Source organism: Weissella sagaensis (assembly GCF_005405285.1).
Classification (GTDB): domain Bacteria; phylum Bacillota; class Bacilli; order Lactobacillales; family Lactobacillaceae; genus Weissella; species Weissella sagaensis.
This window is the reverse complement of the sequence record NZ_BJDT01000004.1, coordinates 1-183,410: the sequence shown is the minus strand read 5'-3', so window position 1 is coordinate 183,410 and position 183,410 is coordinate 1. Positions and strand designations below refer to the sequence as shown.

The 183,410-nt window shown below is 36.1% G+C and carries 187 protein-coding genes, 21 tRNA genes, 1 rRNA gene, 1 riboswitch and 1 other annotated feature; of the genes, 183 read left to right on the top strand and 26 right to left on the bottom strand.

Annotated features, from left to right (window positions below; translation table 11 throughout):
* Positions 1 to 172: 172 nt before the first annotated feature.
* From rrf to FFM55_RS05720, 18 genes are all read left to right on the top strand, one after another.
* Positions 173 to 289: ribosomal RNA gene (gene rrf, locus FFM55_RS05805) — 5S ribosomal RNA — on the top strand.
* A 6-nt stretch (positions 290 to 295) separates the two neighbouring features.
* A tRNA-Val gene (locus tag FFM55_RS05800) sits at positions 296 to 368 on the top strand.
* 2 nt (positions 369 to 370) lie between these two features.
* Positions 371 to 443, top strand: a tRNA-Lys gene (locus FFM55_RS05795).
* A gap of 51 nt (positions 444 to 494) precedes the next feature.
* Positions 495 to 567 (top strand) — tRNA-Thr (locus tag FFM55_RS05790).
* Positions 568 to 571: 4 nt separating this feature from the next.
* Positions 572 to 644, top strand: a tRNA-Gly gene (locus tag FFM55_RS05785).
* A gap of 2 nt (positions 645 to 646) precedes the next feature.
* Positions 647 to 730 (top strand) — tRNA-Leu (locus FFM55_RS05780).
* Positions 731 to 738: 8 nt separating this feature from the next.
* Positions 739 to 812 (top strand) — tRNA-Arg (locus tag FFM55_RS05775).
* A 46-nt stretch (positions 813 to 858) separates the two neighbouring features.
* Positions 859 to 932, top strand: a tRNA-Pro gene (locus FFM55_RS05770).
* Positions 933 to 959: 27 nt separating this feature from the next.
* Positions 960 to 1,033, top strand: a tRNA-Met gene (locus FFM55_RS05765).
* A gap of 16 nt (positions 1,034 to 1,049) precedes the next feature.
* Positions 1,050 to 1,123, top strand: a tRNA-Ile gene (locus tag FFM55_RS05760).
* 20 nt (positions 1,124 to 1,143) lie between these two features.
* Positions 1,144 to 1,233 (top strand) — tRNA-Ser (locus FFM55_RS05755).
* A gap of 37 nt (positions 1,234 to 1,270) precedes the next feature.
* A tRNA-Met gene (locus tag FFM55_RS05750) sits at positions 1,271 to 1,344 on the top strand.
* Between the two features lie 26 nt (positions 1,345 to 1,370).
* Positions 1,371 to 1,444, top strand: a tRNA-Asp gene (locus FFM55_RS05745).
* Between the two features lie 8 nt (positions 1,445 to 1,452).
* Positions 1,453 to 1,525, top strand: a tRNA-Phe gene (locus FFM55_RS05740).
* 22 nt (positions 1,526 to 1,547) lie between these two features.
* Positions 1,548 to 1,619: transfer RNA gene (locus tag FFM55_RS05735), tRNA-Gly, on the top strand.
* A 12-nt stretch (positions 1,620 to 1,631) separates the two neighbouring features.
* Positions 1,632 to 1,705, top strand: a tRNA-Ile gene (locus tag FFM55_RS05730).
* A gap of 24 nt (positions 1,706 to 1,729) precedes the next feature.
* Positions 1,730 to 1,817 (top strand) — tRNA-Ser (locus FFM55_RS05725).
* A 497-nt stretch (positions 1,818 to 2,314) separates the two neighbouring features.
* Positions 2,315 to 3,157 (top strand): helix-turn-helix domain-containing protein, encoded by an 843-nt coding sequence (locus FFM55_RS05720; protein WP_137600667.1) that lies wholly within the window; start codon positions 2,315 to 2,317, stop codon positions 3,155 to 3,157.
* A gap of 45 nt (positions 3,158 to 3,202) precedes the next feature.
* Here the strand turns inward: FFM55_RS05720 and FFM55_RS05715 are convergent, their stop codons facing one another.
* Positions 3,203 to 4,135 carry an NAD(P)-dependent oxidoreductase gene (locus FFM55_RS05715; protein WP_042493230.1) on the bottom strand — a complete coding sequence of 311 codons (933 nt, stop codon included), beginning with the start codon at positions 4,133 to 4,135 and terminating at the stop codon, positions 3,203 to 3,205.
* 250 nt (positions 4,136 to 4,385) lie between these two features.
* Between FFM55_RS05715 and FFM55_RS05710 the strand changes: the two genes are divergently transcribed.
* The 6 genes from FFM55_RS05710 to FFM55_RS05685 all read left to right on the top strand — a co-directional run bounded on the left by FFM55_RS05710 (position 4,386) and on the right by FFM55_RS05685 (position 12,271).
* Positions 4,386 to 5,858 carry a cytochrome ubiquinol oxidase subunit I gene (locus tag FFM55_RS05710; RefSeq protein WP_137600666.1) on the top strand — a complete coding sequence of 491 codons (1,473 nt, stop codon included), beginning with the start codon at positions 4,386 to 4,388 and terminating at the stop codon, positions 5,856 to 5,858.
* Positions 5,859 to 5,861: 3 nt separating this feature from the next.
* A complete protein-coding gene (cydB, locus tag FFM55_RS05705; protein WP_042493231.1) occupies positions 5,862 to 6,875 on the top strand; it encodes a cytochrome d ubiquinol oxidase subunit II in 1,014 nt (337 codons plus the stop codon).
* 109 nt (positions 6,876 to 6,984) lie between these two features.
* A complete protein-coding gene (cydD, locus tag FFM55_RS05700; RefSeq protein ID WP_137600665.1) occupies positions 6,985 to 8,715 on the top strand; it encodes a thiol reductant ABC exporter subunit CydD in 1,731 nt (576 codons plus the stop codon).
* Positions 8,712 to 10,469 carry a thiol reductant ABC exporter subunit CydC gene (gene cydC, locus FFM55_RS05695; RefSeq protein WP_137600664.1) on the top strand — a complete coding sequence of 586 codons (1,758 nt, stop codon included), beginning with the start codon at positions 8,712 to 8,714 and terminating at the stop codon, positions 10,467 to 10,469. The genes cydD and cydC overlap by 4 nt, the downstream gene beginning before the upstream one ends.
* A 177-nt stretch (positions 10,470 to 10,646) precedes the next feature.
* Positions 10,647 to 11,120, top strand: coding sequence for a glycoside hydrolase family 73 protein (locus FFM55_RS05690; protein WP_228179909.1), 474 nt, complete (start codon positions 10,647 to 10,649; stop codon positions 11,118 to 11,120).
* A gap of 26 nt (positions 11,121 to 11,146) precedes the next feature.
* Positions 11,147 to 12,271, top strand: coding sequence for an ATP-grasp domain-containing protein (locus tag FFM55_RS05685; protein ID WP_137600663.1), 1,125 nt, complete (start codon positions 11,147 to 11,149; stop codon positions 12,269 to 12,271).
* A 67-nt stretch (positions 12,272 to 12,338) separates the two neighbouring features.
* Here FFM55_RS05685 and FFM55_RS05680 read toward each other — a convergent pair whose 3' ends face one another.
* Entirely contained in the window at positions 12,339 to 12,461 is a 123-nt protein-coding gene (locus tag FFM55_RS05680) for a DUF4044 domain-containing protein (protein WP_137600662.1), read from the bottom strand.
* 116 nt (positions 12,462 to 12,577) lie between these two features.
* On the opposite strand from FFM55_RS05680, the gene FFM55_RS05675 reads away from it, so the two are divergent.
* The 7 genes from FFM55_RS05675 (at position 12,578) to FFM55_RS05645 (ending at position 16,226) form a co-directional block, all read left to right on the top strand.
* Positions 12,578 to 12,952 (top strand): DUF3397 family protein, encoded by a 375-nt coding sequence (locus FFM55_RS05675; RefSeq protein ID WP_042493244.1) that lies wholly within the window; start codon positions 12,578 to 12,580, stop codon positions 12,950 to 12,952.
* Positions 12,953 to 12,967: 15 nt separating this feature from the next.
* A complete protein-coding gene (locus FFM55_RS05670; RefSeq protein ID WP_042493245.1) occupies positions 12,968 to 13,177 on the top strand; it encodes a cold-shock protein in 210 nt (69 codons plus the stop codon).
* A 17-nt stretch (positions 13,178 to 13,194) separates the two neighbouring features.
* Positions 13,195 to 13,758: an NUDIX hydrolase gene (locus FFM55_RS05665; RefSeq protein WP_042493247.1), complete on the top strand. Its 564-nt coding sequence runs from the start codon at positions 13,195 to 13,197 to the stop codon at positions 13,756 to 13,758.
* A gap of 9 nt (positions 13,759 to 13,767) precedes the next feature.
* Entirely contained in the window at positions 13,768 to 14,049 is a 282-nt protein-coding gene (locus tag FFM55_RS05660) for a hypothetical protein (protein ID WP_137600661.1), read from the top strand.
* 28 nt (positions 14,050 to 14,077) lie between these two features.
* Positions 14,078 to 14,773 carry a 5'-methylthioadenosine/adenosylhomocysteine nucleosidase gene (locus FFM55_RS05655; protein ID WP_042493251.1) on the top strand — a complete coding sequence of 232 codons (696 nt, stop codon included), beginning with the start codon at positions 14,078 to 14,080 and terminating at the stop codon, positions 14,771 to 14,773.
* A 29-nt stretch (positions 14,774 to 14,802) separates the two neighbouring features.
* The gene (locus FFM55_RS05650; protein ID WP_042493255.1) at positions 14,803 to 15,144 is read left to right on the top strand and encodes a cysteine desulfurase; all 342 of its coding nucleotides are present in this window, start codon (positions 14,803 to 14,805) and stop codon (positions 15,142 to 15,144) included.
* 449 nt (positions 15,145 to 15,593) lie between these two features.
* Positions 15,594 to 16,226: a LysM peptidoglycan-binding domain-containing protein gene (locus FFM55_RS05645; protein WP_042493256.1), complete on the top strand. Its 633-nt coding sequence runs from the start codon at positions 15,594 to 15,596 to the stop codon at positions 16,224 to 16,226.
* A gap of 95 nt (positions 16,227 to 16,321) precedes the next feature.
* Here the strand turns inward: FFM55_RS05645 and FFM55_RS05640 are convergent, their stop codons facing one another.
* Genes FFM55_RS05640 through FFM55_RS05630 form a run of 3 tightly spaced genes read right to left on the bottom strand, consistent with a single transcriptional unit; the run spans position 16,322 to position 17,716 of the window.
* Positions 16,322 to 16,579, bottom strand: coding sequence for a hypothetical protein (locus FFM55_RS05640; RefSeq protein WP_042493259.1), 258 nt, complete (start codon positions 16,577 to 16,579; stop codon positions 16,322 to 16,324).
* 18 nt (positions 16,580 to 16,597) lie between these two features.
* Positions 16,598 to 17,251, bottom strand: a complete 654-nt coding sequence (locus FFM55_RS05635; protein WP_042493260.1) for a hypothetical protein — start codon at positions 17,249 to 17,251, stop codon at positions 16,598 to 16,600.
* 15 nt (positions 17,252 to 17,266) lie between these two features.
* Positions 17,267 to 17,716, bottom strand: a complete 450-nt coding sequence (locus tag FFM55_RS05630; RefSeq protein WP_137600660.1) for a class Ib ribonucleoside-diphosphate reductase assembly flavoprotein NrdI — start codon at positions 17,714 to 17,716, stop codon at positions 17,267 to 17,269.
* Between the two features lie 261 nt (positions 17,717 to 17,977).
* Between FFM55_RS05630 and nrdH the strand changes: the two genes are divergently transcribed.
* The 9 genes from nrdH (at position 17,978) to FFM55_RS05585 (ending at position 26,123) form a co-directional block, all read left to right on the top strand.
* Positions 17,978 to 18,214: a glutaredoxin-like protein NrdH gene (gene nrdH, locus FFM55_RS05625; protein ID WP_042493263.1), complete on the top strand. Its 237-nt coding sequence runs from the start codon at positions 17,978 to 17,980 to the stop codon at positions 18,212 to 18,214.
* Between the two features lie 85 nt (positions 18,215 to 18,299).
* The gene (gene nrdE, locus FFM55_RS05620; protein WP_042493267.1) at positions 18,300 to 20,471 is read left to right on the top strand and encodes a class 1b ribonucleoside-diphosphate reductase subunit alpha; all 2,172 of its coding nucleotides are present in this window, start codon (positions 18,300 to 18,302) and stop codon (positions 20,469 to 20,471) included.
* Positions 20,472 to 20,503: 32 nt separating this feature from the next.
* Positions 20,504 to 21,460 (top strand): class 1b ribonucleoside-diphosphate reductase subunit beta, encoded by a 957-nt coding sequence (gene nrdF, locus FFM55_RS05615; protein ID WP_042493269.1) that lies wholly within the window; start codon positions 20,504 to 20,506, stop codon positions 21,458 to 21,460.
* Positions 21,461 to 21,774: 314 nt separating this feature from the next.
* Entirely contained in the window at positions 21,775 to 22,761 is a 987-nt protein-coding gene (trpX, locus tag FFM55_RS05610; protein ID WP_042493272.1) for a tryptophan ABC transporter substrate-binding protein, read from the top strand.
* 7 nt (positions 22,762 to 22,768) lie between these two features.
* A complete protein-coding gene (locus FFM55_RS05605) occupies positions 22,769 to 23,656 on the top strand; it encodes an ABC transporter permease (RefSeq protein WP_042493274.1) in 888 nt (295 codons plus the stop codon).
* A gap of 6 nt (positions 23,657 to 23,662) precedes the next feature.
* Positions 23,663 to 24,433, top strand: coding sequence for an ABC transporter ATP-binding protein (locus FFM55_RS05600; protein WP_042493276.1), 771 nt, complete (start codon positions 23,663 to 23,665; stop codon positions 24,431 to 24,433).
* 14 nt (positions 24,434 to 24,447) lie between these two features.
* Positions 24,448 to 24,837 (top strand): fluoride efflux transporter FluC, encoded by a 390-nt coding sequence (locus FFM55_RS05595; protein WP_042493278.1) that lies wholly within the window; start codon positions 24,448 to 24,450, stop codon positions 24,835 to 24,837.
* Positions 24,825 to 25,193 (top strand): fluoride efflux transporter FluC, encoded by a 369-nt coding sequence (locus FFM55_RS05590; RefSeq protein ID WP_042493280.1) that lies wholly within the window; start codon positions 24,825 to 24,827, stop codon positions 25,191 to 25,193. The genes FFM55_RS05595 and FFM55_RS05590 overlap by 13 nt, the downstream gene beginning before the upstream one ends.
* Positions 25,194 to 25,295: 102 nt before the next feature.
* A complete protein-coding gene (locus tag FFM55_RS05585; protein WP_042493282.1) occupies positions 25,296 to 26,123 on the top strand; it encodes a Rossmann-fold NAD(P)-binding domain-containing protein in 828 nt (275 codons plus the stop codon).
* Between the two features lie 74 nt (positions 26,124 to 26,197).
* Here FFM55_RS05585 and FFM55_RS05580 read toward each other — a convergent pair whose 3' ends face one another.
* Positions 26,198 to 26,542: a VOC family protein gene (locus FFM55_RS05580; RefSeq protein ID WP_042493283.1), complete on the bottom strand. Its 345-nt coding sequence runs from the start codon at positions 26,540 to 26,542 to the stop codon at positions 26,198 to 26,200.
* Positions 26,543 to 26,652: 110 nt separating this feature from the next.
* Between FFM55_RS05580 and FFM55_RS05575 the strand changes: the two genes are divergently transcribed.
* The 3 genes from FFM55_RS05575 to mreC all read left to right on the top strand — a co-directional run bounded on the left by FFM55_RS05575 (position 26,653) and on the right by mreC (position 29,153).
* Positions 26,653 to 27,087: a JAB domain-containing protein gene (locus FFM55_RS05575; protein WP_042493284.1), complete on the top strand. Its 435-nt coding sequence runs from the start codon at positions 26,653 to 26,655 to the stop codon at positions 27,085 to 27,087.
* Between the two features lie 84 nt (positions 27,088 to 27,171).
* The gene (locus tag FFM55_RS05570) at positions 27,172 to 28,176 is read left to right on the top strand and encodes a rod shape-determining protein (protein ID WP_042493286.1); all 1,005 of its coding nucleotides are present in this window, start codon (positions 27,172 to 27,174) and stop codon (positions 28,174 to 28,176) included.
* Between the two features lie 131 nt (positions 28,177 to 28,307).
* Positions 28,308 to 29,153, top strand: a complete 846-nt coding sequence (gene mreC, locus FFM55_RS05565) for a rod shape-determining protein MreC (RefSeq protein WP_042493288.1) — start codon at positions 28,308 to 28,310, stop codon at positions 29,151 to 29,153.
* 73 nt (positions 29,154 to 29,226) lie between these two features.
* Here the strand turns inward: mreC and FFM55_RS05560 are convergent, their stop codons facing one another.
* Positions 29,227 to 29,853, bottom strand: a complete 627-nt coding sequence (locus FFM55_RS05560; RefSeq protein ID WP_042493290.1) for a carbonic anhydrase family protein — start codon at positions 29,851 to 29,853, stop codon at positions 29,227 to 29,229.
* 149 nt (positions 29,854 to 30,002) lie between these two features.
* Between FFM55_RS05560 and mreD the strand changes: the two genes are divergently transcribed.
* From mreD to FFM55_RS05535, 5 genes are all read left to right on the top strand, one after another.
* Complete coding sequence (gene mreD, locus FFM55_RS05555; protein WP_042493292.1) at positions 30,003 to 30,623, top strand: rod shape-determining protein MreD; 621 nt, start codon at positions 30,003 to 30,005, stop codon at positions 30,621 to 30,623.
* A gap of 48 nt (positions 30,624 to 30,671) precedes the next feature.
* Positions 30,672 to 30,897, top strand: a binding site (T-box leader).
* A 54-nt stretch (positions 30,898 to 30,951) separates the two neighbouring features.
* Positions 30,952 to 31,596, top strand: a complete 645-nt coding sequence (locus FFM55_RS05550; protein WP_042493293.1) for an amino acid ABC transporter permease — start codon at positions 30,952 to 30,954, stop codon at positions 31,594 to 31,596.
* An 11-nt stretch (positions 31,597 to 31,607) separates the two neighbouring features.
* A complete protein-coding gene (locus FFM55_RS05545) occupies positions 31,608 to 32,258 on the top strand; it encodes an amino acid ABC transporter ATP-binding protein (RefSeq protein ID WP_042493294.1) in 651 nt (216 codons plus the stop codon).
* Positions 32,255 to 33,088, top strand: coding sequence for an amino acid ABC transporter substrate-binding protein (locus FFM55_RS05540; protein ID WP_042493295.1), 834 nt, complete (start codon positions 32,255 to 32,257; stop codon positions 33,086 to 33,088). Before FFM55_RS05545 ends, FFM55_RS05540 begins: the two co-directional genes overlap by 4 nt.
* Before the next feature lie 150 nt (positions 33,089 to 33,238).
* Positions 33,239 to 34,900, top strand: a complete 1,662-nt coding sequence (locus FFM55_RS05535; protein ID WP_137600659.1) for a formate--tetrahydrofolate ligase — start codon at positions 33,239 to 33,241, stop codon at positions 34,898 to 34,900.
* Positions 34,901 to 34,975: 75 nt separating this feature from the next.
* Here the strand turns inward: FFM55_RS05535 and FFM55_RS05530 are convergent, their stop codons facing one another.
* On the bottom strand, positions 34,976 to 35,623 hold the full coding sequence (locus tag FFM55_RS05530) for a phosphatase PAP2 family protein (RefSeq protein WP_042493298.1): 648 nt from the start codon (positions 35,621 to 35,623) through the stop codon (positions 34,976 to 34,978).
* 183 nt (positions 35,624 to 35,806) lie between these two features.
* Positions 35,807 to 35,985: riboswitch (Lysine riboswitch) on the top strand.
* Between the two features lie 95 nt (positions 35,986 to 36,080).
* On the opposite strand from FFM55_RS05530, the gene FFM55_RS05525 reads away from it, so the two are divergent.
* The 54 genes from FFM55_RS05525 (at position 36,081) to rpsP (ending at position 94,676) form a co-directional block, all read left to right on the top strand.
* Positions 36,081 to 37,556, top strand: a complete 1,476-nt coding sequence (locus FFM55_RS05525) for an amino acid permease (protein WP_042493300.1) — start codon at positions 36,081 to 36,083, stop codon at positions 37,554 to 37,556.
* A gap of 250 nt (positions 37,557 to 37,806) precedes the next feature.
* The gene (gene pyk / locus FFM55_RS05520; protein ID WP_042493302.1) at positions 37,807 to 39,228 is read left to right on the top strand and encodes a pyruvate kinase; all 1,422 of its coding nucleotides are present in this window, start codon (positions 37,807 to 37,809) and stop codon (positions 39,226 to 39,228) included.
* Between the two features lie 187 nt (positions 39,229 to 39,415).
* On the top strand, positions 39,416 to 40,369 hold the full coding sequence (gene prmA / locus FFM55_RS05515; protein WP_137600658.1) for a 50S ribosomal protein L11 methyltransferase: 954 nt from the start codon (positions 39,416 to 39,418) through the stop codon (positions 40,367 to 40,369).
* On the top strand, positions 40,369 to 41,112 hold the full coding sequence (locus FFM55_RS05510; protein WP_042493306.1) for an RsmE family RNA methyltransferase: 744 nt from the start codon (positions 40,369 to 40,371) through the stop codon (positions 41,110 to 41,112). Before prmA ends, FFM55_RS05510 begins: the two co-directional genes overlap by 1 nt.
* 19 nt (positions 41,113 to 41,131) lie before the next feature.
* Positions 41,132 to 41,512 carry a hypothetical protein gene (locus FFM55_RS05505; RefSeq protein WP_042493308.1) on the top strand — a complete coding sequence of 127 codons (381 nt, stop codon included), beginning with the start codon at positions 41,132 to 41,134 and terminating at the stop codon, positions 41,510 to 41,512.
* 271 nt (positions 41,513 to 41,783) lie between these two features.
* Positions 41,784 to 42,218, top strand: a complete 435-nt coding sequence (mraZ, locus tag FFM55_RS05500; protein ID WP_042493309.1) for a division/cell wall cluster transcriptional repressor MraZ — start codon at positions 41,784 to 41,786, stop codon at positions 42,216 to 42,218.
* A 40-nt stretch (positions 42,219 to 42,258) separates the two neighbouring features.
* Positions 42,259 to 43,203: a 16S rRNA (cytosine(1402)-N(4))-methyltransferase RsmH gene (rsmH, locus tag FFM55_RS05495; RefSeq protein WP_042493312.1), complete on the top strand. Its 945-nt coding sequence runs from the start codon at positions 42,259 to 42,261 to the stop codon at positions 43,201 to 43,203.
* 24 nt (positions 43,204 to 43,227) lie between these two features.
* Entirely contained in the window at positions 43,228 to 43,617 is a 390-nt protein-coding gene (ftsL, locus tag FFM55_RS05490) for a cell division protein FtsL (RefSeq protein ID WP_042493314.1), read from the top strand.
* 1 nt (position 43,618) lies between these two features.
* Positions 43,619 to 45,802: a penicillin-binding protein gene (locus FFM55_RS05485; protein ID WP_137600657.1), complete on the top strand. Its 2,184-nt coding sequence runs from the start codon at positions 43,619 to 43,621 to the stop codon at positions 45,800 to 45,802.
* Positions 45,803 to 45,837: 35 nt separating this feature from the next.
* Positions 45,838 to 46,833 (top strand): phospho-N-acetylmuramoyl-pentapeptide-transferase, encoded by a 996-nt coding sequence (gene mraY, locus FFM55_RS05480; protein WP_042493316.1) that lies wholly within the window; start codon positions 45,838 to 45,840, stop codon positions 46,831 to 46,833.
* Between the two features lie 63 nt (positions 46,834 to 46,896).
* Positions 46,897 to 48,258, top strand: coding sequence for a UDP-N-acetylmuramoyl-L-alanine--D-glutamate ligase (gene murD, locus FFM55_RS05475; RefSeq protein WP_042493319.1), 1,362 nt, complete (start codon positions 46,897 to 46,899; stop codon positions 48,256 to 48,258).
* 2 nt (positions 48,259 to 48,260) lie between these two features.
* Positions 48,261 to 49,355: an undecaprenyldiphospho-muramoylpentapeptide beta-N-acetylglucosaminyltransferase gene (gene murG, locus FFM55_RS05470; protein WP_137600656.1), complete on the top strand. Its 1,095-nt coding sequence runs from the start codon at positions 48,261 to 48,263 to the stop codon at positions 49,353 to 49,355.
* Between the two features lie 33 nt (positions 49,356 to 49,388).
* The gene (locus FFM55_RS05465; RefSeq protein ID WP_042493321.1) at positions 49,389 to 50,372 is read left to right on the top strand and encodes a cell division protein FtsQ/DivIB; all 984 of its coding nucleotides are present in this window, start codon (positions 49,389 to 49,391) and stop codon (positions 50,370 to 50,372) included.
* A gap of 108 nt (positions 50,373 to 50,480) precedes the next feature.
* The gene (ftsA, locus tag FFM55_RS05460; protein ID WP_137600655.1) at positions 50,481 to 51,869 is read left to right on the top strand and encodes a cell division protein FtsA; all 1,389 of its coding nucleotides are present in this window, start codon (positions 50,481 to 50,483) and stop codon (positions 51,867 to 51,869) included.
* Positions 51,870 to 51,898: 29 nt separating this feature from the next.
* A complete protein-coding gene (ftsZ, locus tag FFM55_RS05455; RefSeq protein WP_042493324.1) occupies positions 51,899 to 53,158 on the top strand; it encodes a cell division protein FtsZ in 1,260 nt (419 codons plus the stop codon).
* Positions 53,159 to 53,169: 11 nt separating this feature from the next.
* Positions 53,170 to 53,622, top strand: coding sequence for a cell division protein SepF (locus FFM55_RS05450; RefSeq protein ID WP_042493326.1), 453 nt, complete (start codon positions 53,170 to 53,172; stop codon positions 53,620 to 53,622).
* 11 nt (positions 53,623 to 53,633) lie between these two features.
* Positions 53,634 to 53,897: a YggT family protein gene (locus tag FFM55_RS05445; RefSeq protein ID WP_042493328.1), complete on the top strand. Its 264-nt coding sequence runs from the start codon at positions 53,634 to 53,636 to the stop codon at positions 53,895 to 53,897.
* Positions 53,898 to 53,905: 8 nt separating this feature from the next.
* Positions 53,906 to 54,691 carry a YlmH family RNA-binding protein gene (locus FFM55_RS05440; RefSeq protein WP_042493331.1) on the top strand — a complete coding sequence of 262 codons (786 nt, stop codon included), beginning with the start codon at positions 53,906 to 53,908 and terminating at the stop codon, positions 54,689 to 54,691.
* 14 nt (positions 54,692 to 54,705) lie between these two features.
* Positions 54,706 to 55,347, top strand: a complete 642-nt coding sequence (locus FFM55_RS05435; protein ID WP_042493332.1) for a DivIVA domain-containing protein — start codon at positions 54,706 to 54,708, stop codon at positions 55,345 to 55,347.
* A gap of 280 nt (positions 55,348 to 55,627) precedes the next feature.
* Positions 55,628 to 58,420, top strand: coding sequence for an isoleucine--tRNA ligase (gene ileS, locus FFM55_RS05430; RefSeq protein ID WP_137600654.1), 2,793 nt, complete (start codon positions 55,628 to 55,630; stop codon positions 58,418 to 58,420).
* Between the two features lie 95 nt (positions 58,421 to 58,515).
* Positions 58,516 to 59,178 carry a histidine phosphatase family protein gene (locus tag FFM55_RS05425; protein WP_042493335.1) on the top strand — a complete coding sequence of 221 codons (663 nt, stop codon included), beginning with the start codon at positions 58,516 to 58,518 and terminating at the stop codon, positions 59,176 to 59,178.
* A gap of 17 nt (positions 59,179 to 59,195) precedes the next feature.
* Complete coding sequence (locus tag FFM55_RS05420; RefSeq protein WP_042493337.1) at positions 59,196 to 59,864, top strand: tetratricopeptide repeat protein; 669 nt, start codon at positions 59,196 to 59,198, stop codon at positions 59,862 to 59,864.
* A complete protein-coding gene (gene recD2 / locus FFM55_RS05415; protein ID WP_042493340.1) occupies positions 59,845 to 62,379 on the top strand; it encodes an SF1B family DNA helicase RecD2 in 2,535 nt (844 codons plus the stop codon). Before FFM55_RS05420 ends, recD2 begins: the two co-directional genes overlap by 20 nt.
* A gap of 52 nt (positions 62,380 to 62,431) precedes the next feature.
* The gene (locus FFM55_RS05410) at positions 62,432 to 63,154 is read left to right on the top strand and encodes a YebC/PmpR family DNA-binding transcriptional regulator (protein WP_042493341.1); all 723 of its coding nucleotides are present in this window, start codon (positions 62,432 to 62,434) and stop codon (positions 63,152 to 63,154) included.
* Positions 63,155 to 63,396: 242 nt separating this feature from the next.
* Positions 63,397 to 64,848, top strand: a complete 1,452-nt coding sequence (locus FFM55_RS05405; RefSeq protein WP_081839314.1) for an NCS2 family permease — start codon at positions 63,397 to 63,399, stop codon at positions 64,846 to 64,848.
* A gap of 133 nt (positions 64,849 to 64,981) precedes the next feature.
* Positions 64,982 to 65,890: a competence type IV pilus ATPase ComGA gene (comGA, locus tag FFM55_RS05400; protein ID WP_275667569.1), complete on the top strand. Its 909-nt coding sequence runs from the start codon at positions 64,982 to 64,984 to the stop codon at positions 65,888 to 65,890.
* On the top strand, positions 65,841 to 66,833 hold the full coding sequence (locus tag FFM55_RS05395) for a type II secretion system F family protein (RefSeq protein ID WP_042493343.1): 993 nt from the start codon (positions 65,841 to 65,843) through the stop codon (positions 66,831 to 66,833). The genes comGA and FFM55_RS05395 overlap by 50 nt, the downstream gene beginning before the upstream one ends.
* Positions 66,830 to 67,165: a competence type IV pilus major pilin ComGC gene (locus tag FFM55_RS05390; protein WP_052348425.1), complete on the top strand. Its 336-nt coding sequence runs from the start codon at positions 66,830 to 66,832 to the stop codon at positions 67,163 to 67,165. Before FFM55_RS05395 ends, FFM55_RS05390 begins: the two co-directional genes overlap by 4 nt.
* Before the next feature lie 22 nt (positions 67,166 to 67,187).
* Positions 67,188 to 67,559 carry a hypothetical protein gene (locus FFM55_RS05385; RefSeq protein WP_137600652.1) on the top strand — a complete coding sequence of 124 codons (372 nt, stop codon included), beginning with the start codon at positions 67,188 to 67,190 and terminating at the stop codon, positions 67,557 to 67,559.
* Positions 67,534 to 67,743 carry a hypothetical protein gene (locus FFM55_RS05380; protein ID WP_137600651.1) on the top strand — a complete coding sequence of 70 codons (210 nt, stop codon included), beginning with the start codon at positions 67,534 to 67,536 and terminating at the stop codon, positions 67,741 to 67,743. The genes FFM55_RS05385 and FFM55_RS05380 overlap by 26 nt, the downstream gene beginning before the upstream one ends.
* Positions 67,716 to 68,153, top strand: coding sequence for a type II secretion system protein (locus tag FFM55_RS05375; protein WP_081839315.1), 438 nt, complete (start codon positions 67,716 to 67,718; stop codon positions 68,151 to 68,153). Before FFM55_RS05380 ends, FFM55_RS05375 begins: the two co-directional genes overlap by 28 nt.
* Complete coding sequence (locus tag FFM55_RS05370; protein ID WP_137600650.1) at positions 68,137 to 68,433, top strand: hypothetical protein; 297 nt, start codon at positions 68,137 to 68,139, stop codon at positions 68,431 to 68,433. Before FFM55_RS05375 ends, FFM55_RS05370 begins: the two co-directional genes overlap by 17 nt.
* A 65-nt stretch (positions 68,434 to 68,498) precedes the next feature.
* Complete coding sequence (locus tag FFM55_RS05365) at positions 68,499 to 69,506, top strand: class I SAM-dependent methyltransferase (RefSeq protein WP_042493349.1); 1,008 nt, start codon at positions 68,499 to 68,501, stop codon at positions 69,504 to 69,506.
* A gap of 106 nt (positions 69,507 to 69,612) precedes the next feature.
* Positions 69,613 to 70,800: an acetate/propionate family kinase gene (locus FFM55_RS05360; protein ID WP_042493351.1), complete on the top strand. Its 1,188-nt coding sequence runs from the start codon at positions 69,613 to 69,615 to the stop codon at positions 70,798 to 70,800.
* A gap of 139 nt (positions 70,801 to 70,939) precedes the next feature.
* Positions 70,940 to 73,360, top strand: a complete 2,421-nt coding sequence (priA, locus tag FFM55_RS05355) for a primosomal protein N' (protein WP_042493352.1) — start codon at positions 70,940 to 70,942, stop codon at positions 73,358 to 73,360.
* A 65-nt stretch (positions 73,361 to 73,425) separates the two neighbouring features.
* Positions 73,426 to 74,376 carry a methionyl-tRNA formyltransferase gene (gene fmt, locus FFM55_RS05350; RefSeq protein ID WP_042493353.1) on the top strand — a complete coding sequence of 317 codons (951 nt, stop codon included), beginning with the start codon at positions 73,426 to 73,428 and terminating at the stop codon, positions 74,374 to 74,376.
* Positions 74,369 to 75,739, top strand: a complete 1,371-nt coding sequence (rsmB, locus tag FFM55_RS05345; protein WP_042493356.1) for a 16S rRNA (cytosine(967)-C(5))-methyltransferase RsmB — start codon at positions 74,369 to 74,371, stop codon at positions 75,737 to 75,739. Before fmt ends, rsmB begins: the two co-directional genes overlap by 8 nt.
* Before the next feature lie 36 nt (positions 75,740 to 75,775).
* Positions 75,776 to 76,516: a Stp1/IreP family PP2C-type Ser/Thr phosphatase gene (locus tag FFM55_RS05340; RefSeq protein ID WP_042493358.1), complete on the top strand. Its 741-nt coding sequence runs from the start codon at positions 75,776 to 75,778 to the stop codon at positions 76,514 to 76,516.
* Entirely contained in the window at positions 76,516 to 78,477 is a 1,962-nt protein-coding gene (gene pknB / locus FFM55_RS05335) for a Stk1 family PASTA domain-containing Ser/Thr kinase (protein ID WP_042493360.1), read from the top strand. The genes FFM55_RS05340 and pknB overlap by 1 nt, the downstream gene beginning before the upstream one ends.
* A 22-nt stretch (positions 78,478 to 78,499) precedes the next feature.
* Positions 78,500 to 79,414, top strand: coding sequence for a ribosome small subunit-dependent GTPase A (gene rsgA, locus FFM55_RS05330; RefSeq protein ID WP_042493361.1), 915 nt, complete (start codon positions 78,500 to 78,502; stop codon positions 79,412 to 79,414).
* 26 nt (positions 79,415 to 79,440) lie between these two features.
* Positions 79,441 to 80,100: a ribulose-phosphate 3-epimerase gene (gene rpe, locus FFM55_RS05325; protein WP_042493362.1), complete on the top strand. Its 660-nt coding sequence runs from the start codon at positions 79,441 to 79,443 to the stop codon at positions 80,098 to 80,100.
* The gene (locus tag FFM55_RS05320; RefSeq protein WP_042493366.1) at positions 80,100 to 80,768 is read left to right on the top strand and encodes a thiamine diphosphokinase; all 669 of its coding nucleotides are present in this window, start codon (positions 80,100 to 80,102) and stop codon (positions 80,766 to 80,768) included. Before rpe ends, FFM55_RS05320 begins: the two co-directional genes overlap by 1 nt.
* Positions 80,769 to 80,886: 118 nt before the next feature.
* Positions 80,887 to 81,087: a 50S ribosomal protein L28 gene (gene rpmB / locus FFM55_RS05315; protein WP_003609111.1), complete on the top strand. Its 201-nt coding sequence runs from the start codon at positions 80,887 to 80,889 to the stop codon at positions 81,085 to 81,087.
* Positions 81,088 to 81,229: 142 nt separating this feature from the next.
* A complete protein-coding gene (locus FFM55_RS05310; protein WP_042493369.1) occupies positions 81,230 to 81,592 on the top strand; it encodes an Asp23/Gls24 family envelope stress response protein in 363 nt (120 codons plus the stop codon).
* A gap of 24 nt (positions 81,593 to 81,616) precedes the next feature.
* Positions 81,617 to 83,305 (top strand): DAK2 domain-containing protein, encoded by a 1,689-nt coding sequence (gene fakA / locus FFM55_RS05305; RefSeq protein ID WP_042493371.1) that lies wholly within the window; start codon positions 81,617 to 81,619, stop codon positions 83,303 to 83,305.
* Positions 83,306 to 83,431: 126 nt separating this feature from the next.
* Positions 83,432 to 85,468 carry an ATP-dependent DNA helicase RecG gene (recG, locus tag FFM55_RS05300; RefSeq protein ID WP_137600649.1) on the top strand — a complete coding sequence of 679 codons (2,037 nt, stop codon included), beginning with the start codon at positions 83,432 to 83,434 and terminating at the stop codon, positions 85,466 to 85,468.
* 98 nt (positions 85,469 to 85,566) lie between these two features.
* Positions 85,567 to 86,601, top strand: a complete 1,035-nt coding sequence (plsX, locus tag FFM55_RS05295; RefSeq protein ID WP_042493373.1) for a phosphate acyltransferase PlsX — start codon at positions 85,567 to 85,569, stop codon at positions 86,599 to 86,601.
* A 58-nt stretch (positions 86,602 to 86,659) separates the two neighbouring features.
* Positions 86,660 to 86,902, top strand: coding sequence for an acyl carrier protein (gene acpP, locus FFM55_RS05290; RefSeq protein WP_042493376.1), 243 nt, complete (start codon positions 86,660 to 86,662; stop codon positions 86,900 to 86,902).
* A gap of 124 nt (positions 86,903 to 87,026) precedes the next feature.
* Positions 87,027 to 87,725 carry a ribonuclease III gene (rnc, locus tag FFM55_RS05285; protein WP_042493377.1) on the top strand — a complete coding sequence of 233 codons (699 nt, stop codon included), beginning with the start codon at positions 87,027 to 87,029 and terminating at the stop codon, positions 87,723 to 87,725.
* A 9-nt stretch (positions 87,726 to 87,734) separates the two neighbouring features.
* Positions 87,735 to 91,289 carry a chromosome segregation protein SMC gene (gene smc / locus FFM55_RS05280; protein ID WP_042493379.1) on the top strand — a complete coding sequence of 1,185 codons (3,555 nt, stop codon included), beginning with the start codon at positions 87,735 to 87,737 and terminating at the stop codon, positions 91,287 to 91,289.
* Between the two features lie 12 nt (positions 91,290 to 91,301).
* Complete coding sequence (ftsY, locus tag FFM55_RS05275; RefSeq protein ID WP_137600648.1) at positions 91,302 to 92,513, top strand: signal recognition particle-docking protein FtsY; 1,212 nt, start codon at positions 91,302 to 91,304, stop codon at positions 92,511 to 92,513.
* A gap of 5 nt (positions 92,514 to 92,518) precedes the next feature.
* Positions 92,519 to 92,860, top strand: coding sequence for a putative DNA-binding protein (locus tag FFM55_RS05270; protein ID WP_042493380.1), 342 nt, complete (start codon positions 92,519 to 92,521; stop codon positions 92,858 to 92,860).
* A gap of 4 nt (positions 92,861 to 92,864) precedes the next feature.
* Positions 92,865 to 94,313, top strand: coding sequence for a signal recognition particle protein (gene ffh / locus FFM55_RS05265; protein ID WP_042493381.1), 1,449 nt, complete (start codon positions 92,865 to 92,867; stop codon positions 94,311 to 94,313).
* A 90-nt stretch (positions 94,314 to 94,403) separates the two neighbouring features.
* Complete coding sequence (gene rpsP, locus FFM55_RS05260; protein ID WP_042493385.1) at positions 94,404 to 94,676, top strand: 30S ribosomal protein S16; 273 nt, start codon at positions 94,404 to 94,406, stop codon at positions 94,674 to 94,676.
* Between the two features lie 43 nt (positions 94,677 to 94,719).
* Here the strand turns inward: rpsP and FFM55_RS05255 are convergent, their stop codons facing one another.
* A complete protein-coding gene (locus tag FFM55_RS05255) occupies positions 94,720 to 95,382 on the bottom strand; it encodes a histidine phosphatase family protein (RefSeq protein WP_042493388.1) in 663 nt (220 codons plus the stop codon).
* Between the two features lie 128 nt (positions 95,383 to 95,510).
* Here FFM55_RS05255 and rimM point away from each other — a divergent pair, with 128 nt between their 5' ends.
* The 8 genes from rimM (at position 95,511) to FFM55_RS05215 (ending at position 103,206) form a co-directional block, all read left to right on the top strand.
* Positions 95,511 to 96,017, top strand: a complete 507-nt coding sequence (rimM, locus tag FFM55_RS05250; protein WP_042493390.1) for a ribosome maturation factor RimM — start codon at positions 95,511 to 95,513, stop codon at positions 96,015 to 96,017.
* Positions 96,018 to 96,019: 2 nt separating this feature from the next.
* Positions 96,020 to 96,763 (top strand): tRNA (guanosine(37)-N1)-methyltransferase TrmD, encoded by a 744-nt coding sequence (trmD, locus tag FFM55_RS05245; RefSeq protein ID WP_042493391.1) that lies wholly within the window; start codon positions 96,020 to 96,022, stop codon positions 96,761 to 96,763.
* Positions 96,764 to 96,871: 108 nt separating this feature from the next.
* Positions 96,872 to 97,225: a 50S ribosomal protein L19 gene (gene rplS / locus FFM55_RS05240; RefSeq protein WP_042493393.1), complete on the top strand. Its 354-nt coding sequence runs from the start codon at positions 96,872 to 96,874 to the stop codon at positions 97,223 to 97,225.
* 91 nt (positions 97,226 to 97,316) lie between these two features.
* Entirely contained in the window at positions 97,317 to 98,603 is a 1,287-nt protein-coding gene (locus FFM55_RS05235) for a dicarboxylate/amino acid:cation symporter (protein WP_042493395.1), read from the top strand.
* 167 nt (positions 98,604 to 98,770) lie between these two features.
* A complete protein-coding gene (locus FFM55_RS05230; protein ID WP_042493396.1) occupies positions 98,771 to 99,742 on the top strand; it encodes a YitT family protein in 972 nt (323 codons plus the stop codon).
* A 10-nt stretch (positions 99,743 to 99,752) separates the two neighbouring features.
* The gene (gene thmT, locus FFM55_RS05225) at positions 99,753 to 99,938 is read left to right on the top strand and encodes a 2-hydroxymuconate tautomerase (protein WP_042493397.1); all 186 of its coding nucleotides are present in this window, start codon (positions 99,753 to 99,755) and stop codon (positions 99,936 to 99,938) included.
* A 114-nt stretch (positions 99,939 to 100,052) separates the two neighbouring features.
* Positions 100,053 to 101,564, top strand: a complete 1,512-nt coding sequence (gene glpK / locus FFM55_RS05220; RefSeq protein WP_042493399.1) for a glycerol kinase GlpK — start codon at positions 100,053 to 100,055, stop codon at positions 101,562 to 101,564.
* Between the two features lie 226 nt (positions 101,565 to 101,790).
* Positions 101,791 to 103,206, top strand: a complete 1,416-nt coding sequence (locus FFM55_RS05215; RefSeq protein ID WP_042493400.1) for a C40 family peptidase — start codon at positions 101,791 to 101,793, stop codon at positions 103,204 to 103,206.
* Positions 103,207 to 103,275: 69 nt separating this feature from the next.
* On the opposite strand, the gene FFM55_RS05210 is transcribed toward FFM55_RS05215, so the two are convergent.
* On the bottom strand, positions 103,276 to 103,911 hold the full coding sequence (locus tag FFM55_RS05210; protein ID WP_042493402.1) for a deoxynucleoside kinase: 636 nt from the start codon (positions 103,909 to 103,911) through the stop codon (positions 103,276 to 103,278).
* A gap of 201 nt (positions 103,912 to 104,112) precedes the next feature.
* Positions 104,113 to 104,502 carry a large conductance mechanosensitive channel protein MscL gene (mscL, locus tag FFM55_RS05205; protein WP_042493403.1) on the bottom strand — a complete coding sequence of 130 codons (390 nt, stop codon included), beginning with the start codon at positions 104,500 to 104,502 and terminating at the stop codon, positions 104,113 to 104,115.
* Between the two features lie 165 nt (positions 104,503 to 104,667).
* Between mscL and FFM55_RS05200 the strand changes: the two genes are divergently transcribed.
* The 12 genes from FFM55_RS05200 to FFM55_RS05145 all read left to right on the top strand — a co-directional run bounded on the left by FFM55_RS05200 (position 104,668) and on the right by FFM55_RS05145 (position 114,356).
* The gene (locus tag FFM55_RS05200) at positions 104,668 to 105,504 is read left to right on the top strand and encodes a Cof-type HAD-IIB family hydrolase (protein ID WP_042493405.1); all 837 of its coding nucleotides are present in this window, start codon (positions 104,668 to 104,670) and stop codon (positions 105,502 to 105,504) included.
* A gap of 4 nt (positions 105,505 to 105,508) precedes the next feature.
* A complete protein-coding gene (locus FFM55_RS05195; protein WP_042493406.1) occupies positions 105,509 to 105,715 on the top strand; it encodes a hypothetical protein in 207 nt (68 codons plus the stop codon).
* Positions 105,702 to 106,430, top strand: a complete 729-nt coding sequence (locus FFM55_RS05190) for a CPBP family intramembrane glutamic endopeptidase (RefSeq protein WP_042493407.1) — start codon at positions 105,702 to 105,704, stop codon at positions 106,428 to 106,430. The genes FFM55_RS05195 and FFM55_RS05190 overlap by 14 nt, the downstream gene beginning before the upstream one ends.
* A 64-nt stretch (positions 106,431 to 106,494) precedes the next feature.
* Positions 106,495 to 107,001 carry an antibiotic biosynthesis monooxygenase family protein gene (locus FFM55_RS05185; protein WP_042493408.1) on the top strand — a complete coding sequence of 169 codons (507 nt, stop codon included), beginning with the start codon at positions 106,495 to 106,497 and terminating at the stop codon, positions 106,999 to 107,001.
* 204 nt (positions 107,002 to 107,205) lie between these two features.
* Positions 107,206 to 107,709, top strand: coding sequence for a phosphate-starvation-inducible PsiE family protein (locus FFM55_RS05180; RefSeq protein WP_042493410.1), 504 nt, complete (start codon positions 107,206 to 107,208; stop codon positions 107,707 to 107,709).
* Between the two features lie 31 nt (positions 107,710 to 107,740).
* Positions 107,741 to 108,748, top strand: a complete 1,008-nt coding sequence (locus tag FFM55_RS05175) for a toxic anion resistance protein (RefSeq protein ID WP_137600647.1) — start codon at positions 107,741 to 107,743, stop codon at positions 108,746 to 108,748.
* Between the two features lie 135 nt (positions 108,749 to 108,883).
* Positions 108,884 to 109,282 (top strand): transcriptional regulator Spx, encoded by a 399-nt coding sequence (gene spx, locus FFM55_RS05170; protein WP_137600646.1) that lies wholly within the window; start codon positions 108,884 to 108,886, stop codon positions 109,280 to 109,282.
* Positions 109,283 to 109,442: 160 nt separating this feature from the next.
* The gene (locus FFM55_RS05165) at positions 109,443 to 110,201 is read left to right on the top strand and encodes an adaptor protein MecA (protein ID WP_042493415.1); all 759 of its coding nucleotides are present in this window, start codon (positions 109,443 to 109,445) and stop codon (positions 110,199 to 110,201) included.
* A gap of 143 nt (positions 110,202 to 110,344) precedes the next feature.
* The gene (locus FFM55_RS05160) at positions 110,345 to 111,382 is read left to right on the top strand and encodes a competence protein CoiA (protein ID WP_137600645.1); all 1,038 of its coding nucleotides are present in this window, start codon (positions 110,345 to 110,347) and stop codon (positions 111,380 to 111,382) included.
* Positions 111,383 to 111,437: 55 nt separating this feature from the next.
* A complete protein-coding gene (gene pepF, locus FFM55_RS05155) occupies positions 111,438 to 113,255 on the top strand; it encodes an oligoendopeptidase F (RefSeq protein WP_137600644.1) in 1,818 nt (605 codons plus the stop codon).
* 117 nt (positions 113,256 to 113,372) lie between these two features.
* Positions 113,373 to 113,771, top strand: coding sequence for a DUF948 domain-containing protein (locus FFM55_RS05150; RefSeq protein ID WP_042493417.1), 399 nt, complete (start codon positions 113,373 to 113,375; stop codon positions 113,769 to 113,771).
* A 24-nt stretch (positions 113,772 to 113,795) separates the two neighbouring features.
* The gene (locus FFM55_RS05145) at positions 113,796 to 114,356 is read left to right on the top strand and encodes a prolipoprotein diacylglyceryl transferase (protein WP_042493419.1); all 561 of its coding nucleotides are present in this window, start codon (positions 113,796 to 113,798) and stop codon (positions 114,354 to 114,356) included.
* 68 nt (positions 114,357 to 114,424) lie between these two features.
* Here FFM55_RS05145 and FFM55_RS05140 read toward each other — a convergent pair whose 3' ends face one another.
* Complete coding sequence (locus tag FFM55_RS05140) at positions 114,425 to 115,525, bottom strand: M24 family metallopeptidase (protein WP_042493420.1); 1,101 nt, start codon at positions 115,523 to 115,525, stop codon at positions 114,425 to 114,427.
* 259 nt (positions 115,526 to 115,784) lie between these two features.
* Here FFM55_RS05140 and ccpA point away from each other — a divergent pair, with 259 nt between their 5' ends.
* The 3 genes from ccpA to FFM55_RS05125 all read left to right on the top strand — a co-directional run bounded on the left by ccpA (position 115,785) and on the right by FFM55_RS05125 (position 119,990).
* On the top strand, positions 115,785 to 116,789 hold the full coding sequence (ccpA, locus tag FFM55_RS05135; protein WP_042493422.1) for a catabolite control protein A: 1,005 nt from the start codon (positions 115,785 to 115,787) through the stop codon (positions 116,787 to 116,789).
* Between the two features lie 352 nt (positions 116,790 to 117,141).
* Positions 117,142 to 118,614, top strand: a complete 1,473-nt coding sequence (locus tag FFM55_RS05130) for an APC family permease (RefSeq protein ID WP_137600643.1) — start codon at positions 117,142 to 117,144, stop codon at positions 118,612 to 118,614.
* A gap of 35 nt (positions 118,615 to 118,649) precedes the next feature.
* Positions 118,650 to 119,990, top strand: a complete 1,341-nt coding sequence (locus FFM55_RS05125) for an aspartate aminotransferase family protein (RefSeq protein ID WP_042493424.1) — start codon at positions 118,650 to 118,652, stop codon at positions 119,988 to 119,990.
* Positions 119,991 to 120,071: 81 nt separating this feature from the next.
* On the opposite strand, the gene FFM55_RS05120 is transcribed toward FFM55_RS05125, so the two are convergent.
* The 3 genes from FFM55_RS05120 to FFM55_RS05110 form a co-directional block, all read right to left on the bottom strand.
* Entirely contained in the window at positions 120,072 to 120,653 is a 582-nt protein-coding gene (locus FFM55_RS05120; protein WP_042493426.1) for a TetR/AcrR family transcriptional regulator, read from the bottom strand.
* A 15-nt stretch (positions 120,654 to 120,668) separates the two neighbouring features.
* Entirely contained in the window at positions 120,669 to 121,988 is a 1,320-nt protein-coding gene (locus FFM55_RS05115) for an ABC transporter permease (protein WP_137600642.1), read from the bottom strand.
* A gap of 117 nt (positions 121,989 to 122,105) precedes the next feature.
* A complete protein-coding gene (locus FFM55_RS05110) occupies positions 122,106 to 122,540 on the bottom strand; it encodes a MerR family transcriptional regulator (RefSeq protein ID WP_042493430.1) in 435 nt (144 codons plus the stop codon).
* A 145-nt stretch (positions 122,541 to 122,685) separates the two neighbouring features.
* Between FFM55_RS05110 and FFM55_RS05105 the strand changes: the two genes are divergently transcribed.
* From FFM55_RS05105 to FFM55_RS05090, 4 genes are read left to right on the top strand one after another with little or no spacing between them, the layout of a single operon-like run.
* On the top strand, positions 122,686 to 123,003 hold the full coding sequence (locus FFM55_RS05105; RefSeq protein WP_042493432.1) for a carboxymuconolactone decarboxylase family protein: 318 nt from the start codon (positions 122,686 to 122,688) through the stop codon (positions 123,001 to 123,003).
* A gap of 32 nt (positions 123,004 to 123,035) precedes the next feature.
* Entirely contained in the window at positions 123,036 to 123,446 is a 411-nt protein-coding gene (locus FFM55_RS05100; protein WP_042493434.1) for a cupin domain-containing protein, read from the top strand.
* Between the two features lie 19 nt (positions 123,447 to 123,465).
* Positions 123,466 to 124,146 (top strand): dihydrofolate reductase family protein, encoded by a 681-nt coding sequence (locus FFM55_RS05095; protein WP_137600641.1) that lies wholly within the window; start codon positions 123,466 to 123,468, stop codon positions 124,144 to 124,146.
* A gap of 26 nt (positions 124,147 to 124,172) precedes the next feature.
* Positions 124,173 to 125,042: an aldo/keto reductase gene (locus FFM55_RS05090; protein WP_137600640.1), complete on the top strand. Its 870-nt coding sequence runs from the start codon at positions 124,173 to 124,175 to the stop codon at positions 125,040 to 125,042.
* A 98-nt stretch (positions 125,043 to 125,140) separates the two neighbouring features.
* Here FFM55_RS05090 and FFM55_RS05085 read toward each other — a convergent pair whose 3' ends face one another.
* Entirely contained in the window at positions 125,141 to 125,539 is a 399-nt protein-coding gene (locus FFM55_RS05085) for a MerR family transcriptional regulator (RefSeq protein ID WP_137600639.1), read from the bottom strand.
* A gap of 173 nt (positions 125,540 to 125,712) precedes the next feature.
* Between FFM55_RS05085 and FFM55_RS05080 the strand changes: the two genes are divergently transcribed.
* Positions 125,713 to 126,759, top strand: coding sequence for a zinc-binding dehydrogenase (locus tag FFM55_RS05080; RefSeq protein ID WP_042493439.1), 1,047 nt, complete (start codon positions 125,713 to 125,715; stop codon positions 126,757 to 126,759).
* Between the two features lie 52 nt (positions 126,760 to 126,811).
* Here the strand turns inward: FFM55_RS05080 and FFM55_RS05075 are convergent, their stop codons facing one another.
* On the bottom strand, positions 126,812 to 127,417 hold the full coding sequence (locus FFM55_RS05075; protein ID WP_137600638.1) for an NAD(P)H-binding protein: 606 nt from the start codon (positions 127,415 to 127,417) through the stop codon (positions 126,812 to 126,814).
* A 161-nt stretch (positions 127,418 to 127,578) separates the two neighbouring features.
* On the opposite strand from FFM55_RS05075, the gene FFM55_RS05070 reads away from it, so the two are divergent.
* From FFM55_RS05070 to FFM55_RS05055, 4 genes are all read left to right on the top strand, one after another.
* A complete protein-coding gene (locus FFM55_RS05070) occupies positions 127,579 to 128,418 on the top strand; it encodes an SDR family oxidoreductase (RefSeq protein WP_170999662.1) in 840 nt (279 codons plus the stop codon).
* A gap of 108 nt (positions 128,419 to 128,526) precedes the next feature.
* The gene (locus FFM55_RS05065; protein WP_042493445.1) at positions 128,527 to 129,090 is read left to right on the top strand and encodes a cadmium resistance transporter; all 564 of its coding nucleotides are present in this window, start codon (positions 128,527 to 128,529) and stop codon (positions 129,088 to 129,090) included.
* 17 nt (positions 129,091 to 129,107) lie between these two features.
* Entirely contained in the window at positions 129,108 to 129,416 is a 309-nt protein-coding gene (locus FFM55_RS05060) for an ArsR/SmtB family transcription factor (RefSeq protein ID WP_042493447.1), read from the top strand.
* A 722-nt stretch (positions 129,417 to 130,138) separates the two neighbouring features.
* On the top strand, positions 130,139 to 132,742 hold the full coding sequence (locus FFM55_RS05055) for a BspA family leucine-rich repeat surface protein (protein WP_137600637.1): 2,604 nt from the start codon (positions 130,139 to 130,141) through the stop codon (positions 132,740 to 132,742).
* Positions 132,743 to 133,274: 532 nt separating this feature from the next.
* On the opposite strand, the gene FFM55_RS05050 is transcribed toward FFM55_RS05055, so the two are convergent.
* From FFM55_RS05050 to FFM55_RS05045, 3 genes are all read right to left on the bottom strand, one after another.
* The gene (locus tag FFM55_RS05050) at positions 133,275 to 134,429 is read right to left on the bottom strand and encodes a tyrosine-type recombinase/integrase (protein ID WP_137600636.1); all 1,155 of its coding nucleotides are present in this window, start codon (positions 134,427 to 134,429) and stop codon (positions 133,275 to 133,277) included.
* 263 nt (positions 134,430 to 134,692) lie between these two features.
* A complete protein-coding gene (locus FFM55_RS09810) occupies positions 134,693 to 134,833 on the bottom strand; it encodes a hypothetical protein (RefSeq protein WP_170999661.1) in 141 nt (46 codons plus the stop codon).
* A 156-nt stretch (positions 134,834 to 134,989) separates the two neighbouring features.
* Entirely contained in the window at positions 134,990 to 135,364 is a 375-nt protein-coding gene (locus FFM55_RS05045; RefSeq protein WP_137600635.1) for a helix-turn-helix domain-containing protein, read from the bottom strand.
* Between the two features lie 144 nt (positions 135,365 to 135,508).
* Here FFM55_RS05045 and FFM55_RS05040 point away from each other — a divergent pair, with 144 nt between their 5' ends.
* The 19 genes from FFM55_RS05040 to FFM55_RS04955 all read left to right on the top strand — a co-directional run bounded on the left by FFM55_RS05040 (position 135,509) and on the right by FFM55_RS04955 (position 147,575).
* Positions 135,509 to 135,703 (top strand): helix-turn-helix domain-containing protein, encoded by a 195-nt coding sequence (locus tag FFM55_RS05040; protein ID WP_137600634.1) that lies wholly within the window; start codon positions 135,509 to 135,511, stop codon positions 135,701 to 135,703.
* Between the two features lie 103 nt (positions 135,704 to 135,806).
* Positions 135,807 to 136,589, top strand: coding sequence for a Rha family transcriptional regulator (locus FFM55_RS05035; RefSeq protein WP_170999660.1), 783 nt, complete (start codon positions 135,807 to 135,809; stop codon positions 136,587 to 136,589).
* A gap of 79 nt (positions 136,590 to 136,668) precedes the next feature.
* Positions 136,669 to 137,229, top strand: a complete 561-nt coding sequence (locus FFM55_RS05030; protein ID WP_137600632.1) for a Rha family transcriptional regulator — start codon at positions 136,669 to 136,671, stop codon at positions 137,227 to 137,229.
* An 87-nt stretch (positions 137,230 to 137,316) separates the two neighbouring features.
* A complete protein-coding gene (locus FFM55_RS10050; protein ID WP_275667568.1) occupies positions 137,317 to 137,451 on the top strand; it encodes a hypothetical protein in 135 nt (44 codons plus the stop codon).
* A 199-nt stretch (positions 137,452 to 137,650) separates the two neighbouring features.
* Positions 137,651 to 137,911 carry a hypothetical protein gene (locus tag FFM55_RS05025; protein ID WP_137600631.1) on the top strand — a complete coding sequence of 87 codons (261 nt, stop codon included), beginning with the start codon at positions 137,651 to 137,653 and terminating at the stop codon, positions 137,909 to 137,911.
* Between the two features lie 17 nt (positions 137,912 to 137,928).
* Positions 137,929 to 138,336, top strand: a complete 408-nt coding sequence (locus FFM55_RS05020) for a hypothetical protein (RefSeq protein WP_137600630.1) — start codon at positions 137,929 to 137,931, stop codon at positions 138,334 to 138,336.
* Positions 138,333 to 138,692 carry an Rrf2 family transcriptional regulator gene (locus FFM55_RS05015; protein ID WP_137600629.1) on the top strand — a complete coding sequence of 120 codons (360 nt, stop codon included), beginning with the start codon at positions 138,333 to 138,335 and terminating at the stop codon, positions 138,690 to 138,692. Before FFM55_RS05020 ends, FFM55_RS05015 begins: the two co-directional genes overlap by 4 nt.
* Before the next feature lie 107 nt (positions 138,693 to 138,799).
* Complete coding sequence (locus FFM55_RS05010; RefSeq protein ID WP_137600628.1) at positions 138,800 to 139,069, top strand: hypothetical protein; 270 nt, start codon at positions 138,800 to 138,802, stop codon at positions 139,067 to 139,069.
* Entirely contained in the window at positions 139,059 to 139,325 is a 267-nt protein-coding gene (locus FFM55_RS05005) for a hypothetical protein (protein ID WP_137600627.1), read from the top strand. The genes FFM55_RS05010 and FFM55_RS05005 overlap by 11 nt, the downstream gene beginning before the upstream one ends.
* Positions 139,309 to 140,214, top strand: coding sequence for a hypothetical protein (locus FFM55_RS05000; RefSeq protein ID WP_137600626.1), 906 nt, complete (start codon positions 139,309 to 139,311; stop codon positions 140,212 to 140,214). The genes FFM55_RS05005 and FFM55_RS05000 overlap by 17 nt, the downstream gene beginning before the upstream one ends.
* Positions 140,211 to 141,776, top strand: a complete 1,566-nt coding sequence (locus FFM55_RS04995) for a DUF5906 domain-containing protein (protein ID WP_170999659.1) — start codon at positions 140,211 to 140,213, stop codon at positions 141,774 to 141,776. Before FFM55_RS05000 ends, FFM55_RS04995 begins: the two co-directional genes overlap by 4 nt.
* Before the next feature lie 313 nt (positions 141,777 to 142,089).
* Entirely contained in the window at positions 142,090 to 142,443 is a 354-nt protein-coding gene (locus FFM55_RS04990) for a hypothetical protein (protein ID WP_137600624.1), read from the top strand.
* A 384-nt stretch (positions 142,444 to 142,827) separates the two neighbouring features.
* Positions 142,828 to 143,019 carry a type II toxin-antitoxin system HicA family toxin gene (locus FFM55_RS04985; protein WP_137600623.1) on the top strand — a complete coding sequence of 64 codons (192 nt, stop codon included), beginning with the start codon at positions 142,828 to 142,830 and terminating at the stop codon, positions 143,017 to 143,019.
* 29 nt (positions 143,020 to 143,048) lie between these two features.
* Positions 143,049 to 143,447 carry a type II toxin-antitoxin system HicB family antitoxin gene (locus FFM55_RS04980; protein WP_137600668.1) on the top strand — a complete coding sequence of 133 codons (399 nt, stop codon included), beginning with the start codon at positions 143,049 to 143,051 and terminating at the stop codon, positions 143,445 to 143,447.
* 183 nt (positions 143,448 to 143,630) lie between these two features.
* Positions 143,631 to 144,176: a hypothetical protein gene (locus tag FFM55_RS04975; protein ID WP_137600622.1), complete on the top strand. Its 546-nt coding sequence runs from the start codon at positions 143,631 to 143,633 to the stop codon at positions 144,174 to 144,176.
* Positions 144,161 to 144,874, top strand: a complete 714-nt coding sequence (locus FFM55_RS04970; RefSeq protein WP_137600621.1) for a hypothetical protein — start codon at positions 144,161 to 144,163, stop codon at positions 144,872 to 144,874. Before FFM55_RS04975 ends, FFM55_RS04970 begins: the two co-directional genes overlap by 16 nt.
* Positions 144,871 to 145,839: a hypothetical protein gene (locus FFM55_RS04965; protein ID WP_137600620.1), complete on the top strand. Its 969-nt coding sequence runs from the start codon at positions 144,871 to 144,873 to the stop codon at positions 145,837 to 145,839. Before FFM55_RS04970 ends, FFM55_RS04965 begins: the two co-directional genes overlap by 4 nt.
* A gap of 179 nt (positions 145,840 to 146,018) precedes the next feature.
* Positions 146,019 to 146,618: a hypothetical protein gene (locus FFM55_RS04960; protein WP_137600619.1), complete on the top strand. Its 600-nt coding sequence runs from the start codon at positions 146,019 to 146,021 to the stop codon at positions 146,616 to 146,618.
* A gap of 528 nt (positions 146,619 to 147,146) precedes the next feature.
* Positions 147,147 to 147,575 carry an ArpU family phage packaging/lysis transcriptional regulator gene (locus FFM55_RS04955; protein WP_137600618.1) on the top strand — a complete coding sequence of 143 codons (429 nt, stop codon included), beginning with the start codon at positions 147,147 to 147,149 and terminating at the stop codon, positions 147,573 to 147,575.
* A gap of 847 nt (positions 147,576 to 148,422) precedes the next feature.
* On the opposite strand, the gene FFM55_RS04950 is transcribed toward FFM55_RS04955, so the two are convergent.
* The 4 genes from FFM55_RS04950 to FFM55_RS04935 all read right to left on the bottom strand — a co-directional run bounded on the left by FFM55_RS04950 (position 148,423) and on the right by FFM55_RS04935 (position 148,866).
* Positions 148,423 to 148,511 (bottom strand) — tRNA-Ser (locus FFM55_RS04950).
* A gap of 82 nt (positions 148,512 to 148,593) precedes the next feature.
* Positions 148,594 to 148,665, bottom strand: a tRNA-Glu gene (locus tag FFM55_RS04945).
* 29 nt (positions 148,666 to 148,694) lie between these two features.
* A tRNA-Glu gene (locus tag FFM55_RS04940) sits at positions 148,695 to 148,766 on the bottom strand.
* Between the two features lie 28 nt (positions 148,767 to 148,794).
* Positions 148,795 to 148,866: transfer RNA gene (locus tag FFM55_RS04935), tRNA-Glu, on the bottom strand.
* A gap of 209 nt (positions 148,867 to 149,075) precedes the next feature.
* On the opposite strand from FFM55_RS04935, the gene coaBC reads away from it, so the two are divergent.
* The 22 genes from coaBC (at position 149,076) to FFM55_RS04825 (ending at position 173,684) form a co-directional block, all read left to right on the top strand.
* Positions 149,076 to 150,275: a bifunctional phosphopantothenoylcysteine decarboxylase/phosphopantothenate--cysteine ligase CoaBC gene (coaBC, locus tag FFM55_RS04930; RefSeq protein ID WP_137600617.1), complete on the top strand. Its 1,200-nt coding sequence runs from the start codon at positions 149,076 to 149,078 to the stop codon at positions 150,273 to 150,275.
* A 19-nt stretch (positions 150,276 to 150,294) separates the two neighbouring features.
* Positions 150,295 to 151,461, top strand: coding sequence for a hydroxymethylglutaryl-CoA synthase (locus FFM55_RS04925; RefSeq protein WP_137600616.1), 1,167 nt, complete (start codon positions 150,295 to 150,297; stop codon positions 151,459 to 151,461).
* 122 nt (positions 151,462 to 151,583) lie between these two features.
* On the top strand, positions 151,584 to 152,024 hold the full coding sequence (locus FFM55_RS04920; protein ID WP_042493476.1) for a nucleoside 2-deoxyribosyltransferase: 441 nt from the start codon (positions 151,584 to 151,586) through the stop codon (positions 152,022 to 152,024).
* Positions 152,025 to 152,148: 124 nt separating this feature from the next.
* Positions 152,149 to 153,033 (top strand): N-acetylmuramoyl-L-alanine amidase family protein, encoded by an 885-nt coding sequence (locus FFM55_RS04915; RefSeq protein ID WP_170999658.1) that lies wholly within the window; start codon positions 152,149 to 152,151, stop codon positions 153,031 to 153,033.
* A gap of 296 nt (positions 153,034 to 153,329) precedes the next feature.
* Positions 153,330 to 154,640, top strand: a complete 1,311-nt coding sequence (hisS, locus tag FFM55_RS04910; protein WP_042493478.1) for a histidine--tRNA ligase — start codon at positions 153,330 to 153,332, stop codon at positions 154,638 to 154,640.
* A 2-nt stretch (positions 154,641 to 154,642) separates the two neighbouring features.
* Positions 154,643 to 156,448 carry an aspartate--tRNA ligase gene (aspS, locus tag FFM55_RS04905; RefSeq protein ID WP_042493481.1) on the top strand — a complete coding sequence of 602 codons (1,806 nt, stop codon included), beginning with the start codon at positions 154,643 to 154,645 and terminating at the stop codon, positions 156,446 to 156,448.
* A gap of 145 nt (positions 156,449 to 156,593) precedes the next feature.
* Complete coding sequence (locus FFM55_RS04900) at positions 156,594 to 157,475, top strand: YitT family protein (protein ID WP_042493483.1); 882 nt, start codon at positions 156,594 to 156,596, stop codon at positions 157,473 to 157,475.
* A gap of 121 nt (positions 157,476 to 157,596) precedes the next feature.
* On the top strand, positions 157,597 to 157,782 hold the full coding sequence (gene rpsU, locus FFM55_RS04895; RefSeq protein ID WP_042493485.1) for a 30S ribosomal protein S21: 186 nt from the start codon (positions 157,597 to 157,599) through the stop codon (positions 157,780 to 157,782).
* A 76-nt stretch (positions 157,783 to 157,858) separates the two neighbouring features.
* Positions 157,859 to 158,299 (top strand): GatB/YqeY domain-containing protein, encoded by a 441-nt coding sequence (locus FFM55_RS04890; RefSeq protein WP_042493488.1) that lies wholly within the window; start codon positions 157,859 to 157,861, stop codon positions 158,297 to 158,299.
* A gap of 91 nt (positions 158,300 to 158,390) precedes the next feature.
* Positions 158,391 to 159,377: a PhoH family protein gene (locus FFM55_RS04885; protein WP_042493489.1), complete on the top strand. Its 987-nt coding sequence runs from the start codon at positions 158,391 to 158,393 to the stop codon at positions 159,375 to 159,377.
* Positions 159,378 to 159,379: 2 nt separating this feature from the next.
* A complete protein-coding gene (gene ybeY / locus FFM55_RS04880; protein WP_042493490.1) occupies positions 159,380 to 159,862 on the top strand; it encodes an rRNA maturation RNase YbeY in 483 nt (160 codons plus the stop codon).
* Positions 159,846 to 160,271 (top strand): diacylglycerol kinase family protein, encoded by a 426-nt coding sequence (locus tag FFM55_RS04875; RefSeq protein WP_042493493.1) that lies wholly within the window; start codon positions 159,846 to 159,848, stop codon positions 160,269 to 160,271. The genes ybeY and FFM55_RS04875 overlap by 17 nt, the downstream gene beginning before the upstream one ends.
* A gap of 25 nt (positions 160,272 to 160,296) precedes the next feature.
* Positions 160,297 to 161,205: a GTPase Era gene (era, locus tag FFM55_RS04870; protein WP_042493495.1), complete on the top strand. Its 909-nt coding sequence runs from the start codon at positions 160,297 to 160,299 to the stop codon at positions 161,203 to 161,205.
* A 45-nt stretch (positions 161,206 to 161,250) separates the two neighbouring features.
* Positions 161,251 to 162,042, top strand: coding sequence for a DNA repair protein RecO (gene recO, locus FFM55_RS04865; RefSeq protein WP_042493496.1), 792 nt, complete (start codon positions 161,251 to 161,253; stop codon positions 162,040 to 162,042).
* Positions 162,043 to 162,338: 296 nt separating this feature from the next.
* Positions 162,339 to 163,265, top strand: a complete 927-nt coding sequence (gene glyQ, locus FFM55_RS04860; RefSeq protein ID WP_042493498.1) for a glycine--tRNA ligase subunit alpha — start codon at positions 162,339 to 162,341, stop codon at positions 163,263 to 163,265.
* Between the two features lies 1 nt (position 163,266).
* The gene (gene glyS / locus FFM55_RS04855) at positions 163,267 to 165,351 is read left to right on the top strand and encodes a glycine--tRNA ligase subunit beta (protein WP_042493501.1); all 2,085 of its coding nucleotides are present in this window, start codon (positions 163,267 to 163,269) and stop codon (positions 165,349 to 165,351) included.
* A gap of 271 nt (positions 165,352 to 165,622) precedes the next feature.
* Positions 165,623 to 166,651 carry a lactonase family protein gene (locus FFM55_RS04850; RefSeq protein WP_042493503.1) on the top strand — a complete coding sequence of 343 codons (1,029 nt, stop codon included), beginning with the start codon at positions 165,623 to 165,625 and terminating at the stop codon, positions 166,649 to 166,651.
* A gap of 96 nt (positions 166,652 to 166,747) precedes the next feature.
* Positions 166,748 to 167,899, top strand: a complete 1,152-nt coding sequence (locus FFM55_RS04845; protein ID WP_042494666.1) for an AI-2E family transporter — start codon at positions 166,748 to 166,750, stop codon at positions 167,897 to 167,899.
* A gap of 118 nt (positions 167,900 to 168,017) precedes the next feature.
* Positions 168,018 to 168,533: a tRNA (cytidine(34)-2'-O)-methyltransferase gene (locus FFM55_RS04840; RefSeq protein ID WP_042494668.1), complete on the top strand. Its 516-nt coding sequence runs from the start codon at positions 168,018 to 168,020 to the stop codon at positions 168,531 to 168,533.
* Between the two features lie 43 nt (positions 168,534 to 168,576).
* Positions 168,577 to 171,408, top strand: coding sequence for an FtsK/SpoIIIE family DNA translocase (locus tag FFM55_RS04835; RefSeq protein WP_042494669.1), 2,832 nt, complete (start codon positions 168,577 to 168,579; stop codon positions 171,406 to 171,408).
* A gap of 139 nt (positions 171,409 to 171,547) precedes the next feature.
* A complete protein-coding gene (locus FFM55_RS04830; protein ID WP_042494671.1) occupies positions 171,548 to 172,450 on the top strand; it encodes an ABC transporter ATP-binding protein in 903 nt (300 codons plus the stop codon).
* Positions 172,443 to 173,684 carry an ABC transporter permease gene (locus FFM55_RS04825; RefSeq protein WP_052348472.1) on the top strand — a complete coding sequence of 414 codons (1,242 nt, stop codon included), beginning with the start codon at positions 172,443 to 172,445 and terminating at the stop codon, positions 173,682 to 173,684. The genes FFM55_RS04830 and FFM55_RS04825 overlap by 8 nt, the downstream gene beginning before the upstream one ends.
* Before the next feature lie 119 nt (positions 173,685 to 173,803).
* Here the strand turns inward: FFM55_RS04825 and FFM55_RS10045 are convergent, their stop codons facing one another.
* Positions 173,804 to 173,929 carry a hypothetical protein gene (locus tag FFM55_RS10045; protein WP_266102246.1) on the bottom strand — a complete coding sequence of 42 codons (126 nt, stop codon included), beginning with the start codon at positions 173,927 to 173,929 and terminating at the stop codon, positions 173,804 to 173,806.
* A 124-nt stretch (positions 173,930 to 174,053) separates the two neighbouring features.
* Between FFM55_RS10045 and uvrC the strand changes: the two genes are divergently transcribed.
* The 4 genes from uvrC (at position 174,054) to FFM55_RS04805 (ending at position 178,738) form a co-directional block, all read left to right on the top strand.
* Positions 174,054 to 175,847: an excinuclease ABC subunit UvrC gene (uvrC, locus tag FFM55_RS04820; RefSeq protein WP_042494674.1), complete on the top strand. Its 1,794-nt coding sequence runs from the start codon at positions 174,054 to 174,056 to the stop codon at positions 175,845 to 175,847.
* A 91-nt stretch (positions 175,848 to 175,938) separates the two neighbouring features.
* Positions 175,939 to 177,249: a GTPase ObgE gene (gene obgE, locus FFM55_RS04815; RefSeq protein WP_042494675.1), complete on the top strand. Its 1,311-nt coding sequence runs from the start codon at positions 175,939 to 175,941 to the stop codon at positions 177,247 to 177,249.
* 90 nt (positions 177,250 to 177,339) lie between these two features.
* Positions 177,340 to 178,041 (top strand): YigZ family protein, encoded by a 702-nt coding sequence (locus tag FFM55_RS04810; protein ID WP_042494676.1) that lies wholly within the window; start codon positions 177,340 to 177,342, stop codon positions 178,039 to 178,041.
* Between the two features lie 73 nt (positions 178,042 to 178,114).
* Positions 178,115 to 178,738, top strand: coding sequence for a DUF1361 domain-containing protein (locus FFM55_RS04805; RefSeq protein WP_137600615.1), 624 nt, complete (start codon positions 178,115 to 178,117; stop codon positions 178,736 to 178,738).
* A gap of 63 nt (positions 178,739 to 178,801) precedes the next feature.
* Here the strand turns inward: FFM55_RS04805 and FFM55_RS04800 are convergent, their stop codons facing one another.
* Positions 178,802 to 180,031: a multidrug efflux MFS transporter gene (locus FFM55_RS04800; protein WP_042494678.1), complete on the bottom strand. Its 1,230-nt coding sequence runs from the start codon at positions 180,029 to 180,031 to the stop codon at positions 178,802 to 178,804.
* Positions 180,032 to 180,437: 406 nt separating this feature from the next.
* Here FFM55_RS04800 and ruvA point away from each other — a divergent pair, with 406 nt between their 5' ends.
* The 4 genes from ruvA to FFM55_RS04780 all read left to right on the top strand — a co-directional run bounded on the left by ruvA (position 180,438) and on the right by FFM55_RS04780 (position 183,280).
* On the top strand, positions 180,438 to 181,028 hold the full coding sequence (gene ruvA, locus FFM55_RS04795; RefSeq protein WP_042494679.1) for a Holliday junction branch migration protein RuvA: 591 nt from the start codon (positions 180,438 to 180,440) through the stop codon (positions 181,026 to 181,028).
* A gap of 14 nt (positions 181,029 to 181,042) precedes the next feature.
* Positions 181,043 to 182,053, top strand: coding sequence for a Holliday junction branch migration DNA helicase RuvB (ruvB, locus tag FFM55_RS04790; RefSeq protein ID WP_137600614.1), 1,011 nt, complete (start codon positions 181,043 to 181,045; stop codon positions 182,051 to 182,053).
* Positions 182,054 to 182,071: 18 nt separating this feature from the next.
* Complete coding sequence (gene queA / locus FFM55_RS04785; protein WP_042494681.1) at positions 182,072 to 183,118, top strand: tRNA preQ1(34) S-adenosylmethionine ribosyltransferase-isomerase QueA; 1,047 nt, start codon at positions 182,072 to 182,074, stop codon at positions 183,116 to 183,118.
* 90 nt (positions 183,119 to 183,208) lie between these two features.
* Positions 183,209 to 183,280 (top strand) — tRNA-Gly (locus FFM55_RS04780).
* Positions 183,281 to 183,410: the final 130 nt, after the last annotated feature.

Below are 183,410 nucleotides of genomic sequence, written 5' to 3'. Positions count from 1 at the left end.
GTAGATAGGCTAGAAGTGGCAGTACGGTGACGTATGGAGCGGACTAGTACTAATGGTTCGAGGACTTAACCAAGTAGCAAGTGGTGTAAGGCAAAAATAATTTTAAAAAAGTATTGACATTATGATTCAGTTTTGAGATAATTAATCTCGTGGTTGCTTTTAGTAACTATCGTGTCGTGATGATGGCACTGAGGCCACACCTGTTCCCATACCGAACACAGAAGTTAAGCTCAGTAGCGCCAAAAGTAGTTGGAGGATCGCCTCCTGCGAGGATAGGACATCGCGATGCATCAATGGACGTTTAGCTCAGCTGGGAGAGCACCTGCCTTACAAGCAGGGGGTCACAGGTTCGAACCCTGTAACGTCCATTGGGTCGTTAGCTCAGTTGGTAGAGCAGTGGACTTTTAATCCATGGGTCCTGGGTTCGAGCCCCAGACGACCCACTTTAATAATATGTTTTCTATTTCGTCAATCTGGCAATTCATGTATTTGTTGCCGACTTAGCTCAGTTGGTAGAGCATCGCTCTTGTAAAGCGGAGGTCGAAGGTTCGAACCCTTTAGTCGGCATCATGCGAATATAGTTCAGCTGGTAGAACGCCACCTTGCCATGGTGGAGGTCGCGGGTCCGAATCCCGTTGTTCGCTTTGCCGGCTTGGCGGAATAGGCAGACGCACAGGACTTAAAATCCTGCGATGGAGACATCGTACCGGTTCGATCCCGGTAGCCGGCATATTATTTGCACCTATAGCGCAACTGGATAGAGTGTCTGACTACGAATCAGAAGGTTGAAGGTTCGAATCCTTCTAGGTGCATTGCAAACTTAAGTTTGCTGTTTATTATATTGCTAGTTAGCATGTTCGGGACGTAGCTCAGCTTGGTAGAGCACCTGGTTTGGGACCAGGGGGTCGCAGGTTCGAATCCTGTCGTCCCGATTGTATGGCATCAGTTGTGCCATAGTCCGCGGTGTAGCTCAGCTGGCTAGAGCGTCCGGTTCATACCCGGGAGGTCGAGGGTTCGATTCCCCCCGCCGCGATTGGCTCAAATAAACTGGACCTTTAGCTCAGTTGGTTAGAGCAGACGGCTCATAACCGTCCGGTCGTTGGTTCGAGTCCAACAAGGTCCATTTAGGCCTTAGGTATTTATGGAGAATTACCCAAGTCTGGCTGAAGGGAACGGTCTTGAAAACCGTCAGGTCGGGAAACCGGCGCGTGGGTTCGAATCCCACATTCTCCTTTGCTATTTCTTAAAAATAGTATTTAATATTTATTATAGCGGGTTGGAGCAGTCTGGTAGCTCGTCGGGCCCATAACCCGAAGGTCGTAGGTTCAAATCCTACACCCGCAATTAAATCGAATAATCATTTGATTTTTGGTCGCATGGTCTAGTTGGTTAGGACGTTCGCCTGTCACGCGAAAGATCACGGGTTCGAATCCCGTTGTGACCGTTTATATTGGCGCGGTAGCTCAGTTGGTAGAGCATACGATTGAAGCTCGTAGTGTCGACGGTTCGATTCCGCCCCGCGCCATAGCATTACATGGTAATGTTATGCGGATGTAGTACAATGGCTAGTGCTCCAGCCTTCCAAGCTGGGAATGCGGGTTCGATTCCCGTCGTCCGCTTTTTTGTTGTATGGGACTGTAGCTCAGCTGGTTAGAGCGCACCCCTGATAAGGGTGAGGTCGGAGGTTCGAGTCCTCTCAGTCCCATTGTTAAAATATTTATTTTGACATGGGGACATACTCAAGAGGCTGAAGAGGCGCCCCTGCTAAGGGTGTAGGTCGGGAAACTGGCGCGAGGGTTCGAATCCCTCTGTCTCCGTAATTAAAATTAAAGATATAGATAGCTTTCTGTTTTGGGAGCTATCTTTTTTTATTGCAATCATTAAATAAGACACTAATTCAAATTAGTGTAAATGAGACCATGACTATTTCGTCAAGCGCTTATCTCTCATGTGTGGCAGCAAAAAGTAAATACATACAAATGGCAGTAAATTAATTGGTTGAATAGACGTTATTAGTTTACTGCCATTTTTGATTTAAAAATAATCAGCTTATTTTTTTATACAAAAAAAGTGTGATTTGCATGCATGTCATAAACAAAAATGTAAAAATTAATTTTTGGGTAATTTGGTAAAAATTCATTTTACCTAAAAACATGGACAATGATTGATATGACGTTGTTTTTCGTATGAAAAATATCATAAAATATGTGTTTAAATTATATTTGACGTCAAATATTAATATGAAAGCACTTGTTTATTATTGAATTAACATTTATGCTAGTAAATATATTTTTGCCTTTGGAGAATGAAAGAGATGAAATTATTAAAAGGTAGTTTAAAACGTCGTCGCGAACAATTAGGAATTTCACAGGCAGATGTTGCTGAGGGTATCTGTCATCAATCATTATTATCGAGGATTGAGCGAACTGATGAAATTTCTAATATCACTGTTTTACAGCAACTGTGTGCTCGCTTACAATTACGTGTATCAAATGTTGCTAAGATAAATGAGTTAACTGTTACACCGTTAACAGTAATTCGATACTTTATAGATACTGATCAATGTGATCAAGCTGCTAGTCGATTAGAAAATACAGCATTATTACGTCGGTTACCAGCATTTGCATTTCCGGAGTACAATTTATTAAAGGCTAAAATTGCGTTAGCACAAAATCAAACCACTGTGGCAATGCAACTACTGCAGATTGCGTTAGGTGATGCTGAGAAGCACCAAATGGAATTAATGATTGAAATATATACTGAAATGGGGGCAACCTGGGCAAAAAAAGGTGAATATGTTTATGCATCAGAGTGTTACGAACGAGCTTGTGGGTTGATTAAAAGTTATCGACCAGCTTTACAAGCAGAAATGGGTAATGTTATTGCTAATACGTATTATCATCAAAGTGCACTATACTTGATGATTAATGATCCTAAAAAAGCTAATGAACGTATTATGCAAGCTTTAGAAATTTTACCTTCAAAAGATCAGTTTCATCAGATTGTAAAACTACAAAAGTTGCGTGTACAATGTTGTGAACAATTATCATTATTGGAAGAAAAACAACATGCACAGATGTTAATTTACGCAGCAGCAGAATTTTCAAAAGATATAAATTTAAAGGATGATGTCAAATCTTATTTAAATAAAAATTAATAGAAAAAGCCTTTCAATGTAAATTGAAAGGCTTTTTATTAAGCATTAATAACCGGTATCATAGTTCACAACATTTACGGATAGGGGATTATGATTAATAAAGTCAGGTAAGTTTTTCATAAATATAGTAAAGAGTTCTTCTGAATTGCCAGCCCACGTTGTATGTTGTGTTAGAAGTAAGTTATCTTGTTGCCATAATTTAGAATTGGCAGGGAGAGGTTCAGTAGTTGTTACATCAAGCGCAGCATATTTTATCGTACCATCATTTAGCTTTTTCAAAAGATCAGTTTCATTAACTGTAGCACCACGACCAATGTTGATAAATAAAAATAAATCATTAAATAAATCTAGATTTTGTTGATTAAAAAAATGATTCGTTTGCGCTGTACTAGGTAAACTATTAATGACAATTGCAATATTATCTGGTAATTTATTTAAATTATTAATAGCAAATACTTTATCGAAATTATTTGCAGGATGACCAGATGTATTAACGCCGTAAACAGGTGTATCAAAAGACTTTAAGTACTTAGCAATTTGTTGACCAATTTGACCGGTACCAAAGATAATAACGGGTAATGATTGCAAGATAAATTGATTAGTGTATGGTTGCCACTTTTTTTGATTTTGATAGATGTTTAATCCACGTGCAAAATAAAAAATATAACTAATAACACTTTGTGCAATTGGTATAGAACGTTGACCACTTGCATTGGTTAGGATGATTTTTTGTGCAGAAAATGTATCTAGCGGCATATAGTCAACTCCTGCAGAGTAGGCTTGAATCCATTTTAATTGATGATTTGGTGTTGCTAAGATATTATTGATGATATCAGCATCCCAACCATAGCTGATATCGATATTAGGGTAATGTTTAGTGGTCAAATTTTCGGGTGTAATAACTACCACATCGTAGGAATTTAATATTTCGATATCAGCATCCGTTAAAGGTGATAAAGCTAACAAATTTACAGTCATGCTAAGTCCTCCAAAAAGTATATTTTAATTTATTTTAAGCAAAATATTGGAAAAGGTCTATCGAATTAGTTTGATTTTATGACAAAAATAACAAAAAAATTTGGTTGATGAAATGATTATGAAAATATTCACAAATTAAGTATAATTTAGTAAATTAAAGTGGTAAAAAATGACTAAAGTAAGGTACAATAAGATTGTATGAGCACTTATTGCGCTTAAAAATTAAGTTATCAATTAGGAGGTTAGTTGTATGAACTTGATAGCAGGTCTATCCATTTTAAACCTTGCACGATTTCAGTTCGCAATGACAACAATTTTTCATTTTTTCTTCGTACCGTTGTCAATTGGGTTAGGTATTATTGTTGCAACAATGGAAACCTTGTATGTTATAAAAAAGGATGATCAATACAAACGTATGACCAAATTCTGGGGTAAAATTTTTATGCTCAGTTTTGCGGTTGGTGTTGTAACGGGAATCATTCAAGAGTTCCAATTTGGTATGAACTGGTCACGCTACTCACGTTATGTGGGGGACATATTTGGGCCAGCTTTAGCAGTTGAAGCGCTAGTTGCATTCTTTTTGGAATCTACATTCTTGGGACTATGGTCATTTGGATGGGATCGCTTTAATAAGAAATTGCATCTATTGTTTATTTGGTTAACAACCATCGGTTCAGCTTTTTCAGCACTTTGGATTTTAGCAGCTAATTCATTTATGCAAAATCCGGTCGGCTTTAAAGTTGATCATAAATTTGATCGTGCAGTCTTAGTTGATTTTCCGGCGTTGTTACAAAATCATCAATTATGGTTGGAATTCCCACACGTTATTTTTGCAACGTTTATGGCTGGATCTTTTGCCGTAATTGGTATTTCAGCTTGGTCATTATTACGCCGGCCTCATCACGAACTGGACTTCTTCAAAAAGTCAGTTAAGGTGGGAGCTGTAGTTGCATTGATTGGAACAGCTGGTTTGCTATATACTGGTGACCGCCATTCATTGTACTTACAAGATGACCAACCAATGAAGTTTGCTGCCACTGAAGCGCTTGATAAAAATGTTGGTGGTGATGACGAGCAAGCGCCATGGTCAGTGATTGCGTACAGCGATCCGAAGACACATGAAGTTAAATGGTCATTGGATATCCCATACATGCTCTCAATTTTAGCTCATCACTCTCTTGTGGGTGGTAGTCAAGGTTGGCATGAATTAAATAAAGAATTACATGAAAAGTACGATGTTAAGTTTGGCCATGATATGAATTATTATTTGCCAAATAATACACTTTACTATAGTTTCCGTATCATGGCAGTCTCTGCAGGGGCATTTGGTTTACTTGCAATAGTCGCATTGTGGGCAGTACGTAAAAAGTCAAAAATTGATATTTCAAAATATAAGTGGGTTCTTTGGATATTTGGATTATCAACATTCTTACCATATGTTGCTATTACATCTGGTTGGTTGATTACTGAACTTGGTCGTGCACCATGGGTTGTTTACGGTGTTCTTACAATGGCTGATGCGGTGTCACCTAATGTTTCAGCAACATCATTGTTGACGTCAAATATATTGTATTTCACAACGTTCCTAGTTTTGGGTCTAATAATGATTCTACTTTCACGTCGTGTAATGATTGCTGGTCCAGAGTCAGTGGATGAAGAAGTGACAGACGAAAACGTTGATCCATTTTCACCAGAAGCCTTTACAGATGGAAAGGAGGCCTAAATAATGACGGGATATCAAATGTTATGGTTTGTCTTGATTGCTGTTTTGTTTGCCGGGTTCTTCTTTTTGGAAGGATTTGACTTTGGAATTGGGATGTCATTGAAAACCCTAGCTAAGGGTGAAGCTGAAGAAGACGCATTGATTAGATCAATTGGACCACACTGGGATGGTAATGAAGTATGGTTGATTACTGCAGGTGGTGCAATGTTTGCCGCAATGCCTTTCTGGTATGCGTCATTGTTTTCAGGATTTTATTTGATTTTATTTGCTATCTTAATTTGTTTGATTTATCGTGGTGTTTCATTTGAATTCCGTGAACAAATGCGAACAGTTAAGTTTAGAAATTTGTGGACGACCATCTCATCTATTACATCAATGTTAGTGCCATTCTTGTTTGGATTATTATTTACTGATGTTGTTCAAGGTATGCCTTTAGATGTGCACGGTGATATGTCAGCTGGTTTCTGGGATTACTTTAATATTTTCTCAGTGATTGGTGGTGTCGCATTATCATTACTTTCATACGTACATGGCTTGAATTATGCACGTCTAAAGATTACGAGTGGTTCATTACATGATCGTATTCAAAAGCAATTGAAAGTATTATATCCAGTACTTCTGATTGGTGAAGTCGCTTTTGCAATTACATTGTTTATTTATACTGACTTTTTTGTTCAAAAGCCAGTCATTACAGTTGCTTTGTTGGTTGCAATCGTTGTATTGACAGTATTAGCATGGACCGTGACTTTAAAGCAGAAAAATACGTTAGCATTTATTATGCTAGGTTTGGTAATTATTGTGCTAGTCGCATTATTGTTTACAGGATTATTCCCACGCGTTATTGTTGGTAATGAAGCTGGTATGTCAATTCTTTTGAAGAATGCAACATCAACACCTTATACTTTGAAGTGGATGACGATTATCTCATTAACTGCATTACCAATTGTATTAGCTTACCAAATTTGGAGCTTTTACGTTTTCCGTGATCGTATTCATGTTAAGAAGATGTCTTATTAATTATGTATTAGCGTTATAGTTGATACACTTAAAAAGGTTGGAACAGTTGCTGTCCCAACCTTTTTATACATATCTGGTTTATTTAAAACGAAAGGAATTATTAAAATTTATGTTAGATCCTAGAATATTTAAATTTCCTGGGGCAAAAAGAGCTTTAGGTTTACTATGTATATTAACTTTTATACAAGCAATTGCGATTATTGGTCAAGGCCGTGCATTAAGTATCGCTTTAACAAAAGTATGGGAACACAAACAGTTACAGTCTGTTGTCATTATTATCTTAGTATTTATTAGTGCGTATGTACTGCGACAACTTTTAGGTGTCTTAAAAGAGTATGTGTTAGCACCGTTTGCTGATAAAACGACAGGGATGTTGCAAAGTGAATTAACAAAACAATATGCAAACTTAGGCCCCAGTGCAATTAGTCAATTAGGAACTGGAAAATCAGTAACTTTGGCAGTTGAAGGAATTGATCAAGTGCACGATTACTTTACGTTAGTATTAGTAAAGTTATTTGATATGATGATTATCCCTTGGATTATTTTGGCATATGTGTTTACCATTGATTGGAAACAAGCAATTTTTTTATTCTTTATTTATCCAGTGATTGTGCTGTTTATGATTATTCTGGGATATGCAGCGCAGGCTAAGGCTGATCGGGAATATGAAACTTTTAATCGATTATCAAATCATTTTGTGGATTCATTACGTGGTTTAACAACGCTTAAACAGGTGGGTTTGTCTAAAAAATATGCCGATAATATTTATGATGTTTCTGAAGATCATCGTAAAGCAACGATTAGTACGCTAAAAATAGCAATATTATCAACTTTTGCACTAGATTTTTTTACAACATTATCGATTGCGATTGTCGCACTATTTTTGGGCCTTGGTTTAATGAATGGGACGATGCCATTGTTACCAGCGTTAACGATTTTAGTATTGGCGCCTGAGTATTTTGAACCGATTAGAAATTTTGCTAATGATTATCATGCGACGTTAAATGGTAAAAATGCCTTTGCAGATATTATGACTGTTCTTGATACAAAAACAGTTGCGGACAGTGATATTTATCATAGAGAACAACAACGTTGGCAAGCCGACGATACATTAGAAATAAACAACTTAAATTACCAGTACCCTAATGCTAATAATAATACGTTACAAGACATTAATGTATCGTTTAAAGGCCACCAACGTGTGGCTATTGTAGGAACATCTGGTTCAGGAAAGTCAACCTTATTAAATTTATTGGGTGGCTTCTTAATTGGTAAAGGTAATATTAAAATTAATCACCAAACTTTACCACACTTACAGCAAAAAGATTGGCAGTCACAATTACAAGTGTTACCACAAAAACCTTATATTTTTCATGATACATTGCGAAATAATTTAGCTTTTTATGCTAAAAATAAAACTGATGAAGCATTAATTCATGCAATCCAAGTTGTTGGATTAAATGACTGGTATGCCTCTTTAGAGGATGGATTAGATACTATTATTGGTGAAGGGGCCGTTCAAGCTTCTGGTGGTCAAACACAACGTATTGGGTTAGCTCGTATTTTGTTAGATCAAGAACGTCGGGTATTGTTGTTGGATGAACCAACGGCACACTTAGATATTGAAACAGAGATTAAATTAAAAGAAACAATGTTACCATTATTTGATGGACGATTGGTTATTTTTGCAACACATCGTCTCCATTGGTTAGCACAAATGGATTTAATTTTGGTAATGCGTGATGGCAAAATTGTTGAACAAGGGACACTATCAGAATTAAATGATAAACAAGGATACTTTGTTGCTTTGCAATCAGCAATGCGAGGTAGTAAAAAATGAATAAGTTAATAACGTTAATTAAAAAAGATACTTGGGTTTTTCCGTATTTAAAATCATACAAAAAATTGTTAGTTTTAATTTTGTTTTTAGGATTTATGACGATTTTTTGTGGTGCAGCCTTAATGTTTACTTCAGGATTTTTGATTTCACGTTCGGCACAGATTCCGGAAAATATTTTGATGGTCTATGTACCAATCGTGTTAACGCGAGCTTTTGGAATTGGTAGACCATCATTTCGTTATGTTGAACGCCTGGTATCACATGATTGGGTTTTACGAATTGTTTCTAAGTTCCGTAAACGACTTTATCAATTGGTTGAAGTTGGAACCAAATCAGTTTATGCAAAATCACAAACTGGTGAAGTTTTAGGTGTTTTGGATAACGACTTATTTAAAATTGAAAATTTTTACTTGAGGACGTTATTTCCAACCGCAATTGGGTTATTCGTATATGTCTTAATTACAATTGGTATTGGTGTGTTTGATTGGGGCTTTGCATTAGCTGTCTTTTTGATGTTAGGGATGATAACTATTTTGACACCAATTATCACAATCGTTGTTAATGGTGCGCGTGATTATAAACAACAACAACTTGAAGGCCAACTGTATACTGATTTAACTGATTCTGTTATGGGATTGCAAGATTGGATTTTATCAGGACGTACATCAGAGTTGTTTGAGCGCCAACAAAACGATTTTAATGCAATTAATAAAATAAAAGCAAAGCAAAATCATTTCAATTGGTGGCGTGATATGTTTGGCGCTGTGATAATCGGAGCAACAGCCATTATTTTATTGATTTTTGCTACCAATCATTTCGGTAGTGATAGTTTTGGGGTTAACTGGATTGCAGCTTTTGTATTGGCTATTTTCCCAGTGCAAGATGCGCTAACAGCAATTAGCACAGGTATCGGCGAGTGGCCACGTTATAAAAATTCAATTCAACGATTGAATCAAATGGATGACAAAGCACAAACTGAATTACAAGAGAACGTAACACAAGAAAAAGTTGCGATTACACACCCAGAAATTAAGTTTAATCAAGTTAATTTTGGGTATAATGATGCTACAGTGTTAGAAAATTTAAATTTAACAATTAAGGATGGCCAAAAATTAGCAATTTTAGGTCAATCTGGCGCTGGTAAGACAACTTTCTTAAAACTTTTATTGGGTGATGAACAACCTAATAAGGGGACAGTAACGATTAATAATTATGATGTGAAAACATTGCAAGAAGAACGTTCAAGTATTATTGCGGTCTTAGATCAACAACCTTATCTATTTGCTAGTTCTGTGGCCAATAATTTACGGTTAGGAAATTTGGATGCAACGAATGAGGAGTTGTGGCAAGCGTTGCAACAAGTATCGTTAGCAGATCTTGTGAAAAGTTTGCCAGAAGGATTAGATACACCAATGACAGAGATGGGAAACCGTTTTTCTGGTGGTGAAAAACAACGGTTTGCGTTAGCACGGGTGTTATTGCAAAATACACCGATTGTTATTTTGGATGAGCCAACTGTTGCTCTAGATCCAATTACTGAGTTAAATGTGTTAAATACTATTTTTGAAGTATTAGCTGATCGTACAATTATTTGGGTTACGCATCATTTAACTGGTATAGAATTGGTTGATCAATTAATTTTTATTGAAGATAAGAAGATTTCAATGCAAGGGACGCCACAACAATTGATGGTAACTGAATTAAGATTTAAAAAGTTGTTAGAATTGGATCATGGAGATTTAACTGACAAATAAGAGGGTGATTTTCTGGCAAAAAGGAAGAATAAACATCGTATACAAAAATTCTTTGTTAAAAATGGGCAGTTGCAGCGGGGACATGTTTTGTTGTGTGTCATTATAATTTTAGGCTTTGGAGTTTGGCAAACAGATATTCATCAGCATAAAAATCAACCAGTTAAAGAGGTGAACACAGTGGAACTAACACATAAAGCATTTATCAAAAAAATAGCGCCCCAAGCACAACAACTTGAACAAAAATATGGTATATTATCTTCTATTAGTATCGCGCAAGCAGCATTAGAATCAAATTGGGGAAAGTCTGAATTATCAAAACAGTATAATAATTTTTTTGGTGTTAAAGCAGTTGCTGGTCAGCCAAGTGCATCATTAGCGACGAAAGAATATGAAAATAATCAATGGGTAACCATTAATGCCTCATTTCGTGTTTATGACAGTTGGCAAGCATCCATGGTAGATCATGCACAATTATTGGTAAATGGGACAACTGATAATCCGCAGCGATATGCAACGGTTGTGCAAGCGACGGATTATAAGACCGCTGCCAATGGATTAGTAGACGGCGGTTATGCAACTGATCCAGCATATGCAAACAAAATAATTCAAATGATTGAAACATATCATTTATATAGGTATGATAATAAATAAATTCGGATTGAAAAGGGTGAGATAAGATGAGTTATGAAGTTTTACCAGGAAAAACAATTGGGATCATTGGGGATGGTATCACAAGTCGATATTTAGCACAGGCTGCACACAATATGGGTTATCATATTGCAGGATATAGTAGCTATGCAGAATCAGTTCTTTTAAAAGAAGCTGATTATCGCTTTGTAGGTAAAGAAGATAACGATGATGAAATTGAAAGTTTCGTCGCGTTATCAGATATTATTACGTATACTTCAGCGTGGTTACCGATGCAGATTACTGATCAATTAACAAACCAAGTTGTACCACAAGGAACTAATATTTTAGATATTACTGACGATCATGCGTTAGCAAAAGCGTTTTATGAAAGTGAATCATTAAATATTTTACCTTATGAAACTGGCAGTTCGTTAGATGAAATTGCACAGGCAGGGACAAAATTAGGGTATCCAATTATTGTAAAACCTGTTTTTAAACACAAAAATATTGATGATCAAGTTATTTTACGTGGTGAATGGGACTTGGGATTAGTGGCGCCCATGATTGATGGGAGTACGTTATTAATTGAACCGTGGTTAGATAACACACAATCATTTGTAATGACAGCAGTACGTAGTGCTAATAATGAGATAGCCTTGTATCCATTACGACAAGTACAAGCAATCTCAGCTAATTTAAATAGTGCATGGACTGTTGGTAATATAGCTGATGCAGTTGTTGGTGAAATAACTAAAGTCACTGAAAAATTAGGGGCTGCCTTAAATTATGTGGGAGCATATGACGTAACCTTTTTGTTGTCAGATCATGGCACGTTGTACTTGCGGAATGTCATTCCTGGGTTGTCTAAGACGACCGTTTTATATGATGTTTCAGTTAATATAAGCGTTGCTAGTCAGCATCTACGTGCTATTACTGGTCAAAAACTGGCGGATGTTGTTTTTGAACATGCAGCAGTTTATTTACCAATTACGGAAAAAGAAGAACCATTGCTTTATCGTCATTGGCAAATTCAATCGCATTGGCAAATTGCTATGTATCGTTTTGGTAATTTGTTGCCACAAACAGGCCATGTTTTAGCTTATGGCACAAGTTCAGAGCAGTTGTTAAACCAATTGCAGGTAGCTGGTATTTGGCAATTTGATAATGAATAACAAAAAAGAGACATCCATATTCGGCAGCAAATAATTGTGTCGGCTATAGGTGTCTCTTTTTGTACGTTTAGAAAGAAATTTGTAATAATGTGATAAATACACTTGCGAATGATAAAACTAACATAAAAATAACAAATGTTTGGATAATTTTTTGCATTGTTGACTTTTTCTTTTTATTGTTTTTTTGCATGTTGGTACCTCTAATATATTTCGTTTAGTCCATTGTATCAAAAAAAACAGATAACATACCACAGAGTGAATAATTAAAGGTATAATAAATAGATTAATACATTTTAGGAGGCAGTAATGCTGACATTATTTAATTGGCCAGTAACGGTTTTTATTGCTTTAATTACCTTAGTAGTTATTTGGATTATAAAACAAACCTTTTTGCAAAGTTCTTGGCCAAAAAATTTAAAAACAACAGATTTGGGTGTTTTTATTGTGTGGTGGAGTATTGCAACCACGACATTTGAAGTTTGGCATATAACATTATTAGTCCCAATGTTTTTAATGTTTGTTTTGTGGGGAATCGCTTTGGCATTGTATCAAGGGTTTATACGCGAAACTTTTATCACTCGTCGCTTTTGGTTAATTTGGTGGCGCATTAGTACGTTGACTAGTTATATTATTTTGATTGGTATCGCAATTTATGCTTATATTGTGACTAGTGGTAGATAATAAAGGAGTAAATAAATGGAAAAAATTAGTGGTTTTGTAAAAACATGGCAAGCAGATAAAGGGTTTGGCTTTATTGAATTAAAAGGTGAAGACGATGTCTTTGTACATTTTTCAGCTATTCAAACACCGCGTGTTCGTGATCTCATAGTTGGTCAAGAGGTTAAACTAGTTGTTATTCAAGGAATTAGAGGCCCACAAGCAGCCGCTGTTGAAGTTGTAGAGTAGATACTGGAGGAGGGCGAATGGTTAACCTATCAGAAAATGTTACAAAATTTGCTGAAAAAGTTTTAGATGAGACGACTAAGTACGATGGACATATCATTCGGGCTGTTGAACAAACAGTTCTTTTGCCTGATGGACGCCAGACTAAACGTGATGTTGTCTATCATGCTGATGCAATCGCTATTTTGGCATTAACAAAAGATAATAAAATGATTTTAGAAAAACAATGGCGTGCACCAGTCCAACAAGTAACGCTTGAAATTCCGGCTGGTAAGATCGATAAACGTGATCAAAAACCACTGGATGCTGTTAACCGTGAGTTAAACGAAGAAACGCGCTTATCAGCAAATAAAGTTGAACTAATTACGGGATTTTATACGTCAATTGGATTTGCTGATGAATATATGACATTATATTTAGCGACGGATTTAAGTCCAGTTGTTGAAGAATTACCACAAGATGATGACGAAAAAATTGATTTGATTTATGTTGATTATGAACAAGCGACAGCGTTATTTAATAATGGTCAGTTGAAGGATGCTAAAACAAATATGGCATATTTATATTGGCGCACGTTACAATAATAGGTAAATATGATGTTATTTAATAAGAAATTACATGATAAAAAGAATCAGTCAGTTAATAATGATATGCCGAATCTTGATGATGTGCAGGATAATCAAAATCAAGGTGCAACGTTATTAACACGTGAAGAACATCGATTAACACGACATGGTCGTTATGAATTAGATCCACAGACACGTAAGTTAACTAAAAAAGGAAAAACAACACGTCTGAAACATCGTCTGAATATGGCAATTGTTATTTTAATTGGGTTAATTTTATTAACGTATGTCATTTTGTTTTTCTTGTAGCAGATTAGAATTAAGGAGAGATAAATAAATGCGATATGGTGTAATAAATGCAATGGCAGAAGAGAAGGCAGCGCTGGTTGAGGCAATGTCTGATGAGAAGCAAACAACTATTGCAGGAAAGCTATTTCATCACGGTAAAATCGGTAAGGTTGATGTTGTTGTTGTAGAATCTGGTATTGGTAAAGTTGCCTCAGCCTTAACAACAACCTTGTTAATTACTAATTTTGCAGTTGATGCTATCATTAACTCTGGTTCAGCTGGTGCAGTAGGGGCTGGTTTGAAAATTGGAGATGTAGTGATTGCTGATGAACTAGCTTATGCTGACGCTGATGCTCGCGCATTTGGTTATGAATACGGTCAAGTACCCCAGCAACCAGCACGTTTCAAAACAGATGTTGATTTGGTAGCAGGTTTATCAAAGGTATATGCAGCTGTAACAGATGCACACTTAGTTAATGGGTTAATTGTGACAAGTGATTCATTTATCGCTAGTGATGAACAAAAACAAAATATTTTGGCGTACTTTAAAGATGCACAGTCTGCTGAGATGGAAGGTGCTTCAATTGCCCAGGCAGCACATTACTTTGACGTCCCATTTGCTGTCGTACGCGCCATTTCTGACAATGCTAATGGAGAAGCTGGGATGACATTTGATGAATTTATCATTGAAGCTGGTAAGCAATCAGCACAAGTATTGATAGATTTCTTTAAAGTACAAGCTTAAAATTAGATTTATGATAAAAGGAGCATACAATGGCATTTGACACTACTGTTAAGGTAATTGGGGATGATGTTATTTACCAATTTAACCCACAATTAAAACAGTATGCTTTAGGTGATACTGGTTTTGTTAAAAATAATGCTGGTTCATATGTAATGAAACGTTCATTAGAACCAGAAAAAGGCTTAGATAATGCTATTAAGCTAAAAGTTGTCGTTGATAAGGCGTTAACGGGGATTAAAATTAAGACGGTTAATCCAAGTGGTAATGCCACTGTTAATATTTTTAAGCATCAGAAACACACAGAATTAGAAAAACTGTATCGTTTTTACTTAAATGAATTAGTTGATCGCGAAATTCTAAAGATAAAATAAATTACTGACAGATTAACAAGGCGTTAATCTGTTTTTTTTTGCTTTTTAGTAAATAAAATTGATATATATTAACTTTAACACTGTTACACTCTCGTAATCAGAAAACTAATTAGAAGTAAGAAAACGGTTTTATCAGTTTTACTTGTAAATTAGTTAAATAATAATCTTCTTATTTAACTGGTTAAGTATTATATTTAAAATATTGCTGTATCAGTGTTTAAGTACAAATTGCTATTTGATATTACAATGAAATTTCTCACAAATTATTATTTGTGATACAGGTGTAACGCTCTGTCGCACCATTGTAACGAATATAGTTGTGAGATTGTTAAACTTATATCTGTTGTTAAAAGCATGAGTTCCCAACGCAGTGAATAAAAGATGTGTTGAAGTGGACTAAGAAAAGTGTCAATGCCAATACAGGTAAACATCAAGGAGATATATTTATAATGAATAAAAAAGTACTAACTGCATTAGCTGTCGCTGGAATTGCAACTGCTGCAATGGCCACAGATGTATCAGCCGATACATATACTGTTCAAACAGGGGACACTTTGTCATCAATCGCTACTAACCACAATACAACTATCGATCGTATTATTAGTGTTAATAAGATTACAAATGCGAACTTGATTTTTGCTGGTCAACAAGTTGAGTTAGATGATCAAGCTGTAGCACCAGTTGCACAACAAACACCAGTGCAAGCTGCACCTGTACAACAAGCCGCACCAGTACAAGCCGCACAAGTAGCACCTGTACAACAAGCCGCACAAGTAGCACCTGTACAACAAAAGCCAGTACAAGCACAACCTGTATCAACTGCTGCTGCTTCAGGATCAACATATGACCAATTTATTGCTGCTGGTGGTAATGCAGCAATGTGGCAATCAATTGTTATGCCTGAATCAGGTGGAAACGTTAACGCATCAAATGGTCAATACCATGGATTAGGTCAAACTAATCAATCATGGGGACATGGATCAGTTGCTTCACAAACTGCTGGTATGCTAAATTATGCTAACTCACGTTATGGATCAGTGGATAACGCTATTTCATTCCGTGCAGCTAATGGTTGGTGGTAAAAGCAACCTCACACAGTAAAAAATTAAGCTAATAAAAAAGCTGTATCTAGTTGATAAAAACATCTTTGTTTTTTCAACGTCAGATACAGCTTTTTTTATGCTTGTTGTTGATGTGTTTTGGCTTCAGATGGGAATTGGTTAGTATGTTGATCAATTGGCCATAACCAGTAATTATGATTAGCAATAAGTTGTGTTTGTTTAGTGTGTAGCGCCATCATGTCGGATAGCGCTATTTGTGATTGTTGTGGTGTAGTTGTCTGTAAATAATAAACTTGCGAGACTAATGCTTGTTGTTCATCAACTAATAATGCATATGTTATCGTTTCTGATGTTGCTGTATATAATGTTGCCATAAAAAGTCTCCTTATGATTTAAATGTCACGAAAAATTTCTTGCCAAGCATTTTTATTGAGTTTGGTTGTTTTTTTACGAACGCGTGGTTTTTTAACATAAGTATCTTTTTTGTATGCACGTACAATTTCAGCTTGAATTTCACGATCTGGCGGTAAATTATTAGTCACAAAATCAACTGTATGAGTGGGTGAATCTGCAAATAAATCTTGATTATCCAAAAACCAACGTTGCATATCAGAATTTAATCCGGCATGCCGTCGAATACGTTGCAATAGTTCATCTAAGCCAAAATTTAAATGATGAATTTGTGCTTGTAATTGACGGGCAACCTGTTCAGAAATGCCAATATGATCGGCAAAATGTGTTATACCTAGTTTAATTTGTTCACCTAAATCATTGATGAGAACATATTGATGTTTTAAGCGACGACCACAGTCACAATATAATTGTGGTGAATTTTTGGTATCATAATTCAGATTTTCGTGATAGTCGACTAAAGACCAATGACGACCATGACCAACTAATTCGTAGTTCATGAATAAAGATGTTTGCTGATAGCGAATATGTCGTTGAATGGCAAGTTGTTGCTCAGATGATAATTGTGTCCAAGTTTCTTGACGTCGTTCTTTAGTTAAAGAAACTTTGTTTGACTTTGTACGTGGTAAAAGCATAAATAAGTCCTTCTATTAATGATTGTATTCATAAAAACGTTGATTAATTGCTTGATAGACGCGTTCAACATCAATTTGAGTGCCACGTAATTCATAATTAGCAATTAGCGGAGCATTAAAGTCAACGGCATAACGACGAGCGGTCAAAATGTACTGGGCGTTAAAGTTTTTATTACCGCTACCAATAATACCAATTAAATTTTTGGTGTTTTCTGGTATTTCTAGTTGTTCATGTAAAGCATTAGTCATAATTTCGATAATACCATTACCAATGCCGTTACCACCATCTAAATAAGTGGGGACAAAGGCAAAAAAGGGGCTGTTCGTAATTATATCGGGGGAAGCGTCAGACACTTCTATTGGGTCAAAAGATAGTTGACCTTGTTCATCAGCAAAAGTAGTTAATTTATCAATAAATGCACGTGTGTTACCAGAAATAGAAATATACAAAAGTTTAAGTGGCATTATGAGATCCTCCAATAATTATTAATGATACTACTAAGTCTAGAAAAAAATAATGGATTTAGCAATTACGTAACTAACAGAATGTTATTATTTAATCATTTTGTAATAATCACTATAAAAGCTTTCGTACTGCGAAAAAGCCTATGTCAAGCCTTTTTTTAGTTAATTTAATCCCTTGCAATGAGGTGGCCTAGTGGTTTATACTCAACTTCATATTAACAAAGCGTTAGTTTTTTGAACATAGAAAGTTTAGGTGGAATTATGCAAAATGTTACCGTATATACGAAAAATAATTGTATCCAATGTTTGATGACAAAGAAGACATTGACACAGTATGGCATTAGTTATTCAGAGAAAAATGTTGAAAATGATGCTGAAGCTTTGGCATTTTTAAAGGATAAAGGGTACCAATCAGTTCCTGTTGTCTTCTCAGGAGATATGGAGCCCGTTCATGGTTTTCGACCAGATTTACTCGCAAAATTAAATCAAGCAATGTAATTCAATATAAAATAACGATACCTATCTGTCGGTGCAACCAAAATAGGGGTTCCGCTTTACAATAGGTAAAACGTGGGAGAAGTATATGTCATTAGCAACACTGGATTTGGATAAAGTAACTTATTTTGATTTAAATAACCAATTAAATATTCCAAAGAACAATAGTATTCAATTACAAAAAGATCAAGAAGCACTCCAAGCGTTTATCAAAGAAAATGTGAAGCCAAATACATTACACTTTGATACCATTCAAGAACGTTTTGATTATCTTATTGAAAACGATTATGTTGATCAAAAGATGATTAATAAATATACAATGGCATTTATTGAGTCACTTTATGCTTACCTAGAAACACAAAATTTTAAATTTAAATCATTTATGGCAGCATATAAGTTTTATGCACAGTATGCTTTAAAAACAAACGACGGTGATTTTTATATTGAAAATTATAATGATCGTGTTGTGATGAACGTGCTATTTTACGCCAATGGCGATGAAGAGTTGGCGCTAAACTTAGCTGACGAAATGATCAACCAACGTTATCAACCAGCAACACCTTCATTTTTAAATGCAGGTCGTTCAAGACGTGGGGAACTAGTGTCATGTTTCATTTTGCAAGCCACTGATGACATGAATGCTATTGGACGTGTTATTAATTCAGCACTACAGCTATCAAAAATTGGTGGTGGTGTTGGGATTGTGCTATCTAACTTAAGAGAAGCAGGTGCACCTATTAAAGGGATTGCTAATGCAGCCTCAGGTGTTGTCCCAGTTATGAAATTGTTAGAAGATTCATTTTCATATTCTAATCAAATGGGTCAACGAAATGGGGCTGGTGTAACTTATCTATCTGTATTCCATCCAGATATTATGAATTTTTTAGCAACAAAAAAAGAAAATGCTGATGAAAAAATTCGTGTCAAGACATTATCACTTGGATTGACAGTGCCAGATAAGTTCTATGATTTAATTAAAGCAGACGCAGATATGTATTTATTTTCGCCTTATGATGTTGAAAAAGTATATGGAACACCATTTAATTATGTAGACATTACTGCTGAGTATGATGCAATGGTTGCTAATACTGATATTCATAAGAAAAAGATACGTGCTCGTGATTTAGAAACTGAAATTTCAAAATTGCAACAAGAGTCTGGTTACCCTTATATTATTAATATTGATACTGTAAATAAAGCTAATCCAATCGCTGGTAAGGTGATTTCATCAAATTTGTGTTCGGAGATATTACAGGTACAAAAGCCATCACAAATTAACAATGAACAAACCTATGATGAGCTTGGGACAGATGTTTCATGTAACTTAGGATCAACAAATATTGTTAATATGATGGCAACTAAAGATTTTGGGAAATCTGTTGATGCGATGATTCGTGCTTTGACATTTGTATCAGATCAAACCGATTTAGATATCGTGCCATCAGTACAGCTTGGAAATCGACAAACACATGCTATTGGATTAGGGGCCATGGGTCTGCATGCTTTCTTTGCTAAGAATCATATGTATTATGGTGATGAGGAAGCTTTGGACTTTACCAATGCTTATTTCTTGATGCTAAATTATTATAGTTTAGTCGCATCAAATAAGTTGGCTAAAGAACGTCAAACTAGTTTTTACGAATTTGAAAAATCAGATTATGCAACAGGCGCATACTTTGAAAAGTATATTAACCAAGACTGGTCTCCTAAAACTGATAAAGTAAAGGAAATCTTTTCAGTTCACCATTTTCCAACACAAGAAGATTGGGTTGCTTTGGCAGAATCTGTTGAGCAATATGGTTTATATAATGCTTATCGTATGGCTATTGCACCTACTGGATCAATTTCATATGTTAATGATGCAACAGCGTCACTACACCCGATTATTAATCGTGTTGAAGAACGGCAAGAAAAGAAGATTGGTAAAATTTACTATCCTGCACCATATTTAGGAACAGACACTTTGCCATATTATGAATCAGCTTATAATATGGATATGCGTCGTGTTATTGATGTGTACGCAGCAGCACAGCAACATATTGATCAGGGGATGGCTTTGACACTCTTTATGCGCTCAACTATGCCAGATGATTTGTATGATTGGAAAGTAAACCATACAAATAAGATGACGACTCGTGATTTAAATATCTTGCGTTTGTATGCACATAATCGGGGGATTAAGTCTATTTATTATATTCGTACTTATACCGATGATATGGAAGAATTCGGTGTCAACGAATGCGAGAGTTGTTCAATTTAGAACACATTGCTGACAGGAGATAGGATAGATAAATGACAAAATCATATGAAGCAATTAATTGGAATGAAATTGAAGATACAATAGATAAGGCAACTTGGGAAAAATTAACTGAACAATTTTGGCTTGATACGAGAATTCCTTTATCAAATGATTTAGATGATTGGCGTAAAATGACGGACCAAGAACATTACCTTGTAGGACATGTTTTTGGTGGATTAACTTTGTTGGACACATTGCAATCACAAGATGGGATGGCATCGTTAAAACAGTCAACACGCACACAACATGAATTAGCTGTATTGAACAATATTGAGTTTATGGAATCAGTTCATGCTAAATCATATTCATCAATTTTTGAAACTTTGCATACACCAGCCGAAATTAATGAGATTTTTGATTGGACAAATACAAATGAGTTTTTACAGTATAAAGCTAATCGTATTAATCAGATTTATCAAGAAGGTACGCAATTACAGCGAAAAGTTGCATCAGTCTTTTTAGAAACGTTCTTGTTTTATTCTGGCTTTTATACGCCGCTTTGGTATTTAGGTCATAATAAGATGAATAATGTTGCCGAGATTATCAAATTAATTTTGCGTGATGAGTCAGTGCATGGAACTTATATTGGTTATAAATTTCAATTAGGGTTTAATGAACTTAGCGAAGATGAACAAGCCGAATTAAAGATGTGGTTGTATGAACTCTTATTAGATTTATATAGTAATGAGGAACAGTATACCAAGTTACTATATGATGAAATCGGCTGGACAGAGTCTGTACTAACATTCTTGCGTTATAATGCAAATAAGGCGTTGATGAACTTAGGTCAAGAGCCCTTGTTCCCAGATGGTGCTGAGGATGTTAATCCAATTGTGATGAACGGCATTTCAACAACGACTTCAAATCATGATTTCTTTTCTCAAGTAGGAAATGGTTATCGATTGGGTCAAGTAGAAGCCATGTCTGACGATGATTACAATATAGACTAATGATATTGCATAAGTAAAAGTAAAGTGCTATCATTATGAAAATGATATACAAGGTGGTAATTAGTTATGAGTAATTTTGTTTTAAATTTTAATGGTTGGTGGCGCAGATAGCGCGTACGAACTATGGCAAAACATAGATTCGGTACGTGGTTCCTTTGGGAGCAGATGTATTGGGTCTGTGCTGACTAATTTCCGAAATAATGGGAAAGGGTTGTATGGATTACCATGCAGTTCTTTTCATGTAAAACACGAGAAGATACTGTCGTATCTGCTCGTGTTTTTTATTTTGTATAACAACAATTGAGGATAGATGAATGAATAAAAAAATATTAGGTACAATTGGTGCACTAACTTTATTTACAATTTTTGCAGGGGTATATGATTCAGTTCAAACAAACCAGAGAAAGGCAATGCCTAAAGTTGCAATTTTGCAATTTATGAAACATCCAGCATTGGATGATATTAATAAAGGTATTCATGAAGGTTTATCTGAATCCGGGTATCATGATGGGAAAAACATCAAAATTATGTATGAAAATGCACAGGGAGACCAATCAAATTTAAAGACCATGGCATCAAAATTTGAAAATGCTAATGCTGATGTTTCCGTTGGTATTGCTACACCAGCAGCAGTTTCTTTAGCAAATACAATTACAAATAAAGCAGTAGTTTTTTCAGCATCGACGACGCCCATTCAATCTAAACTTGTTAAAAGTTATAAACACCCTGGTGGTAATGTAACAGGAGTTTCAGATCAAGCACCGTTGGCTGCACAATTAAAGATGATGAGAAAATTTGTGCCTGATTTAAAAAATTTAGGTGTGATTTATACTTCATCTGATGATTCTGCATCAATTCAAGCTAAACAAATGATGGATTTAGCTAAAAAAGCAGGGTTGCAAGTTAAACCTTACACGATATCTTCTTCTAATGATTTAAACCAAACAGCTAAGCAAATGGTTGCTAATAATCAAGTTGATGCAGTTTTTGTTCCGACCGATAATACGATTGCAGGGGCTATGCCAACTTTGATTGATAGTACAAACGCTGCTAAAGTGCCTGTATTTCCAACAGTTGATACAATGGTGGCAGAAGGTGGTTTAGCAGCTGAATCCATTAATCAAAAGAAATTAGGCGTTCAAACTGGTAAGCAAGTTGCCCAAATTTTGGCTGGTAAACAACCAAAAGATTTACCAGTTGGGTTTATTAAAAAAGGTGATTTAGTTATTAACAAGTCACAATTGGCACGACTTGGTTTGGTGTTACCAAATGAGTATAAGCATGCAAAATTTGTAAAGTGAGGCAATTATGGGGATTTTAATTTCAGCCATTGGTCAGGGCTTAATCTGGTCAACTTTAGGATTTGGATTATATTTAACCTTTCGAATTTTAGATGTTGCTGATATGACCGTTGAGGGGACCTTTCCCCTTGGCGCAGCAACGGCAGTCACCTTAATTTCTAATGGTGTATCACCGATTATTGCAACACTAGTCGCAACCTTGGCAGGGAGTCTAGCAGGATTAGTTACGGGGTTATTATATACAAAGGGGAAAATTCCAATTTTATTAGCTGGTATTTTGACAATGACGGCAATCTATTCAGTTAATCTCCGAATTATGGGACAGGCTAATCGCTCATTATTAGGTAAGACAAATTTATTCTCATATGATTTTTTAAGGAGCTTGCCTCAAAATTTTCCGGTCATTGTTGTGGGTATTGTCATAATTATTTTAATTACTATTTTTTTAGCGCAATTTTTAAAGACCGAATTAGGTCAAGCGTTTATTGTGACAGGTGACAACCCTAAAATGGCAAGATCTTTGGGAATTAATACTGATAGTATGACCATTTTAGGATTAATGGTTGCCAATGGTTTAATTGGCCTTGGTGGCGCACTAGTTGCACAAAATAATGGTTTTGCGGATGTTAATATGGGTGTTGGTACCATTGTAGTGGCACTTGCTTCAATTATTATTGGTGAAGTCATCTTTACCGATACCCTAACTTTGCCCGAACGCCTAATTACAATTATTATTGGTTCAATTTTCTATCGTTTCGTATTGGTAATTGTGTTGTACATTGGCTTTAATGCTGATGATTTGAAACTAGTTAGTGCCATCATACTTGGATTGGCACTGATGTTGCCTAGATTACGATCAAAGTTACGATTAAATACGTTTTTAAAGCGAGGATGATGAGATATGGTAGAAACAAAATTACGACTAGACCATGCAACTGTCATTGTTAATCAAGGGCAATCAGGTGAGAAAACAATTTTAGATGATGTATCATTAACATTACTGCCTGAAGATTTTGTGACCGTTTTAGGATCAAATGGAGCAGGAAAATCAACATTATTTAATGTGATTGCGGGATCATTACCATTAACGAGCGGTAGTATCTTTTTGGGTGATCATGACGTTACGCATTTAAACGAGGCACAACGAACAAAATTTTTGGCACGGGTTTTTCAAGACCCTAAATTGGGTACAGCACCTCGTATGACGGTTGTAGAAAATATGTTGTTGGCTGAACGCCGTGGTTTACGTCGCCGATTAAAAAATCGTGGGTTAACGGAAGCTAAAAAAGCAGAGTATGCTAAGATTACGGCGACAATGGGTAATGGTCTATCAGAACGTTTAGATATGGCAGCTGGCGATTTATCTGGTGGACAACGACAAGCTTTGTCGTTTTTGATGGCGACACAATTACGGCCAGAAGTATTATTACTTGATGAACATACGGCAGCGTTAGATCCTAAAACAAGTACACAACTGATGCAGGTTACCAATCAACGCATTCATGAAGAAAATTTGACAGCACTGATGATCACGCATCATTTAGAAGATGCTATTGAGTATGGTAATCGTTTGATTATAATGTCCGAAGGTAAAATTTCGTTGGATGTTAGTAACGCTGACAAACAAAAATTAACGGTTACTGATTTGTTGCGTTATTTTAATCGTTATTAGGTTAGGAATATAGGATGAGTAAGAAAAAAATATTGTTAGAAATCTTGGCTGTTAGTAGTGGTGGATTTATTGGTGGGGTGTTACGTGGCAGTATGATGCTACTCTTTCATAATAATTTATTTCCATGGGAAACGATTATTGTCAATTTAAGTGGTACTTTTATTTCTGCTTTGTTGGTCGTTTTATTTAGTAAAATGATAAACCTAACACAAATAACATCCGACTTTATTATGGTAGGAATTTTAGGCGCCTACACAACTTATTCAACAGCGTTGGTTGACATGGTTAATTTATCATTGTTAATGGCATTAGTATACTTAGTTATCAGTGTGGTTGGTGGTGTATTAGTTGTAATTTTTAGTCGTTATTTAGGTAATAAAATGGTGTTAAGATGGCAGAAATAATTTTAACCGGAATGGGTGCAGCAATTGGGTCTTTAATGCGTTTTGGGTTATTAACGGTGGCGCCTCGTTGGTTTGGCAATTTATCTGAATTAATGGTGGTTTGCATCAATTTATTGGCCGCTTTTTTTATGGGGATGACGCTTTCTATGGTTGCACCTGATTGGGTACATACCATTTTAGCACCTGGTGTTTTAGGTGGATTCTCAACGTTTTCAGCGCCCATTGTTGATATTGCCGATGCTATGCAAAAACGAACTAGTAATCGACGCTTATTGCTTATTAAAACATTACTAACGTTTGTAGGTGGACTAATTGTTTTATGGTTTGGTACTTGTGTTGGTGATTGGACTTTTTAAATCAGTTATCAGTGTTTATTAAAAATAATCTTTGTTGAATGGATATCTACCAAATGTTAAACTCATTAATATAGGATAAGAGAAATGCAAGGGGATAGTCATATGAGTTTAATTGATCGAAATCGAATTAATGCTATTCGGCAAGCTAATGACATTCCGGTTCGTGAACTAGCTAATATTGGGATTAGTCGTAACCGTTACTATCGCTATTTAAATGATGAAAATGATTTACCTGCGGAAAGTTTTATTTCATTAATGAGTCATTTATTATTAACTGGGACCGAAGTTAATACGGAACTAGTAAATAGGTTAGATACTGTTGAGGGATTAATTAATGCACTACAAGAAGCCGATAAAGAACATGATGCTGATAAAATAAAAGATATTAGTCGTCGAGGGTATCATTTGTTTCGTAATACAATGGCTCGGGGTTATTTACGGGTTGCTAGTTTAGCAGACGTATTACATGCCAAAATCATTCCAAATGAACATTCACAAATTGCAAAAAAGATATTAATTGATTCATTTGAAGCAGTTACAATTTGGCGGGAAATGGATGTGGCGTTGTTAGCACCAGTAATTACAGAGTTACCAGTACAACAGGTTGCTGATTATTTGACAGTTATTTGGGCAAAAAAATGGCCACATCATACGATGGAACTTTTAAATACAATGTCTGCACAGTTTTTGGTGATGTTATTAAACGAGCCTGAACGGCCACAAGAAATTTTTGAAGAAGTCGCTGCCTGGATGATTGAGCAACCGCGCGATGCGATGGGATTTGCTTGGTGGTCTAATTTAGTCAATCAATTGGTTGAGCAAAATTGGGAATCTGCTCACGAAGCATTATTGATAGCTAAACAGTTACGAATGCAAAATATGTTTGAAAATGGTGATGTTTTAACCAATACTTGGCAAAAAAAGATATAAATAAAAAAGGACATCAAAGCAAAATTTTGCTTGGTGTCCTTTTTATAATATTAATTGTTAAAATATAATCGCTATTATTTATTTGCAATAACTTCAATGTGATTGCCATCAATATCGTCAATATAAAAAATAACATGGCGACCATCTTCGCTTTCAGTAGCAGGTTTAGTCTGTGTAACTTCGTAATTAATTAAGTGATTAATTACGGTTTCTTGATGATCACGAACCACAACTTGTACAGTAATTGGTTCAGCATCGGGTTCTTCATGAAAGATGATTGATTGCTTGTCAAAATATAAATGACGAGCTTCATTAATCCCAAATTCTGTTGGTAAATCAAAAACTTCACGATAAAAGCGGACTGTATTTGGAACGTTATTTGCCGGGATACGTAGGGGACTGAATTTTCTTACTCGCATATTAACACACCTCAATTTTTATAAATGATTCAACTATCTATTATACGCCTAGAAATAAAACAAAGAGGAAAAAATTGACAGAAAGTCGTCTTTATTGTTGGAGGCAAGTTATGACAATTAAAATTTCATCAGTACGACAATTAGGAGATTTATTGATTCAACGCTATGCACAATCCCCACAAGAAGGTTGTTGGGTAATTGCTGTAACGACACAAATGACAATTATTGATATCTATCAGGTAGCATTGGGAACTTTAGATAGTGTTAATATCCATCCGCGTGATGTTTTCCGTCACTTAGTCGCTCATAATGCGTATGGCTTTATTTTGTGTCATAATCATCCAAGTGGTAATTTAACTGCATCAAATGCTGATCATCTTGCAATGACTCAAATGGCGATATGTGGGCAGTTAATGCAGTTTCATTTTTTGGATTTTATGATTATCTCGTCTCGTGGTTATCGAAGTTATCGAAGTGAAAATTTATTACCAAATGTAGAATTAGAAACACTAATTGATTTATGGACTAAGTTCAACAACATGTGATAAAATTAATAAGAAATTACATGGTGCTTTGTTAAAAGTACATTTAGTAGAATTATCAAAATAAATAAAGAAAAGGGAAATGCTGTGTTTTCATTTGGAACTCGAAATGTTGGAATAGACTTAGGAACAGCTAATACGTTAGTCTATATTGAAGGTAAAGGAATTGTGCTTCGTGAGCCCTCAGTTGTCGCACGTAATACAAAGACAAATGAGGTCGTTGCCGTTGGAACTGCTGCTAAGGAAATGCTAGGTCGAACACCTGGTTCAATTACAGCGATTCGTCCAATGCGTGACGGTGTTATTGCAGATTATGAAACGACAGTTGCAATGCTTAAGTATTATTTGGGTAAGGCCTTAGGAACACGCGGACCTAAGCCTTACGTTACAATTGGTGTCCCATCAGGTGTGACGGCAGTTGAACGTCGCGCAGTTATTGACGCGGCTCGTGTTGCTGGTGCACGTGATGCATATGTGATTGAAGAGCCGTTTGCTGCAGCAGTTGGTGCAGGGTTACCAGTTATGGAACCAACTGGATCAATGGTTGTTGATTTAGGTGGTGGAACAACAGATGTTGCCACAATTTCACTTGGTGGTATTGTGTCATCTCGTTCAATACGAATGGCCGGGGACAAAATTGATGAGGCAATCATGACTTATGTCCGCCAAAAGTACTCAGTCTTAATTGGTGAACAAACTGCAGAACGTTTAAAGATGGCAGTTGGTTCAGCAGATCTTGAAGCTGCTGAGGACATGGAGGGTACCACTGCTCGTGGACGTGACTTAGTGACGGGGTTACCTAAAACAATTGATATTAAAGCTAGTGACATTGCAGATGCTATTAAAGATGTTGTTGCTGAAGTTATCGTTGCGATTAAAGAAACGTTGGAAGAAACGTCACCCGAAATTGCTGCGGATGTGATTGATCGTGGTGTTGTTTTGACAGGTGGTGGTGCGCAATTGGCTCACTTAGATGAAGTGATTGCTGAAGCAACTAAGGTGCCTGTATTTGTAGCACCAGAACCATTGGATGCTGTAGTTATTGGTACTGGTGAGGCTTTAAAGTCTATTGATGTTTTAAAGAACAATTAGGCGACGAGTCTTAGATTATGACTACCCCGTATTATAAACTATAATGCGGGGAGTTTATTATATGTTAGAATTGAACAATAATATAACTTGCTAAGCATAATAGACTAAGAGAAACGAAGGGCAATTTTAAGATGAAGAATATCTTTACGTCACGTCGATTAGTGATTGGTGTAATTGTTGTCATTGCAACAATTGGGGTGATTACATTAGGTGCAAAGGCCCACAATTCACAAGAAGAGCCATCTTTACCAGCTCGAGTTGTATCGGATGTGTCAGGTTGGACTTCTAAAATTGTGAATGCACCACTAAAATTGGTCCATGGTGGCTATGATTCACTTGATAAGCTAACAGATACTTATCAAGAAAATGAGCGTTTGACAAAAAAAGTTGATGATTTAGCACAAACAAAAGTGCAGTTACAAGTGTTACAACAAGAAAATCGTGCATTAAAAGATCAATTAAAAATCGGTGATACATTAACAGATTACAAAGTTGTGAATGCTGTTGTAACATCACGTTCACCAAGTAATTGGCAGAGTCAACTTATCTTGGATAAAGGAACAAATGCCGGGTTGAAAAAAGGCTTATCTGTCATGGGTTCAGGTGGCTTAATCGGTCGCATTACAGAAGTTAATACAACAAATGCAAAGGTTGAATTACTATCGGATAATAATCAAATTGCTGATCGTTTTGCTATTCGTATTCAAAATGGTGCAGGCGAGTCAGTTGACGGTATTATTACTAATTTTAATCAGTCAGATAATTTAATTGTGATGGGACAAATTACGTCTGATGTTTCAGTTAAAAAAGGCGATTTAGTAACAACTAGTGGTCTTGGTGGTGTTACACCAGCCGGATTGTATGTTGGTAAGGTTGAGCGCGTGGGAAGTGATAATTATGGTCTATCAAAGAAAATTTATATTAAACCAGCGACAGACTTCAATAACATTCCAGTTGTGAGCGTCGCAATTCCTTAAAATAAAAAGGAGAACGAAAGATGACTGTCAGATTTTTAACTGATAAGGTCTTTTCGTTCTCTTTTTTAATTTTTTAATTTGATGAAATAATTGGTCGACCATTTAAAGCTTGTAAGTCACGATTATTGTGAGAATAAAATGTCTTTAAATGATTTAATTGTTCTACTGATAACGTAACAGGCTGCTTTAAGACATACCATTCAACATTTTCAGTCAATGGTGGTGTTGTTAGTGATCCAATATAGTGATAATATGCTTTACTTACTGGCATGATGTCATCAATGGGAATCTCAAAATGCTCGGTTTTGTTCATATGAGCTAATACAGCATCATAAGTTTGGCTAGCGTTTCCACTTTGTACGAGAATAGCTACGACAGCTAAGCGACCATCGCTTGCCTCATGGACAAAATGAATTTCAGCATCATATGAGATATCATTGACAGTATGTTCACTAGGTGTATGAATATGAAATTGTTTTAAACGAAATGGTCTATTACCAATGCTAGCAGTTCCTTCTAACCCAACTTCAATACCAGCGCCAGTATCACGGACATAGTTAGCAAGATGTTTATAATTAAATGATAAAATTGTTTCAAAATTAATTTCAACAGCTAATGTATCTGACAAAGCAATTGGAGATTGCTTATCACCTGATATACGTGTCCAGGCAGCTTGGTTTGAATAGTCTAATTGTTCCATTGGTATTCTCCTTATAAAATATCATATACTTAGTGTAGCAGTTTGGATAAATTATGGAAGAAAAATTTTTGTAAATGAGTTGACGAGTAAGTTCTAAACGGGCTACTATTATGTAGTTACCAATTTTGTAACATTGATGGAGAATAATTATGCTTAAATATGTTAGTACAACGTGGATCCATTTTATTTTAGTGATTATTGCTGTCATGCTTGATGGTGGTATTTCATTATATTTGGCGCCAATATTATTTAAATTACCGATGGCAGCAACGCCATTATTATCATTAATAGTGGTGATGATGCCAGTTATGACAGGCCACACGAAACAAATTAAATCTTATTGGCTATACACAATTGCTTTTTTTGCTGGGTTAGTTATTGATATTTTTTATACGGGTATTATTGGTCCGTCAGCAATTGGTTTTTTATTAATTTTAAAATTAGCTGAATTTATTCAAAGGTATTTAGATTATAGTTGGTTATCGTCATTAGCTGTTTGGTTTGTTTCGACAACAGTTTATATGATTTATGATTACTCTGTTTTTGGTATTATTAATTTAGTTAATCTAAGTATTACGAATTTTATTATGTTTCGTTTATTTCCAACAATAATTGTCAACTTAATGTTATTAATTATTGTATATGAACTTATTATGTATTTATATAATGCAACTAAACAGCCAGATATTTCATCGTATAATGTGACACCAAGAGATTTAAATGGACGGATTATTTTAGATTCGCGCACGCAAAGAAATATGAAAAGATAATGTTGACTTATAAGTTAATTTAATCTATATTATTGTAAACAGTAATTATAGAAAAATTTGATTGGAAGAGTAGTCTAAAAATTTTGTTTAGAGAGTTACGCTAAAGCTGAGAAGTAACCAAGATATTAGATGAACCACACCCAAGATTATTGGAGCCTAATCGTTCCCGTGTCATGACGTTATTCATGAATCCCTTTTAAGTTTAAAGGGATTAGAGTACTAATTAGTAATGATTAGTTAAACTGAGGTGGAACCACGATTAATCGTCCTCAAGCAATTTGTGTGATTGCTTGAGGGCTTTTTTTATTTAATTTTAAGGAGACAACGTATGGACTATATGATGCAAATTTTGCCAAGTTTATTAAATGGGTTAAAAATGACAATTGGTGTATTTGTACTAACATTAATTGGATCGGTACCATTAGGAATGTTGATTTCGTTGGCATTGCGATCAGATATCTATCTACTAAAGTGGGTTATGAATACTTATGTATGGGTAATGCGGGGCACACCACTATTATTGCAAATCGTATTTGTCTACTATGGCTTGAGTCTTGCTAATATCATGACATTACCACGTTTTGAGGCAGCCGTAATTACCTTTATCCTTAACTATGCTGCTTACTTTGCTGAAATATTCCGTGGCGGTATTCAAAGTATTCCACAAGGCCAATATGATGGGGCACAAGTTTTGGGATTAAGTAAATTACAAACGATGTGGAAAATTATTTTTCCACAAGTGACAAAGATTGTAATGCCCTCGGTTGGAAACGAAGTTGTTAACTTAGTAAAAGATTCATCGTTGGTCTATGTCATTGGGTTAGGCGATTTAATGCGTGCTGGTAACATCGCAGCTTCACGTGATGTGACATTAATACCATATTTATTGGTGGGAGTCATTTATTTGATTCTAATTGCTTTAGCAACACTTATTCAACGTCGTATAGAGAAAAAAATGAATTTTTATCGTTAAGGAGTAAGCATATGTTAGAGATTAAGAATTTGGCTAAGGTTTTTGGTGAACGTGTTATTTTTAAAGAAATGAATCTAACAATAAATGATGGGGAAGTTTTGAGTATCGTGGGGCCATCAGGAATTGGCAAAACAACTTTTTTACGTATTTTAGCTGGATTGCTGCCAGCAGATCAGGGTGAATTAGTCTTAGATAATGAATTGTTAGATATTACGGGAAATCGACAAGGCGCTCAGGTGGGGGTTATATTTCAAGATTTTAATTTATTTCCACATTATACGGTGAAGCAAAACGTTGCGTTAGCACCACAATTAGTAAAAAAAGCGACTAAAAAAGAAGCAGAGAATCATGCAGAGGAGTTGTTAAAAAATCTTGGTTTAGCTGAACAAATGAACCAATATCCTTTTCAATTATCAGGTGGTCAAAAACAACGTGTGGCGATTGCAAGAGCTTTGGCAATGAAGCCGGGTATTTTAGCTTATGATGAGCCAACTTCGGGATTGGATGCTGAATCAACAAAACGTGTTGTTAAGGTAATTAATCAACTGAAAACGCAAGGTGTTACGCAATTGATTGTGACGCATGATTTACCCTTTGCACAGGCAGTTGCTGATCAAACGTTTGATTTTGGTGCAGATGTTTTGCGAGGAGGAAGTCTATGATTAAACCAAAAATAAATTGGCGTCGTCAGTTAATCGGAAATGGGTTAGTACTACTTGTCATTGCCGTTATTGCTAGTTTCTTTTGGTATCGAACAATTCATAGCCAAGATACGTGGCGCCAAGTGACAGCTGATAAAACAGTTGTTGTTGGTATTGATGATACTTTCGTACCAATGGGATTTCGTAATAAGGATGGTCAGTTAGTTGGGTATGATGTTGAACTAGCGCGACAAAGTTTGAAAAAAATTGGGCTAAAAGCAAAGTTCCAAGTAATTGATTGGTCAATGAAAGAAACGGAACTAAAGACCGGACACATTGACATGATTTGGAATGGTTATACAAAAAATGCTGATCGTGCTAAAAAGGTTGCTTTTTCCGATTCATATCATCATGATAAACAGGTGATTGTCTCAATGAAGAATCAACAAATTAATAATTTACAGGATTTAAAGGGTAAGAATCTCGGTGCTCAGACCGGCTCTTCAGGTCTGTTAACTTATAACGAGAAGGGAAATAAGTTAAAGAAAATTGTTGGCGCTGATGCACAACCGTATGACACTTTTGATAAAGCGTTGAATGACTTGCAAGTAGGTCGTTTAAATGCAGTATTAATAGATGCTGACTATGCAGGTTATTATATTGCGCATGAAAAGGATCCACAATCCTTTAAAATAATTGATACTAATTTTGGTGAAGATTCGTATGGCGTAGGGATGCGTAAAGGTGACGTCACATTAATCAAAAAAGTTAATGAGGCCCTTGCTAAGTCGAAAGCAGATGGTACCATAGATAAATTATCACAAAAATATTTTGGGGTAGATAATAAATAGTCAAAATGAAAAGTTTATTAATGAATCGTATAGTGTAATAGAACCTATATTTCGTTAGTAAACTTTTTTATTATTGGAATAATTTTATCTGATAATTAAATCATATGATGATATAATGACTGCAATAAATAATAAGAGATGGGGTTAGTTATGAAAACAGATATTGATATTGCACAAGCTGCAGATGTTTGGCCAATTGAAAAGATTGCACAACAAGCAGGGTTAACGTCAGATGAATGGGAACCATACGGACGAGATAAAGCCAAAATTCAATTACATGAGCGAACAAAGCAACAAAAATTGGGTAAATTAATTTTAGTTACGTCGATTAACCCAACACCAGCAGGTGAAGGAAAGTCAACAGTAACGGTTGGTTTAGCAGATGCTTTGGCATCACAAAAACATAAAACAATGGTTGCCTTACGTGAACCATCTTTGGGACCAGTCATGGGCTTAAAAGGTGGTGCTACTGGTGGTGGATATTCACAAGTGATACCAATGGCTGATATTAATATGCATTTTACTGGAGATTTTCACGCTTTAACCAGTGCTCATAATACTTTGGCAGCTTTGGTTGATAACAGTTTGTATCAAGGAAACCCATTTAACCTAGATCCACGACGAATGCTTTGGAAACGAGCACTAGATGTTAACGATCGTGCGCTACGTCACGTTACAATTGGATTAGGTGGACCAACTTCAGGTGTGCCACGTGAAGATGGTTTTGATATTACAGTTGCCTCAGAATTAATGGCGATTTTAACTTTGTCAAAAGATTTAGCTGACATGAAAGTACGTATTTCACGTATTGTGGTGGGATATAATTATAATAAAGAACCGGTAACAGTATCTGATTTAGGGTTTGCAGGTGCCATTACAACGTTGTTAAAAGATGCTATTAAGCCGAATTTAGTTCAAACTTTAGCACATACACCGGCTTTAATTCATGGTGGACCATTTGCAAATATTGCACAAGGAACAAATTCAATTTTGGCCACAAAGTCAGCTTTGCATTTAGCCGATTATGTTGTGACAGAAGCCGGCTTTGGGTCTGATTTAGGTGGTGAAAAATTCTTAGATTTTAAAGTACCATTACTAGGGAAAGTTCCGGATACGATTGTGGTTGTAGCCACGGTACGCGCATTAAAAATGCACGGTGGTGAAGATAAAAAGAACTTGAGCACGCCAAATATAGAAGCTTTGCAAAAGGGATTGGCTAATTTGGGTCGCCATTTAAAGAGTATGAAACGTTATGGTGTACCAGTAGTTGTCGCAATTAATCAATTTACAGCGGATACAATTGAAGAATTAAACATGGTTAAAGCGTATGCTGCTAAATTTGATGTGCCAGCCTATATTGCTGATGTATGGAGTCAAGGTGGGGATGGTGCTCAGGAATTAGCAACAGGGGTCGTTTTAGCGACTGATAAAGCAAAAAATTATCAACCACTATATCAACCCGATGATGAGGCGTTGGTAAAAATCGAACATATTGTTCATGAGATTTATGGTGGTCAAAGTGTTGTGCTGTCAGATAAAGCTGTTAAGCAATTACAAACCTTTAAAAAGTATGGTTGGGATAAGCTACCAATAATTATGGCGAAAACGCAATATTCCTTATCTGATAATCCAAATAAAATTGGTGCTCCTGAAAATTTTGATATTCATATTCGTGAATTTATACCAAAATTAGGAGCAGGCTTCTTAGTGGCATTGACTGGTTCAGTGTTAACAATGCCCGGATTACCAAAGCATCCAGCAGCATTAGATATAGATATTGATAATGAGGGTCATATCATTGGCTTAAATTAATAAAAAATAACAGAGGTGGCAAAGCTTAATGCAGCTTGCCACCTCTGTTTGGTTAAATCATAATTTAAGGGTGAATTAATACCATGAGTTACTAAATCCTTTGCGTCGGTAAAAATCAGGCGCATATACACGATAGCCATTTTCAGAAAATTGTAACCAAACAAGTGCTAGTAACCAGCCAGCTAGTGCCGATGCCAAGTTATAATTTGGTAACAAAATTGTTGTGATAAAAGTAGCTACCCAACTGAGCAATAAAATGGTTTGTAACATAAATTGGAAGCTACTACGGTAAATTTCTGGGACGATAATTAATAAAAAGTATGAAATTAATAGGGTCATATAAAAAGTAGAATGTGCAGGATATATGACTTGTACACCATTTATTTTACTTTTAAATAAAAGCGAAGCGATATTGATGATTAAGAAACCACCCACGTTTGTAATTAATACCCATGTAGCTGGAATTTTAAATTTAAAGCCCCATAAGAAAAAAATGATTAAAAATGACATGAAAAATAAACCAAACCCATGACTAAAAAAGTAAAAAGGTTTTAAAAATTTTTCCAACCAATTTGGAATAACGGTCTGTGTGATAGAATGGTCTACTTGCATAAGCGAATGTAATAAACCGCTATTGTGGTAAGTTATTATTGAAATAATAATAAAAAGAATTAGACTAACTACCATCGTTACAAAACGAGTACGTGATTTAGCAATAATCATAAGTGAAACTCCCTTTTGCATCTCGGCAAATGTAAGATACATACTTGTGCTTAGTTATTTAAGTTTAACACGAAGGTATGTTAAACACATATATGTGCAAGATATTTAAGAACTATTTTAGTTTATGTAAAATAATTCTTGACAATTCGTCAATTATTAAAGTAAAATTAGCAATGAAATTAAATAATATATAGAGGTTGCAATCAACAAAAGTCATTTAACGGAGCTGGTGAGTTAGGATGTTAAATAAAAGGGGCGATTGCCGAAATAATGATTATGACAATAATCATTGTTGGTGTGTACATGAATAATGGACAGATTGTCGCGACAAAAATGGTCGGTCGCGGAGAGCTATCGACAATACTAAAGACTAATGAGTTCCTAGTTTATACGATAGATGTGTAAACTAGGTTTTTTTTATTTTTTATAGTGCGTTAGGCCTTATTTAGGAGGAATTATGACTGATAATCAACAAGAGACGGGGCATCTAAAAAGAACGATGAAAACCCGTCATCTCTCAATGATTGCTTTGGGAGGAACTATTGGAACAGGGTTGTTTGTCGCTTCAGGGGCAACGATTTCACAAGCTGGTCCACTAGGTGCATTAACTGCCTATGCTGTAATAGGCGTTATGGTTTACTTTTTAATGACTAGTTTAGGTGAAATGGCGACTTATATGCCAGTTGCCGGGTCTTTTTCAGTTTATGCTGATCGGTTTGTTGATCCAGCATTTGGCTTTGCAATGGGATGGAACTATTGGTTTAATTGGGCAATTACTGTAGCAGTAGAAGCAGCAACGGTTGGTGTTGTGATGGGATTTTGGTTGCCTGATGTACCAAGTTGGATTTGGTCAGCAGCAGTATTAATTCTAATTACAGCAATTAATTTATTGTCAGCCAAAGCGTATGCAGAAACTGAATTTTGGATGGCGATGATTAAAATTATTGCTGTTATTGCCTTTTTGCTAGTTGGATTATTAACAATATTGGGAATTGTTTTCCATCAACCAGATGTTGCACGTAATTTATCGGCTGGTGGTAACTATGGCTTTGTTGGTGGTTTTGGTGGTATTTTGTCAGTCTTTATGGTCGCAGGTTTTTCATTTCAAGGGACTGAAATGGTTGGGATTACGGCTGGTGAGTCTGAAACACCAGAAAAATCAGTACCTGCAGCTGTAAAGCAGATATTCTGGCGGATTTTGCTGTTTTATATTCTTTCTATTTTCATTATTGGTGCAATTATTTACTATAAGGATCCAAACTTGCTACGCTCAAGTGAAACTAATGTATCCGTGTCACCATTTACGCTAGTATTTAAATCGGCAGGATTAGCAGCAGCAGCTTCAATTATGAATGCGGTCATTTTAACGGCTGTTGTATCATCGGCTAACTCGGGGCTTTATGCATCGACTCGTATGCTTTATGCCATGGCTGTTGATGGGATGGCACCTAAGATATTTAAAAAGGTTAATGCTAAGTCAGGAATTCCAGTTCCAGCTGTCATAGCAACGGTTGTTGTTGGTTTACTTACTTTTGTAACCTCAATTTTTGGTCAAAACTTGTATTATTATTTGGTAGCAGCATCTGGTTTGACTGGATTTATTGCATGGATTGGTATTGCTATTTCACATTATCGATTCCGTCGAGCTTTCACAGCGCAAAACCGTGATGTAAATAAGCTACGTTATAAGGCAAAATGGTTCCCAGTTGGCCCAATAATTGCATTGACGTTATCAATTATCGTCGTCATTGGTCAAGATACGGCTTCGTTTAAAGGTTCAATTATGGACTGGAATTGGCCCGGCATTATTACAACTTATATGGCATTGCCTTTGTTTGCAATCTTATACTTTGGTTATAAAATTAAACATCATACAAAATTACGTAAGTTAACGGAAGTGGACTTAGACACTGATGCACGTTCGCTAGACTAATTAAATGGTTATTAAGAGATTAGAACATCTTGTTCTAATCTTTTTTATATGTCATTATTTACAAATTAAATTCTATTTTATGATAGCGCTTTAATTGTTATTGTAAGTGCGTTTTTATTTTTTTTTAACGTAAGGTGTTCTAATAATGAAACAAATGCTGAGTTGAACTGGTATACAAAGATAGTGATAAATAGTACAATGATTGCAGATAGAAATACCAATATCTTTTACTAAGGAGAAATTTTTAATCATGAAGAAGACCAAGATTGTTTCAACGCTTGGACCAGCCAGCTCTGATGTGGAGACGATTACTAAAATAATCGAATCTGGCGCAAATGTTGTCCGTTTCAATTTTTCACACGGTGATCATGAGGAACACTTAGGACGAATGAATGCTGTTCACGAGGCTGAAAAAGCTGCTGGCAAGAAGGTTGGTTTCTTGTTGGATACAAAGGGTGCGGAAATCCGTACTACCGTACAAGAGCCAGGTAAGATTGAATTTAACATTGGTGATGTTGTTCGTATTTCAATGGACGATACAATTGAAGGAACTAAGGAAAAGATTGCCGTAACATATCCAGGTTTGTATGGGGATGTTCAAGTTGGCGGTCACATCTTATTTGATGATGGTAAGTTGGACATGGTCATCACACAAAAAGATGAAGCTAATAAAGAATTGGTAACTGAAGTACAAAACCATGGTATTTTGGGATCACGTAAGGGTGTTAATGCACCTGGTGTTTCGATCAACTTGCCAGGTATCACTGAAAAAGATGCTGATGATATTCGCTTTGGTTTGAATAATGATATTCAATACATTGCTGCTTCATTTGTTCGTAAAGCTGCTGACGTTCTTGAAATTCGTGAATTGTTAACAGAAGCAAACCATGAAGAAGTTATGATTTTCCCAAAGATTGAATCACAAGAGGGAATTGATAATTTTGATGAAATTCTTGAGGTTTCTGATGGTTTGATGATTGCTCGTGGTGACATGGGTGTTGAAATTCCAGCTGAAAATGTGCCATTGGTACAAAAGAACTTGATTCGTAAGATGAATGCTGCTGGTAAGCCAGTTATTACGGCTACTGATATGCTTGATTCAATGCAAGAAAATCCTCGTCCAACACGTGCCGAAGCTTCCGATGTTGCTAACGCTGTGTTTGATGGTACAGATGCAACAATGCTATCAGGTGAATCAGCTAATGGTTCATATCCTATTGAAGCAGTTGCTACAATGGCTCGTATTGATGAAAAGGCAGAAACGTCATTGGCCATGAATGGTCGTCATGACGACCACTTTGATGCAACAGATGTCACTGAATCAGTTGCAGCAGCTGTTGCAACTGCTGCTGGTAACTTAAACATTAAGGCAATCGTTGCTGCTACTAACTCTGGTTATACTGCAAAAATGATTTCTAAGTATCGTCCAAATGCTGACATTTTGGCATTGACGTTTACTGAGGGTGTTGAACGTATGTTGAGTATCTACTGGGGTGTACAACCAACGATCACTGAACCAATGGGTAATACGGACGATATGATCGAAAAGGCTAAATCAGAAGCTGTTAAGTCAGGTCTAGCAAGCAAGGGTGATACAATCATCGTTACTGCTGGAATTCCAGTGACAACTTCAGGTACAACTAACTTGATGACAATCGTTACAATTGACTAATTTATAAAAAATAAACAACCATAATTTTCGGTAAAATATGACTCAATGATTAGCAGCAGTAAACGACTAATGAGTTCAGTTTGATTATCCCAAAATTATGGCTGTTTTTTTATTTTATCGGTAGTGTGTGGGCGATAATATTATTTTGTGGTATTCTTAATTAAATTAATGTAAACGAGGGATGTTCATGAGTTGGCAAAAAATTGTTGTGGAAACACAAACAGAATCAATTGAAGCAATTAGTAATATTTTAATGACTAATGGCGCAGAAGGTGTTGAAATTGATGATTCTACTGAGTTAGATCATTATCAACCATCAGATGCAACTGTAATGGTTAAAGCGGAAGATATTGTGCATCGTACATCTGGGGCTAGTGTCAGTGGTTACTTTGCTAATGAGGCTGATTTGGTATTGTTAACGAATAAAATACAATCATCAGTAGATGAGTTACCTGATTTTGGGTTAGATGCACACCCTGGGACGGTGACAGTTCAAGCCGTACTAGACGACGACTGGGCAACAGAATGGCAAAAATATTACCATCCAGTACGTGTTACAAGACACATTACTGTTGTGCCAAAGTGGGAAAATTATCAACCAATACAAAAGGATGAACAAGTTATTGTCTTAGATCCAGGTATGGCTTTTGGAACTGGTACACACCCAACCACAAAGTTAATGATACAAGCACTGGAAGTTGTTGTTCGCGGTGGTGAAACCGTTATTGATGTTGGCACTGGTTCTGGTGTGTTAGGAATTGCAGCTCGTTTGTTAGGTGCTGGTGATATTTTAGGAACAGATATTGATGACGTTGCAGTGGCATCAGCACAAGGTAATGTTGACCTTAATCCGCAGGCGGCTGATATGCAGTTAATGGTTAGTGATTTATTAAATGATGTACCAAATAAACAGTACGATATTGTTATTGCTAATATGTTGGCAGAGGTATTGGAATTATTGATACCAAAGGTTAAAAATGTTTTACAGCCTAATGGACGGTTTTTATTATCTGGTATTTATTATGATAAACGAGATAAAATGATTTCTGATTTGCAAGAAAATGGGTTAGTTGTTGAACAATCAATGAAATTAGGTGATTGGTACGGTATTATTGCTAAATTTAATCTTGAGGACAATTAATGCAAAGATATTTTTTAGATGAAACACCAACTGGGCAACAATTTAAATTACCTGAAACTGTAGCACATCATTTTATAACGGTGCTACGTAGTCGAGAAGGAGCTAAAGCTGAGTTCGTATTGCCTAATAGTCAAGATGTCATCATTGCTGAAATTTCAGAATTACATGATGATTATGTGTTGATGACAACGATATCTCAACAAACATTAGCTGTTGAATTGCCGGTAGATGCTACAATTATTATTGGACTAGCTAAGGGAGATAAATCAGAATTTGTTGTTCAAAAAGCAACTGAATTAGGTGCACATCATATAATTATTGTCGAAACAGACTGGTCTGTTTCTCATTGGGGCTCAAAGGCAGCTAAAAAAATAGCACGGTTAAATAAAATAGCAGTGGCAGCTGCAGAACAATCACATCGTTTAAGGATACCTGATGTGACGTATGTGCCTAAGCTATCCAGGTTGTCATTACCAAAAGAAATGATAAAAATAGTAGCTTGGGAAGAAAGTGCTAAAAAAGGTGAAACAGGTCAATTAGTGCAAAAATTACAAGCTTTGCAGCCTGATGATGCGATTTGTTTTTTATTTGGTCCTGAAGGTGGACTAGCACCATCAGAAATTGAATACTTGTTAGCAGATGGTTTTGTAGCTGCTGGACTAGGACCTCGGATTCTACGAGCAGAGACAGCACCAATATATGCATTAAGTGTTTTAAGTTATGTAATGGAATTAAATAAATAGTAAATATAGAGGTTTTTAGATGAAAAAATTTAATAAAACTTTTGATTGGCGTTTTTGGATTTGGATGCCAATTTTGGGCGTATTATTGCCTTATATTTTAAATAAGACAGCTTTAACTGTGAACTTTAAAATAATTGTGTCACTCTTTATTGTTAACATGTTATTTAGTGTTCTGACAGGAATGTTTTTACGAAAAACAGGATCTAATTGGGCGCTTCTACTTGTTTGGCCAATTGTTTACTTAGTATCAATTTGGTTGCAAATTAATTCAGCTTTCTATGGTTATTATTTAGCAATCTTATATTTAATTATCGAAATTTTTGCCTTTACAAGTGGGCAAGAAGAAGAATTGGATTTTGAAAAACAAATTCCAGTTGACGGCGGTTTTCGTGAAGTTTAACTTTAAGCTTAAAAAGCGTTATCAGATTATCTGATGACGCTTTTTTTGTGTTTAAAAATACCCACAATTGTAAGAATTATGTCAAAAAAACGATTGCATCCCTATATATCAATATTTATGTAAGCAAATCTATTGAAAATAATGGTGGATAATGGTGGGGAAAGGTGGTTGAAAGTGGGATATTGTGGTAAATTAAGAGTATTGAATTGTTAAATAAATTAGTGAATTGTATCTATTAATAATACGAATTTTTATACAGGAGGATCAGCTGATGTTCATGGGAACGTTTCAACATGTTTTAGATACTAAAAACCGGCTGATTATCCCGGCAAAATTTCGTAATCAACTTGGTGAATCTTTTGTGATTACACGTTGGATGGATCATTCTCTACGTGCCTATACGCTTGAAGGATGGCAAGACTTTTCAAAAAAAATTAATGCATTACCTGAAACGAATACTAAAGCGCGTCAATTTAAGCGGTTTATTTTTGGTGGTGCTGTTGAAGTTGAATTTGATAAACAAGGACGTATCAATCTCTCACCAACATTGCGTAGTTATGCACAAATCAAAAAAAGCGTGACAGTCTTTGGAATGGGCGATAATATCTTCGAACTATGGAGTACTGAAAAGTGGCAAGCATATGAAGATAATACTGCCGAAAATTTTGATGACATTGCAAATGGATTGGAAGAACTAGAATTTTAATGTTAGTTCGAAAAAAGGTTTGAAGGGAACAAAGAAGCCAATGACAGAGTTTAAACATGTAACAGTGTTATTAAAAGAAGCGATTGAGGCACTAAACGTTAAACCAGATGGCGTATATGTTGATGCGACACTCGGTGGTGGTGGGCACTCGCAACTATTAGCAAGTAAATTAACAACCGGTAAGCTATGGTCATTCGATCAAGACGAAACGGCAATTACATTTAATCAGGAACATCTTAAAAGCGAATTAGCACAAGGGAAAATTGATTTCATTCAAACTAATTTTCGTAACCTTCATGATGCGTTGGTTGAGAATGGGGTACCATCTTTTGATGGCATTGTTTATGATTTGGGTGTTTCGTCACCACAATTTGATGATGGTCAACGCGGCTTTTCATATAACTATGATGCCCCACTTGATATGCGTATGGATCAATCACAAGACTTAACGGCGCGAATAGTAGTTAATGAATGGTCATTTCATGAGTTATTGCGTATTTTCTCACGTTATGGTGAAGAAAAGTTCGCTAAGCAGATTGCTCGTAAAATAGAACATGAACGCGAAATCAAACCAATTGAAACGACATTTGAATTAGTAGATATTATCAAAGATGCCATCCCTGCTGCTGCACGGCGCAAGGGGGGACACCCGGCTAAGCGGACTTTCCAAGCAATTCGCATTGCCGTTAATGATGAATTAGGTGCTGTGGAAGATTCGTTAGCGCAAGCGTTAGAAATGGTAAACGTTAATGGTCGTATTGCAGTGATTACTTTCCACTCACTAGAAGATCGTTTAGTAAAGACAATGTTTAAAGAAAAAGTAACAATTCCAGACTTACCATCTGGATTGCCAATTATTCCAGAAGAAATGCAACCTGATTTTAAATTAGTCGTACGCAAGCCCATTTTGCCCTCCGAAGAAGAATTAGCAATAAATCGACGGGCACATTCTGCTAAGTTACGGGTTATTGAAAGAATCAAGTAAAACACTGATAGAGGAAGGCTTATTATGGACGGACTGCCAAAATACCGTAATAATTACAATGAAAATGTCGTTAGTAAACCAATTAATCAACCAAAAGTCAAAACAAATAGTCAAAGTAGAGCTAAAAAAATAAAATTAGCTAAACCTAAGTGGAATGCTATGGATTTTGTCATGGTTGGTGCTGTGGTAGTGACTATTATCGCGGCTGCATTTTTAGTGATTTTTACGGCAAATAAAAGTACAACAGCAAATACACAATTAGCAGCAACTTCAGCGCAACTAGAACAAGTACGCAATAAAAACAATACATTAAAGCAACAAGTCAGTGATTTATCAAGCCCTAAACGATTAAACAGCATTGCTGAAAAAAATGGGTTAACACTGAAAAATCAAAATATAAGGAACGTAAAGTAGCATGGTAAAAAAACAACGGATGCCAAAACGTAACCAAGCGGATAAAAATAGTCGCAATACAGGTAAACTTTTGCTTATATTGATGATAGGTGTGTTGGTTGTGTTAGGAATCCGTTTTTCTAGTATCTCAATCACAAAAGAGGTAAAAGGTCATAAATTAGACCAAGCAGCGCAACTAATCTATCAAAGTCAAAATGATATTCCTGCGAAACGTGGTGAAATTTTTGATGCTGTGGGTAATCCCCTAGCAGAATCCTCAACAACGTATACATTGGCTGCTGTATTAGATAAAAATCAAAAATCAGCAAAAGGTAAACCAATGTATGTTAAAAAAACGCAAGACGCTAAAGTTGGTAAACAGCTAGCAGACGTCCTGGGTGGTGAAGCCGAATTCTATGAAACATCGATAAAAAATGGACGAAAAAGTAATTTACAGCAAGTTCAGTTCGGTACAGCTGGTTCGAATTTGAGTGTTCAAAAATATAAGCAATTGAAGAGTCTGAATATTCCGGGGTTGACTTTTACCAGTAGTGAATCAAGGCTTTATCCCAATGGTACATTTGCATCAGACCTAATTGGTATTACTAAAAAAGAACATCATGACGGTGGTCAAACGATTTCTGGCGTCTCAGGAATGGAACAATCCTGGAATAAAAAATTGACTGGTCATAATGGTGTCAAAACAACGTCAACAGATTCTACTGATCATAGTGTTTCAAAGAAAAACTTAGCTGTTAAAAATGGTTATGATATTTACACAACGATTAATATGAAATTGCAATCAAACCTTGAAAAAAGTATGCAGCAATTATCTGATGATATGAAGCCCAAGGCTGCAATAGCCGTCATGATGGATACAAAAACAGGTAAAATTGTGGCTACAACGCAGCGACCAACTTTCAATGCCCAGACAGGTGAAGGACTAGGTGACTTATGGACTAATCAGTTATATGGCACAGCGTTTGAACCCGGTTCTGTCTTAAAGGGAATTACATTAGCTGCTGCAATTGATACGGATAATTGGAATCCAAACGCCCTCTATAAATCTGGAACACTTAAAATTGGTAATAAAAAAGTTACTGATTGGAATAATGGTGAAGGATGGGGAACAATTAGTTATGCGCGTGGAATTGCAGCATCATCCAATGTTGCGATGGCCTTAACTGAACAAAAGATGGGGCCAAAAACATGGCAGAAGTACCTTAATAGATTCCAATTCTTAAAGTCAACCAAATCAGGCTTTCAAGATGAAGCCGTTGGAAATATGCAGTTCCAATATCCAATTGAACAGGCTAATACGGCATTTGGTCAAGGTATCTCAGTGACACCTTTGCAAATGATTCAGGCATATTCAGCTATTGCAAATAATGGTAAAGAATTACGTCCACAAATCATTGAAAAAATTGTTGATCCAAATACAAAGAAGGTTGTTTCACAACCAAAACCAAATGTTATTAGTAAGCCAATTAGTAAGGAAACGGCTAAGGAAACGCGTAAGCAATTAGAAGATGTTATCTACTCAGAACATGGTTTAGGAAAAGACTATGCGATTCCAAATGTTAGAACAACTGGTAAATCAGGTACTGCTCAAATTGCAACTGCCCTTGGGTACTCAGCACCTGGTAATAATAGTGATGAAATTCATTCATGGATGGGGATGGCACCGTCTAATAATCCGCGGTATTTGATGTATATTGTTACTAAACAACCGCAGAAAAATACGGAAAATATTACCAAAGATATGTCAGACGTTTTCAAGACTAATATGCAACAAGCGCTCGATTTATCAGATAATGATAACAAAGTTGTTGTGAGTGAAAATCAACAGGTTAAAGTTCCAACAGTTGTTGGTGGATCGGTTAGTGATGCCCGTAAAGAAATTAAAGCAAATCATCTAACACCAGTTATTATGGGAGATGGCAATACGGTTAAATCACAATCACCAATGGCTAGTGATGAATCATTGATTGATCAACGCGTCTTTTTGAATACTGGTAAAAATATTACTATTCCCAATATGCATGGCTGGGCAAAAAGCGACGTCTTATCATGGGCACAGATGGCCAATGTAAAGGCAATTATTAAAGGTAATGGATTTGTAACCACACAGTCGTTGAACAAGGGAACCGCCCTATCTGATGGTTATCATGAAATTACAGTTGAATTTAAAAAACCAAATGAATAAAGATAAAAACACATGTGAGTGAGAGGAGTAGTCGAATGTCGACGTTTTTACTGGGACTAGTATTTAGTCTGATTGTTACAGTATTAGTAGTACCACGGTTACGTGATTGGTTTAAGAAAATCAAGGTTGCGCAGTTGGTGATGCGAACAGGTGAGCATGAACCAGATCACGCTGCAAAAGCTGGCACACCAACAATGGGAGGCGCAGCATTTATTCCAGTCGTTGTGATTGGATTTATTCTATTATCATTAGTTACTAATAATACGGGCTCAACTGGATGGGCAACTTTAATTGCGATTATTGTTTTTGCAATTGTTGGCGCTTTTGATGACAGTATTAAGGTATTTAACCACCGTGATGAAGGCTTACGCTTTTTGCCAAAATTATTTTCTGAAATTGCTGCCGCTATTTTAGGGGTCATTGTTTTGGCCGTTGGCAAGTTCGACTTTTTCCTAACTTTACCGTTTGGTTTAGGTGAGTTGCACAGCATCGTCGTTTATACCTTGTTTACAATTTTTTGGTTAGTGGGTTGGTCAAATGCTACTAACTTAACTGATGGTTTAGATGGTTTAGCCTCAGGAACAGCGATTATTGCTTATGTTGCTTACTTAGTGATTGCAATTGTTCAAGGCGATATGACAATGGTTTTGTTAGATGCTTTGATGGTAGGGGCTCTGTTAGGATTTCTAGTGTTTAATCATTATCCTGCAACAATTTTTATGGGGGATACTGGTTCACTTGCATTAGGGGCAGGTTTAGCTATGAATTCATTAGTGTTACATCATGAATGGTCATTGTTAATCATCGGTTTTGTTTTTATGATGGAGACATTGAGTGTCATTATCCAAGTAACAAGTTTCCATTTCTTTAAAAAGCGTATATTTTTGATGACGCCAATTCATCACAGTTTTGAAAAAGGTGGGTTAACAGGTAATACTGACAAACCTTGGAATGAATGGCAAGTTAATTTCTTCTTCTGGGGAATTGGGCTAGTTATGGCTGTTATTTACCTTCTTATTTGGTTCTATTAAACACATAATAAAACATTCATGGGGGTTTCCCCCATATACATATCTAAAAAGAGGTACTAAGTAATGAATAAAAACGTATTAATTATTGGATTTGCTCGTTCTGGTGCGGCTGCAGCAAGCTTATTGTTAAAGGAAGAAGCGCACGTAATTATTTCGGATCCCAAGTTAGATGAAAGTGATACTAAAGTTATTGCATTAAAACAAAGAGGAGCACAATTTACGACTGAACAATCTAGTGCATTGTTGGCCGGCATTGATTTAATTGTGAAAAATCCAGGTATTCCATACACAATCCCTATTTTAGTAGCAGCAAAAGAACAACAAATTCCAATTGTTGTGGAAGTTGCCTTGGCACAAAAATATATTTCAGATAACTGGATTGCTATAACGGGTTCTAATGGTAAAACCACGACGACAGAAATGATTGCTTCAGTGTTGCGAAAAAAATCAACGACTGAAAATCATGTTTTAGTTGCTGGTAATATTGGCGTGCCAGTCAGTGAAATTGCGCCAACAATGGCTAAAGAAGATATTTTGGTAACTGAATTATCGTCATTTCAATTGATGGGGATGCCACAACCTAAGCCTCATATTGCAGTGTTGACTAATATTTTTGCATCACACTTGAATTTCCATGGTAGTCGTGAAAATTATGTTGCAGCTAAAATGAATATTACAAAACATCAAACATCAAATGACTATTTTGTTGTAAATTATGATACAGAAGAATGGCGTAGCTTGGCACAACAAACGAAAGCGCAAGTTATTCCTTTTTCACGACAAGGCAATAGTCAAGCTGGTGCATATTTTAAGGCAGATGCGTTATATTACCAACAAGAACGTATTATGGCTGTAAATGAATTAGGTGTTCCTGGGGAGCATAATATTGACAATGCTTTAGCAGCGATTGCTGTTGGAAAACTGATGGCAATATCAACCAAAGATATTGCACAAGCATTACGTGGCTTTTCTGGGGTTGAACATCGACTACAATACATTGGTAATTTTGATGGTCGAAAAGTGTATAATGATTCAAAAGCAACAGACATTGAAGCAACAGAAATGGCTTTATCTGGATTTAATGAACCGGTTGTTTTACTGGCTGGTGGCCTAGATCGTGGTGATGATCAGATGCGATTATTGTCATCTATTAGAGCACATGTGAAAACTTTGATTGTATTTGGTCAAACGGCTGACAAATTAGCACAAGTTGGTAAGCAATTAAATATTCCGGTGATTTATGCAGAAGATGCACCCCATGCTGTGCAACCTGCATTTTTGCAAAGTAAACCTGGCGAAGTGATTTTGTTATCACCTGCGGCTGCTTCATGGGATCAATTCCCTGATTTTGAAACCCGCGGTAATTTATTTGTTGCTGCTGTTAAAAAAGTGGCGCAGTCACAAGAAAAAAATAGGGAGGCTTAAACATGCGTATTATTGTATCTGGTGGTGGGACTGGTGGCCATATCTATCCAGCTTTAGCAACCGTTAAACGATTGATGGCACAAGAAAAAGACACCCAAGTATTATACATTGGTAGCCAACGTGGTCTTGAGGGAAATATTGTGCCAGATGCTGGCTTTGATTTTAAGCCTTTACGCGTTCAAGGATTTCATCGTTCATTATCTCTTGATAATGTTAAAACCATTTATTTATTTTTAAAAGCAACACGTGAGGCAAAAAAGTATTTGGAAGCTTTTAAACCTGATGTTGTGGTTGGAACTGGTGGCTATGTATCTGGACCAGTATTGTATGCAGCGCAACAAATGGGGATTCCCACTGTTATTCATGAACAAAATTCAGTCGTTGGTGTAACAAATAAGTTTTTGGCACGTAAAGTGACAAAGGTTGGTGTTGCATTTCCAGCAGCGTTACCAGCATTTAAAGATAATTTAGCAACGGTTGTTGGTAATCCACGTGCACAAGAAGTCGTTGATGGTCAAGGAAGTTTTAACTGGGATGAAATTGGGCTGAAGGCGGATGTCCCAACCGTATTAGTATTTGGTGGTTCACAGGGAGCAATTAAGATTAATGCATCAATGGTGGCAACTTTAAATGACTTTGCCAATAAACCTTATCAAGTTATTTTTGTTACGGGTGCTAAACGTTATGATGATGTTAAACAACAGATGGCAGAAAAAAATATTGCAGCAGCTAAAAATGTTGCAGTTGTACCCTATATTAGTAACATGCCGCAATTAATGCCTAGAGTATCACTAGTTGTTGGTCGTGCAGGTGCAACGAGTTTAGCTGAGCAAACTGCTTTAGGAAAACCGATGATTTTGATTCCTAGTCCCTATGTTACTAACGATCATCAAACTAAAAATGCCCGTAGTTTGGCTAGCGCAGGTGCAGCTGAGATGATTACAGAAGACTCACTATCAGGTACAACGTTGTTTGCGACGATTGATCAATTGATGACCGATGATAACAAACGTCAAATTATGGCTAATGCAGCTATGAAGATGGGTGTTCCTGATGCAGCTGATCAATTTATTGCCCTAATCAAGAGTGCCATTTAGTAGGACTCGTGTGGAGAAGTGTAGGAGATTGCGATGACTGAGAAAAAGGAAAATCCGCATAATGAACAAGATAATGCGAATTCTTCAGATATTCAAACTCATTTAAATGAACTATTATCTGGAGACGATGGGTCATCGAAGACAAAATTGGCAAAATCGTCTGGCAAAGAGAAAAAATTGCCGAAAATATGGCGTGTTAAAGCTAATAAAAAAAAGACAAGTCAATCAGATGAAACAACAGCATTAGCGACTGATCAGAATATCAATAACGATAAAATTGATGATAAAAATCAAAAAAATAGTCGGCGAATTGAATGGAAAAAACTTTTATTTCCACACGAATGGCGGGCTGTTAAAACAATTGTTGTCCTATTAATCGTAGCGGTTGGTTTAATTTATTTAATTTCACCAGCTAGTCAAGTCCAAAAATATGATGTTGTTGGGACACAAGAACTATCTGATAAAGCTATTTTAAAAGCAGCAGGATTACAAAAAGGACAGCCTTTATTAACCACGTTATATCAAAGTGATTATTTTAGTCAGGAAGCTAAAAGTAAAAATCCACAGATTGCGCATTTGAAATTAACGCTAAAATCAAATAATACGTTGCAAATTAAAGTTGATGAAATTTTAAAAGTTGGCTATGTTAAAGCAGGTAATAAGTATTATCCAATTTTAGAAAATGGTGATATGTTAAATCGCGAAGTGAGTGATCAACAAGTAGGCGGGTTACCACTTTATGATGGGTTTACGTCTGCAAAACAACTGCATAAAACATTGGCAGAGTTTGGTAAGTTATCAATGCCTTTGCGGCATGCAGTATCTGAAATCGTCTGGTCACCGAATAAACAGAATAATCAGCGTTTATTAATTTATATGAATGATGGTAACGAAGTTCTAATTAGTGCAAATGAATTATCGAAAAAAATGAAGTATTATCCAGGAATGGTGGCACAATTAGATCAAGCTGGGCAAGCAGATTTACAAGTTGGCGCATATTTTAAGCCATATAAGTAATAAAACTAAGCCCAGGTCTGGAAGATTGACCCTAAAGTATGGTATTATTCTTAAAGAATTGTTTATTAAAATGAACATTTTGTATGGTAGTCAAAAGGAGGAATTGAGATGGCCAACCATGGATTAATTGTTGGTCTTGATGTGGGGACTAACACCATTAAAGTGCTAGCAGCAGATGTTAGAGATCAACAAGCTAATATTGTAGCGGTTGGTCGGTCTGTTTCACACGGTGTCAAGAAGGGTGTTGTTGTGGATATTGATGCAACAGCAACTGATATTCGTCAAGCAGTAGCACAAATAAATGAACAAACTGAACAACCAATAACTGAAGTTGTCGCAAGTTTACCTGCAAGTAATATTCAAATTCAACATGTGAAGGGAACTGTAACTGTTAAGGACAGTCAACATATTTCATATGAAGATGTTGCTAATACTGTTCAAGAGGCAGTGAAAATCCAATTACCTGCAGATCGTGAAGTAGTTGAGTTAATACCAACTGAATTTGTTGTTGATGATTTTGATGGTATTCAAGATCCCAATGACATGGTTGGAATGCGTCTTACGATGAATGGCATTGCATATAGTGCACCACGTAATGTTATGGGGAACTTGCGCCTTGCAATTAGCAAGGCTGGTCTAAAACTACGTGATTTTGTTTTGGCACCATTAGCATATAGTAAGACATTATTAGATGATGGTCAGCAAGAATTTGGCACCATCATACTAGATATGGGAGCTGGTCAAACATCAGCAACAGTCGTTCATGAACATCAGTTGAAATTCTTATCTTCTTTCCCAGCTGGAAGTGATAATATTTCGCGTGATATTAGTGCTGTTCTTGAACTTGGCTTACATGATGCGGATATGTTAAAACTCGATTCTGGTTTTGCAATTTCGAAGTTATCACAAGAAGACAATCAATTAGTAATTAAGAAAATTAGTGCTGAAGAGCCCGAACAAATTTCAGAACAGCTACTTGCTCAAATTATTGAGGCAAGAGTTATGCAAATATTAGGTAAGCTTGGTGAAAAGCTCGACATGGTCGGTGCCTTTCAAATGCCTGGCGGTGTTATTGTAACTGGTGGTGGTGCTGCTTTACGGGGAATTCCTGAAGCAATTCATGCAACCTATAAGGTGCAAACAAAATTGTTTACACCTAATGATATTGGGTTACGTCATCCAGGCTATGCTGGTGCATGGGCATTAATCCATTATGCAGCGCAACAAACACCTATTCAATTGATTGTTAAACAGGCTTTATATGGGTTACCATTAGTTGTTTTAGGACAACAAAATAAAATGCCACAATTAGCAAATGAAAATACAGTTGAAAAGCCAAAGCAAAAACTAAGACAAAAGCAACAACAACCAAAAGTCGTGCAACAAGCCAACATTCAAACTGAAGATGAGGTAGATGGAACGACTGAGTTTACTGATGAAGAACAACCTAAGAAGGAAAATCGAATCAAGACTTTCTTTAAGGATTTCTTTGACTAATTCATAAATTAATAAAAAAGGAGTTCAACATGGATTTTCAAATGGACATGAACCAAGAATATGGTGCAACAATTAAAGTTATCGGAGTTGGTGGTGGTGGTGGTAATGCCGTTAACCAAATGGTAACTGATGGCGTAGAAGGCGTCGAATTTATCGTTGCCAACACTGATGCACAAGCTCTTGAGCGTTCTTCAGCAGAAAATAAGATTCAAATCGGTTCAAAAGCTACTCGCGGATTGGGTGCTGGTGCGCGTCCTGAAGTTGGAGAAGCTGCCGCTAAGGAAAGCGAACAAGAACTAACAGAAGCATTGCAAGGGGCCGATATGGTCTTCGTTACTGCTGGTATGGGTGGTGGAACAGGTACTGGAGCAGCACCTGTGATTGCTAAGATTGCAAAAGATTCTGGTGCATTGACAATTGGTGTTGTCACTCGTCCATTTTCTTTTGAAGGACCTCGCCGTGGTAAGTCAGCCAATGAAGGGCTAGCAAAGCTAAAAGAAAATGTTGATACATTAATCGTTATTGCTAACAACAATTTGTTGCAAATTGTTGATAAGAAGGCGCCAATTATGGAAGCCTTTAAGATGGTTGATGATGTCTTGCTACAAGGTGTTTCAGGTATCTCAGATTTGATTACAAAGCCTGGAATCATTAACTTGGATTTTGCCGATGTTAAGACAGCAATGGCTGGCCAAGGAACTGCCTTAATGGGAATTGGTTCAGCATCTGGTGAAAATCGTGCTGCTGAAGCAACGCGTAAAGCAATTGCATCACCATTGTTAGAAGCAAAAATTGAAGGTGCTACAAATGTCTTGCTATCTGTTAAGGGTGGTGCAGACATGTCATTGTTTGAAGCACAAGAAGCTTCAGAAACAATTGCACAAGCTTCAGGTACTGACGTTGATATTATTTTTGGTACAACTATTGATATGGAAATGGAAGGCGATCTTGTTGTGACAGTTATTGCAACTGGTATCGATCGACCTGAAACGCCACGTCCAGAAATTAATTTGGGTTCAGCACAACAAGCTAGTCCATTTCAATCAGTAGCACCGGAACAACCAAAGCAACAACCACAGGCACAACAACCAGTGGTTAACAATGATCCATTTGCTGATTGGGGAACACCAACAGATAAGGTGCAACCACAACAAAGTGCACCTGTTCAATCAGCTGCACCTACGCAACAACAACCTGCACAACAGCCGGCTCCAGCCCAATCAAGTTCAGCTGATGAAGAAATTGAACGTCCAGCTTACTTTAATTGGATGAAGCGTGGCGACAAGTAAGGAGTTCGGTTATGGCATTTAAATTTAAAGATTATATTTTTGGTGGTGAAGATAACTACTACTATGAGGACGAAGAGTCTGAAGAGAGTCAAGAAGAGCAAAAATCTAATTTTACTGAATCTAATAATAACAATGCCACTCGTCCAACAAATGAACGTCGTGCAAATGTTATTAAAATGGACGGTTCAAGAGGTGAGCCGGCTAAGATTGCATTATATGAGCCACGTACATATGCTGATGCGCAAACGATTGCTACCCAATTACTTGGTGGTGAAGCAGTCATTGTCAATTTAGGATCAATTGATGAAAATACTGGTAAACGTATTTTAGATTATTTAGGTGGTACAGCATTTGCAGTTGATGGCACGATTGAACGTGTGGGTGAGCGCATCTTTTTAGCAACGCCACATAATTTTGAGATTTCAGGCACTATTTCTCAAAATCTTGGACAACAATTTAATTAATAGGTGGTAATATGGCAACAATCCTTGGATTATTGAATTTGCTACTTCGAGCATTAGAATTTGTGCTTGTGATTTGGGTGTTGATGTCTTGGTTACCTGGGGCACAACAATCGTCATTTGGTCAACTACTAGGAAAAATTGCCGGATTAGTGTTAAACCCGTTGCGTCGTTTTATTCCAACAGTCGGTATGTTTGATTTCACGCCTTTAGTGGGATTGCTTTTACTCCAAGCTGCTGAAATGGGATTGCAAGCTATTGCTCAAACAATAATATAGAGAAATTTATGGTTGATAATATAGCACAACATTTCCGCTCTAATGAAACCACGTTTCTTAATGTAGCGGAGGGTTTGGTTCGTCAGGTATTGGATGAGTATCGTCCAGTTCTGACGAATTTTTTAAACCCAAGAGAAATTTATATTGTAACGACACTCGTTAATCAGCAAGATGATATTAAAGTATTTGAATCTGGCGGATATTCGAGTGCAGAAAATAAGCGTTTATTAATTGCCCCAAGTTATTATGAACCAAATGCAATTGATTTTGAGGTGATGTTAATTCAAATTAAATATCCAGAAAAATTCACGGTATTACATCATAGTACAATTTTAGGTACATTGATGCATAATGGTATTGCACGGCAAAGTATAGGTGATATCATTAAAGGTGAGTCTGAGACATGGTACTTTAGTACCACGCAAGCAATGGGCACATTTATTTTGAGTCACTTGGATCGCATTGGTAAAACAAAAGTACGTTTTCAAAAAGTTACTGAAAATGATATGACAGTTATTAATGATGATTGGGTTATGGTTAATACAACTGTTAGCTCGTTACGACTAGATAGTATTGTCGCAAATGGGTATAATATTTCTAGAAGCCATACTAAAGAAATGATTGAACATGATTTGGTTAAGGTAAATTGGGCAACAATTAATAAACCAGATTATATTTTAGCAGTTAATGATTTAATTTCTGTAAGGCATTATGGACGATTAAAACTTAATGAGCTTAATGGTTTGACGAAAAAAGATAAATGGCGTTTAACAATGGCAGTAATTAAAAAATAGATTGGAGACATCTCATGACATTAACCCCACAGGAAATTCATGCAAAAGAATTTACAACGAGTCGTAACAAGTGGTATGACAAGACAGAAGTTACTGACTTTTTGGATCGGATTGTGGATGATTTTGATTCTTTGCTACAAGAGAATCAAACTTTGAAGACACAATTAGCTGAAGCTGATGCAAATGCAAAGCAAGTTGAAGAAATGAAACAATCAGTTAATTCATCAATTTTAATTGCACAAGAAGCAGCTGATCGCTTGAAAAAGCAAACTGAAGCAGAAGCAGAAGCTGCTTTGCAACAAGCACAAGCTGAAGCACAAAAGATTGTAATGGAAGCTAATGCAAAAGCTAATGCACTATTAACTGATTCACAAACTAAAAATGAATCATTGGTTGCTGAAAAAGAAGGTCTGGACCAAGAAATGGGTGCCTTTAAAGCTAAAATTGAGGGCTTGCTACGTGCACAATTAGATATGGTACAAACTGATGAGTGGAATGCGTTCCAAACACCTGCAGCCTACCAAGAACCTTCAGCAGCAGCGGTTTCTCAACAAACTGAAGAAGAAACACCACAAGTCGATCAAGATACTGAAACAGTCGTTATTTTCCCAGAAGATAGTGAAGATTCAGAAAATTTCTTGAATAAAGATAAGTAATTAGCTATTATAGATAGCATAGAGTTTCTGACCAAACGATATAATTTATTCTAACTAGCGACTTAGGGTACGGTGAAAGCCTAAGATAGTAACGAATTATATTTATCAGCAGAAAATTAATACACATATTTTGAAGAGGCAGTTTAGATGTTTTAAACTGTGAATTCGGGTGGTACCACGTACAAAAACGTCCCGCATTAGTTATGCAACTAATGCGGGATGTTTTTATTACAGTCATAATTTATAAAAACGTATCTCAAAGAAGGGACAGGAAATAATTATGAAGATCAAGAAAACATTAAACCTTGGTAAGACTAAGTTTCCAATGCGTGGTAATTTACCACAAACAGAATTGCAACGCGAAAATATTTGGTTTGAAAATAAAGTATATGAACGTCGCCAAAAGATGAATGAAGGGAAGCCGTCATTTATGCTTCATGATGGCCCACCATATGCAAACGGGAACATTCATATTGGTCACGCTATGAATAAGATTTCGAAGGATATTATTGTGCGTTATAAGTCAATGAATGGCTTTTACGCACCATATGTACCTGGTTGGGATACTCACGGTTTACCAATTGAGCAGCAATTAACAAAGGCTGGTAAGGATCGTAAGAAGGTTGGTCCGGTTATTTGGCGCAAAATGGCTGATGAATTTGCACACAAGCAAGTTAAAAAACAAATGGCCGATTTCAAACGTTTGGGTGTTTCGGCAGATTGGGATCATCCTTATTTAACGCTACAACCAGAATTTGAAGCTGCACAATTACGTGTATTTGGTAGCATGGCCAAGCGTCAATTGATTTATCGTGGCAAGAAACCGGTCTTTTGGTCATGGTCATCAGAATCTGCTTTGGCAATGGCTGAAATTGAGTATCATGATGTTACTTCAGAATCTGCTTTTATTTCAGAAAAAGTAAAAGATGGTAAAGGTTTACTTGATGAAAATACGTACATGATTGCTTGGACAACGACACCATGGACGGTGCCGGCATCACAAGCACTTGCTGTGCATCCTGATTTTAAGTATGTACAAGTACAACTTGCTGATTCAGAAAAGAAGTATTTAGTTGCTGAATCATTGTTGCCTTCACTAGCTGAAAAGTTTGGTTGGGAAGAACCAAATATTTTGGCTACGTTTGAAGGCAAGGACCTTGAATATATGGTCACTAAGCATCCATATATGGATCGTGATATTTTGGTTGTTTTGGCTGATTATGTGACTGATGATACTGGAACTGGATTGGTACATACGGCACCAGGATTTGGTGAAGATGACTTCATGACAGGTCAACGTTATGACATTAAACCAGTTATGAACGTTGATGATCGTGGCTATTTGACAGCTGAGGCTGGGCCAGACTTTGAAGGTATTTTTTATGAAGATGCTAATGAAATTTCTTTGCAAAAATTACGTGATGTCGATGCATTAGTTAAATCCGAACCAATTACGCATAGCTACCCATTTGATTGGCGTACAAAAAAGCCAGTTATTTTCCGCGCTGTACCACAATGGTTTGCTTCAATTGATAGTTTCCGTCAAGAAATTTTAGATGCTTTGGATGACGTTACTTTCAAACCAGAATGGGGAAAGAAGCGTCTTTACAATATGATTCGTGATCGTGGTGATTGGGTTATTTCTCGTCAACGTGTTTGGGGTGTGCCATTACCAATTTTTTATGCTGAAGATGGTACGCCAATCATTGATCCAAAAATTATTGATCATGTTGCTGATTTAGTTGCAGAACATGGTTCAACAGTTTGGTTTGAACGTGATGCAAAAGAATTGTTGCCAGATGGTTATACAAATGAACATTCTCCAAATGGCGAATTTACCAAAGAAACAGATATTATGGATGTTTGGTTTGATTCAGGTACTTCACACCAAGGTGTAATGGCAACACGTCCAGAGCTAGATTTTCCTGAAACATTAGTTTTGGAAGGTTCTGACCAATATCGTGGTTGGTTTAACTCATCACTTATTACGTCAGTTGCAGTTACTGGTAAAGCACCATACAAGCAAGTTGTTTCACAAGGATTTGCTTTGGATGGTAATGGTGAAAAGATGTCAAAGTCAATTGGTAATACGATTGAACCAAATGAAGTGATTAAGCAAATGGGTGCTGAAATTATTCGTTTGTGGGTAACGTCAGTTGATACATCAGCTGATGTGCGTGTATCAATGGATATTTTGGCTCAAACTTCTGAAACTTATCGAAAGATTCGTAACACGATGCGTTTCTTGTTAGCAAATACAGCAGACTTTAATCCTAATGAAGATACTGTCGTTTATGATGATATGACAGCTGTTGATCAATATTTCTATGCACGCTTTAATAAATTGGTTGAAGAATTTAAAGCAGCCTATGATGCATATGACTTCCAAACAATTCATAAGCTATTGATTAACTTCATTAATGTTGATTTATCAGCATTTTATTTGGACTTTGCTAAGGATATTTTGTATGTTGAAGCACCAAAGGGACACGTCCGTCGTTCATTACAAACTGTTTTGTACAAGATTTTAGTGGCTTTGGATAAATTGATTTTGCCTATTTTGCCACATACAGCAGAAGAAATTTTTGAGTATCTACCATATGAAACTGAAGATTTTGCATATCTAACTGATATGCCTGAAGTTGAAGATTTGGGCGATAATACAAAGTTATTTGCTAATTGGGATGCATTCATGACACTTCGTGATGCAACTAATAAGGCATTAGAAGTAGCTCGTAATGCTAAATTAATTGGTAAGCCTGCTGAAGCTGCATTAACATTGTACCTAACTGATGAACAATCTAAGATGGTTGCATCATTAAACCAAGATATTCGTATCTTATTGCTTGTGTCACAATTACATTTAGAGAATGTAGCTGATGCACCAGCTGATGCACAAAATTATAATGGATACCAAGTCAAGATTGATCATGCAGTGGGTGAGGTATCACCTCGTGATCGTATGTACCACACTGATTTGGGGACAGATAAAGATTTCCCAATGTTATCAGCTCATGAAGCACAAATTGTACGTGAGAATTTCCCAAAAGCTTTAACAGAAGGATTAGAATAAAATTTTAACAGTAAAACGATTAGAACTTTTGTTTCTAATCGTTTTTTTGATTATAATGAAGGTAATAACCTAAAATTTGATTGGAGAATCACTGCATGACGAAATTATATTTTATCCGCCACGGAAAGACTGTCTGGAATGCTGAAGGCCGTTTTCAAGGATCCGGCGGCGATTCACCATTATTACCAGAATCAACTGATCAAATTACAAAATTAGGACAACATTTGCAGCATGTCAATTTTAAACATGCCTTTACGAGTCCGATTAAACGCGCAGTAGATACAGCTGAACAGACTTTGGCTTATCTTGATCACAAACCAGCGTTAACTGTACAAGAAGGCTTAAAAGAATTTTCTTTTGGTATTTGGGAAGGTAAAACCTTTCTTGAGGTTAAACAAAACTGGGCCGATATGTATGAAGCGTCACGCCATCATCCCGAAAAATTTGATGCAGCTTTAGTACCGGGGGCTGAAACATTTCCACAAGTACAAGCACGCTTTAAAATGGCGGTTCAAGAAGCGGTTACAATGTACGGTGGTCCAGATGTTAATTTAATCTTCTTTAGTCATGGGGCAGCTTTAACGACAGGAATGGGTGGATTGTTAAATATTCCACTTGCGCATTTACGTGATCGTGGTGGCTTGGGAAATACAAGTACCTCGATTTTAGAAACAACGGACGGGCAAAATTTCACGGAATTATTGCGTAATGATACAAGTTATTTAGATGAGTTAGCTAGTGAGTTAAATACAATTTAAATAAATGGAGAAAGCAAATGTCTAATGTAGATGATAAGGTACAAAAAAATATAAAAGATTTAGTTCAAGATATTTCTAAAAATCCAAATCATTGGCAGGCATATGTTGATTTGATAAGTTTACTAACAGTTACTGATGAACTGGTTACAGCCGAAGAATTAGCACTAAAAAGTTTGTCATTGTTTAAAGATAATAATCAAGCACAACAAGCGTTATTATATGCAACTGGAAACGTTTATTATACAGCAACTGATTACGCACGAGCTGCGACTTTTTTTGATAAAATTACTGATGAAAAATTACAACATGATGCTATTGTGATGCAAGCGCAAAGCTTTTATGCACAAAATAAATTTAAACAAGCACTAGTGTTTGCCTTAACTGCTGCGCAGCAAGATGCGCATGATATAAAAATCCAAGTTTTATTGGGGAATATTTGGTTGAGTTTGGGTGACTTGTCAAATGCCAAAAAAGTTTTTGAATCAGTATTGCATTTAGATGAACAAAATTATGCTGCTAACTTTGGCCTAGGACTGATTACACAAGTAACGATGCCTAAAGACAATCCATGGTTAATGAAGGCTAAGCAGATTAATTCAAAACAATATCAACAAGATGCTAGTCGGTTAGATGAATTAATCACAATTATGTTAGGGAGTCAGAAGAATGGAATCAAGCCAGAATAATATGCTAGAAGATGAAATGGTTTTAATTCCTCAAGTAACGGGTCAAATACAAACAGTTTTATTCTCAGCATCAGATTCGTTTTATAAAGTATTACGACTTGAAATTTCTGATAAAAATTTTGAATACAATGATGATGAGATAACAATTACTGGTAGCTTTGGGGATATTCAAATTGGATCTAGTTATGAGTTTACTGGTCAATTGAAAGAGCACCCCCGTTACGGTATACAATTTATTGCTAACAATTATCATCGACAAGCAACTAGTACGACCTCAGGATTAGTCAAATATTTATCTAGTGAAAATTTCCCGGGAGTTGGAAAAGCAACAGCGACTAAAATTGTTGACGAATTGGGTGTTAACGCAATTGAATTAATTTTGGATAATGCTGATGTATTAAATGAGCTAAACATTTCAAAAGACCTACAACAAGTTATTACTGATAAATTGACTAAAGCTGATGGGATGGAACGAGCGATTATCGCGTTAAATGATTTTGGCTTCGGATCAACTTTATCAATGGCTATATACCAAAAATACCAAAAGAGTACACTGCAAATATTAAAAGATAATCCGTACCAGTTGGTTAGAGATATTGACGGTGTATCATTCAAACGCATCGATCAGTTTGCTTTACAAGAAGGTATAGATCCTTTAGATGAGCGTCGGATTAAAGCAGGTGTTATTGAGACCATTAATAATAAAACTTTTAATTCAGGTGATACTTATATGGTGTTACCTGAATTATTGCGCAGTGCGAAAGCGTTGTTAGATAAAGGGCAACAAACTATTGTGACAGATGAGTTGCTAAAAAAAGCATTATTGACTTTAACCTCTGAGGGGATTGTGGTGGTTGATGGCAGTTATTTTTACATCCAAGAAATATATGAAGCAGAAAATCAAATAGCTGAACGTTTAGTTAATTTAACACAACAAAGTAAATCAACTTATTCACGTAAACAAGTCGTAGACGTATTAAGCGAGGTAGAGGCTGCTAACGATTTCACTTATGATGCAACACAAAAAGAAGCTATTATTGCAGCGTTAACTAATCAATTATTTATTTTGACGGGTGGTCCCGGAACCGGGAAAACTACAATTATTAGTGGTGTTGTGGCAACTTTGAAAAAGCTATTACGAGCTGATGGCCTAAAAATTGATCAAATTGATGATAGTATTCATTTAGCTGCGCCCACAGGTAGAGCTGCTAAAAGATTACAAGAGTCAACTGGGATGGCGGCAACTACAATACATCATTTATTAGGTATTACGGGACGTGAAGCTAATATTAATGATATTGACATTGAAGAAATATCAGGTAATTTATTAGTTATTGATGAAATGTCAATGGTTGATACGCAATTATTTGCAATATTGTTATCAGCTGTTCAAGCAGATATGCAAATTATTTTAGTCGGAGATAAGGACCAATTGCCGTCTGTGGGACCGGGCCGCGTTTTTTATGACTTATTGGCGAGTGGTTTATTGAATTATCGTGAATTAGAAACTATCCATCGTCAAGGGAAGGGATCTACAATTATTTCGTTGGCAAATGAAGTCAAGAATGGACGTTTACCAGCTGATTTTACGGAGCAACAAATTGATCGATCATTTTTCCCAGCTAATGTTAATACGGTTCCAAAATTAGTTGAAAAAATTGCTGAAAGCTGGAAAAACAAGGGGAATTCAGTTGCAGACATGCAAATCTTGGCGCCAATGTATCGGACACAAGCAGGTGTAAATCACTTAAATGAAATTGTTCAAAATATTTTTAATCCAGCAACAAGCAAGAAAAAATCTATTAATATAAAAAAGGATAAGCAATCATTTAATTATCGTGTTGGTGATAAAGTGATGCAAACAGCTAATGATCCAGAAAATAATGTCTTTAATGGTGATATTGGTTATATTACGAGTGTTTTATTAGCCAAGGATAAGTCTAACCCGGATAAAAAAGATAAATTGGTCGTTGATTTTGATACAGGTGAGGTCATTTATACGCGTGAAAATTGGCAAAACATTACTTTAGCTTACGCCACAACAATTCATAAATCACAAGGTACTGAGTATAAATTAGTCATTATGCCGCTTGTAGATGCTTTTTTTAGAATGTTACAACGTAATTTATTGTATACGGGTCTAACGCGCGCAAGTGAGTCACTTGTGTTAATTGGCCAGTTAAGTGCCTATCAAGAAGCTGTTGTAACTTTAGGTGTGGATCGGCATACAAATTTACAGGCGCGTATTTTACAATATGCGACTGGGAAAAAAGATGATACACAACCAGTCAAAAGCTCACAACAAGACATTTTAGAAGTGAATGAGCCTGTGGGTAGGCAACATGATGAAATTAATTTGCGAGATAAAGACGTGACAAGTAATCCGGTGACCACGGATACCGTATTAACGGTGGCAATAATTGAACAAAATAGTATTGATCCAAACATTGGTTTAGAAGGATTAACACCATATGATTTTATGCCAAATAATAATGAAAAACTGGCAAACACTTAATTTATATGGTAAAATAAGACGATAAATTTTCGATAGAAAAGGGGTTTCTGAAATGTCAGGACATAGTAAATGGCATAACATCCAAGGACGTAAGAACGCCCAAGATGCGAAGCGTGGTAAGATTTTCCAAAAGTTAGCTCGTGATTTGTACACGGCAGCTAAAGCAGGCGGTGTTGATCCAGATTCAAACTCAGGTTTGCGTTTGGTTATTGACAAAGCAAAAGCAGCTAACATGCCAAAAGATAATATCCAACGTGCTTTGGACAAAGCTTCTGGTGCAGATGGTGCTAACTATCAAGAATTGACTTATGAAGGTTATGGACCGGCTGGTATTGCTGTTTTAGTTGAAGCTCTAACGGATAATACTAACCGTACAGCTGCATCTGTTCGTGCTTCATTCAAGCACTTTGGTGGTGAATTAGGAACATCAGGATCAGTTTCATTCCAATTTGATCGTAAGGGTTACATTGAAATTGAGCGTGATGAAGATACTGAAATTGATGAAGATCAATTGTTTGAAGATATGTTAGATGCTGGTGCAGATGATATGAAAACATTTGATGAACAATTTGAAATATATACTGAGCCAAAGGCCTTTCCAGAAGTACGTGATGCACTAATAGAAAAGGGCTATGTATTGGTTAACGATGAAGTTACAATGGTTGCGCAAAATCCAATGGCAGTGCCTGAAGATAAGCAAGAATCATTGGCAGGATTGGTTTCTGAGCTTGAAGAAAACGAAGATGTTCAAGCCGTTTATACAACAGCTGAATAATTCAACAAAGAACTTGTTATTAAAACAAGTTTTTTTTTTGAAAAGAATTGACTATTTTCTAATTTAGAGATATGGTTAATTTTATTTGAATAAAGTCGTTAACGTGTTTTGCCACAGACTTAAACATAAGAGAATTAATGGATGATCGTGTATATGCGACATGTTTTGATATGAAACTCTCTATTGGATGGGTCATGTTTTCAAATGACGTTGACATGATTTTTTAGGGAGAAGAACTTATTATGTTGGAGCGTTTCTTTAAGCTATCAGAAAACAATACAAATGTACGTACTGAAATCATTGCCGGTATGACGACTTTTGTTGCGATGGCTTATATTATCTTTTTAAATCCGTCAGTCCTTGCATTGACGGGAATGCCTAGTCAAGGCGTGTTTTTAGCAACTATTTTAACAGCTGTAACGGGGACTTTAATTACCGGGTTATTTGCCAATTTACCTTACGCACTAGCACCTTCAATTGGTATGCAAGCTATGTTTACCTATACAATTGTGTTTGGGTTAGGGTACACTTGGCAACAGGCATTGGGAATGGTATTTTTAGTTGGTTTAGTTGATGTGATTATTACGTTAACCAAAGTACGTTCTTTGATTGTTAAATCAATTCCAGTGCAGTTAAAGCATGCCATCGCAGCTGGAATTGGCCTTTATATTGCATATATTGGATTAAAAAATGCTGGCTTTATTAACTTTTTAGTTGATGGCCAAAATATCATTTCTTTAAATAACAAACCGTTTGACGGTGGCGGTGCTAAAGTAGTTGAGACCTTAACAGCTAATGGGGGAACTACACCGCAATTAACTTCTTTTACTGATCCATCTGTGTTACTAGCATTAATTGGTTTGATATTACTAGTTTTGTTAGTAATTGCAAATGTGCCAGGTGCCTTTTTGATTTCAGTATTTGTAACAACTTTAATCGGTATACCAATGGGTGTTACGAATACACACATCAGTGGTCTATCAGCATTTTCAACAACTTTCCATGACTTTGGATCTATTTTTGGGCAAGCGTTAGGCTCACATGGATTATGGTCAATGTTTACGTCACCAAAAGATATTTTAATCGTCATTTTAACAGTCTTTTCAATGGGCCTTTCTGGTTTGTTTGATGCAATCGGTACGTTTATTGGTACGGGTATTTCAACTGGTATTTTTTCACCAGCAGATCAAAAAGAATTCTATGAAAATAAAGGGTTTAAATCAAAAATGGATCGTGGACTAGTTGCAGATACATTTGCAACAATGTTTGCAGGTATTTTTGGAACGTCAAATACGACAACCTTTATTGAAGCATCAATTGGTATTAAAGCTGGTGGACGTACGGGTCTAACGGCAGTTGTCGTTGCGATTGGATTCTTATTTTCAATTATTGCTGCCCCATTAGTTAACGTTATTCCTAGTGCTGCAACCGCGCCTATCCTAGTTGTTGTGGGGATTATGATGATGAATGAATTTAAGCTGATTGATTGGGATGACATTGAAATTGCGATTCCTGCATTCTTTACAGCAGCGTTTATGGCATTTTCATATTCAATTTCGTATGGTATTGCTGCTGGATTCATCTTCTTTGTTTTGATTAAGAGTGTTAGACGTAAGTTCAATGAAATTAGCATTATCTTATGGTTCGTTTCAATATTGTTTATTTTGAATTTCGTTGTAATGGCGCTAAATTAAATATTATTTGAATTTCTCAAAGGTGTACAAGCACTTTTGAGAAATTTTTTTTGGACATTTTTATCAGACTAACGTCATTGTATATGTTAGGAGGTTAAAAAATTGTGCAAATAAAAAAACGTTTTACGACATATTGAAGCAAGCGGCAAGTGACCATGTTAGTGACATTTATATTTTGACAAATCAAGAAGGATTTCAGGTATTAACTTATGCAATAAATGGTTTAAAAAATATTGGTCAGTTAAATACTGATTGTGGTGAAGCTATCATTCGGCATATTAAATTTTCGGCTTGTATGGATATTAGCGAAATTCGTCGACCGCAATTAGGACGTTGGCAGTATTTATTAAATGAACAGTCCTTGTATTTACGAATTTCTAGTGTTGCGGATTTTTTAAATCGTGAATCTGTTGTCATTCGCTTAATTTACGATATGCAAGATGCTGTTTTACAATGGCTGCCTGCCGATCAGATGACTGAATTAGGTCATTTATTAAGACGACAGCAAGGTTTGATTTTGTTAGCAGGGCAAATGGGCTCTGGTAAAACCACAACGATGTATCATGCTGCTTCAAAGTATTTAAAAAATAAAATGGTCTTAACTATTGAAGATCCAGTCGAATTGGTTGCACCAGATTTTTTACAACTTCAGGTCAATAATGCGGCAAATATGAGTTACGAACAATTACTAAAACTAGCGCTACGTCATCATCCAGATGTCATGATTATTGGTGAAATTCGAGATGCTAGTACGGCGCAAATTGTTGCGCAAGCAGCTTTAAGTGGTCACCTTATTTTAAGTACAGTACATGCTATGTCAATTACGGGTATTTGGTATCGATTGCGATCATTTGGTATTTCAGCAGATATTTTACAACAAATTTTAGTTGGTTTGGGTTATCAAAAAATGATTTATCAATCGACATCGTCTTATGTACAATTGGAAATTACCAGTGGTGATAAAATTGATAACTTATTGGTGGAGTTAAAAAATGAAGAAAAAAATCATGTGGCAGCGCAAAAGGCAAGCGGAATTTTTTGAGAATTTAAGTTATTTATTATCAGTGGGTTATGATTTAGAAAATGCGTTAAAAATGGTACAAGTATTGTTAAAAATACCAAAGCAACAAATACATTTAATTTTAGTGGAATTGCGAGCAGGGGCAACGTTTTCACAAGTAATGACCCCATATGTCAGGCAAGAATTAATTCAGCAATTAGACTTTGCAGCTGTCCATGGGCGCTTAGTAGAATTATTACAAGCATTGGGGCACCGTGAACGTGATCGCTTATTGCAATATCGCAAATTACGACAAGTACTTTTGTATCCAGCTGTGTTATTAATTTTATTAGGATTTATGTTAGCGGCATTCGTGATATTTTTATTACCAGAATTGCAACAATTGGGTGTTAATTTACAATTATTAGATATAAAAAAGCCTTATTATTGGGTGATAGGTTGGACTGTAAGTATTGTAAGTGGCATTTTTTATTATAAAAAACAATCATGGTATAAACGTTTAAAACTATTAATGAAAGTACCATTGGTTGGTAAAGTGATTAAACTTAGTGTTGAGTATTATATTTGCTTGCAGCTTGGATTATTGTTAACTAGTGGCGTGGAACTATCGACAATTGTTAAACGAGCGCAACAAGCACGACAGTATCAATTAACAGCTTATATCGGTGATAAGGCATGGCGAGCATTAAGTGATGGGCGCACCATTGACCAATTTATTTTGGAATTAGAATTATTACCCAAAGAATGTTCGTTACTGTTTACACGTGGGCAACCACAATATCAAGTTGGTGAAGAATTCCAAATATTAGCACAACGTAAGTTTCGATTACTTGATGAACTTATTCAAAAATATATGACATTCATTCAACCGATTTGTTTTGCAATAATTGGTGTGGTTGTGATTGGCATGTATTATTTAACGCTTGTACCAATGTATCAAAGTATGGGAGGTATTATCCAATGATTAAAATGCAACGTCGTGTCCGTACACGGAAAGGATTTACATTAATTGAAGTTGTAACAACTTTATTTATTGTTGGATTATTAGTAGTGCTGATCTACCCAAACGTATTTAATATTCGAAAAATGGCTGAAGAAAAGCAACAAACAGTATTATTTAATACTTTGCAAAATCAGGTAAATATGTATCGAATTGCCCATAATGATACAGAACGACAGGATATAACGTTATCAACATTAATGAATTCTGGTTATTTAACGTCTGCACAAGTACAGCAAATGGGACGAGCACATTTTGAAATTAAGGGAGATCGCGTTGTTGTTCAAGGCAAGTAGGATGATTCGCAAAGGGGTTACGTTGGTTGAAACCATTGTTGTCCTAATGATCGGCCTGTTAATTTCAATCCCTATTATAATAGTGACCGATAAGCAAGATCGTGACTGGCAGTGTGTAAAAACTGAATTTCAGGAAAAGTATCTGTTAATGCAACAACAAGCGAATCTTGGGTACTTTTCTGAATTTGATATATTAAGTCGACAACAAACCATTTTTATTGGGGATGAAGAAATTACGTTACCCACTAATTGGCGAGCAGATAACTATACTAAAATTCGTTGGAAAAAAACATATGTGACAGCTGGTACGATTAGATTTTTTAATGTAAAAACGAAAAAATATGTTAGTTTAATTTTTCAATTAGGAGGTGGTACGTATCGTTTTACAACGTAAAGGATTTTTATTAGTAGAAGCAATGGTTGGCATGACGATTATTGTGGGGGTAGTTACAATTTTGTTAACGGTTGTTGAAATGGTTCAACAACAAGATCGTCAAAATGAAGTAAGGATTGCTAAAATTAAACAAAAATATTATCAGGAACAACAAGCATGGTTAAAAGGCGAGGTTTTACCTTAGTTGAGTGTATGATTTCATTGCTTATTTTCAGCAGTATTTTACTTGTCTTGGTTATTTCATCGCAAGGATTGCAACAAGTAAAACAGCATCAAAAGACTGATATACAAAAGGTATTAGTGAATCAATTTGTAAAACGATTAGAAATTGATGCAATGCATTACCGTGTCATAGAGATTAGCGATTATGACTTAACGATATTCAATACCAAGACTAATACTCATTATCAATTAGGCGTCAGAGGGTATTGTCTATGCTTATATCGTTATAATGGTAAATTTATGTCGTATTTAAGACATGTTAAACATGTTGGTTTTAAAAAAATTGCGCCACATTTATACCAAATAACCTTAATATTTACTAACGATGCAGTTTTTAAGGAAGAAGTTTATATTAATGAATACACGACGTAAGGGATTCATGCTCAGTCAAATCGTTATATTGAGTTTTAGTTTGCTTGGAGCAGCAATGCTCTGGATGGGAAGCCAAATGCATTATCAAATGATGCAAGATCGAGAATATCTTTATTGGTCACATAAATATGAGGCAGTTAATTATGTACGGCGGACAAAAAAATTGCAGGTTGAGTCGCAAAGTAATAAATTGCCACGAGTCGTTATGATAGACGATAAAATTTATTATGTAAGGGTTAGTAAATATCTAATTGTAAAGGTTCCCAAAATAAGTAACTAATGCACCTTGTCAGTCCGTTAGAAACTAGCTAAACTAGTCTCTGTATGAAAGATGAGGTAATTAACATGTATGAAGCGATTGAAAAAAGCGTAAAGAGCTTACAAGCTGCGCAAAAAAAAATAACAGAGTTCATTGATGGTGCATCAATTGAAGCTTTAATTATCTTGTTTGAAATGATGCTTGGTCAAACTGATGAAGAATTTGAAGGCTTGACTAATGAGCAAAAGCAAAGTGTTATAGCTGATGTTACGGCAGCTGATTTTGGAGCATTAAGTAAAACTGACAAACGTCAAGTTTTACAATTTTTATTAGTGGGGACCATTCATCAAGATGGCTTACAGGCTAATTATCAAGTAACACCAGATGCTATTGGTATGTGGGTGACTTTAATTGCAAGTGCTTTTATTGGTCAAAAAACAGACGTAACACTTAAGGATTTAGCATTGGGAACCGGTAATTTAATGGCCACAGTCAGTCAATCATTACAAGCCAAGGGTACTAGTGTTGAGGCTATTGGTATCGAAAATGATGACACGATGTTAACGGTTGCGAGTGGCGTTGCTGCCTTACTAGAAGAAAAGTGGGATATTACACTAGCTGATAGTGTCACAATGTCTATGCAAAATGATGCTGATATCGTGGTTGGTGATTTGCCTGTTGGTTATTATCCAAAAACAGCACCAGAGAAATATGAAACACGGGTTGAAAAAGGATTAACTTTTGTTCACCATTTGTTAATTGAACAAAGCGTGGCTGCTGTAAAACCGGGTGGGTTAGTTATTTTGACGGTACCTACAAACTTATTTGAAAGTGATCAAAGTAAATCTTTGTTACGTTATATACAAACAGATGATGTCTATTTCCAAGCTTTACTTCAACTACCAAATAATCTATTCAAAGACCCTAAAATGGGTAAAGTAATCTTGATATTGCAACGTTCAGGGGGGGATTCCCGTCAAGCAAAACCAGTCATGTTGGCTAAAGCACCGACATTATCTGACAAAGCTGAAAATAAAAACTTTGTGACAGAATTGACAGATTGGATGAAAGCAAATCACGTGTACATGCACTAGTATCAAGGGTTTATGTTAATCTTAGGCTTAACGAATTGGCCTATTTTATGATATACTCATTATAAGATAATTATGAATTCCGTCAGGAAAGAGGAGATAAGTGTACATGGCTAAAACAATGGCGATTAACGCTGGATCATCATCACTAAAATTTCAATTATTTGAAATGCCAGCAGAAACGGTGATTGCAAAGGGACAAGTAGAACGTATTGGAATGAACGATTCAATCTTTACTTTGAAGTATAATGGAGAAAAATTTGAAGTTGTACAAGATATTGCGGATCACGAAGCTGCAATTAATCTTTTGCTTGCACAATTGAAAGAACACGAAGTTATTGCAGACTTTTCAGAAATTACTGGTGTGGGTCACCGTATCGTTGCAGGTGGGGAGTGGTTTAACAAGTCGGTTGTTGTTGACGACGAAGTACTAAACAAAATTGAGCGTTTGGCTGATTATGCACCTTTGCACAACGCTTCAGAGGCTTTGGGAATTCGTGTATTCCAAAAGTTGTTGCCTAACGCATTGTCAGTTGCTGTTTTTGATACGGCGTTCCACCAATCAATGCCAAAGAAGAACTACCTTTACGCTTTGCCATATGAGTATTACACAAAGTATGGTGCACGTAAGTATGGTGCTCACGGAACGTCACACAAGTACGTTGCACAACGTACGGCTGACATCCTTGGTAAGAAATTAGAAGATCTAAAAATTATTACTTTGCACCTAGGTGCTGGGGCATCAATTACAGCAATTAAAGATGGTAAGTCTTTCGACACATCAATGGGCTTCACCCCATTAGCTGGTGTTGCGATGGCAACTCGTACAGGGGATGTTGATCCTTCTCTTGTTTATTACATTCAAAATCGTGAAGGTTTATCTAATGATGAAATGCTTAATATTTTGAATAAAAAGTCAGGATTGTTAGGTGTGTCATCACTTTCTTCAGATATGCGTGATTTGGAAGAAGTTGAAGACACAAATGACCATGCAGCGTTAGCAATTGAAATGTTTATCGACCGTGTTGTTCGTTATGTTGGTCAATACTATGTTGAATTGGGTGGTGTTGATGCATTGACGTTTACTGCAGGTATTGGTGAAAATGCTGCTAATGTACGTGAAGCAATCATTGATCGGTTGGCATTTATGGGTATTAAACTAGATGCTGAGAAAAATGAATTGCGTGATGATGAGGTGATCATTTCATCTGAAGATTCAACAGCCAAGGTTTTGAAGGTTGCTACGAATGAAGAGTTAATGATTGCTCGCGATGTGCAAACATTACAAGCAAACTAAACAAACAATTAAAGCTAGAACTGAAAAGTTCTGGCTTTTTCTTTGGAGTATTTAAAAGCCACGATAGGTTTAATTCTGGTAGAATGGGGTATGTGATTATTCTTTTGAATAAACTTTTTTAAAAAAGGGGGAACTATTTATGTATGCGCAAGTAATTGTTGATGTGCCAACGATGCAAACTAATCGACCATATACTTATCGTATACCAGCACCCATGTTAGAAATTTTAAGGCGTGGTATGCGTGTTGTTGTTCCCTTTGGAAAAGGAAATCGTTTAGTACAAGGATTTGTTGTTGGTATTAAAGAAGACGCCCAACAAACAGAACAATTAAAAGAGATTATGCAAGTAGTTGAAATGACCCCCGTATTAAACGATGAGTTATTGCAATTAGCATCATGGTTAGCAGAATATAACTTTGCTTTTCAAATTAGTGTTTTACAAACGATGTTGCCAAATGTTATGCGGGCCAAGTACGGTAAAGTACTAAGATTATTGGCGCCTGATCAATTAAGCGACTGGCCACAGATTGCGTTATTATTTGCAGATCGAGGTGAAATACCATTTGATAGCGACAATGTTGATAGCGAACTACTACCGCAATTACTAAAACTACAAAAAAAGCATATCATTGAAATTGGTTATTTGGTTAAGAATCGCGCTAAAGTTAAGATGGTAAATGTTTTAAAACCAACTAAAGATGCCGATTTTTATAAAAATCAATTAGAACGGTTAAGGCCGTCAGCAGTAAAACAATCACGGATGTTAACCTTTTTACTACAGGCTCCTAAAAAATTTGTTCCAGTAAAAGATGTTATTAACCGTCACCATTTAGATTATGCTGTTATTAAACAAGCAGAAAATAAAGGATGGTTGGTACAGCGTCAAATGGAATCATATCGAATTCCAAAATTGCAGACACCGGTGCAACCTAGTCAGCCACTACCATTAAATGATGAACAAAAGCAGGCGTATACAGCAATAATAGCGAATATAGTACAACCAAAAACACAAACGTTTTTGTTGGAGGGTGTTACTGGTTCTGGTAAAACGGAAGTTTATTTACAATCTATTGCGAAAGCACTAGCTGCGGGTAAGACAGCGTTAATGTTAGTACCAGAGATTACATTGACCCCTCAGATGGTGCGTCGTGTGAAAAGTCGGTTTGGTGACGATGTGGCAGTGATGCATTCTGGGCTATCAGATGGGGAACGTTATGATGAATGGCGACGAGTCCAACGTGGTGAAGTGCATGTGGTTGTTGGTGCACGATCAGCAATTTTTGCACCGTTGACCAATATTGGATTAATCATCATTGATGAGGAGCACGAAGCTTCATATAAGCAAGATGATAATCCACGGTATCATGCGCGTGACGTTGCACAGTGGCGTGTCGAATATTATGGTGCAACCCTGTTATTAGGATCTGCAACGCCATCACTGGAAAGTCGTGCACGAGCACAAAAAGGGGTGTATCAGCTTTTATCATTAACCAAGAGAGCGACACAGAGTGTATTACCAACTACTGAGATTGTTGATATGCGAGAGTCTATAAAATATAATAACGACGATGTTTTTTCACCACAATTATTAGATAGTATGCAGGAAAAATTAGATCAACAAGAACAAATTGTATTAATGTTAAATCGACGTGGTTATGCTAATTTTATTATTTGTCGTGATTGTGGGTACACACCCAGATGTGTCAATTGTGATGTTGCTTTAACGGTTCATAAAGATGTTGGTCGCTTGATTTGCCATTATTGTGGTTATAATGAATTAATACCACATCAATGTAAAATTTGTGGTTCTAAACGAATTCGACAATTTGGAACAGGTACACAAAAAGTTGTTGAACATTTAAAAGAAGTATTACCGCAAGCTCGTGTATTAAGAATGGATGTTGATACCACTCGTAAAAAAGGGGCCGTTGATAAAATGTTGACAGCATTTGGTAATCAGGAAGCTGATATTCTTTTGGGAACACAAATGATTGCAAAGGGATTGGATTTTCCAAACGTCACGTTAGTAGGAATTTTAAATGCCGATACCACTTTGACTTTACCAGATTTTAGAGCTTCTGAACGAACCTTTCAGTTATTAACACAAGTTTCAGGTCGTGCAGGTCGTGCACAAAAACCGGGTAATGTCATTTTGCAGACCTTTAATCCAGAGCATTATGCTATTCAGTTAGCCAAAAATCAAGATTATGAGGGCTTTTATCATCAAGAAATGGCACTCCGGCATGCTTGGCACTACACGCCATACTATTTTACGGTCCAAATTAAATTTGCGCATGAACAAGTTGATCAAGCAGCTAAGTTTGCATTTGAAACAACTAACTGGTTAAAAAATATTGTAGAAAAAGACACGATTATGTTAGGCCCTGCACCTAGTACGATTTCACGTATAAAAAACAAATACTATTATCGTGTGGTTATCAAATATCGGTTTGATCAACATTTAATGCAAGCATTAACAGAATTAATGCATAAAGGACAACAATTGCAACGACAAGGTGTCACAATTATGATTGATCGTGAACCAACTAATTTTATTTAAAGGCATTTAGATAATAACCATTAATTAAATGGTATTATCATACATATAAATAGAGGAGTTAAAAAATGACAAGTATCGTTTTCATGGGGACCCCTAATTTTTCAGTCCCAATTTTAAAAAGCCTAGTCGACAATCCAGATTATGATGTACAGGCAGTTTTAACGCAACCAGATCGTCCAGTTGGACGTAAGCATATTTTAACACCTACACCTGTTAAAGAAGTTGCTGTTAAAGCAGGTATTCCTGTTTTGCAACCTAATAAATTATCTGGTTCAAATGAAATGCAGCAAATTATTGATTTAGCCCCAGACTTAATTATTACAGCAGCATATGGACAATTTTTGCCAACAAAACTATTAGATGCGGCTCAGATTGCAGCAATTAACGTACATGCATCGCTGTTGCCAAAGTATCGTGGGGGTGCACCAATCCATTATGCTGTTTTAAATGGTGACGATAAAACAGGTGTCACAATTATGTATATGGTTAAAGCCATGGATGCTGGTGACATTATTGCACAAAAAGAGTTACCAATTTTATCAACTGATAATACAGGTATTTTATTTGATAAATTAAGTGATTTGGGTCGTGACTTACTATTAGAGACTTTGCCTGATTTGATTGCTGGTAGAATTAAACCAGTTGCACAAGATCCAGATGAAGTCACATTTTCACCAAATATTAAGCCGGAAGAAGAAATATTAGATTTTACAAAATCAGCCCAAATGATTCACAATCATGTTCGAGGATTAAACCCGTTCCCAATTGCACATACGACGATTAATGGCGTGCGGACAAAAATTCATCAAACACATTTGGTTGATGAAACGACAACTGCTTTACCAGGAACGGTGGTAAAAAAAGGTAAGCATGATTTATGGTTAGCTACAGGAGATGGTAAGGTAATTGCTATTGATGAGCTGCAACCAGCTGGAAAACCTAAAATGGCAATTACAGCCTATTTAAATGGTCATGCTAAATTTGCACAAGGAGATCAAGTAATTACACATGAGTAATAAAACGAATCAAAAAATTGCGAATTGGGAGCAAACTAATTCGCGTGCATTAGCTGTGCGTGTACTAGAAAAAGTTAACAATGGTGCATATTCTAATTTGCAATTAAATAGTGTTATTAAACAAGCTAATTTATCAGAAAAAAATGTTCATTTAATGACAACAATGGTTTACGGTGTGATTCAACACCGGCTAACACTCGAATATTGGTTGACACCTTTTGTTAAACGACCACAGAAGTTGAACCCATGGGTACGTGAATTATTGTTTATTTCTTTATACCAAATGCAATATTTAGATAAAATTCCAGACCATGCTATTTTTGATGAGGCTATTAACATCGCAAAGCGGCGAGGACATGATGGTATTCGTAAGTTTGTTACGGGTGTTTTACATGCTGTTCAACGGCAAGGCCTACCAGACATTAAAAGCATTGATGATCCGGTTGAACAATTATCTATACAAGCATCATTGCCATTGTGGCTGATTCAAACATTACAAGATCAATTGGGATGGGAAAAAACAGTCGCCATTGCCAGTGCAATTAACGAATCACCGGCACAATCAGTTCGGGTTAACCATGCCGTTACCACAATTTCTGAGGTTACCGATCTGTTGGAAGCAGCAGGTTTTAATGTTGAACCATCGCAGGTAACGCCTGATGCATTATTGGTTTCAGGTGGACACGTTGCAAGTTCACAATTGTTTAAAGATGGATTATTAACATTGCAAGATGAATCGGCCATGCTGATGGTGCCAAGTTTGGCAGTGACACCAACTGATTATGTATTAGATGCAGCAGCTGCACCGGGTGGTAAAACAACGCAAATAGCAACATATTTAGATGCAACCCAAGGTGGTAAGGTAACAGCTTTAGATATTCATGAGCATAAAGCTAAATTAATTAAAGAAAATGCTTTGCGACTACATGTTGCTGATCGTATTGAAACACAAGTTTTAGATGCACGAAAAGTAGATGAAAAATTTGCGGATGAAACCTTTGATCGTATTTTAGTGGACGCACCATGTTCAGGTTTTGGATTATTGAGACGCAAGCCTGAAATTCGTTACGAAAAGTCACTTGATGATAGTTATCAATTACAAAAAATTCAAAAAGCTATTTTGGATGCCGTGGCAAGTAAACTAAAAAAAGGTGGTCGACTAGTTTATGGTACATGTACCATATTAAAGCCTGAAAATGAAGATGTTATCGACGCATTTTTGGCGGATCATAATGATTTTAAGTTAGTGCCGACACAGACATCATTAGACTTAGATGTGTTAGATGAACGTGGTATGTTACACATCTATCCAGATGATTTTGGCTCTGATGGTTTTTTCGTCGCAACATTAGTTAAGCAATAAAAGGTAACTAGTGTATTTATGAAGGGATGATAAAATATGAAAATTGCCTATGCATCTGATACTGGGCGCATGCGCACCGACAACCAAGATTATGTTAGTGTTTTTATTAATCAATCGGGAATCCAACTTGCCATTGTTGCTGATGGTGTTGGTGGTCAAAACGGTGGTGATGTCGCAGCTACGATGGCAGTATCACATATTGGTAATCAGTGGGAACAGGCTCGTATTACCACAGTAGATGATGCCAAACAGTGGTTGGTTAATCATATTAATAGTGAAAATGACACAATTGTTCAAACGGCACAGCGTTATCATACTTTAAATGGGATGGCGACAACTTTGGTTGTTGCGGTCATTTTTGCTAATGAGATGGTTGTTGCCAATATTGGTGATTCCAGAGCTTATGTGATTCGTCAAAAACAAATGCGCCAATTAACAACAGATCATAATTTAGCGAACGAATTACTACAAGAGGGTGCTATCACACAAGATGAAGCAGTTACACATCCAGGACGTCATTTAATTACAAGACAGTTAGGTGTAACAGAAGATTCAAAAGCTGATTTGTTTGCAATTAGTATTCAGCCGGATGATTATATTTTAATGACTACGGATGGTATGCCCAAACATATTAGTGATGAAGAAATACTACAAATAATTTTGGCTGCACCTGAAATTTCGCAGGCAGTAACACAATTAATTACCCTAACCAATGAGACAGGTGGATCAGACAATGTTACTGTGCTGATTGGTCATCAAGAAAGTGAGGTTAACTAATGCGAAAAAATCAATTAATTGGTGAACGTTATCGCATTATCAAATCACTTGGTGAGGGTGGCATGGCCAATGTCTATCAAGCACATGATATTATTTTAGATCGGGATGTCTCGTTAAAATTAATGCGCTTTGATATGCAAGATGATGAAAAAACACGGCGTCGTTTTAGTAATGAAATTGAAGCTACGTCATCAATATTACATCCAAATATTATTGAAGTGTATGACTATGGTGAAGAGGGTGGTTCCCAATATTTGGTAACTGAGTTTGTTGCGGGGATGGATTTAAAACGTTATATTGCACAGAACTGGCCCATTCCGGTTAGTCGCATAATTGATATTATGCGTGAAATTTTAGCTGGAATAGCTGTAGCGCATCAAGCAGGTATTATCCATCGGGATTTAAAGCCCCAAAATATTTTAATTAGTAATGATGGTGAAGCAAAAATTTCTGATTTCGGCATCGCTAGAGCGCAAAGTTCATTTGGGATGACGCAGACTAATACGGCTATTGGATCCGTCCATTATATGTCTCCTGAACAAGTACGTGGAGATGTTGCATCAAATCGTAGTGACATTTATTCACTAGGCATTATGCTTTTTGAAATGATTACAGGTCATGTTCCCTTTGACGGTGAGACTGCTGTTGCCATTGCAGTGAAACATACGCAAAGTCCAATGCCATCGGTCCGTGATGTTGATCCACGTGTACCCCAAGCTTTGGAAAATGTTATTTTTAAAGCAACAGCTAAAAATCCAATGAGTCGCTATGCTTCTGCACAAGCTATGTCAGAAGATCTTGCAACAGCCTTATCAGCCAATCGCATTAACGAGCCTAGGTGGCATGATTCGGATATAACGTCAGAAGATAATACAGTGACTAAAATTATTCCACTCGCAGATATTCAATCTAAGGCTAATCAACAACCAATCCAGACAAGTACAAATGAGGTAAAAGCAACAGCTGAACAAACACCGTTAAAATCACAAACAACGTCTGCTAAAGTAACACCTAAGCCCAAACCCAACAGGAAAAAGCGTCGCTATTTCTTAGGTGTAATCATTTTGATTGTAGCGTTATTAGTTGGCTTTTTTATCTACGGTGCCATGCAACCAGACAAGGTACATGTGTCTGATGTAAAAGGAATGACACAAGCAAATGCTATAAAGACCATTAAAGAAGATGGCTTAAAGGTTGGCGACATTACTGAAACACGTTCTGATACAATTGAGCAAGGGAAGGTTGTTAAAACCGATCCTACACGTAATAAGGCTGTGCCAGTTAATACAGTGATTAACTTAGTTGTATCAAAGGGGTCAGCAAAAGTAAGATTTGGCGATTATGTGAATGAAAAATATAGTTCCGTCCGTGAACAATTAGAAGATAAGGGGTATAAAGTATCCCAAAAGAAAATTGCAGATGATACCGTGCCTAAGGGCTATATTGTTGAACAAAATATTAATGCTGAAGATCGGGTTTTACCTAATAAAACAAAGGTGAAATTTAGTGTTTCAAAGGGGCCAAAGAAACATACGGTTCCTGACTTTACAGGTAAATCACAAAATGCAGTTTTAGTATGGGCACAAAATAATGGTGTAATGATTAATTTTGATAGTGTTAATTCTAATAGCATTACAAGAGGAAAAGTTGTGTCACAATCAATTGCGCCTGGAATTAAAGTTTCAAAGAATGAGACAATGTTAGTGACTTTGTCAAAAGGTCCAGCTGTTACGTCAAGTTCTGTTGAAGAAAGACCTTCAGAATCTAGACAGGATTCGTCAAACTCGGCATCGACTTCATCGAGTGTATCGGATGATGACGACGATGAGAAGCCAGCGCAATCCAGTGAATCTTCACAAAGCAGTGGGTCAAGTGAGACAACCAGTGCGAACGAAGAGCACAGTACATCAACACCACCAGTGTCACAATCATCAAGTTCTGTAGATTCAGATGATGATTAACCATATTTAGATAGGAGAATTGATGGCAGAATACCATGGACAAATTCAGTTGGCATTAGCTGGCTTTTATGATGTTTTAACGGCTGAAGGTACTTTGTTTCGTACACGAGCACGTGGCAATTTCCGTAAAAAAGATTTAAAACCATTAGTTGGTGATTGGGTAACGTTTAGTGCCCAGACATCTAAAGAAGGTTATATCTTAGCAATTGATCAACGTCGAAATAGTATTGTGAGACCACCGGTCGCAAATGTTGATCAAGTTATTGTTGTGACAGCGGTTAAAATGCCAGATTGGTCAAGCAATTTGTTAGATCGTCAATTAGTTGCTTTAGAAGAAAAAAATATTGAACCAGTTATTTATTTCACAAAAACAGATCTATTAACTAAAGCAGAGATGGCTTCATTTGCAGATATTGTTGCTGGTTATCGAGAAATTGGTTACCAAGTTGTTTGGCCTGATGAGGCTTTTGATCAGACAAGTTTAAAAACTGTTAAAAAACTCTTAGCAGATAAACTAACGGTTTTAATGGGACAAACTGGGGCCGGAAAAAGTACTTTGTTAAATCATCTTTCACCAGAACTTAACTTGGCAACGGGAGAAGTATCGCAAGCATTAAGTCGTGGAAAACATACGACACGTCAGGTTTCTTTAATTGAATTATATGGCGGTTTAGTTGCTGATACACCTGGCTTTTCAGCATTTGAAGTTTTCGATATGCCTGCTCGTGAATTGGGGCAATATTTCCGTGAACTAAACGATTATGCTCGTAATTGTCGGTTTAGAGGTTGTGTTCATCTAAATGAACCCAATTGTGCTGTTAAAGAAGCAGTTTCTCAGGGAAAAATTATGGCATCACGTTATGATAATTATAAATTGTTCTATGATTTGATTGCAGGTCGTCGCCCGGTTTATAATAAACATGATAAAAAACATTAAATAATACATTAAAGAGGGAAATAGTTATGACAATTAAGGTAGCACCATCAATTTTAGCTGCAGATTATTTGAACTTGGAACGTGATGTCCATACAGTTGAAGAAGCTGGGGCAGAATTGTTACACATTGATGTGATGGATGGGTTGTTTGTGCCATCAATTGCATATGGTCCTAATTGGGTAAAAGCATTGCGCCCAAAAACTAAGATGATTTTAGATGTACATTTAATGGCCGTTGATCCTGAACGTTATATTGATGAATTTGCCCAGGCAGGTGCTGATATTATTGGTGTGCATTATGAAGCTACAAATCATATCCATCGTGCTTTGCAACAAATTAAAGGGCATGGTATTAAAGCAGAAGTTGTTATTAATCCGGGTACAGCAGTCTCTTTGATTGAGCCTGTGCTACACATGGTTGATCAAGTATTAATTATGACTGTTAATCCAGGTTTTGGTGGTCAAAAGTTTTTGCCTGAAACAATTGATAAAATTGCAACATTGGCAAAAATTAAAGCAGAAAAGGGCTACGATTTTGATATTGAAATCGATGGTGGTGCTAATGATGAAACGACTAAGTTAGCATACGAAGCTGGCGCAACAGTTGCAGTAGCCGGTTCATATGTTTATGATAAAGTAGATCCAGCCGCTAAAATCGCCCGCTTGAAGGCGGTTACCACGGATTGATGGAACGCATACGTTTGTTAGTTGGTGGTCCAATTTCTGAATGGCCTGATAGCTTAAAAGCTGGCCGATTATCAGGCCCTTGGGCTGCTGCAGATCGAGGGTCGTTACGCTTGTTGGCGTTGGGACAAACACCAATTTTGACAGTTGGTGATTTTGACTCTGTTACATTAAAAGAACGGCGAGATGTTATTGAAAAATTGCCTAATATTGTTAGTGTAAAGCCTGAAAAAGATGATACAGATACTGAATTATTATTAACTTTAATTCAAGAACAATATAATCCTGATAAAATTGAAATTTATGGTGCGACAGGTGGCCGGATTGATCAATTACTATCTAATATTTGGATTTTTACACAAACTAGGTTTGAAAATATTGTTCAAAAAGTCACGATTATTGATCGGATTAATCGAATTGATTTTTATTTACCTGGAGAGCATAAAATTATGAAAGATCCAGATATGAAATATCTTGGCTTTATGCCATTAACACCTGTTACTGGTTTGACATTAGTTGATGAAAAGTACCAGCTAATAGATTGGTCAGGTAATCCATTTTCCTTCTCATCTAATGAATTTGTGGGGAATGAAAATCATTTCTCGTTCGAAAGTGGTATTGTCGCAGTGATACAAAGTCGAGACTTAATTGGTCAAACTGCGGAGCAATAAAAGTGTAAAGTAAAAATACTTTACACAAAACCCTTGCTTATTGTGCAAGGGTTTGGTATTATTATTCAAGTAAATAAAAGCACTGAATTAAAAGAGCTTAAGATTGGAGGGTAAACATATGGCAGTTGATGCAGTCAATGGAAAGCGTACTCGTTTCGGTAACCAACGTTCACACGCCCTTAACTCAAGTCGTCGTAGCTGGAAGCCAAACTTGCAAAAAGTGACGGTTAAGATTAACGGTTCAGCACCTAAGAAGGTGTACCTATCAGCTCGTACTTTGAAGGCTGGTTTGAAGAACGGTTCAATTGAGCGTGTATAAGAATTTAAAGCTACCGTTTGGTAGCTTTTTTCTTTACCTAGCATTTGTATATTAATAAACATGATTGTGATGGTTCATAGATAAATTAAATGATCAGCACATGTGGTAAAATAATATATAGCTTAATATGGAGGTCATTCTAATGGCAGTGAAGATCCAAACAGCACAAGGTGCAATTGAAATTGAAAATGATGTCATCGCAACAATTGTTGGTGGTGCTGTAACTGATAATTATGGTGTTGTTGGTATGGCAAGCCAAAATCCATTGCGTGATGGTGTAAATCAAATATTAAATGGTGATAGCTTCTCAAAGGGCGTGGTTGTTCGTCAACAAGATGGTGGCGTCACAGTAGATGTTCATATTATTGTTGGGTATGGCTTGAAGATTTCCGAAATTTCAAAAAGTGTACAAGCACGTGTGAAAAATGATTTGAATGTGATGTTAGGCATTGTTGCTAGCAGTGTTAATGTAACGGTTCAAGGTGTGCGTATACTAGGAGATTAGCCTGGTTATAAGGAGTTGAATACGGTGGAAGTTGTAACGACAATTACTAATGTTGAATTTGGTAAAATGGTTAACGCAGCAGCTGATGCGTTAAAAAATAATGCGGAAAAAATTAATAAATTAAATGTTTTCCCGGTTCCCGATGGTGATACCGGTACAAACATGACGTTGTCAATGGCAAGTGGTGCTGAATACGAGCGAAACGAAGCGAATACGCACCTTGGTCAGTTAGCTAAAGCAACTGCTAAGGGTCTATTGATGGGAGCCCGTGGCAATTCTGGGGTTATCTTGTCACAAATATTTCGTGGTTTTGCTGCTAAAATTGCAGATAAAGAAACCTTATCAGCACGTGATTTAGCAGATGCACTAATGGGTGGGGCTGAGACGGCTTATAAGGCGGTTATGAAGCCTACTGAAGGAACTATTCTAACAGTTATTCGTGAGGCAGCCGCAGCGGCAAATCGTACCGCTAAAAGCTCTGATGATGCAACCCAAGTTATGGCAGATGCTTTGGCAGCAGCTGAAAAGGCTTTGGCCTCAACGCCTGATTTATTACCAGTATTAAAAGAAGTTGGCGTTGTTGACTCAGGTGGTCAAGGGTTAGTGATTGTTTTGAGTGCATTTTATGCTGTTTTATCAGGGCAAGAAGTTAAGACTGAGCTAGATAATGCCAATTTAGATGCAATGGTTCTATCATTACATAATGCAGGTGTACAAGGTGAATTAAATCCTGATGACATTACTTATGGTTACTGTACTGAAATTATGGTAGACATTGCCAAAGGGACAACATACAATCAAAAATTTGATTATGATACTTTTTATGACCATTTAGCTAAGTTAGGTGATTCATTATTGGTTATCAATGATGATGATGTTGTTAAAGTGCATGTGCACACTGAGGATCCAGGTAATGTGATTAACTGGGGAACGCAATTTGGTTCACTTCGTAAGGCGAAAGTTGATAATATGCGTGATCAACAAGTAGAAGCAGCAACTGTTGCCGCTGAGCAAAAATCTCAAAATCATACAGCACAAACAGAAACACAGGCACCTGAAATTGCAGTGATTACAACAGCTGCTGGTGAAGGAATTAAAGAAATTTTTGCTTCGACTGGTGCTACTGTGATTATTGATAGTCAACAAGCGCCTTCAACTCAAGATTTGTTGAAAGCCATTACTGATAGTCGTGCAACCTCAGCTATTATTTTGCCAAACGATGGTAACATCGTGATGGCTGCTGAACAAGCAGTTGAGTTAGCAGATATACCAGTTAAGGTGGTTAAAACAAAGACGATACAACAAGGTCTAACAGCGCTAGTCTTGGGTTACGATCAGATGAAATCACTTGAAGAAAATGTGGTATCGATGCAGAATGCGTTGGCTGATGTAAAGTCTGGTTCTGTTACGACATCAGTTCGTAGCACAACTATTAACGGCTTGGCTATTCAAACTGGTGATGCTATTGGGTTATTAGATGGTGAGATTGTTGTTGCAGTACCAGATGCTAACATTAATCAAGCAGCTGCAGAGTTACTTGAAAAAATGACTGATGAAGAATCAGAGCTGGTGACGATTTATTATGGTCAGGATGCAACGATTGCTGACGCGCAAGCATTACAACAAGTTGGTGAATCATTGGATGACGAATTAGAATTTGAAATCCATGATGGTGGTCAACCACTATATCCAATTTTGATTTCAGTTGAATAAAGTTCTAACGTGGGTTAGCACATTGACATGAATGAGCTACAAAAGCATGTCAGAATTAAGAAAAGGTCTTTAGTGCTTAGCTACTAAGGATCTTTTATTCGTTTTAATAGATGATCGGAGAAAAGTATGCCTAGTTTACTTGATAGTATTGCAGAATTATCAGGTGTCGGTCCAAAACGAGAAAAAGCTTTAAATAAATTAGGTGTCTTTACTGTTAGTGATTTACTGACTTACTATCCACGTCGTTATAATGACTTAGCGCAAAAATTGCCATCACAAACATTAGATGGTGAGAAAGTGACATTTAAGGGCGTTGTAACATCGCCACCCGTGATTAGTCGAATGGGTTTAAAAAAAACACGCTTAAATTTTAGGATGACAATTGAACATGATACGATTCAAATTTCTTTTTTTAATCAGCCCTGGATTGGTAAAAATATTGATGTTGGTGATGAAGTTGCGATTTATGGTACATACAGTAGAACACGTCAAAGTTTAGCTGCAATTAAGATGATGCCTAAAAATAGTGAAGATGAATTAGAAGCCATTTATCCGTCATCTAAAGAAATTAAAGCAGTGACTATTAAGGATTTAATTTTACAAGCCTTAGGAAAGTATAAAGAGCAATTGTCACAAGAAATTGTGCCAGATGATTTAAGAAAACGCTATCGCTTAATGAACTACCATGATACTGTATTTGGGATGCATGTCCCAACCGATGAACAAGTCGCTGCAGCTGCTCGCAGAACAGCTTCATTTATGGAATTTTTTATTTTTCAAATGCGGTTACAAGTGATTAAACAGATGGACCGTCATAATCAAGGACGCTCAGTTAATTATGACAATGATAAATTAAAGGCTTTTATCAAAAAATTACCGTTTGAATTGACAGCTGCACAGAAGAAAGTTGTTAATGAAATTGTTCGTGACATGCGTCGACCAGTACATATGAATAGGTTATTACAAGGTGATGTGGGGTCTGGTAAAACTGTTGTCGCAGTTTTAGCGATGTACGCAGCTATTACTGCAGGCATGCAAGCAACTTTGATGGCACCAACAGAAATATTGGCACAACAACATGCCCAAACAATTGGCAATTTTTTTGATCCAAACGAAGTGCGTGTAGAATTATTAACAGGTTCCACAAAAGCAGCAGCCCGTCGCCAAATATTAGATGATTTGGTAGCTGGTGATATTGATATTATTATTGGAACACATGCACTAATTCAACCAGATATTGCGTTTCATAATTTAGGGCTAGCAGTCATTGATGAACAGCATCGTTTTGGTGTCCAACAAAGAGCGGCATTACGGAATGTTGGAATCAATCCGGATATTTTAGCTATGACAGCAACGCCTATCCCAAGAACGTTGGCAATTACAGCGTATGGCGAGATGGATGTTTCAATCATTGATCAATTACCAGCCGGTCGTAAACAAACAAAGACTTATTGGTTACGCCATAATCAATTTGACAAAGCAATTAGTTTTATCAAAGAGCAACTTACTAGTGGTGTGCAAGCTTATGTGGTAACACCGCTAATTGAAGAATCAGAAACGTTGGATGTGCAAAATGCGCAAGCTGTTTATGAAGAGTTATCCGCATATTTTGCCCCTGATTTTAGAGTTGGTCTTTTACACGGTCGTCTTTCAAATGATGAAAAAGAAACAATTATGAGTGCATTTAAGGCCAATGAATTTCAAGTATTGGTTGCTACCACGGTGATTGAAGTTGGCGTGGATGTACCCAATGCAACGGTCATGATGATTTTAGATGCCGATCGTTTTGGATTGTCACAACTGCATCAGTTGCGTGGCCGTGTTGGCCGTGGTTCTCGCCAAGCCTATACGTTTTTAGTAAGTGATCCTAAGACGCAATATGGTATTGATCGCATGGAAGCAATGGTTGCTACCACGGATGGATTTGTGTTAGCTCAAAAAGATTTAGAATTACGCGGTGCAGGTGATGTTTTAGGAAATCGACAATCAGGTGTGCCAGAATTTAGAGTTGGCGATCCAATTGCTGATTTAACAATGATGAATATTGCACAAGAAGAAGCGATTGAAATTGTTGCTAATCCCGATTGGGATAAGTCACCGGATATGACAGCCTTAGCAGAAATGTTGTCAGAAACGATGGATCGTTATCGTAATTTTGATTAAAATAGTATTTAAGTTTTTACCAAATTACTAAAATGTGGTACATTTTATAGTATTGCAATTATAAAAAAAGTCTATGTAAATCCGTGAGGGAGTTAATTATGTATAAGATTGCTGTTGATGCAATGGGCGGTGATAATGCCCCAGAAGCGATTGTAGCAGGTATTGAACAGGCACGTGATAATATGCCGGATACTGAATTCTTGCTATTTGGTCAACTTGATAAAGTTAAGCCATTGGTGAAAGATGCAACACGCTTAACTTTAGTCCAATCAGATGAAATAATTGAAATGGGTGAAGAACCAGTCAAAGCTATTCGCCGTAAAAAGCAAAGTTCATTAGTTATGGCAGCACAAGCTGTAAAAGATGGTATTGCTGATGCGATTTTCTCCGCTGGAAATACAGGTGCGTTATTAGCAGTGGGTATTTTTACTGTAGGACGTATTCGCGGTATTGATCGTCCAGCTTTATTGACTGTCTTACCAGCTTTAGATGGTCCAAATGATGCTTTCGCCATGATGGATGTTGGTGCTAATGCTGAAAATAGACCAACTCATCTATATCAATATGGTATTTTAGGATCGTTTTATGCGCAAGAAGTCCTTGGCTTAACAAATCCACGGGTTGGTTTGTTAAATAATGGTACTGAAGAGGACAAAGGAGACGCAGTTCATAAAGAAGCGCATCAATTACTTAAGCATGGTGGTGAAAAGCAATATATTAATTTTGTTGGCAATGTAGAATCACGTGACATTTTACAAGGACCAGCAGATGTCGTTGTTGCAGATGGCTTTTCAGGTAATGCTGCATTAAAAGCTACAGAAGGAACTGCGCTATCAATGCTACGCTTGATTAAGCATGCTATTTTAGAAGGTAATGTGAAAACAAAAGTCGCCGGTTTAATGTTGAAGCCTGCAATGAAAGAAATTCAATCACAACTTGACTACTCACAACATGGTGGTGCAGTTGTGATTGGTGTTAAGGCGCCAGTTGTTAAGACACATGGTTCAGCGGGGCCTAGTGCAGTAGCTAATACAATGAAACAAATACACACGATGTTAGAAACAGATTTAGTAACGAAGACCCAAAAGTTTGTTGCTGAACATAAGGCTGATTTGTCAAAATCAACTGATTAAGAATAACTTGATTATTAAATATAAAAATATCATTTTTAGAAGAGGAAGTAATATAATAATGGAACGACAAGAAATTTTGGATAAAGTAATCACATTAGTTGCTGATCATTTTGAATTGGACCCAGCTAAAGTAACAGGTGAAACTAACTTTACAAAGGACATTGATGCTGATTCAATTGATTTTGTTGAACTAGTACTTGAAATGGAAGACGAATTTGGTGCTGAAATTTCAGATGAAGACGCTGAACAATTAATTACAGTTAATAATACTGTTGATTATATTGCTTCACATACTAAGTAAATAAAAAGAATGAGGGTTGTGGCCAAGCAACCCTCATTTTTTGTTAATTTCTACCTAAAAACCAATATAGAAATATAATGGTCTGGTATAATAGAGTAGTGTATATAAAAAAGAAGGTAGGACTATGTTTAAACAACTACAACAAGATTTAGAAGCGGATCATCATATTCATTTTAATAATATTAAACTATTAGAAGAAGCATTGACGCAAGCTAATTATATTAATGAACATCCTGATTATACGGGTAGTGACTACCAACGACTTGAATTTTTAGGAGACGCGGTCATGCAACAATCAACCGCAGTTTACTTATTCAAACGTTTTCCAAATTGGGATGAAGGTCGATTGACAGAGTTGAGAATTTCAATGGTCCAGACAAGAGCATTCGCAGCTTTGTCACGTGAGTTGCATCTAGATCGTTATGTGCAATTAGGACGTGGAGAAGAGTTATCAGGGGCACGTAATCGTGATTCTCTATTAGAAGATTTATGGGAAGCCTTTATTGGTGCTTTATTCTTAGACCAAGGACAAGAAACGGTCATGCAGTTCTTAGAAGACATTATGTTTGTAAAGATTGATGAAGGTTTCTATGATCAATTTATTGATTATAAATCAAAGTTACAAGAATATTTACAACGAGATGGTTCTGTAAAAATTACTTATACTAAGTTAGATGAACAAGCTGTTTCAAATAATGAACAAATTTTTACCGTGCAAGTGGCTGTTGATAATGAGCCATTAGCGACTGGTACTGGTAAGTCTACCAAAGATGCAGAAAAAATGGCTGCACGAAAAGCTTACCAAGCTTTAATGAACGATTAGGAAGATAAAATGAAATTAAAAACTTTGGAAATAACTGGCTTTAAGTCGTTTGCCGAACGAACCAAAATTGAATTTATGCCAGGAATTACCGGGGTTATTGGTCCCAATGGATCAGGAAAGTCAAACATTATTGAGGCGATTCGTTGGGTCATGGGAGAACAGTCTGCTAAAGGGCTACGTGGTGATAAAATGGCGGATGTCATTTTTGGTGGTACGACACAACGTGCCCCATTAAATCGGGCTGAAGTCGCAATAACATTTGATAATACTGATCATTACTTGCATTCAGAATATTCAGAAATTACAATTACGAGGCGCCTTTATCGTAATGGAGATTCAAACTATCAAATTAATGGTGTTAATGTCAGACTAAAAGATGTTCATGAATTATTTATGGACTCTGGTTTAGGACGTGAAAGTTTTTCAATTATCTCGCAAGGACGTGTAGAAAGCATTTTTAGTGAAAAGCCGATTGAACGTCGAAGTATTATCGAAGATGTTGCGGGTGTCTATAAGTATAAGCAAAATAAAGACAAAGCCAAAAAAGAGCTAGTTGATGTTCATGATAATTTAACACGTGTTGCTGATATTTTAAATGAGTTACAAGATCGTGTAGAGCCATTAGCCCAAGAATCCGCTAAAGCACAGGATTATATTGCAACAAAAGCATCTTATGATAAATTGGATCAATCACGAATTGTTTTAGAATTATTGGATTGGTATCAAGAAAAAGATCAATTAGCGACCAGTATAACGACAAATCAAGCCGCTTATGAACGACAAAAAGCGCTTGTTCAGGATAAAAAGAAAGCAATTGAAAAGCTTAGGGAACAACGCATTGCACTAAATCAAGAACAACAAGCGTATCAGGCAGACTTACTATCGCATATTCAGCAAATTGAAAAATTAACCGGTAAACAAAATCTGTTAGCTGAACAGCATAAAAATCGTGCTGAAACCACAAGAACATTACAAGAACGATTAACGTTAGCAACGGAAAGATTGGCCGTTATCGATCAATCTTACGAGCAGTGTGTACATGAATTAACTGTTCAAACGGAAAAGTATGAACATTATCAAAAGTTAATACAACAAGCGAGAACAACACATCCGCGTACAAAATTAAGTAAACTTAACCAAGATATTGAACAAGTACGACAAGCGTTAATTACAACGATGCAAGAATTAACGAGTGCTAAAAATGAACAAAATTATTTAGCACAAGAAAATGAACGTAGTGATGCAGAATCATTACGTTTAAAAAATCGTGCTGCCCAACTTAAGCAAAAACTTACAGATATGGCAACGCAGGTTGATAAGGAAAAGGTGGCAACTAAAGAAGCTGAAAAAGCTTTACAAGAGGCAAAACAAGCCTTTGAAACCGCTAAAACAGAAGGTCAACGTTTAGAGCAACAACGGCATGATGTTAGAGAAAATTGGTTTACTAAAATGGCCCAAGAACAGCGCTTGAGTACACGCTTGCAGTCATTACAACACGTTGCTGAAAATTATGATGGTTATTATCAAGGTGTTAAAAACTTAATGAAGGCACAAAGTGATTTTACTGGCATTCAAGGCGTTGTTGCTAACTTAATTACAGTGCAAGAAGAACACAAAATTGCAATTGAAACAGCTTTAGGTGCGGCACTACAGTATGTCATTGTTACAAATGAGCAGGTTGCTAAACAAGCAATTAATTATTTAGCAAAACACCGGCTAGGTAGAGTTACTTTCTTACCACAATCAACCATTAAGGGTCGGCATTTGTCCGATTATCAGTTGGCTGCTTTAAATCAGGTAGAAGGTGTAGTTGGCATCGCAGCCGACTTAGTAACAACGAAAACAGATTATCAGAATATTGTTGCCAACCTATTAGGTACAACTTTAATCGTGACTGATATGGATGCAGCCATTATTATGGCAAAAAAACTACAGCATCGTGTTCGTTTGGTAACTTTAGATGGTCAAATAATGAACGCAGGTGGTTCAATGACAGGTGGCGCGAACCGTCAACATGGTAATGGCTTACTATCGCAAAAAACGGAAATTGATCAGTTAATTAATCAAGAAAAAAAGTTGCATGCAGAAGTTCTTACGCTAGAAAAACAGGTTAAGCAAATTGATCATGATTTGGTGGTTACGACAACGACCTTTAACAATCAACAACAACGAGTGCTTACACTTAATGAACAAGTACAAATACAAAAAGCTAACTTACAATTAGCGCAATCAAATCTTGAACAGTTAAATAAAGAACAAACTGCGCTACAATATGATTATCATCTGATTGCTGGGCAACAAAGTAAACAAACAACGGTTGCTGAAAACAAACAGGTAGTTCTTGAATTGTCTAATAAACAGCAACGCCTCCAACAACAACTTGATGAAGGACTAGTAGCGCAGACACAATTGGAATCAGAAATTAATCAAGCTGATCAACAACTGAGTGATGATAAGTCAGCATTATCGAAGTCAGAGGCGCTAGTATCATCCTTACAGGTACGTCAGTCAGATTTGTTGGCGCAAAAAGAAGCTGAACAACAACAAATTACAGAAATTACGCAACAACTTGATGACTTCATGAAAGATGGAGATGATGTTAAACAACGATTAAGTACACAAATTAAATCGAGCCAGGAAAAAAAGCAAACAGTGCAACAATCTTTGGTAAATGCACAAACAGCATTACAGAATGTTGAACAAAAGTATGTTGATTTAAATGAAGATTTAAATATAATTCAAGATACTCTAAACGATGCAATGACAACTGTTTCACGACTTAATGGTCGTCTAGGTGAATTAAAGTCGTTAATAAATAATAATGAAAAATTATTAGAAACAACCTATGATACATCATTTGAATTTGCTAAATCAGAGTTACTTAATTTAGACATCACAACTATTCGTACCAAGTTAAAGTTATTGAAAAAAGGGTTAGTTGAAATTGGCCATGTTAATCTACATGCTGTTGAAGAGTATCGAGATGTTAAAGAACGGTATGACTTTTTAACACAGCAACAAGATGATTTGATTGCAGCTAAGGATAATTTGCAAGAAACAATGTCTGAGATGGATACAGAAGTTGCAACACGATTTAAGACAACTTTTGATGAGATTGCAAAACAATTTTCGAAGATATTTGTCAAGATGTTTGGTGGTGGTCAAGCATCCTTAGTATTAACAGATCCAAATAGTTTATTAACTAGTGGCATAGATATTCAAGCACAACCACCTGGCAAAAAATTTCAGCAGATGAGTTTGCTTTCAGGTGGTGAAAAAGCACTAACGGCAATTAGTCTATTATTTGCAATTTTAGCTGTTCGTCCAGTACCATTTGCAATTTTAGATGAAACTGAAGCTGCATTAGATGAAGCCAATGTCGATCGCTTTGCCAATTACTTACATGAAGTTAATCAACGGACACAATTTATTGTCATTACACATCGTAAGGGCACAATGACGCAAGCTGACGTGCTCTATGGTGTGACAATGCAAGAGCCAGGAGTTTCGACAATGGTATCAGTTAGTTTAACGAACTTGGACGAAACGCTCGTAGAAGATTAAGGGGAAATAAGTATGGGTTTATTTGATTTTTTTAAGAAAAAGCCGGTTGAAGATATTGTTGAAGTCGAAATACTGTACCCAACTAGTTGGGAAAATGGTCTGCCACCAGTTAAAGTGGTAGCTGTAGAAGTATTACAACCAACGCCAGGTAAAGCAGTTGACATTATTTTGCCAATCCGCAATACTACAGAAACAGAAACAGAAACAGAAACAGAAACAGAAACAGAAACAGAAACAGAAACAGAAACAGAAACAGAAACAGAAACAGAAACAGAAACAGAAACAGAAAGTGCTAGCCAAAAATTAGATTCTGGACTAAGTAAAACCAAAAAAACATGGTCAGATCGTTGGAACGCCTTCATGGCAAATTTCCGTTCGGTTGATGAAGATTTTTTTGACGATTTAGAAGAAACTTTAATTGGTGCAGATGTTGGTGCACAAACGGCAATTCAGATAACTGAAGAACTACGTGATGAAGTTAAACTACAAAATGCTAAGAGTAAGCAAGAAGTATCAGCAGTCATTGTTGATAAGCTAGTTGCGCTATATCGTAGTCAAGGAATTGATGAAGATGCATCAATGCACTTTGCAGCACAAGGTCCTACAGTTGTTTTGCTTGTGGGTGTTAACGGTGTTGGTAAAACAACAACGATTGGTAAATTATCAGCTTATTATAAAAATGCTGGTAAAAAAGTGGTCCTAGCTGCTGCAGATACGTTTAGAGCTGGTGCGACTGAGCAATTAGTTGCTTGGGGTGAGCGTAATGATGTGCCAGTTGTAACAGGTACTGCTAAGGCAGATCCGGCCTCAGTGGTGTTTGATGGTGTTAAAACAGCAATCGATACGCAGGCGGATATTTTATTTGTTGATACTGCTGGTCGTTTACAAAATAACGTTAATTTGATGCAGGAATTAGCTAAAATGAAGCGCATCATTACGCGCGAATTACCAAATGAACCGCAAGAAGTTTTGTTAGCACTTGATGCAACTACTGGTCAAAATGCTGTTCAGCAAGCAAAATTGTTTAAAGATTCAACTGATGTAACAGGTATTATTTTGACCAAATTAGACGGTACGGCTAAAGGTGGTATTATTTTGCCAATTCGTAACGAACTTCACTTACCAGTTAAATGGGTTGGATTAGGGGAGAAGGTAACTGATATCCAACCATTTGAGGCAAATGACTTTGCTAAAAGTTTGTTTGGTAGCTTATTAACGGAGTAAATGTCATGGAATTAGCAAAAAGCATGCGCTTGAATATGTTATGTGATTTTTACGAACCACTATTAACCGCAAAACAAAATGATTATTTGCAACTGTATTATGCTGATGACTATTCTTTGGGTGAAATTGCTGAAGAATATCAAGTTTCACGTCAAGCTGTTTATGATAATATTAAAAGAAGTACCCAGTTGCTTGAAAACTATGAAGTGAAGTTACATCTGTATGATGACTATCAACATAGACAGCAAGCAGCTGAACATTTAAATACGTATATTCAAAAAAAATATCCTAATGACGAGAACTTAATTCGTTTAGCAACGCAATTAGTGACATTAGAAGAGGAGTAATGCAATGGCCTTTGAAGGTTTAACAGATCGACTACAGCAAGCTTTAAGTGGCTTACGACGTAAAGGAAAAGTTACAGATGCCGACTTACGTGAAACAATGCGTGAGATTCGTTTGGCATTGTTAGAAGCCGACGTTAATTTTAAAGTTGTAAAAGACTTTGTGCGCAATGTTCGTGAAAAAGCGACGGGCGCAAAGGTATTGGATGGTTTGAATCCAGCTCAACAAATTGTGTCAATTGTTAATGATGAATTGACAACAATGATGGGTGAGTCTGATGTGCCATTAAACAAATCACCTAAGATTCCAACGGTTATTATGATGGTTGGTCTTCAAGGTGCTGGTAAAACGACGACTGCTGGTAAATTAGCACTTAAGTTAAAGAATGAACAAAACGCCCGGCCAATGATGATTGCAGCCGACGTTTATCGTCCAGCAGCTATTGAACAATTGAAAACACTGGGTGAACAAATTGATGTTCCTGTGTTTGAAATGGGAACAGATGTTAACCCACGTGAAATTGTTAAAGCTGGAATGGCAAGAGCAGCTGAATTAAAGGCAGATTATGTATTTATTGATGCGGCTGGTCGTTTACAAATTGACGAAGAGCTGATGCAAGAATTAGCTGACGTCAAAGAAATCGCACATCCTGATGAAATTATGTTGGTTGTCGATGCTATGACCGGTCAAAATGCGGTTGAAACGGCAGAAGGATTTAATAACCGTCTTGATATTACCGGAATTGTTTTGACTAAATTAGATGGTGATACACGTGGTGGAGCAGCTTTATCAATACGTGCAGTGACTGGCAAGCCAATTAAGTTTGTTGGTCAAGGTGAAAAAATGACCGATTTGGATATTTTCTATCCAGATCGAATGGCTAGTCGTATTCTTGGTATGGGCGATTTGTTGACTTTGATTGAAAAAGCCCAAAAAGATTATGATGAAAAGCAAGCTGCGGAAACCATGGAAAAGATGAAATCAAATACGTTTGATTTCAATGATTTTATTGATCAAATGGATCAATTACAAAACATGGGACCAATGGAAGACATTATGAAGATGATTCCAGGAATGGCTAATAATCCAGCTTTGAAGAATGCTAAAATTGATCCCAAGGATATGGCACATATTAAAGCGATTGTTATGTCAATGACACCAGCTGAACGTGAAAATCCAGATATTTTGAATCCGTCTCGTAAGCGACGACTAGCAGCAGGATCTGGACGCCCAATTGTTGAAGTTAATCGGATGGTTAAGCAATTTAATCAAATGAAAAAGATGATGAGCGGTGTCATGAACGGTAACATGGCCGGAATGGAACAAATGATGAATGCCATGGGCGGTGGTAATGGTGCTGGATTCCCAGGTGGTGGCATGAAGGGAAAGATGGCAAATGTTGCGATGAAACAAATGGCCCGTAAAATGCGGAAAAATAAAAAGAAAAGACGTTAATTGTAAAGTGTAAAGGAAAAACACTTTACAGCAGTTAAACAGTCTGGTATAGTTATACATGTAGAAATCGACTGGAGGAATTATAAAAATATGGCAGTTAAAATTCGCTTGAAGCGCATGGGTTCAAAGAAGCACCCTGTATATCGTATCGTTGTTGCAGATTCACGTTCACCACGTGATGGTCGTTTTATTGAAACAGTGGGAACTTACAACCCATTAGTACAACCATCAGAAGTAAAGCTAGATGAAGAATTGGTTTTGTCATGGTTGAACAATGGTGCACAACCATCAGATACTGTTAAAAACTTATTGTCAAATGCTGGCATTATGGAAAAGTATCATACTGCGAAATATTCAAAGTAATTTGATAATAAAAAAGGAATCCAATAAATGGATTCCTTTTTTATTACCAGAAAGTTGTTAAATCATTAAACGATTTTAACGCCAATTGGTTATCGGTTAGTTCCCAAAGATTTACGGAACCATTTTTAGGCTCTGATTGGGAAGCTGTTAGTTGGGCAAAATGTTGCCCTAAAATACTAAGTAGTTGGCCATGAGCAATCAATAAAACATTGTCGCCGTCATTATTTTCTTGTGCAATAGTAGCAAAACCGTGCATTAGACGTTGCCAAAAAATGTCTGCTGATTCAGCGTCCCCAGTAGGATCAACATCATGAATGGCATCCATTAAAGCGAATGGTGACATCGTGTCGGAAATTTCGTTAAATGTCATGTCGGCTGGTAGCTGGCGATCCTTAGCGATGGCGCTAGCAGCAACACTATTTGATATACCGTCAAAGTATCCAAAGAAAAATTCACGAAAATCGGTTAGAGTCTGTAGTTGGGCAGTGCTATCATTATGAGTTAGTATGATATTAGCGGTTTCAACAGCACGTGCTAAATCGGAACTGTAGACGTTATTGAAGGTAAGATTAGCTAAGCGCTCACCAGCCTGTTCGCCATCGTTAATTCCCTTAGGCGTTAATGGTGCGTTTGTCCAGCCCTGAACACGATCATACTTATTGATGTAAGTTTGACCATGTCGCACAATGTATAAATTAATGCTCATAAAGTTTTCTCCTATATGCGAATTGTTATACGTTAAATTTTATCAGATAACAATATGAAAACCTATTTAGTTGCCTTTATTTTACTGGTATACTTACAATTAATATAATAAATGAAAAGGAAGAAAATATGTCCCTTTATAAAGTTGGTAAAATTGTGAATACTCATGGTATTCGAGGTGAAGTACGGGTTGTACCAACAACCGATTTCCCGATGGAACGTTTTAAAAAGAATAATAAACTTGTTATTGTTACTAAGCCAAATAATATTGAAGTTCAAATCGCAACGGTACGTGAACATAAGCAATTCATTTTAGTTAGTTTTGTTAATATGCAAAATATTAACGATGTTGAGCAATATAAGGGTTGTGAATTAATGGTTACTGAAGATTTACAACAAGATTTGTCTAGTGATGAATTTTATTATCATGATATTATTGGGTTAAAAATAATTGATAACGCCTCACAAGAGGTTATTGGTACAGTTAGTGAAATATTACCAATGCCAGCAAATGACGTTTGGGTTGTAACGGCTAAAGGTAGTGACGATATTTTGTTGCCGTTCATTGAAGATGTTGTCACAATGATTGACTTGGAACAAGGAATTGCTAAAGTTAATTTGTTAGAGGAAATTTAAATATGCGAATTGATGTATTGAGCCTTTTTCCTAATATGTTTGCACCAATGCGTGAATCAATTATTGGAAAAACAGTTGAACGTGGTTTAGTTGATTTTAATGTCACTGATTTTAGAGATTATACAGAAAATAAGCATCACAAAGTAGATGATGAAATATACGGTGGTGGTCAAGGGATGCTTTTGATGCCACAACCATTATTTGATGCAATGGACGCTGTAGAAAAAGCAGCAGGTAATCGGGGCCGAGTTATTTTGATGGACCCAGCTGGTAAAACTTTTAACCAGCCAATGGCCGAAGAGTTGGCCAAAGAAGAACATTTAACAATTATTGCAGGTCATTATGAAGGCTATGATGAACGAATACGTTCATTAGTGGATGATGAAATTTCACTGGGAGATTTTGTTTTAACAGGTGGTGAATTAGGGGCAATGGTTGTTGTTGACGCAACGGTGCGGCTATTGGATGAAGCATTAGGGGATGATCGATCAGCAGTTGATGAATCATTTTCAACAGGATTGTTGGAATACCCACAGTATACGCGTCCTGCTGATTTTAGAGGATTGAAAGTACCGGACGTCTTGTTGTCAGGTCATCATGCTAATATTGCTACTTGGAAACAAAAAGAGGCTTTACGCCGTACCTATCAACGGCGACCTGATTTGTTAGAAAATTATGAATTCACTGCGGATGAGCGGAAATTGTTAAAAGAAGTTGAGCAAGAAGAAAGAGAAAATAACTTGTGATACGCGTGATATTGTGTTAACATACTGTTTAGTGCCTAAGGGTACTAAATAAAATCCGATAATCCGCTGGCCGAGTGGTGAATTGATTGTCGACGAGGAGAATTAATTATGCGTCAAAACGCTTTGCTAGAAAAATTGGTTGCTGACCAATTACGTACAGATATTCCAGAATTCCGTGCCGGAGATTCAGTTCGTGTTCACGCACGTATCGTCGAAGGTTCACGCGAACGTGTCCAAATCTTCGAAGGTGTTGTCATTAAGCGCAAGGGTACTGGTATCCAAGCTACTTACACTGTTCGTAAGATGTCAAGTGGTGTTGGTGTGGAACGTACATTCCCATTGCACTCACCACGTGTTGATAAAATTGAAGTAATCCGTCATGGTCGTGTACGTCGCGCTAAGTTGTACTACTTGCGTGCATTGCACGGTAAGGCTGCTCGTATCCAAGAAGCACGCCGCTAACAAGGGTAAACTGTTAGTAAAAAGCCAACCGCTCATAGGAGCGGTTGGCTTTTTTATTGTATATAAATAATTTTAGGGGGGCATTTTAAAAATGAGTTCGGTTAGTCAGACCAGTAAGCAAAAGCGTAGACTTAGTTTAGGTTGGCAAATTATTATTGGATTAATTGTGGGTATTATCCTTGGGGTTGTTTTTTATAAAAACAAAATGGCCATTACGGCAATGCAAAATATCGGAACCATGTTTATTGGTTTAATCCAAATGATTGTGTTACCAATTGTAATTTCTAGTTTGACGGTTGGTATTGCTAAGATGGGTGATATGCGTAAACTAGGTCGAGTTGGATTAAAAACACTAGTTTATTTTGAAATTTTATCAACTATTGCGATTGTTTTAGGTATGATTGCAGGTAATGTTTTTGAACCAGGAGCGCATGTTAACATTCATAATTTGCAGGCCACTAATATTAGTAGTTATCTTTCAACTGCTAAGTCTGCTGGTACAGGTAGTCTTTGGGAAACGGTTATGGACATTGTACCAACAAATGTATTTTCTTCATTGTCTGAGAATAAAATGTTGCAAGTTATTTTGTTTTCAGTGTTCTTTGGTTTAGGAACAGCTGCCATTGGACCTAAAGGGCAGGTCATTATTGATTTGCTAGATGCTATTGCAGAAGTGATGTTTAAAGTAACTAATTGGGTTATGCGTCTAGCACCAATTGGTGTTGGTGCCTTAATTGGTGCCACTGTTGCTCAAATGGGATTAGGGTCATTAAAGTCATTAGGCTATTTTATTTTTGTGGCATATTTGACAATGATTATTTTTATCGTGGTTATTTTGGGCATTGTGTTAAAAATTTATCACACTAATATTTTTGATCTATTTAGAGTTTTACGTGAAGAAATTATCTTGGCGTTTACAACAGCTTCTTCTGAAGCAACGTTGCCTCGAATTGTTAGCAAAATGGAAAAATTTGGTGTAAGCCAAGGTGTTGTATCCTTTGTTGTGCCAACAGGGTATACATTTAATTTAGATGGATCGGCAATCTACCAAGCGATTGGGGCTTTATTTATGGCACAAGCTTATGGAATTCATTTGTCATTGGCACAACAATTGACCCTTTTGGTAGTACTCATGATTACTTCTAAAGGAATGGCTGGTGTGCCAGGAGCTTCATTTGTTGTCTTACTGGCAACAGTGTCAACTATTGGGGTACCGGCACAAGGATTAGCTTTCATTGCTGGTGTTGACCGTTTAGTAGATATGGGACGAACAGTTGTTAATGTTGTGGGAAATTCAACGGCAGCAATCGTCATTGCTAAATCAGAGAAGGACTTTGATGATACTAAAAATATCGCATATTTAAAAAGTATTAAATAATAATTTTAGAATATCAGTCATGTACGACAATAGTTATTGTTTGTATGTGACTTTTCTTATCTTATAAATTTAAGAATTCAATTGAAATTGTCAATTTATATAGAATAATACTGTCGTTTGTGTAATAATAGTAAAATAATTTTGGTTTAAGATTGGAGGCATAAATTGTGGGATTAGCACGAGTAAAGGAATACGGTATTAAAACAGTTGTGTTTATTATTGCAGCTGTTTTAGTAGCTATTTCAATGAATAATTTTTTTATTCCGAATAATATTTTTTCGGGTGGATTTAATGGTGTGGCCCAACTGATTAGTTTATTTTTTGATTCCGTATTTGGCTTACATGTTGAAGTTGGTGCTATTATTATGGCAACCAATATTCCGCTAGCAATTGCTGGTTGGATATATGCTGGGCGAGAGTTTACGATTTTGTCTTTTTTAAACAATTTTGCTGCTTCATTTATGCAAATCATTTTACCTAAAACAACTTTAGTAACGCATGAACCCATTTTAGCAGGATTATTCGGGGGACTGTTGCTAGGAATATCAATAGGGTTAACCTTTAAAGTTGGTTTTTCAACTGGTGGTATGGATATTGTCGCCATGATTGTTCAAAAAACCACAGGTAAATCGATTGGTTCAATTAACATGTTTATTAACGTCTTTATTGTGGTGGTCGCAGGTGCCTTTATTGGTTGGCAAAATGCAATGTACACAATCATTGGTATTTACGCAACGTCAGCTGCAGTGGATGCTATCCACACACGTCATCAAAAATTAACAGCTTTTATTGTTACAACACATCCAGATGAAGTGATTCAAGGGTTACAAGCAGCTTTAGTTCGTGGTATCACGGTGATACCATCGCGAGGTGCTTTTACGCAAGAACCGAATACGACGTTAATGATGGTATTATCACGTTATGAATTAACTGAAATGCAAAATTTGGTTAAATCAATAGATCGTGATTCTTTTATCAACATTGTTAGTACGGTTGAAGTATCTAATAACTTTTGGAATGAAGATTTACAATCTCAAATTAAACGTGAACGTGTGGCAGCAAAAGCCCAAATTACTGATGCGTTGAATATCAGTGAAGAAGCTGATAAAATTGGGGTAGATAATCAAGAAAAAAAGTGAGGAAACAGTGATGCCATTGGTTCATATTGATTTAGTAGCTGGACGTAGTGATGAGCAATTAAAGGCCATGATGACAGATGTTACAACTGCCATTGAAAAACACGTTGGGGTACCACGAGAAAACATTAAGGTTGTAGTTAATGAAATGCAACCTAATCGTTTTATGGATGGCGGAGTCTTACGTTCTGAAAAATAGTTTCGTACTATCAAGATGGAACAGATAACGTTCCATCTTTTTTTGTATCGAATCTAATTGGATACCAATTAAAAATTGGTAATTGTAAAATATAAAAGTGGGAGTTAGGGAAAAATGACTGATCAATATGTAATGGCACTTGATCAAGGAACAACAAGTACGCGTGCCATGTTGTTTGATGAACAAGGGCAAGTAGTCGCAACTGCACAAAAGGAATTACCACAGATTTTTAATCATCCTGGTTGGGTAGAGCATGATGCAATGACTATTTGGAATGATGCACGGCAACTTATTGCACAAGTTGTGCTACAGGCTAATATACCACCATATAAAGTTGCCAGTATTGGATTAACTAACCAACGTGAAACGACTATTATCTGGGATCGACAAACAGGTGAACCGATTGCACCAGCGGTTGTGTGGCAGTCTAAACAAAGTGATAAAATTGCTGAACATTTGCAAGAAAAAGGCCTAACTAGTTATATTTATGAAAGAACTGGTTTGTGGATTGATGCTTATTTTTCAGCAACTAAAATTATGTGGTTGCTAGATAATGTGCCTGGTGCTCGTGAGCGCGCAGAAAACGGTGAACTATTATTTGGTACAGTTGATACTTGGTTATTATATAAATTAACTAATGGACAAGTTCATGCAACTGATTATTCAAATGCGTCACGAACGATGTTATTTAATATTCACACAAAAGAATGGGATAAGGATTTACTAGCTGAATTCAATATTCCAGCATCTTTGTTGCCAGAAGTACGAGATTCTGCAGGTATATTTGGCTATACTGCTGAGTATGCTTTTTTTGGATTGCAAGTACCGATAGCAGGTATTGCCGGTGATCAACAAGCAGCATTAATTGGTCATCAGGCGTTTAATAAAGGTGATGTTAAAAATACGTATGGTACTGGTTCATTTATTGTGATGAATACAGGACAAGATATTGCCCGTTCAACAAATGGTCTTTTAACAACAATTGCTTATAGTATTGACGGTCAAGTGACATATGCTCTAGAAGGGTCAGTCTTTATAGCTGGTGCTGCAATTCAATGGCTTAAAGATGGTTTACAATTAATTAAAAGTGCTAAAGAAACTGCACAAATTGCGACCATTGCGCGTGAGCAACATATTGATCCAGTTTATTTGGTACCGGCATTTACTGGGTTAGGTGCACCTTATTGGGATCAAAACGCTAGAGGTGCAATGTTTGGGTTAACGCGTTCAACCACCAAAGGCGATTTGGTACGTGCTACGCTGGAATCAATTGCTTATCAAACACGTGATGTCTTAGAAGCCATGCAAGATGATACAGGCATTGAAGTCACGAATCTCGTTATTGATGGAGGTGCCGCAGCAAATAATTATATTCATCAATTTCAAGCAGATTTAATTAATCAGCCGGTAAAACGACCACAGCAATTAGAGACAACGGCATTAGGGGCTGCTTATTTGGCAGGTTTGGGTGTTGGCTTTTGGTCAGATTTGACTAAATTACCAGCATCAAATAATTTAGAAGTTAAACAGCCAATTACTGAACATCGTAACCAGGTGCAAAAAGCATATAGAGGTTGGCAGCGTGCCGTGAAAGCTACGCGCCTTTTTCCGTTAAATGAAGAGTGATAACATTATTTTTAATAAAAAATAACCTTAATGAGTTGGTGAATGAGTAAATTTTGTTAACTTACTGAGGCTTTTTTGTTTATTTAAGTAAAAAGAACATACGTTCCCCTAAAAATTTAGATAGATATAAGGTATGATATAAATGTTAAGTTCACTTTAAATATAAATTGGGGAATGTGTATTTAGGTTAACTTTTAACAAGTATAATTTGAGAGGAGTTGGACCTATGGTAAAGGCTTCAACTAAGTTGTTTTTCACTGGTATTGCTGGTGCAGCAGGAGTTGTGGCAACAACACAAATCCCTGATGTAAAAGCGGCTGTTAATACAGCAATTAATGTAACATCCAACGAAAAACAAGTTGGGAGATTTTCTAATGTCGCAACATTTATTCATGAGAAATCTAGTCAAGTAACGATGAAATCTGATGTTCTTCGTGAAAAGCACACAAAAGATGCGAAATTAGCAACGTTTAAAGATGGAACAAAGAAGGTGAAATCACCGAAAAGTAACCTTAATACAGTTGCATCTAAAGCAATGACAGATGCGATTAGCGCATCAAGTGCACAATCTGATGTTACGGCAGATTCAGCATCATATTATGATGATTCAACTACTGCAGAAACAGATACGCAACAACCAGCGACGCCTGCAGAAGATGCGGTTGTTTCAGAATCAGATGCTGCGGAATCTACTGCAATGTCATCTTACACGATTCAAGATGGTGATACATTAGCAACTGTTGCTGCCAATAATGGTGTTTCAATTGATGCTTTACAAGCTGCTAATCCGAATGCGGATACAACCATGTTAAGTATTGGACAATCACTGTCAATACCCAATGGTGGCTATGTTGATACAACAGTTGTTGAACCATCTTCTGAAGTTTCGGACCAAGGATACACGGATCAAGCTGTACAAGGGACGGATGATGCAACAGCATACTCTAGCAATAGTGTTACTGATCCATCAGTTGCAAGTGAACCTGTACAACAGGCATATCATGATACAACAGTGACGATGCAATCAGCTGCTACTGTTGATGATAATCCAGATAACAAGGTAGCTGTTCAGTCATTAGGGGTTGCTGCACCAAAACAGGCTCCTGCAGCAACAACTATGTCTAATGGGGATGTTGTGTTAAATTCATTAGATGCAACTAGCACGCAAGATAATAGTGGTGTTGCTAATCAAAGTGATAATGAGACACAAACTATCAGTCAAACTAAAACGGTTACTGCGTTGACAGCTGATCAGCGAGCAAATATTGTTACTAGTGCTAAAAATTTTGCCGAACAACAAATTCCGTATGTATGGGGTGGTAAAACCACATCTGGCTTAGATTCTTCTGGTTTAACTGCGAGAGCATATCATGAAGCAGGTGTTAATATTCCAAGATATACGGTTTCCCAAGAAGCACATGTCACAACAACCGATGGGCAATCTAGTGTCGACATTATGCAAACGGCACAACCAGGGGATCTACTCTTCTGGGGTGGTCATGGCGCATCTTGGCAAGTGGCTATTTATATTGGTGATGGTCAATATGTAATTGCTTCACAACCAGGTCAAAAGGCACAGATCGTGTCACTAGCCGACGCTGAGATTTTGCCTGACTTTGTTGGTGTATATAATTTTAAATAATTAAGTGGTATTAAAAAGGCGAGGAACAGATAAATTTGTTCCTCGCCTTTTTGTGTAATAATGCACACGTTATTCAGATAAAGCTGCTAGACGATCGTCGATTTGTTGTAATACGATTTTACGACTAGCCTCATCCTCCAAATCATATTTTTGTAGATCAATGGTCATTTTTGGTGATGCATCGTAATCTTTATACCATTTTTGATAAGCTGACCACATTTTAAAGTAATATTGACGTAGTTCATCATTATCTTCAAATTGCTCATAGTCACGACCACGTTTTTTAATACGATATAGGATTGTATCAAAGTCTGCATTAGCAAAGACCATTAAATCAGGTCGGCCTTTTTGCATTGTTTGAATTTCAGACATCATATTGTCTAACAAAGTCATGTAAACTTTTAACTCGGCATCAGAAATGTTTCCTTCACGATGATTTTCTTGTGTGAACAAAGCATCTTCATAGATTGATCGATCCAATACGTTATTGTCGTCAGATAAAGCCTTTTTTATCATGGCAAAACGCTTGTTTAAAAAGTAAATTTGTAACAGAAATCCATATTGCTTGGGATCTGCATAATAAAGGGGTAACACGGGATTTTCACCAACAGGTTCAAAAAAAGCCTGCGTGTTAAGATGTTTTGCAATCAAATCAGTTAGTGTTGTTTTTCCAACACCGATCATACCAGCTGTGATAATCACCATGGTAGTCCTTCTTCCTTCAGGATTATATTTTCTCTAAATACTCATCTAATAAAAAGTACATGAGTGAGCTTATCAGCTGTTAACTATATTAGCCAATATTAGAAATAAATTCAACGGCTTGACAAAATAAAAAGAACGTACTTATCTGCATAAATGCTGATATAAGGGCGTTCTTTTTTAATAATATAGTGAAAATAAATATTAATCTTTCTTTTCTGCTAGTGCATCGCGAATTTCTTGTAACACGACTAATTCGGTTTCAGGAACAGCTTCTTCTTCGGCATTTTTGTTTGCAATTGCTTGTGCTTTGCGAATTGCTTTTAGAATTAGGAAGACGGCAAAACTAGTCAGCAAAAAGGTGATTAGTGTTCCAATGAATGAACCGACTTTAATATCAGCTGATCCGACATGCCAAACAATATTTGAAAATGAAATTGATCCTGTAATAATACCAATTAATGGCATGATTAAGTCATCAACAACGGATTTAACAACAGTTTGAAAAGCAGCTCCCATAATGAAAGCAACAGCAAGATCCATTACATTACCACGCATGATAAAGTCACGGAATTCGCTTATAAAATTACGCATAAAAGTATCTCCTTATATTAAACTTGTCTTATATATTGCCATAGCAAGCGCGCGAAGTCAAAAAAACATTAACAGATAATAAAAAATTAATCGAATATGATGATAAGTAAATCAAAATTTTCTGTTAGAATAAAGACAAGCATGCATACTTAAAGGGGAAAACCAATGACTTATAAAATGTTAGTGTCGGATTTAGATGAAACATTTCTAAATGACGATGGCACAATTCATGAAGAAAATGTACAAACAGTAAAAAAAGCAGCGGCGCAAGGCTTTAAATTCGTTCCTAATACAGGTCGCTCATTTGAATCCGTGCAAAAAATGCTCAAACAACTTGATTTATATGATCAAGTTGGTCAATTTGTCATTTCATTTAATGGTTCAGCAATTGTGGAAAATAAAGATAATCAGATTATTGCGACCCAAGATATGCCGTTGACGATGGCCAAACAAATTTTTAAAGCAGGTTTGATTAATGAAGCAGTTGATGTTCATATTTATACCATCGATAAGTTATTTATTTATAATGTAAGTGATTCAGACAGACAATATTTAGCGACACGTGGTGTGGCATATGTAGAATTAAAAACGCCCGATTTATCATTTTTAAACAGGCAACAGCCAATTATGAAAGTTATTTTTGAACATTCAGATATGCAAGTTCGTCACCAAATTTACGATGCTGTGATTGATAGTGTTGGTATTGATCAAGTTGAAGCAACATATTCTTCTGATCGTTATGTTGAATTTAATCTTAAAGGCGTGGATAAGGGTACAGCCTCATTATTATTAGGTGAAAAGCTTGGCATCAAAAGGGACGAAATCATGGCTATTGGTGACAATAATAATGATTTGAAAATGATTAAGGCTGCCGGACTTGGTATTAGCGTTGCAAATGGTATTACTGCAGTAAAAGAAATGGCTGATATTGTCACAACACGCACAAATAATGAAGGGGCGATTGCAGAAGTATTAAATCAATTTGTATTGATAGGTGAATAATAAAATGCGAGTTGTAATTCAAATTGGCGCAAGTGTCATTGTCATGGCCGTTTTTGTAGGATTTACCTGGATTGCTAATTTTTTTGATTGGCCAACATGGTTGATTTTCAGTGTGCTTTTGATATTATTTATTTTGGCAACTGGCTTGATGACACGTTTATCCTTAGCCTTACAAAAGAAAAAGCAGGAGGATAAAAATGAAAAAAATTGAAGGATTAAATACACTGATAATGGGTGTTATTTGGTTAGTTATTGGTATAATTTTAGACTTTATTATCCAAATAGGCAGTACTTATAGTAAACTAGGAGTTGTAAGTTGGTTACGTGTTGATCGCAATAATCCAATTGCAATTATCACAATGGTTGTTGTTGCAGCAATCTTAACGTTTATAACGGTGAAAATTTTGGCTTATGCTGTTAGAAAAAAAGCACCAAAAACAGGGTTACATCCATTTCGCGCTGATAAGTTAATGTGGGTGGTATATGGTTATATTATGATTTTAGGTGCAGGGATGGTTACCTTGCTCTTACAGACATTAATATCACATAAACCAATTACTGCTAGTAATCAAGCGGCGCTGGAAAGTATGGCTGGAAAAGGTGGCGCAGCATTAATTTTTGTTGTGGTATTAGCGGTATTTGTTGCACCATTAGTTGAAGAATTAATTTTTAGAGGAATTGTTCTTAATTATTTTTTTAAGTCAGGTCCTTGGTGGCTAAATGTCATTTTGTCAGGTATTTTATTTGGTTACTTTCATGTATTCCAAGATTTTCAATGGTTTGCGTTATTACAGTATTCATTGATGGGAATTGCTTTGGCAGTTGTTTATAAAAAGACTAAGCAAATTCAATATTCAATGGCTGTGCATATGTTAAATAATGGTATTGCAGCAATTAGTTTGGTTAACATTGCCTTAAACGCCTAATCAATTAACTTTTTGATGCTCATTTTATAAATGTATTATCACAAAGGATAACGGGGGATTTATTATGACTGAGTACATACATGAAACATTCGGATCACGTGCAGTGTTACAAAATATTAGGAATCAAAATTCGCAGCGAGAGCTATTGTTAATGCGTGATGATGCCGATTCGCAACGTTACGAACTTTTAGAAAAAACGGAAAACGAACAATCAAGTTTTGCAGTGCCAACGACTTATAAAGTGCTTTCAAGTCATGGTCAAACAGATGAGCTACGTGGTTGGATGAGCTTTATTTCTATTACTTTAAACGATTTGGAACGAGATAACTTCCTACGTCGTTTTAATAATGAGACTTTTGCGATTAGTACGCCAGGTTTTATTAGCTCATATGTATTACAGCGTATCGATAATAATCATGAGATTGTGATTTTATCAACATGGCAACTAAAAAAGAACTTTACTGAATGGCGTTTAACGTCGAATTTCCCACTTGATCGTTATAAACATAGTCAATATAATTTACGATCAAAGCAATTAAGTTTTGCGGCTTTCTCAAAACAAAAGATTTAATGCAATTATTCACAACTGTTTTCTGTTATAATGAAAGCAGTTAGCAGTTGATATTTGATTAATATCAGCCGAGTTTGATTGTTGTAAATAACTGCTTGATAACTCTAGTACCCTAATTAAAAGGACACTAGAGTTTTTATTTGGGCAAATTGTGATAACTTATTACACGTATTTGATAAAATAATAAATAATGGAGGCGTTAGAATGAATAATAAACATCTTGAAAAAAGCTACAATGTCGTATTAGGTATTGGTATGTTAGTACTTGGAATTATTATGTTTGGTTTCTTTTTGAAGGACGTCTGGCAATTAGCACAGCTACTTTGGCAGGTTGATCTAACGGAGAATTTTTATAATATTACACGCTTAATTTTAGAAACTTTTTTGTTCTTTGAATTTGTTGTTTTGACACAAGAATATTTTTTGAAAAATCATATTTCATTAGAAAATTTTATGTATATTGGTATTACAGCTATGTTACGTAATTTATTAGTTTATCATGATGATACACTTGGTATTCTTATTCAATCAGTTGCAATCGGTTTGATGATTATAGTCTTAATTGTTTATCGTTGGTCACGTCGTCATCTGGCTGACTTGGAACATCAAGAAGAGCGTACTGAGTTTATTTTTGCTGAAGAACATCCTAATACAGAAATGACAAAAAATAATCATTCAGTAATGGATACAGCAAAAAATAGGAAATAGTAATTAAATAAATCGGGTATGGGGGCAAAAAATGTTGGAAAAACATACCTTACCAACTAGTGATGAGGCTACTAATTATAAAAAATTAACCCCAAAGGAACGAGTTAAAGCATTACAATTAGCGCAGAGCTTAGATGCAAATAATGACAAATCAATCTTGGAATATGGGTTAGCAACCCAAAAAAATTTGTTAGAGTTCTATCAAAAAATTACGATGACTAGTCATGTAAAGGATATTCACTCTGGAATTAATGATGCGCTAAATATGCTTAAACCAGTGATAGACCAAATTGATGCCAACCAATTAATGCCAATTCAACAAGGCTTTTTGGCTCATGTTTTTAATAATATGCAAGCGACGGTAGATGCATTAATAGAGCAGTATCGACAGATAAGCGCTGATGTTGCGGAAATATCTAATCAGTTACATGTGTTTCAACAGGAAATGATTAATGAAAATGAGTGGTTAACCAGTGTATATCAAGAAAATGAATTGTATGCTAAAAAAATAAGCATCTCTCAGGCTGGTGCGGCCATGAAATTGACGGATATTGAAAAAAGGGAATTACCAAGTGCGATTAAGATAACAGAAATTACACAAATTCAACAGTTAGATCAATTTAAGAAGTTATTGCTAGCACGAATTAAAAATTTGGATTTAACTAGTCGTCTTATTGCCAACCAATCGGTTCAAATACAAGCATTAAAAGCTAATAATCAAAGCTTAATTGATGAAATTAGTATTAATTTTAATACTGTATTGGCTGCGTGGCAGAATCAATTTATTTTGACATTAACGTTATTTAGCCAAAAACAAATAGGCTATAGACATAAAAAGAATACGTCTCTGCAAGTATCTGAAAGTACAGAAAATATTCAGCAGTTACAACAAGTCCAGCAGCATTTAATTGCCATTACTACTGCCGTTAAAATTGATCAAAGAAGTAGTTATAAAAAAATAAAAGTACTTGAACAAAAGATGCAAACTTTAATTGGACGGCTAAATCAGTTGATAGATAATGCTATGAGTTATGATTAGTTTCGGCTTTTTAATGAGATTTTTTTAATTTATTACAGATATTTAACAAAAAAGGGTTACATGTTTGACACAATACCGTTATAATGGAGTCTATAAGGAATAGTCGAATCATTGTAGTGCCGAGAGGAGGCCATTATGGTAACGTTATATACATCACCTAGTTGTACCTCATGCCGAAAGGCCCGTGCCTGGCTAAAAGAAAATGGAATTTCTTATCAAGAACGAAACATCTTCAAAGAGTCATTAACACGAGATGAGATTAAAAATATTTTACGAATGACAGAAGACGGAACGGAAGAAATTATTTCAACACGCTCAAAGTTGTTTACTAAGTTAGACGTTAAATTGGATGATATGTCGCTAAGTGTGCTAATCGATCTATTACATGAAGAACCCGCATTATTAAAACGACCATTGATTATGGACGAAAAAAGAATGCAAGTTGGTTATAATGAAGACGAAATTCGCCGTTTCTTACCGCATGAAATGCGTCAAGAAGAATTGGCACGCGTTACTGCTTTAGTTGATTTGTAGGCGTAACGTTTAATAATATACAAAAATAATTTAGAAAAAAGTTGATGTCATGAAACACATCAACTTTTTTCTAATGTATGCAACTAAAAGACAGATAATTTGGTATAATGTCTTATTGAAGAGTGTTCTCATCGTAATTGAGAAGAAAGGGGTGCCCATTATGGAAATGGAACGAATAAATGATGATACAATCCGGGTCGTAGTCACAAATGATGATTTAGCCGAACGGAATATTTCAGTTATTGATTTGTTGGGCAACCAAGATAAAATTGAAGAGTTCTTTTATAGTATTTTAGAAGAAATTGATATTGAAGGTGACTTTGAAAATAATGAAGCAGTAACTTTCCAAGTTTTGCCTAATAAAAATGGATTAGAATTATTCATTTCTAAAAATATTGATGATAAGTCTGTCATGGAAGGTATGCTTAATTCAGTGCTAGGGAAACGCGATATAAGTGATGCTGAAGATGATGTCTCAGATGAGGTATTAGATGCATTGCTGGATAATGATGATTCTAAACCACGTAGTACGCAAAAACTAACAAAGGAAGAAGCACAAAAAATTAAAGCAACACAAAGACAGAATCTTGTTGATTCAGTAGGTTTTTCTGATATAGCACGAGAGCAAAATTTAGTTTTGCAATTTGATAATTTTGAGAATGTTATTCAATTTTCATTAAATATGGCAAAACAACAATTTGCATTTGGTAGTCAGTTAGTTAAGTATCAAGAAAAGTTCTTCTATGTTATCAAGATTGATCATGAATCTTTAGAATATAATTATACAATGGCAGATTTAAAGGCAATGGCTTATGAATTTGCACAAATACCTGATATTTCACCTGATGTTTTAATTGAGCACGGGCAAATAATTTTTAAAAATGATGCAATGACGAATGTTGCAACCTATTTTGGCTAGTAATATTTATGAAAAATCTCGTAACGTTGACATGATATTGACGTTGCGAGATTTTTTATCTTATCTGTATTAAATAAAATTTACAAAAGACTTTTGGACATAATACCGTCATAGATGCTCCTTATTGTTTGGAGGCATGTAAGATGTTAATTGCTAAAATAATAGAGAATGATCAGTTGATTCAAGCAACGCAAGCTAGTAATAGTGAAATATATTATTGTCCAGGTTGTAAAGCACGTGTACAGTTAAAAAAAGGCAACATTAATATACCGCATTTTGCCCATATCAATGGAAGTAATTGTGATGTTAGTGCAGAAGGAGAAACGGTTAATCATTTACAAGGTAAACTGGCATTGTTTACACTGTTAAAACAAAAATATGATGAAGTTAGATTAGAACCATGGCTTAGTCAAATTAAGCAACGCCCTGATTTAATGGTTAGAAAAGGTAAAGATTGGTTTGTTATTGAATTTCAGTGTGCAACAATTTCTCTAGAAAAGGTGCGAGCACGAACAAAAGGTTATCGTCAATTAAATTATAAAGTTATTTGGATTTTAGGTGAAAATTATCAAAATAAGCGACTACAAGCTAGAACGATTGCTAAGTTTGCTATAATCTATCAGCAACAATTACAAGTTGCTTTTTGGCAGCCAACGAAGGGAATTGTTTGGCAAGCTTGGTGGCAGATAGATGGTAAATCAAGGGTGTTAAAACGGCAAATGATGGCTAATCAACCACAGCAATTGCTGAAACTACAACAAGCAGTTATGCAATCAAAGCCTGAAGTTTGGCCTATTCAAAATGAACTATATAAAATAAAACGGTTAGTGATTGGCATACCATGGGAATGTCATCCCCAATACTCACTGCCAGGTGGACTGAAAGTTGCACAGTGGCAGGTTATTATACGCGTACTACTTACTTTAGAAAAACAACCAAGAACATCGTTTCAGTTAATGAAGCTGCTGACGGAGTTTCCATGGCAACGATTTGGTTGTTTATCAGTTAAAAAAGTTCAAAAAATATGGCTTAATTATTTATTAGATGACTTGATATCAGGAGGGATAATCAAAAGGACAGGTGATAGAATTGTGTTAGTTAGAACATTAAAATGGTTTAATACGTATCAAGAAAAACTACAAGCAAAATTAAAAATAGATACGACCAATTTTCTCTCATGATATACTAGAAATATGGTAAAATGAACAATATATTAGACTGAAATGAGGGAAAATGATGGCAAAAGAATTACCTTTACGTAATGAGTTACCAGAATCAGCTACTTGGGATTTAACAAAGATTTTTGCAAGTGATACTGATTGGCAAACTGCGTACGATGAATTAAATGAACGACTAGTAAATGCTGATTTTTTTGCCCAAACGGCAATCAATTCAGGTAAAGACCTTTATAACGCATTACAATATGGCCTAGGCCTAATGCGTGATTTGGAAACGTTGTATGTCTATGCATCTATGAAATCAGATCAAGATACAGCAAATGGATTTTACCAAGGATTAATTAATAAAGCAGAGTCATTAGCAGCTAAGGTATCAGCTGCAATTTCTTTTTTTGATCCAGCTGTATTATCACTTTCAACAGATCAGTTAGCTGATTATTTTTCACAAGAACCTCGTTTGCAAGAATATACGCATTATTTTGATGATATTCTAACGCAAAAGGGTCATGTCTTATCAGAGAATCAAGAAAAACTTTTGGCAGCAGCTGGTGATATCTTTGGTGCATCTGAGCGAACGTTTGGTATGTTAGATAATGCTGATATTACTTTTGATGCTGTAGAAAATGATGAAGGTGAATTAGAAACTTTGTCAGATGGTGTATATTCACGCTTACTAGAATCTGTTAAACCTGAAGTTAGAAAAAATGCTTTCAAGACCTTTTATGCCTCATATATGGCTTTGGATAATACTTTTGCTTCTTTAATTGGGAACCATGTTAAAGGACACAATTATTTAGCAGATGTTCATCATTACGATTCAGCTAGACAAGCGGCTTTAGCAGCTAATAATGTGCCAGAAGTTGTGTATGATACACTGGTTGAAGAAGTAAATAAGGCTTTACCATTGTTGCACCGTTATATGGCTTTGCGCAAACGTTTATTAGGTCTCTCAGAACTACATTCATATGACTTATATACACCAATTCTTGGCGAACCAGATTATGATATTGATTATCCTAGTGCACAAGCAGAAGCATTAAAGGCTCTGGCTCCCTTAGGTCAAGATTACCTTGATATTGTGCAAAAAGCATTTGATAATCGCTGGATTGATGTCATTGAAAATAAAGGAAAGCGCTCTGGTGCCTATTCAGGGGGCGCTTATGATACAAACCCCTATATTTTGTTAAACTGGGTTGATAATCTTAATAACTTGAGTACATTGGTGCATGAAATGGGTCATTCCGTCCATTCATACCTAACACGAGAAAATCAACCTTATCAATATGGTGATTATCCAATTTTCCTAGCTGAAATTGCGTCAACAACCAATGAAAACTTATTAACTGATTATTTATTACGCACAGTAGAAGATAAAAAATTAAAGGCTTATATCTTAAATCAATACCTAGATGGTGTTAAAGGGACGTTGTTCCGCCAGACACAATTTGCTGAATTTGAGCAATGGATGCACGAAACTGATGCGCAAGGCACACCATTAACAGCAGACATTTTGAATGAAGCCTATGGTGAATTGAATAAGCATTATTATGGTTCAACATTAACGGTTGATGAAGAAATTGCACATGAATGGGAACGTATTCCACACTTCTATTATAATTATTATGTTTTCCAGTATAGTACAGGGTTTGCAGCTGCTACTGCATTAGCAGATAAAATTTTACATGAAGGTGATCAGGCTGTTAATGACTACAAAGATTATCTAAAAACAGGGTCATCAGCTTTTCCAATTGATGTGATGAAAAAAGCAGGTGTTGATATGACGAAACCAGATTACTTGCGAGAAACTTTTGCCGTGTTTGAGGAACGCCTAAATGAATTCGAAGCACTAGTTGATGAATTATCATTAGATAAATAAATATTTTAAAGACGGTTATCTATCAATCAGCGTAACTAATTAAAATATGATAATTGCCAGTTATGATGTAACACGGTAAAATGAAGATTATATGGAGAACTAGGAGGGAATGAATACATGTCAGGTGGACAAATCGCACTAATAATTATAGCCGTTGCGGTATTATTGTTGGTTCTATTTATTGGATTGTTTTTGGTTAAATTAACACAAACTTTGGGTGTGCTAACAAAGGATGTTGATGTAATTGCTCGAGGTGCTAATGATATATTGGCAAATGTTGATACATTACTAAGCGACGTTAATGGTAAAGTTGCAACGATTGATCCAGCATTCCAAGCGATTGCTGATTTGGGTACTTCAGTATCAGATTTAAATGCAGCAACATCTAATTTAACCAGTAAGGTGAAGGGTTCAGCAAGTTCTAATACGACAAAAGTAGCGTCAGCTGTATTTGCGGCTAACACCGCACGTAAGAACCATAAGAAAAATAGAAAAGCAAATAAAACAGCAGAATAGTTGATAAATTAGGAGGATCATATTATGTCAAAAACAAAAGGATTTTTAGCAGGAACGATCTTTGGTGGTTTGGTAGCAGCAGCCGGATACGGTTATTACAAGATGTTGACAGTTGAACAACAAGCTGATTTAAAAGCAAAGTTTGATGATACTGTTGCAGACGTACGTGATAAGGTTGTTGATTATAGCTATGCAGCGACTGATGCTGTTGCTTCTGTTCGTGAGAAAGCTGATGACTTTGTATCAGATAAAAGCTATGCATTTGACACAAAGGTAGCAGATTTAAAAGCCTCGGCTGAGGATAAGTCAGCTGAATTACGTGAAAAGGCTGATGATTTAATTGCTTCAGCACAAGAAAAAGCAGCAGACTTACGGAGTCAAGCTAATGATTTAAAGAATCAAGTTAAATCAGATGAAACAGATGATTCTGAAGAGGATATTGTTTTGTCACCAACTGATGATGCGCTAGATTCAGAGACTTTTGAAGAATTGACAGAAGCATCTGCAGAACCTGAAATTTTAAACCCTAATGTTGGTTTATCACAAACAGAAGTCAAGGGATTATCTGATCTTTCCGAAAAGTAAGTCGTTTTTTACACAATTTAAAAGCGCTAGCCTCATATTGAGACTAGCGCTTTTATTATTAAATAATCTTAATCGATAATACGTAATTCTTTTGATGAGTGGGTGTATGAATCGACACCAGTTTCAGTCATAATAACAGAGTCTTCTATCCGGATTCCTAAATCACCAGGGATGTAAATACCAGGTTCAATTGAGAAAGACATACCTGGTTGCAAAATAAGATCGTTACCTTGTGCAATCTGAATTGACTCGTGAACAGATGACCCAATTCCGTGACCTAAACGATGGACAAAGTAGTCGCCATAACCAGCTTTTGTGATCACATTACGTGCAATACCATCTAATTCGCTAGCAGTCATACCAGGCTTAGCAGCATTTTGGGCAGTTAATTGGGCTTCTAAGACAACATTGTAAACATCACGTTGGTGATCAGATACTGATTGGAATGCGACTGTACGAGTGGCATCAGAAACATAACCATCGTAAATTGTTCCCAAGTCAAATAGGGCTAAATCACCAGATTTTAGTGTATTATTGCTAGTATCACCATGTGGTTCAGCAGCATGGGCACCAAATTGTACAAGTGTTTCAAAGGACATACCAACGACACCAGAAGCTTTTAAATCATATTCTAATTTTGCCATAACTTGTAGTTCAGAAACACCTGCTTTTAGCGCTGCGAAAGCAAATTCAAAAGCACGATCGGCATCAGCACCTGCTTTGTGCAACTTAACAATTTCATCAGGTGTCTTAATTAAGTGCATATCTGTCATCAATGGTGATAGGTTACCAATGAATTTAACTTCAGGTACAGCTGTTTGAATAAATGCAGCACGATTTAAGGTCAATTGGTCTTTTTCAACAGCCCATTTTTCAGTATGTTTTGTATGGTCATGAAGATGCTCACTAATTAAAGTCCAAGGATTCTCCTGGTCTTGGTAACCATATACGGGATGTTGCCAGCCAGAATTCTTGACTGCTTCGACTTCTAATGCCGGTGCAAAAATAAAAGGTTCGTCTTCTGGGAAGACAAATAATGCCAAGACACGTTCAATTGGATCGGAATTAAAACCAGTTAGGTAGTCAATTGAATGGAAATCTGAAAAGTAGGCAACATCGAGTTGTTGTTCGTTAAGCCAATTTTGAATTGACATGAGTTTATCAGTCATTAAAAAATTCTCCTTTAATAATTATATGATTAATTGTACGCTCATTTTTAAAAATTGCCTATCCATGCAGAAAAGTTATGGTACAATTAACCATTGTGTGAAATTATTATTAAATGATGAAAAAAACAGTGAAAACATGTTACAATCACTTTGAGAGCGGTTTCATAATGCACGTAAGTTCTTACTATATACTAGAGTAACTTGATTTAGTAACGAGACTTGAATACATATTTGTATTGATAAGATAAGGAGAATAGTAATGGATAAACAAACAGTTACAATTTATGATGTTGCACGTGAAGCAAGGGTATCAATGGCTACCGTTTCACGAGTAGTTAATGGTAATGCTAATGTTAAGTCAGAAACTAAAGATAAAGTTAAAGCTGTTATTGATCGGTTAGGATACCGTCCAAATGCAGTTGCTCGTGGTCTAGCATCACGTCGTACAACGACTATTGGCGTTGTTATTCCAGATGTTACAAACCATTATTTCGCTGAATTAGCCCGTGGTATTGATGATGTTGCAGCAATGTACCATTATCAAATTATTTTGGCAAATTCAGATGAATCAAATACCAAAGAAGTTCAGGTGATGGAAAATCTTTTGGGCAAGCAAGTTGATGGTATTATTTTTATGGGGAATCTTGTTAATGATGCCATTCGTGATGAATTTAAAAAGGCCGATGTGCCAGTTGTTTTGGCAGGTTTACTTGATGATCAAGACGCGCAACCATCAGTCAATATTGCTTACCGGTCAGCAATGAATGATATAACAACGCGTTTATTAAAAGCTGGTCACAAAGACATTGCATTTATCACTGGTGATTTAAATCACTATATGAATAAAGAACATCGTTTATTAGGGTATCAAGATGCGCTAGCAACGTATGATATACCATATGATGAGCAATTAGTATTTCAAGGTAACTATGACTATCAATCAGGTTATGAGTTGGCTCAGTCAGTTAAGTCATCAAAGGTAACCGCTGCAGTGGTGGCTAATGATGAAATGGCTGCTGGCTTGGTTAATGGTTTGACGGACGCTAATGTAAAAGTACCTGAAGAATTTGAAATTATTACGAGCAATGATTCAAAAGTAACAGTTATAACACGACCACAATTATCATCGGTGACACAACCGATATATGATATTGGTGCGGTTGCGATGCGTATGTTAACAAAATTAATGAACCATGAAGAACCAGCGATTAATAATATTGTTTTGCCACATGGTTATATTGCACGTGACTCAACAAAAAAGTAAGTATAAAAGAATATAAACGATAAAAAGTACATAATTTTTATGTACTTTTTTCATGTAGTTTACTTTAAACATGATACGGTAAGGCTTTTAGAAGTTAAATGATAAAAAGATTAGAAAAATGTTGACTTTTATAACCAACAGGGTATTATTGATAATAATTGGTTTTGGAGATAATTATTTGTTTTGTTATATAACTGGCTATGATAACAATTGTCATAGCTAAAATAATTACTACTGGCCGATTTTTATTTTATTTTGTTGGTATTATTGTAAATAATAATTGTCCAATTAAGGCAATTAATAAATTAGTCAATCATGATTAATACGGTCACCTTAGATAGGAGTAGAGTATATGGGGCTATTGTCAAAATTTATGGAGCGCGAGGACGCTTCTACATATATTAGTAAAGATTCAGAAATGCCACGTGTTTTGCACACTAAGGATTTCTTAGCATTAGGTGTGGGGACAATTGTTTCGACGGCTATCTTCACTTTGCCTGGGGTTGTAGCGGCAAAGTATGCCGGCCCTGGTGTGGTCTTTTCATTTTTACTGGCAGCAGTTGTGGCTGGGTTTGTGGCATTAGCATATGCTGAGATGGCTTCAACATTACCAGTTGCTGGATCAGCCTATTCATGGATTAATGTACTATTTGGTGAAGGGTTTGGTTGGATTGCTGGTTGGGCATTGTTAGCTGAGTATATTATTGCTGTTGCGTTTGTCGGATCTGGGTTATCCGCGAATTTTAGAGGGTTATTAACACAAGTTAATGTTGAATTGCCCGCTTCATTGTCAGGGGCACTAGACACACATACTTTGTTTGGTTGGTCTCAAGCAGTTAGTGGTCCTAAAGGTGGTGTCATTGATATTGTTGCCTTTATCGCCATTGGTTTGGTCGCTTTGCTACTTTCACGTGGCGTGCATGAAGCATCACGTATTGAAGTTATTTTAGTTGTTGTTAAAGTTTTTGCAATTTTACTATTTATTTTTGTTGGATTAACAGCTATTCATCCTGAAAATTATTCACCATTTGTACCAGCATATAATCCAAATGGCGCAACTATGGGAGGCTTCCAAGGAATTTGGGCAGGTGTTTCAGGTATTTTCTTAGCATATATTGGTTTTGATTCAATTGCTTCTAATTCTGCTGAAGCCGTTAACCCACAAAAGACAATGCCTCGTGGAATTTTGGGATCATTATTGATTGCAGTTACTTTATTTATTGGTGTTTCAATTGTTTTGGTTGGTATGTTTAAATATACACAATATGTTGATAACGCTGAGCCAGTTGGTTGGGCATTGCGACAATCCGGTCATCCAATTGTTGCCGCTGTTACATCAATTATTGCTGTTGTTGGAATGGTTACGGCTTTGATTGGGATGATGATGGCTGGTTCGCGTTTGCTTTACTCATTTGGGCGTGATGGTATGCTTCCTAAATGGTTGGGTAAAGTAACGTCAGACAAAGGATTACCAAATCGTGGCCTATTGGTTTTGACAATAATTGCAATTATTGTTGGTTCATTCTTCCCATTCTCATTCTTGTCAGAATTAATTTCGGCAGGAACATTGATTGCCTTTATTTTTGTGTCATTGGCAATGTATGCGTTGCATAAACGTGAAGGTAAGGATTTGCCAGAAGCTGGCTTTAAAATGCCTGGTTATCCGGTAACACCAGCTATTGGAGCACTTTTGTCTGGTTGGGTATTCTGGGGACTAAGCTCAGAAGCTAAAATTTACGCATTAGTATGGTTCATTGTTGGTATTATTGTCTACTTTGTATACGGTGCAAAGCATTCAGTATTAAGAAATAAAACAAGCGATTAATCGTTATTTTTTTGAAGGGGGAACAAAAAATAACTATGGTCAAAAATGATGAAATTTTAAATCAAGAAGAACAACATTTTGCGGGAGCAGGCCGTGTCTACTATTTTGATGTGGTCATTGAATCTGGGAAAGGTGCAATTTTAACTGATGTAGATGGTAATGAATATATTGATTTGTTAGCGAGTGCGAGTGCGACTAACACGGGACATGCTCATCCTAAAATTGTTAAGGCAATTCAAAAGCAGGCTGAAAATTTAGTTCATTACACTGCAGCTTATTTTGCTACGTCAACGGAAGCAAAACTAGCAAGTGAATTAGTTAAATTAGCACCGGGTAATCCAGATGATTGGATGGTAGTCTATGGTAATTCAGGTTCAGATGCCAATGATGCTATTATCAAGTTTGCTCGGGGTTACACAGGTCGTCCAAATGTTGTGTCTTTTGTTGGTGCCTATCATGGCTCAACATATGGATCTATTTCTGCCTCAGCAGTTAGTTTAAACATGAGTCGCAAGATTGGACCATTGTTACCAGGTTTTTATAAGGTGCCTTTTCCGTCACCAGATAAACGTTTAGTAAATGAAAGTGATGCAGATTTTGTTGAGCGAATGTTTGCAGCGTTTAAAGAACCATTCGAAAATTATTTACCAGCTGAAGAAACAGCAGTTATTATGATTGAGCCAATTCAAGGCGATGGTGGTATTATTGCACCACCGGCTGGATATTGGGACAAGGTGGCTTCTTTTGCACATGAACATGGTATTTTATTGGCTGTTGATGAGGTAAATCAAGGCTATGGCCGTACTGGAACGTTTTGGTCATTTGAGCACTTTGGCTTAAAACCAGATTTGATTGCGATGGGCAAGTCAATGGCGTCTGGAATACCATTGAGTGCTGTATTAGGACGACGTGAAATTATGCAGAGTCTGCAAGCGCCAGCTAATGTTTATACAACAGCTGGAAATGTGGTCAGTGCAGCAGCAGCTTTAGCAACATTAGATGTTATTAAGTCAGAAGATTTAGTTGCACAGTCAGCCAAACTGGGGCAAGTGGCGCAAAATTTCTTTGCTCATGAAAAGACACAGTTTAATTTTATTGGGGATGTGCGTTTATATGGTTTAAACGGTGGAATTGATATTATTAATCCCAAAACAGGTTTGGGTGATGAACAAGCAACAAATACAATCATCTATAATTTATTTAAAAATGGGGTGTTAATGATTTCGCTACGGGGTAGTACCCTACGTTTTCAGCCACCATTGGTGATTAAAGAAGCTGATTTACAACGTGCATTTACAATAATACATCAAGTATTTGAGGATTTTGTAAATGGTAAATTAAAAGAGCCAAATGGTCGTCATCATATTGGTTGGTAATGATAATAATATAAATAGCCGCTTACCGAAAGATGGTAAGCGGCTATTTTTTATTAAAGTGTTGAATGTTTATTCAATATATTATTTTAAGTGTTGAGCAAATGTACGGATATTCTTCTCTGAAAATTGTTCAGCTTTAATAAATAAAGCTGAATTGGGATAAACAAATGAAGCAACAGCATTACCGAAACATAGGGTGACGAAACTGTCTACTTCAGTAGCAATATCAGTTTGAGAATCAATTTCACCAGCTTGCACCATTTCACGAAATTTGACCATTAATAAATCATGGAAATATTGTGGTAATTGGTTAACAACTGACTCGATTTCTGGAAATTCTGTTGATTCATGCAGTGATAGTAAAAAAATTGACTGGTGTCGTTTAATAAATTGTTGATAAATATTAGCAACTTGCACTAAATCTGTTTCAATATCATTATGGAACTCAAAATCATTAGCTGCTTCTTTGACATCAATTAGATAGTTTTGAACTAGTGCTTTTAGAATACCAGCTTTATTTTTAAAATGTCTAAAAATCGTGCTTTCGTTGACATCAGCCATCGTGGCAATTTTTTTAGTCGTTGTGCCACGATATCCATACTGGCGAATTAAATCTGAAAATGCACTTAAAATTGTTTCTTGAATTTGATTATCTTTTGACACGAGTATAAACCTCCATTAACCCAATTTATCAAATCTTAACATTGTTTGTTGTTTCTTGAAAGCAACGATGATTAGGTTAATGATGATGATTCCAATTATCAAAGATATAAAGCCATACCATACTGCCGTTGGTGTGGTGCCACCGTACATGGCATTAAAATCATTCGTAATCCCATAATACATGGGTGCAAAGCTGCGAATGGCTTTAAAGAAGGTATTCATTGTTACAACGGGAATCATACCAGCACCAGCAACAACTTGTAGCATGGTTAGGAAAATATTTAGTGCAGTTCCAACTTGACCAAGTAGTAGTAGCATTATTGAATTGAAATTATAAGCAGCAAAAATAGTTAATAAATGTGATAACCAAAGTTCACCAAAGTTACCAGTGCCGACCATTGCTGAAATGGCCCATGTAACGATACCAGCAATAATAATTGCTTCAAGAGCCATCGTGATTTCAAGATTGGCAAAAGCTTTAAAGCGACCAATTTGAGGAGCAAATTTAGCATATGTGTTGTAGAGAAGTAATGCGCCTATTAGGGAACCAAGATAAATTGATAGACTAGCAAAAAATGGGGCTAGCGAGTTGTTTAGACCAGTATCAACTTTATTTTGTCGTTCAATATTAATTTTAATGTTATTGATTAGTGGTTGTGCTTGTGACTGTGCATCACTAATAATTTTATCTTTTTTCTTGGCGGCAGTTTGCTGTGCTTTAACTTGGGCTTGATTAGTTTGCTCTTCAAGTTTTTGTATTAACGCCGCTTGTTGTGTAGATGGAGCAGTACTAATTGCTTGTTTTTGTTGACTGATTGTTTCTTTGGCCTTAACTTGCTCCTGCTGAAGTTGCTGTTGTAGGGATGCTAATTGTGGCTTAGCGATTAATAGAGTTCCTTTTTGCATACTAATTTGTTGTTGGACAGTATTACCAATAGTTGTAGCTGTTGATTTCATGGCACTGACAATTGAAGTTTGATTTGACTCATTAATGTAAAAATTCAAATTTGGTTGCTTATTTGCAGCAATATCGGTAGTAAAATTTTTCGGAATATTAATAATTAAGTAAGTATCACGATCGTCTAATTCTTTTTTGGCATTTATTAGATTGGGTGTTGATTTGACATGTTTATAAGGTAAAGCCTTTTTAATTTGTTTAGCGAGTTTGTTACTTTTTTGATCCTGATTAACCAGTGTAATTGGTAATTTATCGACATTATTAGGGACGGCACTATAGCCTGAATAATAGATGAAGAAAACAATAACCCCATAGAGTAGACCGACTAGTAGGGCTAGAATAGGTCCTTTACTTAAAATAAATTGTTTAAATTTCATTACCGAAACCTCCGTATATTTTTGATTACGCCGTTATTATACGATTGATTTTTAATGCATGCAAGTACTTGCTTTTATTGAAATGAAAATTTTATCATTATCATAAATTTTTTGTGGTTAATAATTTTCATGCCCTAAGTGTTCTAGATAAGTTTTAAATTTTTCGCTATCAGAAATAATCCCAGTAACTTTGGCTTCATACCAGTTGATTTTATCGTTTAAAATTTGTAAGTGTTGTTGGATTTCTGATAATTCTTTCAAAAAGTTGTTTTTAGTTGTTTTCAGGAGTGCTAAACGTTGCGGAATCGTTTTATCACCTTGTTCGCGTAGCATAATATATTGTTTTAAGTCGGCAATGCTCATACCAGCGCCTTTTAAATGGTTTAAAAAACGTAACCAATCAAAATCATCACGAGTATAGTAGCGATGACCATTAGCTGAGCGTTGGGGTTTTATTAAATTTTCAGTTTCATAATAACGTAAAGTTGATGTTGGAATACCGGTTAATTGACTAAATTCACCAATATTATACGTGTTTTTGGTAAGTGACATGGTTAAAATCTCCTTTTAGTTAACTTTAAGTATATATTATACAACAAAACAAATTTAATAATATCTAGTAAAATATTTGACTTAAAGTGTACTTTAAGTCTTAAAATGAGTTTGTTGGATAGCTATTAATTAGGGAGGTGCCATTATGGCTAAGAAACAAACAGCAGGACAAGAACAGTTGGGTGAATTTGCACCACAGTTTGCTCATTTAAATGATGATGTTTTATTTGGTGAAGTTTGGGATAAAGAGGATGAATTAAGTGCGCATGATCGCTCATTGATAACAATTGCGGCACTAATTGCAATGGGGAATACTGAGCAATTGGCAACACACTTACAAATTGGTAAAGCTAATGGCATTACGCAAAAAGAAATTGTTGCTGAAATTACACATTTGGCATTTTATGTTGGTTGGCCAAAAGCATGGTCAGCTTTTAATCGTGCAAAAGAAATTTGGCAATAAATAACATTATTTTAATCTAAGGAGAAGTTAATATGACAAATCAAAAAGTTGAACAACCAGGCGTTTTTCCAACCGGACCAACTAATGATGCCTTTGCACAATATTTTATTGGTCAAAGTTATAACAACACATTAGTGACACCTGGTGATGATGTGAGTGTACCTGTGGGCAATGTGACTTTTGAGCCAGGTTGTCGTAATAATTGGCATATTCATCATAATGGTAGCCAGATCCTGTTAGTTACCGGTGGACAAGGCTGGTATCAAGAGGCAGGTAAGTCAGCGCAACTATTAAATCCAGGTGATGTTGTGATTGCCCATGATGGTGTTAAGCATTGGCATGGTGCAACGAAAGATAGTTGGTTTAGTCATTTAGCGATAACGACTGGTGAGTCAGAATGGTTAGAACCAGTTGAAGATGATGCCTATAATCAATTAACTTAAGTATAAAGAGGGAGTCGTTATGACGCGTAGTAAAGTCGTTATCCATATGTATGTTTCAATTGATGGTAAAATTGATGGACCACATAGTAGCAGTGCTTCAAGTGCTTATTATTCAGATGAATTATTTAAAATGAGCAATGCTGATGCCAATGGTCGTGAAACGATTCAAATGTATGCAGCACCAGCAACGCTTGATTTGAGTGATTTTGAAGATGCACAAATTCCATATGAGGATTGGTTACCAGAAATAGAATCTGATACATGGTCTGTATCGTTTGATCGTCAGGGAAAGTGTGGTTGGACGCAAAACTTTTTTGACTATAATGGTCATCAAATGCATGCTATTGAAGTTGTTACAAAACAAGCGAGTCAAGCCTATCTAGCCTTTTTACAATCAATGAATATTCCATATATTATTGGTGGTGAAACAGAGTTTGATTTTGAAACAGTGTTGGAAAAATTATATGCCCATTTCAATATTGAAACTTTGGCTGTTTGTGGTGGTGCCATGATTAATGGTGCGTTTTTGAAAGCGCATGTTGTGGATCAAATTTCATTAGTAATCGCGCCTCATGTTAATGGTGACGAAAATAAAAAAGCTAGTTTTGAAGCAGTAGGTCAATATGTTGATGATACGTTTGCTTTTGATCAAGCTAAGAAGTTGTCAGATGGCGGTGTACATTTGATTTTTAAAAAATAAAATAAAAGTTAAAAAAGGGGTATTATATGACAGTTTTAAATGAGACATTTACATTATCAAATGGTGTTAAACTTCCTAAGTTAGGCTTTGGAACGTGGTTAATTGAAAATGATAACGTCATTAATCCTGTAAAAGTGGCATTGGATGCCGGTTATCGCCATATTGATACAGCACAAGCCTATGGTAATGAAAAAGGGGTTGGACAGGCACTACGAGAATCTTCAGTATCACGCGCAGATGTCTTTGTAACAACGAAATTAGCAGCTGAAATTAGGTCATATGATGAAGCTGTTTCGGCAATTGATCAGTCATTAAAAGACATGGGATTAGATTACGTGGATATGATGATTATTCATGCACCACAACCATGGGCTGATTTTAGAAATGGTGAACATTATTTTAAGGGAAACTTAGCAGCATGGCGTGCTTTGGAAGAGGCATATGATGCTGGTAAAATTAAAGCTATTGGTGTGTCAAATTTTCAACAAATTGATTTAGACAATATTTTGCAAAATGGTCGCATTAAACCAGCTGTTAATCAGATTTTAGCGCATGTCTCAAATACACCGTTTGATTTAATCAAATATTGTCAAGATAACGACGTGTTAGTTGAAGCCTATTCACCAGTGGCTCATGGTGAAATTTTGACTAATGAATCATTGCAAAATATGGCGGATAGGTATGGTGTTAATGTTGCGCAATTGTGCTTACGATATTGTCTGCAATTGGGGATGTTACCTTTACCAAAGTCAGAAACGCCAAGTCATATTATTGGTAATACTGAATTATCATTTACGATTAGTGATGAGGATATGGTGACATTAAAGCAATTTAAACACATTGAAAATTATGGGGCATCGGATTCGTTCCCAGTTTATGAAAAAACTGATAAATAATATTGTATGATCTGTAGTGAAAGATGGTTCTAAAAACGTTTAAAGTTTTTAGAACCATCTTTTTGATTATTGTTATTTTGCGTAATAAAACTAGTAATCTATTGAAAGGTTTTATTATTAAAAGGGCGCAAATTTTTTTCTGTTTGTATCATATGAGTTTGGTAGTTATCTATTTTATAAGCCAAACGATCTGTTGCGTTAACTAATGATTTAATTTTTTCGTCTAACTGCATTTTTTGTTCATTCAATAAATGGACACGTGCATCAATTGTTTGGTCACCCATTTGAAATAATTGAATATATTCAATTAATGCTTCAATTGAGACCCCAGCAGTCCGCATTTGGCGACTGAATTGTAACCATTTTAAATCTTCGTCATCGAAGTTACGAATACCACTTGTGCTGCGCTTAATAGCTGGGATAATACCAATTCGTTCATAGTATCGAATTGTATCTGCAGAAATACCACTGATTTCACTCGCTTGTTTAATGTTCAATTTAATAGCCTCCTAGACCTGGTAACTTTTTATTTATTTTATACCTTAGAGTGTGCTCCAAGGCAAATCGCTATTGCAATTATTTTTGTTTGACTTTGAGTATACTTCAAGTTTTATACTAAAGACTGATAAAAATTAATTATTAAAAATATATTTAAGTAGAGGGGATTAAAATGAAAGCAGCATATTTTATTGCGCCAGGGAAAATAATATTAAAAGAGGTCGCTAAACCAGAAATAAAGCAAGCAACAGATGCTGTCATTAAGATTGTACGTGCTTGTGTTTGTGGTTCTGATATGTGGTGGTATCGTGGCATAAACCAGCGTGACTCAAATACGCGAGTTGGTCATGAGGCGATTGGTGTGGTTGAGACCGTTGGCTCACAAGTGACCAAGGTTAAAACTGGTGATTTTGTTGTCGTGCCATTTACGCATGGATGTGGTAAATGTGCAGCATGTTTAGCTGGATTTGATGGTAATTGTGAAAATAATCATGCTAGTGAAGATTCAGAAAATGGTTATCAAGCAGAATATTTGCGTTATAGTAATGCAAATTGGGGATTGGTAAAAATTCCCGGAAAACCACAAGATTATTCAGAATCACAGTTGAATGATTTATTAACGTTATCTGATGTGATGGCAACAGGGTATCATGCTGCATATACGGCCGAGGTTAAACCCGGGGATGCTGTTGCTATTATTGGTGATGGTGCTGTGGGATTGTGTGCAGTGATTGCCGCAAAGTTAATGGGAGCAAAGCAAATTATTATTTTAAGTCACCACCAAGAACGTGCTGAGTTGGCAGTAGCATTTGGTGCAACTGATATTGTGTCAACACGAGATAAGCAAGCTGTGTTAGATATGTTAACTATAACGAATCAGGCAGGCGTTGATGCAGTTCTTGAATGTGTTGGTAACGAGAGCTCTATACAAGAAGCTCAGCAAATTTCACGTGCTGGTGCTATTATCGGTCGTGTGGGTGTACCACAAAATGAGCCATCAGCTAATAAGCTTTTCTGGTCTAATATCGGTCTTCGTGGTGGTATTGCAGCAGTTACGACACATGATGAAAAGCATGGTTTGCTAACAGCTGTTTTAAACGGTGATATTCATCCAGGACAGGTGTTTACAGAAGCATTTCATCTTGATCAAATACAGGCAGCATACGAAGCGATGGATGAACGTCGGGCAATTAAATCGTTAATTAAAATAACAGCATAATAATAAACGGGATTTACTAAGTACCTACTTGGTAAATCCCGTTTATTATTGCTTAGAAATTAGGCCGATTAATGCCATAGTTTTGCTTGATACCAAATGCATCATGGATTATCAATTTTACGATAAAATCTGCAATACTATTAATAGCGATATCATGACCACCAAAAGCTTCACCCTTAGTTGTAATTTCATATGTTTCTGTACCTTGGTCAAACCAACCAGGCCGAATAATTGTATAGTCTAATGATGAGCTTTCAATTAAATCAGCAGCTTGACGATACTTTTTTAAATATGGATTTTGCTTAAGATTGCCACTGGCACCAATATTGTCAGGGATTTCATTATAAATTCCCATTGACGCAATGAAAATAATGCGTGAAACTTTCATTTCTTGCATAATATTTATGATATTTTGAACATATTTTGGTAAATCACCACTTAATGCAACTAAAACGATATCTTGTTTTTGCATCGCCTTCAGTAATTCTTTTTTATGATTGAGGTCACCACTAATACTAGTTTCTCTGTCATGATTAATTATTAGTTGATTTGCAGTTCTGGCAAACAAAGTGAGATGATAATTTGTTTTTGTTAACAGTAGATGACGTGTAGCCTGACCAATTGTTCCGGTAGCACCGATAATCAAAATATTTTTCATAAAATTAGCCCTTTCTTTTTAATGATGCCGTTATATAATAATGTGTTTTACTATACACCTTAGAGTAAACTTTAGTGCAAATTAATTTGACTTGAAGTTTACTTCAAGTAGTATAGTAATTTCATTACCAATGAGGTAAATAATAGTACAGCGAGGAAAAAATGATGCAGCAAAAAGATGTTATGTTGGTCGTTGGTGCTGGCCAATTATCATTAGCAATAACGCGTAGACTAGGTTATGGTCAAAAAATTATTTTAGGTGATCGTAGTACCGAAAACTTAGAATTGATTAGTGGCGTTCTTCAAGATGCTGGTTATGATGTGGCAACGTTTCAGATGGATTTATCATCTCGTCAGTCAATTAAAGCTATGATTGCATTTGCGCAAAAATTTGGGCAAATTAAAATGCTGGTTAATGGGGCAGGCGTTTCGCCGTCACAGGCATCAATTGAAAAAATTTTAGCAGTGGATTTGTATGGTACGGCCGTCTTATTAGAAGAAGTTCGTCAAGTTATTGCACCTGGTGGTGTTGGTGTTGTTATTTCAAGTCAATCTGGCTATAGGATGCCAGCATTAACGCCACACCAGGACCGGCAATTAGCAATGGCGCCAACTGAGAAACTATTAGATTTAGACTTCTTGCAGGTTAATAATATTAAAGATTCGTTGCATGCTTATCAATTGGCCAAACGATGCAATGAAAAAAGAACAATGTATGAAGCTGTTAAATGGGGTGAACGTCAAGCCCGTGTAAATGCTATTGCGCCAGGTATTATTGTGACACCTTTAGCACGTGATGAATTTAATGGCAAACGAGGTGCGTTCTATAAAAATATGTTTGCGAAATCGCCAGCTGGACGTCCAGGAACCGCAGACGAGGTTGCTGACGTTGCCGAGTTGATTATGAGTCAACGAGCACACTATATTAGTGGTGCAACTTTTCTAATTGATGGTGGTGCGACAGCATCTTATTATTATGGGCCACTACAACCTAATGAGTAATAAAAAAACACCAATTTTTCATAATTGGTGTTTTTTTGTGTCATTGTTTATTACACATGTTATTATGTACATATGTAATAAACAACATGTGTTTTTTAGGAGGCTGAAATGAATATAGGGATTATAGTTATGACGTTTTTAGGTATTAATATAGACTTTTTCTTCATGTTGTTATTTTTACTGAAAAAATATCATGTCTTGCAAGTTTTGCTGGGTTATCTAGCAGGTGTTATGCTGTTGTTAATTGGTAGCTATTTTATTGGTGCAACGCTAGGGCTATTTTTACCTGAATGGATTTTAGGCTTGCTTGGAATATTGCCAATTTATATGGCTTTGCATGATGATGATGGCAATGGTGCTCCTAAATGGCATAAACAACCCATTATAACAGTTTTATTGACTTATTTATCTGTGTGTTCAGGATGTGTTTTAGCGATTTTTCTGCCAATTATGATTGGTAAAAGTATCCATGATTTAGTGATAACAATCTTGATAATTGCCATTTTAGTCACTATGATTGTTTTTATAATTAAATTAGTCGTAACAACTAATTTGGTTATGAAAATAATGAACCAATATGGTGAAATCATGATGAAAATCTGTTATATCTTAATTGGTTTATATGTATTTTGGGATAGTGGCTTAATTCATCATGTTTTATCATATTTTTGAAAGGGGGACATTGTGTAATGGATGATCAACATTTGCTTGAGATGACTAGTATTATGAAATTATTAAGTAATCGTATCAGAATTGAAATGTTGTACAATTTAGAGAATAAAAGGCTAAGTGTAAAAGAATTAAGTGAGTTATTGGGCATTGAACAATCCGTTGTATCACACAATCTAGCTTTATTGCGTGATCATCAGTTAGTGACGAGTGAAAGAAATGGTAAATATAATTATTATCAGTTAAATGATCCACATATTTTAGATGTAATCAATGAAACCTTTGAACACGCAGATCATGTGTTACGCGGTAAATCTCACGGTGAGTGATGTTGAATGGCCGCTACAAAATAAAAAGGTGCTAGTATTATGTTGCTATATACATAAATAAATTTGTAACTAATATTTTTAAATTTTATTTGAATTATAAATTTCAAGAAGGAAGTATTTTAGATATGTGGCTTAATCTATCTATAATCTTTATTATTATAGTAATAGTTTTAGCATTGTTATCAATTTCATATAGAGATGGGTACCGAAGAGCTTATAGTGAATTAACTAACACAGGTATGAGTAGTAAAAAAGCTAGAATAATGTCATCAATTCTGGCCTTTTTTATATTTTTTAATGATTCAGAAATAATGTGATTTGTAGCCATTCGGGGATGAAATGTGGAAATCATGTCATGGAAGTTAATGGTTGAAACGATATTAGTATAATGCGCAGGGATTGTTAAAATAATAAAAAATCGTACTCAAATAACTTAAGTGAAATTTCACGAAAAAGTTAGGTATCTAAATAATTTTTAATTAACTAAAAACTGTTTCCGATATGTAAACGGAAACAGTTTTTTTGACGTTAAATATCGTAGTTTGCTGAGGATGTACCAATAATTTATGAAGTGAAAATGCTTTGTATTTTAGATAAAAAACGATTAAAGTATTTATTTTAATAGTTAGGATACTTTTTTGATGTAAATCGAACTATTTTATAATGTTGTGAATATTCTAAATAAGATACAATACTCTCACAATATTAGAATTGGAGTAAATATGATGAAAAAAAGTTTAGAGATAAGTTTATTGACAGCTGCGTCAATATTAATAGGATCTGGTTTGTTGGTTACTGATAATGTTTTTGCAGATGATGCGCAACTGAGTAGTAAATTAAATACTACAGCCGATAGTACGGCCATTCAAACAGGAACTTGGGGAACTTGTGATTGGAATTTTAATCCAGTAACAGGGACCATTAATCTTGAAGGTGGCACACTAAGTAATAATGACGCACCTTGGAGTCAAGATGGTATTTTAGGTGATTCTGTAAAATATATTGTTATTGATGGTAAAGTGATTTTGCCATCTGATAGCGCGAATTTATTTTCTAATCGTTCATTAATTAGTATTAAGGGTGAAAATAATTTAGATACATCTAATGTAGTAAATATGAGTAATATGTTTCTAAATGATGATAAGTTAGAAACTTTAGATTTAAGTAGATGGGATACGAGTAAAGTGACAAATATGAGCGGTATGTTTGCTTATACTCGTTCATTAGACACTGTTAAAATGGGTGGGTTTGATACTGGTAATGTGATTTCTATGCGTGACTTATTTAGTAATTCAGGTTTAAATCATATAGATTTAAGTTCATTTAACACGGGTAAAGTTTCTGATATGGGAAATATGTTTTTAGAAACATCTAATTTAACAAAACTTGATTTACAAAGTTTTAATACTGAAAATGTTATCAATTTTGGTGGCATGTTATATCACACCGGTATTGCTTACTTAAAACTAGGACCAAATACATATTTGGTAGATCCATGGCTTGAAAATCCTACCAGTGGAAAAATTAACCCATTAACTGGTACCAAGAGTAATGGAAATTGGCAAGAAGAGGAAACAAAAAACGTTTTGCTTGATTTAAAGAATCCTAAAGCAAATACAGTATATGTTTGGGGAGTTAGTAAGCCTGTAAATTCAAGTAGCAGCAGCTCAGAATCAGAAAGTACGAGTACATTAGAAAAGCCAAATGGCGGTGATGGGTCATCTAGTGAAACTAGTACGTCAGGAAATGACACGTCAACAGGTGAAGTAGAAAAACCAAATGGTGATGGGTCGTCATCCAGTGAAACCAGTACGTCGGGGAGTGATACGTCAACAAGTGAAGTAGAAAAACCAAATGGTGATGGTTCATCCAGTGAGACCAGCACGTCAGGAAATGACACGTCAACAAGTGAAGTAGAAAAACCAAATGGTGATGGGTCGTCATCCAGTGAAACTAGTGCGTCGGGGAGTGATACGTCAACAAGTGGCGAAGAAAAGCCAGATGGTGATGGCTCATCTAGTGAGACCAGCACGTCAGGAAATGACACGTCAACAAGTGAAGTAGAAAAACCAAATGGTGATGGGTCGTCATCCAGTGAAACCAGTACGTCGGGGAGTGATACGTCAACAAGTGGCGAAGAAAAGCCAGATGGTGATGGCTCATCTAGTGAGACCAGCACGTCAGGAAATGACACGTCAACAAGTGAAGTAGAAAAACCAAATGGTGATGGTTCGTCATCCAGTGAGACCAGCACGTCAGGAAATGACACGTCAACAAGTGAAGTAGAAAAACCAAATGGCGATGGGTCATCTAGTGAAACTAGTACGTCAGGGAGTGATACGTCAACAAGTGGCGAAGAAAAGCCAGATGGTGATGGCTCATCTAGTGAGACCAGCACGTCAGGAAATGACACGTCACCAAGTGGCGAAGAAAAACCAAATGGTGATGGTTCATCCAGTGAAACCAGTACGTCAGGGAGTGATACGTCAACGAGTGGCGAAGAAAAGCCAGATGGTGATGGCTCATCTAGTGAGACCAGCACGTCAGGAAATGACACGTCAACAAGTGAAGTAGAAAAACCAAATGGTGATGGTTCGTCATCCAGTGAAACCAGTACGTCGGGGAGTGATACGTCAACAAGTGGCGAAGAAAAGCCAGATGGCGATGGTTCATCCAGTGAAACTAGTACGTCAGGAAATGACACGTCAACAAGTGGCGAAGAAAAACCAGATGGTGATGGATCATCTAGTGAGACCAGCACGTCAGGAAATGACACGTCAACAAGTGAAGTAGAAAAACCAAATGGTGATGGGTCGTCATCCAGTGAAACTAGTACGTCGGGGAGTGATACGTCAACAAGTGGCGAAGAAAAACCAAATGGTGATGGGTCATCCAGTGAAACCAGTACGTCAGGGAGTGATACGTCAACAAATGATGATAATAAACCAAGTGGCAATAATACAATATCTGGAAATGGTGTATCGATAAACGGTGAAAATAATGTAACTCATGACACGTTAGAAAATAGCACAAGTAAGCCTAGTAATAGTGGCGGCATGTCTGTAATAAATTCTGCTGTTACGACTAATCTTGTGACAAATGTTGTTAACGATAAATATCATAGTTCACTTGGTATGCAACCGACAATTAACAAAGGTTATACTAAAATTGGACCAAATAAGGATACTTCAGTAGTCTTACCTAAAACTGCAGTTAAGGTAGCGAACAATGTGAATGCGCATAAAGGATGGTATGCGATGCTAGTTGTTTTGGTAATCTTGTTTGTAAGCGGACTAATAGATATGAAGTCAAAACGTAAGCAATAAGATTTTCTATTTTGTAATATTTTAAGTTGAGAGGTTATCCAATTCAAATGGGTAGCCTTTTTATTTTGTATAAAAAGATAATATAACTAGCTTTATTAATAATTGTTTACAAGATGAGTAATGATTAACGGATATTTTAATTGGATGATAAATTATACGGGTACAAAGCCAATAGGTGGTGGTTATTTAATTTAAGAAAATTTAGAGTAGGGGGAGTTGACTTGAACAAGGGTTACAATTGGCAAATAACATCATCTTTATAAGTAAAGATATTAGTGCACTAATGGTGGTATTAAAATAAAACGCTGTTCAGCAATTGAACAGCGTTTTATTTACATAGTAGGTAGTTCCCAAATTTCCAACTATTTTTGTTGACTTAAAGGTGTTTGTTAAACCTCAATAAGGAGCCAACGGGAGTAAATAAAAGTCCCGCAAAGCCCGGTGTAAAGGAATTTAATTTTATGATTACACATTAAAATACACATATTTGCGATATTGATAAAGGGTTTAACTCTTTAAATACACATTTTTTCTAAAAGTTGACCAGTGATGTAAATACATCCGCTGTTTTTGCTTTATCGGTTTCAGTCAGTCCACTGTACACGGATAATGTTGTTTGTACATCATCATGGCCGAGTTGGTACTGTAATTGTTTAACATTCATCCCCGCTTGAATAGCTAAGGTAGCGTAAGTATGGCGGAAACCATGCACTTTAATACGTGGTAATCTTGCATGTTCAGCAATTGTAATAAGCCACGGACGTAATTTGCTAACTAATTGGTAATTATCGAGTGTACTGTTAGTAAATATGATACCCGTAGACTGTAAACCGCTAGCAAGCGTTAAACGTGATTGAATGGCTTGCCAATGACGTAAGATAGTTAGTGTATTATCATCTATCCTAACATTGCGGTTACCTGCTTTTGTCTTAGGTGGATGAATTTTATTGATAATACCATTATCAACAACCAAGTTTTTATTAACTTTGATAGTTTTATTTTGATAGTCAATATCAGTCCACTTTAACGCTAACAATTCACCACGTCTCATACCAGTGAAAGCCAGAACTCTAAATAGAGCATAGATTCTGTATTTCACATCATCACGACCACCGTATAAAACTTTTGCACTACTCATGAACTGGTTAAGTTGTTCAATCGTGTAAAAATCTAGTCTATCCGTGAATATTGGGGATGGCTTAGGTTGTGGCATGATGATCCTGTTGAAAGGTGTTTCATCAATTAGCCCCATAACAACGCATTGTGCAAGTGTTTGTTTAAACGGCATTAAATTCTTTTTGTAGTTGTGCATGACTGCACTCAATTCATTTACAAATTGCTGTAAAATAGTAGGTGTAATCTCATCTACATAACTATTTTTAAACCACTTAGAACACAATACATGTAGTTGCATGAAACTATCAGTTTTCTTTAATGTTGTATCGGCTACTTTGGGTTTGTAGGTGGATAACCACATCTCATAAACATCACGTAACAACATTCTATTCTTTTGCTGTTTGTGATTAGCTAAAATTTCATCAATCTCATCAAGGGTTTTACGTTCCCACTTCTTAGCAAGGGTTAGGGACGTAAAGCCTTTTTTATTTTTCTCACGGCGCTTACCGTCATTATCACTATAAGAAATACGCACATTGTAAGTTCTATCTTTTTGTTTTGTAATACTCATAAAATTAAACACTTTCTATACGGGACTACCACGACCGAGCGTATATGTATGGTTTATTTGTTTGAGTATAAGGGGACGGTAACTTGTGACTCCTACGAGTGTGTTGGCTAACCAGATATGGCGAGCGAGATTGATAGCACAGATTTACGACATGTTATTTTACTATGAAATTTCCATCCCCATGAGTGGGGAAAGACAGCGAACAACAACAGAAAAAATTAGTGATCTAAGAAGTTAAATGTTTGGCCAATCAGTAAGAATAATTAATTTTCTACCGTTAGCAAGTCTTGTAAGCCTGTTTTATTAGTCTCTGACAATGGTTGTATGTCCGTTTGAGAAAGTGGCGTTACATCTGTTTGTGATAACCGTGTTTCTTTGGTCTTAGATAAACCTTTCCAATACATACAATGTCCTTTCTAGTATGTGGGTACAATTTTGTACTTACTTCGAGGGTATCGGCAATATTGCGGACACTGTTTTAATGACAGGCTTATATTTGAGTGGGGTGTAGATTAAACCGACACCCTTATAACTTAAACTTTAGCCATAATTGTGAGGTTTTAATAATCATTCCTGTCATATCCATATTCTTCGAGATGCTGCATTTGATTTAGTTTACTTTCCAAATCTTCTATTCTCTCGTTTAAAGTAAAAATAATATCTGTAATTTTTTCTTTATCACTTTTTTCAAAGCTAAGTTGTTGTATCGAATCTATTAAATATTTATCAGTTTCAGTTTCGTTTTTGTCGTACAAACCTTGAATATAACCAATTGACACATGGAAATAGTCAGCTAATTTTTGCCAAGTTTCTAATTTTGGTTCACGTTGTTCGTTTTCGTAACGTGCATAGGCTTGTTGTGATATTCCGATAGCATTGGCAACGTCTATTTGTGATGCACCTAGTTTCTTTCTTATTGTTTTTAATCTATTCATAACGTAGTCACCTCATGAGTATAATAACATATAAAACACCATTGTGGAGTGAAAAAAGTGTTGACTTACACCACAATGGTGTTTTATAGTGTAATCATCTCATACACCATTATGGTGTTAAAAATAAAAGGGAGGTGGATAATAATGGCAACAATTTCGAAGGATTTAACAACAGCAATCAAACGCAAGAGAGGGGAGCTAAACATTACAGTGATTGAACTGGCAAGACAAACAGGGGTAAGCCGTTGGACACTAGATAAAATTTTTAAAGGTAAAACGGATGAGGCATTCCCAACAACAATAGCAAAGCTAAATGAGTGGTTGTATAAGCAAATTTAGGGCATAAAAAAAGCCCCGCTTGTCAGAGAGCGGAGCAGTCAAGTATCGAAAGGACACGATTAATACGAATAACTCAATTTTAGCACAAAATAAACTGGTAACAGTGGTTAATGATGAAGAGGTAACTGACACATTGACTGTAGCAAGGGCATTTAATAAACAACATAAGAATGTTTTGCAGTTGGTTGATAACAAATTGCACTCGGCTGAATTGTCAGCCCAGTTAAAAAATATGTTCACTGAATTTACTTATCAAGATACAAGCGGTAAGAATAATAAAGCTTATCAAATGAACCGAGACGGCTTTATATTTTTGGTTACTAGCTTTAGAGGAACTAAAGTAGATTTAGTAAAGCTGGCATTTATTGAAGCGTTTAAATATTATGAGCAATTGGCCAAAGCCCCGGAAAAGAAGCAACTTGCAAATGATGTAGAACTACATCTCATTGGAACACTTAATTTTAATGGCCAGAATGTTCGAGTATTAAAAGGGGATGGAGACACCATTTATTATTTGTTTGCTGATTTTACAAAGGCAGTGGGTTATTCATCAAACAGTAATGTTAATTGGGGTAGGCATGGTGGTGTTTTACACGCCAGAGTGTCAGAGCTTACTGAAGTTGGTAATCATTTCAACGTTATATCTTTAGAACGACTTTCAAATATTTTACCTAAGCTTAAACGAGACACTCGACAAAGACGTTTAATATTTAAATTTTACGATCAAGAGCAAGGGAAAACGCTGTATGGCAAACAAGACCCACGGGAAACCAAAGCCTATAAGCAAGATGTTAGCAAGATTTTAAAGTTGATTGAGCTGGCTAAAGTAAATGGGAATACAAAAATCATTCCTGATTTAATCGCAGAGGCGGAACAGAGCATATAAAAAAGCCTACCATGGCTAAATGGCAGGCTATGAAATCTAATTACAGATCACACGACATGTAACGGAGGTTAATTATAACATGAAGAATTTAGTATTTATACATGATATGAAGAGTGAGCCATATACGACTAGCGATATTGTTTCTCAATATTCAGGCGTTAGCCGTAAAAGAATTAGAGAATTAATTACACGTCATTTTAACGAGTTTGAACAACTAGGGGTTTTAACGTTTGAAACGTCAAAACCTATTGCAGGCTCAAAAGGTGGACGACCTCATAAAATTTATCATTTGACTGAAACGCACGTTACTTTCTTATTTAGCTTATTGGATAATACGCCACAAGTAGTTAAGTTCAATCTATTAATTGCAAAAGCATTTAAAGAATTGAAATACAAAGTAAAGGTACAACAGCAAGAAATTATTAACAAGAATATTTTGTTAGAACGCAATAGGCAGATTAATAAAGATTTAGGGCAAGTGATCCATGAGTATTTACCTGATAATAAATACGCTTACTCAAATTACCACACATTAGCATATTTAACTGTCACAGGCTTTACACCGAAGAAACTAAGAGAGATGTACCATGTTGCAAATGCACAAGAAGCACTAACTAATGAGCAACTTGATGAATTTTAACATGTGAAACAAGCCATTGCTAGTTTAATCATCATTGGCCAATCATATGACGTTATCAAGTTAACAATTAGTAAAGGAGCTTAACCAATGGGAGCCGTAACAGCATTCTTTATTGAAATTAGTATCACATTAGCAGTATTGTTTGTGATTGATCGTATTGCAGACTACTTTATTACTCGTAAGTTTGGCTACTACATAGTTGAAGAAAACGACCTAGATTAAATCTAGGGTACGACCTGAACAAGTCATTAAACTGTTTGATAAATATATTGTGACTTTTGGTTAGTATCAAAAAAACAATAATCGGGACTACCACACCGAAACCAAAAGAAAAACCATTGTCAGCAACCTAAGCAGGCATCAACTAACAATGGTTTAACAATTAGTAGCAACATTCTCAAGAAAAAAGGAGCGAACCTTTATGACAAATAATAGTTTAACAGATTATCCCGCATTAGTTGGAGCAGTACAGTCAATTGCTGACCGATTGGAATTCAATGACAACGGACGGCAATGGATGAACAAACAACAAGCACAAGCTTATGTGAATTTAGGTAAACGAGCATTTCAAAGATTAGTAGATGATGAAGCCATCCCCGTACACAATTTAGAAAGTCATGGACTAGCAAGGCTAGAACGTTATAACCGAGATGAATTAGATGAGGCAATGAAGCAACTTTAAAGAAAAGGAGCATGAACATGACAGAAACAGAATTTAAACAACAATTGTTAAGGGCATGCAATATAGCCAAGCAAGAAATGAATGACGTTTTAGAAGATGAGACACATTTGCCAAGTCAATATATCGCACTAGGTTTGAAACAAGGCGTACAGGCAGTTATGTTAATGGTCAAGCATGATCAACTAAATGATTTATCGTTTGATATGGTTAAACGATATAAGCAAGCCAAAAAAACAATGTTGGTATTGCACCCCATGAAGAGTACAGAACAGTCTACTGACTTTGGGGATGGCTTTCAGTTAGCTAGTTGTGCATTGATAGACGTTATTACCAATGATGAGCAATTAACTAACAATACCAAGTTAAGTATCTTACAACGGATGAATGAACAATTAACAGCACTAGGAAAGGCGGAGAACTCATGACATTAAGTACAAAAGCAATCGCACTATATAACTTGTTATCGGTTGGACAAGAAAATGCTAAGCCTCGTAAAGAGTTGGCCAATCTATTAAACATAGATACTAGAACCGTATCTCAACTATCTTCGCAATTAGTAAAAGCAGGCGTTCCCGTTGGCTCTATTCGAGATGGCAAGATGGGCGGTTTATTTATTATCTCTAGTCAAACAGAACTACAAACAGCAACATACAGCGTAGAAAATGATGCATTGGAAAGCATGCAACGAGTACATAAATTAAGAGGTATCGATTTGGCCAATTGGCAAACAGAATTTAGTGACAAACTAGAAACACAAAAAAACCAGCTACAAAACATGTAACTGGCTGTTAATGAAGTCATGTATTAGAAAAGTTTTGACGAACAGATAATACACGACTTTTTATGAACTCTAACAGCACTATACGGCACTGAAAGGACGTTTTTATTATGACTGAAAAAGAACAACCACGCAAGGAAATCGAATTACTAGAAGTTAAATATTTAATTGAACTAGTTGGCAAAATGGAATGGGTTATTAATGATCATTTAGACAATATAACAGAACAAGAACTTATAGACTTAAACAACACTAAACTATCTTCTCATCTTGAAATAGTTACGGCCCTTTTCCCTAGCTTTGATAAATTGTTGAATGATCTAACAAAAGCGATTAATAAATTGCCTGAATTTGTTGAGGTAACTAACCATGAACTTTAAACCAACCAAAGAGCAACAAAACGAGGCATTGGCAGGAGTATTTGAACTTTATTACAACCCACTTAATACAAATCGGCTTGATCATTACATCTACTCTTTTTGTAACTCACTGATGCTATATCCAAAAGATGTAAGTCGAGCGATGGCATTAACAAAAAAGCTTAATGACCGCCTCATTTATCCACTGAATAAAGAAGAGCAGGCACAAGCATACTGGAGGCTAGAAAAGGAGTGGTTTGATGATTTACTTGACTAACGGTGTGCGCCAAAAACAATACACCACTATAAATAATACAGATGACTTTAACCACCTTTTACACGCTACCAGAGCGCCACAACAGGCGCTAAATATGACGGCTGAACAATTAGCCGAGTATAAGAGAGATACAGCGCCGTACGCTATCTATGGCGAAGTATCAGGTATGACTAGGCAAGATGATGTTATTAATCGCACGGTTTTGTTTATTGATGTAGATGATGAGGGGAATTATACCGATACCGGTAACCGCATGGGCGACTTATTACGTGCATTTGGCACAAGTTTTGTTATCTATCCAACCATTAGCAACGGCATTAAGCAGGGGGCAAGATTAAGAGTTGGCGTATCGCTAGATAGAGCGGTCAATGTTGATGAATATGCAAAAGTTTCAAATGTACTCACAAAAACAATCGACATTAAAGGCGACACTACAGCAATTAACCAGAGCTTTAAGCAATTACAAGGGCTATACGTGCAAACGTCCCAGAACAGCCAATATGTACCAAACATTGAAGATGTGGCGCAAGGCTTACCAGTTGATAAAGTTATTGAAGCATATAATGCGAACCCTGAAAAATATCAGGAAAAAACCACCCGAAAACAAATGATTGATGTAGATGATGAGAGTAGTGACATCCCCAAATATGCACAAACAAACAGAAAAATTATCGCTTGCCTGTTAGATCCAGAAAGTAACTACATGATGTTTGGTGGTTGGGATAACATGCTAACGGCTTTGGGCGGTTGGACATTAAGAAATACGTACGGCAACTATCGCATGACAGCGGATGTATTAGAAGCTGTAAATAACATGGGTAGCGACCCTATCGACAATAAAGAGTTAGGCAATAAATTTAAATCGTGGGCAGAGAGGTGGACGTATTGAGTATTTTAAATGATGAAGAGTTAAAGGATATTGAGAAAAAAGCACAGACGGTTAAAGAACAACCCAAAGAAATTGTTTACTGGAATAAACGCAAAGAAGTAGAAAGCCGTTTAGATGATGATGACGTGGCAAAGTTATTAGATGAGCTATCGACTTTTGCCCCTAAGTGGTTAAAACACGTTGTTTTTAAAAAGCGTATTCATCATATTATTGATTATCCTAAATTTTTAAAATGTATTGAGGAAAGAATTAGCGTTATTGTAACTGACAAAAACCCGTTGGGCTACCATTATACGGGGGAGTATTGGCAAAGCTATACAAAAGCAAATCAAGTTACGCAAGCAGTTAGAAATGAAGTTATTTTTGAATTGAGTGAGTGGTTGATTTATGACAAGATGAGCAACGGCGATTTAAGTAAATTGTATTCATATATGTATGCTTATATGCTTGAACCACAAAATATTATTTTTGATAAAAATGAGTTAGTTAGTTTTTCTAATGGCACTCTTGATTTAGAAACATTAGTACAACATCCCTTTAAAAAAGATGATTATTTAACATCTAAGTTACCTGTTAATGTATCGCTAAATAGTCCAAATGGTGGGCTAGTTGCTGAATATGCACGGCATTTGTTAGGGGATGAAGAAAAAACATTGTCAGAATGGTTTGGGTATATGTTTTTTAAAGACGCAAGCAATATTAACGCTATCATGTTTATGCAAGGTGTTGGCGGAAACGGTAAAAGTACGCTGTTAAAAACGTTGTTAGAATCATTTGGAAACTTTGGTAGTTCAATATCTTTTAAACAATTGTCGGGTAAAGATAGTGACCGTTATGTTAATCAGTTGTCTACTGCCTACGCTAATATTTTGACGGAAAGTGATACACAGATAAACAATGACGGTATGACGCTTATTAAAAAAATATCTTCGGGTGATCCAATTACTGCTAACCCTAAGGGAAAAGAAACATTTACGTATACGCCACGAGCTAAATTTTTAATATCCGTTAATTACCATTTGCCAGTGTTTGAAGATAGTAAGGAATATCAACGCCGATTAGTATTATTGTCCGCAGACGCTAAACCAATTGAAAGCATGGCAGAAGATGAGCGTAAAGCATTTTTAAATAAGTTTGATAAGGATAAGTTAAAAGAGGCGTTACCTGAATATATCGGGTATGCAATTAAATTAGCTAAACAAGCGATTGCAAGAAAGCAGTTGACCTTATTACCAAGTACAAAAACTAGAATTGCCGACTGGTTGAAGAGTGATGATTATATTAGCCAATTTATAGATGAATATCTTGTAGAAATTGTGGGTACAAATGGCGCAACTGTTAAGTATGTGTACGACCAATTCAAGCCATTTATGACTGAACAGGGCTTTGATGAAATGGATATTATTTCATTTAAACAATTTAGGAATGCACTATTGAGTAAAGGGATAATTATAGCAACCTTCCCAACGAGAGGAATTGAAAAAGATAAAGAGGTTGTTAATGATTTTGACGAAAACAAGAAAAGTAGATTACGGGGTAAAGGCGTTAACAAACATAGATAAAGGTAGTAAATATGATGTAAAAGTAGGAAAAAGCTACCATTTAACTACTTTTTATAAATTTAGCTAACCACTGGTGTAATAGCGTTTATCTATTCTTTACTACCTTTACTACCTTAAATAGTTACTCATAAATAGTTATATATAGAATACACAAACACATATACACATATACACATATATACGAGCGGAGTTCAAAAAAGGGGTAGTAAGGTAGTAAAAAAATATAAATGCTTTTATATCAATGTTTATAAGACTTTTATTAAAAGTAACGAGGGTAGGAATAACTACCTTTTTAAATAAAGGAGATACAACAATGGCATTTAATACACAACTAACAAACAAGCACATTCAAGAATTGAATAAGAATATTAATGATGTGCTGGCTGATGTTGACCCAAAAATACGCAGGCTTCTAACAGAGTTGGTTAATCATGTTCGATACTATGCAGATTTAGAGGACGAGAACGTATTAACTTCAATAGCAGACTTACAAAATGAAGTTAAGGACATGACAATTGTTTACGAGTATGAAGATAGGTTGAATGAGTTAGAGGCAACAATAGAGCAATTAAAAAAGGAAAATAGACAGTTGGCCAAGCGTTTAGATAAGTTAGAAAAACAAGGTGGCCAACGTATAAGGGGATGGAGAGGTAAGAATAATGAATGAACATTTTATTATGCAAGAACTACTAACTTTAGTATCACGACCAAACAACGATATACAAACTAGAATTGAATTGCTGAAAGTTGGCGTTTTACATAATATTTCAGTATCACTTAAAAATATTGAGAGGGCGAAAGAATGAGTAGTGAAGTTGGTATTTTTATGTTTGGGGTGTTGATTACTTTATGTGTGCAATGTATAACATTAGGCATGGTACCTATTGTTTAAAGACAATTAGATTGCGGATCATGATGAGTGAATAATAAAACAACGTCAGCAAAGTTAGAAAATAACTTGTTGGCGTTTTATCGTATAATTATACGTATAAAGTATTTACTTTTATAGTGATTGCACGTATAATGTACGTATAGAGAGGAGGATGAGAACATGCCAAAGCGTCCCAAAGAAATGGGAAAAGAGCTATTGAAAGCCGGTTTTGAGTTAGTACCTGATAAAGGTAAAGGCGGACATAGGCGTTACAAACACCCAGACGGACGCACAACAGAAATACCATTTCACACCAAGGAATTAAAGAAAGGCACAGAAATGGCAATACGTAAGCAAGCAGGGCTAAAATAAAGTATTGTTTGGCATATTCTCAAAATGTTATGGCAATAAGAAATAATAAACGTTTAATCTATCCTGTAATTATCAGTGAATTTAATGACGACGGCCATTACTTTGTTGTCACATCCCCTAATATCAAAGGAATGGTAACACAAGGCGACACAGCAGAAGAGGCAATCTATTGGGCTGAAGATGCAATCGCCACCATGTTAGACGGTACAGAGTACCCAGAGCCACAAGACCCAAGCGATTGGGAAGTTAAAGACAATGAACGTATTGTTTATGTATCGGTTGATATGACAGCATGGCTAAAAGCTAACAGTAAGACAATCAGAAAGACAATTACAGTACCAAAATATCTTAGTGATCTAGCAAAAGACAATGGCATTAATGTTTCAGCAGTGGCAACGCAAGCACTAGAAGCGGCATTAAACGTATAATATAGCCAAGACTAAGCAAAATAACACTAACAAGGTACTTTCTGACTTTGTTGGCGTTTTTTAGAGGGGTGTCGTAAGTTGCGACACCTTTTAACTTAAGAATAAGCTTCTACTGATTTCTGTGTAGGTAGTATATAATAAGCTATATAAAATGTTTAAGCAAAAACATAAGGGGGATTAAAAATGGCAGTTTATATACCGTTAATAGTTAATCATCCAAGGCAATCAAGTGAAGTGAGTGCTGCAACTAAATATTTTACAAATAATTATAAATTACAACATAAGATATATGAGATGGATACCAAAACTGTTTTAATCATTGAATACAATCCAAATTTATTTTGGCAAGACAGGAAGCGCTTTAATGAAATGTTGAATAAGTTTCAAATTTTTTTGTTGCTCTTATCTACACGAAATTTTTGCGATTTGGGAAGTAAATTTGGTTATGAAAACTATACTGTTTCAGATGTTCGTTTTTCTCCCGAAGATGAGATTTTAAAAGAAGATTTTGAGGATAACAGTATTACGGGTTTAGATTTACTGTCAAGAATTGAAGAAGAAGAGTATGAAATTGATAAAATGGTTATTACTGACGATCTTGGGATGCAATTTCAACTAAATTTAAACGGTACGTTTCAAATTAGAGAAAATGATGAAATTGTAAAATTACATCAATATAAAAAATTTATAGATTTTTTGATGAGGTTTTATATATGCAACGTGCTTTAAAAAACTTACTATCGTTGTTGCCAAAGATATATATGAGCTTTGTTACTTTATTGGTTACATTGTTTGGTGCGCCTGGATTGATGACATTTTTTGTGAAAAAATTTGAGTTTAACAAAACAGGGACGATATTGATTACCAATTTCATAATTTTGGTAATTAGCACAATTATATATGCTTTGTCAGTTATTTTAGTTAATCTTATATGTATTAAAAAGCTAACTGTTAGGGTGAAAATAAAAAATAAGCAGGGAAATTCTATAAAAAAACAAATCTTTTTAGCTGAGAATAATGAACCAACTAAAATACGAATGGATTTTACGTATGATTATGGTCGGTTCTTTTCATTTTTATTAAGATTGATTGGTGCACAAGGAGTACTTTATTTCTATCCAGAAAGTGTTAGATGTCAAGTAACTAATAAAAAAGACTATATGGAATTTAATAATGTACCTATTGACCAATCTGTTATTTCTATTCCTTTGTGTAATCATAAATATGAAAAGGAACCAATAGAATTAGTGGATATTGATGTAGTTCTTCGGGTTATAGAGACCGGATATTCTAGTCTTTTACTAAAATTCAAAATAGAGGGTGGAGACAGTATTTTATGTAAATTAATATGTAAAATTATTAATTATCATAATTTTTTTGTTCGGGTAGATTTAAATTCTTTTCAATTAGAAAGAGGAAATAAATGACACAAAAAACAACGTATTTATTAAAAATAAATGGAAAATCAAAGATATCTGAGATTTCATCTTTAAATAAAGAGTTGATTAAAGAAACAAGGTTTAATGCTAAAAGTGATTTAGATGCTGTACCAGATTCAGCAAAAAACTTACATTATAATCTGAATATTCCCGAGCACACAGTAACCAGGTTTATTAAATTATCTGAAGAAATTAGTCTATCTTTTGTTCCGGTTGATTTTACATTACAGTTTCGGAAGAAGGATATTTGGAAAGATGAAAAGCAAACTCAAATTAAGGATTTTGATCAGGTAATTGGGGTGGAACAATTAGAAGCAGCTTTTTTTGAGTTGGATAAACAATTATGGCTCGCGGTATATACTTCAAAGCCTGTCATGATAGACCGTGTTAGAAAATTATTGGGCTTAGTAGATACTGAAGAAGAGAATATTACCCCAGAGTTGTTTAGGTGGCTGTTTTATCTCTTTGATAATGAACACGGAATATTGAGAGAACAATTTATTATTACTGATATGATGGGATTTACAACTGATATCATTAACGAACAAAGTGAGGGTATCGTTAGTGGAACTAGTGATACGACTGCAGCTATGAGTGCAACAAAACTAGAAATTTCATTAGGTCATCCGCTAAAAAGTGTTAAATTAGGTTTAAAGGAGACAATAGGTAGTCAAAATGTTGTACCTTCAAGTTTTGTTCTTGAATCAAATTATAAATTGAGTGTTGATACTAATTGGACTAATGTGTCTAAAATATACTCCGAGGACTATAAAGATTTTAAGACCTCGGATAGAAACTTGGCAAAGGCTGTATACATTTATGCACACCTAATTCCAGAGATCAAAGAACTATATCTTAAAAATCCTAAAATTGAAGCAATTGTCAAGTATAGAAATGAAACGATTGATGTTTTGATGGAACAATTACAAGAAGCTAAAGAAGAACTTAATTAAAACAAGTCATTGAATTTGATAAATCGTTGTTGGCGATCTGTCTTGTTTCACAGTCGAAAATTGGACCATGAGAATTACACGTTTTGCATGAAATTAAAAAATGACATGATAAAAACGAATTTAGAACCACAAAACAGTCGCTAATCTATATACTTGATAGTGAAAGGGTGGTTAGGGCTATGACTTCAAGACAAGAACGGGCAGAAGAGAAACGACACCATAAAAAATTAAAAAATCGGGTTATTGTAATTATTATTGTGCTAGTTATCATTATTGGTGGTGTGTTTACTTTTAATCAATTGAATAAGCAAGATAAAATAGACACGCAAGTTTCAACATCCCCAGTAGAAAAGCATAAAAAGGGCATGACTTCTAAAAGTGAAAGTAAAGATTCTAGTATTAGTTCATCAAGTGTAGAAAATGATGTTAATAGTAATAGTGATACAACCAATGAAACGAAGAGTTCGCAGTCTGAAACGGATGAAGATAGTCAATATTATGTTAATGCATATGGTCATACTATTAAAAAAGGTGAACAGGATAATACGGGTATTGCTGAACGGAATCGCAACCGAGATGTAGATCTAAAAAACTTAGATTATATAGTTACTGCGCCTTTAACATATGAACAAAAAATGATTCAAATGAAATCGTGGGGCTTTTCTTTTACACCAGCTCCGTCGTCAAAAGATTTATACATTTGGGGGCGTGATGCAAGCTCAAGTATGGGCGCAATTGGTATTATCCATACTGATGGAAGTGTTGAAAAAATCAATTAATATTAAGTTTATAAGAACCATAATTGAGCATTAACATTAATTTGTTAGTGCTTTTTTATTTGCTAGTATAATAGTATATGCTATATAGGTTATTGGAGGGGATGTTAAGAAATGTTAAGGTATGACGCTGGAAAATGCTGGAGCAGATGCTAACAAATGCTAACCTGAGATGTTAGTAAATGTTAGTCTAAAAATGTTGGTACAATGGTATTGAATGTCAAGGTAATAAGCTGGTTTAAGGGCTATCTGAAAGGGTTATGAAGCTTTGATTTAATAAAAGAAAACGTTGCAACGAATGCAACAAAATGCAACGCAACGCAACAAAAACGTTGCAACGCGTTGCACTAAAACGCAACACAAAAAATATGCCACAAATAGGCGTGATAATCGCCTTTGCTAGGGCGGTAGATAGTTGTTAGATGTTAACTTTTGTTAACCTAGAATGCTAGCAAATGATAGAACAAATGCTAAGAAATGCTAAGGTCAGATGTTGGAAAATGTTGGACTAAATACAGGGGGATGAATTGAATGTTATCTATACTTGATACGACGGGTAAAGTGCTAGACGAGAAAGCGACTATTAGGAATGTCCGAGAGTTCTTTAATAGAGAATTACCAATTATCAAAGCAAGAGCACACCAAGCATACATAGATATTAAAAGCCCTGTTTGGGACGACATACCAAAAAGTACAAACGTTGATAATGGGGCAGAGAGAAAGTTAACTAATCATATGCAAGCCAAACAATGGCTCACTGAAATAGTTGAAGCAATTAACGCAATACCTGAAAAGCTAAGGCAATTTATTGATTATCGATATATGAAGTATAAGCAGTGGATAGAAATTGAAGAGTTGAGTGGTTATAGCAGAAAAAGAGGCCAGCAATTACTAAATGAAGCATTTTTATACTTTGCTGATGGCTTTACAGATACCTATGATTTTAGAGTTTGGCACTGATCTAATTCAGTGCTTTTTTATTTTCGTGTGAAATAGCTTAATAGGTTGGCGGACTTTTTCGCATGCCCAATGAAAAGCCATATATTAGCCTGTACGCCGTTTTAGTATGATTTGGGGTAATTAGTCATGGCAGAGTAGAAATGAGTTAAGTTTTGGGAATATTTTGAACAACGTGTTAAATAAATAAAAACTAGGACAACAAATAGATGTAATTTCCGCACAAGTGCAGAATGAACAACTGTACCCACTATTTGGCATGGCAATTTGTCTCATTTGGATGTTAAGAAATGTTAAGATACATGCTAACAAATGCTAACATTATTTTGTTACAAATGTGAGCATAAAAGGAGCTGTAAAGCCGTTATAACAGACATTAGCATAATAATACATTGTAACAAAAAAGGGTGCACTCAAAAACGCAACGCATGAACCACCGTATTTAGTAGGTAGGGCGTAGGCGAACCTACACCGTGCTAGTCACTAGTGAGTGACCACCACTTTTACAACCGTAGGCAAACCTACACTTGTTATAAATGTGCGTGTGCTTATGAACTACCCCAAAAAGGAACGGCCGTATTTGCAGGTACGACCGTTATTGATCATGTAGATCCATTCCCAATAAAAGAGCAAAATAAAACGCCGTTCAGCAAGTGAACAGCGACATATTTACACGGTGGGTAGTCCCTAATTATTTGATTGTCAGAAATACACATCAAAATACACATTAAGCATAATTTCAATGGCATTTCACGGAATTACATAACTTTCAAATGTGTAATTCAATGTGTATCAAACCTTGTTATATCAACGAAAACGTTGATTTGTAGGCGTTTGTTAAACCTCAATAAGGAGCCAACGGGATTTGAACCCGTGCGCCGGCTCAACACCGGTTCGGCGGATTTCGAGTCCGCTGCATTACCACTCTGCCATAGCTCCATAACATTATATATTATACCGATATTTAAAAGGGGTTTCAAGTATAAAAAAACTAGGATAATAAATATCCTAGTCGTAAATATAGCTCATCAGGGAGTCGAACCCTGGATGCCGGTGTGAAAAACCGGAGTCTTAACCGCTTGACCAATGAGCCATAAAATGAAAATATTTGGATGAAACCAATAGCTCATCAGGGAGTCGAACCCTGGATGCCGGTGTGAAAAACCGGAGTCTTAACCGCTTGACCAATGAGCCATAAAATGAAATATTTGGATGAAACCAATAGCTCATCAGGGAGTCGAACCCTGGATGCCGGTGTGAAAAACCGGAGTCTTAACCGCTTGACCAATGAGCCATAAAATTACAAAATGTTTGTTTCAACAACGTTTAATAATATACCAGATGAATTGAAATGATGCAATACTTAGTTTACAAAAAATTTAAAAAGTTTGCCATTAATGTAGAATGTCGCTAAAATTACGATTGTAAATAATGCTTAAATTTCAGTTAACCAAAGTGGTAAACTTAGCATATTGTGATTTTGAATATTAAGGAGAACAGTGGATGTTTTCAGAAAAAAATATTGTATTAATTGTTAGTGGTGGGATTGCTGCCTATAAATCAGCAACATTTGCACGTTTATTAATTAAAGAAAAAGCGCATGTTAAAGTTGTAATGACAAAATCAGCAACAGAGTTTATCACGCCTAAAACGATGGCAGTCTTAACGAATGAACCAGTTTTAACAGATTTATTTTCAGAATCGACAGCAGCAACAATTGATCATATTTCTGTGGCTGATTGGGCAGATTATATTTTTGTTGTTCCAGCAACTGCTAATATAATCGCTAAAATAGCAAACGGTATTGCAGATGATGCTGCTAGTACGGTGTTAGCAGCTAGACACACACCATTGATTATTGCACCAGCGATGAATGAAAACATGTATCTCCAAAAAGCAGTCCAAAAAAACTTACAAACTATTATGGCAGATGGTGATATTGTGATTCAACCAGCTGAAGGTTTTTTGGCTGAAGGTTACGCAGGCAAAGGTAGATTACCAGAACCAACTGATATTTTAGCGTATAGCGAGTTGAAGTTGTATCAAAAACAAGGGGTTTTGAAAAATAAACATGTTGTGATATCAGCAGGTGGGACAATTGAGCCAATTGATCCAGTTAGATATATTTCAAATCGTTCATCAGGTAAGATGGGATATGCCCTTGCTAAAGCAGCTGCCGAACAAGGTGCACAGGTTACTTTGGTATCAGCATCGACAACTTTACCGGATCCAATTGGTATTAAAACCATTCATATTCAATCAGCACAGGATTTGTCTAAACAAATGATAGCAACACTTCCTACAGCCGATGTCATCATTATGGCAGCAGCTGTATCTGATTATCGAGTAGGTGAACCTGCTGTAAATAAATTAAAAAAACAAGCATCAGGTGAATTAACATTGACCTTAGTAGAAAACCCTGATATTTTAGCTCAGTTAGGTGCAATGAAAAAAGAGCAATATTTGGTTGGCTTTGCTGCGGAAACACAAAATCTTTTAGCGTATGCACAAACAAAATTAGTGAAGAAAAATGCAGATATGCTCATTGCTAATGATGTCTCTAAACATCAAGTTGGATTTGGCTATGACACGAATCAGGTGACTATTTTGACTAAAGATCAAGAACCAGAAGTGTTACCATTACAAGATAAATTGTCAATAGCACGAAAAATTATGCAAAAAATTAGTGAAGTAATTAATTAATAAATGGCAGGTAATAAAAATGACAGTTATTGGAATTGATAAAATGAGCTTTTTTTCACCACAACAATATATTGATATGGTTGAATTAGCAAATGCGCGTGGTGAAGAACCTGATAAATACCTTATTGGTATTGGTCAGACGCAACAGGCTGTTATCCCACCGACACAAGATGTTGTGACGATGGCAGCTAATGCTGCTGATGAAATGTTGACCGCTTCAGATCGTAAGGCAATCACAATGATTTTATTTGCGACTGAGTCAGGAATTGATAATTCAAAATCAGGTGCTGTTTATTTGCAACGCTTGTTGGGAATTAATCCATATGCACGTACAATTGAGTTAAAGCAGGCATGTTATGCTGGTACATTTGCCTTAATGCAGGCTCGAGATTACGTGACGCTACATCCAACTGAAAAAGTGTTAGTAATTGCTTCAGATATCGCACGCTATGGCTTAAAGACAAGTGGTGAAGTAACACAGGGTGGTGGTGCAGTTGCCATGTTAGTATCAGCTAATCCGGCGATTGCTCAAATCAATCAGGATAGTCAATATTTATCACGTGACGTAATGGATTTTTGGCGGCCTATATACGCCGATACTGCTCGCGTTGATGGTAAATATTCAGCTAATATTTATCAAGATTTTTTTAAAGCAATTTGGACACGATATAAGCAAAAAACAGGGCTAGATATTAACAATTTTCAAGCTTTGGCTTTTCATTTACCCTTTACTAAGATGGGATTAAAGGCTTTACGTGATGTTCTGCCAGAGGCAAGTGAGACACAGCAGACTAATTTGATGAGAGAATTTGAAGCTAGTCGTGTTTATAATAAGCGAATTGGTAATTTATATACTGGGTCATTGTACTTGAGTTTATATTCGTTATTAGATAATTCAAAGACTTTAAAAGCTGGTGATCACGTTGGGATGTTCTCATATGGTTCAGGAGCTGAAGGGGAATTTTATTCATTAACATTGCGTCCTCATTTTAAAGCCGGTTTGATTAATGGTCAGTTAGAAGAATTATTAGCTAATCGAAAGCAAATTACAATTGCAGAATATGAAACAATTTTTGATAATCAATTAAGTGGTCCACTAGACCGTCAATTGGATACGCAACAAGATACAGCAAAGTTTGTTTTGAGTGGTTTGAAAAATGAGCAACGTCAGTATATTTGTCATTAAAAGTAAGCGAAATTTCATTTTAAGTTCTTGAATTATTCAAAAGTAAGTGGTTTTATAATTGATTGTTCGGTATTTATTGGTTAAAATAAAATATACTAATAATATATAACGAGGATAAATTTATGAAACGCGTATACTTAGCTGGACCATTTTTTGATGATGAACAAATTGATCGTATTGAAAGATTAGAAAAAGCATTAACTGACAACGAAACAGTTGCTGATTTTTTTAGTCCACGCACTGAAGTACATGATGAATTTGAATTTGGTTCAAAAGAATGGGCAGCAGCTATCTATAAGGGTGACAAAGAACATTTGGATCCGGCAGAAGTAGTTGTTGCTGTAATTGACTATGACAATGACTATGTTGATCCAGGAACGGCTTGGGAAATTGGCTATTCAGAAGCCATGAATAAACCGGTTATTCTAGTGAAAGAAAAAGAAGGCGCTATTAATTTGATGATTTCAGCACCAGCACATGCGGTTGTGACTGACGTTGCAGATATTGCAAATTATGACTTTGATAAATTACCTGCTAATGAATGGACAGGTAAGACTTTCTAAAAATTGAAATTGAGGAAAATAGTTGTTAGATTATTAGCAACTATTTTTTATTGTATTAATATCGCTATTTTTTATAAAAAAGGGTAAAATTATGGTCAGATAATCAAAATATGAGGTTCCGATTGTGAAAAAAATCATACAATTAATAAAACAATGGTTAATAAAATTTTGGGCACCTTTAGTGATTGTCATTATCATGTTGAGTACGGCCATTTCATTGACAGTTATTATGCTACATAAACAACAAATAACTGTACAAATTCCTAATTTAACTTTACGGAAGCAATATGGTATTAATGGATCACCAATATCTGTTTTAAAAAAAGGTGAGCACTTACAAATTATTGAAAAAAAAGAGGGTTGGTATCAAGTTCGACGTGATGATGAATCCACTGGGTGGGTTGCTGGTTGGCTACTTAAAAGGAAAACGCCCTTGAAAAAGGTTACCCCTTTATCTGAGGCAACGGTTGTTTTGGATCCTGGACATGGTGGTTCGGATGTAGGTTCGTTATCAAGTAATGGTAAATATGAAAAGACCTATACGTTACAGTTAGCTAAGCGTGTAAAAAAAGAGTTAGAAAAATCTGGTACTCGGGTCATAATGACACGTAGTACAGATAAGTTAGTTTATTTAGCAAACATTCCGAAAGTTGCTGAAAATAAACATGCTGATTTATTTGTGTCGTTCCATTTTGATTCGGCACCATCAAAAAATCAAGCGACTGGGTATACAACATATTACTATCATCAAAACAATGGCTCGTATGCTTTAGCTAAAAGTGTGAATACAGCGATGAACTTGCCGCTAATAAATAAAGGCGTTGAATTTGGTGATTTCTTAGTTATTCGTCAAAATACAGTGCCAGCCATTTTATTAGAGAGTGGTTATATGAATAATAAAAAAGATTTTAATTATATTAAATCAAAAAAATATCAAGAAAAAGTTGCTAAAGCTGTACCGATTGGCTTACAAAATTATCTAACACGTCAAGTTACGGTTGGACAATAAATGTTTACTTGACGGTATTTTATAACTATAAGATAATGAAGTATAATATTTGAAATAAAACCGATGAGAAAGAAAACTCAATTAGCGCAAATCAAGCGAGCGGAGTAAGGTGTAAGTCCGTATTGTCAAGATTGAGGGGACACTTTTAAGGTCACATAATTGTGCGCTGAACCACGTTACGGTTTTTAGCCAAACACAAGGTGGTACCGTGCTTTTTTGATGAGCACCCTTGACGATAGTGATTAATTATCGTTGGGGGTGCTCTTTTATTTTTTGAAAATGATGGGAGAAAAACAATGGCAAAACAATTATTCCAAAAGCCTAAAGGAACTGCTGATTTATTACCGGAAGACGCTATTAAATGGCATTATGTTGAAGAAACTGCGCGTTTGTTATTTAGTGATTATCAATACGCAGAAGTACGGACACCAATTTTTGAGAATTTCGATATTTTTGCACGTTCAGCTGGTGATACATCAGATGTTGTAACAAAAGAAATGTATGATTTTAAAGATAAAGGTGATCGGCATATCGCATTGCGTCCAGAAGGAACAGCTGGGGTAGTTCGAGCTTTTGTAGAAAATAAATTGTATGGTCCTGAACATGCTAAACCATATAAGCTCTTTTATATTGGACCAATGTTTCGTTATGAACGGCCACAAGCAGGTCGTATGCGTCAATTTCACCAAATTGGTGTGGAAGCATTAGGATCAGAATCACCAGCGTTAGATGCTGAAGTAATTGCAATGGCTGTTGATTTTTTCCAGACACTTGGTATTACGAATTTGAAAGTTAAAGTAAATTCATTAGGTGACCAAGAATCTCGTGAAAACTACCGTCAGGCTTTGATCAACTTTTTACAACCACATTTCGATGAATTATCACATGATTCACAAGAACGGCTAGAAAAAAATCCATTGCGGGTGCTTGATTCAAAAGATGCTAAGGATCAAGAAATTGTTGCTGATGCACCATCAATTTTAGATTACCTAACTGAAGATGCACAGCAGCACTGGCAAAAAGTACAACAGTATTTAGATGCATTAGGCATCGATTATGAAGTAGATGCAACGGTTGTGCGAGGCCTGGATTACTATAACCACACAATTTTTGAAGTAATGACACAAGCCAAAGCATTAGGTCATGGTTGGGCAACCATCACAGGTGGTGGTCGCTATAATGGTCTTGTGTCACAATTTGGTGGTCCTGAAATGGCAGGGGTTGGTTTTGGAATTGGTTTGGAACGATTGATGTTGTTACTAGAATCGGAAAATGCCCCACTACCAACAGCTAATAATTTGGATGTTTATGTTGCTAATCAAGGTGATGATACAGATGTTACGGCAATGCAGATGGTACAAGCAATTCGTTCATTTGGTTATAGTGCTGATCGTGATTATGAAGATCGGAAATTAAAAGCGCAATTTAAAGCGGCTAATCGTCTAAATGCGCGCTATATGATTACGATTGGTGAACGTGAATTAGCTGAGCAAAGTGCGAACATTAAAAACATGAGTACTGGTAAAGAAATTACTGTAAAATTGGTCGAATTGTACACTAATTTGCCAGACTATGTGACAGACGCAGAAGAGAACGAGGAACAATAATTATGAAGCGAACAAATTATGCAGGTTTAATTGATGAAAAGTATTTAGAACAAACGGTAACCCTACAAGGTTGGGTACAAAAGCGTCGTGATTTAGGTGGCTTAATTTTCGTTGATTTACGTGATCGTGAAGGCCTCGTCCAATTAGCGTTTTCTAATGAATTTAATGAGGCTGCTTTGCAAGTTGCTGAAAGTATGCGTACAGAATACGTTATTGAAGTCGTTGGAACCGTTAAATCACGTGGTGAAGGGGCTGTTAACAATAATTTGCGATCAGGGAAAATTGAAGTGCAAGTTGTTGATGCGAAAATTCTATCAGAATCAAAGACAACACCGTTTTATATTGAAGACGATATTAATGTGTCAGATGAATTGCGCTTGAAGTATCGTTACTTAGATTTGCGTCGTCCTGAAATGCAACGTAATTTGCGTATTCGTTCAAAAATTACGGCTGCAACTCATGAATTTTTAGACGAGCATGGGTTTATTGATATCGAAACGCCTTATTTGGCTAAGTCAACACCAGAGGGTGCACGTGATTATCTTGTACCTTCACGTGTATATCCAGGTTCATTTTATGCATTACCACAATCACCACAATTATTTAAGCAATTATTAATGGGTGCTGGTTTTGATCGCTACTATCAAGTTGCACGTGCTTTCCGTGATGAAGATCTACGTGGCGATCGTCAACCAGAATTTACACAACTTGATGTTGAAATGTCTTTTATGAATCAAGATGAAATTATGGCTTTGGTTGGTGAATGGGTTGCTGCAATTATGAAAAAAACAGTTGATTATGACTTGGATGCTGACAATATTCCAGTTATCGAATATGCTGATGCTATGCGTCGTTTTGGAACTGATAAGCCTGATATGCGTTTTGGCATGGAACTACAAGATTTATCAGCATTAATGGCTGATTCAGAATTTGGTGTTTTTGCTAATGCAATTGCAGCCGGTGGTGAAGTAAAGGCAATTGTTGTACCAGGTGGAGCAGAACACTATTCACGTAAAGATATTGATAAGATGGCCCAATATGTGACACGTTTTGGCGCTAAGGGATTGGCTTGGTTAAAAGTTGGTGAAGATGGTATTACTGGTCCAATCGCTAAGTTCTTAAAGGACAAGGAACAAGCATTACTAAAAGCAACAGGGGCTAATACGGGCGACTTATTATTATTTGCATCTGATAATAAAAATGTTGTTGCAGCCACTTTAGATGCTTTACGTCGTCGTACAGCGCAAGAACTTGATTTGATTGATCAAAATAACTGGGCATTTGCATGGGTTATTAATTGGCCATTATTTGAGTATCAACCAGAAGAAAATCGTTGGATTGCAGCCCACCATCCATTTACGATGCCAAATGAAGAAGATTTGCCATTGTTAGAAACAACTGATGGTGCTCATCAAGCACATGCACAATCATACGATTTAGTTTTGAATGGTTATGAATTAGGCTCAGGTTCAATTCGTATTCACCAAATGGCTGTCCAAGAAAAGATGTTATCTGCACTTGGATTTACAAAAGAAGCAGCACATGAAGCATTTGGCTTCTTGTTAGAAGGAATGGAATATGGATTCCCACCAATGGGTGGTATTGCTTTGGGACTTGATCGTTTAGCAATGTTGTTAGCTGGTCAAAATAATATTCGTGAAGTAATTGCATTCCCAAAGAATTCAAAGGCTACTGAGCCAATGACTCAAGCACCAACGCCAGTTGCTGAGGCGCAAGTTGTTGGTGATTTGAAGTTAACGGCACCTGTTTACGCAGATGTTACGGCACCAAATATGGCTGAAGAATAACATTCATCTAGAAATTGTCTTGCGGTTATAAAATGCAAGGCAATTTTTTGTGAGGGAGGTTATTTAAAATAATTTTGATATATTGATTAACCATGATAAAATCATAAACGACTTTATTGGATTGTATGACGAAAGAAAAGGAATAATGGACCAGTTAAAACAGTATCTAGATCATCATAAATATTCGACACGTATTGGAAGCGCGATGGTTTATGCATTGGCGTCAGCGATTGCGTTAAACTTTTTTTGGACACCCGGGCATATCTATTCATCAGGGTTTACAGGTTTAGCGCAATTATTAAATACTTTAATTCGGCGAGTATTCGACGTGAGTATCCCTGTTGGTGCATGGCTAGTTATATTGAATTTGCCACTATTTTTGTTAGCATACCGTAAAATTGGTAAACGATTTGCCTTTTTTACAGGTTTAGCTATTTTGCTGGCAGCGTTAGCAATGAATTGGATTAAACAACCAGCGCAATTATGGACAGAAGATCCGCTAGCAATGGCGATTTTTGGTGGTGCAGTAAACGGATTTGGGACTGGATTTGCATTACGTAATGGGTTATCAACGGGTGGATTAGATATAATTGGTATTTTGATTCGTCATAAGACAGGCGCTAAAATGGGAGCCGTTAATTTGACGTTCAACTTTTTTATATTGATTGCATCAGGCATCATGTTTGGTGTGCAGTATGCATTGTTTACCGGAATTGGTTTGGTAGTAAATGCTCGTGTTATTGATTTGGTATATACAAGACAACAAAAAATGCAAGTTATGATTGTGACTGAAAATGCAGAGCAAGTCATTGCGGAAATTCAAGATGAATTGCACCGGGGGATTACAATTGTCCATCATGCTGAGGGGGGTTACAATCATCATAATAAGGAAATTTTGTTTACGGTTATTTCAATGTATGAGCAATTTGAGTTACATGAAGCTATTTTTAAAGCAGACCCTACTGCTTGGGCATCACTTTGGAAGGTTGATCGAATATTTGGTGGCTTTTACGAACCAAAATTGTAATAAGGATTTTAAAGAAAGCATTGACAATAATGCTATTTTTGATAAGATAGTAAAGAACAAAGTGTGCGACGTATATTAAATATAAGTTGAAATCTTCACACGTGAAGGGAGGGTAAACATTATGGCAAAGACTGTTGTTCGTAAGAATGAGTCTCTTGATGATGCTCTCCGTCGCTTTAAGCGTGGTGTATCAAAGGACGGTACTCTACAAGAATACCGTAAGCGTGAATACTACATTAAGCCATCAGTACAACGTAAGTTGAAGGCTGAGGCCGCACGTAAGCGTAAGAACAAGAAGGGTCGGTAAAACGATCTATGCCGGGCTATCCTAGTTGATAGTCCGGTTTTGTTGTATAATAAAGAAAAACAATAGGAGTTAAGAAATGGGATTACTAGTACAATTAACAGCTGATATGAAAACGGCAATGAAAGCTAAGGATAAAGAGACTTTAAGTGTTATTCGTATGGTAAAATCTGCTTTGTCAAATGAACAAATTAAACTTGGTCATGATTTGACTGATGAAGATGAAATGACAGTCTTATCACGTGAAATGAAACAACGTGTTGAAGAAAAAACATCTTACCAAGAAGCTGGTCGTGATGATTTGGTAGCAGGCATTCAAAATCAAATTGATGTATTAGAAAAGTACATGCCAGAACAACTATCAGAAGCTGAAGTTGAAAAAATTGTTCAAGAAACAATTACACAAGTTGGTGCTACCAGTAAAGCAGATATGGGGAAAGTTATGGGTGCACTAATGCCAAAGGTTAAAGGAAAAGCTGACGGTAAGATGGTTAGCCAAAAAGTACAAACTTTACTATAATTTAGTTAAGCGGGGGTAACCTCGATACATAGATGATTAGCCTATAATTTTATAGGCAATCAAATATTTTGAAATGTGAGGAATGTAGCGGTTGACAGTTCAAGTTGAAGAGAATTATCATTTTGAAAATGCAGAACAAGAAATTGGTTTAGTTGGTCCACAGGATAGTCATTTAAATTTAATTGAAGAAGGCTTAGCCGTTAGTTTGTCAGTCTTAGGTACACAATTAACGATAAAAGGTGATGAAGAACAAGTATCACAAGCTAAAGCAGTTATCAGTGCATTAACCTCTTTGATAAAACGTGGTGTTAAAATTAGCCCAGCAGATATTATTTCAGCAATTAACATGGCTAAGCGTGGGACGATTGAATATTTTGAAGATATGTATACTGAGACTTTATTACGTGATGCCAAAGGTCATCCAGTTAGAGTAAAAAACTATGGTCAACGTCGCTACATTCATGCAATTAGAAAAAATGATGTGACGTTTGGGATTGGACCAGCTGGTACTGGTAAGACATATTTGGCTGTTGTTATGGCGATAGCAGCACTTAAACGTGGTGATGTTGAACGTATCATTATCACGCGCCCAGCCGTTGAAGCTGGCGAAAGTTTGGGCTTTTTACCAGGGGATTTAAAAGAAAAAGTTGATCCATACTTACGACCAATTTATGATGCGCTTTATGCTATTTTAGGTAAAGAACATACAGAACGTTTAATGGATCGTGAAACTATTGAAATTGCGCCACTAGCATATATGCGTGGACGAACGTTGGATAATGCATTTATTATTTTGGATGAGGCACAAAATACAACGCCACAACAAATGAAAATGTTTTTAACTAGACTTGGCTTTGGTTCGAAAATGTTGGTAAATGGTGATATTTCTCAAATTGATTTACCATCTCATACAAAATCTGGTTTAATTCAATCACAACACATATTAAAAAATGTTGATCATATTGCATTTATTAATTTCAACGCAGATGATGTTGTGCGTCATCCGGTCGTTGGGGCAATTATTAATGCTTATGATTTATACAATGCAGAAAAGAAAGAGACAATGGAAAAGGATTAAACATGGACTTAGCAATAATTGATCAATCACAACCAGGAGTGCCTGAAGAACAAATCAAATTAGTAAATGATGTGTTGAATTATGCCGGTCAGTACATTTCTTTACCTGATAACACAGAAATGTCAGTAACATTTGTTAATAACGATGAAATTCAGCGTTATAATCGGGAGTATCGCGGCTTAGATAAACCAACGGATGTTATTTCATTCGCGATTGAAGATGATGGCGATGATTTACCATTATTAATGGATGAAGATATGAGTGAAGAAATTGCTAAAAATATTGGTGATATCATTGTTTCAGTTGATAAAATTGGTGAGCAAGCCGAATATCTAGAACATTCATATGAACGTGAATTAGGGTTCTTAGTAGTACATGGATTTTTGCATTTAAATGGTTATGATCATATGTTGAGTGAAGCAGACGAGAAAGTGATGTTTGATTTACAACGAGAAATATTAGATAATTATGGACTCAAACGATAATAAAAAAAGCAATAATCAAAAGCAAGTCGAAAAGAACTCGCACTTTTTACAAGCATTTGGTCATTCCATCGCTGGGATTGGTGAATTATTAGTACGTGAACGTAATATGCGTTTTCATATTTTTGCTGCTTGTATTGTTTTGATTGTTGGTATATACGTAGATTTAGGTCGGTCAGATTGGCTTTGGATTTCAGTTGCTGTTTTTACGGTTATTAGTGCTGAATTTTTAAATACAATTGTTGAGGCAATTGTTGATTTAATTGTTGGTGAAAATTATCATCCGCTAGCTAAAGTAGCCAAAGATGTGGCCTCTGGTGGTGTTTTAGCTGCTGCTGTTTTTGCAGTTGTTGTGGGTGTATTAATTTTTCAACCGTACTTGTTGCCTAATCTACAAATGGTTTTTAGATAAAATAAAAGAAATAGAGAGAATATTGATGAGCGAACAAGAATTTAAGTCTGGTTTTATTGCGTTAGTAGGTCGTCCTAATGTAGGAAAGTCAACGCTTTTGAATAAAATGATTGGTGAAAAAATAGCCATCATGTCACCTAAAGCACAAACAACACGTAATAAAATACAAGGTATTTATACAACTAATGAAGGCCAAATGGTATTTATGGATACACCAGGGATTCATAAGCCTCATAATTCATTAGGTGATTTTATGGTAAAAACAGCCATGTCTGCTTTACGTGAAGCTGACATGGTGTGGATGCTGGTTAATGCTGATCAAAAACGTGGTGTGGGAGATGATTTCATTATCCATCGACTAAAGGAATCGAATACACCTGTCTATTTAATTATTAACAAAGTAGATTTGATTAACCGTGCAGAAGTACTAGACCAAATTGCTGACTATAATACGCAAATGGATTTTGCTGAAATATTCCCAGTATCTGCTTTGACGGGTGAGGGTGTACCGGAATTGTTACAGTTTACAATGAATCATATGTCGGCGGGTCCACAATATTATCCAGCAGACCAAATCACAGACCATCCAGAACGTTTTATTATGAGTGAATTGATTCGTGAAAAGGTACTTGAATTAACACGTCAAGAAGTCCCTCATTCTGTTGCAGTTGTTATTGATAAAATTGAAAGAGAAGATGAAGAACACTTACACGTGCAAGCAACTATTGTTGTTGAGCGTTCAAGTCAAAAAAATATTGTCATTGGTAAGCAAGGAGCAATGATTAAACAAATCGGTATTCGTGCACGAAAGGATATCGAACGCTTGCTAGGTGATAAGATTTTCCTTGAAACTTGGGTTAAAGTTGAAGACCGTTGGCGTGATAAGCCACAAGCTTTGCAATCATACGGCTATAAAGAAGATTCAGATATTTAGTGAGAAAAAGAGGCTGTTGGGTCTCTTTTTTAGTAGGTGAAAGCAATGACAGAAATTTTTGATGCAATTGTGATGTATCAACGTGATCATAAAGAAAAAGATTTGATGGTTAAAATGTTAACGCGACAAGCGGGTAAGCGCATGTTTTATGTTCGTTACGGCAAGAGCAAGCGATATCAATTTGCTGCAGAAATGCAACCTCTAAGTATGGCAACATTTGAAGGCGTCATTAATACTAGTGGACTAAGCTTTATTAACGATGTTAAAGAAACACAACCGACATCATTTTTAATGACAGACATTGTTCTAAATGCCTATATGACTTATATTATTGGATTGATTGATGCAGCATTTGTTGATAATCAACCGCTTGTTAAATGGTACGATTTAGTGGCTGAAGCAATGCAAAAATTACAAAAAGGACTAGATCCGCAGGGGATTGCTAATTATTTTGAGTTACAATTGTTACCCATATTTGGGATTCAACCAACATGGGGAGAATGTGTGGTGTGCGGTCGTCGCGATTTACCATTAGATTTTTCTGAAAAATTGAATGGTACACTGTGTCAGCAGCATTGGGAGGTTGATCCCTATCGGATGCATATTGATAGTCGCGCTGTACGTATTTTATCTAAATTAGCTGAAATCGATTTGCACTTGCTTGGCTCATTAGATTTACAAGACAAGACAAAACAAGAAATGGCCCGGTTAATGGATAAATTATATGATGACCAGGTTGGGATTCATTTACGTGCTAAATCGTTTATTCAACAATTAGCAAGTTGGCAAAATCGTATGATAACTCGTAAACCAGAATCGGATGGGGATAAGTCCTAAAATATCCTTATTGACAAGACGATAAGGCGTGCTAAACTTATAAATTGTAAAGCTTACGCATACTAATGAAAGAATTAATTAATAATCAGCACAGCAAGCCATTGTTAATGTGAGAATGGTCTGATTGTAATTAAGGGGCGTCATTAGCTAATAAACTAAATGAAAAAAGCTGCTGGTAGTGATACCAGAAGTAGGGTGGAACCGCGATATTATCGTCCCTACATTGACCGTTTTAGTATGGTTGATGTAGGGCTTTTTTGTGGTTTTTCCTGGTCAAAAGAAAGGAATTTGTCATAATGAGCGCAAAAATGAGTGTGCAAGATATTATTTTGACGTTACAAAAGTTTTGGGCCGATCAAGGGGCTATGTTAATGGAGGCTTATGATACGGAAAAAGGTGCAGGAACTATGAGTCCTTACACTTTTTTGCGTGCTAATGGTCCAGAACCATGGCATGCTGCCTATGTTGAACCATCACGTCGTCCAGCCGATGGTCGTTATGGTGACAACCCTAACCGTTTGTACCAACACCATCAATTCCAGGTAGTGATGAAGCCATCCCCTGATAATATTCAAGAATTATACCTAGACTCATTGAAAGCTTTGGGAATTGACCCACTAGCCCATGATATTCGTTTCGTCGAAGATAACTGGGAAAACCCATCAATGGGTGCTGCTGGTATTGGTTGGGAAATCTGGCTTGATGGTATGGAAGTTACCCAATTCACTTATTTCCAACAAGTTGGTGGTATTCAAGTTGATGCCGTTACGTCTGAAATTACGTATGGTTTGGAACGTTTGGCATCATACATTCAAGATGTACCAACAGTTTATGACTTGGAATGGGGAAATGGTGTCTTGTACGGTGACATCTTTAAAGAACCTGAATATGAGCATTCTGTTTACTCATTTGAAAAGTCAGACTCAGAGATGTTGTTACGCCACTTTAATGAATATGAAGCTGAAGCTAAGAAATTATTGGCTGATGGCTTAGTACATCCAGCTTATGATTACATTTTGAAATCATCACATACTTTTAACTTGTTGGATGCACGTGGTACTGTATCAGTTACTGAACGTGCTAAATATCTTTCACGTATTCGTAATATGGCACGTTCAGTTGCACGTGCATTTATCGATGAGCGTAAGAAACTGGGATTCCCTTTGTTAAAGGATGAAGCATTGCGGGCAAAGTATTTGCCAGCTGATGAGGAGGAAAACTAACATGGCAAACTTTTTATTAGAAATTGGTTTGGAAGAAATGCCTGCACAACTGGTAACACCAGCAATTAACCAATTGGTTGAACGTGCGGCTGATTTTATGAAAGACAATCGTCTACAATATGGTGAAATTAAGCCATTTTCAACTCCTCGTCGTTTGGCAGTTTTGATTTCAGACGTGGCAGATAAGGCAGATGACTTAACGAAAGAAGTTAAAGGACCTGCTAAAAAAGCTGCTTTTGATAAAGAAGGTAACTATTCACGTGCAGCCCAAGGATTTGCTCGTGGTCAAGGTTTAACGACCGATGATATTACGTTTAAAGAATTTAAGGGTAATGAATACATTTTTGTGACAAAATTCGAAGCTGGTAAACCAGCAGCTGAAGTATTAGCTGGTATGAAAGATGTTATTACTAGCATGACATTTACCACAACTATGAAGTGGTCACGTCATACTTTTGAGTATATTCGTCCAATTCGTTGGATTGTTGCTTTGTTGGATGACGTGGTTGTGCCACTCGAAGTGCTTGATGTTAAATCAGGCCGTCAAACTCGTGGTCACCGTTTCTTAGGTCAATCAGTGGATATTGCTAATGCAACTGATTACGTTGATGACTTAGCCAAGGTATACGTCCAAGCAGCTGCTGATGAACGTAAGGCAAATATTGTGTCACAAATTGATGCGTTGGCCATTGAGAATGGTTGGCATGTTGAAAAAGATGATGATTTATTAGAAGAAGTTAATAATATCGTTGAATATCCAACCGCTTTTGTGGGTAAATTTGATCCTGAATATCTAGAATTGCCTGACGAAGTTTTGATTACTTCAATGCGTGAGCACCAACGTTTCTTCCATGTTGTGGATGAGAATGGTTCTTTGTTGCCATACTTTGTTTCAGTTCGAAATGGAAACGCTGAACACTTAGATAACGTCATTGCAGGTAATGAAAAGGTGCTAGTTGCCCGTTTGGAAGATGCAAAGTTCTTTTATCATGAAGATCAAAAGCACGACATTGCCTTTTATAATGATAAATTAAATGTTGTGTCATTCCACGCTAAGTTGGGTTCTGTTGCTAGTCACACGCAACGAGTTAAGGCATTAGCTGCAATTATTGGCCGTCGTGTTGCGTTAACTGACAAGCAACAACAACAACTAGCACGTGCCGCTGAAATTTATAAATTTGACTTAATGACGGGTATGGTTGGTGAATTTGACGAATTACAAGGTGTCATGGGTGAAAAATATGCACTTATCTTTGGTGAAGAAGCCCCTGTTGCACAAGCTATTCGTGAACACTACATGCCAATTTCAGCTGACGGTGAGTTACCAGAGTCTCAGTTAGGTAAAGTGTTAGCATTGGCTGATAAATTAGACAGCCTATTAACGTTCTTTGCTGGAAACATGATACCTTCTGGATCAAATGACCCTTATGCATTACGTCGTGCTGCTTCTGGTGTTGTTAACATCTTGCATGATAATGAGTGGGACTTGTCGATTGACGCAATTTTGACTGACTTAATTAGTGAGATTAAGTCTGAAAATACTCGTTTTGGCTTGCCAGAGGATGTTGTAACTAATTTAGATAGTGTTGTCGATGACGTTGTCGCATTTTTGACAGATCGTGTCGTTAAGTCCCTACAAACGCAAAAAGTTCGTTATGATGTTATCAATGCCGTAACAACAGGAACGTTAACTGATACGACACAAATGTTTAAGTCAGCTAATGCTTTGTTGGCACATATCGATGATGAAAACTTCCGTGAAGGGGTTGAATCTTTGACGCGTGTTATGCGCTTGACAACTAAAAATCCAACTGATGTAGCAGTTGATTCAGCGTTATTTGAAAATGCTGCTGAAAGTCAATTATATGCAGAAGCTTCGTTGTTAGCAGGATCAGACTTGACAACTGATGAATTGCTGAAGGCATTATTAGCATTACAACCTGCTATTGCAGCTTATTTTGATCAAACCATGGTTATGGTTGATAATGAACCCGTTAAACAAAATCGCTTAGCAAGTTTGCAAAGTGTTTCAAATCAAGCTAATAAGGTAGCTAACTTTATGGCTTTGGATGTTAAATCAAACTAAGCAATACGTTGTTTCATAATATTGAAAGTGGTTAAAAGATGATTTTAAAACAGTTATACCATGATTTAATTATGTTATGGTATGCGTCGTGTTAAATGTAGTAATCCTATAATGGGATTATATTAAATCTTTTTAAACTCATTTTAAAAGACGCAAATAATCTTATTTGTGTCTTTTTTTGTATGTGTCGTATGCGTTTAATTGTATCTTTAAATTATGTTATAATGTTAACAATTTAAAATAAACAATATTCAAGAAAGTGGGCAAATTAATGGCATTAGAACATATTTTATTTGGAACGTATACAAAGCGTGTTTCAAAGGGGATTTATGCTGCAGATTTTGATACACAAGCAGGTACTCTGGCTAATACAAAACTAGTTGCAGAAATTGGTTCACCAACTTATTTGGCACTAAGCAAAGCAAATAAACTTTACGCAGTTGATAAAAATAATGGACAAGGTGGTATCGCAGTGTATGATTATACTAACGGTCAAGCCACTTTACAACAAGAAGTATTAACTGACGGTGCATCACCTGCATATGTTGCTGTTGATGAAGTACGTCAATTAGTTTATACAGGAAATTATCATAAAGGAACACTAGATGTTTATACAATTGATGCACAAGGTAATCTTGCTTTGGCTGATACTTATCAATCAGAAGGGGATGGACCTCGTCCAGAACAAGAACACACACATGTTCACTTTAGTAATTTAACACCTGATAATCGAATTGTTGTCGTTGATTTAGGCGCTGACAAGGTATTAACATTTGATGTTTCTGATCAAGGTAAATTGACATTAAAGGCTACTTATACAACTGAAGCTGGGTTTGGACCACGTCATATTCGTTTTAGCCCAGATGGTCGCTACGCATACCTATTAGGCGAGTTATCATCAAAGTTATCAGTATTGGAATATAACGAAGACGGTTCATTTACATTATTGCAAACAGTTGCTATGATTCCAGAAGATTGGGATGCACACAACGGTGGTGCTGCTATCTATGTATCAAAAGATGGTCGCTTTATTTATACATCAAATCGTGGTCATAATTCTATTACCGTGTTTGCTGTTAAAGATAATGGTGCCGCTGTTGAACATATACAATGGATTTCAACAGAGGGGGACTTCCCACGTGATTTTGCTTTGAATCCAGAAGAAAATTACTTGATTGCAGCGAACCAAAATACTGATAATGTTTCAGTTTATGCACGTGACAATGAGTCAGGGAAGTTAACGCTTATTCAAAAAGATTTTGCGGTACCTGAGGCAATTCGCGTACTGTTTGTTGATTAGTAATGATGAAAAGTGACAATTATAAATGATTAGCACCCTAGTTGTGTGCACACAACTAGGGTGCTTTTTATAACTCATGTCCTAAAGGAGCAAAATATGGAAAAGGAACCTAAAGAACAATCAAATTTTCAACGGTGGTTTTTGGATAATAAAATTGTATCAGTTATGCTGGTTGTTTTATTATTCTTAATTATTGTATTTATGCTAAACAAGGTTGCATTCCTTTTTAAGCCAATTGCACAATTTTTTAGTGCTGTAGGGGCACCAATTGTGATAGCAGGTGTTTTTTACTTTCTACTTAATCCGATGGTTGATTGGGCAGAACGTCGATTCAATCTTTCAAGAATAGTAATTATTGCGATTCAATTTATTGTCTTAGCGCTATTGATTGTCTGGGGATTGGCCGTTTTTATTCCATGGATTAGTGGCCAAATTATGGAATTGATCAATCAATGGCCAATGTATTGGCACAAAATTGTACGAATCGTTGATCAGGTTACAACTGATCGTAAATTTGATAATGTAAACAAATGGTTTAATAATACGAATGATGAAATTTCTAATTGGTTAAAAGATTATTCAGCCGAATATGCTAAAAAAGGTCTACATGGTGTAACTTCAGTACTTGGTACTGTGACATCAGTGGTAATTGCAATTATTACATTTCCATTTGTTCTCTTTTATTTACTTAAAGACGGTCACCAAATGCCTAAATATATTGCCAATTTTTTACCAGTTAAAACGCGGCAGTCATTTTTAACAACTTTAAAGGAAATTAGTCGTCAAATTTCAAATTATATTCGTGGTCAAATTTCAGTTGCCTTCGCAGTAATGGTTATGTTTGCAATTGGCTATACGATTATTGGTTTGCCATATGGTTGGTTAATTGCCATCATTGCAGGAATATTAAATATTATTCCATTTTTGGGTTCGTTTTTATCAATGGTACCACCAATTGTGGTAGGAATATTCATTTCGCCAATGATGTTAGTATCTGTGTTGATTGTCTTTATGATTGAACAAACCCTAGAAGGTCGAATTATTTCACCAAAGTTATTAGGATCATCATTGAAGATTCATCCAGTGACAGTATTACTAGTATTGTTATCAGCAGGTAATATTTTTGGTATCTTAGGTGTTATATTTGGTGTACCTGGCTACGCGATTATGAAGGTCTTGATTTCACGATTTTATAGTTGGTGGCGGTCTACTTCTAATTTATTTGAAGAACAGTCCGATTCACTTTAAAACATTATAAATTTTAACAAGTATAGCACAAGTGACCTGTCGTCCGTGCTATACTTGTTTTTGTATGCATTAATCACGTATAGGTTAAAAACGACCTAAGAAGAGGAGAAATTTTTTTATGAGTACGAATCACATTGTTTTATTTGAACCACTAATGCCAGCTAATACAGGTAACATTGCTAGAACTGCTACGGGTACAAATACAAAATTAGATTTAATCGAGCCATTGGGGTTTAAACTAGATGATAAGCACGTCAAGCGTGCAGGATTAGACTATTGGGACAATGTTGATATTAAAGTTCACAAGAATTTACCGGCCTTTATGGAAACGTTAAAGGAAACGGATGAATTGTTTTTAATTTCAAAATTTGCCAAGCAATCATATCATCAAGCAGATTATACAAATCCAGATCATGATTATTACTTCCTATTTGGTAAGGAAACAACTGGGTTACCAGAACCCTTTATGAAAGCTCATCCTGATCAAGCTTTACGTATTCCACAAAATGATGAACATATTCGTTCATTGAACCTATCGAATACTGCTTCAATTATTATTTATGAAGTTTTGCGTCAACAAAATTTCCCAAATCTTGATTTAACACATGAATACGATTACGATAAACTAAAATAATATAAGACTAATTTATCATTAATATTTAAGAAAGGAGGCTCATATGGCATATAAAAAAACAACACCCAGAAAAACAACAACAACAAAACGACGACCAACGAAAACGACTGCTCGCAAAAAAAAGCAAAGCAATGATACATTGGCGTGGTTTATACAACGATTACCGCAATTTTCAGGATTAATTGCTGTCATTTTATCGCTTTTAGCGATTGTTAAAGTTGGATTAGTAGGGAAGCTAGTCGCCAATCTAGTTCGCTTAATTGTTGGTGGATCATATCAATTTTTGCTAGTTGTTTTATTAATTCCGTTTCTAGTTGTAATGGCATATGGTACCTGGCCACCTCGAATTAAAGGACATCACTATATTGGCTTCGTGGTATTTTATATCGGAATTATTTTAATGGGTTCTATTTTGTTATTTAACAAAATGAATTTGCATAGTGAGTATGTGACGACTATTCAATCTTTGATAAATCAAGATTTAAATAACCATGCTGTAACAACGCCCGTCGGTGGTGGTATCATTGGTGCGGTTTTGTATCAATATACCTATTTGGCTATGGGAAACTTTGGTTCATGGCTGATTGCAATTATTTTTATATTAGTTGGTTTAGTTGTAATGTTTAAACTACCTTTGCGAAGCGTTTTTGATAATTTCTTTACGTTGGCAGAAGGTGCCGGCGACTTGGTCCAAACACAAGCGACAAATGCTCACGAAAAAATGACCGAATCAATCAATACTTTCCGTAGTAATCAAAAAGAGCGGCAACAAGAGGCGATGAAGGATTTTTTTAATGAAGATCCATTTGGTAATGAGCAACAAAAGGCTCAAAAACCGACTATCGAAGCCACTTCTTCTGGAAAAGTTAATTTTAAAACGAAATCGACCTTGCCAGATAAGCAACAAGATGATCAAGAAGCTTCGGCAACAAAATTTGATTTTGTATTGCCAGAAATTGTGGCACCAGAGTCACAATCAGAAAAACAGGCCACAATGGCAGTGGATCCAAATTTGCTAAACGCAAAAGAATCATCATGGCAACAAGCGCCAGCGCAATCACAAGCTGCTGATGATGTACCATTTGATACAGTACCACCGACAAGTTTTGACTCTAAACGTGTTATTCAGTCGGCGGATCGTGTTGAACCAGTTGTTTATGGTCAAGATTTACCAGAAGATGATTTTGTACCAGAACAAGATTTCATGGCAGAGTCAGATTTGGCTTCAACACAACAGGGTCAAACAACGTCAAGTCACTCACACGTTGATATGTTGCATGAGCCGGCACAAAAGCTTACAACAGCTACTAAACCGCATCAAGAAGAACGGCATGTCACGCCTTCAACGCAAACAGAACCAACAGCTGATGTTGATGCTAGTGGATTAGGCACGGTCATTGATGATAAAGATTATCGTTTACCAACAACTGATTTGTTACAACATATTGGGTCAACTGATCAATCTAAAGAACGTGATGCATTGAGTGAAAAAGCACGTATTCTACATGAAACATTACAAAGTTTTAAGATAAATGCGACAGTTGAAAAGGTAGTTTTAGGACCAACTGTAACCCAGTATGAAATCAAACCAGCTGTTGGTGTGAAAGTTTCAAAGATTCAAAACTTAGCTGATGATTTAGCATTAGCTTTGGCAGCAAAATCTTTACGTATAGAAGCTCCCATTCCGGGTAAAAATGTTGTCGGCATTGAAGTTGCTAATGATCAGCAGGCAACGGTTGGCTTCCGTGATATGGTTGAAGAAGCAGGGATTGATACGGATAAACCATTGGTCGTACCAATAGGACGTGGTGTAACAAGTGGCGTAGTCAAGGTTGACTTGACCAAGATGCCACACTTGTTAATTGCTGGTTCAACTGGTTCTGGAAAATCAGTGGCCATTAATGGCATTTTAGCATCACTTTTGTTACAAGCTAAACCATCACAAGTTCGATTAATGTTAGTGGATCCTAAGAAAGTTGAGCTATCAGTTTATAACGATATTCCACATTTAATCACACCGGTTGTTTCCGATCCAAAGAAAGCAGCGTTAGGTTTGAAAAAAGTTGTAGCTGAGATGGATCGTCGTTTTAAACTATTAGCACAGGAAGGTGTACGTAACATTGATGGTTACAATCGCTTAGTGACAAAACGAGATGAAGCGACAAAAGGGGTTGTTAGTCAAAAAATGCCTTACTTAGTCGTTATTATTGATGAGTTAGCTGATTTAATGATGACTTCATCAGTGTCTGGTGATGTGGAGAATGCGATTGTACGAATTGCGCAACTTGGTCGTGCTGCTGGTATTCATATGATTGTTGCAACGCAGCGACCATCTGTTGATATTATAACGGGTTTGATTAAAGCTAACGTGCCATCACGTATGGCGTTTGCAGTTTCTTCAGGTGTCGATTCACGTACTATTCTGGATGGTAATGGTGCTGAAAAGTTACTTGGACGTGGAGATATGCTCTTTGCACCAATTGGTTCAAATGGTCCGCAACGTGTTCAAGGTGCCTTTATTTCAGATGAAGATGTTGAGTCTCTGACTGACTTTATCAAACAACAAGGTAGTGCACAATATGATGAATCAATGGCCGTATCTGATGCTGAAGTTCAGGCATTAGAAGGTGGTCATAGTTCGGGTGATGATGATCTTGACGAAAAGTGGGATGACGTTTTAGAATTCATTCTTCGTGCTGATGGTGCTTCTACATCATCAATTCAACGTCACTTTGGTATGGGATATAATCGTGCCGGTAGAATTATTGACTCATTAGAAGATCGTGGATTGATTGGGCCAGCTAATGGTTCGAAGCCACGTGAATTAAAATTTACTGCCGAAATGATGGACCGATTTAAACGGAGTAGTCAATAACAGTTAAAATCAAATAATATAAACGAAGCTGGGAAATAGACTGTGTGTTTTCCGGCTTCATTTGTTATATATTGCCGTATTATGTTGGTAAATATGCTATTCTATAGTAGTTAACTGCTAATCTAAAGGGGAGTTTTATATGATTGAATTACAAAATTTAACCAAACAGTTTGGTGATAAACTGGCGGTTGATGATATGAATATGCAGCTAAAACCCGGGCATGTCGTTGGCTTAATTGGGCAAAATGGTGCTGGTAAAACAACGACTTTTCGTATGATGCTTGATTTCATTCAACCAACAAAAGGCACAATCAGTTGGGACGGCCATGCCATTACGAATGAAGATAGGCAAAATATCGGCTTTTTGCCAGAAGAACGTGGTTTATATCAAAAAATATCAATAGAACAGCAGGTGGTCTATTTTGCTGAATTACATGGTATGAAAAAGGCTGATGCAAAACAACAATTAAATTCATGGATGAAAAAATTAGATGTTGTCGGTAAAGTTTCAGATAAAGTACAAAGTTTATCTAAAGGTAATGCACAAAAAGTGCAGTTAATTGCAACCGTGATTGCAGAACCTTCATTGTTGATTTTAGATGAACCCTTTACAGGACTAGATCCAGTGAATACGCAATTAATGATGAATGAAATTTTGCGGCTTAAACAAAATGGTGCCCATATTATTTTTAGTTCACATAATATGAGTGGTGTTGAAAAATTATCAGATGAACTGTTAATGTTAAAACATGGTAAAACAGTGTTGAGCGGGGAACTTAATGCAATCCGCGAATCTTTTGGTCGTAGTGAGATATATTTGGAATCATCAGTTACTGACGAACAATTATTAGCAATCCCTGGCGTAGTAAATATTCAATCGGAAGGTGTTGGCCGGCATCTTAAATTAGCTGAACCGACCGCTGGTAAAAGTGTCTTTTCGTTAGTGGCTAAAGATGGCTATGTACCTGTATTTTCACAGCAGCCACCGACCTTAGATGAAATTTTCCGTCGTGAAGTAACAGGGGGAAATGTTTATGAGTAAACGACAATTGTATTTAGTAGCGCACCAAACATATCTGAATCGGTTTAAGACATTTGGGTTTTGGTCAGTTGTTTTAGCACCATTGTTAATTGTTTTGGCAATTGTTGGTATTACATTGATTATGGATGCAACACAAAGTCATAAGCAACCAACTGTTGCAGTTGTGGACAATCAGCCTTTAAATAATTATTTAAAGCAAAATCATACGGTTAAAGCAAAGTTTAAAAATGTCGATTCATTAGCAACCGCAAAACATGATTTAAAGCAAGACAGGATTGATGGCTATTTGACATCAACGCCAACGAGTTATGCGCTAAAGATGTCAGTTAATGCTGAAAATTTGTCAGAGACGACTTTACAAACGACAATTGATCAGTATCATATGCTTAGTCAAGCGGATAAATTACATTTAACACCAAATCAACTTAACAGCTTGGTGTCAAAACCAGATTTTCAAACCAGTATTTATAGTAAAAGTGGTAAGTCATCACAAGGTGGGCAAGCAACAGATCGAGCTAATCAAATGTTATCAGCTGCTTTAGGCATTTTCATTTTTATCTTTTTAACTGCTTATGTGGGGATGATTTCACAAGAGATTGCTAATGAAAAGTCATCACGTATTATGGAGATTTTGCTGGCGGTAACATCACCAGGAATTCAATTCTTTGGTAAATTATTAGGGATAGCTGGTTTAGCGATTACACACGGACTGATTTATCTTGTGGTAGTTGGGGTAACAGCCATTTTCTTTGGTGATAATCAGTTTGTCAAGTTGATTAAAGATCTCTTAACGGGTGTGGATGCAAAATTTGCGGTTATGACAGGGCTTTTAACACTTGTTGGTATCTTTTTGTACATGATTTTAACAGCAATAGTTTCAGCAATGGTAAACGACCTGAGCCAAGTCCAACAAGCAGTTTCACCAATAACTTATATTGCAATGATTGGTTATATTTTGACGTTTGTTTTGAATGGGCAACCAAATAATGTGTTTATTAATGCTTTATCATACGTCCCATTTATTTCGCAAACACTTATGCCGGCACGTTTGGGATTGCAGTATGCGAATATGGCAGATGCATTTATCGCCTTAGCATTAGAGATAATTGTGCTAATTTTCTTAGCTCGGTATGGACTACGTGTATATAAGCGTAATGTCTTAACTTATAACGATGGTAATATTACTAAAGCAGCATTACTTAGTTTAAAAGGGCTTTTCTCAAAAAAACCATAATGGTTATATAAAATAACAACCTCGTACTATTGAGAAAAGAGTACGGGGTTGTTATGATTAATAGGTAAATAAAAACTAAAAACCACCATTTAATTATGGTGGTTTTAATATCGTTAGCTTTAATTTTCTTCGTGACCGTTCTTACCAAGAAAACGATTTTTATCCTTGTCATTCAAGTCAGGGATGTCGAATAGTTCGTCAACCTGACGAGTTAGTTCGTCATTTCTTTTTGTTTGTAGTGGCATGAAAGAGAACCTCCTAATTAATAAATTAGGTTTATTATAGCATGTTTGCTTAATAATTGGTTAAATGCCCGGTGATGATATAATATAAAAAATTGTCAGCTAAATCATGAAGGAAGGCTACTAGATGACAACAAAACATATTGAACAAAAGTTAATGTTATTACCCGATTTGCCAGGCTCATATCAAATGAAAGATAAAAATGGCAAAATTATTTATGTGGGTAAAGCTAAAAATTTGAAAAACAGAGTGCGCTCGTATTTTAAAAGTGACCATACTGGTAAGACAGCGCAATTAGTAGAAAATATTGCTGATTTTGATTTCATCGTGACTAGTTCAGAAAAGGAATCATTACTTTTAGAAATTACGTTGATTCAAAAATATCAGCCATACTATAATATTCGGTTGAAGCGTGGTACTGGTTATCCATATATTAAAATTACCAATGAACGTGATCCACAAATTTTACTAGCTAATGAAGTAACTAAAGATGGCGCTCATTATTTTGGTCCTTATCCAAATGTATATGCAGCGCAAGAAACCCTTCATTTTTTACAAAAAGTATATCCATTGCGTCGCTGTAACGGTTATCAAGGGCGACCTTGTTTATATGCAAATATTGGTCAATGCTTGGGTGCTTGTTACAAAGAAGTCCCAGAAACTGAATATAGTGCACAAATCAAACAAATTAAACGCTTTTTGGAAGGCGATACTAAGGAAGTGCGCAAGATGTTGCAAAAGAAAATGGCAGCAGCTGCAGCGGACATGGCATACGAACGGGCGGCTGATTTACGCGATCAAATAAAATTTATTGAAGCAACAGTTGAAAAGCAACAGATTATATCACGTGATGGGACACCACGTGATATCTTTAATTTTTATATGGATCGAGGTTGGTTATCAGTACAAGTATTCTTTATAAGGCAATCACGTTTATTAAAGCGAGAAAAACGTTTATTTGCAATTATTGATACACCAGAAGAGGAATTAGCGCGGTTTATTTTACAGTTTTATAATCGTCGCAATTCTGTATTACCCAAAGAAATTCTAGTACCACAAGGCGTTGATACCGAATCAATTGCAGCAGTTTTAAACGTTCCTGTTAGAACCCCACAACGTGGTGAAAAGCGGGCGCTATTAGCATTAGCCGGCAAGAATGCAAAAATTGTTTTAGATGAAAAGTTTCGATTATTAGAAATGAATGAGTCAAAAACAACCGGAGCAATGCAAGAAATTGCAGATGCGTTAGGAATTGAAAAAATTAATGTAATTGAAGCATTTGACCACTCTCATTTACAAGGTGCCGATATGGTTTCAGCTATGGTTGTTTTTGAAGATGGCGTTCCAAATAAGAATAAGTACCGTAAATATAAAAATAAAAATGTCTTGCATGCAGATGAACGAGCTGAAACAATGGAAGTTATTCGGCGGCGTTACACGCGACTTTTAAAAGAGCATAGCGCGTTGCCGGATTTAATTCTCATGGATGGTGGCATCATTCAATTAAATGCGGCTAAAGAAGTCATTGAGGATGAATTAGGACTAACCATTCCGATTGCAGCCATGGTTAAAAACGAAAAGCACAAAACGGCAGATTTGTTAAAAGAAGAAGGCGCAGATCATGTACATCTTGATCCAAATTCACAAGGATTTTACTTGTTACAACGTATTCAAGATGAAGTACATCGTTTTGTCATTACCTTTCATCGTCAGTTGCACTCTAAAAGTTCACTTGGTTCAAGGTTGGATGAAATTGCAGGTGTTGGACCTAAAACACGACAAAAGTTATTGACGAATTTTGGATCGATGAATAAAATGGCACAAGCATCAATTAGTGAGCTACAAAAATTGGGTATATCTGAAAAAGTAGCTAATAATATCAAAATTTCCTTAACAGCAACACAACATCATACTGACTAATGGTGGTCAAATATGAGAAAGTGCTGTAAAATGAAATGCGACAGTTTACAGTTGGCTAAGAAAGCTAAAAAAGAAAGTGAGGTCATAAACGATGGCGTTTGTCGACCAAGTAAAGATTTTTGTTAAAGCAGGAAAAGGTGGCGATGGAGCAGTCTCTTTCCGTCATGAAAAATATATCAATATGGGTGGCCCTTTTGGTGGCGACGGTGGTAATGGTGGCTCAGTAATAATGGAAGTTGATGAAGGACTCCGTACTTTGATGGATTTTCGTTATAAGCGCCAATTTAAAGCAAAAGTAGGTGGTAATGGTGCTACTAAGGCCATGACTGGACGTTCAGCAGATGATTTGGTAATCCGTGTACCACAAGGAACAACGATTACCAATGTTGAAACGGGCGAGGTTATTGGTGATTTAACTGAAAAAAACCAACGTTTAGTTATTGCCCATGGTGGTCGCGGTGGTCGTGGTAATATCCGCTTTGCTTCTTCTAAGAATCCAGCGCCAGAAATTGCTGAAAATGGTGAACCAGGTGAGGAACTTGATATCGCCTTAGAATTGAAAGTTTTAGCAGACGTGGGATTAGTTGGGTTCCCATCTGTAGGTAAGTCAACGTTGTTATCGGTTGTGACAGCAGCTAAGCCAAAAGTTGCAGCTTATCATTTTACAACCTTGGTTCCTAATTTGGGAATGGTTCGGTTAGAAGATGGTCGTGATTTTGTAATGGCAGATTTACCTGGATTAATTGAAGGGGCATCTGAGGGAGTTGGATTAGGCATTCAATTTTTACGTCATGTGGAACGCACTCGTGTTATTTTGCATATGATTGATATGTCTGGTGTTGATCCAGAGCAAGATCCGTATGATAATTATCTAAAGATTAATCAAGAGTTGGCAGCGTATGATCCAGCCTTATTAGAACGGCCACAAATTATTGTGCCAACTAAGATGGATATGCCAGATGCACAAACGGCTTTGGAAATGTTTAAAGATCAATTGCAAAATGATGAAAATATACCTGACAATATTGAAATTATGCCAATTTCTTCATTGTCGCGTGAAGGGTTAGAACCATTGTTACGTCGAACAGCTAATTTGTTAGATGAAACACCAGTATTCTTGCCTAAGGGTATGCTTGAAGATGATGCAGATCAAGCTAATTATGAATTTGAGGAACGTGAGCAACCATTTGAACTAAGTCGTGATGAAGATGGTGTTTGGATTCTTTCTGGAAATGAAATTGAACGTTTGTTTAAACGTACAAATACAAATTATACGGAATCATTGATGCGTTTTGCCCGTCAAATTCGATTTATGGGTGTTGATGAGGCGTTGCATGCAGCTGGTGCAAAAAATGGTGATACGGTTCAAATTGTTGATTTCCAGTTTGAATACGAAGATTAGTAGCTGTTTTTAATTTTAGAAGATGCTTGTTTTCGATTGATGTTCGAAAATGAGCGTTTTTTATTTTATTAGATGTTGAAAGGAGTAATTATGGCAGGAAATCAAGTTGAGCATGTTAGTGAGTTAGGGAAGTACATTACGATTGCTAATCAACAGGTTACTTGGGAACAAACGATTAAAAAATCGCGCTTTATTGTGAATATGGCTCGAGTTTCTAATGAAGAAGAAGCAAAAAAATTTATTGCATCGATTAATGTCGAACATCGCAAAGCAACACATAATGTTTGGGCGTATATGTTAGGAAATCGTAATGAAGTTCAACGGTATTCTGATAATGGTGAGCCGGCAGGAACAGCGGGCGTACCAATGTTAGAAGTGTTAAAAAATAATGCGATTCGAGATATAGCTGTCGTGGTTACACGTTATTTTGGTGGTATTAAATTAGGTGCAGGTGGCCTTGTTCGTGCATATGCTGGAACAGTTGTTGGTGGTGTTGAAGATAGTGGATTAATTGAGCGGATTCAACGTCATGAAGTTAGTTTAAAAGTTTCATATAGTCAATATGAGTCCTTAGCTTATTGGTTAAAGCAACACAACCATGAAATTTTAGATACAACTTATACAGTCGATGTGCTAATTAAAGTAGCAATCGCTGATGATGATATGACGATGTTTAAAGTTGCGGTTATTGATGAAATGGCTGGTCAGATTGAAATCATTGTTGGTGACATCGATTGGTTTGAAGTGCCCTATCAACAGCGCGTCAGTGCTAAAACAGAAACATTAAAATAGACTTTAAGTCTTTTTTACATTAGACCGGGTAAAATTAGAGTGATTTAACTAACAAAAAGTATTGGAAGAAAAAATGAAAAAAGATATTCTAAGGGTGCACTTAGTCGTTTTAAGTTTGCTTTTAGTCATTTGGCTTGTGCCGACCAACTACAATTTTCTGATTTGGAATTTATTTTTGGCATTAGTACCTTTCGACTTGGCCTTAATTATTAGGTATTTAAGCGGTAAAAAAGGTCAGTTATTATTGAAGTTAGGATTAACAGTGGTATGGTTAGCGTTTTTCCCTAATGCGATGTATATGGTGACTGATTTTAGTCACTTATCTTCAATTGGGACGGGACTAATGACCGAAACACAGTTTTTTAATTATGCAATTTTAGCAGTCGGTGTTTTGATGGGATTGCTATTTGGCTTGTCATCTGCCCATATTATTGGTCGAGTTTACGCTGGTGTATTGTCATCAACATGGACGGTTGTGTTCTATATTGTATTGTCCTTTGTGTCAGCGTACGGTATTTATTTGGGAAGATTTTTACGAATTAATTCGTGGGAATTAATTAGTGCACCACATAAAGTATTAACCATGTTTTTAACATCATTATCAACACATAGTTTAGTATTTGTTATATCATTTGGATCTCTACAGTTTGCTCTGTTAGTGTTATACCATATGATGAGACGGATAAATACTGATTAAAAAAAGTCTGTCTTTGGTTTTATCTCATATAAAGTGAGATTACCCAAAGACAGACTTTTTAGTTTATAAATTAAGGCTTTTATCGTGCTTTAATGACTTTGTACGATAAAAGAACAGGCAAGCATTAACTAAGATTAACATGGCACTGGCAATAAAAATACCATTATAGTCAAAGAACATGGCAACAACGGTTCCCATGATTGGTCCAAAGACGGATCCTAATGATTGAAATGATTGATTATATGCAAAAATACGAGAAGTAACCTGAGTTGGTGTTGTTTTGGTCAATAATGTTTGAACGGCAGGCAACATTGTAGCGTCAGAAATACCAATCATGAATCTTAAAATAACTAATTGCCAAATAGCCGTAACAAACCCAGTTGGTAACATGAAAATAAATGCTAAACTAAATCCCATTAACATAATGCGATGTGTCCCAATTCGATCACCTAATTGACCAAACCGTGGTGCTGCCAACATTGTTGCGATTCCAGGCATTGCAGCCACGATACCAGCCCATAGTGTTGTACTACCAGAACCATTATTTAGTTCACGGACAAACAATGCAATAATGGGGCTAATTGATTGATTCACTATTTGGATGATAAATGTTGTTGTAAACAGACCAATGGTCAATTTGGGATAGGATAATTGGGCAAAAATTTCTTTACGAGAAGGTGATTTACCTTTTGGAACAGGTGTGAATTCTTCTTTGACTAAAGTGATAACTAGTAAAAATACCAGTAGAAAAATAACACCAGTAATAATAAAAGCGATGCGGTAATTAACAAGTGAGGCAAGTACACCACCGATAAATGGCCCTAATAATTGCCCGCCAGTCACCCCTGTTACAAGTGTGCCTAATGCATAACCTGACTTTTCTTTAGGTGTTTGGGTTGCAATCATCGCATTAGCATTGGAGATGAAGCCACCGCATAAACCTTGAAGAGCACGCAAAAAAATAAGTTGCCAAATATTTTGGGCAGCGCCCATTAAAAAAAAGACAATAGCCATACCTAATGAAGCGCGTATTAACATTAGTTTGCGACCACGACTATCAGCTAATTTCCCCCAAAATGGTGAAATGATTGCTGTCATTAAAAAGGTAATGGAGAAGGTGATACCACTATAAAAAGTTAATTGATTTTTTGTGAAATTTCCTAATGTATCAACGTATAAAGATAGGAAAGGCATTACCTCACTGAACCCAACACCTGTCATAAAGACACCAAACCAAAGAATAAAGAGATTACTTTGCCAAGTTGGTAATCGTGACAATTTTTCTTTTAACATATCGGTCTCCTATTAAAATGTTTTCTTATTAACTATTTATTTTACGCGTTTTGCCCTTTTCCTGCACGTTTATCGCCTTTTAATAATTGTTTACAACAAAAACGAGCTAATTATTAATTAGCTCGTTTTTGCTATAGGTTTAATAAGAGATATGTTAATTGAGTGTTTACTATCGTAAATAACTCTTCGCTTTATGAGGGAGCGAAACGACTTAGCAATAGTGTGTATGGCAACTATTGCTTAACTTAAGTCGATAAGCATATCATAACTAACAGATATGAAAAAAACGTGAATTTTATGGTAATAAATTTTAGTAACTATGAAAAGCTAATCACTAATTGTCAATTAGCATATTCTGCTTTTCTGTTATAATAGAAATAACGATTTGTTGGAATGGGAGAAAAAAATGTACGAATATTTAGATGGGCTGATTACAGAAATCTCCCCAAATTACATTGTAATTGAAATACAGGGGATTGGTTATCGCATTTTAGTTGCTAATCCATATGCATTTTCTTTGGATAGTAAAATGACAGTCTATGTCGAACAAATCATTCGTGAAAATGAACATACTTTGTATGGATTTTTAAATAAGCAAGAAAAAAATTTATTTCAAAAGTTGTTAAATGTTTCTGGGATTGGACCGAAATCAGCGTTAGCCATTTTAGCTAATAATGACCATACTGGATTAATTAATGCGATTCAACAAAGTGATGTTGGCTTTTTAACAAAGTTTCCTGGCATTGGGAAAAAAACAGCGCAACAAATTGTATTGGACTTACAAAATAAATTATCAGATTTGGCATTAGCGAGTGATGAGGTGGCGCCTATTGTACCGGCAGTTAGTCCAAACAGTCAATTAGCGGATGCACTTTTGGCTTTGGAAGCATTAGGTTATGCTAAAAAGGATATTACCCGTGTTGAAAAAGCATTACGTAAACTTGATGAACAAACTACTGCTAAATATGTTAGTGCTGGTTTGAAGCTATTACAGTAAGGAGATGTTATTAGATGGCAGAAGATTTTATACATGACATGTCCACTGATAATGTTGAAGAAACGGTTGAGCAAACTTTACGGCCAAATACCTTACAACAATATATTGGTCAAGCTGATTTAAAGCAAAGATTACAAGTTTATATTGAAGCAGCACAGCAACGCTCAGAACCGTTAGACCATACATTGTTGTATGGACCACCTGGATTGGGTAAAACTACTTTAGCAATGGTTATTGCCAATGAAATGGGTGTGGGTCTCAGGACAACCTCTGGGCCTGCTATTGAAAAATCCGGTGACTTATTGGCCTTGTTAAATGAATTAACACCAGGGGATGTTTTATTTATTGATGAAATTCATCGACTACCAAAACAAGTTGAAGAAATGTTATATTCGGCTATGGAAGATTTTTATGTTGATATTATTGCAGGTGAGGGGCCTACTGCGCATCCAATTCATTTTCCACTACCACCGTTTACCCTTATAGGAGCTACGACCCGAGCTGGTATGTTATCACAACCCTTACGTGATCGGTTTGGGATTGTAGAACATATGGCATATTATTCGCACGATGAATTAGCACAAATTATTAAGCGGTCGTCAGACGTTTTTAATATCCAAATTTCTGGTGAGGGGGCATTTGAATTGGCGCGACGGTCGCGAGGAACACCGCGTATTGCTAATCGTCTGCTGAGAAGAGTTCGTGATTTTTCAACGGTCAAAGGTCAAAAGGTTATTAATGATGAGATGGTTAATTTTTCTTTACAATTGTTGAAAATTGATAGTATGGGACTGGATGAGGTTGATCACAAAATTTTGCAAACAATGATTGCGTTTTATCAGGGTGGACCCGTTGGTGTTAATACTATTGCTGCTAATATTGGTGAAGAGGTTGACACAATTGAATCAGTATATGAGCCATATTTATTACAAATTGGCTTTTTACAGCGAACACCACGTGGACGAGTTGTGACATTGGCAGCATATCAACATTTAAATCTACCAGTGCCTGATACTAAACGATAATAAGGGGATTAAAGATATATGGCAGAGAATTTTACAAGTTTGAGTGATTTTGATTATGAATTACCACAAGAATTAATTGCACAGACACCATTGAAGAAGCGAGATGGATCACGTTTATTAGAAATGAATGCCGATACAGGTGAACTTCATGATCGCCATTTCTACGATATTATTGATTATTTGAATCCTGGTGATGCTTTAGTCATGAATAACTCACGAGTTTTACCTGCTCGTTTGTATGGTGAGCGACCAGAAACTGGTGGGCATGTTGAAGTACTCTTGCTTCGACAAGACCAAGATGATGTTTGGGAAACATTGGTTAAACCAGCTAAAAAATATTTAGTTGGGCAAAAGATTACTTTTGGTGATGGTCGTTTGACAGCAGAAGTGATTGCAGAATTAGACCATGGTGGTCGAATGATTAAATTCCATTATGATGGTATTTTTTTAGAAATTTTAGAAGAGTTAGGTGAAATGCCTTTGCCTCCTTATATTAAGGAAAAGTTGGAAGATCAAGAACGTTATCAAACCGTTTATTCAAAAGTGAATGGATCGGCTGCCGCACCAACTGCAGGATTACATTGGACACCTGAATTACTACAAAAAGTAGCAGATAAAGGCATTAAGTTGGTTGAATTAACACTACATGTTGGGTTGGGAACCTTTAGGCCGGTGGAAGAAGACAATATTGATGATCACAAAATGCATTCAGAGTTCTATCAATTAAGTCAAGAAGCAGCGCAAACGTTAAACGAAGTTAAAGCAAATGGCGGTCGAATTGTTGCTACAGGGACAACCTCCATTCGTACGCTAGAAACAATCGGTGCTAAATTTGACGGTGAGTTAAAAGCTGACTCTGGGTGGACAGAAATATTTATTAAACCTGGTTTTCAATGGCGGGTTGTTGATGCGTTTATTACTAATTTTCATTTACCTAAATCAACTTTAGTAATGTTAGTAGCTGCTTTTACTGGTCGGGATAATATTTTAAATGCTTACGAACATGCTGTTAAGGAACAATATCGTTTCTTTAGTTTTGGGGATGCTATGTTTATTCATCATTAAAAAGTAGTTTAATATTTATTTGATAAAAGTGTTGACTTTGTCTTGGACAGTGTGTATTATATATATTGTTGTTGACGTACGAAACACTTTGCGGATGTAGTACAATGGCTAGTGCTCCAGCCTTCCAAGCTGGGAATGCGGGTTCGATTCCCGTCGTCCGCTTTGCATTATTTATTTAATGCAATGTTGATCATTGAAAACTGAATATCGTTTCGATAGAACAAATGTGTAGGGTCTTCAAGCATTAAGCTTGAAACAAAAAACATTTGCGAAGTCAATTCGCTAATAAATT

What these genes read in the sequence shown, in the direction of transcription:
- FFM55_RS05720 (WP_137600667.1), top strand. Translation starts at nt 2,315, where the DNA reads ATGAAATTATTAAAAGGTAGTTTAAAACGTCGTCGCGAACAATTAGGA.
- FFM55_RS05715 (WP_042493230.1), bottom strand. Translation starts at nt 4,135, where the DNA reads ATGACTGTAAATTTGTTAGCTTTATCACCTTTAACGGATGCTGATATC.
- FFM55_RS05710 (WP_137600666.1), top strand. Translation starts at nt 4,386, where the DNA reads ATGAACTTGATAGCAGGTCTATCCATTTTAAACCTTGCACGATTTCAG.
- cydB (WP_042493231.1), top strand. Translation starts at nt 5,862, where the DNA reads ATGACGGGATATCAAATGTTATGGTTTGTCTTGATTGCTGTTTTGTTT.
- cydD (WP_137600665.1), top strand. Translation starts at nt 6,985, where the DNA reads ATGTTAGATCCTAGAATATTTAAATTTCCTGGGGCAAAAAGAGCTTTA.
- cydC (WP_137600664.1), top strand. Translation starts at nt 8,712, where the DNA reads ATGAATAAGTTAATAACGTTAATTAAAAAAGATACTTGGGTTTTTCCG.
- FFM55_RS05685 (WP_137600663.1), top strand. Translation starts at nt 11,147, where the DNA reads ATGAGTTATGAAGTTTTACCAGGAAAAACAATTGGGATCATTGGGGAT.
- FFM55_RS05680 (WP_137600662.1), bottom strand. Translation starts at nt 12,461, where the DNA reads ATGCAAAAAAACAATAAAAAGAAAAAGTCAACAATGCAAAAAATTATC.
- FFM55_RS05675 (WP_042493244.1), top strand. Translation starts at nt 12,578, where the DNA reads ATGCTGACATTATTTAATTGGCCAGTAACGGTTTTTATTGCTTTAATT.
- FFM55_RS05670 (WP_042493245.1), top strand. Translation starts at nt 12,968, where the DNA reads ATGGAAAAAATTAGTGGTTTTGTAAAAACATGGCAAGCAGATAAAGGG.
- FFM55_RS05665 (WP_042493247.1), top strand. Translation starts at nt 13,195, where the DNA reads ATGGTTAACCTATCAGAAAATGTTACAAAATTTGCTGAAAAAGTTTTA.
- FFM55_RS05660 (WP_137600661.1), top strand. Translation starts at nt 13,768, where the DNA reads ATGATGTTATTTAATAAGAAATTACATGATAAAAAGAATCAGTCAGTT.
- FFM55_RS05655 (WP_042493251.1), top strand. Translation starts at nt 14,078, where the DNA reads ATGCGATATGGTGTAATAAATGCAATGGCAGAAGAGAAGGCAGCGCTG.
- FFM55_RS05650 (WP_042493255.1), top strand. Translation starts at nt 14,803, where the DNA reads ATGGCATTTGACACTACTGTTAAGGTAATTGGGGATGATGTTATTTAC.
- FFM55_RS05645 (WP_042493256.1), top strand. Translation starts at nt 15,594, where the DNA reads ATGAATAAAAAAGTACTAACTGCATTAGCTGTCGCTGGAATTGCAACT.
- FFM55_RS05640 (WP_042493259.1), bottom strand. Translation starts at nt 16,579, where the DNA reads ATGGCAACATTATATACAGCAACATCAGAAACGATAACATATGCATTA.
- FFM55_RS05635 (WP_042493260.1), bottom strand. Translation starts at nt 17,251, where the DNA reads ATGCTTTTACCACGTACAAAGTCAAACAAAGTTTCTTTAACTAAAGAA.
- FFM55_RS05630 (WP_137600660.1), bottom strand. Translation starts at nt 17,716, where the DNA reads ATGCCACTTAAACTTTTGTATATTTCTATTTCTGGTAACACACGTGCA.
- nrdH (WP_042493263.1), top strand. Translation starts at nt 17,978, where the DNA reads ATGCAAAATGTTACCGTATATACGAAAAATAATTGTATCCAATGTTTG.
- nrdE (WP_042493267.1), top strand. Translation starts at nt 18,300, where the DNA reads ATGTCATTAGCAACACTGGATTTGGATAAAGTAACTTATTTTGATTTA.
- nrdF (WP_042493269.1), top strand. Translation starts at nt 20,504, where the DNA reads ATGACAAAATCATATGAAGCAATTAATTGGAATGAAATTGAAGATACA.
- trpX (WP_042493272.1), top strand. Translation starts at nt 21,775, where the DNA reads ATGAATAAAAAAATATTAGGTACAATTGGTGCACTAACTTTATTTACA.
- FFM55_RS05605 (WP_042493274.1), top strand. Translation starts at nt 22,769, where the DNA reads ATGGGGATTTTAATTTCAGCCATTGGTCAGGGCTTAATCTGGTCAACT.
- FFM55_RS05600 (WP_042493276.1), top strand. Translation starts at nt 23,663, where the DNA reads ATGGTAGAAACAAAATTACGACTAGACCATGCAACTGTCATTGTTAAT.
- FFM55_RS05595 (WP_042493278.1), top strand. Translation starts at nt 24,448, where the DNA reads ATGAGTAAGAAAAAAATATTGTTAGAAATCTTGGCTGTTAGTAGTGGT.
- FFM55_RS05590 (WP_042493280.1), top strand. Translation starts at nt 24,825, where the DNA reads ATGGCAGAAATAATTTTAACCGGAATGGGTGCAGCAATTGGGTCTTTA.
- FFM55_RS05585 (WP_042493282.1), top strand. Translation starts at nt 25,296, where the DNA reads ATGAGTTTAATTGATCGAAATCGAATTAATGCTATTCGGCAAGCTAAT.
- FFM55_RS05580 (WP_042493283.1), bottom strand. Translation starts at nt 26,542, where the DNA reads ATGCGAGTAAGAAAATTCAGTCCCCTACGTATCCCGGCAAATAACGTT.
- FFM55_RS05575 (WP_042493284.1), top strand. Translation starts at nt 26,653, where the DNA reads ATGACAATTAAAATTTCATCAGTACGACAATTAGGAGATTTATTGATT.
- mreC (WP_042493288.1), top strand. Translation starts at nt 28,308, where the DNA reads ATGAAGAATATCTTTACGTCACGTCGATTAGTGATTGGTGTAATTGTT.
- FFM55_RS05560 (WP_042493290.1), bottom strand. Translation starts at nt 29,853, where the DNA reads ATGGAACAATTAGACTATTCAAACCAAGCTGCCTGGACACGTATATCA.
- mreD (WP_042493292.1), top strand. Translation starts at nt 30,003, where the DNA reads ATGCTTAAATATGTTAGTACAACGTGGATCCATTTTATTTTAGTGATT.
- FFM55_RS05550 (WP_042493293.1), top strand. Translation starts at nt 30,952, where the DNA reads ATGGACTATATGATGCAAATTTTGCCAAGTTTATTAAATGGGTTAAAA.
- FFM55_RS05545 (WP_042493294.1), top strand. Translation starts at nt 31,608, where the DNA reads ATGTTAGAGATTAAGAATTTGGCTAAGGTTTTTGGTGAACGTGTTATT.
- FFM55_RS05540 (WP_042493295.1), top strand. Translation starts at nt 32,255, where the DNA reads ATGATTAAACCAAAAATAAATTGGCGTCGTCAGTTAATCGGAAATGGG.
- FFM55_RS05535 (WP_137600659.1), top strand. Translation starts at nt 33,239, where the DNA reads ATGAAAACAGATATTGATATTGCACAAGCTGCAGATGTTTGGCCAATT.
- FFM55_RS05530 (WP_042493298.1), bottom strand. Translation starts at nt 35,623, where the DNA reads ATGATTATTGCTAAATCACGTACTCGTTTTGTAACGATGGTAGTTAGT.
- FFM55_RS05525 (WP_042493300.1), top strand. Translation starts at nt 36,081, where the DNA reads ATGACTGATAATCAACAAGAGACGGGGCATCTAAAAAGAACGATGAAA.
- pyk (WP_042493302.1), top strand. Translation starts at nt 37,807, where the DNA reads ATGAAGAAGACCAAGATTGTTTCAACGCTTGGACCAGCCAGCTCTGAT.
- prmA (WP_137600658.1), top strand. Translation starts at nt 39,416, where the DNA reads ATGAGTTGGCAAAAAATTGTTGTGGAAACACAAACAGAATCAATTGAA.
- FFM55_RS05510 (WP_042493306.1), top strand. Translation starts at nt 40,369, where the DNA reads ATGCAAAGATATTTTTTAGATGAAACACCAACTGGGCAACAATTTAAA.
- FFM55_RS05505 (WP_042493308.1), top strand. Translation starts at nt 41,132, where the DNA reads ATGAAAAAATTTAATAAAACTTTTGATTGGCGTTTTTGGATTTGGATG.
- mraZ (WP_042493309.1), top strand. Translation starts at nt 41,784, where the DNA reads ATGTTCATGGGAACGTTTCAACATGTTTTAGATACTAAAAACCGGCTG.
- rsmH (WP_042493312.1), top strand. Translation starts at nt 42,259, where the DNA reads ATGACAGAGTTTAAACATGTAACAGTGTTATTAAAAGAAGCGATTGAG.
- ftsL (WP_042493314.1), top strand. Translation starts at nt 43,228, where the DNA reads ATGGACGGACTGCCAAAATACCGTAATAATTACAATGAAAATGTCGTT.
- FFM55_RS05485 (WP_137600657.1), top strand. Translation starts at nt 43,619, where the DNA reads ATGGTAAAAAAACAACGGATGCCAAAACGTAACCAAGCGGATAAAAAT.
- mraY (WP_042493316.1), top strand. Translation starts at nt 45,838, where the DNA reads ATGTCGACGTTTTTACTGGGACTAGTATTTAGTCTGATTGTTACAGTA.
- murD (WP_042493319.1), top strand. Translation starts at nt 46,897, where the DNA reads ATGAATAAAAACGTATTAATTATTGGATTTGCTCGTTCTGGTGCGGCT.
- murG (WP_137600656.1), top strand. Translation starts at nt 48,261, where the DNA reads ATGCGTATTATTGTATCTGGTGGTGGGACTGGTGGCCATATCTATCCA.
- FFM55_RS05465 (WP_042493321.1), top strand. Translation starts at nt 49,389, where the DNA reads ATGACTGAGAAAAAGGAAAATCCGCATAATGAACAAGATAATGCGAAT.
- ftsA (WP_137600655.1), top strand. Translation starts at nt 50,481, where the DNA reads ATGGCCAACCATGGATTAATTGTTGGTCTTGATGTGGGGACTAACACC.
- ftsZ (WP_042493324.1), top strand. Translation starts at nt 51,899, where the DNA reads ATGGATTTTCAAATGGACATGAACCAAGAATATGGTGCAACAATTAAA.
- FFM55_RS05450 (WP_042493326.1), top strand. Translation starts at nt 53,170, where the DNA reads ATGGCATTTAAATTTAAAGATTATATTTTTGGTGGTGAAGATAACTAC.
- FFM55_RS05445 (WP_042493328.1), top strand. Translation starts at nt 53,634, where the DNA reads ATGGCAACAATCCTTGGATTATTGAATTTGCTACTTCGAGCATTAGAA.
- FFM55_RS05440 (WP_042493331.1), top strand. Translation starts at nt 53,906, where the DNA reads ATGGTTGATAATATAGCACAACATTTCCGCTCTAATGAAACCACGTTT.
- FFM55_RS05435 (WP_042493332.1), top strand. Translation starts at nt 54,706, where the DNA reads ATGACATTAACCCCACAGGAAATTCATGCAAAAGAATTTACAACGAGT.
- ileS (WP_137600654.1), top strand. Translation starts at nt 55,628, where the DNA reads ATGAAGATCAAGAAAACATTAAACCTTGGTAAGACTAAGTTTCCAATG.
- FFM55_RS05425 (WP_042493335.1), top strand. Translation starts at nt 58,516, where the DNA reads ATGACGAAATTATATTTTATCCGCCACGGAAAGACTGTCTGGAATGCT.
- FFM55_RS05420 (WP_042493337.1), top strand. Translation starts at nt 59,196, where the DNA reads ATGTCTAATGTAGATGATAAGGTACAAAAAAATATAAAAGATTTAGTT.
- recD2 (WP_042493340.1), top strand. Translation starts at nt 59,845, where the DNA reads ATGGAATCAAGCCAGAATAATATGCTAGAAGATGAAATGGTTTTAATT.
- FFM55_RS05410 (WP_042493341.1), top strand. Translation starts at nt 62,432, where the DNA reads ATGTCAGGACATAGTAAATGGCATAACATCCAAGGACGTAAGAACGCC.
- FFM55_RS05405 (WP_081839314.1), top strand. Translation starts at nt 63,397, where the DNA reads ATGTTGGAGCGTTTCTTTAAGCTATCAGAAAACAATACAAATGTACGT.
- FFM55_RS05395 (WP_042493343.1), top strand. Translation starts at nt 65,841, where the DNA reads ATGAAGAAAAAAATCATGTGGCAGCGCAAAAGGCAAGCGGAATTTTTT.
- FFM55_RS05390 (WP_052348425.1), top strand. Translation starts at nt 66,830, where the DNA reads ATGATTAAAATGCAACGTCGTGTCCGTACACGGAAAGGATTTACATTA.
- FFM55_RS05375 (WP_081839315.1), top strand. Translation starts at nt 67,716, where the DNA reads ATGGTTAAAAGGCGAGGTTTTACCTTAGTTGAGTGTATGATTTCATTG.
- FFM55_RS05370 (WP_137600650.1), top strand. Translation starts at nt 68,137, where the DNA reads ATGAATACACGACGTAAGGGATTCATGCTCAGTCAAATCGTTATATTG.
- FFM55_RS05365 (WP_042493349.1), top strand. Translation starts at nt 68,499, where the DNA reads ATGTATGAAGCGATTGAAAAAAGCGTAAAGAGCTTACAAGCTGCGCAA.
- FFM55_RS05360 (WP_042493351.1), top strand. Translation starts at nt 69,613, where the DNA reads ATGGCTAAAACAATGGCGATTAACGCTGGATCATCATCACTAAAATTT.
- priA (WP_042493352.1), top strand. Translation starts at nt 70,940, where the DNA reads ATGTATGCGCAAGTAATTGTTGATGTGCCAACGATGCAAACTAATCGA.
- fmt (WP_042493353.1), top strand. Translation starts at nt 73,426, where the DNA reads ATGACAAGTATCGTTTTCATGGGGACCCCTAATTTTTCAGTCCCAATT.
- rsmB (WP_042493356.1), top strand. Translation starts at nt 74,369, where the DNA reads ATGAGTAATAAAACGAATCAAAAAATTGCGAATTGGGAGCAAACTAAT.
- FFM55_RS05340 (WP_042493358.1), top strand. Translation starts at nt 75,776, where the DNA reads ATGAAAATTGCCTATGCATCTGATACTGGGCGCATGCGCACCGACAAC.
- pknB (WP_042493360.1), top strand. Translation starts at nt 76,516, where the DNA reads ATGCGAAAAAATCAATTAATTGGTGAACGTTATCGCATTATCAAATCA.
- rsgA (WP_042493361.1), top strand. Translation starts at nt 78,500, where the DNA reads ATGGCAGAATACCATGGACAAATTCAGTTGGCATTAGCTGGCTTTTAT.
- rpe (WP_042493362.1), top strand. Translation starts at nt 79,441, where the DNA reads ATGACAATTAAGGTAGCACCATCAATTTTAGCTGCAGATTATTTGAAC.
- FFM55_RS05320 (WP_042493366.1), top strand. Translation starts at nt 80,100, where the DNA reads ATGGAACGCATACGTTTGTTAGTTGGTGGTCCAATTTCTGAATGGCCT.
- rpmB (WP_003609111.1), top strand. Translation starts at nt 80,887, where the DNA reads ATGGCAGTTGATGCAGTCAATGGAAAGCGTACTCGTTTCGGTAACCAA.
- FFM55_RS05310 (WP_042493369.1), top strand. Translation starts at nt 81,230, where the DNA reads ATGGCAGTGAAGATCCAAACAGCACAAGGTGCAATTGAAATTGAAAAT.
- recG (WP_137600649.1), top strand. Translation starts at nt 83,432, where the DNA reads ATGCCTAGTTTACTTGATAGTATTGCAGAATTATCAGGTGTCGGTCCA.
- plsX (WP_042493373.1), top strand. Translation starts at nt 85,567, where the DNA reads ATGTATAAGATTGCTGTTGATGCAATGGGCGGTGATAATGCCCCAGAA.
- acpP (WP_042493376.1), top strand. Translation starts at nt 86,660, where the DNA reads ATGGAACGACAAGAAATTTTGGATAAAGTAATCACATTAGTTGCTGAT.
- rnc (WP_042493377.1), top strand. Translation starts at nt 87,027, where the DNA reads ATGTTTAAACAACTACAACAAGATTTAGAAGCGGATCATCATATTCAT.
- smc (WP_042493379.1), top strand. Translation starts at nt 87,735, where the DNA reads ATGAAATTAAAAACTTTGGAAATAACTGGCTTTAAGTCGTTTGCCGAA.
- ftsY (WP_137600648.1), top strand. Translation starts at nt 91,302, where the DNA reads ATGGGTTTATTTGATTTTTTTAAGAAAAAGCCGGTTGAAGATATTGTT.
- FFM55_RS05270 (WP_042493380.1), top strand. Translation starts at nt 92,519, where the DNA reads ATGGAATTAGCAAAAAGCATGCGCTTGAATATGTTATGTGATTTTTAC.
- ffh (WP_042493381.1), top strand. Translation starts at nt 92,865, where the DNA reads ATGGCCTTTGAAGGTTTAACAGATCGACTACAGCAAGCTTTAAGTGGC.
- rpsP (WP_042493385.1), top strand. Translation starts at nt 94,404, where the DNA reads ATGGCAGTTAAAATTCGCTTGAAGCGCATGGGTTCAAAGAAGCACCCT.
- FFM55_RS05255 (WP_042493388.1), bottom strand. Translation starts at nt 95,382, where the DNA reads ATGAGCATTAATTTATACATTGTGCGACATGGTCAAACTTACATCAAT.
- rimM (WP_042493390.1), top strand. Translation starts at nt 95,511, where the DNA reads ATGTCCCTTTATAAAGTTGGTAAAATTGTGAATACTCATGGTATTCGA.
- trmD (WP_042493391.1), top strand. Translation starts at nt 96,020, where the DNA reads ATGCGAATTGATGTATTGAGCCTTTTTCCTAATATGTTTGCACCAATG.
- rplS (WP_042493393.1), top strand. Translation starts at nt 96,872, where the DNA reads ATGCGTCAAAACGCTTTGCTAGAAAAATTGGTTGCTGACCAATTACGT.
- FFM55_RS05235 (WP_042493395.1), top strand. Translation starts at nt 97,317, where the DNA reads ATGAGTTCGGTTAGTCAGACCAGTAAGCAAAAGCGTAGACTTAGTTTA.
- thmT (WP_042493397.1), top strand. Translation starts at nt 99,753, where the DNA reads ATGCCATTGGTTCATATTGATTTAGTAGCTGGACGTAGTGATGAGCAA.
- glpK (WP_042493399.1), top strand. Translation starts at nt 100,053, where the DNA reads ATGACTGATCAATATGTAATGGCACTTGATCAAGGAACAACAAGTACG.
- FFM55_RS05215 (WP_042493400.1), top strand. Translation starts at nt 101,791, where the DNA reads ATGGTAAAGGCTTCAACTAAGTTGTTTTTCACTGGTATTGCTGGTGCA.
- FFM55_RS05210 (WP_042493402.1), bottom strand. Translation starts at nt 103,911, where the DNA reads ATGGTGATTATCACAGCTGGTATGATCGGTGTTGGAAAAACAACACTA.
- mscL (WP_042493403.1), bottom strand. Translation starts at nt 104,502, where the DNA reads ATGCGTAATTTTATAAGCGAATTCCGTGACTTTATCATGCGTGGTAAT.
- FFM55_RS05200 (WP_042493405.1), top strand. Translation starts at nt 104,668, where the DNA reads ATGACTTATAAAATGTTAGTGTCGGATTTAGATGAAACATTTCTAAAT.
- FFM55_RS05195 (WP_042493406.1), top strand. Translation starts at nt 105,509, where the DNA reads ATGCGAGTTGTAATTCAAATTGGCGCAAGTGTCATTGTCATGGCCGTT.
- FFM55_RS05190 (WP_042493407.1), top strand. Translation starts at nt 105,702, where the DNA reads ATGAAAAAAATTGAAGGATTAAATACACTGATAATGGGTGTTATTTGG.
- FFM55_RS05185 (WP_042493408.1), top strand. Translation starts at nt 106,495, where the DNA reads ATGACTGAGTACATACATGAAACATTCGGATCACGTGCAGTGTTACAA.
- FFM55_RS05180 (WP_042493410.1), top strand. Translation starts at nt 107,206, where the DNA reads ATGAATAATAAACATCTTGAAAAAAGCTACAATGTCGTATTAGGTATT.
- FFM55_RS05175 (WP_137600647.1), top strand. Translation starts at nt 107,741, where the DNA reads ATGTTGGAAAAACATACCTTACCAACTAGTGATGAGGCTACTAATTAT.
- spx (WP_137600646.1), top strand. Translation starts at nt 108,884, where the DNA reads ATGGTAACGTTATATACATCACCTAGTTGTACCTCATGCCGAAAGGCC.
- FFM55_RS05165 (WP_042493415.1), top strand. Translation starts at nt 109,443, where the DNA reads ATGGAAATGGAACGAATAAATGATGATACAATCCGGGTCGTAGTCACA.
- FFM55_RS05160 (WP_137600645.1), top strand. Translation starts at nt 110,345, where the DNA reads ATGTTAATTGCTAAAATAATAGAGAATGATCAGTTGATTCAAGCAACG.
- pepF (WP_137600644.1), top strand. Translation starts at nt 111,438, where the DNA reads ATGGCAAAAGAATTACCTTTACGTAATGAGTTACCAGAATCAGCTACT.
- FFM55_RS05150 (WP_042493417.1), top strand. Translation starts at nt 113,373, where the DNA reads ATGTCAGGTGGACAAATCGCACTAATAATTATAGCCGTTGCGGTATTA.
- FFM55_RS05145 (WP_042493419.1), top strand. Translation starts at nt 113,796, where the DNA reads ATGTCAAAAACAAAAGGATTTTTAGCAGGAACGATCTTTGGTGGTTTG.
- FFM55_RS05140 (WP_042493420.1), bottom strand. Translation starts at nt 115,525, where the DNA reads ATGACTGATAAACTCATGTCAATTCAAAATTGGCTTAACGAACAACAA.
- ccpA (WP_042493422.1), top strand. Translation starts at nt 115,785, where the DNA reads ATGGATAAACAAACAGTTACAATTTATGATGTTGCACGTGAAGCAAGG.
- FFM55_RS05130 (WP_137600643.1), top strand. Translation starts at nt 117,142, where the DNA reads ATGGGGCTATTGTCAAAATTTATGGAGCGCGAGGACGCTTCTACATAT.
- FFM55_RS05125 (WP_042493424.1), top strand. Translation starts at nt 118,650, where the DNA reads ATGGTCAAAAATGATGAAATTTTAAATCAAGAAGAACAACATTTTGCG.
- FFM55_RS05115 (WP_137600642.1), bottom strand. Translation starts at nt 121,988, where the DNA reads ATGAAATTTAAACAATTTATTTTAAGTAAAGGACCTATTCTAGCCCTA.
- FFM55_RS05110 (WP_042493430.1), bottom strand. Translation starts at nt 122,540, where the DNA reads ATGTCACTTACCAAAAACACGTATAATATTGGTGAATTTAGTCAATTA.
- FFM55_RS05105 (WP_042493432.1), top strand. Translation starts at nt 122,686, where the DNA reads ATGGCTAAGAAACAAACAGCAGGACAAGAACAGTTGGGTGAATTTGCA.
- FFM55_RS05100 (WP_042493434.1), top strand. Translation starts at nt 123,036, where the DNA reads ATGACAAATCAAAAAGTTGAACAACCAGGCGTTTTTCCAACCGGACCA.
- FFM55_RS05095 (WP_137600641.1), top strand. Translation starts at nt 123,466, where the DNA reads ATGACGCGTAGTAAAGTCGTTATCCATATGTATGTTTCAATTGATGGT.
- FFM55_RS05090 (WP_137600640.1), top strand. Translation starts at nt 124,173, where the DNA reads ATGACAGTTTTAAATGAGACATTTACATTATCAAATGGTGTTAAACTT.
- FFM55_RS05080 (WP_042493439.1), top strand. Translation starts at nt 125,713, where the DNA reads ATGAAAGCAGCATATTTTATTGCGCCAGGGAAAATAATATTAAAAGAG.
- FFM55_RS05075 (WP_137600638.1), bottom strand. Translation starts at nt 127,417, where the DNA reads ATGAAAAATATTTTGATTATCGGTGCTACCGGAACAATTGGTCAGGCT.
- FFM55_RS05070 (WP_170999662.1), top strand. Translation starts at nt 127,579, where the DNA reads ATGATGCAGCAAAAAGATGTTATGTTGGTCGTTGGTGCTGGCCAATTA.
- FFM55_RS05065 (WP_042493445.1), top strand. Translation starts at nt 128,527, where the DNA reads ATGAATATAGGGATTATAGTTATGACGTTTTTAGGTATTAATATAGAC.
- FFM55_RS05060 (WP_042493447.1), top strand. Translation starts at nt 129,108, where the DNA reads ATGGATGATCAACATTTGCTTGAGATGACTAGTATTATGAAATTATTA.
- FFM55_RS05055 (WP_137600637.1), top strand. Translation starts at nt 130,139, where the DNA reads ATGATGAAAAAAAGTTTAGAGATAAGTTTATTGACAGCTGCGTCAATA.
- FFM55_RS05050 (WP_137600636.1), bottom strand. Translation starts at nt 134,429, where the DNA reads ATGAGTATTACAAAACAAAAAGATAGAACTTACAATGTGCGTATTTCT.
- FFM55_RS09810 (WP_170999661.1), bottom strand. Translation starts at nt 134,833, where the DNA reads ATGTATTGGAAAGGTTTATCTAAGACCAAAGAAACACGGTTATCACAA.
- FFM55_RS05045 (WP_137600635.1), bottom strand. Translation starts at nt 135,364, where the DNA reads ATGAATAGATTAAAAACAATAAGAAAGAAACTAGGTGCATCACAAATA.
- FFM55_RS05040 (WP_137600634.1), top strand. Translation starts at nt 135,509, where the DNA reads ATGGCAACAATTTCGAAGGATTTAACAACAGCAATCAAACGCAAGAGA.
- FFM55_RS05030 (WP_137600632.1), top strand. Translation starts at nt 136,669, where the DNA reads ATGAAGAATTTAGTATTTATACATGATATGAAGAGTGAGCCATATACG.
- FFM55_RS10050 (WP_275667568.1), top strand. Translation starts at nt 137,317, where the DNA reads ATGGGAGCCGTAACAGCATTCTTTATTGAAATTAGTATCACATTAGCA.
- FFM55_RS05025 (WP_137600631.1), top strand. Translation starts at nt 137,651, where the DNA reads ATGACAAATAATAGTTTAACAGATTATCCCGCATTAGTTGGAGCAGTA.
- FFM55_RS05020 (WP_137600630.1), top strand. Translation starts at nt 137,929, where the DNA reads ATGACAGAAACAGAATTTAAACAACAATTGTTAAGGGCATGCAATATA.
- FFM55_RS05015 (WP_137600629.1), top strand. Translation starts at nt 138,333, where the DNA reads ATGACATTAAGTACAAAAGCAATCGCACTATATAACTTGTTATCGGTT.
- FFM55_RS05010 (WP_137600628.1), top strand. Translation starts at nt 138,800, where the DNA reads ATGACTGAAAAAGAACAACCACGCAAGGAAATCGAATTACTAGAAGTT.
- FFM55_RS05005 (WP_137600627.1), top strand. Translation starts at nt 139,059, where the DNA reads ATGAACTTTAAACCAACCAAAGAGCAACAAAACGAGGCATTGGCAGGA.
- FFM55_RS05000 (WP_137600626.1), top strand. Translation starts at nt 139,309, where the DNA reads ATGATTTACTTGACTAACGGTGTGCGCCAAAAACAATACACCACTATA.
- FFM55_RS04990 (WP_137600624.1), top strand. Translation starts at nt 142,090, where the DNA reads ATGGCATTTAATACACAACTAACAAACAAGCACATTCAAGAATTGAAT.
- FFM55_RS04985 (WP_137600623.1), top strand. Translation starts at nt 142,828, where the DNA reads ATGCCAAAGCGTCCCAAAGAAATGGGAAAAGAGCTATTGAAAGCCGGT.
- FFM55_RS04980 (WP_137600668.1), top strand. Translation starts at nt 143,049, where the DNA reads ATGGCAATAAGAAATAATAAACGTTTAATCTATCCTGTAATTATCAGT.
- FFM55_RS04975 (WP_137600622.1), top strand. Translation starts at nt 143,631, where the DNA reads ATGGCAGTTTATATACCGTTAATAGTTAATCATCCAAGGCAATCAAGT.
- FFM55_RS04970 (WP_137600621.1), top strand. Translation starts at nt 144,161, where the DNA reads ATGCAACGTGCTTTAAAAAACTTACTATCGTTGTTGCCAAAGATATAT.
- FFM55_RS04965 (WP_137600620.1), top strand. Translation starts at nt 144,871, where the DNA reads ATGACACAAAAAACAACGTATTTATTAAAAATAAATGGAAAATCAAAG.
- FFM55_RS04960 (WP_137600619.1), top strand. Translation starts at nt 146,019, where the DNA reads ATGACTTCAAGACAAGAACGGGCAGAAGAGAAACGACACCATAAAAAA.
- FFM55_RS04955 (WP_137600618.1), top strand. Translation starts at nt 147,147, where the DNA reads ATGTTATCTATACTTGATACGACGGGTAAAGTGCTAGACGAGAAAGCG.
- coaBC (WP_137600617.1), top strand. Translation starts at nt 149,076, where the DNA reads ATGTTTTCAGAAAAAAATATTGTATTAATTGTTAGTGGTGGGATTGCT.
- FFM55_RS04925 (WP_137600616.1), top strand. Translation starts at nt 150,295, where the DNA reads ATGACAGTTATTGGAATTGATAAAATGAGCTTTTTTTCACCACAACAA.
- FFM55_RS04920 (WP_042493476.1), top strand. Translation starts at nt 151,584, where the DNA reads ATGAAACGCGTATACTTAGCTGGACCATTTTTTGATGATGAACAAATT.
- hisS (WP_042493478.1), top strand. Translation starts at nt 153,330, where the DNA reads ATGGCAAAACAATTATTCCAAAAGCCTAAAGGAACTGCTGATTTATTA.
- aspS (WP_042493481.1), top strand. Translation starts at nt 154,643, where the DNA reads ATGAAGCGAACAAATTATGCAGGTTTAATTGATGAAAAGTATTTAGAA.
- FFM55_RS04900 (WP_042493483.1), top strand. Translation starts at nt 156,594, where the DNA reads ATGGACCAGTTAAAACAGTATCTAGATCATCATAAATATTCGACACGT.
- rpsU (WP_042493485.1), top strand. Translation starts at nt 157,597, where the DNA reads ATGGCAAAGACTGTTGTTCGTAAGAATGAGTCTCTTGATGATGCTCTC.
- FFM55_RS04890 (WP_042493488.1), top strand. Translation starts at nt 157,859, where the DNA reads ATGGGATTACTAGTACAATTAACAGCTGATATGAAAACGGCAATGAAA.
- ybeY (WP_042493490.1), top strand. Translation starts at nt 159,380, where the DNA reads ATGGACTTAGCAATAATTGATCAATCACAACCAGGAGTGCCTGAAGAA.
- FFM55_RS04875 (WP_042493493.1), top strand. Translation starts at nt 159,846, where the DNA reads ATGGACTCAAACGATAATAAAAAAAGCAATAATCAAAAGCAAGTCGAA.
- era (WP_042493495.1), top strand. Translation starts at nt 160,297, where the DNA reads ATGAGCGAACAAGAATTTAAGTCTGGTTTTATTGCGTTAGTAGGTCGT.
- recO (WP_042493496.1), top strand. Translation starts at nt 161,251, where the DNA reads ATGACAGAAATTTTTGATGCAATTGTGATGTATCAACGTGATCATAAA.
- glyQ (WP_042493498.1), top strand. Translation starts at nt 162,339, where the DNA reads ATGAGCGCAAAAATGAGTGTGCAAGATATTATTTTGACGTTACAAAAG.
- glyS (WP_042493501.1), top strand. Translation starts at nt 163,267, where the DNA reads ATGGCAAACTTTTTATTAGAAATTGGTTTGGAAGAAATGCCTGCACAA.
- FFM55_RS04850 (WP_042493503.1), top strand. Translation starts at nt 165,623, where the DNA reads ATGGCATTAGAACATATTTTATTTGGAACGTATACAAAGCGTGTTTCA.
- FFM55_RS04845 (WP_042494666.1), top strand. Translation starts at nt 166,748, where the DNA reads ATGGAAAAGGAACCTAAAGAACAATCAAATTTTCAACGGTGGTTTTTG.
- FFM55_RS04840 (WP_042494668.1), top strand. Translation starts at nt 168,018, where the DNA reads ATGAGTACGAATCACATTGTTTTATTTGAACCACTAATGCCAGCTAAT.
- FFM55_RS04835 (WP_042494669.1), top strand. Translation starts at nt 168,577, where the DNA reads ATGGCATATAAAAAAACAACACCCAGAAAAACAACAACAACAAAACGA.
- FFM55_RS04830 (WP_042494671.1), top strand. Translation starts at nt 171,548, where the DNA reads ATGATTGAATTACAAAATTTAACCAAACAGTTTGGTGATAAACTGGCG.
- FFM55_RS04825 (WP_052348472.1), top strand. Translation starts at nt 172,443, where the DNA reads ATGAGTAAACGACAATTGTATTTAGTAGCGCACCAAACATATCTGAAT.
- FFM55_RS10045 (WP_266102246.1), bottom strand. Translation starts at nt 173,929, where the DNA reads ATGCCACTACAAACAAAAAGAAATGACGAACTAACTCGTCAGGTTGAC.
- uvrC (WP_042494674.1), top strand. Translation starts at nt 174,054, where the DNA reads ATGACAACAAAACATATTGAACAAAAGTTAATGTTATTACCCGATTTG.
- obgE (WP_042494675.1), top strand. Translation starts at nt 175,939, where the DNA reads ATGGCGTTTGTCGACCAAGTAAAGATTTTTGTTAAAGCAGGAAAAGGT.
- FFM55_RS04810 (WP_042494676.1), top strand. Translation starts at nt 177,340, where the DNA reads ATGGCAGGAAATCAAGTTGAGCATGTTAGTGAGTTAGGGAAGTACATT.
- FFM55_RS04805 (WP_137600615.1), top strand. Translation starts at nt 178,115, where the DNA reads ATGAAAAAAGATATTCTAAGGGTGCACTTAGTCGTTTTAAGTTTGCTT.
- FFM55_RS04800 (WP_042494678.1), bottom strand. Translation starts at nt 180,031, where the DNA reads ATGTTAAAAGAAAAATTGTCACGATTACCAACTTGGCAAAGTAATCTC.
- ruvA (WP_042494679.1), top strand. Translation starts at nt 180,438, where the DNA reads ATGTACGAATATTTAGATGGGCTGATTACAGAAATCTCCCCAAATTAC.
- ruvB (WP_137600614.1), top strand. Translation starts at nt 181,043, where the DNA reads ATGGCAGAAGATTTTATACATGACATGTCCACTGATAATGTTGAAGAA.
- queA (WP_042494681.1), top strand. Translation starts at nt 182,072, where the DNA reads ATGGCAGAGAATTTTACAAGTTTGAGTGATTTTGATTATGAATTACCA.